This is a genomic window from Rhodococcus sp. WB9 (assembly GCF_007558985.1).
GTDB lineage: Bacteria > Actinomycetota > Actinomycetes > Mycobacteriales > Mycobacteriaceae > Rhodococcus_F > Rhodococcus_F opacus.
Map to the genome: position 1 here is coordinate 4671931 of NZ_CP041769.1, position 215570 is coordinate 4887500.

Consider the following 215570-nt stretch of genomic DNA (forward strand, 5'->3'; position numbering starts at 1 on the left):
ATGATGGGGGCATGGTTGCGGTCTTGCGCCGCAATGAGGTCGTGAGTGTGGATCTCGTACGCGGAAACAACCTCTCGTAGGATGCGGTCAAAGGTGGTGTGGGCGCGGCGGAATGCGAACCAGAACAGTCCGTGGTCGGTGCCGAGTTCGCGTTCCAGTTCTTCGGCGAGTACGTCGAATCCGGCCTGCCAGCAGCGCATGTACTCCCGTAGCGGCAACCCTTCCGCGACTCGTTCGGTGCCGCGTTCGATGTTTTCGCGCATCGTGTCGGAAACGTCGATGGACTCGTCGGTGACCGACCGCAGGCACACCTCGAGCATCGATCGGACGGTGTGGGCGCTTTCTCGGTGCAAATGTTCAGGCACCGCGGTCTGCGTGTAGAGCGGCGAGGCTGCGATGTAGCGGTCGATCGTTGCCCGTGCCATCCGCGGAATCGACCGGCGAATGCGGGCGATCCTGCCGTGCAGGTCGTCTTTGGTTGCCTCGTCCGTGGGCGCGGTACGCATCGAACGCCTCCTAGGTGTGACGGGTCACACACTGCCGTCGTGAAGAGTGTGACAGCCGCCGATGGTACGACAGCAACCCATTCGGCCACGCTGAGGACTCAGAACGGCTCCACCAGCACTGAGGTCCACACCGTCCCGGCACAGAATGAGGAACCATGCCAGACTCCGAGTACGCTCCCGATGACCTGCCCCTGTCCGGGATCACGGTCGTCGATTTCGGTCAGTACATCGCGGCGCCCGGCGCCGCGCAGACCCTGGCCGACCTCGGCGCCGACGTCCTCAAGATCGAAGGTCCCGGCGGCGACCAGGCACGCGGGATCGGCGTCTACGGCGAGGCCATCATGCGCGCCTACAACCGGCGCAAGAAGTCGATCGTCCTCGACCTCAAAGCCGAGGACGATCTCCGCCACGCCCGTGCCCTCATCGCCCGAGCCGACGTCGTGATCCACAACCTGCGACCAGGGGTGATGGAAAAGCTCGGCCTGTCGGCCGACGACATACGCGAACTGAATCCCACCGTCATCCTCGCCGCGGTCTCCGGCTTCGGCACCGATGGGCCCTCCCGCCGCCGGCCGGGCCTCGACATCGCCGCCCAGGCGGAAACCGGCATGATGTCAGTGACCGGAGAGGCGGACGGAGACCCGCAACGCGTCGGCTTCCCGCTCGTCGACCACGCCACCTCCTACGTCGTCACCCAGGCGGTGCTGGCGGCCCTGTTCCGACGAGAACGTACCGGCCTCGGGGACGACATCGACGTCTCACTGCTCGACGTGGCGATCGACCTGCAATGCGCGAACTGGGGCGAATACTCCATCACCGGCGTCGCGCCCCACCGGCGCGGCAACGGACAACCCACCGCGGCACCGGCCGCCGACATCTTCCCCACCGCTGACGGCTCGATCGTCATCTCCGCCTACACCGAGCAGCGATTCGCCCAGCTTTGCGACCTCGCCGGCCGACCCGACCTGCCGAAGGATCCCCGCTTCGTCGACAACCCGTCAAGGGTCGCCCACCGCGGCGAACTCCTCGCCGCTCTCGCACCGTTCTTCGCCGGCCTCGACACCGAAGCCGCGCTCACGGCGCTGACATCCGTCGGCATCGTCGCCGGCGCCGTACGCACCTACGACCAGGTCCCCAGTGCCCCCGATGTGATTGCCAGCGGCATCTTCACTACCGGCAGCACCGGCGACGGACACACATACTCCATCCCAGGCCTCCCCTACCGCTCCCGCAGCATCCCCCGCACCGCGGACGCCGGGCGGGTCCCCGAACTCGGAGAACACAGCCACGAGATCGTTGCCCACTACCGGCTGGGCGAGTACTCCCTGACGTGACCTGAACCGCCACCGGCGCCACCTACCCCTCACTGATCACGACCCCCAGGAGCCCTTGTGTCTCTGCAGAATCCGCAAACCCGCGCCGAGGAGGGCGGCCTCGTCGCCGACCCTGAACTCGATAGCCCTCGCGTTCGCCGGCGTGGCTGGATCATCACCCTGATGCTGATGGCCTTCATGCTGATCAACTTCGCCGACAAGGTCGTTGTCAGCCTCGCCGGCGTCGAGATCAAGACCGATCTCGGGTTGAGTAATCAGCAGTTCGGCACCGCGCAGAGCGCGTTCTTTTGGCTCTTCGCCGTCGGCGCGGTCGCCCTCGGATCCCTCGGCGGACGCATCTCCGCGCGATGGCTCCTCGCCGGCCTGGTCGGTCTATGGGTGCTCAGCTTGGCCCCGATGACCACGACGGTCGGATTCGGAGTCTTCCTCGCCTGCCGAATGCTGCTCGGATTCGCCGAAGGCCCCGCTGGGGCGTTGTCCCAACAGATCGCCCACACCTGGTTCTCCCCGAAGCGTCGTTCGCTACCGGCCTCGGTAGTCATCATGGGAGCCTCCCTCGGCCCGCTGATCGCCGCCCCGGTCCTGACCTGGATCATCCAGAGCTACAGCTGGCACGCAGCGTTTCTCGTGCTCATGGTCGCCGGAGTGATCTGGCTGGTGGCCTGGCTGTTCATCGGCGGTGAAGGACCCGCCGGCAATGCGGGGGCGGGCACCGGGAATCAGGCGATGACGCTTCCCGACACCGTGCCCGTCCGGCTCCTGTGGACTCGCCCCACAGTGATCGGTGTCGCGATCTTCTCGTTCTGCTCCTATTGGGCGACCGCGTTGAAGGTGAGTTGGTTGCCGCTGTATTTGCGCGAAGGCCTGCACTACAGCGCCAACGCCACCGGGTTGCTGATCACATTGCCCTTCGCCGCGGCCGTGATCCTGACCTTTCTCGCCGGACTGATCTCCACCCGCCTCTCGCTGGCCGGACGATCGTCCCGCACCGCCCGCGCCCTGTTCGCGGCCGGCCTACTCGCCGCCGGCGGTGTGTGCATGATCGGATTTACCGCGTTGCCCGTCGGACCCACTCAAATGGTGCTGATCGCGCTCGCGTTCTCCCTCAACACTGCAGCCTGGGGACTGGCGTTCTCCCTGCTCTCCGACGTGGTCCCCGCCAAGCAACGCGGATCCGTCATGTCGATCACCGTCGCGATCTACAGCCTCGGCGGTGTCGCGGCACCACTTCTCATCGGCTCCCTCGTCTCCGGGGCCGCCGACACCGCCGCCGGATACGGCCGAGGCTTTGTCATCGTGGGAGTCATCATGCTGGTTGGCGCACTCACCGCCGCCGTCCTGGTCAATCCCGAACGTGATGCAACCACGATCGCCGCACACCACCCGAACAAGTAAGCCGAACCAGAACGGTCGACGGCACCGCCGTCCGCGACCTGGCCTGAGTGCACCAGCCTGTCGTCAGCGATTGTGGAAGGAAGCGATGATCAAACCAATGTTGTTGGGAGACACCGTGCGCCTGAGGACGGGTGGCGAACGCGCCACGGGGCAGCCGACCGCTCCCGCCGGGCAGTTCGACGGACTCGGGAGGAGCATGTTGTGAGTTCGTCGGAGAGCGATGTCGTGGTAGTTCGGCACCATCACAGCGGACGGCTGGACATAGAACTCAATCGTCCCGAGCGGAAGAATGCCTTGACGGTCCCGATGGTCACCCAACTCACCAGAACGTTCGCTGACGCTCAGGACGACGACACAGTCACCGCGGTGTTGCTGTACGGCGCGGGCGGGTGCTTCAGTTCCGGTTTGGATCTTGCCGAGGTACGCCCGGGCGAGCCGAAAATTACCGCGGCGATCTCCGACCTGCACACGACCCTGTCCGGGTTCGAGAAACCGCTGATCGGGGCGCTGGAGCGGGCCGCTGTCAACGGTGCTGCGGCGATCGCGCTCGCCTGTGACCTCCTTGTAGTGGGAGAGACGTCGTTCCTCATGGTCGGCGAGGCGGAGATGGGGGTTGCTGCGCCGAACAATCTGCGGTGGTTGCTCGCGAAATACGACGTGAACCAGGCACTGCAGCTCACCCTGGCCTGTGAACGTCAGTACGGTCCGGACCTTTTGCGCCGCAGCTTCGCCTACGCAATGGTGCCGGACGAGCAGGTTGTGGGCCGGGCAACCGAACTCACCGACAAGATCGCGGCCTACCCCAACGGCGGGGGAATCGCCATGAAGCAAGCGATTCTGACGCGCAAAACACTGCCCGTGTAAATGCGTACGCACGGCGGCACCCGCGGTCGAAAACCACAAGACAACACAATGCACAACCGAGCGGACAGGTCGCAGGACGCCTGGTCATCCCAGGTCTGGGGATCCTGGCCGAGGTGGTGCTTACACGGGACACTCGAAGGAGACAATCGAATGGGCATGACAACAACTGCAGAACACCGCGCGCTTCGCGACGCGGTTCGGGAGTTTCTCACCGCAACCAGTGAACCGGCCGAAGTATTGGCCGACCAGGACACGGAACTCGGATACCGGCCAGGAATGTGGGCGACGATGGCCGAACAACTCGAACTGCAAGGAATGCTCGTCGACGCGAAGTACGGCGGATCAGGCGCGGGTATCGGTGACCTCGTCGTGGTCGCCGAGGAATTCGGGCGCTCGGCAGCATGCAGCCCCTTCTTCGCGAGTTCGGTGTTGACCACGCTCGCCATCGCGGATTGCGCCCAGGAGCATTGGCTCAGTGAGCTGCTGCCAGGTCTCGCCGCGGGCACTCGTCTCGGGTGTCTGGCATTTGCCGACGCCGACGGGTGGTGGCAGGCCGGCTCGGAAGCGGTGCGTGCACACCCGGACGGCGACGGCTGGCGGATCGACGGACGGGCCGATCACGTGATCTTCGGTCATTGCGCCGACACTGTCGTTGTCGTCGCCCGAACCGAAGACGGGACCGGCCTCTTTCTGGTGGAACCATCGGACACGAGCATTCGGCGGGTCCGGCGGCCGGCGTTGGACCAGACCCGTCCGCTGACGACCTTCACCTTCGACAGCGCGGCAGCGCAACGAATCAGTGACACCACCGACATTTCGGAGACACTGTCCCGAGCGCTCGACAAGGCGCTCGTCGTGCAGGCAGCGGAGAGGGTCGGCGGCGCTCGCCGGTGCCTGCACCTGACAACTGACTATGCGAAGACCCGCAACCAGTTCGGTCGTCCGATCGGTACCAACCAGGCGGTCAAACACGGGCTGGCCGATCTGATCCGGGCGCTCGAACCGGTCGCCGCTGCGGTCGCCGTCGCCGCTCACGCCGCGGATACCGATGCGCCGGAACTGCCGACACTGGTGAGCGTGCTCTGCGTCGCGGGGACCGAGAGGTACCTGCAGATCGCTGGCGAGACGATTCAACTACACGGCGCGATCGGCTTCACCTGGGAGCACGAGGCTCACCTTCATCTCAAGCGGGCGAAGACCGATCAGCTGATGTTCGGATCGTCGGCGTGGCACCGCGAGCGTCTGCTCGCCGGGGTCCTCGCCACCGGCACCGCGGTCGAGGCGCCGGCGCGGGCCGACGAACCCGCTCCGCTGGCGGACCTGCGGACCGAGGTCCGCGCCTGGCTGGCCGAGCACCGCGCCGAGGGAACGCCACTCGAATACGCACAGGAACCGTTCGGACACGAAGACACCGACGCCGAGAAGCACTGGACCGATCTGTTGCGTCAGGGGCGTTGGCTGTGCCTGTCCTGGCCGGAGGAACACGGCGGCCGAGGACTGGGACCGGTCGAAACTCTGGTAGTAGAGGAGGAGTTCGCGCGCGCGGGACTTCGACGCCCGCAACTCGGAATGGGCGAGACCCTGCTTGCGCCCGCCCTGTTGGCGCACGGAAGCGAGGACCAGAAGCGCCGGTTCCTGCCCCGCATTCTGTCGGGCGAGGACACCTGGTGCCAGGGCTTCTCCGAACCCGAGACCGGATCCGATCTCGCCTCGCTGCGGACCAGCGGAACCGTTGACGGCGACGAGTTGCGGATAAACGGTGACAAGATCTGGACCAGCCACGGCGGCCAGGCCGACATGATGTTCCTGTTGTGCCGCACCGACCGCGACGCACCGAGACACCAGGGCATCTCGTTTGTCCTTGTTCCCATGACGGACAACGGCATCGACGTCGACCCCATCCGGATGGCGTCGGGCGACAGGGGGTTTGCGCAGGAACGGATAACCGATGCGCGCGCCCCGTTGAGCAATGTGGTGGGTGGGCTCGGCACCGGTTGGGCGGTCGCGATGACCACACTCGGCGCCGAACGAGCGGGCAGGGCGGCGACGCAGTATGTCGGCTATCGCCACGAACTGGACGTGTTGGCGGAGCGGCTGGACAAGAACGGTCGGCTCGGCGACGTGATCGTCCGCCAGCGGTTGGCGGAACTGGTGGTCGAGGTCGAACTGATGCGTGCCGTTGGTTCCGTGATCGGTGCCCGTGTTGCAGAGGGAGAGGCCGTGGACAAGTTGCTGGCGATCGACAAGGTCAATTGGTCGGAGTATCACTGTGTATTCGGGTCGACGGCGCTGGAGCTTCTCGGGGCGTCGGCTCTGACCCGCCCCGACGGGGACGGATATCAACTCGACTCTCTGCAACGCGTGTTCCTCGAGAGCCGGGGACGCCGGATCGCACGCGGGTCGAATCAGATTCAGCGCAACATCATCGGCGAACGGATTCTGGGTTTGCCGAGGTAGACGCCCGAGCGGTCACTCCAGCCGGGTGATTCGCCGGCTGTGACGGGCTTCCCCCTTCGACTGGCTCGCTTTGTGCTTCGTTCAGCAGCATGTACGACGCCATCAGGCATGCGTCAACGCTTCCCCCATCGTGCGGTTGAGGGTGCTGAGCGAGCGGACGGCACTGCGAACCGGCCCCGGTGTGGTGGTCGACTGCAGCATGACGTCGGGTGCCGAGGTTTCGGTGAGTTTCTCCGGAGGCTCTACGTGCTCACCGGCGAGTGCGCGTTTGACGTCGGCGATGGTTTCCTTGGTGACGTCGGCTGCCTGGCGCAATGCCTTCGCGGTCTCCTGCGACGGTCCGCTGTCCGGTTCGCCGCGAGAGGCGCTCACCCCTGCTCGGGCAAGTGCATGAGACGACCGATTGCTGACAGTCATGATCCGCAACAACCGTTTCGCTCCCCGACGGGTCCGCGTCGTCGGCCCCATTTCCAAGGGTTTGCCCGCCGTGGCAAGGTCCTTCAGCGCGTTGTCCAGCTTCCGGATGTCGGCGACGAGGTCAGTCTCGTGCCCTGGTTGGACGACGGCTCCGATAGCGGTGTCGACGATGGCAGTCATCCGATCGAGGTAGTCGTCGATCTTCGAGGTCAGCGTCGATCTCGTTCCGGTGGAGAAGATGAAGTACGCCGCCGCTATTCCGACGATTCCGCCGGCCGCCGTTTCGTAGATGCGCAGTTCGAGTACCTCGATGCTGAATGTGCCGAGCAGTCCGTACAGCATCGCAAGCATCACGGTGACGAAGAAGGAGAGCAATGCGTAGGCCACCGTGACGAGGTAGAACGCGAAGAATACGCAGACGACGAGCAGGAGCAACTGCAACGGCTGGTTGTTTCCGACCAACGCGGACAGCAATACTCCTGCAAGAACTCCCGCGATGGTGCCGACGACGCGGTGCCCTGCGCGCGAGAGAATCTCTCCGCGGGTAGACGCTCCGGTGAAAACGAGGAAGGCCGTCAGGACCGCCCAGTACCAGCGGTCGGGCGAGATGAGCTCACCGAGGATCGTTGCAGCGCTGGTCGCGACGGCTACCTGGATCGCGGCTTTGGTGCTCGGGTTCCATCCGGTGTCCGTTTCTTCGTCCTCGTCGGGCTTCTTCCTCGGCTCCGATTCTGTTCGCAGGGCGTTGTGGGTGATGTGATGGATCGCGATGTGCGCCTGCACTGCTCGCATCGCGACGGTGGTCGCGATACCCGCCGGAGTCGATGGATCGGACTTGTCTGCGGCCGCGGCGGCGAGGCGTCGGGCAGCGCGGAGTTGGTCATCCGACGGATTGTTCTGCAGGCACGATCCCAGTGCCGTGGTCGCCTGCCCCAGCGAATTCGGCCACGACTTGTCCGGGTCGAGCGCCCACAGCGCGCTGACGAGTTGTTCGGTAGCGATTTGCGCATCGAAGATACGAACGGACAGATCATCGTTGGTGACGCTCAGGAGCTGAGCTGCATCGTTGCGGTCGAGCCAGTCGTCGATCATCAGGGCGGTGCTTCCGAGCCGATCGAGTTTCTTACGAAGTAGATCGAGATTCCGATCACCCCTGTTCGACGCCACCTCCAGCACGTCGATCGACGCGGCCCGCAGCGCCCGAACCAACCGTGTGAGTTCGAGCCCGGGCCGGTCCGGCAGGATCACGGTACGGACGAGGAGCGAGATACCGACGCCGGCGACGATGGACACGGCGAGGATGGGAATCTGCCCAGGCTGGGCCCGAAGGAAGAGTGCGAAGAAGTAGCAGATGAACGCGACCATCCCGAGAGCCGTACCTCGCGGGCCGTAGCGCCGCACCCAGACGGCCGCGAAGAGCACCGCGATGAAGCCCACATCGGCGACCATCCCGAACTGTGACAGCACCGCGGACATCGACACCGCCGCGAGTGCAGGGAACACGAGCAGCAGTGTCGTCATCACCCTGCTGTGCTGATCCCTGTCCTTGACCGCCGCCGAGGACTGCATCGCGACGACCGTCCCGAGCAGCGCGACGGTGAGTGGCTGGCCGATCAGGTTGGAACCCGGTAGCAGCACCACCATCGCGAGAATGACTGTGATCGTCGTGGCGGTTGCGGCACGTAGCCGCAGCCTGCCGGGATCGGAGACCGCGAGAAAACGGACTGTCTCCTGTACGACCCGAAAAGCCATTCACCGATTGTGCGCCTCCGGCACCCGTCAGTCTCGGACGACGTCGCCACCGATCTCTTCGAGATCAACCGCGTCTTCGAGGAGGAACAAGCACCGGCCCTCCTCGAAGACGTCGGCAGCGAGGCTCTCCGCGTCGCCGCCGCGAACCGGGGCAGCGATCTTCTTCTTGCCTTCCACGTCGTTCAGTTCCGTCGGATCGAAATCCTCCAGCGGCTACCTTCGATCCCTACGGCGTTGGCCCAGTCGCGGGCGCGAACATTCACTCGTTCGACAACACGACTACCGAGATTCGACACGTGCACATGCGTACCGACTCCCTGTACCGAACTTCGATCCCGGGCATCAGCGACGTCGGACGCCGCGATATAGACACCGTCGTCGAGTTCGGCTTGGGTAGGCACTGTTCGTACGGATGGGTCACCACCCCAGGCCGATCACTGCAATTGAAGCAGCCCGTCCCCTGCAGGAGGGCCGAGCCCCCTCCGCCGCAACCGGACTCAGCTCGCGGCGGCCTCCGGATTCGTCGCGAGCAGGTCGAGGGTGATGTCGACGATGAGGTCTTCCTGTCCGCCGACGAGGCCGCGGCGGCCGACCTCGAGGAGGATGGTGCGCACGTCGATGCCGTATCGCTGGGAGGCGGCTTCGGCGTGCCGGAGGAAGGACGAGTACACGCCGGCGTAGCCGAGGGTGAGGGTTTCCCGGTCGACGCGGACGGGCCGGTCCTGGAGCGGCCGGACGAGGTCGTCGGCGGCGTCCTGGAGGGCGAACAGGTCGCTGTTGTGCTTCCAGCCGTGCAGGTCGGCGACCGCGATGAACGGTTCGATCGGGCAGTTGCCGGCGCCGGCGCCGTGCCCGGCCAGCGAGGCGTCGACACGGGTGACACCCTCTTCGACGGCGACGACGGAATTGGCGACCGACAGCGACAGGTTCTCGTGGGCGTGGATGCCGATCTCGGTGGCCTCGTCGAGCACGTCCCGGTAGGCGCGGACCCGGTCGCGGACGCCGTCCATGGTCAACCGGCCACCGGAGTCGGTGACGTAGACGCAGTGCGCGCCGTAGGACTCCATGAGCTTGGCCTGGGCGGCGAGCTCGGGTGCGGTGGTCATGTGGCTCATCATGAGGAAGCCGGAGACGTCCATGCCGAGTTCCCGGGCTTTTCCGATGTGCTGGGCGGCGACGTCGGCTTCGGTGCAGTGGGTCGCCACCCGCACCGACCGCACGCCCAGTTGGTAGGCGTGTTCGAGTTCGGCGATGGTGCCGATGCCGGGCAGCAGCAGGGTGGTCAGCCGGGCGTGGGTGACGTTGGCGGCGGCGGCTTCGATCCATTCCCAGTCGGTGTTGGATCCGGGGCCGTAGTTCAGCGACCCGCCGGCGAGTCCGTCGCCGTGGGCGACCTCGATGCCGTCGACACCGGCGGCGTCGAGCGCGGCCACGATCTTGCCGACGTCGTCGGGGGTGATGCGGTGGCGGACGGCGTGCATGCCGTCGCGGAGAGTGACGTCTTGGATGAACAGCCTGGTGGTCATCGGGTGGCTCCCTGGGTTGCCGTCGGGGCGGCGATCGTGTCGGCGACGGACTCGGCGTAGCGCACTGCGGCCGAGGTCATGATGTCGAGGTTTCCGGCGTAGGCCGGCAGGTAGTGGGCGGCACCTTCGACTTCGAGGAACACCGTCACCTGGTGGGTGGGGGCCGCCGTGTCCCCGGAGGCGAGCAGGGTGTGCACGGGTTGGCCGTCCGGGACCGGGGTGATCTGGACCTGTTGCTTGAGTCGGTAGCCGGGCACGTAGGTCGCGACGTGCTCGACCATCGTCTGGATCGAGTCGCGGACCGCGTCGTGGGTGGCCGGGTCGGGGGCGCAGATCAGGCACAGGACGGTATCGCGCATGATCAGCGGCGGGTCGGCCGGGTTGAGGACGATGATGGCCTTGCCGCGGCGGGCACCACCGACTGTTTCGATTGCGTGGGAGGTGGTTTCGGTGAACTCGTCTATGTTCGCGCGGGTGCCCGGACCCGCGGACTTCGACGCGATGGAGGCGACGATTTCGGCGTAGGCGACCGGTGTCACGCGGGAGACGGCGGCGACGATCGGGATGGTGGCCTGACCGCCGCAGGTGACCATGTTGACGTTGGCGGCGTCCCGGTGTTCGTCGAGGTTGACCGCCGGCACCACGAACGGGCCGAGGGCGGCCGGGGTGAGATCGATCAGCCGTTTGCCGAGCGGTTCGAGCAGGGCGGCGTTGGCGGCGTGTGCCTTGGCGGAGGTGGCGTCGAAGATCACGTCGATCTCGGCGAAGTTCGGCAGCTGAAGCAGGCCTTGGACGCCGTCCGAGGTGGTGGGGACGCCGAGTCGGCGGGCGCGGGCAAGCCCGTCGGAGTCGGGGTCGATTCCGACCATCGCGCCCATCTGCAGGACGTCGGAGTGGCGGATCACCTTGATCATCAGGTCGGTGCCGATGTTGCCGGATCCGATCACCGCGACGGTGACCTTACGGGTGTTCTCGCTCATGGTGCTCACTCCTGGGTGAAGGTTGCGGTGACCGATCCGAGACCGGTGATGTCGGCGCGGACGGTGCCCGCGGTGTCGATGACGGCCATCGGCCCGAGGGCCCCGGACAAGATCACCTGGCCGGCGCGCAGTGGTTGGCCGAACTCGCGTGCCATGCGCGCGAGCCAGGCCAGCGCCCGTAGCGGGTCACCGAGACAGGCGGCCCCGGTTCCGGTCGACACCTCGGTGTCGTCGATGAACATCTGCATCTGCGCGGCGACTGGGTCGAAGGAGTCGAGGGTGCGCCGGTCGGCGCCGAGGACGAACAGCCCGCTCGACCCGTTGTCGGCGACGGTATCTCCGAAGGTGATGTCCCACCCGGAGATTCGGCTGTCGACGATCTCGAGGGCGGCCACCGCGTAGTCGACGGCGGCGCGGATCTGGGCGTCGTCGAGCGGCCCGTCCACCAGATCGTGTGCGAGGACGAACGCGATCTCCGCCTCCACCTTCGGCTGCAGCAGACGAGACAGCGGGATCGGGCCGGCCTCCTGGCAGTGCATGTCGTCGAACAGCACCCCGAAGTCCGGTTGGTCGACGCCGAGTTGCTGCTGGACCGCCGGGGAGGTCAGGCCGATCTTGCGGCCGACGACCTTCGCTCCGGCGGCGATTCGGTCGGCGACGATCCGTTCCTGGACGGCGTACGCGGCCGCGGCGTCGTCGGTGCCGATCAGGTCGCGGACCGGGGTGCACGGCGTGGAAGTTGCGGCGGCGGTGCTCAACCGCTCGGCGGCGGCGACGATAGCGTCGGCGGTGGCTCGCGTCGTGGGGGGCAGGCTGGTGCCCGGAGGTGTGCTCATCTGACTTCCCGATGTGATCGTGGGGAATGGACTGTGGTTCCACTGTCGCCGCGGGGTGATCGCCGGCCAAGCATTGCGTTCCACTGAGCCGAACGCTACCGGTATCGTGGACGGCGTCGCCGGGGGCAGCGGAGGTGAATCGGCAGTGTCCGATCAGGAGTTCGACCGCACGACGGTGCTGGGCAAGGTCATGATGGTGCTGCATGGGTTCACCATCGACGACTCGACCCTGTCGCTGGCCGAACTGGCACGCCGGACATCCATCCCGAAGGGCACGCTGCACCGGGTGCTCACCGACATGGTGGCGGTGCGAATGCTGGACCGCGCCGGTACCGGCTACCGGCTCGGGGGCTCCCTGTTCGAGCTGGGCATGCGGGCGTCGGTCGAGCGCAGCCTGCTCGAGGTGGCGATCCCGTTCATGGAGGACCTGTATGTGCGCACCCACGAGACGGTGCACCTGGGGGTCCTCGAGGGGACCGAGGTCGTGTACCTGTCGAAGATCGGCGGTCATCGGCAGGCGAGCGCACCATCGAGGATCGGTGGCCGGATGCCGGTGCACTGCACCGCAATCGGCAAGGTGCTGCTCGCCCACGCCGACAGTGCCCTCCGAGAACAGGTGCTCTCCGCTCCACTGGCCCGCTACACCCCGCGGACCATCATCCTGCCCGGCCCGTTGGGCGCTCAGCTCGACCGCATCGCCGCCGAGGGTGTTGCCTACGAATACGAGGAATCCGCTACCGGAATCGTGTGCGTGGCAGCACCGGTCCGCGAGAGCGAGAACGTGGTCGCCGCGATCAGCGTGACCGGCCCGTCCCATCGCTTTCGGCCCGACAACCACACCAGCCCGGTCCGCGCCGCCGCGGAAGAAATCGGAGCCACACTAGCGCGGCGATCTCGTCTGCTACGGAATTGAAGACCGGGGTATGCTCGACGGGCTGGTCCGCTGAGTGGACCCGCCTGTCGGAGGATCCATATGAACGCGTCGTTGCTGGGAAAAGTGCGACTGCTACTCGACAGCTTCGATGCGGATTCCGGAGCGCTGTCGTTGACCGAGCTCTCACGTCGGAGCGGGGTAGCGAAGGCGACGGTGTACCGCCTTGCCGGGGAGATGGTCCAGATCGGGTTCTTGGAGCGGGTAGGAACCGACTACCGGTTGGGACTGCGCCTCTTCGAACTGGGCCAGCTGGTCCCGACACAACGCATCATCCGGGATGCCGCGGTTCCGTTCATGCAGGATCTGCACTCTCTCACCCTCGAGACGGTGCACTTGGCGATTCGGGACGGCCTCGACGTCATGTTCGTGGAGAAGATCTCCGGGCACCGCAGTGCCCGGCTCCCGTCGCGGATCGCAGGCCGATTCCCGATCGAGGCCACGGCGACCGGCAAGGCGATCCTCGCGTACTCGCCGTCGAGCATGTTCGACGAGGTCGTCGCTCGTGGGTTCGCTCCCCTGACGACTCGGACCGTTGCCTCGGCTCTCCGTCTTCGTCGGCAACTCGATCGGGTCCGTACAGAGGGTTTCGCGTTGGAGGTCGAGGAGGTCGGACTCGGTATGACCAGTATCGCGGTACCCGTGTTCGCCGGTTCGATGGTGGTCGGTGCGGTAAGCGTGACCACCACGACGTCGCGGATGAATGTCGGCCGGGTGGCGAAGCCGTTGACGGCCGCGGGATCGAACATCAGTCGTGCCCTCCGTGGCGTCGCGCGTTCGGCCTGACACCGAACCCGAGCGAGAGAACGGCAAGGACAGCGCACCCGGTCATCGTGACGGCCACGGCGAGCGCGGTGTTCCCTAGGGCGCCGACGACCGGGGCCACCACGGCGGCCGTACCGAACTGCGCGAACCCGACGATTGCCGCCGCGGTCCCGGCCGCGTCGCCGTGCCGGGTCAATGCCAGAGCCGGCGCATTCGGCATGACGAATCCGGTGGCACACAGTAAGGCCAGCACCGGCACCGCGAAGCCGGCGAATCCCACAGTGCCATGAAGAGCCACGGCGACGAACATGACTCCAACGACGACGCTGACGGCGAGCGCGACGATACAGATCCGGACGGGAGACCAGCGGTCCAGCAGCCGCACGTTGAGTTGGGCCGCCCCGATCAGGACGACGCCGCCGGCCGCGAACGCCATTCCGTACACGGTCGGATCCAGTTCGAACTCCCTCTGCATGACGAACGAGGATCCGGCGATATACGCCCACAGGACCGCACGGCCCAGTCCACACACGAGGACGAGCGTCATGAAGCGGCCGTCGCGAACGAGCCGGGTGTAGGTCCGGAGTGCAGGGGCGAGTCCGCGTCGGCTCCGGTCCGGGGGCGGAAGCGTTTCGGGCAGTGCGACGGCACCGATCAGCATCAACAGAGCCGCGAGCACCGCCAGCACGAGGAACACACCGTGCCACGACATGGCGGTCATGAGGATTCCGCCGATGCTCGGCGCCAGGATCGGGGCCACACCCATGACCAGCATCAGATGGGAGAACATGACAGCAGCGGCGCGGCCCGAGAAGAGGTCCCGGACAACGGCGGTCGCGATGACCGCAGTCGCCGCGGCGCCCACCCCCTGGACAGTCCGGAACGCACCGAGCACCGTGATGGTCGGCGCGAAATAGCACGCCACGGACGCGACGACATGGACTGCCGTGCCCAGCAGGAGTGGGCGACGCCGACCGTAGCGGTCGGAGACCGGGCCGATCACCAGCTGTCCGAGAGCGAGACCGATCAGCGTCCCGGTCAGTGTCAGTTGCACCGTCGACTCCGAGGTCTCGAAGTCGACGGCGATGGCTGGTAGTGCCGGTAGATACATGTCCACGGTGAACGGGCCCAGTGCCGTGAGCACACCGAGGACGAGGACGAGCTGGATGCGTTTCGTCCCGACGGGTGGTGCGGAGATCAGCTCCGAGCAAGTGCTGCTCGTGGTCACGGGTGTCGCTGTTCGAGGAATCCCGTAACGAGCGAGTAGTAGTCGTGCGGACGTTCCTCCTGCAGGTGGTGGGACGCGCGGTCCATTATGTAGAGGTGGCCGTGCTTGATCATTCGGGCCAGCATCAGCGGATAGTCCGGCGTGAGGAAGGCGTCGTGCATTCCCCACGCGAACAGAACCGGCGCTTCGATCATCCCGAGTTCGGTCGTCAGATCCTGCCAGTCCCCACGCGGATTGTCCGACGCCGCGGCCAGCGCCATCTCGTCGGGATCGAGACTTTGCCGGTACCGCATCTCGAGCGTGTCGTCCGGCAGCTGGTCTCCGTCGAACCATTCGAGGCGAGTGATCAGTTGCCGCATCTTCTCGCGGGTGGGACCGTCGCCGCCGTAGTACACGTCCCGGGCGTTGCGGCCGCGCCGGCCGTCCTCCGGCAACGGGGCGAGCGGTCCGTAGAAGACCGGCATACTTCCGGTGATCACCAGAGCACGCACCCGCTCCGGGTACTTCGCCGCGAGATTCAGGGCGATCGTCCCGCCCCATGAATTGCAGACGAAGTCAGCTCGGGCGATGCCGAGCTCGTCGAGAAGGGCGACGATCTTGGCGGCGTGAAAATCCCACATCGGTCCGCTGATGGTGCACTTGTCGGACTTGCCGTATTGGAGGATGTCGACGAGCACGGCTCGACGGTCGTCGGCGAAGAGTGGTGCGACGGGGCCGAAATCTGACCACGCCGTGCAGCCGGGGCCGCCGCCGTGCAGGAAGATCGCCGGAGACCCCTCGCCCATGTCGTGGTAATGGAATTTCACGCCCGCGGCCGTGGCGTACAGACTGTTCGGTGGATGTGCCATGACCACACCTGACCCGATCTGCGGCGGTGGCGGAAGCATCTCGGTCCGCTGGACGGTCCGGGACCGTGGTGATGCCGCCACACCGGATCTAGCTTTCGCCCATGCGAACTCGTCTGGATTCAGCCTTCGAACGCGCGTGCCGGATGATCGGTACCACCACACACCGCCGCCTCGGGGAAGTGCGTGCAGCAGAGTCCGTGGCGTTCGCGCGGGCGTCGGCGGAGCACGATCGTCGATTCCTCGACCCCGGCCGGGAAGACTTCCGGGTCCACCCGATGTACCTGCCCAGCCTGCTGCGAGGACCGGATGGCGCCGACACCGCTGAGTATCGCCCCGACGGCATGTTCGCCGATGAAGTGCCCGGCACGGCCGGGCAGGACGTGCGCCTGTTGGCGGGAGGGCAGACCATCGAGTTTTGTTCGACTCCCCCGCTCGGCGTGCCCCTCGAGGTCACACGCACCGTGAACGGTGTCGACTGGAAGAGCAGTGATGGCGGTGAGTTCCTTCTGATCACCGTGTCCAAGACCTACCGCGTCACGGGATCGGTCACGCTGGCAATTGTCACGGAACGGTTCATCGTCCGATGACGCCCAGTGGCGGATGGATGGTCGGCGATGCTATCGAACAGGTTGCGCTGCAGTGCGATCCGGTCCGGATTCTACGTTTCGGTGCAACCACCCACAATGCACACCGCATTCACTACGACACCGACTACGCCCGTGCCGAGGGCCTTCCCGACCCGGTGGTGATGGCTCAGCTGCAGGGGACGCTGTTCTTCCGGGCCGCCGCCCGCCTCGCCGGCGAGGTCGGTGTGGTGACGTCCGTGACGTGGCGCAACCGAGCGCCCGCCCCCGTGGGGTGTGTCCTGACGGTCAGCGGAACCGTCACCCGGATCGAGGGTGACTCGATCGAGGTCACCCTCGTCGAACACGCCGACGACGGGGCATTGTGCGCGGAGGGCAGCGCGGTGATCACCACGACACCTCGATCGTCACGGCGGTGAACCCGGTCTGCTGAGCGAACCGGATTTGTTGAGGTGCACGGCGATCGATCGGAAGATCTCCTGCATCACTTGATCTCATCTCGAGAGGACTTCACATGACTGGTGTCGAGGCGCCGGAGAACTCGCAGGTTCTCCCGGAGAGGCCGCGCGCGGCCGGTCGGCAGGACTGGACCGCCTGGCCTCGATACAACGAGGCAGGCAGTGGTTACCGCGGATACTGGTACCCGGTGACGTGGGCGAACCATGTAACAGGTGAGCCGACGAGCCACACCATCTGCGGCGAGAAGCTCGCGCTCATTCGCGACGCAGGCAAGGTCTACGCACTGCATGACCGCTGCCCCCATCGTGGCGTCCCGCTGTCGGAGGGCGATCAACAGTTCCCGGGGACCGTCAGCTGCCCCTATCACGGGTGGACGTTCCGGCTCACCGACGGCAAACTGGCCGCCGTCATCACCGACGGGCCGGATTCGAAGATCTGCGGCAAACTGTCCGTGCAGACCTACTCGGTGGAAGAACGCCTGGGCCTGGTCTGGGTGTACATCCCGATCGGCAACGAGCCCGTGCCGTCGATCGACGAGCAGTTGCCCCGTGAGCTCGTCGAGAACGAAGGCGTCGTCGGGGGCCGGATCCAACCGCGGGGCGGCAATTGGCGCTTCGCCTGCGAGAACGGATTCGACGAAGGACATGCGAAGTACCTGCACCGCACCGCGTTGTGGCGGTTGTTCAAGCCGATGCCGACGTGGAACATCACCAGCATCGTCCCCGAAGGCCCGTGGATCTACCGGGTCCAAGACGAGGTCTACTGGGAGGCCGATTTTCCTGGCGTCGGGAAGTGGACGAACAAGCGCTGGTGGAAGAAGAAGCCCGACGAGAGCCAGATCTCGCAGATCGGCAACGTCGGCGCCGGCGTGAAGGTGAATCCGGTGATCGCAGCCCAGAACTTCCCGGGCTTCGCCTCGTTGTCGATGCCGGGTGTGCTGCGGATCGCCTATCCCAACTTCATTCACTACGAGTTCTATGTGCCGGTCGACGAGGATCACCACCAGTACGTGGGACTCATGGTCAACTTCGAGACCGGGGTGAAGAGGCTCGGCTTCTACGCCAAATACCTCGGTGCCGTGCGGTGGCTGTTCCACGGCCAGTTTTCGGGCCAGGACGAGTGGATGGTCCGCGTCACCGACGCTCCGCCGGAGAAGCTGTACCGACCCGACGTCTCGCTCACCACGTGGCGCAATCTCGCCGAAAAGGAATATGGGGAGAAGATTGCGGCTGCAGTCGCTTTCGCGCCGGCAACACCCGATCGACCGGTTCGTGAGCGCCGTGCCTCCGCGGCGCGGAAGACTGCGCAGCCGGCGACATCCACCGAGTCGGCCAATGGGGCGAGCGCACCCACTGCGGCCGACGCCGACTAGAGGAGAATTTCGATGTTCAAGACTCTGACCGGCGTGACGTTCGGTGTCCTGCTCGCCACCGGCGTGCCGAGGGCATGGCGTTTCGTCGCCGCACGCAGCAACACCCAGGTTCACCGGATCAACTTGTGACGGCCGCAACCGCAACCCCGCTCGCGGGCCTCGACGAGCAGCGCCGTACCTGGACCGAACAGGCGTGGGCGACGGTCGATCGGGAGCGATTACGGAAGCTGATCATCGGCCTGGTGGACATCGCCAGCCCGACCGGCGACGAAGCGCAACTCGCACAACACATCACAGAGACGTTCACGGCCAGCGGCATCGAAGCGCACACGATGGATCTCGACGACCGCCAAGCCAACTCGTGGGCACGGCTGCGCGGTGACGGGTCGGGGCCGGACCTCATGCTGTACGCCCCGATCGACACCGTCACCAGCGGCAACAGCGAGGAAGACGTGCCCTGGGCGGCGGAGACGCTCCGTCCCGACATGACGGCGCGAGCCGACAGCGAGGGCGACTACGTCATCGGCCTCGGCGCTTCGAATCCCAAGGGGCATGCCGCCTGCGTCATGGCGGCGATCGAAGCAGTGCACGCTGCGGGCATACCACTCACCGGCGACCTTATCGCGGGTTTCGGAGCCGGGGGAATGCCGACGAACCCTCGTCCGGGCGTGGGAAATCCGCGCCGGAACACCGGCCAGGGCGTGGGCTGTTCGTTCCTGCTCGAACAGGGAGTCTGGGCAGATTTCGCGCTCATCGCCAAGCCCGGGTGGACGGTCTCATGGGAGGAGGTGGGCCTGGCCTGGTTCGAGGTCACCGTGCACGGCACCCACACTTACGTCGGATCCCGGCACCGGCTGCCGTACCGCAACCCCGTCGCACTGGCGGGCGAGGTGGCAGTACGCCTGGAGCGATGGTTCCCGCAGTACTCGCAGGCACACCGGAGCGGGCTGGTGCTTCCCCAGGGCATGGTCGCGAACATCCAGGGCGGGTGCGAGCGGACCGCCTCTTTCACCCCGGCTCAGGTGCGGATGATGGTGGATCTGCGCCTGAGCCCACGGACCACACCGACCGCCGCCAAACGCGAACTGGTCGACGCTGTGCGGCGGATAGCCACCGAACTGGACGCCCGCATCGACGTGGAGCAGATCCTATCGATCCCGGGCGAGTCGTCCGACGAGCGGATGTGGCTCTGCCGCAGTGCCGTAGCAGCCTGGGAGGCGGCCCAGGGCCAACCGCACCGCGCGGTGCACGACGCCAGTGGCGCAACGGACGCGAACATCCTGCGCAGCCGGGGCATCCCGACCATACGGGTCGGCATGCCCAAGGTGGTGGACGCACCGTTCGAGGTGGACTTCGCCATGGGGATGAACACCGTCGACCTGACCGAGGCCGAAAGGCTTACCCGATACCTGATCCGTGTTGCCGTCGACACGGCGACCCGCACACTCGAGGAAGTAGGAACAGGCTGATGGCCGAGATCGTCTTGGGGGTGGGTGCGTCGCACAGCACCCTCATGAACACCCATTGGGAGGAAACAACACACAAAGCCGAGGCGGAACGCTTCCGGGAGGCGCTGGTCACTGCGCGGGAGCGGATCGCCGCGGCGCGGCCCGACGTGGTGATCCTGCTTGGGTCGAATCACTTCAGAGGATTCTGGCTCGATCTCGTTCCGCCCTTCACGCTCGGCGTGGGCGAGTGCATCGCGAGCGGCGAGTCGGGTACCCCGAAGGGCCCGCAGCGCGTCGACGCCCACCTGGCCGGCCACCTCGCCGCGCAGGTGGTGGAGAGCGGACGGTTCGATCTCGCATTCTCCGCCCGCCTGCAGATCGACCACGGGCAGTCGCATGCCATCCAGTACCTGCTGGCCGACCTCGACGTGCCCATCGTGCCTCTGGTCGTCAATGTCTTCGCACCACCGCTGCCCACCTTCGGCCGCTGTCAGGCGCTCGCACACGCGCTCCGCGCGGCGCTCGACTCGTATCCGGAGGACAAGCGGGTGGTCGTGATCGCGTCCGGTGGTCTGTCGCACCGGCTGCCATGGCCGGACTGGCGTGATCCGCACGGTGAGGACGACGACTTCATGGTGCAGGCCTGGCTCGACGGTCGCGAGAACTGGTCGGACTACGACGTCCGGCGGCGGGCGATCATCCGCGCAGCCGAGGCGGCCATCTCACCGGAGTTCGACGACCGGATCCTCGATCTTTTCGAGACCGGCAAGGCGGCCGAACTCGCGGAGTTCTCGACCGACGAGGTCGACACCGAGGCAGGTAACGGTGCGCAAGAACTCCGCACCTGGCTCATGATGGCCGCGATGGTGAACTACGTTCCCGCGGAACGCCTTGCCTACGAACCCATGCCGGAATGGCTCACGGGGATGGGCGTCGTCGTCCTCGATCCCACCACTCGGCCGCTCGCGCCGTGACTCGTCAACCCTTCACACTCGACAAAGGACACACACATGACAATCTGGAACGAACTCGCCGGACTCGACTTCGCGGTCAAGACGGTGGACGCCGCCGGAGTTCCCACCCGGTCGCTACAGGCCGGCGCGGGCGAGGAGGCAGTGATCTTCCTCCACGGCACCAGCGGTCACCTGGAAGCCTTCGCGCGAAACATCGCCGCACATGCTCCGTACTACGAGTGCCACGCGATCGACATGCTGGGCCACGGCTACACGGGCAAACCGGATTACCCGTACGAAATTCCGCGCTATGTAGACCATCTCGTGAACTACCTCGACGCGGTCGGGCTGGACAAGGTCCACCTCGTCGGAGAATCGCTGGGCGGCTGGGTTGCCGCGTACCTCGCAAGTGAGCAGCCCGAGCGAGTGCTGTCGCTGCAACTGCTCGCCGCCGGCGGCACCGTCGCAAACCCCGACGTGATGCAGCGCATTCGCACTTCGACCACCAAGGCCGTCCAGAGCAACGACATCGAACTCACCCGTGCCCGGCTCCACCTGCTGATGCACGACCCGGTCAACGCCACCGAGGAACTGGTGGAGGCGCGGCACCGGATCTACCACCAGCCCGATTTCGTCGCCAACATTCACAACCTGCTGTCACTGCAGGACATGGACACACGTCAGCGAAACCTGCTCCGGCCCGATCGGCTCGCACGCATCCAGGCACCGACATTGGTCGTATGGGGCCACGAGAACCCCTTCGGGGACGTGCCGGAGGCCGAGAAGATGGCCGCAGACATCGCCGGTGCGCAGCTGCAGCTGTATCCGGAATGCGGCCACTGGCCCCAGCACGAGCAGGCGGCGCTGTACAACCCGCTGAGTCTGGAGTTCCTGGCGAAGGCGTCCGAGCGCGTGAAGAGCGTCGTCTGACCGGAGCCGACAGCACGAAACCGTGAAGCCGGCCGCGTCCTCGAGCGCGGCCGGCTTCGTGCATCGAGAGGTCGGCCATGAGTCTGCATTTACTCAGCTTCTCGTTAGTTCAACCGAGGACGGCAATCGGGTGCCCGCAGTGAAATCGGTGCCGGCGCCAGTCCTCCCCCACTCTTCGGACCGGCGTCGATGTACCGAACCCACGAGACGAGGCGGTTGAGGCTGCGGGGGCTACCGACCCGGATCGTTGCCATCGGAAATGCATCCCGCATCACGATATGGCACCGAGGTCAACGATCGCCGCATCAACGTGCTGGTACAGCCGAAGAGCCGAGCTGGCGAGCTCGGCTCTTCGGGTTGGCCATTCCTCCAGCGATCAGTCGACGCGTACCCCTTCGCTGAAGGCCGCTTTCACCTGGCCCACGAGTCGGTGGTTCGAGAACAGCTGGCTCGCGGTCATTGCAAGGATGAGTGAGCCGTCCAGCACGGCTTTGTCACCTTCCGGCGCTCCCGCATACTCCGCGGCTTCGCGGGTGTGCATTCCCAGTCCCGGGACGAACTCGATGTTGGGATGAATCGACGGGATGATCTGACTGACATTGCCCATATCCGTCGAACCCGGAAAGACCTCGGTACGTGGGGGTTCTGTTCGTCGACCGACGCGCGCGAAGTTTCGTTCGACAAGATCGCCGAGTACCGCATTCGGCTGTAGCGCTGCGTACGTAGGCGATTGCTGAATAATGGACACCTGCGTTCCGGTAGCGATGGCTGCACCGCGGGCGCAGTTCTCGACCCTTGGTTGGAGGTCGTCGACCAAGGCTCGGGTATCGGCGGCACGAATGTACGCTCGCAGCACGGACTTTTCCGGGATTACATTCGGCGCTTCTCCACCTTCGAGCACGATTGCGTGAACTCGCACGTCGCTCGGGAGCTGCTGGCGCAGAAGTCCGATCGCGTTCAAGGTGAGGACGGCGGCATCGAGTGCATTGACTCCGTGATGTGGAGTGACCGCTGCGTGTGCCGCCTTTCCGGTGAACTCGAAGTCGAGCGCTACGCGGCCCAGCGTGGTCATACAGGAAAGGTTCTCACCCGACGGATGCATCATGAGCGCAGCATCGATTCCATCCAGGCACCCTGCTTTGATGAGGTACTGCTTACCTCCGCCGCCTTCTTCTCCGGGACTGCCGACGACCAGCAGCCTGCCGACTGCACGCCCGTGATTTCGCATCCACGCCTGCACCGTCAAGGCCGCGCCCAGACCGATCGTCGCAATTACGTTGTGCCCGCACGCGTGACCAATCTCCTCCAGCGCATCGTACTCGAGGAAGAACGCGATCGTGGGACCGTCCGAGGCCGAACCGTATTCAGCGAGAAAGGCGGTCGGCAAACCTCCGACCCCGAGTTGTGTTGCGAAGCCCGCTTCCTCGAGTTTCGAGACGAGGAGGGCACTTGCGGCGGTCTCCTCAAATCGGATCTCTGGATTAGCGTGAATCTCGTGACTGATGTCGAGTAAACTATCGGCGTTCTCGTCGAGAAACTTGCGATGGAAGGCCTCGTCTTCGATGTCGATAGCTTCGTCGATTTCGCTGTTCGCGATTGTGCTCACAGATTTCCTTCCGGGTGTTCCTAGTGTGCGTCAGTTGAGGTATTCCCCTGGTCCGATGGGTAGTCCGAAAACTGTCCAGACGACAAACTGGAGCATCCAAATCAGATAGAACGTTGCAGCGTACGGAATCATCAGTGCGAAGACCGTACCCACGCCGGCCGTCTTGTCGTACTTCTGGATGTATCCGAGTGCTACCGCCAGAATCGGGCTGAGGGGCACCAGCATGTTGGTCGACGAATCTGCGATGCGATAAGCGAGCTGGGCGTAGGCAGGATTGACGTCGTGCAACATCATCATAGGCACGAATACGGGAGCCATGACTGCCCACAGCGCTGAACCACTCGAGATGACGAGACTGAGCACGATCGTCACGAGGCTCAGCATGATGAGAGCGACGACACCGTCGACGTCTAGAGCCTCGAGAAGTCCGGAACCCTGCACGGCCACCCAAAGGCCGAGGTTGGTCCACTGGAAATAGGCGATCGTCTGCGCGACCGCGAAGACCAGAACCAGTATTCCAGCCAGATCTTTCGCCGATTCGATCATCAACTTAGGGACGTCACTACTGCTGGTGATCGTTCCCACTGCAATTCCGTAGGTTATGCCGACCGACACGAAGAACAGAAAAATGATCGGAACGAGGGAGTCCATGAATGGCGAAGTGATGATGGAACCACCTTCGCCGCGAAGAGCCGCGTTGGGTGGTGCCACGAGTGCAATCACAACCGCGGCATACAGAAGCGCGACGAGTCCCGCGTTACGCAACCCGCGACGCTGATCCGCGGTGATCAAGAATTCGGAATCGTCACGGTCGGATCCACTGCCATCGTAGGGACCGAGTCGAGGCTCGACCACCTTCTCGGTGATGAGGACTCCTACGATGGTCAAGATGAGAGTCGATGCGGACATGAAGTACCAGTTCGATACCGGAGTGACGACCACCGAACTGTCGACGATTCCCGCTGCGGACGTGGTGATTCCAGACAGTAGTACGTCGGTGCCGGCGACAATGAAGTTGGCGGAAAAACCTGCGCCTACCGCTCCGAACCCGGCTGCCAAGCCTGCTATCGGATGCCGCCCCACCGCCAGGAACAACATGGCCGCCAACGGGGGAATGACGATGGCTGCCGATTCAGAAGCGATGTTACTGACGATGCCGACGAAGATAACCACGAACGTCAGCATTCTGGGAGACGCCCGCACGACAATGGCTTTGAATGCGATCTCCAGCAGGCCGACTTGATTGGCCAATCCAACTCCGAGGAGCATGACGATGACCAGGCCGAGCGGCGGGAAGGACAAGAAATTGTCCAGCATGGTTGTCAGTGCGAACTCGAGTCCATCCGCGGATAGCAGGTTCTGGATGTCAACCTGTTCCTGCGACTTGGGGTCGATGACAGTCGCGCCGGCGAGCGACGCAATCAACGACAAAATGGCTATCGCAACCGCCATGTACAGGAAGAGTATAAAAGGGTGCGGGAGTCGGTTCCCCACCCTCTCCACTCGGTTCAGTACGTTCCCGGGCAAATTCTTCGTGTACTGCCTGATGATGCTCGTCATATGCAAGACTTTCATGTCAGTTTCGCTGGGCGGGCCGAAAGGCTCGATGCTGGGTTGGGGGCAGGAGGCCGTGTTCCGCGGCCGCTCGTCCTCGGGTCTCGACGTCGCCGCCATCCCGTTTGGCAACTTCGGATTCCGGGACCAGCCACAACTGTTCATCGGTTCAGATGCGGACACGAAGCCTGCGCGTAGGCACGTTCAGAACTCCATACATGGCCCTCGCCTCTCTGTGGTGTGGATCACCCTGGGCGACGAAAGTTAACACTGGGGCCGTACGGATGCGAACCTTCGTGGTCCGCAGAGCGGACTACAGGTGCCCGGCGGCCGTTGTATCGTTCGCAAGGGTGGCCAGCCAGGGTTGCGCAGGGAGAGGGCATCGACGCCGTTGGCTTCGATCAGTCCGCGCTCCACAGCGATTTCTCCGTCTCCGCGTCCGGTGGATGGTGATTCCTTCACCAGTTCCGCGTTGGTTGCGTACTCGAGCAGCGAAACCAAGGCAGTAGCAACAACGGCGGATCTCTCGACTGTCTCCTCCAGTTCCGAAGCCAAAGACGAGGGGACACTAGCTATTTCGTGAAGGCGCTCGATGGCGCGATCACCGTACACAGGGTGAACGTTGATCACTGCCCCCAATCGCGGTCCGCCGATGAGATGCCTGCGCCCGCCGAATCGGGTCGAGGAGGAATTGATCCGCGAACTACGCTTGCCGGATCTCCTTACCGGCGTCGATGACCGCACCGGCGCGTTTCTCATCAAGATGCCCGAGCTGTAGGTTCGTCTCGCGCGCCGCTCGCTCGATCATCGCCGACGCCGAGATCAGCAGAGGAAACTGCCTCGTGGTCGTTCCTGCGATCGCGAAATTCTCCACGCCACGTGCGGTATGTACTCCGCAGAAGGCGTGACTCCGCACCGGCATTTCACCGAAATGTGTCGCGCTCGATACGAAAGGCTCGGGTCATTAGTTCCGTACTCGTCAGTTCCGTACTCGTCGCGATGTTCCGTACGCGTAAATTCTACGACTCGGTCCGCACGGTGGACCCGGTTGATTCACGCCCCATCGAGGTGGCATTAGGTTTCTTCACCACAACCCCACAAATGAGGTCCAGATCACAATAGGAGGTGTACAAACATGGCCTGGCGATCGATACTCGGCAAGGTGACACTTGCCTCAGCGGCGGTGGTTCTCACGGTCTCGACCGGGGCGTGCAGCCGCCCCGCCACGCAGACCGCCGCCGATTCCGCCGGCGGTCCGCTCCGGATCGCCGTGGGCATCGACGCGTCGTACGCGCCCTTCTTCGTCGCCGACCAGGAGGGCATGTTCGCCGATGCCGGCCTCGACGTCGAGCTGATCCAGTTCGGCCGGGGCGGCGAAGCCGTCGACGCGCTCGCGACCGGCCAGGTCCAGCTGGCCGGCAGTTCGGACACCACGACGATCGCGCAGCTACGCCAGAATCCGTCCCTGCGGGCGCTGTATTCGTACGAGGTGTCCGGCGACTACCTCAAGGTGGTGTTGCGTAACGGGGTCGACTCGGCCGTTGACATCCGCAAGATGGGCATCGTCCCGGGGCTGAGCCAGATCTCGACCGACAGATACCTCCAGGCCAACGGAGTTCCTGCCGGGTCGGTCGAGATGGTCTCCGCCACCCCCACGGACATGCCGGCGCTCCTCGACCGCGGTGACATCGACGGATACGTCCTGTGGGAACCGTGGCCGGCCACCGCGCTCGCGCAGGGCAGCGGGTACGTCGCTGCCGTCACCGGTGACTTCGATTGGTTCTACCACCACTGGGCGATCACGACCGAGCCCTGGCTCGACAAGAACGAGGGCACCGCCCGTGCGGTTGCCCGGGTGCTCGTCGAGGCCACCGCGCGGGTGGAGTCCGATCCTCGAACCGCCGCCGCCGCGACCAGGAAAGCCGTCAACGTCGCCGACGATCAGACCGTCACCGCGGTCGACGAGATCGACTTCGGCGTCGAGAACCTGACCGACAAGAGCATCGAGTCCGCACAGTCGATCGTCGACTTCTACGAGAAGATCGGCGTTCTCTCCGAGCAGCCGGATCTGGCCTCGGCCATGCTGCTCGATTGGTACCAGGAGGAAAAGAAATGACCGTCCCCACACGCGGCACAACCGCGGTCCCCAGCGGCGGCACGACCGCCGTTGCATCGGGCGGCCCGGCCGCCGTGCCCACTTCGGGCAGAACCGTCACCGGCGTCCCCGTCGAGGTCCGCGATCTGGGCATCAGTTTCGGAGCTGCCGAGATCGTGTCGGGAATCGACCTCGAGGTGCGACCGGGCGAGTTCGTATGTCTGCTCGGCCCGTCGGGGTGCGGCAAGTCGACACTGTTGTCCGCGATGGCCGGCTTCATCGAGCCCCGCGCCGGCGAGATCACCTGCAATGGCGACGAGGTGAACGGCAGCAACCCGCACGCCGGCATGGTCTTCCAAAGTTCCGAGGCCCTGTTCGAGTGGATGACCGTGACCCAGAACGTCGCCTACGGACCCAGGATGCACGGAGCCAACAAGGCCGACCAGGCGCGCATCGCCGCCGAGTACCTCGCGATGGTCGGGCTCCCACACGCGGGGAAGAAGTTTCCGGCACAGCTGTCGGGCGGTATGCGGCAACGGGTTCAGATCGCACGAGTGCTGGCCAATCAACCGTCGCTGGTGTTGATGGATGAACCCTTCGGCGCACTCGACGCTCAGACCCGGCAGGTCCTGCAGGTCGAGCTCGACAGAATCTGGCGGCACACCGGGTGCACCGTCGTGTTCGTCACACATGACATCGACGAGGCCTTGACGCTCGCCGACCGTGTGGTGGTGATGTCAGCCGGACCCAAGGCGCGAATCAAGAGCATCTACGAGGTGCACGCACAGCGCCCACGGGACAGGGCGCACCCCGACGTGATCGACATGTACGAGAAGTTGCGTGACGACATCCGCGCCGAGGTCGTGGCCTCGCTCCGCAATCAGGGCATCGAGGAGGACCAGCTATGACCGCAGCGGTACAGAACACCGTCCCCACGCGCAGCGAACGAGCGCAACCGGCCCGAACGAGACGCTCGAGCGCAGGCGGGGCTGCCCTGCGCACGGCGGCGCTGTGGGTCGCTTCCGCGGTCATCGGTCTAGGGGTGTGGTCATTCCTCGCCTGGTGGTACGGACCGACGACCATCGCCTCTCCCGCTCAAGTCGTCACAGCAGCAAGGGAACTGGCGGAAAGCGGTGTCCTCTGGACATCGATCTGGGCGTCGGCCCAGCGCATTCTGGTCGGGTGGAGTCTCGGCGTCGTGATCGGCGCCCCCGTCGGCATTCTCATGGGCCGCGTCAACCTCGTTCGTCAACTGCTCGACCCGTATATCGAATTCTTCCGTTTCATCCCCCCGATCGCGTTCGTGACATTGGCGGTGGTGTGGTTCGGCATCGGTGAGACGTCCAAGACAGTGCTGATCTTCTACACGTCGGTGTTCATCGTCACCGTGAGCACAATCGCCGCGACCGTCGCGATCAGCGAGAACAAACTGCAGGCCGCCGCCAACCTGGGAGCCGGCAAACTGCAGATCATGAAGACGGTGGTGCTGCCGTCGTCGGTGCCGGGCATCGTCACCGGCGCCCGTCTCGCGATGGGCAACAGCTTCCTGACCATCGTCTCCGCCGAGATCGTGGCAGCCGACCACGGCATCGGCTCGATGATCTGGCAGGCCCGGAACTACGGGCGCATCGACTGGACGTTTGTGGGCATCATTGTGCTCGGGATCATGGGCTTTCTGTTCGACCGTGTCCTGAGGGTGTTGTCGGGCCGGTACCTGACGCGGTACGGCGTCAAGTAGTAGTCCTCGCACCGTTACCCGGTGCACAGAGCACCGGGTAACGAGGCGTCGGACGACTCCGGCGTCGATAGAACAGCACTGCAGGCGGGTCCACCGGCGTTTCTCCTTCGCCGGTGGACCCGCCTTTCCGTGTTCGTGTCCGTTCGTGTCAGCGGCAGGAATGAACACAGTCTGCTGACCGGACCGGTTTCATTTATCCGGCGCGGCAACATGATTAACGTTGCCGGCATGAACGCTTCGCTCAACGCGTCGACCGGCACGGACCTCGACGTCGACATTCTCATTATCGGTGCCGGCCCAGCCGGTCTCTACGGTGCGTACTACGCCGGCTTCCGCGGACTCCGGGTCGCCGTTCTCGACGCTCTTTCCGAGCCCGGTGGCCAGGTGAGCGCGATGTACCCGGAGAAGGCGATCCTCGACATCGCGGGCTTCCCGTCCGTGAAGGGGCGGGATCTCGTGAACGGATTGCTCGCGCAAGCCGCGCCGTTCGATCCGGCGTATCTGCTCGACGAGCAGGCCCGGACACTGAATCACGCCGAAGACGGACGAGTCGTGATCGCGACGAGCAAAGGTCGCACCGTCACCGCCGGTGCGGTCGTGATCACCGGCGGGATCGGGACATTCACGCCGCGCCCTCTCGTGAAGGGGCTCGATTTCGTCGACCGCGGTCTCAGCTACTTCGTGCCCGACCTTTCCGCGCACACCGGTAAGGACGTGGTAATCGTGGGCGGCGGCGACAGCGCCTTCGACTGGGCGGCCCATCTCGAGCCGATCGCGTCGTCGGTAACCCTGGTGCATCGTCGCGACAAGTTCCGTGCTCACGCGGCGACGGTGACGAAGGTCCGCGAGAGCACTGTGCGCATGCTGGTCAATGCGGACATTGTCGCGGTCCGCGGCAACGGATGGGTCACGGAGGTGGACGTCGCCCACAAACTCGACGAGACCACCACCACGTTGCCGGCGCAATCCGTCATCGCCGCTCTCGGGTTCACCGCCGACCTCGGACCGATGATCGAGTGGGGACTCGAGATCGATTCGCGCCACATCGTCGTCAACACCCGAATGGAGACCACCGTGCCGCGCGTGTACGCGGCCGGCGACATCACCGACTACCCGGGGAAGGTTCGTCTCATCGCCGTCGGATTCGGTGAGGCCGCGACCGCAGTCAACAACGCCGCGGCCGTCCTCGATCCAGACGCTGAGATCTTCCCGGGCCATTCCACGGAAAAGGAGAGCTGAAATGGCATTCGTCATAGGCGAAGCGTGTATCGACTACATGGATCGCTCCTGCATGGAGGAGTGCCCGGTCGACTGCATTTACGAGGGCGGGCGCAAGCTCTACATCAATCCGAACGAGTGCATCGACTGCGGCGCCTGCGAACTCGCCTGCCCGGTCGAGGCGATCACGGTGGATCGGAAGGCAAACCCCGACTTCAAGGAGGACGCGAAGCGTTTCTTCCTCGAGGTCCTGCCGACCAGAGCGGAGCCGGTGGGCAATCCGGGCGGCGCCGCGAAGATCGACGTCATCGGCGTGGACACCCCGATGGTCACGGCCTACTGATGGCGATCCGGTTCGGATACGCCGACACGAGGTTCGGGCAACTGCACTATGCGGAATCTGGCAGTGGCCTGCCGCTCCTCCTGCTGCATCAGACCCCGCGGTCCTGGGACGAGTTCCGCGAGTTGATCCCGCTCCTGGCGGACGAGTTCCGGGTTCTCGCCCTGGACATGGTGGGATTCGGAGCGAGTGCGTCACTCGCTCCGCCGCAGACGATCGAGGCGTTCGCCGACGCCGCCTGGGAATTCCTCGACGCCGTGAACGCCGGACCGGTGGCGGTCCTCGGGCATCACACCGGCGCCGCGGTCGCGATGGAGATGGCTGCCGGCCGCCCCGGGCGAGTCGAAGCCGTGGTGCTGTCCTCCTGCCCATGGACGGAGGGCAACAACGAATCGGGTTCGGGAAGCGTGGACCGCGCCGTCCGCAAGCCTGACGGCAGCCACCTGCAGACCCTGTGGAACCTGAGACGACCGTATTACCCAGCCCCGGCAACGGATTTGCTCGACCGCTTCCTGCGCGACGCCCTCGCGCACGGTGTCGATCCCGCCGAGGGACACCGTGCCTGCGCTCGTTACGACATGGCGGACCGCATCGGAGCGGTCACGGCGCCGGTGCTGCTGCTCGCTGCCGGTGCAGACCCGTTCTCGATGCCCCACCTACCGACGTTGAGGAAACAGTTCACCGGGGCGCGGGTCGTGCTCGAGGAGGTGATCGAGGACGGGACCGTTGCGTTGATCGAGCGCGAGGCACCGCGGGTGGCTACTGCGGTCCGGTCCTTTCTGAACTCACCGAACGTGCGGGCCGTGCCCGAAAATTTGGGACGGGTCCGGTGACCGGACCCTGTGGCGTGCGTCTCGCCATCGTCCAGCCCTAGCGTGGCTGTGATCGGGACGAATGCCCCGCCAACCGCCAGGAGGCAGCAGTGACTACAGAGGCGCAGCATTCGGCCGGCCTCGGCCCGGTCGTACCGATCCCCCCGGCACACCGCGTTGCGGGACAGGACATGTCGTCCGTTCTCGGCAAGGCCCGGCTCATTCTCGACGCGTTCGGGAGCGAGCACAGCGACCTCTCGCTCACCGAACTCGCACGTCGAAGTGGTGTCGCGAAGGCGTCCGTGCACCGGCTGGCCGGCGAACTCGTTGAATGGGGACTCCTCGAGCGGGCGGGCACGAAGTACCGTTTGGGCCTGCGGTTGTTCGAACTCGGACAGCTCGTCCCCCGGCAGCGCATCCTGCGTGACGCCGCCCTGCCCTTCATGGAAGACCTGCTCCTTGCAACGCAGGAGACGGTGCACTTCGCGGTTCGGGACGGCATCGACGTGCTCTACATCGAGAAGATCGTCGGTCACCGCGGATTGCAACAGCAGTCGCGGGTGGCGGGCCGGTTGCCGCTGTACTGCACCGCGACCGGGAAGATGATCCTGGCGTTCTCGCCACAGGCGGTGTTCGACGAGGTGATCGAGCAAGGATTCACCGCCCTCACCGCCCGCACCACGATGTCGGTCGCCGTCCTGCGCCAGCAACTCGACCGCATGCGCAACGAGCAACTCGCAGTCGAAGTCGAAGAGACCCGCATCGGCTACATGAGTGTTGCGGTGCCGGTGTTCAGCGGACCCCGCACCCTCGCCGGAGCCCTGTCGGTAACAGGTCCGACGGCGCGGCTCAACGTCAGCCGGGTTGCCGGCGCCCTACGAACCGCGGGCATCGGGATCTCCCGAGCACTTCACGCGATGCGCTGCGCATACTCGGCGACCGACTTCGCCGGCGCCGGGGCGTGCACACCCGCGATGTGCTCGTTCAACGGGTGCGGCCGGTAACCGGTGGTTCGAGGCGGCTGCCGGGTCACCGAGACGGGACGGCGTCGGCATCCCAGGTGCCGCGGCCGACCCCACGCGAACGGAGTACCTCCTTGCGGACCTTGCCGGTCTCGGTCAACGGCAGTTCACTGACGAAATCGATGAACCGCGGCAGAGCGTAGTACGCCAGTTGTGGTGCCGCATGGTGCCGTAGGTCCTCGGGGCTCGCCTGCATTCCTTCCCGGAGGACCACGGCAGCCATCACTTCGTCCTCGGCGAGTTCCGACGGCACCGGGAAGACCGCGACCTGCGCGACCGCCGGATGCCGGGCCAAGGCCTCCTCGACCTCGGCCGAGGAGATGTTCTCGCCGCGCCGTCGGATGACGTCGCGGACGCGATCGACGAATCGATACCAACCGTCGGGTTCCCGGACTACCCGGTCACCGGTGTAGATCCAGTCGTCCGCTACGCGGGGAGGCTCGGACAGGTATCCCGTGGCAAATCCTCCGGGAAGGTCTGTGCGGACGACGAGTTCGCCGGGAACGCCGTCCGCGACGGTGGCGCCGGCGGCGTCGACGACCTTCGCGTCGTAGCCGTCGCGCACCGTTCCGAGACAGCCGGGTCGGCGATCGCCGGGCACAGTTCCGAGGACGAGGTTCGTCTCGGTGGTGCCGTAGCCGTCGACGAGTTCGACGCCGAAACGCTCACGAAAGGGAGTCCACAGGCGGGCCGGAGTCGCCGGCGCCAGGGCGCGGGTGGCGCGGTGCTTCTTGTCGTCCGTGCCGGGTTCCCGGCCGGTGAGCATCGCGACCATCGCACCGAGCAGGTAGATCACGGTGGCGTCGCTGTCGGCCACCTGCGCCCAGTATCGCCGCACCGAGAAATGTTCGCCGAGCACGAATGTTCCTCCCGCAACCAGCGCCTGGAACAGTGTGTTGAGCGCATTCGTGTGGAACAGAGGAAGGCCGTTGTACAGAACGTCGTCGGGTCCCAAGCCCAGGGAGGCTCCCACTCCTGCCCCCCACCACAGTGATTGAGCATGCGGGCAGCGGACCCCTTTCGGGTGTCCCGTAGTCCCGGACGTGAACAATATCGCCGCCGTGTCGAGCGCGGTTACCGCGGGGTCGGCCGCTCGTCCGGGAGTTCGGCTGTCGTCCGGCCCGGGAACGGACGAAGTGCCGAGTATCCAGGATTCACCGGTGAATCGTGTCTGCCGGAGCCGGGGCAGAAAGGTGGGCTCGATCAGCAGGTGGCCCGCCCCGGACTGCTCGAGCACGCTGTCGAGGGCGTCGCCACGCAGTGCTGTGTTCAACGGCACCGTGACCGCTCCGAGCCAACTGCAGCCGAGCAGCAGGTCGATCAATTCGATGCGGTTGGCGCACATCGCGGCCACCGCGTCACCCCGGCCGATCCCATGTCGGGACAGCGCCTCGGCCGTCGTTGCGGCTCGCTGGGTGAGTTCGCGATAGGACACCTCCACGTCCCCGGCCCGGACGGCGGGATGATCGCCCCGCTCGGTGGCACGCTGGACGAGGAGTGCCGGAATCGTCATCGCGGCCGGCAGTGGCAGAGAATCGGATTCGGGCGTCACGGGTGTCACCTTCCTTCGGCGAACGAGCGATGGCGGACGGTCACGGTACGACGACCGCGCGGCCGGCGACCTTCCCTTCACGCATCATCTGCAGAGCAAACGCGATGTCGTCGAGCGGAAACTCCTGAACCGCCATGCCGATCTCGCCGTCGACGAGGCGCCGAATGAGGTCGGGTGCTAGTTCTGCCTGTCGCGCACTCTTGCGAATCATGTTGACCGGCAGCAACTGTACATCTTTGAGCAGCCAGTTCGGCAAATCGATCGTGAGTTCGGTCCCCAGCGTGTAGCCGATCAGCGCGGCCCGCCCGCCCGGTACGACGCGCTCGAGCAGGTACGGCAGCGAGTCGCCGCCGAGGGTATCGACGAGCACATCCGCCACCGGATCGGGTCCCAGGGTGTCGGCCAGTTCACGCCCACGGCCGACGACCGGTCGGACACCATTGGGCACGAGCGGGACCTGGTCGGCTCGCGGCACCACACCGATCACGTCGGCGCCCGCGAGGAGCGCGAACTGCGCAGCCATGGACCCGACCGCGCCGGCTGCTCCGGATACGAGGACCCGCTCACCCGCGGTGACGCGGGCGATGTCGTGGACCGCGACGAAACCGGTTGTGCTCGGGAGAAAGAACGTGGCTGCAATGGCCGGTTCGAGGGCGGAGTCGAACGGAGTGAAAACCTTGTCGGCGGCCACGAGGTACTCGGCCCAGCATCCGGGCTTGAAGAGGCCGACTCCGCCGCCCCGGACCAGCACCCGGGTACCGGCGTCGAAGATGTCCGATTCGATCACGGTGCCGGCCCCGTCGGTGCCTCCGACGTGGGGCAGGGCCGGCTTGATGTCGAAGTTCCCGCTGCCGACGGTGAGGTCGAGGTGCCCCAGCGCCGCCGCGTCGATCCGGACGAGGGTCTGTCCGGGTTTCCGGGTCGGCACCTCGACGTCGTCGATGATCGGGTCGTGTCCGAATGTGTGAAAGCGGGCTGCGCGCATGTTCTGTCCTTCGGGAGTGCTGTCGGGTGGAAAGGTCTGATCGAAGTGACCGGCTCAGGTGAGGGCCGAGTCGGCTCGCAGCCGCTCAATGGTCTCTGCGGAGTAGCCGGTGACCTCGCGGAGTACGGCATCGGTGTCTGCGCCCAGTACCGGCGCCGGTTGCCGGATCGTGACGGCTTTCCCGATTCGGATCGGGGCGCCCTGGTGGAGAAACGCTCCCGCACGGGGATGGACGGCGGGCACGTAGTAGGCGCGGGCACGCAGATGCGGATCGGCTTCGACGAGGTCCCGCCCGTTCTGCACGGTCCCGGCGGGGACGCCCGCCTGCTGGAGTTGCTCGGTGACGAGATCGGCGGGCCGCGGCGACGTCCATGCCGTGATCGCCGCCGCGATGTCGGACTCGTGCGCCCGTCGCGCCTCGGGCGTGCGGAAACGCTCGTCCGTCGCCCATTGAGGGCAGCCGATCACCGCGCACAATCTGGTCCAGTCCGCGTTGTCACGAACGGTGACCGCGCACCAGCGGTCGGGTCCGAGGCAGCGGAAGACGCCGTGCGGTGACATGTCGGGATGAGCATTGCCGAGCGGAACAGGAAGCTGTCCGGCGCCCGTCGCCTGCACGACACTGGTGCCCATGTGTGACGCCATCGCCTCCAGCTGGGAGAGATCGATGTGCTGACCGCGGCCGGTGCGGTCTCTGTGCTCGAGGGCGGCGAGAACCGCTGCGGCGCCGTGCAATCCTGCGACGATGTCACCATGACCGTAAATCGCTCCGACGACGTCATCGGCGCTCCACCCGGTGAGAGCGGTCAGTCCGGTAGCGGCGGAGACGATGTCCGCATAGGTGACCCAGTCGCGTCGCGGTCCGGTGTGACCGGTCCCCGACATGGAGACGTACACGATGTCCGGGCGTAAGGAGCGAAGCCGTTCGTACCCGAAGCCCATCTTCTCCATCACCGAGGAACTGAAGTTCTCGACCACCACGTCGGACTGCGCCACGAGGTCGGCGAGCACGGTCAGTCCTGCCTCGGAACGAGTGTCCACAGTGATGCTGCGCTTGTTCCTGTTGACGTCGTTGAAGTATCCGCTGGTGTTCGGGTCGTCGTGTGGTCCGCGGGACAGGTGCATGAACGGCGCGAACCGTGTGGGGTCGGGTCGGCCCGACGACTCGACCTTGATGACGTCGGCGCCGTGGTCCGCCAAGATCTGAGTGCAGTAGGGACCGGCGAGGACCCAGGTGAGGTCCAGGACCCGGACGCCCGACAGGGGCAGCAGGTCTGGCCCGGATGCGGTCACGGTCGGCTCGAGGACTTCGGGTTTCGGCTCGTCGAGGAGAATCTGGTGCGCACCGATCGACGGAACCGGCAGGGCCCGGGTCCTCCCTCCTTCCGGGAAGGGGAAGGAGAAGCCCAGATCTCGTACGGTGGTCCCGGGCTCGTCGACGTCGACGAAGAAGTCGCGGTCATGGAGTTGGGGGTTCGACAACAGTTCGTCGGGTCGGACGACGGCCGACCACGGCAGCTTGCGTTGCTGCGCTGCCCGCGCGAAGTCCTCCTTCGGCCATTTGTCGAGGAAACGCTGCAGCACGGCGAAGATGTGGTCCTGCTGCTCTTTCCGCTCGACGGGGTCAGCCCATCTCGGGTCGTCCAGATCCTCCTGGGCACCCTCTTCGACCAGCCAGGAGACCAGCGCGTCCCACATCCGGGGACTTCCGCCGAGCCCGCCGCCGACATAACCGTCAGCGGCCCGGAACAGGCCGTGCGGTACCAACGGGTGCACCCGGCCGGGTCGGTCCGGGACGCGATCCTCGTGGAGATAGGCCAGGGCGCCGGCCTCGAGGCCTGCCGCCACGCATTCCTGTGCGGAGACGTCGATCAGGGGGACCGGGCCCCGACGCCGCGCCTGGAGGCCGAGCAACACCGCGACCGCGGCGTTCACCCCTGCCAGCTGTTCGGCTTGCCCCTGAGGTAGTGCCAGCGGGGGCCCGTCGGCTTCACCAACCTGGGCGAGCATTCCACCGAGGGCCGCGAGCGTCAGGTCGGTGGCGCACCACTGGCGGCGCGGACCGTCGACGCCGAAGGGTGTGACTCGTACGTGAACGACCGGTCCCGGCGCCGGCTCGATCGGCTCGTCGCCGACGGCGCTGCCATCGAGATATACGTCCGCCCCGGCCACCAGGCGCGCCAGTTCCGCACGGCCCACGGCTGTCTCGACGTCGATCGCGACGGATTTCTTTCCGGCGTGCCAGTGCGTGAATGCGTGGCCGTCCAGTTCCCGTCGGGTCGGATCACCCTCCGGCGGTTCGACCAGGACAACCTCGTATCCCAGTCCGACCAGGATGCGGCCGGCGAATCGGCTCAGCGGGCTGGACAACTCCACCACGCGAATTGCGCTTTCCACCAGAAGGACTCCGTTTCATAGTTCCCAGCGGGCGTCCGCCCGTTCACTGGAACCGAACCTACGTCGCATTCCCGTACCAGTGAATCGATCTGTTCTGCTGACCGAACCGGACGGACGCGTCGTCGCCGAGCGTCAGGCCGGGGGTTGGTTCAGGTGGTCTGTGACCCACCCACGGAGCAGAACGCTCGAGGTATCGACTTCTCCTGTGATCTTGCCCTGGCCTCGGAAGAAGGTGACCAGTTGATTCGCTCGTGCCACGTCGTCGTCCGTGAAGTCGCGCACCCCGAAATCGATCTGGGATACTGTCCGACGGGCCTCGGCCGGATCCATCTGGATCGAGTCGGAGATCGCCTTGGCGGCCCGCTCCGGGTCGGCATCGGTGATTGCAGCGGACTCGGCGATCACGTCGAACACCCGGGCGGCGACGTCCTCGTTCGCCGACAACCAGGAATCGGACGCCAGGATCCATTGTGAATACCTGGCTCCGAAGTCACCGGTCGTCGCGACGACACGACCGCCTGTCTCCGCGGCCTGCTCGACCCACGGATCGAACGACAGGAATCCGTCGATGTCACCGCGGGCGAGCAGCGCCGGTTGTTCGGGCGGACTGGTGTTCACGAGCTTGACCGACGCCGGGTCTCGACCGAGGCTCCGCAGATACAAGTCGGTGAAGTAGAGCCCGATACCGGGGAACACACCCATCGTCTCGATGTCCTTGGGCTCCACACCCTCGCGCAGGACCACCTGGAAGTAGCGGTCGGAATCCTCGAACACACCGAGCGCGCGCAGCGACGGATTCGCGGCCATGACGGTGAGCGCCGTGGAGTCGGCGTTCCCGGACAATTCCGAAGTCCCTGCCACGACGTTCTGCGCGCCGGCTGCTCCCCCTTCTGTCTGCATCACCTGAACGTCCAGTCCGGCGTCCTCGAACATGCCCTCGGCATCGGCGAGGAAGATCGGCGCATACGACGGGTCGACACCCACGGAGATGCGGATCAGCCCGCTCCCCTGCGCTGCTTCGGTCGCGGGCCGGGTACAGGACGTCGAGGCGACGGTGAGAGCCGCCAGTGCCGCGACGGCGAGCAACGCGCGCCGTCCGATCGAGTGTGTCATGAGAATCCTTCGGGTGAGGTGGCGAGCCGGGTCAGCGGCCAGTGAAATGCGGCCGACGCTTGTCGAGGAAGGCTTGTAGCCCTTCGGCGGCGTCGGCCGTGCGAATGAGATCGAGGACACCGACAAACTCCGCGTCCAGTGCCTGATCGAGTGGGAGTGTCCGTCCTGCTTCGACGACCCGCTTGAGGAGGCCGATTGCGGCCGTCGGTCTCGCCGCCCACTCGGCGGCGAGACGGTCTATCCGCGCGTCGAATTCGTCGTCCGGTACCACCTCGTCCACCAAGCCGATCCGGCGGGCCTCGTCGGCGGACAGGCGCCGACCCTCCATCATGAGGAGCTTCGCTCGATGCGCACCGAGCAAGCGGGGCAAGCGCTGACTGCCGCCGGCCCCGGGAAACAGTCCGAGACCGATCTCCGGGAACCCGATCGACGCCGACGCCGCCATCACCCGCACGTCACAGGCCAGTGACAACTCCGCTCCACCGCCGAGTGCATGCCCGTTGAGGGCTGCCAGCACGGGTTTCGGAGCAGTCTCGAGGACCTGCTGCACCTCGATCCAGGGCCGCATCGCGTGCTGCGTCTCCTCCGACAGTTCGCGCATCACTCGGATGTCGGCGCCAGCCACGAAGAAGCGTCCCGTTCCGCGCAACACGATGCACCGCACGTCGGTGTCCGCCGCCAGCGGCTTCAGGGTGTCGAGCAATTCCGCGATCAGAGCGGGATCGAAGGCGTTGGCCGGCGGTCGCTCGATGCGCACGACCGCCACGGCGTCGGCCACAGCGGCATGCACCGATGCGGCGAGCGGAGGGAAGGAAGGCGTCATCTGTACTCCATGGGTCGACTGGAACTGAGAATTCGAGTATCAGTGCGCTCGCGCCCCGGCACACCCCCAGCGGTCCGGTAGGCGAACCCGCGACGCAAACCGGGCCGCGCACGCGAAGCATTCCGCCGAATATCATGAACCCTCCGGCTCTCGACAGCTGAGAAACGGGATGTGCGCCAGAACGCTGGCGTGCGGTAGTCAACGCCCTATCTGCCTTTCGTCGATCTCCCACATCCATGCAGGTCAGCCCGTCGGGTCCGGCTACCGGGACGGCCTTGATGCGGCGGATGCCCCACTTGCAGATACTTGGCGCTGCCATTGGCGGGGCTCCAAGCCTTCCTGTACGCCTGCGAGAACTCTCGGGGTCGACCCTGCCGCCGTGAAACTGCTCGGTACCGGCCGTCCCGAGCAACCCGCCCTACTCGCCCGTGGCCACATCGACGCCTCCATTTCGTTCGACCGGGAATCATCCGACAATTCAAGGAGATTGGGTGAGCGTTACAACGCGACTGTTCGCGAAAACAATTATCGCGCTGGCATTGACGGCGGCCCTGACAGGTTGCGGTACACATGCGGGACCCGAAGATGCAGCTTCACGTTCACAAGCAGAATCGGGCAGTCCTTCGTTGGTCGTCGCAACGAAAACTGGTGACGTGGAGGGGGTATCGACTGGACAGGTGGATCAGTTCCTCGGCGTGCCTTATGCGGCCCCACCCGTCGGCACCCTGCGCTGGGAGCCGCCCGTACCGACGCCGACGTGGGACGGCATCCGTTCAGCAGCGGAATTCGGCCCGAGGTGCTATCAACCGGTGAGCGGTGGCAGCGACGAGGTGTCTTATGGCGAAGATTGTCTGTATCTGAATGTCTATACACCGTCCGAGCGAACCCGAGGGCCCCTCCCGGTCCTGTTCTGGATTCACGGAGGTGGCTTCATGACTGGTTCGGGAAGCCAGTCAGATGGGTCACAAATCGCGGGAAAGTTCAACACAGTCGTTGTCACCATCAACTACCGCCTCGGCGCCTTCGGCTTCCTCCAGCTACCCGGGGCCGACGACGGCACCGCAGGAAACTTCGGACTCCTGGATCAGCAAGCAGCCCTGCGCTGGGTTCGAGAGAACATCGCAGGCTTTGGCGGCGACCCCGGCCAAGTCACTATTGTGGGTCAATCTGCCGGAGGACACTCGGTGTGCGCCCAACTCGCTTCGCCGACAGCGACCGGCCTGTTCCAGGGCGCGATCATCCAAAGCGGCGGATGCCCGAGCCACTCAACTGAAGAAGCGCAGGCCGACGCCGTCTCGTTCGCGGGTTCGACAGGCTGCCCCGAACCCGGCGACATGGCCCGGTGCCTACGATCGCGATCAGGCGAAGAACTTCTCGCAGCGAGCGCGAATTTCGGGGGAATCCTCACCGGCCCTCTGCCCATCGTCGGGGGCCCCGAACTTCCGATTGCACCGGACGCGGCGATCAAGTCTGGTTCGTTCAACAATGTCCCCATCATGATCGGGGAGACACGCGATGAAACTCGCAGCTGGGCAATCCCTTTCGCAGACATGACTGAGGACCGATACAAGCAGGAACTGCAGGAAGAATTCGGACCACTTGCACACGCTGTCGCCGACCAGTATCCGTACTCGTCGTTTCCGAGTCCGTACAGTGCGGCCTACGCACTCAGTACGATATGGAATGACAGCAGTGTGTTCTACGGGCTCGGAGGATGCCAATACCTGACGCTGGCGAACGACATTGCTGTCCAGCAGCCACGAGTCTTCTTCTACAGGTTCGACGACGAGCACGCGCCCACACGCGAGACCAAACTTCCCGATTTCAACGTAGGAGCAGCGCATTCCACCCAGCTGCCGTACCTGTGGGGCGGGGAATTGGCGACGCAGTTCACTCCGGAACAGCAGCAACTGTCGCAAACGATGATGGCTTATTGGGCAGGATTCGCCGCGCACGGCAGTCCCACTGCTCCCACTCGGCCCGAGTGGCCGGCGATCGGTGACGGCAAAATGATGGTCCTGGATTCAGGCACCAACACACGCACCGTCAGCACGGAGCAGTACGCAGCGGACCACCGGTGTGGATTCTGGAACGAGCAGAACTACAACTGGCTCCCCACCACGCCCACTGCCTGACGATCGTCGACAACACTCTGGTTATCGTCATGCCGAGGCCCGTAGCGCCCACACACGTACCGTGTCGTCACCAGGAAGGACGCAGGCTTCCGGCCCCCAAGGGATCATTTATGCCTTGGGGGTCTCGGGTGGTGGGTTCCATACTTGCCGTAGATGGACGGGCCTCACAGGGAGCGCTATCGGTTGCGTCTATGAAGATGGTGTGCGGACCGGATCCGCATCGGACCGGCGTGTCGTAGCCCCAAGAAGGCGGCCATCGCGTGACTCTTCGAGAGACCGACCAAAGTCATTCGATGAGGACCACGAGATGACCACTGCCCACGACATCGACCGCACCAGTTCCTGCCGGACCGCCTCACCGACGCCAGTCCAAACCTGCTGCGGAGCCTGCTGTCCACATTCATCGACGCGCTCATACGTGCAGGGCGGTACCCCCACCCGCGCCGGCACTCTCGACGTCGCCATCTCAAGCTGCGGACCGGCTCGTACTTCCCGGACAGTGAGAATGACGGGTGCGAGTTGGTTGTCCGCGTCTGACCCATTCCCTGACTGACCATTGTGTCTTCAACCAGATCCGTCGGCGAGGACCACCAACTCGCGTCTGCACGCAACCGGAGGGGCATCGTGACCTTATAGGAGCCTGTGCCGAAGGCCCCATCACTGTCTTGTCCGCCTGTCCAGCCGGTGCGTGCCGCCACGTTCAACGCGAGAAAGGACGGCACGTTCAGGATGGCGAAACAGATGCGAAAGGTCTACGGCGGTGTTGACACTTACGGACGGACGCACCACGCGGCCGCAATCGATGGCACCGGCAGGGTGTTGGGCGACCGCGAGTTTCCCGCGACCCCGGCTGGCTACCGCAAGTTGATTTCATGGTTCGGGCAGCTCGGTGATGTGGCCAAGGTCGGCATCGAGGGAACCGGGTCCTACGGCGCGGGTCTGGCCCGTGCGATGGCCGAGGCGAACATGCAGATTGTGGAGGTAGATCGGCCCGATCGCCGTGCGCGTCGCCGCAAGGGCAAGTCCGACCCGCTCGATGCGTTGGCCGCCGCCCGAGCCGCACTGTCCGGCGAGGCCGCCGGAATTCCGAAGACCCGATCCGGTCCGGTCGAAGCTATCCGTGCGCTGCGCGTGGCGCGCAGAGGCGCGATCAAGGCGCGAACTGCGGCATTCAGCCAGCTACGGGGTGATCGTCAGCGCGTCGGCGGGGCTGCGTGCTGCACTGACAGAGCTACGCGGACAGCAACTGGTCGATCGCTGTGCGGCGTTCCGCATCGACGACGACCGGATCGACGATCCGACAACCGCCACCAAAGCGGCACTGCGCGCAATCGCTCGCCGGATCATCGCGTTACAGGACGAGATCCAAGCAGCAGACCGCCGCCTTGCCCCGCTGACCACCGCGGTCGCACCCCGAACAGCGGCGGTGTTCGGTGTCGGTGCCGAGGTGGCCGGGCAGATGCTGGTCACCGCGGGAGACAATCCCGAACGGCTTCGCAGCGAGGCTGCGTTCGCGCATCTGTGTGCCGCGGCACCGATTCCGGCCAGTTCCGGACGGACCGACAGACACCGACTCAACCGCGGCGGAGACCGCGCCGCCAACACCGCGCTCTACATGGTCGTCGTAACACGGATGCGCCGCCATCAACCCACCCGCGCCTACGTGGCACGCCGAACCGCCCAGGGGCTGAGCAAAAGCGACATCATGCGTTGCTTGAAACGATTCGTCGTCCGCGAGATCTACCACGCCATCCGCGCAGATTTCGAGGCCGCGCACGCCACTTGACGAACATAGGAGCATCTGGTTGCTGCAGCGCCGCAAACGCGCCGAGAGGGCGCTGACCTCGGTCGTGGCCACCTGCCACCTGTTCCGCGTCTCCACCCGCCTGATGGAAAAACTCGGCGATTCCCTCGGCATAACCTCATTGCATCGCCAAGCTCGAGCCGAAGTAGGACGACTGACCCGTCCGCCACGAAACTGCCGCGACGGGCGGGCGACCAGTGCGGCCGCCGCGAAACCGGACGACAACTACACACCGATTCACGTCAGCGGCTCACACGGCAACTTCCCCCGCTTCACCGCGTCGACCAAAGTCGCGTGGTCGCGTTCGGTCTGATCCGCATAGGCGTGCGCGAACCGGCTCAGTGCGACGTCGAGCGTGTCCGACTTTCCGACGTAGCCGCCGATCATCGACGCACCACTGGTCCGCGCGTGGCCCTTCGCGAGCAGGCGCCCGCAGATGCCGGCGTAGTCGGTCAGCGCTGCCGCGCTGAGGTGGTCGATCGGGATCGCGCCCTTCATGTTCCGGAACTGCCGCACGTAGTACTGCCGGCCCTCCACCGTGGTCCAGCCGAGCAACGGATCGCTGACGGTCTGCAGGGCCTGCTGGTACTCGACCACGCGCCGGCCCTGGTGGTCGTGCCAGGCGGACTCGCCGTGTACGAAGCGCGCCACGACGGAACGACGCGCCTGCTTGAGCTGCAGGAACACCACGTCGTCGGCACTGCTCCCTTCGCACAGCACGACGTAGGCACGCAGTCCGACGCTGCCCACGCCGACCACTTTGTGCGCGACGTCGACGACGGTGTAGCCACTGAGCAGTCGTGCCCAGTGGCTGGGCAGCGTGGTGAGGTATTCGTCGAGCCCGGCGGCGATTTGCTCGGCCTCCGCCTCGGACACCCGGGTGATCAGCGGCGGCTCCTCCACGATGCGCCGGCCGGTTTCGTCCTGCTCGGTGAATCGAGGCAGCGCCCGGTCGCTGACGCGGCGCCGAGCCCGCTCCGCGGCGCGGGTGATCTCGTGGCGCAGCGACTCGTCCGACGCCGTCGTCTGCAGCCGGTCGAGGTCGAGTCGCTCGAACGAGCGCGCCAGCAATGGTTGTTCCGCGAGCCAGCGCACATGCTCGCGATAGGTGGCGACGCAGGACTGCACCGCACTCTCGCACTGCCCCTCGGTCGCCGAGTTCTGCCGGCCCGCCACCCAGATGCTCGCAGTCAAGCGGCGCAGGTCCCATTCCCAGCCGCCGGGATGCGCCTCGTCGAAGTCGTTCAGATCCAGCACCAGGTCACGCTCCGGCGACGCGTAGAATCCGAAGTTGCCCAGATGCGCATCCCCGCAGATCACCGGCTGGATTCCGGTCACCGGCATCCCGGCGAGGTCCTGGGCCATCACGATCGCGGTGCCGCGCAGAAAACCGTACGGCGAAGCCGCCATCCGCCCGACCCTGACCGGTATGAGCGATTCCACCCGACCCTGGTGCGACACACCGATCTGATCCACCACATCGGGGCGATCGTCCGGTGCGCGCCACTCACCGAGCGCGGACCGCGGTACCTGCTTGCGCAGGCGTTTGCCGATCGCGTACCGCTCCGCCCTCGGCGTGGCCCGGCGGCGCAACGACGCGAACGACTGCCCGTCGATGGTCGGCAACACGATGTGCGCGTCCACGGTTGCGCGCCGACGTCGAGGATCGGGCCGTCCATCACGGCGTGCGGCTTGTCCGGGTTGGCCACGTTGCGCATCAGACAACTCGATCACCGTCTCTTCGCTGTGTGCAGTAAGGATGCGTGCAGCATATCGACGGGTACCTCACACTCGCGGCGAACGGTCGCTAGCCGTCCACCCGGTCTGTCGATCCGCTCGACCATGTCGCCGCGGTGGGCGGCATCGCCGAGCAGATCAGGGAGCTACCTCGATCCCGGACCGAGGCCGCACATTGCAGTACCTGATGCGTCAACAGTCGGTCACGCGAGACAATCCGACTCCCCAGCTCCCGGCAGCGGCTGTGTTCGAAAACTATTGGACCGAGCTCAACCTACTCGACATCGGCAAGTACACAGCCGACGAGCATCTCGACAAGTCCGACGCCATCGATGCGATCCGGCGTACGACGCCACCCACCACACCGACTTTCTGATCACTCTGCGTGCGTACTTCGATTCGAACGCGAACGTGCCCACAGCGGCCGACCGAATGCATGTCCACGGCAATACCATTGGTAGCGGATCACCCGCCTCACCGAGGAGTTCCATATCGCTTTCGACGATCCGACCACTCGCCTATGGCTGTGGCTCCGACTCGTTTCGACAGACCCGATGTGAGTGGACGCATGCGGGGTGGGTCCACTCCCCCGCGGTGTACCGGCTCTGGGACGTGACCGTTGCAGCCTGCACGCCGGGTGCCGGGAACGCGAGAATTGTCAGCGCCATGGCGCCGATGACGAGGCTGGCGAGACAGCCCGCGCCGCCTACGCTCGCGCGAATTGCGTGAAGTGGTTGAAATCTTCGACCTCTGTGTTGACTCACCATGACGATCTCCGTGTGCTCTCGACCGTGCCGCGGCGCCGGCGACGTGAAGCCAGCATGGCCGCGACTCGTCGTGACCACATCGGCCGACGTACGCGTGCGCATACCTGCTTTTCGACTACCCCTCCTCATTCGACCGTGGCTCGCTGACGAAACCGGGCGGTCGGTACCGCCGCGGCGAGTGCTGCCGCCAGAACGATGCCCGAAGCGACGAGCAATGCCAGGTGATAGCCATCGGAAAGCAGTGGTGTGACGATGAGCGGGCCCGCGATCTGACCGAGGCTGTATCCGGTCGTCAGGATCGCGACCGCGCGTGGGAACTGGAGGTGAGCGCCGATCGTCAGCGACATCTGACTGATGCCGAGGAATGTTCCCCCGAACAGGAAGGCGGAGACCAGGGCGGGCCAGAAGCCGCCTGCCACCGCGGGCAACGCGATGCCGGCGGCCTGAATGACGAGTGCGATCACCAGCAGGATCGGGCGAGACCATCGTCTGCCGAGCAACACCCAGAGTGGACCGGACGGTAGCGCCGCCAGTCCGACGAGTACCCAGGCGCCACTGCCGGCGAAGCTGCCGGCGGTGTGGTCGATCGCTGCCACGAGAAACGTGCCGGCGATGATGTACCCGACGCCCTCGAGGGAATAGCTGACGAAGAGCGCACCGAACCGGCGGTGCCCCTGCTTGTGCGATCTTCTGCGCTCGGCCGTCGGCGCCGTCGGAGCTCGTTCCGGTGTGAGAGTCCACGCCGCGAGGGTGCAGATCAGGGTCAGCAGTGCCGCCGCCCACCACACGGAGCTCCACGTGCTCACCGACCGCAAGATGAGGACGACGAGCCCGGACAGGGCAATACCTGCTCCGATTCCGCCGAACGCCCAACCCGACAGGTATGCCGCGTGCCCACTCAGGTTGGAGTGCATGGCACTGACCGCGATGACGAAGACCATCGCGCTGGTGGCACCCGCAACACAACGCAGTACGGCCCAGGCGGTTTCGTTCGATGTCACCGGCATGAGCGCCAGCGTGGTGGTCAGGATCAGCATCGAGACACGCATGGCTGCCGCCGAGCGCATCAAGCCGGGTAGGACGATTCCGGCCAGCGCGCCGACGAGGTATCCCAGATAGTTTGCCGTCGCCAGAGCGGCGCCCGCCGACGGTGTCAATCCTGCCTGGGCCTCCATCAGAGGGAGAACAGGTGTGTAGACGAACCGTCCGATGCCCATGCTCGCCGCCAATGCGGCCCCGACCTGGCCGACCGTGATCCACGGCGATGTCGGCGTGCGGAATGCGGTCAGCTCGTCGGTGCTGTCTACTGCGTTCATGCGTTCTCTTTCAACAACATTCGGTCGGCGCGTAGGTTCCGCTAGCGAGCCACGGATTTCAGGGAAGCCGGGCGGCTGGACTCGTGGGTGTGGAACAGGAAACGCGACATCGCAGGGGTCATGGTGGAATCGTTACGGCGGATGAACAGGGTGTCCGCGCGCGAGTCGGCCGGCGCGAGGTGATGCACCTTCAACGCCGCCGCCAACGGCGAAGTGGTCACCACGCCCAGCGGCAGCAGGGTCACGCCCATCCCCGCGGCCGCACACCCGAGGATGCCCTCGAGAGTTCCGAACTCGAGGACGTCCGGGCTCGGCACTCCGTGCTGCTCGAAGAGCCGTTCCAGGCGGGCCCGGTAGGCGCAGCCGGCCCGGAGGACGAGAACCTTGTGCCGCCGGCAATCGGTCATTACGGAGTCCAGATCGGCCACGCGAACACCGCTCACCAGCACGAGTTGCTCGATGAAGACCTGCTCGGCTACCAGGTCCGGATGCCGTACCGGGCCGCAGACGAACGCGCCGTCGAGTCGATGCTCGATCACCTGGGTGGTCAGCGCGTCGGTGGTGTCGGTCGCCAGGGTGAAGTCGACTCGGGGGCACTCGTCGCTGAAGGCGGCCAGCACCCCGGGGAGCCGCAACCCGGCGGTGGTCTCCATGGAGCCGATCGCCAGTCGTCCACCCGGCTCGTGATCGTCGCTGACGACCTGCGTCACTTCCCGCACGAGCTGAGTGATCTGTTCGGCATAGGGCAGCAGACGTTCGCCGGAGTTCGTCAGGGTCACCCCACGGGCATGGCGGCGGAACAGTTCCACACCGAGTTCGTCTTCGAGCGCGCGGATCCGTGAGCTGATGTTCGACTGAACCGTCAGTAGTTCCTTCGATGCCCGGGAGATTCCGCCGGCGCGGGCCACGGCCAGGAAGAAGTTCAGATCGCCGATGTCCATGAGAATTACCGCGTTTCACTCCACAGGTTCCGAACGATCTCCCCTGCGGGGGCCGAACGAGCACTGCGATAGCCGGTGCCGGCCCAGAGGGCGAGGCCGTGCGGGTCGCCGGCGGCGCCTGCTGCGGCCCGCAGCCCACTGGTCAGCAGGTGTACCTGTGGATATGCCGCCACCGCGTGAGCATCGAAGTCGGTGATGAAGTCGTTGACCAGGCCACGCGCGGGTCGACCGGAGAACGCGCGGGTGACGACGGTGTCGGTGAAGCGGGCGTCGTGCAACGCGGCCCGGTGCGCGGGTTTGGTCCCTGCCTCGTCGGCGTCGAGGAGAGCGGTACCGATCTGGACGGCGGTGGCGCCGGCCGCGAGTGCCGCCGCGACGTCTGCTGCGGTCGCGATCCCACCCGCCGCGATGATGGGAAGGTCGATTGCCGAGTGGGCCGCCTCGACCAACTCCCTCGTCGAACGTGGGTCCGGCTCGGCGTCGGGGTCGAGCGTCGCTCGGTGCCCGCCCGCGTCGACTCCTTGTAGACCGACCGCGTCGACGCCCACCCCTGCGGCCGAGCACGCCTCGTCGACATCGGACACCGTGGCCACCACGGCGCTGCCGGCGTCGTGTAACCGATCGACGACGTCCCGCGGTGGAAGACCGAAGGTGAACGACACCACGGGAACGGCAAGCTCGACCGCGAGGTCGACCTTGGCGCCGAATGCGTCGTCGTCGAAGTCGACGACCTCCGGCAGCGACACCTGCCAGTGTTCGGCGAGTGGCTGCAGTCGCGCTCGGTAGGCCTCCACCGCTGCACGGTCGGCCAAGGGGCGGCCCGGGACGAAAATATTGAGTCCGAACGGTGCGCTCGTCAGCGCGCGGACCGCGTCGACCTCACGCCGAACCGCGTCGACGGTCTTGTACCCGGCCGCGAGGAAACCGAGGCCACCGGCGGACGAGACCGCGGCAACGAGCTCGGGGGTGCTCGGTCCTCCTGCCATGGGCGCCCCGATGATGGGAATTCGGAGGCCGTCCTCGAGATCGAACACCAGGATCCTTTCGGTCGATGTGTGCGTGGCGGACCGGGTTCACGTCCGCTTCACCCTTTCCGCTCCTGATACTGCACCGCCGCAGTGCGGAGCGGAAATGCCTCTTCGGCCGGATCTATGCTTGGGAGTTATGTCCATCGAACTGCGGCATCTGCGGGCGGCCGTTGCGATCGCCGAGGCAGGCTCGTTCACCGCCGCGGCGAACGCTCTCCACATCACCCAGCCGGCGCTCACCCGAACGGTGCAGCAGCTCGAGACCTCACTCGGCGTGCGATTGTTCGACCGGACCTCGCGGGCACTTGCCCTCACCGAGGACGGTGCCGGGTTCGTCGAGAAGGTGCGCGTCATCCTCGGCGATCTCGATTCCGCGGTTGCGCTGTACACCAACCGATCCCTCGTCCTCGGCTTCAGTTGGCTCCTGCCCGATCCGTGGGCGCAGCAGGTGATCGACGACGTCGAGAAGAATTCCCGCGCCACCGTCGTTCCGCGACGCTACGACGACCCCATCGCCGCACTGAACAACGCCACCGTGGACGCCGCCATCGTCCGCCGGGATGTTCCCGGCGACGAGTTCGTACAACATCCACTGTTCGAGGAGCAGCGGATTGCGGCGGTTTCGACTGCGTCGCCTCTCGCGACCCGAGAATCGATCGACTGGGCCGAGTTCGGAACGCTTCCCCTGGTCATCAATACCGTCAGCGGCACCACATCCGAAGATCTGTGGCCGAACCACGACGGCCCGGTGGTGACGTGTTCGAACTTCGACGACTGGCTCGAGTTGATCGCCGCCGATCGGGGTGTCGGCACGGTTCCCGAAGTGGCCCGCAGGCGGGTAACCCATCGGAACGTCCAGTTCATCCCGCTGGTCGGTGCGCCGCCCGCGGTCGTGAGGTTCGTGTACCGCCGCAACCGCGCGACGCCGCTGCTGCGAGTACTGCGGGACGCCGCGATCCGGCACTCTCCACCACCCGGCAGTGCCACGGTCGGTCAACGCGACTGACCGTCGTCGGTGTGCCGGCGAAGCCGCGCGACTTCCCGCTCCAGTTCTGCATTGCGGGATCGCAGTCGTTCGATTTCTTCCTGTAGACCCTTGCGGGCCAACGTGAGCGACTCCCGCATCCGCGCCTCGCCGTACTTCGGCGGGATGTTCTTCGTGCAGTTCCGGTCGAGGGCCTCGACGTGGATGACGAACGCGCGATCGCATCCGGCCTTACCTGACCCGCCGGGTGTGGTGAGGAGCCGGGCGATGAGATCCGGATCGTCGGCACGCTCGACGACCTCGGCTCGACCGTAGACTTTGACTCTGGTACGGGTGGGGTAGTCGATGAAGAAGAGAGCCACTCGGTCGTTCTCGTCGAGATTGCCGACCGTGACGAACTGCTGATTTCCCGAGTAGTCCGCCAGCGCAATCGTCGTCGGGTCCGGCACGTGCACGAATCCGGGCGGGCCGCCTCGGTGTTGGATATAGGGCCACCCCGAGGGTGTCACAGTCGCGATGAAGAACGAATCGGTGGCTCGGATCAGGGCAGTGACGCGGGTGTCCAGTTCGTCGGGCAGGCCTGGGTCGTCCTCCTGCGCCCGCATGCGCCCGTACCAGTTGATGCTCCCCGTCGCGTTCTGCCGCTCGGCCACCGGAGCAGTGAACGCGATCGCGCCGTACCGGGTCGGGTGTCTCATGACGAGTACTCGGAATCGATCTGCTTCCACGCCCTCTGGACTATCGGGCTGTCCACGCCGCGCCGCAACGTCAGCACGAACACCACTGCGGTGACCGTGGTTACCGCGATGGGGTAGACCAGCCCGGCGAGCACGTTCCCGGTCGCGGAGTTGAGCGAGAGCGCCACCAGAGGGGTGAAGCCACCGAACACGCCGGTCCCGATGTGGTACGCCAGCGACAGTCCGGTGTAGCGGATCTGTGGTGGGAACAATTCGGACAGGAATGCCGCGGTGGGCCCGTAGACCATGGTGACGAAGATGACCTGAATCGTCAGCGGCACGATCATTTGGATGTGGTGGCCCTCGACCGCGGCGTCCCGGACCCACTGGAACAGCGGGAGGTAGCCGACTGCCGAAAGTACCAAGCCGCACAGGATGATCCGAGTCCGTCCATACCTGTCGGACATCTTGCCGAAGACGACGAAGAACGGTGTCGCGATGACCAGGGCGATTCCGACCGAGACATTCGCGGTGAGGAAGTCGATCTTCAAGATCGTCTGCAGGAAGTACAGCGTGTAGAACTGGCTGGTGTACCAGGCAACTCCCAGCCCGGCCGTGACTCCGAAGAGCACGACGAGCAGCAACGCGAAGGCCGGCTTGTGCGCAACCGCATCCTTGATCGGTGAACGCGAAAGGTTTCCGCTCCGTCGCATCTCCTCGAACACCGGCGATTCGTGCATCTTCATGCGGATCTTCAGCGAGAACAACACCAGGACCGCGGACAGGAGGAACGGAATCCGCCAGCCCCACACACTGAATGCCTGCTCGCCCAGGCCGACCCGGCAGAGCACGATGACGCCGATCGACAGGAGGAGGCCACCGGTCGCGGTCGTCTGGAGAACACTGGTGAGGGCTCCACGTTTCCTCGCCGGCGAATTCTCCGCGATGTAGACGACTGCGCCCCCGTACTCTCCGCCGATCGCGAGACCCTGCAGCAGCCGCAACGTCACCAGCATTATCGGCGCCAGAATCCCGATGTGGTCATAGGTGGGCATCAGTCCGAGCATCGTGGTGGCGCCGCCCATGATGAGCAACGTCGTCATGAACGTCTTCTTACGTCCGACGCGGTCCCCCATTCTGCCGAACACCATGGCGCCGATGGGGCGTACGACGAAACCCGTGCCGAAGGCGGCAATCGTGACGAGAAGTGCTGCGGTTCCGTTTCCTTCGGGAAAGAACATCCCGGAGAATACGACTGCGAGACTGCCGTAGATGTAGAAGTCGTACCATTCGATCAACGTTCCGACACTCGACGCGGTGATGATCTTGCGAAGGCTGCTCTTCGCGACACCGCTCGCGAGAGCGGGTGGTGAAACGGACTGGCTGGTGGTCATGGGGAATCCTTCTCCGGGACGCGCGGGGTGAGGGTTGGCGAGGTCGCACCGATGGGCGTTAGGAGCCGATCGCCGCCAAGTCGTGGGACGTGCGGCCCAGGATGGCGGCGGCGGTGTCGACCATGTCATCGATGATCGACGCGACGGTGTCGACACGATCGATCTGTCCGACGACCTCACCGACGATCAGATTCGCGACGTCGTAGTCCTCGGCCTTCACTGCTGCCCGGAATTGCTCCTGCTTCTCCTGAAGCACGCCCCGGAGGCCGGACTCGTCGCCGTGCCATCGGCGGATGAAGTCGTTGTGCAGGACTCGGCCCGTGTATCGAGTCGGCCAGGGCTTCTCACGCACGATGTCGAAGGCGCTCTGTCTGATCGTGTCGTCCCCACTCGCCCGTAAGGCACGGTGCTGGGCCGCGCGGGGAATTGCCGCCTCCTCGGCCGCCCAGAACCTGGTCCCGACGAGGGCACCGTCCGCTCCGAGGGCGAGCGCGGCTGCCAGGCCTCGGCCGTCGCCGATTCCACCGGCTGCCAGCAGCATTACCTCCGGGGCCTCCCGCGCGAGAAAGTCGGCGATCTCCGGCACCAGGGTGAACGTCGATCGGGTTCCTGTTCCATGACCGCCCGCCTCTCCCCCTTGGGCAGCGATGACGTTCGCACCTACCGCCACCGCGCGGCGCGCTTGTTCGAGATTGTGCACCTGGCAGATCAGCGGGATTCCCGCGGCACGAATCGCAGGCGCATGCGGTGCCGGGTCGCTGAAAGAGAGGAAGATGGCCGCCGGCCGGTAGCCGATCGCCTTCTCGAGGAGCTGCGGCTGCTGCGCCATGGACCAAGTGATGAAGCCACAGCCGACCGCCTCGGTCGTCGCACGGTCGAACTGATCGTGCAACCAGGACTCGTCGCCGTATCCGCCGCCGATCAATCCCAGCCCACCTGCCTCGGCCACGGCAGAAGCCAATCTCCAATCGGAGACGTAATCCATCGGTGCAAGGACGATGGGGTGTTCGATTCCGAATTTCTCGGTCAGACGGTTCTGCAGGCTCATGCTGGGCTCCTCCACAAATTTCCGACGTGTCGCAGTGTGTCCCACGTGCTGCACGTCACACCGGACGGCTTTGCGACAACGCTAGAACCCGGCCGAACAGCGGTCCAACAGTTTGTACCGATACCTGCGTTCTCCAGAACAGAACGCTCGCGCGACCGTGCGGACTCGTGAAATTCTCTGTCCTGCAATGCACTAGACCACGGACCACTCGAGCAACCGAAGGGCCGAGCTCCCGCACTTCGATACGGGACAGGTCGATCTGGGTTACCGTGAGCATCGACTTGCCGAGGGAGCGATCATGGTCGAGGACGGTGCCCGGAGATGGCGCGACAGCACATGGTTCGACGTGGTCGTCATCCTCTCGACCATCGCCGCCGGAACCGTGGTGGCCGGCCTGCTGAACGACCCTGGGACCGGTGAGCCCACCACCGACCGCGAGTACTCCTACGGGACTGCCCCGGCTCTGGTTGACACCTGACCTGTGAGGGATTCGCCCTCACGGTGGAAGGATGATCGACATGCCGAAGCCGTACCCGGAGGAGTTCCGCCGCGACGTCGTCGCCGTGGCCCGCAAACGCGAAGCCCCGCTGGAGCAGATCGCGAAGGATTTCGGGATCTCCGAGACCTGTCTGAAGAACTGGCTGCGCAAGGCCGACATCGAGGACGGCACCCGACCCGGCCTCGCACGGGACGAATCCGACGAGCTCCGCGAGGCCCGCAAACGTATCCGGCTGCTCGAACAGGAGGCGGAGGTGATGCGTCGGGCGGTGGCCTACCTATCGAGGGATGTCAACCCAAAATGATGTTCCCGCTGGTCCGCGACCTTGCCGCCGACGGTATCGCCGTCGCGGTGACCTGCCGGGTGCTGGGATTCTCCCGGCAAGCGTTCTACAAGTGGAACACCGATCCCGTGTCCCGACGGGACTGGGACGATGCCCATCTGATCAACGCCGCACTTGATATCCACGCCGCAGATCCGGAATTCGGATACCGGTTCATCGCCGACGAACTACCCACCCACGGCATCGTCGCCGGCGAGAACCGCGTCCACCGACTGTGTTCGCTGCAGCGAATCTTCTCGGTGTTCGCGAAGAAGCGAGGACTTCATCGCCGATCCGGGCCACCGGTCCATGACGACCTCGTCAGGCGGCAGTTCAGCGCCCAGCAGCCCGACCGGCTGTGGCTGACCGACATCACCGAGCACTGGACCGATGAGGGCAAGCTCTACCTCTGCGCGATCAAGGACTGCTTCTCCACCCGGATCGTCGGCTATTCGATCGCGGACCGGATGACCGCGGACCTGGCGTGTTCGGCGCTGCGAAATGCTATCGCGCTCCGCAACCCGGACGGCACCGTCGTACATTCCGATCGCGGCAGCCAATTTCGTTCCGGATTGTTCGTAGAATTGTTGTCCTGCAATGGTTTACAAGCTTCCATGGGGAAGGTGGGGGCATGTGGTGACAATGCGGCGATGGAATCGTTCTTCGCGTTGCTGCAACGCAATGTCCTCGACCGTCGCCGCTGGAGCAGCCGTGAGGAACTACGGTTGGCGATCGTCGGGTGGATCGAGACGACCTACCACCGGCGGCGCCGGCAACGCGGTCTCGGTCGACTGACACCCGTCGAATATGAGACGCTCCATCAGACCGCACACGCGGCCTGAAACTGCACACCCCGTGTGTCGACCAGGGTGGGGGCAGTCCCTACGTTTTCGAGCCCGCGCCGTACCCGGCTCAGATTCCGGGGTGCAATGTGGTCGAGCCGCCCTCGGACCCAGAACGCGTCAACTTCGCCACCGTCGGGTCGGGCGAGTACGACAATCCGAAGTATCCGTGGTTCTCGATGGCGAAGGCGGCGGCGATGACGCAGGCCGCTGTCGACGCGCTACCGAACTCGACGGAGTTGGCTTTCGCCAGTCCAAGCCAGTCCCTTCAGTTCGAGCCGATCGCCGAGTACGACCCCTCCAACTTCCCGCAGGAGGGGGACGCGGACCTGTTCAGCGGGTCGACCAACGCCCGCGGCTCGCTGGTCCGAGACGGGCACGTCTGAACCTTGACCGTCGATGTCCGGGCCTGGGACCGCTCCATCCTGCCGTGCGTGGCAGGAGCGCTGGATCGACGTGGCACCCGCCCGGACGGCACGGTGCTCGATTCGCTGGACACCTGGTACGAGATCAACGGCGTCCGCACACTCGAACGAACTGTCGTCGTTACCATCCCGATGGCACCCGGATCATGGCTACCGCCGGCGACGCCGACAACACCGACCCGAAGGCGCGCACCCGGCACAGCGGACAGATCCCGTTGAAGCGCGTGGGCGATGATCTCATAGGTCAGCAACTGGTGGTGACGGGGTGGACTCGATGATCGGCCACAGTCCCCGGATCCGGCGCGCAGCGTGCCCTTCGGCACGGACAGGCTTCTGATCAGGGCAGCAGGCGGACCGGTGCCGACGCCCGGAACGACGGGTCCTTCGCACGGCACACCCGGGGTGGCCAAGTCACGCGTGAGTCAGTTCCAGGCATCGGCACCGATCCCGACAGTGATTCCCCTTGCGAAACCGCTACGACACACACTCACAAATCACGCGATGACCGCCTACTTCCGGTTACGGCACGCCGGTGACGTCCTGATCCGGCTCGTACACATAGATGATGGATACCGCCCCGGGGTGACGTCGCAACGGCCCGAGGTGATCGCCGAGCGGATAGGCGGCTTCCGACTGGTGTTCCGAAGGGGCTGCGGTGTTTCAGCCGGATGCGGGGCCGGGCTGATCGGACTTGGGGCGGCGAGTGTGCTGGAGTTCAGCGTTGATGCGTCGAGCCTCGGCGAGTTGGTCTTCCAGGATGATGATGCGGCACGCGGAATCGAGTGCGGTGCCCTGGTCGATCAGTTCGCGGGCTCGGGCGGCGAGACGGAGCTGGTATCGGGAGTAGCGGCGGTGACCGCCCTCCGAGCGCCCGGGGGTGAGCAGCTTCGCGGCGTCGAGGCTGCGCAGGAATGCCTGTGTCACGCCGAGGATCTCGGCGGCGTGACCCATGCTGTAGGCCGGGTAGTCCTCGTCGTCGAACTTCCCGGCCGGGTCACGGCCGGGCGAATCTTTCTGAATGGGGGTGACACCTTTCAACGGACAGGGCCCCCGGCGCCATGAGGCACCGGGGGCCGGAGCGGTTTCACTTCCTTGTTCACTGCACTTCTTCCGGCTGTCGGGCCTTCGTGCTGCCCGGCCGCCGCCGGACGTGCCCGGGGCCTTACACACTCACATCAACCCTTACCCGGCACATCCTGGTCTTGCGGTACTTCTCTGCGGGCAGTTCATTCTCTCCCGCACCTCGTGAACTCTTTCCTTGCGACGAGAGGAACTCTACAACAGCGACCCCTCAATGTCTACAGTCACCACTACAGAAATCCTGGAGCGGTTGACCGGGGATTTCACACCCGGCAGCCGACTTTTCTGTCCACGTCGGCGGCCGCTCGCTCGACGGACCGGCTCTCCTTGATCGATGACGTACGGCGAAGTCGGCAGTCGCAGTAGGTGTCGAGATGTCCGCTTCCTCAGATCAGGTGTGGTCGCCCCGATCCGTCGTCTGGGTGGCAGGATCACTGGTATCGAGATCGGGAATCAGATGTGAGTACCGGATCGATATTCAGGGAGTATCGGCATGGCGCAGGGCATTGCGAAGTGGTTCCACGGCGAGAAGGGCTTCGGTTTCACCGCGCCCGACGACGGAACTCCGGACGTCTTCGTGCATTACTCGGAAATCATGGGCAGCGGTCTCACGTCGCTCGATGAGAATCAGCGTGGGAGTTCGAGGTGGGCCAGGGACAGAAGGGCCCGCAGGCCACGAATGTGCGGGCTGTCTAACTAGTCTGCGGGACCGCACCCGCCGGGTGCGGTCCTCATTCGATAGCCGGATGAGTACTGCCGACCGGTCAGCGATCCACGGACTGAACCTCTGCGACTGAGGGTGTGCCGCCCGGGTCAGCTGGAAGGTTCAGGCTCACACCTGCCCACCAGTGACGACGTCACGAATGCGTCAGTCCGATGTGTGCTCGGTGGACTCTGGCATGAGAAGTTGCGCGGACAGCAGCTCCAGTGCCTGTCGTGCGTAGCCACGCCACATCGAGGTGATCAGCGGCATGACAAGTGCCCCAAGGGCCTTCGAGTGCAGGGTCCATCGCCAGGTGATCATCGTCCCGGTCCCGTGCGGGACGAACTCCCAGGTTCCGTCGATGCTGTCGACCAGTGGCCGCATTGGGCCGGTAATGTCGCTGAGCCGGTAACTGAACGAGTGAGGCGCATCGACGTCCGTCAGCAGCTCGCGCATCGTTCCGCCGTCCGTGGTGACCACTGTGCGCGACTGTCCGACCCGGCTCCAGATCCCGTCCTGCCCGCGGACCTGCTTGATGGGCGGCAGCAGGGCGTAGCGGCGGGAGAAGATCGCGGTCAGAGGGATCGGCAGCGTCACATCGAAGGCTTGCTGGCGCGCGATCGGGATCGCCCGCGACTGCTCGACTGTGATAGGTGTGGCCATCACGCGAGCCTAACGTAGGCGGCAGCGGCCAGTGATGGATCCTTGATCGGAGGCGACTACTGACCGAACGTGAATCGCAGGTTCGCGTTGATGAGTTCGTTCACTCGCTTGCGCATGCGGACGATCGTCTCCCCGTCCGGGACCGGTTCATCGACGACCAATGTCCAGTACAGGGTGGTGCTGCCGTGTCGTGGGCCTATGTCGAAGCGGATCCGTGCATCCGGTCGCCACGGGCCAGATCGATGTCCAGACGACAAGGTTTCGATTCGACAGCTTCTGCGATCATGGACGTTGTTCGTCGTTGTGCAGGATCAGCCACGGACGAACCGGGTCGCGGTCCGGGTTGGTGAGAGCTTCGTAGACGATGCGAGGCGGCGTTGATTGAGTGCGACGCCGGCTAGCAATTACGGGCACACCGAACCATATCGTTGCTTCTCAGGTTTCGATCACCGAACCGTCACCGGGCGAGGTTGGCGCATGGCGCTAGACCGAGGCAGTCGGAACCTGTCCCGAAATCGGATCGCTGAGCGGGACGTCTCCGGTCGGATCCGCGGGGCGCCCGTTCTCCAGATAGAGGGTTGAGTCATCGGCCCTAGCCTGCAACGCCTTCCGGGTACGCCTGAGCATGTGCGTCGGGAGACAGATCGGCGGCGTGGTCGACGCCCTCACCGCCGACTGCTCGACGAACGGGCCCGGCTGGACCGGCTGGCCGCCACCGTGGAGGAAAGGTTCCACTCCGATGAGTTGCAAAAGCTGGCCGAGGAGCTCGCGTCAGCGCGTCGAGACCTCACCTACGAGGAGGACGATGCCTTCTGGCTGTGGGCCGTCATCGAGACGCTACGTCACACCGGTATTCGGTCCGAGGAACTGCTCGAACTCACTCACCTTGCCTTGGTGAGCCACCGGATTCCGGACACCGGTGAAGTCGTGCCGCTATTACAGATTGTCCCGTCCAAGAGCAACCAGGAGCGACTGCTACTGGTGAGCCCGGAACTCGCCAATGTGCTTGCCACGGTAATCGCGCGTCTGCGCCACAACAACAACGGAACCATTCCGCTCGTGCCGCGGTTCGACTCGCACGAACGAATCTGGACAGCACCACTGCCATTCCTGTTCCAGCGAGCTCGCGACCATCGACGGGTAGTGATCAGCCCCGGCCTGCTCGGCATACTCCTGCGCGACGCGTCGAGCCTCGCGCAAATCCGCAACGCGGCTGGGGATCAGATTTACGCAACACCTCACGACTTCCGCCGAATGTTCGTCACCGAGTCGATCGCCAGCGGTCTGCCGATCCACATCGCGGCGAAGTTGCTCGGCCATGCCAGCATCACCACAACGCAGGCCTATCATGCCGTTTTCCAAGACGACCTGATCCACGCGTACCGCACCTACCTCGATGCCCGTCGCAGCAGCAGACCCGCCGAGGAATACCGCGAACCGACCGACGCCGAATGGACCGAATTCCAGCAGCACTTCCAGAACCGCAAGCTCGAACTCGGCGACTGTGGCCGCCCGTATGGGTCGCCGTGCAGCCATGAGCACGCATGTATTCGATGCCCAATGCTGCGCGTCGATCAACGCGCTCGCGGACGCCTGGTTGAGATAATCGCCAATCTGCGCGAACGTATCGACGAAGCCCGCGGCAACGGATGGCGAGGCGAGGTCCAGGGACTGCAGACCAGCCTCGACGCGGCCGCGACCAAGCTGGCCGGACTCGACCGAGCGGCACGCGCGGCGGCACCGGCCGGACCTATCAGCCTCGGCATGCCGGGGAGATAACCGGCGACACTTTCGCAGCGTGCCCGCCAGGCCGCCGGTCCGCAGTTGAGGCGGTGCCCGAAACAACCTCAGTGTCTCGGGCGATTCTCGATCTCCGCGGCCGCGAATTCGTGGGAAGAAGATCCAGTCCATGGTTGACGACCTCCTGCTCGAGGCCTAGCGAGGAAATCGACGGGTCACCCGACTGGGGTTCGCCGCACCCGGTCACTGCGCCGGGTTGGGTGTAGTCAGGCGCGAACATCGCCTCGAGACGGGCCTTGATCTCCTCGGTGCTCATCGTCTCCGTGCGCGCCGCGGGTCCGCGGGCCGGGATGGCCGGTGTCCTCGATGAGTTCATGTGTTCCTTGTCTTCGTATCGTATGAATCTTGTTGCACCGGAGGTGCACTCGTCACGTCATCAGTGCACTGGATGCGAGGACCCCCGCCGACAGGGCCGGAACGGCTCGTCGGGGTGGCGGGGCAGGTCCCGTGTGGTCAGAGACCCACTGCGTGTTCGAGTGCGTCGAGCTCGTGGCCGAGGTGGGCGGTCAGCGTGTGCAGATGCGGCACGGTGCGTCGGCATCCGGTGATCCCGAAGGAGATGATGTCGTCGTTGCTGGTGCAGGTGATGTTGAGTCCCTGCCCGTCGACGGGGATCGAGAGCGGGTACACCGCGTCGAGGCGCGCACCGTTCCAGTACAGGGCTCTGCGTGGCCCGGGGACGTTGGAGATGATCAGGTTGAACGGTGGACGTAGCCTCCGGTTGTGCCCGAACAGCATGCTCGCCCCGGCCGGGCCCGCCCCGAGTGCGCTCATCGCCAGGATCTGGGCCGTGCTCATCGCGGCCAAGGCTTGTTTTCCTTCGCGCATGCAGGTGCGCACTGTGTTCAGTCGGGCCGCCGGGTCGGGCAGGTGGGTGCCGAGATTGCACATCAGCACCCCGACACCGTTGCCGCCGTTGGCTCCTTGGTGTTCGTCGTGTAGCGAGACCGGGACCATCGCGATCAACGGCTGCGCGGGCAGCGCGCCGTTCCAGTGCAGGTAGCTGCGCAGCGCCCCCGCGGACATGGCGAGCACCACATCGTTGATGGTGGCATCGGCCGCCTTGGCGACCAGGCGCAGCCGTTCGAGCGGCCAGGACCGGGCCGCGAACTGGCGAGCACCCGAAATTGGTTCGTTGAACATGGTTCTGGGGGCGGTCAGTGAGAGCGGTCCGCCCTGCTCGTGCACCGCTCGGCCGAGAGTGCCGGCCAAGGCGGGGACGAGTCCGACGACTTCGCCGACCGCGCTGTCGGCGGCGCGGACCGCCGCCCTCGGCAGATCGATCACGCCTGCCGCGCCGACGATGCCGGTTGCCGGGGCCGGTGGCCGTGGGTGCGGGGGCTGCCACGGTGCGCGCATATCGCGCTCGTCGGGGTCCTCGCTGAGGGTGCGGCGCAACATGTTCATCGCGCTGACCCCGCCCGCTACGGCGTGGTGGATCTTGGTGTACATCGCGTAGCGACCGTCGCGCAGTCCCTCGATCAAGTGGGTCTCCCACAACGGGCGGCTGCGATCGAGCAGGGCGGAATGCAGGCGCGAGCACAGCGCCCACAATTGTGCCTCACCTCCGGGCTCGGGCAGGGCGTCGTGACGGACGTGATGCCCGAGATCGAGGCGGGCGTCCACTTCCCAACCCCACTGCCCCAACGACGTCCACGATCGCCGGGCCCGTTTCCCCAGCATCGGGGCCACATCCCGATCGCCGTCGGTCAGCGCAGTATCGAACAGCGCCCGCACGTCCCGGGCGTCGGCCCCCTCCGGCGGCTGGAAGATCTGCACACCACCGACGTGCATCGGGTGCTCACGCGACTCGCCGAGCAGAAACATCGAGTCCAGCGGCGACATGGGAAACAACATGACGATGGCCTTTCGAACCTCGAGCAATGGGCGGACCAAAGGAATCCGTCGGGGAAAACTGTGGGCAGCGGCGCGGGTCTCATTCACCGTTGTCGAGAGTGCTGCTCCCGATCGTCTCGATTAGCAGTCAGGCGATCTCTCGTGGCCGCGCGGTGTCACGTGAGCGGGTGCGACCGTGAACCGCAGGAGCCCGGGGCTTCGGCGCTTGCCGTGGGGACCACCGAGGCGGCGTGCGCTGCGGTTCAATCGGCTGGGTGTGCGGGACTACTGGGTGTGGGCGCCTGTCGAGGAGCCGCACAACCCCGATACCGCAGGGACGGAGCCGAGAGGCACCAGTTCGAGCAGCACATCATCCAAATGTCCTTCTGTCCACAAATCATCGGCGAGCCGGGCAAAGACCAGAGTGCTCCCCGCACACCGGTGTTGGCGAGAGGCCGAACGGATTCTTGCGATATCCATACGCAGAACCCGACCATCCTTGATCCACACGGGTCGGTACCCGCGACCGATCATGGTTCGAAGCGGTAGCCCATGCCGGGTTCGGTGATGAGGTGACGGGGCCGGGACGGGTTCGGTTCGAGCTTGTGGCGGAGCGAGGCCAGGTAGATCCGCAGGTAGTGGGTGTCGGTGGCGTGACCGGGCCCCCACACCGCGGTCAGGAGTTGTCTTCGCTCGATGAGTGTCCGAGGGCTGCGCAGCAGCGGTTCGAGGATTGCCCATTCGATCGGGGTGAGGTGGACCATCTCGCCTCTGGGATCGGTGACGGTTTTGCGGGCGAGGTCGACCCGGAGGTCGCCGACCGCGATGATGGACGGCCTGCCGCTGTCGGGGGTGCGCCGGATGACGGCGCGGACGCGGGCAAGGAATTCGTCGATGCCGAAGGGTTTGGCGATGTAGTCGTCGGCGCCGGCGTCGAGAACGGCGACCTCCTCGTGCGGTTCGGCCTGCGCCGACAGGACGATGATCGGCCTGTGGCTCCAGCCGTGCACTCCCTCGATGACGCCGAGGTCGGGAAGGTCGAGGTCGAGGACCACCAGGTCGGGTTGCCACACAGCGGCCTCGGTGAATGCCTGCGTGGGGTCGGGTGCGGTGCGCACGTCGTAGTGCTGCGCCTGGAGGGTGAGACTGAGGGCCCGGCGCAGCTGCGGCTCGACCCCCACCACCAGAATACGGCTCATGCGGGATCTTCCAGATCGACTGCGGCGGTGGTTGTCTCGGCCGCGGGCAGGGTGACGATCATCGTGACGCCGCCGCCGGGGGTGTCGTCGGGCACGATGGTGCCGCCCATGGCCTCGGCGAGGCCCAAGGCCAGGGCCAGCCCGAGTCCGATCCCGCTGCCGTTGGCGGTGTCGCCAAGCCGTTGGAACGGTTGGAAGACGAGATCACGCTTGCCTTCGGGTATTCCGGGGCCCCGGTCGACGACCCGTATTTCGACCAGGGATCCGTGCGCGCTCGCCGCGACCAGAACACCCCTGCCCGGCGGGGTGTGGCGCAGGGCGTTGGCGATCAGGTTGACCAGCACCCGCTCGAGTAGAGCCGGGTCGGCGAGCACGTCGGGGACATCGTCGGGGATCTGCAGTTCCACGATGTCGGCGCCCGGTCCGACGGCATCGAGGGCGAGCGGGACGACCTCGTCGAGCGCGGTCGACTGGGTCGCGATGCCGAGCGCGCCGGCCTGCAGGCGGTTCATGTCGAGCAGGTTGGTGACCAACCGATCAAGCCGTTGCAGCGAGGTGGCGGCGATGTCGAGCAGTCCGCCCCGATCCTGATCGGACCAGGCCACCTCGGGGCTGCGCAGGCTCTCCACCGCCGCCGCGGCCCCGGCGAGCGGGGTGCGCAGGTCGTGGCTGACGGCGCCGAGCAGGGCGGTGCGCATCCGGTCGGCCTCGGCGAGGGGACGGACCTGCTCGGCCTCGTCCTCGAGTCGTTGCTGGCGCAGCGCCACCGCGGCCTGGGCGGCGAAGGCCTCGAGAACCTGCCGGTCTGCGGCCGGGAGCGTTCGGCCGCACAGCACGAGCGTGAGGTCGTCGTGGACGGCGACGGCCATGTCGCCGTCGTCGGGGCTCGTGCACGGCTCGCCGCCGACCGTATCGGCCACCCGCCAGCGTTCCGGTTCTTGTTGCCGTCCGGGAGTCAACGGGGTGTCCGGTGGGCGCTCGAGCAGGGTGACGGTGTCGAGTGCGTAGGTTTCGCGTAGTCGTTCCAGGATCACCGGTAGTGCCTTCTCTCCGCGCAGCACGCTGCCCGACAGGTTGGCCAGCACGGCGGCGTTCGCACTGGCCTGCGCCGCTTCACGGGTGCGGCGGGCGGCGAGGTCGACCACGGTGCTGACGGCGATCGCGATGAGAACGAAGACGAGCAGGGCGAGGACGTTCTGGGCCTCGGCGATGGTGAAGGTGTACAGCGGTGGGGTGAAGTAGTAGTTCAGTAGCGCGGAGCCGAGCAACGCGGCCACCAACGCCGGCCACAGTCCTCCGGCCAATGCGACCCCGACGACCCCGATCAGGAAGATCAGGATGTCGCTCGGCAACGACAGTTGCCCCCGCAGATTCGCGAGCGCGATCGACAGCAGCGGCATTCCGGCGAGGGCGATCACGAACCCCGCTGGCCGGCGCCGCCGGGTCAACGCCGACAGGCGCGCGGCCCGGCCCTGTTTGGTGGCCTCGTGGGTGACCATGTGCACGTCGATGCTGCCCGACAGTGCGGTCACCTCCACCCCGACCCCGCGGGAGAAGATTTGCGCGAGCCGGCCTCTTCGGGACGCGCCCATCACGAGCTGGGTGGCGTTGATCCCGCGGGCGAACTCGAGCAGGGCGCCGGGGACGTTATCGCCCACCACGTGATGAAAGGTGCCGCCGAGACTCTCCACCAGTGCCCGTTGCCGGGCCAGGTGGGCGGGGCTGGCGCCGGCGAGACCGTCACTGGGAGTGATATGAACGGCGAACAGGTCGGCGCCCTTGGACCGGTCCGCGATCCGTGCCGCCCGGCGGATGAGGGTCTCCCCTTCGGGGCCGCCGGTCAGTCCGACGACGACGCGTTCGCGCGCTTCCCAGGTGCCGGTGATGTGGTGGTCGGCCCGGTAGCGGTCGAGTTGGTCGTCGACCTTGTCGGCCAGCCAGAGCATCGCCAGTTCTCGCAGGGCGGTGAGGTTTCCGACCCGGAAGTAGTTGCCGAGTGCGGCGCCGACCGTCTCCGGCGGATAGACGTTGCCGTGGGCCATCCGGCGCCGCAAGGCTTCGGGGGTCATGTCGACCAGCTCGACCTGGTCGGCGCGGCGGACGACCTCGTCGGGGACCGTCTCGCGTTGCGGTATGCCGGTGATCTGTTCGACGACGTCGTTGAGCGACTCGAGGTGCTGGATGTTGACCGTGGAGATGACATCGATGCCGGCATCGAGGAGATCCTCGATGTCCTGCCAACGCTTTTCGTGCTGTGAGCCCGGAATGTTGGTGTGAGCGAGCTCGTCGACGAGAGCCACCCGCGGTGCGCGCGCGATCACCGCGTCGGTGTCCATCTCGGTGAACGTCGTGCCGCGGTAGGTCATGGTTTTGCTGGGGACGACCTCGAGGTCGTCGAGCATCTCCACGGTGCGGGGCCGGCCATGGCAGTCGACATAGCCGACGACCAGGTCGGTGCCGCGCTCGCGCCGGCGCCGCGCCTCACCGAGCATGGCGTAGGTCTTGCCGACCCCGGGTGCGGCGCCGAGGTAGATGCGCAATGTGCCCCTCATGGCGCCTCCTTGTCCGCCACGAGTCACGGGTCCGCTCAGCCCCTGACCGGGTACTTCTGGTCGAGCGCGATGTTGAGCTCGAGGACGTTGACCCGCGGTTCACCGAGGAAGCCCAGCGTGCGCCCGTCCTGGTTGTCGGCGATCAGTGCGCGGACCTGGTCGACGGGGATTGCGCGGGCATTGGCCACGCGGGCGGCCTGTAGGTCCGCGTAGGCCGGCGAGATGTGCGGGTCCAGGCCACTGCCGCTGGCGGTGACGGCGTCCGCCGGGACGGCCGGGGCCGCCGGGGCGTCTCCGCGGATCGGGACGATCTGGCCGATCGCATAGTCCTCGCCGAATTCGGCACACTCCACCTGCACACCCTCATACGCCCCGAGGAACGGGGTGACCGGAGCGGCGGGGTCGCTCGAGCACGGTTCGTTGACGCTGACCACCCGGATCGGATTCACCACGTTGCCGAGCGAATCCCGCGGGCCGATCACCGACAACACCGCGCCGACACCGCCGGGGGTGCAGAACGGGCGGGACCCGTCGACCCCCTCGAGCTGTCCGACGGATCGGCTTCGCGAGCACACCGTGGTGAGCAGGCTCGCCTTGAAACCCGCATCGGTGGAGTCCATTCCGGCCCCGATCAGTGCGGGGTCGGCCGGGGTGTCCTGGATGCTCTCCGGGCCGAGGTTGCTCGCGCTCGTCGACGTCGGGTCGTAGCCATCGCCCGCCGCGGACGGCCGGCTCTGGAAGTACTGCGCGAGGGGATTGCCATCGGCGTCGGTGAACAGTTGACCGATCAGCGTGCTGCCGACGGCCTGCCCGTTCACCTCGACGATCGACCCCTCGGCCTTCTCGTGCAGGCTCGGGCCCGAGGCCACCGCCCAGACCGCGAGCGGGTACGCGATGCCGGTGATCACGGTCAGCACGAGCAGGGCCCGCACCGCCGCCAGGTGCTGCCGAATCCAACTGGAAATGCGCATGTCAGGACATCCCGGGGAGGAATTGGACGATCAGGTCGATGAGCTTGATCCCGACGAACGGCGCGATGATGCCGCCGAGGCCGTAGACGTAGAGGTTGCGGCTGAGCAGCTTCGAGGCGCTGCTCGGTGTGTATTTCACCCCGCGCAGTGACAGCGGGATCAGGGCGACGATGATGATCGCGTTGAAGATGACCGCGGACAGGATCGCCGATTGCGGGCTGTGCAAGCGCATGACGTTGAGCAGGTCGAGGCCGGGGAAGACCGCGACGAACATCGCGGGGATGATCGCGAAGTACTTGGCGATGTCGTTGGCGATGGAGAACGTCGTCAGGGCGCCGCGGGTGATGAGCAGCTGTTTGCCGATCTCCACGATCTCGATGAGCTTGGTCGGGTCCGAGTCGAGGTCGACCATGTTGCCGGCCTCTTTCGCCGCCGACGTCCCGGTGTTCATGGCAACACCGACGTCGGCCTGCGCGAGGGCGGGCGCGTCGTTGGTGCCGTCACCGGTCATCGCGACGAGTTTGCCGCCCTCCTGCTCCTGCTTGATCAGCGTGAGCTTGTCCTCCGGGGTTGCCTCGGCCAGGAAGTCGTCCACGCCGGCCTCGTCGGCGATCGCCTTGGCGGTGAGCGGATTGTCACCGGTGATCATCACGGTGCGGATGCCCATCCGGCGCATCTCGTCGAAACGTTCCCGCATGCCCTGCTTGACAACGTCTTTGAGATGGATCACGCCCAACACGGCGGCCCGGCCGTCGGTGACCTCGCCGACCACCAGAGGGGTGCCGCCGGACGCGGAGATGCCGTCGACGAGCTGCCCGAGCTGCGCGGGAACCTCGCCGCCTTGGCGGCGGACCCAATCCGCGACCGCGGTGGCGGCGCCCTTACGCAGTTGGTGACCGCCGTCGAGGTCGACGCCGGACATCCTTGTCTGCGCGGTGAACTCCACCCAGCTCGCGTGCACGAGTTCACCCGGCGTGCGTTCGCGCAGCCCATACGCCGCCTTGGCGTACACCACGATCGAGCGGCCCTCGGGGGTCTCGTCGGCGAGGCTGGAGAGCTGCGCGGCGTCGGCGAGCCGGTCCTCGGACACCCCGGTCACCGGGAGGAACTGTGATGCCTGCCGATTACCCAGGGTGATGGTGCCGGTCTTGTCCAGCAGCAGGGTGTTCACGTCACCGGCCGCCTCGACCGCGCGCCCGGACATCGCCAGCACGTTGCGCTGCACGAGGCGGTCCATCCCGGCGATGCCGATGGCCGAGAGCAATGCCCCGATGGTGGTCGGGATGAGGCAGACCAGCAGCGAGACCATCACGATGCCGGTGACACCGTGCGCATCCAGCGCGGAGGTGTCCGGGACGCCGGGATTGTGCGCCTTGGAGTAGATGGCGAGTGGCTGCAGCGTGGCGACGGCGAACACGAAGATGATCGTCAGCGCGGCCAGCAGGATGTTGAGGGCGATCTCGTTCGGGGTCTTCTGCCGGTTGGCGCCCTCGACGAGCGCGATCATCCGGTCGATGAAGCTCTCCCCCGGTTTCTGGGTGATCTTGACGACGATCCGGTCCGAGAGCACCTGGGTGCCGCCGGTGACCGCGGACCGGTCGCCGCCGGACTCGCGGATGACCGGTGCGGATTCGCCGGTGATCGCCGATTCGTCTACCGAGGCAATGCCTTCGACGACGTCACCGTCGCCGGGGATGGTTTGCCCGGCCTCGACGACGACGACGTCGCCTTGGCGCAGCTGTGGCGCCGGCACCTGCTCCTCGGTGACGACGGCGCCGGGTTGCCAGCCGGTGAGCCGGCGGGCGAGCATGTCGGTCTTGGCCTTGCGGAGTGTGTCGGCCTGGGCCTTGCCGCGGCCCTCGGCGACCGCCTCGGCGAGGTTGGCGAAGATCACCGTCAGCCAGAGCCAGAACACGATCGCCCAGGCGAACCAGGTGGGATCGATGATGGCCAGCACGGTGGCCCACACTGCACCGACCTCGACGATGAACATCACCGGGTTGCGCCACAGGGTGCGCGGGTCGAGTTTGCGGACCGCGTCCGGCAACGACCGCAGGAGCATCTTCGGGTCCAGGAGCCCGCCCCGCACCCGATCTCCCGTGGCCGGCTGCGACGGTCCGGCGGACGCCGCGATGGTCGTGGTGGACATCAGTGGATTCCTTCTGCCAACGGTCCGAGCGCGAGCGCGGGGAGGAAGGTGAGGGCGACCAGGATCAGGGTTACCCCGGCGACCATGCCGACGAACTGGGGCCGGTGGGTCGGTAGCGTGCCGATCGACTCCGGGGTGGTGCCCTGCCTGGCGAGCGAACCGGCCAGGGCCAGCACGAAGATCATGGGCAGGAACCGGCCGAAGACCATGGCCAGGCCGAGTGCGGTGTTGTACCAGGTGGTGTTGACGGTGATGCCGGCGAATGCGGAGCCGTTGTTGTTGGCGGCCGAGGTGAAGGCGTAGAGGACCTCGGACAGTCCGTGGGGACCGGTGTTGAGCATGCCGGCCCGCTGCCCCGGCAGCGCCATCGCGACCGCGGTGCCGACCAGGACGATCAGTGGGGTGACGAGGAAATACGATGCAGCAAGCTTGATTTCGCGGGGCGTGATCTTCTTACCCAAATACTCCGGGGTGCGGCCGACCATCAGCCCGGCGACGAACACCGTGATGACCGCGAGGATGAGCATCCCGTACAGGCCCGAGCCGGTACCACCGGGGGCGACCTCGCCGAGCTGCATGTTGAACAGCGTCATCAGCCCGCCCAGGCTGGTGTACGAATCGTGGAAGGAATTGACGGCACCGGTCGAGGTCAGCGTGGTCGAGGCCGCCCAGGTCGCCGAGTTGGCGACACCGAACCGTTGCTCGACACCCTCCGTCGACGCGCCGATCGCGGTCGGCACCGTGCCGTGATGCTGCAACTGGACGATGCTCATGATCGTCACGCTCACGATGGCGAGGGTCGCCATGACGGCGGCGATCGCGTACCCCTGCTTTTTGCTGCCCACCATCCGGCCGAACGTGCGGGGCAGTGAGAAGCTGATCGCCAGCAGCAGGAAGTTCTCCACCCAGTTCGTCCAGGTGGTGGGGTTCTCGAATGGGTGCGCAGAGTTGGCGTTGTAGAACCCGCCGCCGTTGGTGCCGAGTTCCTTGATCGCCTCCTGGCTGGCCACCGGGCCGCCGGTGATGGTCTGTGTGGTCCCGGCGAGCGTGTCGGCGATCTGGGTGTGGAGATGGAAGTTCTGGATCACCCCGCCGGCGACCAGCACGACCGCGGCCACGAACGCAATCGGCAGCAGGATGCGGAGGGTTCCGCGGACCAGATCCACCCAGAAGTTGCCGAGATTACCGGTGCGTCGGCGGACGAATCCGCGGACCAGGGCCATCGCGACGGCCATGCCCACGGCGGCCGAGACGAAGTTCTGCACGCCGAGGCCGGCCATCTGCACCAGGTGACCCATGGTCGACTCACCCGAGTACGCCTGCCAGTTGGTGTTCGTCACGAAACTGACCGCGGTGTTCCACGCCAGCGGCGCGGTCATCTCGGTGGCGGGATCGGGCAGGTGCAGCGGCAGATGCTGTTGCAGCAGTTGAAATCCGAACAGGAACAGGATACTCACCGCGGAGAACGCGAGCACGCTGCGGGCGTAGACCGGCCAGGCCTGCTCCCCGTGGGGGTCGGCGCCGATGAGGCGGTAGATCACCCGCTCCACGCGGGAGTGCTTGGTCCCGCTGTACACCCGGTACATGTAGTCGCCCAGCGGTTTGTGCACCAGGACCAGGGCGAGTACGAGGGAGCCGGTGAACAAGATTCCCGCGGTGGTGGTACTCACTAGAACCTCTCGGGGAAGAGCAGGGCCGCGATCAGGAAGACGGCGAGAAGTACGACCAGGACCAGGCCGACGGCGTTGTCGAGGTTCACAACCGTTCCACCGCCCTCTGGATCACGCCGAGCAGGGCGAAGACCGCCACGGTCAGCAGGATGAACACAAGAACGGACATCTCTCGTTCCTTCGTTTGCTGGAGGCTCTGCGGGTCCCGTCGTCGCCCTTCGGCTCCACGACGCGGGGTGCACAAGAGAGTTAACGTCACGCCGAGCCGAATTCGACGTTCGTTGACGGATCCTTGACGCCCACCGCAACGTCTTGACGTTGCTCTTACGCACCGCGCGCCGGTCGATGCGGCACTCGGACCGTTGTCGTCGGCGAGGATCCGCATCAGGGTCGGCAGGCCACCGTACGAGGTGTTCGCCGCGAGCGCCAGCAGCACGACCGTCGCGAACTGGACGACGTAATAGCCGACCCCGTCGCCGAGGGACGCCGCGGTGAGCTGGGAGAGCACGGTGGTTACGGGGACCGGGGCGAGTGAGAACTTCTCGATCAGCACGGCCAGACCGATCAGCATCGTGCCGAGGAGCACACCCAGGGCCACTTCGGCGCGCTGAGCATTCACCACCCGGGGCGTCTTGAAGCTGGGGACGGCGTTGGCGATCGCCTCCACACCCGTCAGTGCCGCGCACCCGCTCGAGAAAGCCTTGAGCAACAGCAGGATGGAGATCGTCTGGGCGTGGCCGGGGACGACACCGCCCCCGACGGTGCTCCCCGGTTCCGAGCGGAGGAGGCCGGCGACAATGACGGTGAAGATGCTCGCGACGAACACGATCGTCGGAATCATGAACGCGCGCGCCGAATCCGCGATGCCCCGCAGATTCAGGGTGGTGATCCCGACCAGGATCACCAGCGCGATCCACACGGTGTAGGGCAGCAGCGGGGGAAAGGCCGACGTCAACGCGGCCACACCGGCGGCGATCACACCGCGACGTTGAGAACGTAGTCGATGATCAGCGACGCCGCCGCGGTCAGGCTCGACCGCCGCCCCAGTCGCTTGCGCGCCACTGCGTAGGCGCCCCTCCGCCCGGGAACGCCGCGATCAACCTGACGATAGGACGCGACCAACACGGCCAGGAGGGCGGCGATGGCGAGGGTGACCGGGAGGATGAAGCCCAGTCCCGCTCCGCCGGCCACCGCCAGCACCACGACGATGGCCTCGGGCCCGTAGGACACCGAGGCCATCGCATCAAGGGACAGTCCCGCCAATCCGGTCGCAACGGAGAGTTTCGTTCGTGCGCCACCGGAGCGGGACGCCCCGAGTCCTTGGTGGCCGATCATGGCTGCATTTCTCACCCGCTCAGCGTGAGCATGATCGCGGTGAAAGAGAAGAGCTTTGACACCATCTTGATGGTCGGGGCGAGTTCCTGATGCACCCCCGCGGCCTCCTGGAGAGACTACAACCGGATCGACCGCTGTTGCCGCTCAACAGACGTCGCTTCCCGACGTCGTTGCGTGGTGCCGGGTGCGGGTCGCGCCGACCGGGTGTTGAGGTAGCGGATCATCAGGGCGGCCCCGAGGAACGAGCCGAGGAGCACGAAGGTGATCAGGAGATTACCCACAGCGAGACTTCCTTCACGTGATGGCGTCGAACAGAACCAGACCAGCGTCGACCGCCGGCGCCCGCGTGAGAAGAGGCGTGGTGCATTCTTCGCGAGATCCATACGCACCCCACCCGGCGAGAGCGCGCGCGAGGCTCATGTCACGACTCGAGGCAGGCAGGTGCCGGACTGTGCCGCGCCATACCGAGTCGGGGTTGCCGCTCGTGTGCGAGGTCGACCAGTCGATGCGCTAGCCGCGGGTCGAGCTGGAAGGTTCGGATGAGGTGAGCGGCGTCGTACCCGGATCGAGCCTCGGACCACGCCACCCAGACCCGTGGGATCTGATCGTCGGGTTGATCGCGCAGCTCCGCGGGCAGTCGTTCGCGCAGGTCGTCGTACGAGTCAGCGGTCGGTGGAGCCGGCGAGCGATGTGGCGAGCGGGGCGACCACCACGTGCTACGAGTCATGAGATCGGTTCTCCCTGTCGCGGATTGACTGCTGACCGGTCATGCTCCGCGGGGTGCGCAACGACTGCCGGGCCGGTGACGAGGGTGATGCTCGGACGGGGAAACCGGTTGCGTGCGCAGGCCTCGTCCAGGGCCTCGTCGATGGCCGCGATCAGTTCGTCGTGGTGCAGGAGCCGGGCGCCCGCACCCGGTGAGGGGTCGTGTCCTTCCTCGAGGATGAGTTCGGTGAGGATCACGCCGTGGTCGCGGCGCACCTGCTCCATCAGCCCGATCATCCGGCTGACTACGGTGTCGACGAGGTGGGCATCGGTGATGTCGGGCTCGAGGGTGCCGCACAGACCGACCAGCTGGAGGTGGGGTTGCTCGATCACCCTCGTCAATTCTTCCGTGGCCGCCCGAATGCCGTCGTCTCCCGTCGACGTCAGACGGACCAGCACGTTCTGCTTTCGCTGCATGTGTCCAAAGAGATGGTGGTCACGCCGCATGGTCATCGGAACCTCCTCGGGTCCGCTCCTCGGTGTCCGTCACCGGTCGCCGAGTTGCCTCCATATCTACCCCGATACAGCCGTGGTGGCGCTGATCTTGACGTTGTTTTGATATCGGCCCCTGCGGTGTCGACGCACACCTCAGACGTCCCCGGGCGAGCCCGGGTCGGCGCAACGACGGGACGGCATCGAAGAGCGTGCGGACCTGAAACTCGAGGGGCGGGTGTCGCCGAGTTTCGAGAGCGCGTTGATGTCCGGGCCCGCGCGAGGGGGTGTACCGGAGGGCAGAGAAAACTCGGTCCCCGGCGCAGCAGGCCGGTGTCTGTTCCAGGCGGTGGCGGGCCGGCCCGAACACCCACCAGCAGGATGTGGTCCCAGCGTTCGAGCTTCGGCCCCTGAGGGCACCACCTGGCGTCCTCGCCCGCCAGGTGGTGCCGTGCGACGTCGCCGGATACCGAGTCGATCCGCTCCGTGTCGTGGGCGGTGCCCGATCCAGGCCATCGCCTCCCGGTCTCACATGGGATCTCATGGGGTGCGGCGTTTGTCGTCAGGGTCGCGTAAGTGGTCCTGGCCGGTCAGTCAGTGTTGCGTCAAGGACACCGCTGACCGTCTCCGGGAGGTATGACACTGGCGAGACAGCCGGGCGAACGATCGGGTTCGCGCGCATCGCGTAGGAGTCCGCAGTGACACTTCTCGACATCCTTCCCTCTCTTCGTGGAACCACCACGTCTCGGTTGGATCCGACGGTGTGGCCGGTGACCACCCACTACCCCACGGGCGCATCACGGTCGGCGGCGTCGACCTGGACGAGATAGCCGATCGGTTCGATACGCCGACATATGTCCTCGACGAAGTAGGCCCACCTGGCTCGTCGCATCGCTGGACATCGCAGCTGCCACCGATAACGACTTCCAACGTGCAATTCAGCACGGTCGGTTCTCCGAAACGATCGACGCCGACATCATCGCCCGACACAGTCCCCTCGATACGAGGGCTGCCGCGATCGACTGGGACGACCCCACCGTCGTACTACGCAAGAGCTCGATCGGGACGACCACGGTCGCGGACACCCTTGGCGAGTTGGCCAAGTGGGACCAGCGAGCGTGGACATGGATTGCCGACGAACGCGTGATGTTCGGTGGACTCTATCTCCGTGCCCGACACCCCGAACTAGTCCGCCAATTCTGACCGGTGACGGATCCGCTTTCGCACAAGCCGCCGCGTGTGAACCGCCCCATGATCGGGTATGTCGCCGACGGCTTACCAAAGGCCGGAAATCTTTCCTCAGGTATCAGGCAGCTCGGAAGTCGCTATGCGGAGCAGGCGGCCGTGCCCTCGCTCTCACCGCGGCCCGTTGGCAGAATCCTGCCAACGGCGAGACCATCGAATCCGAAGATTCCGACAAGATGACGACGATCTTGTGCTGGCATGAGCACAGGAAATCGCAGAGCCAGACATTGCACGGCCCAGCCCGCGATCGAGGCCGTCTCTCGCTTCGCCCACTCCACTACCGAGCTCTCGACTCGAAGCCCAAGCTCCCTATCCGCCGGTTGAGCGTGCCCGACGCTCAACCGGATTCGATAGCCGCACATTTCGATTGTCGTCGATGGCACGCCACCGCACCCATCGCGGAGGCTTCAACCCCATAATGTTAGTGACTAATATTATGGGGTGTCCAAGTCCGAACGTACCCGGGCCCGAATCCAATCGGCCGCCGTGCAGCTATTCGTCGAACATGGCTATGACGCCACCACCGTCGACCAGATTTCCGCGGCCGCCGGTGTCTCCCATATGACGTTCTTCCGCCATTTTCCCTCGAAGGATGCGGTGCTCCTTGAGGATCCGTATGACCCGGTCATCGGCGCGGCCGTCGCCCGCCAACCCCGCGACCGCAGTCCGCTCGGGCGGGCGTGTAGTGGGCTCGCCGAGGCGTGGTCCACGGTTCCCGAGGCCGGCCTGGGGGACCTTCGCACGCGACTGCAGATCGTGACGTCCCATCCGCGGCTGCGGGCGCGGATGTGGGAAAACACTCTCGCCACCCAGGAGGCGATCGCCGAGGGGCTGCGGGCGTCCGGCGCGCAGCCGCTCGAGGCTGAGGTCGTCGCCGGCGCCTGCATGGGTGCGCTGATGGCGGCGCTGACGGATTGGGCGGCCGATGGCCGGGGAACGCTCGGCGACCGGATCGCCGTCGCCCTGAATCAGTTGGTGCCCGGCGCCGGGATGGCCGGCGGGCCGAGCGCGGTGAGGTGATGGCTGTGTCCGGCGACGACATCTTGCTCCGCTGTGCTCACGCCGGTAAACGCTATGGGACCCGCCGCGTGCTGGAGGACATCACCCTCGAGGTCCGCGAGGGTGAGGTCCACGCTCTCGTCGGTTTGAACGGCGCCGGTAAGACCACGTTGATGCGCCTGCTGCTGGGTATGGTGCGGGCCGACACGGGAGCGGTCCGGGTCGCGGGTTGCGACCCGTCCGTGATGGAGGCGCGGCACTGGGCGGGGGTGGGTCATCTCGTGGAGGTTCCGCTGGCGTACCCCGAATTGACTGTGACGCAGAACCTTTCGATTGCGGGTCGGCTGGCGGGATTGTCTCGGCCGGCGGCGGCGAGGGCGGCGACCCGGTGGGCCGAGGAGTTCGCCCTGACAGGGTGGGCGCGATCCAGAGCCCGCACGCTCTCCCTCGGCAACCGCCAGCGGGTGGGGTTCGCCGCCGCCTGGATCGCCGATCCCCGCATTCTGATCTTGGACGAGCCCACGAACGCCTTGGACCCGGCCGGGATCATGATCGTGCGCACACTGCTCCAGCGCAGCCGCGAGGCGGGCGCCGCCGCCCTCGGCTCGAGCCACCATCTCGACGAAGTGGCGCGGGTCGCGGACCGGATCACCGTCATGAACGGCGGCCGGCTGATCGGCACGCTCGACCCGACCGGCATCGACCTGGAACGGCAGTTCTTCGACCTGATCTACGCGGACAGTCAGGCCAGACCATGACTCGATCGGCCCAATTGGGGGCGGCCCTGTCGGTGGAGTGGGTGAAGTTCCGGCGGGCCCGCCCCGTCTGGGTCACCACCGTCTTCCTCGTGGTCGGTGTCGCGGCCATGGGCCTGTTGACGTTGCTCTCGCGCGAGGGCAGTAACCCGGTGATGGCGGCCAAGGCGCAGTCGATCGTCGGTGCCGGCGGCTGGGAGGGCTTGTTCGCTGCCGCGGACACCATTGTCTCGGTCGGTGGCCTGCTGGGATTCGGAGTGGTGATCGGCTGGGTCTTCGGCCGCGAATTCTCCGACGGCACGATCGTGGGGCTCAGTGCCTCACCCGTCTCACGCATCGCCATCGCCGCGGCGAAGCTGTCGATCCTGCTCGGCTGGGCGGTGGCCACCACACTCGCCCTGGCCGCGTCCCTGCTCGCAGTGGGAACACTGTTCGATGTCGGCGCGCTCGATGTCGACGTGCTTCGTCTTGTCGGCAAGTTCCTGGGCATCGCCGTGCTGACCGCCCTGCTCGCCGTCCCCTGCGCCTGGGCTGCGACCCTCGGCCGGGGATTTCTGCCGGCGATCGGCACCATCATCGGCCTCGTCGTGCTCGCGCAGATGGCGGTCATGTCCGGCGCCGGGGGGTGGTTCCCGTTCTCCGCACCCGGCCTGTGGGCGATCAGCGGGGGCTCCGGCACCGGCCTGGTCACCGGAATGCAACTGCTCCTGGTCCTGCCCGTCCCGGTCGTCTTCATCGCCCTCACCCTGATCGCCTGGCAGCGACTGACTCTGACCCCGTAGCCGCAACAGCCGGGACACGACCCCCGGTGACCACGGCACTCGGATGCACTGCCATTGCGACCTCAGGTACACCTCGCCCCGAAGCACCGTCCGGACCCGGTCGTCCTGCACGCGCAGGCTGGTGGGTCGGCGGCAGCCACAGCGTCCATCCTCGAGACCGATGGCAGCGGGCGGGCGTACGGGTACGCAGGTGACGGCAACACCCGGACGGCGGTTCCCGCCTACCCGCGGTCGGTCTTCGACTTCGGCGCAGCGAGCTACGAGCTATTCGCGGCATCGCCGGAGGCACGCAGATGCCCGGTCCCGGCGTCGTTCACTCCGGCGGCAGCGTCCTACCGCGGCGCGGGGTGGTTGTTGAGGTAGCGAAGCACCAGGGCTGCCCCGACGAAGACGCCGAGGAGCAGGACCGTGACGAGTAGATCACCATCCATGACGAGACTTCCCTTCCCGTACCGGCGGCACCCGCGTCGACAACTGTCACTCCTCGAGATACCCCTGCACGTCTAGGGTTCCCCGATCATGCTCGCCGGTAACAGGTCGCATCTGCCCGGGCGGGCCTGCGTTGGCCGCACCCGGGGCTGCGCAGCCGCGGGAGCGGGCATCCCACCGCACCCGGGTTGGTCGGGGCACTTCGGTCGGCCCGCACTCCGCGCCGAAGAGCAGCGCGGCGCGGTGACTTCGGTGAAGGTCGCCTGCAGAATGCGGTCGACGCCGACCTCGAATCCGGCGGCTGGGGCGCCCCGACCGAGCCTGCACCACATGTTGCGCATCGGTGTGTTGTACCCCGTCAGTCCGTTGCCCGCCGGATGTAGAGCAGCTTGTCGCCGGCCTCGATGACGTCGACCTCGGTGGTGCCGGCGCGCAGTAGCCTGTCGTCGCGCACCACCGCGAGCACGAGGTCGGACAGGTGCCGCGGCGAACCACCGATCTCCTCCCGTTCGACCGTGCGTTCGGCGATCGCCAGTCCTGATTCCGGGGTGAGGAGGTCCTCGATCATCTCCACCACTGTGGGGGTGGAGATTGCGATACCGAGTAACCGGCCCGCGGTTTCCGAGGAAATGACCACGGAGTCGGCGCCGGATTGCCGCATCAAGTGGGTGTTCTCCGATTCCCGGATCGCGGCGACGATCTTCGCCTTCGGTGCCAGCTCACGGGCGGTGAGTGTCACCAGTACCGCGGTGTCGTCCCGGTTGGTTGCGACGATGATCGACGAGGCGTGCTGCGCACCCGCGAGGCGCAGCACATCGGATTTCGTCGCCGAACCCTGCACCGTGACCAGTCCCTGTCCGACGGCGGTCTCGAGTACCACGGGATCGGTGTCGACTACCACGATGTCGGTCGGGGCGACACCGTCTCCGAGCATTGCGTCGACCGCGGTGCGTCCCTTGGTGCCGTAACCGGCGACCACGGTGTGATTGCGTGCGCGGCGCCGCCAGCGTTGGATCTTGAACGACTGCCGGGAGGTCTCGGTCAGCGCGGACAGGGTGGTACCGACCAGGACGATGAGGAAGAAGATCCGCAGCGGTGTGATGACCAGGATGTTGACCAGCCGCGCCTGCGCGGTGATGGGGGTGATGTCGCCGTACCCGGTCGTCGACAGCGACACCGTCGCGTAATAGATGCAATCGAGCAGCGACAGCCCGTCTTCCTGGGAATCGGAGTATCCGTCGCGATCGAGGTACACCACGAGTACCACCAAAGCCAGCGCCGTCAGTGCGTACCCGATCCGCCGGGTGATGGCCCGCCCGGGGCTGTCCTGCATCTGCGGCACCCGCACGATTCCGACCAGTGCGAAGTCGGGGCGCTCGGTGAGCACATCCGATCGATTCAACCGTGCCCGCAGCGCACCGCGCATCGTCTCGATCACCTCCTTCTCGTTGCCGATCTCGGGCCGCAGCCTACGCGTCGACGGCGCAGCCGGGGTGGGATCATCCTCCGGAATCGGGTATCCGAGGCGGAACGCAGCCAGCCATATCAGGTCAGCACACCGGACGTAGGCAATCGGCTGCGGGCTCCCTACCCACTACCTTCCCTACCCACAACCGTCCCAATTCGTCCCTCTGCCGGCGGCCAAGCCTGCTCGTACCGATGTCAGGCGAGACTCTGTATCTTCGCGCCGAGGACAATTGCGGGCGACGTGACGCCCGGTGCACCTGACCTAGGTCGATGCCCGCGTACCTGGTCGGTCAGGTCAGTTCGCTGAATCGTTCGGTGTCACGGACCTGGCCGGAGACGATGATCGTGTCCCCCGCGGCGATGACGGTATCGGCGGTGGCGTAGGTGAAACCCTCGCCCGGTCGTTTGATCGCGACGACGGTGACCCCGTGCGTGGAGCGGACGGCGGTCTCGCCCAGCCGTTTCCCTACCACGGAGGCGGGTGGGGTGGTTTTGACCATGGCGAAGCCGTCGTCGAATTCGATGTAGTCCATCATCCGGCCGCGCACCAGGTGCGCCACCCGCTTGCCCATGTCGTGCTCGGGTCGCACGACGTGCGTGACCCCGATCTGGCGGAGGATCTTCGCGTGGGCGTTGCTGATGGCTTTGGCCCACACGTTCGGTACCGACATGTTGATCAGCGCCGACGCGGTGAGCAGGCTGGCCTCGAGGTCGGAGCCGATCCCGACGACGGCCCGGTCGTAGTCGTGCACCGACAGCTGGCGCAGTGATTCCTCGTCGGTGGTGTCGGCGACGGCGGCGTGGGTGAGGCGGTGCGAGACCTTCTGCACCACCGCCTCGTTCGAGTCGATGCCGAGCACTTCGGTGCCCTGCTCCATCAGTTCGAGGGCGAGGGACTTGCCGAATCGGCCCAGCCCCAGCACGACGACGACATCGGAGGATGGTTTCCTAGCCAATGAAGGGCCTTTCTTCGGGGAGTTCGTAGCGGCGGTCACGGTTCCTGGCGGCGAGGGCGCTGACCAGGGTGATGGACCCGATGCGGCCCAGATACATCAGCAGGACCAGGATCAGCTGGCCCCAGGCGGGTAGTTGCGCGGTGATGCCGGTGGACAGGCCCACCGTCGCGAACGCGGAGGTGACCTCGAACAACAGCACGTTCAGGTCGAAGTCGGTGCCCGCGAGCAGCACGATCGTGGGGACCATCACCAGCGCGACGCCGATGAGCGCGACCGACAGGGCTTGGCGCTGCACCCGCGGGGCGATCCGGCGGTCGGAGATGACCACCGCGCGGTCACCGCGCACCTCGGCGACGATCGCGAACAGCAGTAGCGCGAAGGTGGTGACCTTGATGCCGCCGGCGGTGCCGCCGCTGCCGCCGCCGATGAACATCAGCACGTCCGTCACCAGCAGGGTCGCCGGATCCATCTGGGCGTAGTCGACGCTGTTGAAGCCGGCGGTGCGGGGCATGATGCCCTGGAACGCGGCCACCAGCAGCTTCGATCCGAGATCGTGGTCGCGCAGGGTGTAGCCCCACTCGAGTGCCAGCACCAGCACCGGACCGGCCACCAGCAGCACCGCGGTGACCGCCACGGTCAGCCGGGTGTGCAGGCTCCATCGTCCGGAGGTGGTGCCGCGGACCCGCCGGCCGACCTCGAAGAGCACCGGGAACCCGATGCCGCCGAGGATCACCGCGGCCAGCAACGGGATACAGATCCACGGGTCGTCGGCGAATCCGATGATGTTGTCGCTGTAGAGCGCGAAGCCGGCGTTGTTGAACGCTGAGATCGCATGGAACACTCCCAGCCACAGTGCCCGGCCGGGCGGTTCGTCGTAACCGGCCGCGAACCTTACCGTCAGGCACAGCGCGGTGACGGCCTCGATGAGGATGCTGACCCGGACGACGCCGACGACGACGCTGCGCACGTCCCCGAGCCCGGAGGCCCGGACCTCGGCGGCGGCGTTGAGCCGGGCCCGCAGCCCGATCCGGTTCGCGAGCATCAACCCGACCAGCGAGGCCATCGTCATGATCCCGAACCCGCCGACTTGAATCAGACCCAGGATGACCCCCTGGCCGAACCCCGACCAGTGGGCGGGGGTGTCGACCACGATCAGCCCGGTCAGGCACATCGCCGACGTCGCCGTGAACAGCGCGTCGATGACACCGGTGTCCGCGCCCGGCTGGGTCGCCACCGGCAGGAGCAGCAGCCCGGTGCCGACGGCGATCGCGGCTGCGAAACCCAGGGCCACTACCCGGACGGGGGTCAGCGTCATCCGTCCCGCGGCACGCCGCAGCGCGGAGCCAGGCGCACCGGTGCGTGAAGTCACGATCAGGAGGGTAGACCCGGACGTCGCCGACGCCGTGCGCGGCTGCACGGTACGTCTCGCAGTGCGACTCCTCCGGAGCGGTACGGGTCACCATTTCATCAGCGGCCGACTCTCACGATCGACCGACGTTCAAATTACGAGGTCCTGACCGGAGGGTCGGTCCGGCTCTGGTGCCGCGCTGATCACGCGTTTAGGATACTGAGTATGCGTTCAAAGGAGCGTGCTCGGGTGCCGCGTGCCGCGGCCCGTGACGGTGATCTGACGGCGGCGGCGCGGATCCGCGACGCGGCCATACTCCGGTTCAGCCGCGACGGGTTCGGGGTCAGCCTCCGCACGGTGGCCGAGGATGCCCAGATCAGCGGCGGGTTGATCCTGTATCACTTCGGAACCAAGGAGGGGCTGCGCCGCGCGTGCGACGAGTGGGTGCTCCGGGAGATCCGGGAGTCCAAGCGTGCGGTGCTGGGCACCGGTGAGACCGGGCCGTGGCTGGCGCAGCTCGGGCAGACCGACCACTTCGCGCCGCTGGCGATGTATGTGGCCCGCACCTTGCAGGCCGGCGGGGAGGCCGCCGCGGCGTTTTTCGATCACCTGGTCGACGACGCGGCCGGCTACCTCGAGGAGGGGGTACGCAGCGGTGTGATCACCCCGTCCCGGGACCCGTACGCCCGGGCGAGGTTTCTCACCGGTATGAGCGTGGGAACGGTGCTGCTGGAGATGTCGCTGCGCCCGCAAATGTTGCGCGACGGCGACTTCACCGGCTTCTTCGAGGCCATCGCGGAGGCCACGACCGGGCCCGGCCTCGAGCTCTACACCCAGGGATTGCTCACCGATCGGCAGATGCTCGACGACTACCTGATGTATGTGACGGATCCGCCTGCCAGGACAGACGACGGCGATATCGCCGCCCAACCCTGACAACAGCAGATCCTCCCCACATTAGGAACCTCCATGAACACTGTCATCGAGGTCGAGAACCTCACGAAAAACTTCGGAACCGTCACCGCCCTCGACGAACTCGACCTGACCGTCGGTGCCGGAGAGGTCGCCGGCTTCCTCGGACCCAACGGCGCCGGCAAGTCCACCACCATCCGGGTGCTGCTCGGGCTGCTGCGCGCCGACGCCGGAAGAGCGAGCGTCCTCGGACTGGACCCGTGGCGCGACACCGTCGAACTCCATCAGCGGCTGGCCTACGTGCCCGGGGACGTCAATCTGTGGCCGACGATGACCGGCGGCGAGGTGATCGACCTGCTGTGCCGGCTGCGCGGCAACGTCGACCCCGCCCGCCGCACTGAGCTCATCGACCGCTTCGAACTCGACCCCCGCAAGAAATGCCGCACCTACTCCAAGGGCAACCGGCAGAAGGTAGCCCTGATCGCCGGGTTGGCCTCCGATGTGGAACTGCTCATCCTCGACGAGCCGACGTCGGGGCTGGACCCGCTGATGGAGCAGGTGTTCCAGCGGTGCATCGACGAGGTGAAACAGCAAGGCCGATCCGTCCTGCTGTCCAGTCACATCCTCGCCGAGGTCGAAAAGCTCTGCGACACCGTCACCATCATCCGGGACGGGCGTGCGGTGGAAACCGGGACGCTCGAGCAGCTGCGGCACCTGACCCGCTCGACAATCACCGCCGCCACCGACCGGGACGCCTCCTCGCTCGCCCGGCTTCCCGGCGTGCACGAGCTGCGACTCGAGCGGGACCGCACCGTCTTCGAGGTGGACAACGCCCACCTCGACGTGGTGATCCGGGCTCTCGCCGAGTACGGGGTCCGCAGCCTCGAGAGCGCACCGCCCTCACTCGAGGAACTGTTCCTGCGCCACTACGGCGACACCCGCGAGACCGATCCGGTGGGGGGTGCGCGATGAGGGCACTGCGCGCCACCCCGGCCCTGCTGCGGCTGAACCTGCGGCGCGACCGGATCAAGCTGCCCGCCTGGGTGCTCGGCATTGCGCTGATGACGATGTACTTCGGCAACGCCCTGAAGCTGGCGTACCCCACCGACGAGGACATCGCCAACGTCGCGTCCTTCGCCAACAATCCCGCCGCGATCATGATGTCCGGTCCCGGCTACGGCATGGACAACCCGACCCTGGAGGCGTTCCTCGCCAATCAGTACGCCCTGTACCTGATAGTCGCCGCGGCATTGATGAACATCCTGCTGATCGTGCGGCACACCCGCCTCGAGGAGGAGGGCGGGCGCACCGAACTGATCCTCGCCGGGGTGGTCGGCCGATTTGCGCCGCTGACCGCGGCGATGCTCACCGCACTCGTGGCGAACACCGCCCTGGTCGTGTCCGGAACTTTGGCCCTGGCCGGCACCGGGTTCGACGCCGCCGGCTCCCTGCTGCTCCTGACCGGGTTCGCCGCCCTCGGCCTGGTGTTCGCCGCGATCACGGCCCTGATGTGTCAGGTGACCGAACACGCGCGGGCCGCCACCGGGCTGGCCGCTGCGGTCCTCGGGGCCGCCTTCCTGGTCCGCGGGATCGGTGACCTCACGGCCGAGCACGGCAGTGCCCTGTCCTGGCTCTCGCCGATCGCGTGGTCGCAGCAAACCCGGGTGTTCGTCGACCCCCGCTGGTGGCCACTGACGCTGTCGATCGGGTTCGCCGGTGCCGCGTTGGTCGGCGCCTACGTCCTCGTCGGCCGTCGCGACGTCGGCGCTGGCCTGGTTGCGCCGCGGCTCGGGGCTGCGGAAGCGTCTGCGGCACTGTCGCATCCGTTCACCCTGGCGGTGCGGCTGCAGCGCGGCGCCATTATCGGCTGGGCGGTGGGACTGAGTGTGGCCGGGCTCTTCTACGGTGCGTTCACCGAATCGATCGCCGACGCGTTCGGGGACCTGCCCGACGACATCCTGGTGATCATGGGCGGCGCCGAGGACAACCTCGTCGACGGCTACCTCGGTGTGATGGGCTTCACGATGGCCTTCCTCGTCTCCTGCTTCGCGATCTTGTCCGTCCGCCGCCTGCGCAACGAGGAACAGGCCGGGCGCGCCGACCCGGTGCTGGCCACGAAAACCAGCCGGGCAGGGTGGATGGGATCGGGTGTGGCCGCCGCCGCGGCCAGCTCGATCGTGCTGCTCGGCCTCTCCGGCGCCGCCACCGGTCTCGGCGCGGCGTTGGTGACCGGGGAGCCCGGGTACGTCGTGACACTCAAACTCGCGTACCTCGCGCACACCCCGGCGGTTCTGGTCGTGGCCGCGGTCGCCGCGCTGCTGTTCGGTCTGGTCCCCCGGGCGTTCAACCTGGTCTGGGTCCTGCCGGTGTTCGGGTACCTGGTCGGCACCTTCGGCCCCATCCTGCAACTACCGCACTGGATCGGCGATCTCTCACCGCTGGGCCACATCCCGCAGATGCCGTTGGAAGCTTTCACCGCCACGCCGGTGATTGCTCTTCTGCTGGTCGCGGCGGCAGCGGTCGCCGGGGGACTCGCGGCCTTCCGCCGCCGTGACATCACCGCCACCTGAGTGGGAATCACCCGACATCTGCGTCTGGCAGGGCTATGCCCGGCGAGAACACAGCCCGGCCGAGACACACCAAGGGTGACCGAGAGTGTCGGGGTTCCGGCGTTACGGTGAGCGGTCTCGTCCACCGTTGTCGGTGAACACGTCGGGGATGCCGTCTTCATCCTCGTCAACGGATTCCTCCTCGGCGATCAGCCGGTAGGCGCGGTTGCGGATCCGCAGCAGGATCGAGGAGATAAAGGCGGCGACCAGGGAACCACACAGGACGCCGATCTTGACGTGGTCATCGCGCAGGGACGCCGCGCCGAAGGCCAGTTCCCCGATCAGCAGCGAGACGGTGAATCCGATGCCCGCAAGCATCGCAACGCCGAGGATGTCGATCCACCGCAACCCGGAATCCAGGCTCGCCCGGGTGAAGCGGGACAGCAGAAACGTGGTTCCGAAGATGCCGACGGTCTTGCCGAGGACGAGTCCGGCGACGATCCCGAGCGCGATGGGATCGGACAGGGCGTCGGTCAGCCCATCCAGGCCGCCGACGGTGACCCCGGCGGCGAAGAACGCGAACACCGGCACCGCGAACCCGGCGGAGATCGGCCGGATCCGGCGCTCGAAGTGCTCGGCCAGCCCGGGTCCGGCGTCCGGGCCACCGGCCGCCTGGCTGCGGATCACGGGAACCGCGAAGCCGAGGAGAACGCCGGCGACGGTGGCGTGCACCCCGGAGGCGTGCACCAGCGCCCAGGTGAGCGCGGCGAGGGGCAGCAGCAGCCACCAGGACCGGATCCGGCGCTGCACCGCGAAGGTGAAGGCGGCGAACGGAATCAAGGCCGCCAGGAGCGGGATGGGGGACAATGTGTCGGTGTAGAAGACGGCGATGATGGTGATGGCGAGCAGATCGTCCACCACGGCGAGGGTCAGCAGGAAGGTGCGCAGCGTCGAGGGCAGGTGGGTGCTGATCACCGCCAGCACCGCCAGGGCGAACGCGATGTCGGTGGCCGTGGGAATCGCCCACCCCCGCAGGGCATCTCCGCCGGTGCGCAGATTCACCACGGCGAACAGCACGGCGGGTACGGCCATGCCGCCGACGGCCGCGACGATCGGTAGTGCGGCTCGGCGGGGGTCGCGCAGGTCGCCGGCGACGAATTCGCGTTTGAGTTCGAGGCCGACGACGAAGAAGAAGATCGCCAGCAGCCCGTCCGCCGCCCACGTCCCGAGCGGCAGATCCAGGTGCCAGGCGGCGGGCCCGATCGTGACATCCCGCAGGGCGTCGTAGCCGCCGGACCAGGGCGAGTTCGCCCACACCATGGCGACGACGGTCGCGGCGAGCAGCAGGGCGCCGCCGACGGTCTCCTTCCGGAGAATCTGCGCGATGCGGGAGGTTTCGGCCCATGACCCTCGGGGGAACAGGGGTGTCCGGGTGGGGTGCGGGGTGCTCACTCGGTGTCCTTCTGGAGGGGTGGGAGCGAGGAGTGACCGAGCACCACCACCGGTTCCGCACACAGTTGGGGCAGTAGCTCGTCGAGCCAGCTCCCATACGCCTCGGGCAGGTGGTGATGCGGTCGCCGGGACGAGCTCAGTCCCGGCTCACCCGGAAGATCGGGGATCAGGATCCGGTGCTTTGTCCGTAGCGTGCACACGGTCGCCAGACTCATCGCGGCGTTGAGCCCGGCACCGGGCAGCATCACCACCGGAGGTCGCCCGGCGCTTATCCCGGCCGTCAGAACGGTGGTCGCTCCCAGGGATGTGTCGATCCGTTCGAGGGAATGGGGCACAGGCCACCCCTGCAGTCTGTCCCGGCAGGTGCGGCGCACGGGAACACTGTCCCCGCGTTCGCGGTAGATCCCATGGGTGGCGACCGGGATACGTTTCATGGCCGCCCCCTGGCCGTCGTTCCAGGCAACCGGGTTGCGTGTCGGCGGGTGGCGGTCCTACAGGATGGCTGGATGCGCATGGTGCGGTCCTCGTCCGGGTCGGGATGTAGCGAACCAATTTGCCGACCAGACTTCCCGGCGCACCACCATCAGCCTATCGTGGCCGGACTGGAGAATCCGCGCACCGGGCTACCCACCACCAAGTACGGTCACAATCTGTCAGTCGGCTTCGGGCCCCGGCGCAGATACCTCGCGTCCCCGGCGGTTGATCCGCGACCAACTCCGCCACTCGGGCACTTCTGAACCGGCGTCGCACCGGTTCCAGGTCGTTAGGTGGGGGCCCACGACTCGACTAACCGCGTCAGTGCCCCGGGAAATTCGCGCAGGGTCAGGTGGCCGCAGCGCGGCAGTACCTGCACATCCGCCGCGAGCAGCGCACGGACCGGGCCGCGTAGACGGCCCGGCGGAAAGAGCGTGTCCTGCGCGCCGGTGGCGACGATGATCGGGACACCCCGCGCCCACCGGCGGAGGTCTCGGGCGGGCAGGGGCCGCGGCAGGGTGCCGAGAAAACGGTACTGCGTTGCCATGCTGAACCAGTCGATCACATCGTCATCGGGCATGAACCGAGGCGCACTCAGATATGTCAGGATGCGTTCGCTGTTGGTCCGCGGGGTATGCCGCGCTGATGCGGCACGAAGTTTCGTCAGCTCGAACGACCGCTTCACTGGGACGATGCCGGCGGGGTTGAGCAGGACGAGGCCGGTGATCCGCTCGCCCGGAGTGCAGGCGAGCGCGATCCCGGCACCCAGCGAATGCCCGGCGAGGATCACCGGTTTGTCGGTGAGTTGCGGGAGCATTTCGTCGAGCCATCCGCCGTAGGCGTGAAGCCGGCGCCGGCGCGGTCGTCTGGAGGTGCTCAGGCCGGGTTCACCGGGTTGGTCCGGCACGAACACTCGGTGCGTTCTCGCCACTGCGCCGACGGCGGCGAGGACGGTCGCGGCGCTGAGCCCGGCCCCGGGCAGTACCACCACCGGAGGCCGTCCCGTGGCCTTGCCGGTGGAGACGACCATGGTCGACCCGAGGGTCGTCTCGAAGTGGTCGAGGCTGTGCGGAACATCCCACGCCTGCAGGAGGGTTCGGCAGCGGCGTCGCGCCGCAATCCTGACGCCAGGACCGCGGGAGCGGGCCGGGATGAGGTGCGCGGAATCCTTCACCGGCGCGCCCACCGCGACGACGAACGAGACGGCCGGGATGGGGGCGCCGTCATCTGGTGTCCGCGCCGGTGATGCCCCGACGGATCTCTCCCGGGCTGTGCTCGGGACGGGTGAGGTCACGGTGCCCGGTCGAGTGCAGTTGCCAGGGCACACTGGTCACCATCACCCCCGGCTCGAACAGCAGCCGCCCCTTCAGACGCAGCGAACTCTGGTTGTGCAGCAGGTTTTCCCACCACCGCCCGACGACGTACTCGGGAATGTAGACACTGACCACGTCCCGGGGGCTGGTGCGGCGGATGCGTTTGACGTAGTCGACGACGGGCCGGGTGATTTCGCGGTAGGGGGACTCGATCACCGTGAGCGGGATGCTCGCGTTGTGGTCGTCCCACTCCTTGTGCAGCAGACGGGTATCGGAGTCGTCCACGTTCACGGTCAGGGCGACGATCGTGTCCGGCCGGGTCGCGCGGGCGAACATGATCGCCCGATTGGTGGCCTTGTGCCAACCGGAGACCAGCACGATGGCGTGGACCCGGCTCGGCAGGGTGTCCTCGTCCTCGTCGGCCTCGAGTTCGGCCCGCACGGCCGCGTAGTGACGATGAATTCCGTGCATGAGCAGGCACAGGACCGGGATGGCGATGACGACCAGGTAGGCGCCGTGGGTGAACTTGGTGACCATGACGACCACGAGGACGATGCCGGTGAACGAGGCACCGAACGCGTTGATGGCACGCGCGCGGTGGATCCGGCCACGTTCCGACGGGGTGAGCGTGTCGGCGAGTGCGCGGTTCCAATGCCGCACCATCCCGGCCTGGCACAACGTGAACGAGGTGAACACCCCCACGATGTAGAGCTGAATCAGGCGGGTCGCCGATCCGTCGAACGCGTAGATCAGGGTGCCGGCGACCACCGCCAGCAAGATGATGCCGTTCGAGTACGCCAGCCGGTCGCCGCGAGTGTGCAGCTGGCGGGGCAGGTACCGGTGTTGCGCGAGGATCGAACTCAGCAGCGGGAACCCGTTGTAGGCGGTGTTCGCGGCCAGGATCAGGATCAGCGCGGTGGTCGCCTGCATGTAGAAGAACATGATGCTGTCGTTACCGAAGACCGCGGCGGCGATCTGGGCGATGACGGTGCGCTGAGGATCCGTAGCGCAGTCGCCGGTGAAGCCGATCAGATCGCAGGTGTTCTCGGTAACACGAGTGTGCGCGATCAGTGCGAGCGCGGTGACTCCGGTGAACATGGTGATCGAGATGGCCCCCATCGCGGCCATCGTCCGGGCGGCGTTGAGGGCCTTGGGCTTACGAAACGCGGGCACACCATTGGAAATGGCTTCGACACCGGTCAGCGCGGTACACCCGGAGGAGAACGCGCGAAGCACCAGAAACGCCACCGCCAGAGTGTTGAGGCCGACCTGTTCGGCGTGGATCTGGTAGTTCGCGCTTTCCGCCTGCGGCGGATCACCGAGCAGCGCCTGTACGAGCCCGATCGCGATCATCACCATCACCCCGGCGACGAACGCGTAGGTCGGGGCGGCGAACGCGCGGCCCGATTCGCGGATGCCGCGCAGGTTCATCGCCGTGAGCAGCACGATGAAGCCGATACAGAGGGCAACCCGGTGCGCATTGAGATCGGGGAGCGCGGAGATGATGTTGTCCACCCCCGCCGCGACGGACACGGCGACGGTCATGACGTAGTCGACCAGCAACGCGGCCGCGACGACCAGCCCGGGGAGGGCGCCCAGGTTCTCGGAGACCACCTCGTAGGATCCGCCGCCGCTGGGATAGGCGCGCACCACCTGCCGGTAGGACAGCACGACCACTGCGAGCAGTACCACGACCGCGCCGGCGATCCACGGCGCCATGTACAGGTAGGTCAACCCGCCGAGGGTCAGGATCAACAGGATTTCCTGCGTCGCATACGCCACCGAGGACAGTGGATCGCTGGCGAAGACGGGCAGCGCAATCCGTTTCGGGAGCAGGGTGTGCCCGAGCCGGTCACTGCGCTGCGGGCGCCCCAGAACGACCCGCTTGAGCAACGATGTTGTTGATGCCACAACGATTTAGCCTAGATTGGGGCAGGCACCGGTGGCGGTGTCACCGCGTAGGGATCGTGTAAAGAATCGGCCCCGTGGCGTACGGAAGCCGTCAAGGCAGCTCCCCGGTCACGTCGGCGCGGTCGTATCGTCCGCGGTATGCGTGATCCGGACGTCTACGCAGGTTCCGCCGAATGCAGTGGGCGGTACTCCCGATCAGATCTGCGCGCGATAGTTGACCACCGGTTCACGGTGGAGGTGCTCGATGTCCTCTCCCAGGGATCACAGACGGGTGCCTCCCTCGGCGCGAACCTCGAGTTGAGGCGACGCACCCTCATGGCGCCCCTGCGGATCCTGGCCGCACACGGGCTGGTGGCCAGCGATCACACCGGCAGTTGGGATACCCGCGTAAGGCACGCCACCACGTATCGTCTGACCGACCGCGGCCGGCGAACTGCGGACCTGCTGTCCTCGTTCTGGGTGTGGGCATCGTTGTACGAGCCCGATAATTCCGACGGGAACTGACTTCGATGCCAGCGGCGCCCGGATCCGGCACAGTGGTCACTACGTGAGGCCCGCGAACGACTTCCGCCTCGGTAGTTCGGCCCGCCCCGATGAGAGCATCGCCTCCCACACGAGCATGCCGAACTCGGCGTGGGTGAAGACGTCACCCACTGGTGGATGATGACCAGGTGAGCAGCGACAACCGCGACGGTGAGCGCACGGCCGGAGAGACCGGGCGCGGAGAACTCCGCATCTATCTCGGCGCGGCCCCGGGCGTCGGCAAGACGTACGCGATGCTCGGTGAGGCGCACCGCCGCCGCGAACGAGGCTGCGACGTCGTGGTGGCCGTGGTGCAGACCTACGGCCGCGAGCACACCACAGCCCAGCTCGGCGACCTCGAGGTGATCGCCCCCAAGATCATCGACTACCGCGGGACGCGGGGCGCCGAACTCGACGTGGACGCGGTGCTGGCCCGGCGCCCCGCCCTGGTGCTGGTGGACGAACTCGCCCACACCAACACACCGGGCAGCGTCAACGACAAGCGCTGGCAGGACGTCGAGCAACTCCTCGCCGCCGGAATCGATGTCCTCACCACGCTCAACATCCAGCACCTCGAGAGCCTGAGCGACGTGGTCCAACACATCACGGGCGTGACCCAGCCGGAGACCGTCCCCGACGAGATCGTGCGCACGGCGGCGCAGGTCGAGCTGGTGGACATAACCCCGGAAGCGTTGCGGCGCAGACTATCCCACGGAAACATCTACACCCCCGACAAGGTCGACGCGGCGCTGGGTAACTACTTCCGGCAGGGCAACCTCACCGCACTGCGGGAACTCGCTCTGCTGTGGGTGGCCGACCAGGTAGATGCCGCCCTCACGAAATACCGGGCGGCGAAACGGATCACCGACACGTGGGAAGCCCGGGAACGGGTAGTGGTCGCGGTGACCGGTGGACCCGAATCGGAAACGTTGGTGCGGCGGGCGAGCCGCATCGCGTCGCGGTCGAGTGCCGAGCTGATCGTCGTGCACGTGGTGCGCGGTGACGGCCGGGCCGGGGTGTCCGCACCGGAAATGGGGAAGGTGCGGGCCCTCGCCGCGAGCCTCGGGGCGAGCCTGCACAGCGTGGTCGGGGACGACGTACCGGCGACGCTGCTCGACTTCGCCCGGGCCGCCAACGCCACCCAGTTGGTGCTCGGGACGTCGCGGCGATCACGGTGGGCGCGGATCGTCGACGAGGGAATTGGTGTGCGCGTCGTGCAACAATGCGGATTCATCGACGTGCACCTGGTGACGCACGAGGAGGCTAGCCGCCCGCGGCGGGTCCCACCGGTCGCGTCGCGGTCGCGGACGGTGACGGCGTGGCTCGCGGCCGTGCTCGTCCCCGGTGCCGCGGCCGCCGTGATGAGTCTGGTGGACCGCTGGTTCGGGATCGGCGGCGAAGGCGCACTGTTCTTCATCGTCGTCCTCGTCGTGTCCTTGCTCGGCGGCGTCGCCCCCGCGGCCCTGTCCGCCCTCGCCTCGGGCCTGCTCCTCAACTACTTCTTCACCCCGCCGGTGCACAGTTTCACGATCGCCGAGCCGGACAACTTCATCATCACGGTGGTGCTGCTGGTGGTGGCCGTTGCCGTTGCGGTGCTGGTCGATTCGGCCGCTCAGCGCACGCGGGAGGCCCGCAGGGCATCGCAGGAAGCGGAACTGCTGGCACTGTTCGCCGGGTCGGTGCTCCGCGGCGCAGGCCTGGCAGCACTACTCGGGAAGGTCCGCGAGACCTACGGTCAGGATTCGGTGAGCATGCTCTCGCAAGAAGATGGCCTGATCAGCTCGGTGGGGCCGAATCCAGCAACGGGAACCGACGACGCGGACACCGTGTGCGCAGTGACCGAGGGCGAGTACGCACTCGCCCTGCGCGGCCCCGAGGTGCACGCGCGGGATCGGAGAGTACTGCTCGCGGTGGCGAACCAGGCCGTGGGACTGATTCGACAGAGCACCCTCGCCCAGGAAGCCGGCAAAGCGCGTACCCTCGCGGAGGCGGACCGGTTGAGACGATCCCTGCTGTCCGCGGTCAGTCACGACCTGCGCACCCCACTGGCCGCCGTCAAGGCGGCGGCGTCCAGCCTGCGCAGCGACGACGTCGACTTCTCCCCGGAAGACACCGCCGAACTGCTGGCCACGATCGAGGAATCGGCCGATGCGCTGACCGCGCTGGTGGGCAACCTGCTCGATTCCTCCCGGCTCGCGGCCGGGGTGGTGACGCCCACCCTGCGGCCGGTGTACCTCGACGAGGTCGTCCACGAGGCGCTGATGGGACTGGGCATCGACGGACGGACCGGAACCCGAGTCCGCGAATGCGTACAGGTGGACGTCGGCTCGGTCGCCGCCATGGCCGACCCGGGCCTCCTCGAGCGGGTGATCGCGAACCTCGTCGACAACGCCCTCCGCTACGGCGGAGACTCCGTGGTCCGTGTGGGCGCCGGGGCGACGGGCGAGCGCACCCTGATCACCGTGGCCGACACCGGACCGGGAATACCGCGAGGACAAGCGGAACGGATGTTCGCGCCGTTCCAACGATCGGGCGACCGGGACACGACAACCGGGGTAGGGCTCGGCCTGTCGGTCGTGCGGGGGTTCGTCGACGCGATGGGCGGCAGCATCTCCGCCACCGACACCCCCGGCGGGGGACTCACCATGATCGTCGAGCTGGCCGGGGCGGACACCCGGTCGGGATGACCCGCGTACTCGTCGTCGACGACGAACCACAGATCCTGCGTGCCCTGCGGATCAATCTCAGAGGCGGATACGAAGTGGTCACCACCGATTCGGGTGCGGCCGCCGCATTGTGCCTCGCTGCGTAGCAGCCCGGACGTGGACGTGCCCGATTTGTCTGCTCGGTCGGGAACGTGCCGCCAGTTGTGGTGTTGTGGACCGGCGGCATCAGCTTCGGCGGGGTTATAGCGTTCATCTTCGCGGACCTGCTGATCCTGCCGATCCTCAACATCTACCGCAAATACTACGGGTGGAAAATGACCGTGCGGATCCAGAAGCAGCCGAAGTTCCCCGTCCAGGTAGGACGTTCGAGGTACGTCGTCGCATCGGATCTACCTCCCGTGGGGACCCATCCGGTTCGCTCGGACACGACTGGGGCGTGCCGCGGGGTTCACCGATGCCGTCGCCCGGCCGTCGTCATTCGTTACAGCAAGCAGAAGAGCGGGAGCAGAAGGGCCATTTGTCTGCTGCTTCGGGTAGGACTCGATGCTCTGGGCCCGGAAGGACTTGCCGTTGCAAGTCGAAGTCGCCGTCCTTGGCGCACGGCGCGGTAACGCCTCACGCCACATGTGCGTCGCGCAGGTTCGCGGCCTCCTCCAGGAGGTCGGGGTCGGCGGTCCGTTCGCGGACCACGCCGATTTCGGCGAGGATCGCTGCCCGGACCTGTTCGAGCGTGACGGCCGGGTTCAGGTCCGTCAGGGACGCCGCGGTGCCGGGGTCGAACTCCAACTCGAGGGCTGCATTGACATCGGTGAGAACCGCCCGCACGGGGTCGGAATCGGAGACCACCAGTTCGAAGCCGAAGAGCCACGCCCCGGCGACTATTCGCTGCGCGGTCCCTGCCAGCTTGACGCGGCCTGCGCCGTTCACCGTCCAATCACCGGGGCAATACTCACCGGGCACCGGTCCGATGCGAGCGTCGAGACCCAGCTTCCTCAGCACGCCGACGAGCCGCGGGGTGATGCGCTGGAAGCGGGGGCGCGCCCCGACCATGCCCTCGGTGTCCCGGGAGAACATCTCCACGACGAGGGCCTGCTCGTGGTAGGCCGCCGCCCGACCGCCGGCTCCTCGGACGACGGGGGTGAATCCGTGTCGCCGCGCCGCCGCGGCGGCGGCCGGAAACTGCGGTCGAACAGCGTCCAGACGTCCGAACGACAGCGTCCGCGCGGGACTGTAGATGCGGATCAGTGCAGGGGCATTCGGCTCTCGCGCGGTGCGACGCAGAAGTGCCGTGGCGAGCGCCGCGTCCAAGACGGGATCGTCCGGAAAGTGCGTGGTCAGCGACTGCTCGATCGTCATACTCTTCCCGTCGGTCCGCCCCGAATATCTCACGGCCACGACGTCATCGCCGCAACCTGCACGCCACTACAGTGTCGCCGAGGGGGACGACAAGAGCACCCGGAGGCAGTCGACGCGGGATCGCATTCGCGGATATCCCCGCGGCGGCTCTCACCGGAGCCCTACCCTGGACACGCCGAATTGCACTCCCTGAATGCCTGCACACAGTGTGCCGGACCAGCGCGCCGAGAGGTCGTCACGATGCTCCTCAGATCGAGTGTGGTCGTCTTGTCTTGTGCCGTCGCCGCGGTACTGTCCGCGTCCCCCGCCCAGGCCACGCCGTCGTCGGGAGTGACCGCGCAGGTGCTGTTCGAGACCACGGTTCCGGCGGTCGCGGGCAGTTCGGCGGGCACGGATCTCACGCTGCGGCGCATCGAGATCGCCCCCGGCGGCACGACGGGGTGGCACTTCCACGACGGTCCGGTGTACGCGTTCGTCGAATCCGGTGTGCTGTCCCGCACTCTGCAGGACTGCACGAAAGCGGTAACGACAGCCGGTCAGGCGATCACCGAGGACCACGGAAGCGATCACGTGCACGAGGGCTCGAATCTGGGCACCGAACCGCTGGTGTTGCTCGCGTTCTACACGGAACCGGAGGGCAAGCCGCTGTCCGAGGACGCGCCGGCGCCGGCCTGCTGACGGGTCACCGCACCCGCGTCCTCATCGTGCGACCGAGGCGATCCACTCGACTGCTCCCGCGACGTCGTCCACCGTTGCCGTTGCCGACGGCAACGGTGGACGGCGAATCATCAGCACCGGCACGCCCAGTGTGCGGGCGGCGTCGAGTTTCGCGTCGGTCTGACGGCCGCCACTGTTCTTGGTGACCAGGACGTCGATACGGTGCTCACGCATCAGCGTGATCTCGTCGGCCACCGCGAACGGCCCGCGGGCGAGGAGCAGTGTCGACTGCGGCGGCGTCGCCACGTCGGGCGGATCGATCGCGCGGATCAGAAACCACAGTGCGTTCAGGCCCGCGAACGCGTCGACACCCTGCCTGCCGATGGTGAGAAAGACTCTCGTTCCCAGATCTGGCAGCAGTGCGGCCGCGTCGACGAGGTCGGCGGCGCGGTGCCAGCGATCGCCGGGACGTGGAGACCATTCCGGGCGCCGCAGCACGACGTGCGGTATCCCGCGACGGTGCGCGGCGTCGGCGGCGTTGCTCGTAATCTGCGCCGCGAACGGATGCGTCGCGTCCACGATCGCGTCGACGGGATGCGCGCGCAGCCACTCGTCGAGTCCGTCCGCTCCCCCGAATCCGCCGATCCGCACGTCGCCGACGGGCAGGCGCGGATCGCGGACCCGGCCGGCGAGGGAGGACACGGTGTCGACCCCCGGAACGTCCGTGAGTGCGGCGGCGAGCGCTCGGGCCTCCCCGGTGCCGCCGAGGATCAGGATCCGTGCCACGCTCAGTGGGTGGTGCGCTCGCGAGTGGCGGAATACAGGTAACTGTCCGGAAATCCTTCGGCAGCAAGCACTTTCCCGACGATTACCACGGCGGTCTTCGTGACGCCCGCGGCCTTCACCTGATCGGCGATCGTGGCCAGGGTGCCGCGGAGCACGATCTCGTCGGGACGCGACGCGAACGCGACTACGGCGGCGGGACAGTCGCGGCCGTAGTTCTCGGTGAGTTCCAGGGCGATCTGATCGATCCGGTGCGCACCCAGGTGCACCACCATCGTGGCACCGCTGCGGCCGAGGGAACGCAGGTCCTCACCCTCCGGCATCGCGGTGGACAGGGTGGACACGCGGGTCAGCACGATCGACTGCGAGACACCGGGAACGGTCAACTCCCGCCCCAGCGACGCCGCCGCGGCGGTGAACGCGGGAACCCCGGGCACCACGGTGTACGCGACGCCGGCGGCCTCGAGCCGGCGCACCTGTTCGGCGACGGCACTGAAGATCGACGGGTCACCCGAATGCAGCCGGGCGACGTCCTGACCGGCCGCGTCCGCCTCGATCAGCAGGGCGACGATCTCGTCGAGACTCAGCCGCGCCGTATCGATCACCCGTGCACCCTCGGGGCATTCCGCCAGGAGTTCCTGCGGGACGAGGCTGCCCGCGTACAGGCAGACGGGGCTGGCCGCGATGATCCGCTGCGCGCGGACCGTGACCAGGTCGGCCGCGCCGGGACCTGCCCCGATGAAGTACACCGTCATGTCGCATCACCTTCCGACTGCTTCGTCACCGACCACTGCGCCACCGGCAGTTGCGGCCGCCACGCGGTGAACCCGCCGAGCGGCTCACCGCGATACACCTGAAACTTGCGGAGCTCCCCTCCGCAATTCGAGAACCATTGCAGCAAAAGTGCTTCCGATTCCGCCGTCACCGCGTTGGCCACCATCCGGCCGCCGACTCGGAGCCGGGACCAGCACTCCTCGAGCAGACCGTCCTGCGTGACGCCACCGCCGACGAAGATCGCGTTCGGGGTGGACAGTTCCCGCGGTACGTCCTCGAACGCTGCGGGTGCGTCACCGAACACCAGGAGGGACGGCACCCCGAGCGCCGAAGCGTTCGACTCGATCTGGTCGGCACGTGCCGCGCTGCGCTCGAAAGTCACTGCCCGGCAGAGGGGGTGGGTACGCATCCATTCGATCGCGACCGTGCCGGACCCGCCTCCCACGTCCCACAGCAGCTCCCCCGCCGCGGGGGCGAGAGCGCAGAGCGTCAGTGCGCGGATCTCGTGTTTGGTCATCTGCCCGTCGCCCGTGAACGCGACGTCGGGCAGTCCGGGCATCCGGGTCAGCCGGAGGGTGCTGGAGTCGGCCCGGCAGTCGATCGCGATCACGTTCAGCCGGGCCCCCGGATCACGTGACCAGGCCGACGCCGTTCCGTCGAGCCTCGACTCGTCGGGTCCGCCCAGTTCGCCGAGCACGGTGAGCCGCGACAGCCCGAAGCCGTGTTTCGTCAGGAGTTCGGCCGCGGCGGCGGGTGTGTGTTCGTCGCGACTCAGCACGAGCAGTCGCGTGTGATCGCCGAGTGCAGGCAGGAGCGTGTCCACCGGCCGGTTCACCAGACTGACCACGGGCGTCTCGTGCGCCGCCCAGCCCAGCCGGGCGCAGGCCAGGGTGGCGGACGAGGGGTGCGAGATCACCCGCACCCGCTCCGCACCGAGCAGGTCGACGAGGGTGACGCCGATACCGTGGAACATCGGGTCTCCGCTGGCCAGGACACACACCCGCCGACCGCGGTGCTGTTCGAACAAGCCCGGCAGCGCGGGGACGAGCGGCGACGGCCAAGCCACCCGCAGCGCCGGCGACTCGGGAACCAGGGCGAGTTGCCGCCCCGAACCCATCACAACGTCGGCGCCCTCGATCGCGCGTCGCGCGGACGGCGCCAGACCGTCCCACCCGTCGGCACCGATACCGACGACGACGATCGGGTCGGTCATCGCGGCATCCGGCGCCAGACCGCCTGCGGCAGCAACCTCATGACGAAGAACACCGGGCGCAACCGTCCCGGCACCCACACTCGGCTCGCACCGCGGTGCAGACCCCGCACGACCGCGTCCGCGACCTGCGCCGGTGTGCTCGACATCGGCGCCGGCGACATCCCCTCGGTCATCCGGCCGATCACGAAACCGGACCGCACGAGCAGGAGGGAGACGCCGCTGCCGTGGAGGGCGTCGCCGAGACCGGAGGCGAACCCGTCCAGGCCCGCCTTCGCCGACCCGTACACGTAGTTGGCGCGGCGCACGCGCACGCCTGCGACGGACGAGAACACGACGATCCGTCCCGACCGCTGTTCCCGGAGCAGGGTCGCGAGATGCGTGAGCAGACCGACCTGCGCGACGTAGTCGGTGTGGACCACGGCAACGGCGTGCCGTGCGTCCCGCTCAGCGCGCGCCTGATCGCCGAGAATGCCGAACGCCAGCACCGCGACCGACAGCGGTCCGTGCGTGTCCACCACGGACCGCAGCAGCTTCTCGTGGCTCTCGAGGTCGTCGGCGTCGAATTCCACGCAGTCCACCACGGACGCGCCCGCGTCCAGCAGCGCCTGCCGTTCGGCGGCGAGTTCGGTGCTGCGGCGGGCGGCGAGGACGATCGTGCGACCGGGTGCGAGCCGGGTGGCGATCTCGAGGCCGATCTCGCTGCGACCACCGAGGAGAAGTACCACCCCGTCGTCGCCGGGCTTGCCGCTGTTCTTCTTCGATCCCAGGCTCACCCGTCCAGTGTCCTGGATTACCGTCGGGGCATGGACCGCACCCCCTCCACCCCGATCCGCCTGACCGACGCGGCGCTCACCTTCCTCGGCGAATACCACCTCGGGACGCTCGCCACCCTCCGCAAGAACGGCACCCCGCACGTCGTCGCCGTCGGCTTCACCTGGGATCAGGAGCACGGGCTGGCGCGGGTCATCACCAACGGCTCCTCGCAGAAGGCACTCAACGCCGAACGCGGAGGGTACGGCGCGGTGAGCCAGGTGGACGGACCGCGCTGGATGACACTCGAGGGCCCCGCCCGGGTGCTGACCGACCCCGATTCCGTCGCCGACGCCGTGGCCCGCTACGCCGCGCGGTACCGCCAGCCCCGGGTGAACCCGACCCGCGTGGTCGTGGAGATCGCCGTCAGCCGCGTACTCGGCTCGGCTGCGCTGCGTCACCACTGAACCGCAACTTCCACGGGACCAGCGCGGACTCGATCTGCACGGCGAGGCTCATCTTGGACACCCCGTCGGTGCGCTCCTCGAACCGGATCGGGACCTCCGCGATGGTCATGCCGCGCTGCACCGTGCGGTAGTTCATCTCCACCTGGAACGCGTACCCGTTGCTCTGCACACCGTCGACGTCGATGGCCCGCAGGGTGTCCGCGTGCCACGCCTTGAACCCGGCGGTGGCGTCCTTGACGCGCAACCGCAGGATCGCGTTGACGTAGAAGTTCGCCCACGCCGACAGCGCCTTGCGATGCCAGGGCCAGTCGCTGGCGACCGCGCCACCGGCCACGTAGCGGGAGCCGAGCACGACGGCCGCGTCCGTTGTCGCCAGCGTCTCCACCATCCGCGGAATGGCCTCGGTGGGGTGCGACAGGTCGGCGTCCATCTGGATCACGATGTCCGCGCCCTCGTCCAGCGCCCGGGTCATCCCGGCGACGTAGGCCCGTCCGAGGCCGTCCTTCACGGTCCGGTGCAGGACTCCGACCGGGATCGGACCGCTCTGCGCGAGCGTGTCGGCGACCTCACCGGTGCCGTCCGGCGAGTTGTCGTCGACGACCAGCACATGCAGGTTCGGAATTTCCGACGCCGCGAGAAGCTCGACGATCTTGGGCAGGTTGTCGCGTTCGTTGTAGGTCGGTACGACGACGGTTACCTTCGGGGCGACGCTTTCCATGACACCTTCGCGTGATCTGTGATCCCGACTCTCCGCGGACGTGCAGCGGCGAGTGCGGTCGTGAACAAATGGAAGATGTTACTACCCGCGCCGCACCGCCCCCGCACGCTCCCGGTGCTCAGCCGGGGAGCACCGTCAGTCCGTGGGGCCGGGTGTTGACCGGCTCACAGCCGTCGGCGGTCACGATCACGATGTCCTCGATCCGCGCACCCCACTCCCCGCGGAAGTAGATGCCGGGCTCCACGCTGAACGCCATCCCCTCGGCCAGCTCGATCGCATTACCCGACACGATGTACGGCTCCTCGTGCACCGACAACCCGATTCCGTGCCCGGTCCGGTGCACGAACACCTCGGCCAGCCCCTGCGCGGCCAGCAGGTCGCGGGCGGCCGAGTCGACCGCCTCCGCGGTGACGCCGGGACGCACCAGGTCGACGGCCGCCGCCTGTGCCTCCTCCAGTACCGCGAACTTCGCTGCCACACCCGGATCGGGCTCACCCATGCTGTACGTGCGGGTGGAGTCGGAGTTGTAGCCGGGTTCGACGGGCCCGCCGATGTCGATGACCACGACGTCACCCGATTCGACGACCCGCTCGGACACCTCGTGGTGCGGGTCGGCTCCGTGCGGTCCCGAGCCGACGATGACGAACGCCACCTCGGTGTGTCCTTCCGCCAGGATCGCGGCGGTGATGTCCGCCGCCACCTCGGCCTCGGTGCGGCCGACCTTCAGGAACTCCCCCATCCGTGCGTGGACCCGGTCGATGGCCTGACCGGCCCGGCGCAACGCGTCGATCTCTGCTTGGTCCTTGACCATCCGCAACTCCCGCAGCACCCCGGTGGCCAGGACCGGCAGCGCACCGAGCGCCTCCGACAGCGGAATCAGGTGCAGCGCAGGCATCGCATCGGTGACGGCGGTCCGGGCAGGCGACGGCAGCAGTCCCGACACCAACGCGTACGGGTCGACCCCGTCGACCCAGTCACGGATCGTCAACCCGAGCTCGGACGCCGCCGACTCGGTGAGCGATGCCAGTTCGAGCCGCGGCACGACCACGGACGCGGTGTCGCCGTTCGCGGGAATCACCAGGCAGGTGAGCCGTTCGAACGACTCCGCGCGCGAACCCAGCAGATACCGCAGGTCGGGTCCCGGGGTGATGAGGAGGCCGTCGAGTCCGGCGTCGCGGGCCAGTGCGCCTGCGCGAGCGATCCGGTCGGCATAGATGGTGGTCGGGAAACGTGAAGTCGATGCGCCGAGGGAACTCATGGCTTCAGGCTAAACCGGTTTGGCAGGATGAGGGTCATGACAGGGCCTCTGCTTCTCCTCGACGGTGCCAGCCTGTGGTTTCGCGCGTACTACGCGCTACCCGACTCGATCACCTCACCCGACGGTCGATCCGTCAACGCGGTGCGCGGGTTCGCCGACATGGTGGCCGCACTGATCACCAAGCACCAACCGACCCGGCTCGCAGTGTGCCTCGACCTCGACTGGCGGCCCGCGTTCCGCGTCGAGGCCGTGCCCACCTACAAGGCGCACCGGGTCGCCGAGGACACCGGCGGGGCGGAGGAAGAGGTTCCCGACACCCTGTCGCCGCAGGTCCCGATGATCCTGGATGTCCTGGCCGCCACCGGAATCGCGACCGCCGGCGCCGACGGGCTCGAGGCCGACGACGTTCTCGGCACCCTGGCCGCCACCGAGACTCGCGACACCACCATCGTCGTCACCGGCGACCGCGACCTCCTGCAGGTCGTTACGGACGACCCCGTGCCGGTGCGGGTGCTGTACGTGGTGCGCGGCCTCGCCAAGGCCGAACTGCTCGGGCCGGAAGAGGTCGCAGCCAAATACGGGGTGCCCGCCGACCGGGCCGGTGAGGCCTACGCCGAACTCGCCCTGCTGCGCGGCGACTCGTCCGACGGGCTGCCGGGTGTGAAGGGAATCGGCGAGAAGACCGCGTCGAGCCTGATCATGCAATACGGATCGCTCGCCGCCCTGCGGGCCGCCGCAGTCGATCCCGAATCCGACATGGCGAAGGGTGCGCGCGCGAAATTCGCCGCCGCAGCCGATTATCTCGACGCGGCACTGCCGGTGGTGCGGGTGGTGCGGAACGCGGATGTCGAACTGTCCCGTGAAGACACGCTGCCCGCCGAACCAGTCGATGCGGACCGGCTCGGCAGGCTGGCGGAGGAACTCGGAATCGAGAATTCCGTCGGCCGCCTCACTGCGGCGATGAAAAAGGTGGCCGCCGCACGGGTTCCGTGACGGACAGGTGGGCCGAGGACGTGTCTAACTGGGGCGGCTCACCTCGTACGTGCCCTTGTCGTCGGTGAAGGTGAGAGTGACCTGCTTCTTCTCACCGTCGACGGTGAGACTGCACGTGAAGCTGTTGCCCTTCTTCACTTCCTGATCCGCGGGGCACGTGACACCGGACACGTTCTCGGCGCCGTAAGAATCGGTGACGATGCGCTCGACACCGTCCTCGGCCGCCTTCTGATCGAGCGTGTCCGTGCCGAAGACCGTGAACGCGAGCACCAGGGCGATACCCACGATCACCAGCAGAGCCACCACACCACCGATGATCAACGGCAGCTTCGACTTCCCCGACGACGACGGCTGCCCCCACTGCTGCTGGCCGGGGGTCGGGCCCCACTGCTGCTGACCCGGTTGCTGCCCCCACTGCGGCTGCCCGGGCTGCTGACCCCACTGTCCTGGACCCGGCTGTCCGAGCTGACCGGGTTGCGGCTGCTGACCCCACTGCGGTTGTCCGGGCTGCTGCGGGTGCTGGCCCCACTGCGGCTGCCCGGGCTGCTGAGGCTGACCCGGTCCCGGCTGTCCCCACGGCTGGGCGGGCGGCTGCTGACCGTACTGCGGCGCCCCGTACTGGCCGCCGGTCTGGTCAGGGTTGCCCTGGCCCGGTTGCTGTCCCTGGGCCCATTGCCCGTTCGGGTCGTTCGGTCCGTAAGGGCCGCTCATCGTCGCCTCCCGCTCACGTGTCAAGTTTTGTACCTACCGTAACGCCCCACCATCGGATTCGGGCCCTCGGACGGCGTGCGAATCCAACCACATGGCGTCGTGTCACGCAGCATCCACGGCGACGACACCGCGGCGGATCGCCGCGACCGCACGACCTGCGGCTTTGCCGACGTCCGGATCGGGGGACGTCGACCGGACCTGTTCGAGCAGGTCGATCACCTGCCTGCACCACCGAACGAAGTCGCCGGCAGACAGTGCACGCCCCTGATCTCCTGCCGCGATCAGCGCCTCGACGAGCGAATTGTCGCTCGCCCAGTGGAAGATCGCGGCAGCGAAGCCGAGGTCCGGCTCACGGGTGGGCGGCAGTTTGTGCCGGATCTCGTCCGCCCGCAGCTCCCGCCACACCCGCACCGTCTCGTCGAGGGCGTGCCGCAATGCTCCCGGACCGCCGCCTTCGACGGTGTCCCCTTCACGGCGCGATTCGAAGATCACGGCGGACACGACGGCGGCGAGCTCCGCGGGCCCGAGCCCCTTCCACACACCCTGCCGGAGGCACTCGGCCACCAAGAGGTCGCTCTCGCAATAGATTCGACTCAACCGCGTGCCGTGCTCGGTGGCGTCGGGGTGTTCGCCCGGCGAGATGTAGTCGCGCTCGGCGAGCAGCGACAGGATGCGATCGAACGTGCGCGCCAACGAGTTCGTCGTGGCAGCCACCTTCTGCCGCATCGTCTCGGTCTCGCGGGCCAGCCGGTTGTAGCGTTCACCGATCCGGCTCAGCTGCTCGCGGTCGGGCCAACTGTGGCACGGGTGCTGCCGGATGGCGCGCCGCAGCCGCGCGATCTCGGCGTCGTCGACGCCGGCACCCGACTTCTTACGCTTCCGGCGACCCGGCGCAACGATTCCGGTGCTGCGCAATGCCGATGCCAGATCGCGTCGCACCCGGGCGGTGTGGTGATCGAAGCGCCGCGGCAACCGCATCGACCCCAAAGACCGTGCAGGCTCGGGGAAGTCGCCGGCCGACACCCGGCCCGCCCATTTCGCCTCGGTGAGGATCAACGGCTTCGGATCCGTCGGGTCCCGGTCCGGTTCCAGCACCACGGCCAGACCGGAGTGCCGTCCCACCGGGATCGCGATCACGTCGCCACGCCGCAATGCGACGAGCGAGGCGACGGCGGCGTCCCGGCGTTCGGTTCGGCCTGCCCGTTCGAGTGACCGTTCCCGGCTGCTCAGTTCCTCCCGCAGGCGCGCGTACTCGAAGTACTCGCCGTCCTCGCCGCCCAGCCGTTCGCGGAGCGTGGTGAGCGCGGCCTCGTTGCGTTCGATGCCGCGCGTCAGGCCGACCACGGACCGGTCGGCCTGGAACTGGGCGAACGACCGCTCGAGCAGGGCCCGTGATTCCGCCGCGCCCATGCGATCGACCAGGTTGATGGTCATGTTGTAGCCGGGACGGAACGAGCTGCGGAGCGGAAAGGTGCGCGTGGAGGCCAGCCCGGCGACGTCCACGGGTTCCACCCCGGGCTGCCACAGGACCACCGCGTGACCCTCGATGTCGATGCCGCGACGTCCCGCCCGGCCGGTGAGCTGCGTGTACTCCCCCGGGGTGAGTTCGGCGTGGGCCTCGCCGTTGTACTTGACGAGGCGTTCGAGGACGACCGTGCGGGCGGGCATGTTGATGCCCAGCGCCAGCGTCTCGGTGGCGAACACGGCCCGGACCAGCCCCTTGACGAACAACTCCTCGACCGTCTGCCGGAACGCGGGCAGCATCCCCGCGTGGTGCGCGGCGAGCCCCCGCTCGAGCGCCTTGCGCCATTCCCAGTACCCGAGGACCTCCAGATCGGCCTTCGGCAGTTCGGCGGTGTGGGCGTCGATGATGGTCCGGATCTCGGCGACCTGCTCCGGCGTCGTCAGATCGAGGCGGGACCGCAGGCACTGCGCCAGCGCGGCGTCGCACCCGGCGCGGCTGAAGATGAACGTGATCGCCGGGAGGAGTCCCTCGTCGTCGAGGCGGGAGATCACTTCCGGTCGGGGCAGCGGCCGGAAGTCGCTGGAGAACCCGCCGCCGCGGCGTCCCCTACCCCGGGTCTCCCACGAGTCGGCCCGCTCGAGCGCCTGTCTCTGTTTGACGTGCCGGACCAGATCCTGGTCGACCACCAGATCCTTGAGCGCGTCCCCGCTGCGCGCCCTCGTGTCGAAGAGGTCGAACAGCCGCTTCCCGACCATGATGTGCTGCCACAGCGGGATCGGGCGGTTCTCGTCGACCACCACGGTGGTGTCGCCGCGCACCGTTTCCATCCACGCGCCGAACTCCTCGGCGTTGCTGACGGTCGCCGACAGGCTCACGAGGCGGACGTCCTCGGAAAGGTGCAGGATCACCTCTTCCCACACGGCCCCACGGAACCGGTCCGCCAGGAAGTGCACCTCGTCCATGACGACGTGGGACAACCCGCGCAGCGCCGGGGAGTCGGCGTACAGCATGTTCCGCAGCACCTCGGTGGTCATGACGACCACCGGGGCGTCCGAGTTGATGCTCGAATCACCGGTCAGCAGCCCGACCGTGTCCTTGCCGTACCGCCGCACCAGCTCCGCGTACTTCTGATTGCTCAGCGCCTTGATGGGTGTCGTGTAGAAGCACTTGCGACCGGCGGCGAGCGCCAAGTGCACGGCGAATTCGCCGACCACGGTCTTTCCCGCGCCGGTCGGGGCGCAGACGAGGACGCCGTGACCGCCCTCGAGAGCGCGGCAGGCGTTGATCTGGAAGGGGTCGAGCACGAAGCCGAGCTGCGCCGAGAACACATCGAGTTCGGTGCCGCCGGTCGTGTCACCTGTTGTCACTGCCACCCCGTCAGGTTGTCACAGGGTGTCGGAGAAGTCCTGACCCGGTGTGTTGCTGCCGGTCGTGCTCGCCGCGTCGTTCTTGCTCGCGGCGCCGGACCTCCCGGACTTGCGTGACCGCCGGAACCGACCCGCCGGCTCGGGGACCGGTGTGGCGGCGACGTCGAACGCCTCGTTCAGGTCCGACGGCGCGGCGATCGTCGACGCCTCGTCGTCGTCGAGGGCACCCCACTCCTGCTCCGTCCGACGAGCCTTGCGGCGGTCGTTGATGCGGGCGATCTGCACGGCGACCTCGAACAGCAGGGTCAACGCGAACGCGAGCGCGAGCATCGAGAACGGGTCCTGCCCGGGGGTGGCGATCGCGGCGAACACGAACAGAGCGAAGATCAGGCCGCGGCGCCACGCCTTGAGCTTCGCGTAGGGCAGGATGCCGACGAAGTTCAGCGCGACGATGAGCAGCGGGATCTCGAAACTGACACCGAAGATGATCAGCAGGTTGATGATGAACCCGAAGTATTCCGCGCCGCCGAGTGCGGTGATCTGGACGTTGTCGCCGATCGTCAGCAGGAAGTGCAAGGCCTTCGCGACGACCACATAGGCGAGGACGGCGCCGGCGAGGAACAGCGCGGCGCCGGACACCACGAAGCCGATCGCGTAGCGGCGCTCCTTCGAGTAGAGGCCGGGCGTGATGAACGCCCACAGCTGGTACAGCCAGATGGGACAGGCGAGGACGATGCCTGCCGTCAGCGCGACCTTGAAGCGGAGCATGAACTGCTCGAACGGTCCGGTCGCGAGGAGCCGGCACGACCCGTCGTTGCTCAGGTCGGCGCGACTCGACGCCGGCAGCGAACAGTACGGCCCGCGCAGGAGCTCACCGAGACTCTCGATCCCGAGAATCTGGTGGGAGTACCAGAAGAAGCCCACCGCGGTGGTGACCACGATGGCCAGCACCGACAGGAGCAACCGCGTGCGCAGCTCGTAGAGGTGATCGACCAACGACATGGTGCCGTCGGGATTGGTCCTCCGCTTGCTGTGGCGCGGATCGAACGGAATTCGCACTGTTGTTCGCCCTAGTCTTGGTCAGCAGGCAACCGGGGTGAAGAGTCACCCCGGTTGTCAGGCGGCTCGGGCTATGCCGACTTGGGCTCGGTGTGCTGCGGCTGCACCGGCGCCGGAGGGGTGACCGGTGCGGTGGTGGTGTCCGCCACGGGCAGCTCGGCGGGCGCGCTCTGCTGCGCGGTGGGCGCCGGCGTGCTGTTGTCGTTCTGCATCTCCTTGACCTCGCTCTTGAAAATGCGGAGCGAACGGCCGAGTCCACGAGCCGCGTCGGGCAGCTTCTTGGAACCGAACAGGATGATGACGACCAGCGCGACGATGGCCCAGTGCCAGGGGCTCATGGCTCCCATGATGAAACCTCCAAAAGATCAGGTGACCACGATGCTACCGGACATACACGGCACCGGTCCGGTCGAAACCGGCTAGTTGCGCTGCCGTTTACCTGTCGGTTTCCTGGGTCCCGGCTGTGAGCGCAGATCGGCGAGCAGGGCGTCCCCGGACCAGTGCCGGTTCCTACCCGCCTCGGCCTCGCGGATCAATTCGACCAGCCTCGCGTTCACCGGCGCGGCCGTGCCCGACGCCGCGGCCAGGCGCACGATCTCCCCGCTGATCCAGTCCACTTCGGTGCGCCGGCCCGCTTCGAGGTCGTCCCACATCGAGGATCGTGCGTGCGGGTCGATGGCCAGCATCCGGCTGCCCGCCACCCGGAACACCCCGTCCGGGACGGTCAGCAACCGGGGAATCCACTGCGGCGGCAGCGGTGTGAGCTTGGCGACAGCGATGCCGCGGGCGGTCAGGAGAGTCAGCGCCTCCCGCTGTGCCAGGGCGACCGCGCGCCGGAACGACCGCTGCGACAACTCCTCGCGGAGCGGCAGGCCGGACAGGGCGTTCACCGCGTTGTTCAGGTTGAGCAGCAGCTTCGCCCACTGCACCGAGCGGAAGTCCGCACGTGCGTGCAGCGGCAGCCCGGCGTCGTCGAAGACCGGCGCGAATGCGCGCACCGCCGGATGCTGCTCGATCTCGAGATCACCCTCGGAGCCCTGGTGGAAATGCCCGTCGCCGCGGTGCACCACGTTGAACGGCACCATCGCCGCGAGAACGACCTGCTCCGGCAGTGCCGCGCGCAGGGTGTCCGCATTGCCCAACCCGTTCTGCGCACTGACCACCACCGTGCCGGAACCGATCGCCGACGCCAGCGCGGCACCTGCCTCCGGTGTCCCCGCCGACTTCACCGAGACCACGACGAGATCGGCCGTGGCCGCCGACTCGGGACCGGTCGCGAAGGCGATGTCGGCGGCACCGACCCGGATGTCCGCTCCGTGCAGGTCCGTCAGCCGCAACCCGTGTTCACGGATCTCCGCCCCGACACGCTCCCGGCCGATCAGGGTCACCTCGGCGCCGGCCGCCGCGAGCCGGCCCCCGACATAGCAACCGATGCTGCCCGCGCCGAAGACGCTGATCCGCAGCGGACGCCCGTCGCCGCTCATGCCTCGACGGCGTCGTAGGCGGACAGCGCCTCCACGGCCCGGCGGCGCACCTCGTCGACCAGTTCCGCAGGTTCGAGCACGGTTATTCCGGAACCGAACCCGAGCACGAGCCGGGCCATCCACTCGAGCGCCCCGTAACTCATGCTCGCCTCGACCGAGCCGTCGGGAGCGACCGTCCGGACATCCATCGGGTAGTAGTCGAGCACCCAGACGCAGTCGGCACCGATGTGCAACCGGGCCTGGGGAAGGGACGCGTCGCCGCTGAACAATTCCAGGTTGGAATCCCGCACGAGTGCCTGCGCCGGCGGTGTGGACGGCTCGTCCAACTCGGTGGCGGCGTCGATCCGGTCGAGCCGGAACAGCCGGACCCCCTCGGCCTGCCGGCACCACGCCTGCAGGTAACTCTGATTGTCGACCAGCACGACCCGCACCGGATCCACGGTGCGCTCGGTGACCCGGTCCCGGGACGCCGAGTAGTACGTCAGGTGAAGGGCACGCCGATGATGAAGCGCGGACCGCACCGTGGCGGCTATGGGATCTTCCGCCACGTCCTCCACCGCCTCCCGCTCCGACGTCGGCGTCACCGCCGCGCGGGCCGCCGCGGTGCCCGCGGCGTCCTCGATCTTCGCGATCGCGCTGTGCGCCGCGGACGGATCGACCATGCCCGGCATCTCCACCAGCGAACGCAGGGCAATCAGCAGGGCTGTCGCCTCGGTGGACGTCAACCGCAGCGGGCGGTCGATGCCCGCCGAGAAGGTCACCTCGATGCTCTCCTCGGAGAACGAGAGGTCGATGAGGTCGCCGGGACCGTAGCCGGGTAGGCCGCACACCCACAACTGGTTGAGGTCGGACATCAGCTGTGTGGTGGTGACGCCCAGTTCGGCGGCGGCCTCGGCCGCACTCATCCCGGGGTTCGCGATGAAGTACGGCACCAGGTTGAGGAGCCGGGACAGTCTCGACGAGAGCCTGTTGCTCACGACGTCCCCCCTCCCCGTGCGGCGTCCTTCAGCTTGGTCAGCACATCGTGACGTAGTTCGGGCGGATCGAGGACCAGGGCGTCCGCCCCGTGGCCCGCGACCAGCCGCGCGATCCAGTCCCGGGAGCGGACCGGAATCCCGAGCACGGTGCCGCTGCGCTCGTTCACCCGCTTCTCCTCCGCCGTTGTCGCCAGTCGACGCAGTTCGTGGGCACGGCCCTCCGCCACCCACACGGTGGCGGTCCCCGTGACCTCACCCGAACCGGTGACCCGGTCGACGATCTCCCTGAGGTCGACGCCCGCCGGTTTGTGGACGACCCCGGACGGTCCGAACTCCGTCACGTCGTCGCCGATCCGCGACAGCCGGAACGTCCGGACGGCCCCCCGGTCGACGTCGTGACCGACGAGGTACCACCGGCCGTGCGCGGTGACGACTCCCCAGGGCTCGACGGTGCGCTGGGTGTACGGCTCGTTCAGGGCGCCGCGGTGCGGGAAATGCACAGCGCGGCCGGCATCGACCGCCGCCAGCAACTTGCCGAGCGCCGGTTCGGACCCTCGGGTGCGGGCGGGCACCGCGGTGATCGGGGTGGCCGCCGAATCCGGATCCACCTGCACACCCGCCGCACGCAGCTTGAGCAGTGCCCCCTGAGCCGCGGACGTCAACTCCGGGGACTCCCACAGCTGGACCGCTACCGCGACCGCCGCGGATTCCTCCTGACTGAGGTCGATGTCGGGGAGCTCGTACGCGTTGCGGTTGATGCGGTAGCCCTCGACCGTCGAGAAGCGCGACGCCTGCCCGGTCTCGAGCGGAACACCGAGATCCCGGAGCTCGTTCTTGTCGCGTTCGAACATGCGGCTGAACGCCTCGTCGCTCGCGGAGTCGGCGTACCCGGCAACGCTCTCGCGAATCTTCTCGGCGGTGAGGAACTGTCTGGTGGACAACAGACAGATCACCAGGTTCATCAACCGCTCGATCTTGGAAGTCGGCACGCCCGGAAGCCTAGTGGGTGAGCCCGTTACGGACTCTCACAGCGCCGCTACATCGAGGCAATCAGCCGCTCCACCCGCTCGTCGACCGACCGGAAGGGGTCCTTGCACAGCACGGTCCGCTGGGCCTGGTCGTTGAGCTTGAGGTGCACCCAGTCGACCGTGAAGTCGCGTCCGGCCTCCTGCGCCGCCGTGATGAACTCGCCGCGCAGCTTCGCCCGAGTTGTCTGCGGTGGAGTGTCCACCGCCGCCTCGATCGTCTCGTCCTCGGTGATCCGCTTCACCAGACCCTTGCGCTGCAGCACGTCGAACACGCCACGACCGCGTTTGATGTCGTGGTACGCCAGATCCAGCTGCGCGATCTTCGGGTCGGCCAACTCGAAGCCGTGCCGGTCCTGATAGCGCTGGAACAGCTTGCGCTTGATGACCCAGTCGATCTCCGTGTCGACCTTCGCGAAGTCCTGTGTCTCGACGGCGTCGAGCATGCGACCCCACAGGTCGACGACCTGAGTGACCTGCGGATCGGGATCCCGGTTCTGCAGGTGTTCCACGGCGCGCGCGTGGTACTCCCGCTGAATGTCGAGGGCGCTGGCCTGCCGGCCGCCGGCGAGCCGCACCGGGCGGCGTCCGGTGACGTCGTGGCTGACCTCGCGGATGGCGCGGATCGGGTTGTCGAGCGCGAAGTCGCGGAACGACACCCCGGCCTCGATCATCTCGAGCACGAGCGCCGCCGTGCCCACCTTCAGCATCGTGGTGGACTCGGACATGTTCGAGTCGCCGACGATCACGTGCAGGCGGCGGTACTTCTCCGCGTCGGCGTGCGGCTCGTCACGGGTGTTGATGATGGGCCGCGACCGCGTGGTCGCCGAGGACACGCCCTCCCAGATGTGCTCGGCGCGCTGCGACAGGCAGAACGTGGCCGCCTTCGGCGTCTGCAGGACCTTTCCCGCGCCACAGATCAGCTGCCGCGTCACCAGGAACGGGAGCAGCACGTCCGAGATCCGGGAAAATTCGCCGGCTCGGGCCACCAGGAAGTTCTCGTGACAGCCGTACGAATTGCCCGCCGAGTCCGTGTTGTTCTTGAACAGGTAGATGTCGCCGCCGATGCCTTCCTCGGCGAGCCGCTGTTCGGCGTCGATCAACAGCTCCTCGAGAACACGCTCCCCCGCCCGGTCGTGGTTGACCAACTGGATGAGGTTGTCGCACTCGGCTGTCGCGTATTCGGGGTGCGAGCCGACGTCCAGATACAGGCGGGCACCGTTCCGGAGAAACACGTTGGAGCTCCGGCCCCACGACACCACCCGCCGGAACAGGTAGCGCGCAACCTCGTCCGGGCTCAGTCGCCTGTGACCATGGAAGGTGCAGGTCACACCGAACTCTGTCTCAATTCCCATGATTCGTCGCTGCACACCTCGACAGTACAACGCCGATCACCCGGCGGAGCGGAAAAACCCTCTGGCGACCCCCGCGCATACCCTGAGATGGTGAACCGACACCTACGCCGAATCCACCGGGCCGACGAGATCGTCTTCGACCGCAGCGCCGATCTGAGCCCCTCCGAGCTCGACCGGGCCATGCGCTTCCTCAGCCGCGCGGCCGACAAGGGGCTCATGTGGTGGTTCGTGGCGGCGGTCCTGGGACTGGTCGGCGGGCGCGCCCGCCGCGGTGGTGTGCGCGGACTGCTGTCCCTCATGATGGCGAGCGGTCTGGCCAACGGCATCCTCAAACCGCTGTTCCCCCGGCGGCGCCCGCCCGCCCGCGTATGGACGAACGTTCTGCGCGGGGTGGCGATCCCCCGGTCCTCGTCGTTCCCGTCGGGACATGCCGCGTCGGCGGCGGCGTTCACCACGGGTGTCGCCCTGGAATCGCCCGCGACCGCTGCCGTCGTGGCCCCCCTTGCCGCCGCGGTCGCCTACTCCCGTGTGCACAACGGCGTGCACTGGCCGACCGACGTTGCCGCCGGACTGCTACTCGGCGGGGCCGTCGCGTCGGGCACCCGCCGCTGGTGGGCGGTGCGCACGGAGGAACCGGCGGAGCTGGGCCCCGCCGTCGACGCACCGGCACTTCGGGGCGGTGAGGATCTGCTCGTGGTGGTCAACCCGGAGTCCGGGCCCGACAGTGTCGATCCGAGTGAAGAGATCACGACCGCTCTCCCCAAGGCCGACGTGCGCGCACTCGACACCGCCCGCGATTTCGCCGAACAACTCGACGCCTGGGTGACCGACAGGAAGCCGCGCGCCCTCGGAGTGTGCGGTGGAGACGGGACCGTGGTCGCCGTCGCGTCCGCTGCAGCTCGTCACGCGTTGCCGCTGGCGGTGTTCCCGGGCGGCACGCTCAATCACTTCGCACGGGATGCCGGCGTCGCCGACATCTCGGACACGGTGAACGCCGTCGAGACCGGGCATGCGGTTCTCGTCGACCAGGCCGTCGTCCACACCGATGTCGAGGAGCCGGCGCCGTTCCTCAACACCGCCAGTCTCGGCGGCTATCCCGACGCGGTGCGACTGCGGGAGAAGTGGCAGCCGCGGTACGGAAAGTGGCCTGCGGCATGTGTGGCGATGATCCGGATTCTCTCCGCCGCAACACCGCTCGCCGTCACCATCGACGGCAGGCCCGTGAAAGTCTGGATGCTGTTCGTGGGGAACGGTCGGTATTCCCCCGGCGATCAGGTTCCGATGTCGCGTCCCGCCATCACCGGCGGACTACTCGACGTCCGGTACGTGCGTGCCGACCGGCGAGCGTCCCGGCCGCGGCTGCTGTTCGCTGCCGCCACCGGGACGCTCGGAAGCAGCCGGGTGTACGTGCGATCCCTCGTGCCCCGGCTCACCGTCCGCGTAGACGGCTCGCCGGTTGCACTGGCCACCGACGGTGAAGTGGTCGCCGACGCCCTGAGGTTCGACTTCCGGACGGTGCCCGAAGCGATCGCGGTGTACCGGCCTCAGTCCTGAGCGTCGGTCGGCTTCGCCTCGGTGTCCGGCTTCGACTCCGGAGCGGGCTCCGAGGCGGCCGCGGGCGCTGCGGGGATCAGCTGTTCGAGCGCGGATCCGGTGATTCGCCGGAACGCGCGGCGCGGCCGGGACTGGTCGAGCACGGCCACCTCGAGGCTGGCCATGTCGACGTTCCGCTTCTCGCCTTCCCCGGCACCGCCCTGCCGCAGGGCGTTGACCGCGATGCCGACCGCCGCCTCGAGATCGAGGTCGGCACGGTACGACTCGCGCATGGCGGTCGCGATCGGCTCGGTCGTGCCACCCATCACGACGAAATGCTGTTCGTCGACGATGGATCCGTCGTAGGTGATGCGGTACAGCTGGGGCGCCTTCGGGCTGCCCACGCGTCCGACCTCCGCGACGCAGATCTCCACCTCGTACGGCTTGGGCTGCTCGGTGAAAATCGTGCCCAGGGTCTGCGCGTACGCGTTGGCCAGCGACCGGCCCGTCACGTCTCGGCGGTCGTAGGAGTAGCCGCGCATGTCGGCGTGGACGATCCCGGCGCGCCGCAGGTTCTCGAACTCGTTGTACTTGCCGACCGCTGCGAAGCCGAGTCGGTCGTACAGTTCGCTGACCTTGTGCAGCGCGGTGGAGGGATTCTCCGCGACGAACAGCACGCCGTCGCGGAACGTGAGCACCACGACGCTGCGTCCGCGGGCAATTCCCTTGCGCGCCAGTTCCGAGCGGTCCCGCATGATCTGCTCGGCGGACGCGTAATACGGCATGGTCATCGCCCAGACCCCCCTTCTTCGGTGCGCTCGGCGACGATGCGCCGAGCCAACTCGGACGTCGCCTCCTCGGACACGTGCACGGCACCGGCCTGGGTGATCGTGACCGCGGTCGGGTAGATGCCGCGGGTCAGGTCGGGCCCGCCGGTGGCCGAGTCGTCGTCGGCTGCGTCGTACAGCGATTCGATGGCCGCCCGCAGGGCGGTCTCCTCGTCGCTGTCCGGCGAGTAGATCTTCTTCAGTGCCGACTTCGCGAACAACGATCCCGAACCGACCGCGTGGTATCCGGCGCGTTCCTCGTACCGGCCGCCGACGACGTCGTACGAAACGATGCGGCCCGCCCGGGCCTCGTCGTCCGCGTCGAGGTCGTAGCCGACGAGCAGCGGGACCACTGCGAGACCCTGCATCGCCGCCCCGAGGTTGCCCCGGACCATCGACGCCAGGCGGTTGGCCTTGCCGTCGAAGGTCAGCTGAACGCCCTCGATCTTCTCGTAGTGTTCGAGTTCGACGGCGAACAGGCGGACCAGTTCGATGGCGATCCCCGCGGTGCCGGCGATACCGGCCGCCGAATATTCGTCGGTGACGTACACCTTCTCGACGTCTCGGCTGGCGATCAGGTTGCCCTGGGTCGCGCGCCGGTCGCCGGCGAGCAGGACGCCGCCCTTGTAGGTGAGCGCCACGATCGTCGTTCCGTGCGGCGCGAGATCACCGCTGTCCATCCCGTCACCACCCCGTGTCGAGTGCGAACGATGGCCGATCCGATTCTCCGGCAGCAATTCTGGTGCGTGACCACGCAGATACTCGGTGAACGAGCTCAGATTCGAACCGAAACTGAGCTTCGTGTCACCGTCGCCTGTCCGCAATGCCGGTCGATCCGCCGTCACTGGCCGCCCTTCTGGACATAGGCCCGGACGAAGTCTTCGGCGTTCTCCTCGAGCACGTCGTCGATCTCGTCGAGCAGGTCGTCGGTGTCCTCGGCCAGCTTTTCGCGACGTTCCTGACCCGTGGCACCGTCACCGCCGGGGGTGTCGTCCTCGTCGCCGCCACCAGTACGTTTGGTCTGCTCTTGTGCCATCGCAGCCGACCTCCTTGTGTGAAGGGAGCTCTTCTTCCGAGCGTCCTGTCCTGCCAAGCAGTCTGACTACATCATCCGCTCGGACCTTCACCCTACCGAGCGGCGCCGCCGCACGTGTGCCGACGCGACGGCGAGTTCCGGGGCAGATCCGTCCGCGACCGGTCGACGGGTCAGTTCGTGAGCTCGTCGACGAGTTCTTTCGCGGTCTCCACCGACTCCAGCAACTCCCCCACGTGCGCCTTGCTGCCCCGCAACGGCTCGAGGGTGGGGATACGGACCAGGGAGTCGCCACCGAGATCGAAGATCACCGAATCCCAGCTCGCGGCCGCGATGTCGGCGCCGAACTTGCGCAGGCACTCACCCCGGAAGTAGGCGCGGGTATCGGTGGGCGGGGTGTCGACGGCGTCGAGAACGGCCTGCTCCGAGACGAGGCGTTCCATCGACCCGCGGGCGACGAGCCGGTTGTAGAGCCCCTTGTCCAGGCGCACGTCCGAGTACTGCAGGTCGACGAGATGCAGTCGCGGCGCGGACCAGTTGAGGCCCTCCCGGTTCCGGAAACCCTCGAGCAGACGCAGCTTGGCCGGCCAGTCCAGCAGGTGAGCGCACTCCATCGGATCCCGCTCGAGGAGGTCGAGCACCATCGCCCACTTCTCCATCAGATCGGCGACGCGGGGGTCGTCATTGCCCTCGGCGGACATGAACTTGTCGACTCGGTCCAGGTAGATCCGCTGCAAGGCAAGCCCGGTCAGTTCCCGGCCGTCGGCCAGCGCGACCGTGGCGCGCAGCGTCGGGTCGTGGCTGATGTGGTGCACGGCGGTCACCGGGCGGGCCAGCTGCAGGTCGGTGAGGTCGACGCCGGCCTCGATGAGATCGAGGACCAGGGCCGTCGTCCCGACCTTCAGGTACGTGGACATCTCGGCGAGGTTCGCGTCGCCGATGATGACGTGCAGACGCCGGTACTTGTCCGCGTCCGCGTGGGGTTCGTCGCGGGTGTTGATGATGCCGCGCTTGAGTGTCGTCTCGAGCCCGACCTCCACCTCGATGTAGTCGGCCCGCTGCGACAGCTGGAAACCGGCCTCGTCACCGGACTGGCCGATGCCCACCCGGCCCGACCCGCAGATCACCTGACGGGACGCGAAGAACGGCGTCAGCCCGTTGATCACCGCGGAGAACGGCGTGGCCCGGGACATCAGGTAGTTCTCGTGGGTGCCGTACGACGCCCCCTTGCCGTCCACGTTGTTCTTGTACAGCTGCAGTCGCGGGGCGCCGGGGACGCTCGACGCGTGCCGGGCCGCCGCCTCCATCACCCGTTCGCCGGCCTTGTCCCAGATGACGGCGTCCAGGGGGTCGGTGACCTCCGGGGCCGAGTACTCGGGGTGCGCGTGATCGACGTAGAGCCGGGCGCCGTTGGTGAGGATCATGTTGGCCGCGCCGACCTCGTCGGCGTCAATCACCGGCGCCGGGCCGCTCAGCCGGCCCAGGTCGAACCCGCGGGCATCCCGGAGCGGGGATTCCACCTCGTAGTCCCATCGGGTGCGCTTGGCGCGCGGCACTCCCGCTGCCGCCGCATAGGCCAGCACCGCCTGGGTGGACGTCAAGATCGGATTGGCCGAAGGCTCGCTGGGTGAGGAGATTCCGTACTCGACTTCGACACCGATGATCCGCTGCATGCTGCCGAGCCTATGCGATCACCGACGCCACCCGGTGGCACACTCCTGCTACGCGAGCCGTCCGCTCCCGGCGGCTAGTCCGGCGAGCACTCCAGGTACTCGTCCGCCGAGATCGCCCGGAGCACCGTGCGGACCCCGGCGGGGGCCCAGGAGTGGGTGCTGTCGGTGACGATCCTCGGGCCCGTCAGGTGCACCGTCCGGCGGCGCGTCACGATGGTGCATCCGCCCGCCGCCACCACATTTCGCACCCAGTCGCTCTGCGCACCGTACGTCAGGGCGAACCGGTAGCGGCCGTCCACGACGAACACGTTGACGGGTGTGCGATACGTCTTGCCCGACGTGCGGCCCCGGTGCTCGACGATGGCGAAACCGGGCAGGATCGTCGCGACGTGCCGACTCACCTGATTGGTGACGACCCGGTTGAACCGGGCGATCGAACGCGGCAACGCCATGACCTCTCACCCCTTCGGCACGGGAACAAGCACCCGACCTCGACAGTACCGACGTTCGCCGGGGGGCTGGCAGGATCGACACATGGATTCCGCACCGAACACCTCACCCGGCACGGACGAAGTGGTGGCGGTGTTCGACAGTGCGGGACGACCGGTGGGGTCCGCCGCGCGTTCCCGCGTCTACGCCGAGGGGTTGTGGCACGCGAGCGCCGGCGTCCTCGTCCGATCCGGGGACGGGAAGCGCCTCTACGTGCACCGACGCTCGGACACGAAGACGGTGTTCGCCGGACATCACGACTGTCTGGCGGGTGGGGTGGTCGATCCCGGGGAAACACCGGAGGAGGCCGCAGCCCGGGAGCTGGCGGAGGAACTGGGTGTCACCGGAGTGGGCCTCGCCCCCATCGCGGCGGTGGCGTGGGACGGGCACTGGCAGGGAATGCGGCTGCGGTGCCACCTGTACGCCTACGAGACCCACTGGGACGGACCCATCGTCCACCAGGCCAGCGAGATCGCGTCGGGCTGGTGGTGGACGCCCCACGAACTGGTGACGCATCTGCGCGACCCGCAGTGGCCGTTCGTGCCGGACACCCGGGCGCTCCTGGAGGACTACCTCGTCACACGGGACCGCTGACGTACAGCCGCCTGCGCGGCGGGAACCGTGTTCGAGTTCCCGCCGCGCAGGTGGTGCCGAACGGCTTACAGGTACTGGCCGGTGTTGGATTCGGTGTCGATGGCGCGGCTCGCGCTCGCGTTCTTACCGGTGACCAGCGTGCGGATGTAGACGATCCGCTCACCCTTCTTGCCCGAGATCCGGGCCCAGTCGTCGGGGTTGGTGGTGTTCGGCAGGTCCTCGTTCTCCGAGAACTCGTCGACGATGGAGTCGAACAGGTGCTGGACCCGCAGGCCCGGGGCACCGGTGTCGAGCACCGACTTGATCGCGTACTTCTTGGCGCGGTCGACGATGTTCTGGATCATCGCGCCCGAGTTGAAGTCCTTGAAGTACAGGACCTCCTTGTCGCCGTTGGCGTACGTGACCTCGAGGAAGCGGTTCTCCTCGCTCTCGGCGTACATGCGGTCGACGACCCGTTCGATCATCACCCGGATGCAGGCCGTGCGGTCGCCGCCGAACTCCGCGATGTCGTCGCTGTGCACCGGCAGCGTCTCGACGAGGTACTTCGAGAAGATGTCCTGCGCCGACTCCGCGTCGGGGCGTTCGATCTTGATCTTCACGTCGAGGCGGCCGGGACGCAGGATCGCGGGGTCGATCATGTCCTCGCGGTTCGACGCGCCGATCACGATGACGTTCTCGAGTCCCTCGACGCCGTCGATCTCACTGAGCAGCTGAGGCACGACGGTGGTCTCGACGTCGGAGGAGACACCCGACCCACGGGTACGGAAGATCGAATCCATCTCGTCGAAGAACACGATCACCGGGGTGCCCTCGGACGCCTTCTCCCGGGCCCGCTGGAAGATCAGCCGGATGTGCCGCTCGGTCTCGCCGACGAACTTGTTCAGCAGCTCGGGGCCTTTGATGTTGAGGAAGTAGGACTTGGCTTCCTTGCTGTCCTGGCCTCGGGCCTCCGCGATCTTCTTCGCGAGCGAGTTGGCGACCGCCTTGGCGATGAGCGTCTTACCGCACCCGGGCGGACCGTAGAGGAGCACACCCTTCGGTGGCCGCAGCTCGTATTCGTGGAACAGGTCCTTGTGGAGGAACGGCAACTCGACGGCGTCACGGATCTGCTCGATCTGCCGTCCGAGGCCGCCGATGTCGTCGTAGTGCACGTCGGGAACCTCTTCGAGGACCAGATCCTCGACCTCGGCCTTGGGGATCCGCTCGAACGCGTACCCGGCCTTGGTGTCGACGAGGAGGGAGTCGCCCGGCCGAAGTTTGCGGGTAGGCGATTCCGCGTCGTACGCGATCGACTCCCTCTCGCTCTCCTCGAAGACGGTCGCGAGGGGTTCGGCCAGCCACACGATCCGTTCCTCGTCGGCGTGGCCGACCACGAGGGCGCGCTGACCGTCGTCGAGGACCTCGCGCAACGTGCTGATCTCACCCACACGCTCGAAGTTGCCCGCTTCCACGATCGTGAGCGCCTCGTTGAGGCGCACGGTCTGGCCGAGCTTGAGGGTCTCGGCGTCGACGTTCGGGGAGCAGGTCAACCGCATCTTGCGTCCGGAGGTGAACACGTCCACGGTCTGATCGTCGTGCACTCCGAGCAGCACGCCGTACCCGCTCGGCGGCTGGCCGAGGCGATCGACTTCTTCTCGAAGGGCGATGAGCTGCTGACGGGCCTCCTTGAGGGTGTCCATCAGCTTGGTGTTCCGGATGGACAGCGAGTCCACTCGCGATTCCATCTCACGAAGCTGTTCCGGCGACTCCGCGAGCTGCCTGCGCAGTGCCGACGCCTCTGCGCGCAACGCCTCGAGCTCTCGTGCGGCCGCAACCGAATCGGGGTTCTCTGTCGAGCTCATGTGCGTCTCCTCCCAATGAGATCTATCAACGCTACCGGCACTGCCCGAATTCTGCGCCGTGACACGGATTCTGCCGATTGCGAATCGGCATACGTGACGCCCTGGGCCACCGAACCTCTCATGTTAGCCTTACCTACCTGTCGAGCAGTTTCTCTCTGTTCTGTGTAACGAAAGGGTTCGTCGTGATAATCCGCAAGCCCCTGAACGGAACATCTTTCATCGGTAGGTCCGTGGTTGCCGTGGGCGCGGTGGTCCTCGCGCTCGGGATGTCGGCCTGCTCGTCCGACGACGCTTCCGACACCGCGGCGACGAAGTCCGCGGCCACGTCGTCCGCGGCGAGCGAGGCGGTTGCCGCCCCCACGTCGGACGAACTGCTCGGTACGCTCCAGGTCCTCGTGGACCCCGCCCGACCGGTCGACGAGAAGACCGTCGTGGTCGTCGACGGCGACGAACGCCGCCCGAATCTCGAGGCCATGACGGCGGCCATGGCCAGCTACCCGGTGTCCTTCACGGTCACGGATGTGCAGGTAGAGGGCGATACCGCGACGGCGAACGTCGCGATCGTCAGCCCGCACGGCACGGCCGCTCCGACCGCGTGGACGTGGGAGAACGTCGACGGCACCTGGAAGGTGTCGGATGAGAGCACGTGCACCCTGCTGGGCATGGCACGCGCCGGCTGCTAGTTTTCCCTCCTTCGGCGGCGTCCTGTCCGGGCGCCGCCGAAGGCGTGTCTCAGCCCTTGCCCGACCGGCGCTGCGGCTTGGGGGTGACGGTTCCCTCGGCCAGACGCCGGGCACTCACCAGGAACGCGGTGTGGCCCTGCATCCGGTGTTCCGGGCGCACGGCGAGCCCGACGACGTGCCACCCGCGGACGATCGATTCCCAGGACCGCGGCTCGGTCCAGCACTCCTGCTCGCGCATCGCCTCGACCACCTTCGAGAGCTGCGTCACAGTGGCGACGTAGACGATGAGCACACCGCCGGGAACCAGCGCCTTGGACACCGCGGGCAGCGCGTCCCAGGGGGCGAGCATGTCGAGGACCACCCGGTCGACCTGACCGCCCGCCGCCTCGGCGTCGAACTCGGCGACGTCGGCGATGGTCAGGTCCCAGTTCTCGGGGCGTTCCCCGAAGAACGTCTCGACGTTCCGGACCGCGTGTTCGGCGTGGTCGTCGCGCACCTCGTACGAGATGACCCGGCCTTCCGGTCCGACCGCCCGCAGCAGTGAGCACGTCAGCGCGCCCGAGCCGGCGCCGGCCTCGAGCACGCGGGCGCCGGGGAAGACGTCGCCCTCGTGAACGATCTGCGCGGCGTCCTTCGGGTATATGACCTGCGCCCCGCGGGGCATCGACAGGATGTAGTCGACGAGCAGCGGTCGCAGCGCGAGGTACGGGGTGCCGTTGGTCGACTTGACCACGCTGCCCTCGTCGGTGCCGATCAGGTCGTCGTGCAGGATGCCGCCGCGGTGGGTGTGGAACTCCTTGCCGGCCTCCAGGTTGACCGTGTAGTGCCGGCCCTTGGCGTCCGTCAACTGGACGCGATCGCCCACCCGAAACGGTCCGCTCGGTCGCGTTTCGCGTCCCACCATCGTCACCGACTCCTCAGCCTGTTCGTCCGGCGCCGTCCGACGCCCACACCGCGCCCCGACTCGACTGTCGGACCGGGGGCCTACCCTGCCAGGTGTGAGCATCTCAGAGTCGCCAGCCCCCGTCACACAGGGTTCCCCGTCACAACCCGGCGACACTTCGGCCACCCACAGGCGCCCCGCCCTGTCACCGTCCCGTGCCGGCGACTTCAAGCAGTGCCCGCTCCTCTACCGTTTCCGCGCGGTCGACCGGCTCCCCGAGGCGCCGTCGCGCGCGCAGGTGAAGGGCACGGTCGTGCACGCCGCACTGGAGACCCTGTTCGGGCTGCCCGCGGCCGAACGCGTTCCGCAGAAGGCGGTCGATCTGGTCCTCCCGTCGTGGGAGCGCATTCTCGCCGAGGCCCCCGACCTGATCGACCTGGTCCCCGAGGACCAACGCGACACGTTCCTCGACGAGGCGCGGTCCCTCGTCACCGCGTATTACGAGCTCGAGGACCCCACCCGGTTCGAGGCCGAATCGTGCGAACAGCGCGTCGAGACCGAACTCGCCGACGGGGTGCTGCTCCGCGGATTCGTCGACCGCATCGACGTCGCCCCAACCGGGGAGGTGCGGGTGGTCGACTACAAGACCGGCCGCGCACCACGCGAGATGTCCGAGTCCAAGGCACTGTTCCAGATGAAGTTCTACGCGCTGGTCCTGCTGCGCACCCGCGGCATCGTCCCCGCGCAGTTGCGGCTGCTGTACCTCGCGTCCGGCACGGTCCTCACCTACGCACCCGACGAGGACGAACTGCTGCGGTTCGAGCGCACGCTGTCGGCGATCTGGAAGGCCATCCTGGCGGCCGGGGTCACCGGCGATTTCCGACCCAAGCCGAGCCGGCTCTGCGACTGGTGTGATCATAAGTCCCTGTGCCCCTCGTTCGGCGGAACGCCGCCTCCCTACCCGGGATGGCCGGAGGGGCCCGCAGAAGACGCACCGGGTTTCGAGGAGATTGTCGAATGAGTTCCGAGTCCTATTACGTACCACTTGGTTCGGAAGCACTGAGTGCGCCGGAAGTAGGCTCGGATCAGAAGATCACCGTCGAGCGGTTCGACAGCACGGATCTGACGATCAGTGTGTGGGCCGAGACGATGCAGCACGGCGCTCCCCCGTCCGCGCTGCTCGTGCGGGCACTCGAGCGCTGCGCCCCACGCGACGACGTGCGTCTCACGCGGGTCGTGGTCGAGATCCTCGGTCCCATCCCGATCGCCGAACTCGAGGTCCGGTCCTGGGTGCAGCGACCGGGACGCCGGGTGGAGCTGGTGGTCGCCGAATTGTGGACCGTCGGCGACCGGCCCCGTGCCGTCGCGCGGGGCTCGGCGTGGCGGATGGAGACCGTCGACACCAGCGACGCCGTCCACGTCGTCGACCCGCCACTCGAACCGCGGTCTACCGGCCGGGACGGCAAGTTCGGCGAGGTCTGGAATTCGGGCTACCTGACGACCCTCGACTGGCGGTGGATCGCCGAGATGGGATGCGAGGGCCCGGGCAAGCTGTGGGCGAAGCCGCGGCCCGCACTGGTTCTCGGCGAGACCATGACGCCGCTCGAGCGGCTGTTCTCCATCGCGGACATCGCGAACGGCGTGGGATCGAAACTCGACCCGGCGGACTGGACGTTCCTCAACACCGACCTCACCGTGCACATCTTCCGGGTCCCCGAGGGCGACTGGGTGGGGGTCAGCTCCGAAACCTCCATCGGACCCGACGGAGTGGGCATGTGCGCGGGCGTGCTCTACGACGAGACCGGCGCCGTCGGCCGGATCGCCCAGACCGTACAGGTCCGCGCCCGCCCCTGAGCGGAGCGGGCGCGGATCGTGTTGCGGCAGAACGAGATCAGAGTGCGCGGCAGGACCGGATGTTGGACGCGAGAATGGCCTTGGCGCCGAGGTCCGCGAGTTCGTCCATGACTCCGTTGTGGCCCTTGATCGGCACCATCGCCCGGACCGCGACCCAGTTCTCGTCGGCGAGCGGCGACAGTGTCGGCGACTCCAGGCCCGGGGTGATCTTCAACGCGTCGTCGAGGATCGTCTTGGGGCAGTCGTAGTCGAGCATCAGGTTCTGCTGCGCGAAGACGATACCGCGCACCCGCTCGACCAGCTGGTTCCGCGCAGAATCGTCGTCGGGCGAACCGGCGCGCTCGATGAGCACGCCTTCGGAATCGCACAGGGTGTCGCCGAACGCGGCCAGGTTGTGCTGGCGCAGCGTGCGGCCGGAGCCGACGACGTCGGCGATGGCGTCGGCAACGCCGAGCTGGATCGAGATCTCCACGGCGCCGTCGAGGCGGATGACCGAGGCGTCGATGCCGCGTGCGGACAGGTCGTCGCGCACCAGGTTGGGGTAGGACGTGGCGATCCGGAGTCCGGCGAGGTCCTCGACCGACCAGTCCTTGCCCGCGGGGGCGGCGTACCGGAACGTGGAGCGGCCGAAGCCGAGCGACAGCCGTTCGGAGACGGGGGCCCCCGAGTCGCGGGCGAGGTCGCGGCCGGTGATGCCGAGATCGAGTTCACCGGATCCGACGTAGATCGCGATGTCCTTGGGGCGCAGGAAGAAGAACTCGACCTGGTTGGACGGGTCGAGGACGGTCAGGTCGCGGGAGTCGGTGCGACGGCGGTAGCCGGCCTCGCTGAGGATTTCGGCGGCGGACTCGGACAGCGAGCCCTTGTTGGGGACTGCGACGCGCAGCATGGCTGAGGGTTCCTTTCGGGAGCGGGTGGAGGAGTCTCGATCACCGATCACAGATGTCGGTAGACGTCCTCGAGCTTCAGGCCCTTACCCACCATCAGCACCTGCGTCCAGTACAGCAGCTGAGAGATCTCCTCGGCGAGTGCCTCGTCGCTCTCGTGCTCGGCGGCGATCCACACCTCACCCGCCTCTTCGAGGATCTTCTTTCCCTGCGAATGGACGCCGGCGTCCAAGGCGGCAACGGTGCCGGACCCCTCGGGGCGGGTAGCGGCACGCTCGGTCAGCTCGGCGAACAGGGATTCGAAGGTCTTCACGAGGACCCATTGTTTCACGCCGCCGCGGACCTCTCCGAACCGGTCACCACCCGAGTGTGCGGCGACTCTCGAACCGGCGGACCTCGCCCGAACGGGGGTCGGTGAAGTCGATGGCCCGCGCCAGCAACCGCAGCGGCGTCGAGAAGTCGCCGGGCTCGGACCGGCGGAAGTCCGGGTAGTAGTTGTCGCCCTCGATCGGCAGCCCCAGCGACGACATGTGCAACCGCAGTTGGTGCGTCCGGCCGGTCTTCGGCAGCAGCCGGTACCGTGCGCGGCCGTCTCGGGTCTCGATCAGCTCGACGACGGTCTCGCTGTTCGGTTCTCCCGGTTCCTCCGTGGCCGTCATGATCCCGTGTTCCTTGACGATGCGGCTGCGGATGGTCCGCGGAAACGCAAGCGTCGGATCGTGTCCGGCGACGGCCTCGTATTCCTTGGTGACCTGCTGGGAGACGAACAGCTCCTGATACGGTCTGCGGTCTTCCGGCCTGATCAGGAACACCAGGACGCCGGCCGTCATCCGGTCGAGCCGGTGCGCCGGTGTGAGGTCGGGCAGTTCGAGCGCCCTCCGCAGCCGCACGACCGCCGTCTCGGTGATGTGCGCGCCCCGCGGAATGGTCGCGAGGAAATGGGGTTTGTCGATGACCACGAGGTGGTCGTCGCGGTGCAGGACGTCGATCTCGAACGGAACCGGGATCTCGGGTGCGGGGTCGCGGTAGAAGTACACGAAACGGGTTGGGGCATAACGGGTTCCGCGGTCGACTACCCTGCCGTGCTCGTCGACGACTTCCCCGCCGTCGATCAGCGACAGCCAGTGCGCGCGCTCGTCCGGGTACGTCTCGACCAGGAATTCGGCGACCGTCTTCGCGCCGACGCCTGCCGGCATCCGGATACGGTCGGGACCGAGGCCGTTGCGGACCGGCAGGGGCGCCCCCGCCACCTCAGCCCGCCCGATTCTCGGTGCAGCCGGCGCAGACGAGCACCAGTTCGCGGCCCCGGTCGTCCGGCAGATTCTCGTACCGGGACGTCGGACCCCCGCACTTGCTGCAGCGCCCCAGAGTCTTGGCCTGATCGCTGAACTCGATGTTCATCCGCTTGTCGAAGACGTACAGCGACCCCTCCCACAGGCCCGTGTCACCGAACGCCTCGCCGTAGCGGACGATGCCGCCGTCCAGCTGGTAGACCTCGCCGAACCCGCGCGAGCGCATCAGCGAAGACAGGACCTCGCACCGCACTCCCCCGGTGCAGTAGGTGACGACGGCCTTGTCCTTCAGATGGTCGTACTTGCCGCTGTCGAGTTCGTGCACGAACTCGCGCGTGGTGGACACGTCGGGCACGACGGCGTCCCGGAATCGGCCGATCTCCGCCTCGAAACCGTTGCGTCCGTCGAAGAAGACGACGTCGTCACCGCGACCCTCGACCAGGCGGTGCACCTCGTCGGGTGCCAGGTGGGTACCGCCGCCGACGACACCGTCCGCATCCACCTTCAGCTCGCCCGGCGCACCGAACGTCACGATCTCCGATCGCACCTTGACGCTCAGCCGCGGGAAGTCGTCACCGAGCCCGTTCGACCACTTGATGTCGGCGTCCTTGAACGGGGCGTAGCTGCGCGTCCCCTTCACGTACCGCTTGACGTCGTGGATGTCACCACCGACCGTCGCGTTGATGCCGTGCTCGGAGACGAGAATCCGACCGGTCAGGTTGTTCGCCTCGGCGAGTGTGTACTGCCACAGCCGTATCGCCTCCGGGTCGGCGAGCGGAGTGAACACGTAGAACAGCACGATTTTCGGAACAGCCACGGCAAACCAGACTACCTAGAGACGGACGGCACTCCGCTGCGCCCACACCTCGGCCAGGTCGGAACCAGTGAGACCCTCGAGACTGTCCCGGAACACCCGCCCCGGGCCGTCGGCCACCACGATCTCGCACGGAACGATCAGGACGACGCACCCCGCGGCCTGCGCGGACGCCGCACCGGTGGGCGAGTCCTCGATGGCCAGGCACTGCGACGGATCCAGTCCCAGCAGTTCCGCGCCCCGCAGGTACGGGTCGGGATGCGGTTTGCCCGCCGGCACCTCGTCGCCGCACACCGAGTGGTCGAAGTGATGCCTGCCGAGTGTCTCGAGTGCCCGCTCGGTGAGCCGACGCTCGGTGTTGGTCACCAGCGCGGACCTCAGACCGTGCGCCCGGACGGTCCGCAGTGCGTCGTGGGCGCCCGGCCGCCACGGGATCCCGTCGCCGAACAATTCCTCGACGCGGGTGAACATCCACTCCTTGGCCTCGGAGAGCGCCGCCGGATCCCGGTCGAGCCCGAGGGCGTCGAAGATGACGCCGAGAGCGTTGGCACTCGACGCACCGATCGTCTTCAGCCGCGTTTCCTCGGTCATCGGCCCGCCGAGGTGCAGCGACAACTCGCGGACCGCGACGTCCCACATCTTCTCGGAATCGAGCAGCGTTCCGTCCATGTCCCACAGAACACCTGCGAGACCGTCGAATGCATCAGACATTGAAGTACTTCGCTTCGGGGTGGTGCAGCACGAACGCATCCGTGGACTGCTCGGGATGCAACTGCAATTCCTCGGACAACTTCACACCGATCCGTTCGGGTTCGAGCAGAGCGACCATCTTCGCTCGGTCCTCCAGGTTGGGGCAGGCACCGTACCCGAAGGAGTAGCGGGCACCGCGGTAGGCGAGGTCGAAGAACCCGGACACCTCGGACGGGTCCTGCTCGGCCACGTTGTGACCGCCAGGCAGCACGAGTTCCTCGCGGACCCGTTGATGCCAGTACTCGGCCAGCGATTCCGTCAGCTGCACGCCGATGCCGTGCACCTCCAGGTAGTCGCGGTACGCGTTGGCGGCGAACAGCTCGTTCGCGAAGTCCGCGATCGGCTGCCCCATGGTCACGAGCTGCATCGGGAACACGTCTACCTGGCCGGTCTCCTTCGCCTCGGTGCGGGACCGGACGAAGTCGGCGACGCACAGGAAGCGGTCGCGGTGCTGGCGCGGGAACGTGAACCGGAAGCGTTCCTCGGCGTCGGGTGTCGGGTCGGTGAGCACGACCACGTCGTCGCCCTCGGACACGGCGGGGAAGTAGCCGTACACGACGGCCGCGTGCGCGAGGATTCCCTCGGTGCTCAGCCGGTCGAGCCAGTACCGCAGGCGGGGTCGGCCCTCGGTTTCCACCAGTTCCTCGTAGGTGGGACCGTCGCCGGAACGCTGCCCGCGCAGACCCCACTGCCCGAGGAACAGGGCACGCTCGTCCAACAGCCCGGAGTAGTCCGACAACGAGACGCCCTTGACGATCCGGTTGCCCCAGAACGGCGGGCTCGGGACCACGATGTCGGTGGCCACGTCGGATCGCTCCGGCACCTCGATCGGGGTCTCGGCCGCCTTGCGCTTCTCGGCGATCCGCTTGGACCGCTCGTGCCGCGCCTTCCGTTCGGCCGCCTTCTCGCGGGCCGCGACCGCTTCCGGGCTGTCCGGGTCGGGTCCGCCCCCACGCTTGACGGCCATGATCTCGTCCATCCTGTGCAGGCCCTCGAACGCGTCGCGTGCGTAGCTGACGTCGCCCTCGTACACCTCGGCCAGGTCGTTCTCCACGTACGAACGGGTCAGCGCGGCACCGCCGAGGAGGACGGGGAACTTCTCCGCGACGCCCTTGGCGTTGAGTTCCTGCAGGTTGTCCTTCATCACCACGGTCGACTTCACGAGCAGCCCGGACATGCCGATGACGTCGGCCTTCTGCTCGATCGCCGCGTCGAGGATCGTCGCGATCGGCTGCTTGATGCCCAGGTTCACCACGTCGTAGCCGTTGTTGCTCAGGATGATGTCGACGAGGTTCTTGCCGATGTCGTGGACGTCGCCCTTCACGGTGGCGATGACGATCCGGCCCTTGCCGTCCTCGTCGGTGGCCTCCATGTGCGGTTCGAGGTATGCCACGGCCGCCTTCATCACCTCGGCGGACTGGAGCACGAACGGCAGCTGCATCTGCCCGGACCCGAAGAGTTCGCCGACGGTCTTCATGCCGGACAGCAGCGTCTCGTTGATGATCGCGAGCGGCGGCTTCTCCTCCATCGCCGCGGTGAGGTCGTCGTCGAGGCCGTTGCGTTCACCATCGACGATGCGGCGTTCCAGCCGCTCGAACAGCGGCAGCGCCGCCAGTTCCTGGGCACGGGATTCGCGCGCCGACGCCGCGGAGACGCCCTCGAACAGTTCCATCAGCTTCTGCAGCGGGTCGTAGCCCTCGCGGCGACGGTCGTAGACCAGGTCGAGGGCCGTTTCCCGCTGTTCGTCGGGGATCCGCGCCATCGGCAGGATCTTCGACGCGTGCACGATGGCCGTGTCCAGGCCGGCCTCGGTGCACTCGTGCAGGAACACCGAGTTCAGGACCTGCCGGGCCGCCGGGTTGAGACCGAACGAGATGTTGGACACGCCGAGGGTGAAGTGCACCCGCGGATGCCGCTTCTTGAGCTCGCGGATCGCCTCGATCGTTTCGATGCCGTCGCGGCGGACCTCTTCCTGACCGGTGGAGATGGGGAAGGTCAGCGCGTCGATGATGATGTCGGACTCGTCGAGGCCCCAGTTCACGGTGAGGTCTTCGAGCAGACGCTCGGCGATGCGGACCTTGTGCTCCGCGGTGCGCGCCTGGCCTTCCTCGTCGATGGTCAGCGCGACGACGGCGGCGCCGTGCTCCGTGACGAGCCGCATGATCTTCTGGAACCGCGAGTCCGGTCCGTCGCCGTCCTCGTAGTTGACGGAGTTCACGGCGCACCGGCCGCCGAGGTGCTCGAGGCCGGCCTGCAGGACCGCGGGCTCGGTGGAGTCGAGCATGATCGGCAGTGTCGACGACGTCGCGAACCGGCTTGCGAGGGCGGCCATGTCAACGGCACCGTCGCGTCCGACGTAGTCGACGTTGAGGTCGAGCATGTGGGCGCCGTCGCGGGTCTGGTCCTTCGCGATGTCGAGGCACTTCTGGTAGTCCTCGGCGATCATCGCCTCGCGAAACGCCTTGGAGCCGTTGGTGTTCGTGCGTTCACCGATCATCAGGATGCTGGCGTCCTGCTGGAACGGCACCGCCGTGTACAGCGAGGACGTCCCCGACTCGTGCACCGGGTTCCGCTCGGCCTTCTCGACCAGGCGGACCGCTTCGGCCACCTGCCGGATGTGCTCCGGGGTGGTCCCGCAGCAGCCGCCGACCAGACCGAGACCGAACTCGGCGACGAAAGCGCTGAGCGCCTCGGCGAGCTCCTCCGCGGTGAGCGGGTACTCGGCGCCGTTCGGGCCGAGCTGCGGCAGTCCGGCGTTGGGCATCACCGACACCGGGAGAGAGCTGTACTTGGACAGATGGCGGAGATGTTCGCTCATCTCGGCGGGACCGGTCGCGCAGTTGAGGCCGATCATGTCGATACCGAGCGGCTCGAGCGCGGTCAGCGCGGCACCGATCTCACTGCCGAGGAGCATCGTGCCGGTGGTCTCGACCGTGACGTGGGTGATGATCGGCAGCCGCGACCCCAGCGTCTCCATCGCCCGCTGACTGCCGAGGATGGCGGCCTTCACCTGCAGCAGGTCCTGGCAGGTCTCGACGAGGATCGCGTCCGCTCCCCCGTCGATCATGCCCATCGCAGCCTCCGCGTAGGCGTCGCGGAGGACCGCGAACGGCGCGTGGCCCAGCGTCGGCAGCTTGGTTCCGGGTCCCATCGAGCCGAGGACGAAGCGGCCCATGCCGTCGCGTCCGGGCCCCATCTCGTCGGCCACGTCACGCGCCAGCCGGGTGCCCTTCTCGGCGAGTTCCCGGATACGGTCCGAAATGTCGTAATCGGCGAGGTTGGGTAGGTTGCACCCGAACGTGTTGGTCTCGACGGCGTCCGCCCCGGCCTCGAAGTACGCGCGGTGGATGTCTTTCAGCACGTCAGGGCGGGTGTCGTTGAGGATTTCGTTGCAGCCTTCGAGCCCGAGGAAGTCGTCGAGCGTGAGGTCCGCGGCCTGCAACATGGTGCCCATGGCTCCGTCGCCGATGACAACGCGCTGGTTCAACGCATCGAGCAGGGCAGAGTGAAATGGCGCAGACATGCCGTCCAGACTAGTGGGCGCGCGAACCAATGCTGGCCGTAGGCTGGGTGGGTGAGTTCCAGTGAGTTCCCCGTCACGCCTGCGGGCCGCGCCGACGACACCCCCGACACCGCGGATGCCGGTGCGGCGGACAGTGGCGTGCCCGTACTTCGTGACCCTGTCCTCGTCGCCGCCTTCGAGGGCTGGAACGACGCCGGCGACGCCGCGAGCGGAGCCGTCGAGCACCTCGAGTTGACCTGGGACGCCCAGCCGCTCGCCGAGCTGGACTCCGAGGAATACTACGACTACCAGGTCAATCGACCCACGGTGCGGCAGGTCGACGGTGTCACCCGGGAGATCGTGTGGCCCGCCACCCGCCTGTCGGTGTGCTCGCCTCCCGGCAGCGACCGCGACGTGGTTCTGCTGCGCGGGATCGAACCGAACATGCGCTGGCGCAGCTTCTGCGAGGACCTCCTCGAGCTGATCGATCAGCTGCAGATCAACACCGTGGTGATCCTCGGGGCACTGCTCGCGGACACCCCGCACACGCGGCCGGTCCCGGTGACGGGCAGCGCGTACAGCAGCGAGGCCGCCGAGCGGTTCAAGCTCGAACAGACCCGCTACGAGGGGCCGACCGGGATCACCGGGGTGCTGCAGGACGCGTGCGTCCGGGCCGGTGTGCCTGCCGTGTCGTTCTGGGCGGCCGTGCCCCACTACGTGTCCCAGCCGCCGAATCCGAAGGCCACGGTTGCGCTGCTCCAACGCGTCGAGGATGTCCTGGACATCGAGGTTCCCCTCGGGGAACTCCCGGCCCAGGCCGACGACTGGCAGGAAGCGGTCACCGAGATGACCGCGGACGACGAGGAGATCGGCGAGTACGTCCGCTCACTCGAGGAGCGCGGCGACGCCGAGACCGACATCTCCGACGCCATCTCGAAGATCGACGGTGACGCGCTCGCGGCCGAGTTCGAGCGGTATCTCCGCAGGCGTGGGCCCGGCAGCTTCGGGCTGTGACGAAGAACTCATCCGAGTCGCTTCGTTCCTCGCTCCAGCGCACGGCGCTCTACGCCGGCGGTTTCCTCGGTCCGTTCGGCGGCGGGGTCGTCGCCTCGATCCTTCCCGAGATCGGTGACGACCTCGGCGTGAGTGCGTCCGCCGCGGCCGGCTCGCTGACGGCGTACCTGCTGCCGTTCGCGTTGCTGATGCTGGTGTCGGGCACGCTGGGCGCCCGGTGGGGGCAGACGCGGACCGTGCGGATCGCGTACGGCGTCTACCTGCTGTCGTCGCTGGCGTGTTTCGTGGCGCCGACGCTGCCGCTCTTCCTCGGCGCCCGCGTGCTCCAGGGGTGTTCGAACTCGTTCACGACGCCGCTGCTGCTGGCGGCGCTCGCCGCCTCGACTCCGAAGAAACATCTCGGCCGGGCGCTGGGAATCTTCGGCGCCTTCCAAGCCGCGGGACAGTCGAGCGCGCCGCTCGTCGGCGGGCTCGCGGCGGAGGTCGACTGGCGTCTCGCATTCCTCGTCATCGCCCTCGTCGCCGCGGTGCTGGGTCTGGTCGGTGTTCCCGACAGTGCTCCCGCCGACCCGGGGGCACCGCGCCCGCGACTGCGCGACGCCCTCACCCCGTCGGTGCTGAGAATCGGGGTGGTCGCACTCCTCGGGTGGGGTGCGCTCGGTGGGCTGAGCTTCCTGGTCGCGTTCCGCGCCGAGGACGCCTTCGGGCTGAGCCCGACCCAGCGTGGGCTGCTGCTCACGGGGTTCGGCGTCGCCGGAATCCTCACCGCACGCTTCGTCGGCGGTGTCATCGACAAGATCGGGGCCCGGGCGGCCGTCCTGATCGGCGCGTTCGGCGGCGCGATTCTCGTCGCGGCCACCGGGACCGTGTCCCTCCTCGCGGTCGCGGCCGTGGCGTGGTTCGCGGCCGGAATCGCCGGTCAGTTCATCCTGGTGGGGGTCAACGCCGCCGTGCTGGGTTCGCCGGGCCCGAACCGGGGCGGCGCGGTATCCGTCGTGCAGGCGCTGCGATTCATGGGCAACGCGCTCGCCCCGATCACCCTCACCCCGGTGTATTCGGTGTCGCCCGCGGCCGGTTTCCTGCTGCCCGCCCTGCTCCTCGCCGTGCTGGCCCCGCTGCTCATGCCCCGCGACCGCGCACCTGCCTGACATGACTTCCGGGAGGGCTGTGAGGTGTTCCTGATTCCCACGTAACGTGCGCGCAGCCGTTACGACACTCCCGGGGCGGAGCCTCGACGCATGGCCCACACACCGAGTTCGAGCAAGCTGCTGGTCGTCGGCAATGGTATGGCCGGCGCACGCACCGTCGAGGAGATCCTGAACCGTGGCGGCGGCGAGCGTTTCGAGATCACCATGATCGGCGACGAGCCCTACGGCAACTACAACCGGATCATGCTCTCGCACGTGCTGTCCGGGGAGGCGGCCGTCGACGACGAGGACCTGATCCTCAACCCCATGGGCTGGTACACCGCCAACGGCGTCAAACTCCATGCCGGCGACCGCGCGGTCGCACTCGACCGGTTCGCGAAGACCGTCACGTGTGAGAGCGGCCGCGTCGTCGACTACGACGTCCTCATCATCGCCACGGGAAGCAACACGTTCTTCCCCAACATGGACGGGTTGCGCGAGCACGACGGGCGCCTGGCCCGCGGGGTGTTCGGCTTCCGGAACATCGCCGACACCAACGGCATGCTGCAGATGGCGCAGGCCCGCGACGACGTGTCCGCGGTGGTGATCGGCGGCGGTCTGCTCGGCCTGGAAGCCGCGTACGGGCTGCGCACTCAGGGTCTCACCGTCAACGTCGTGCACTCCCCCGGGCACCTGATGAACCAGCAGCTCGACGAACGCGGCGGCAGTGTCCTGCGCGCCGAGATCGAGAAACTCGGTGTCGGCGTCCATACCTCGATGCGGACCACCGCCGTGCTGCGCGACGACGCGGGCCTCGTGACCGGGGTGTCGTTCGTCGACGGCTCCACCCTGGACGCCGACATGGTCGTCGTCACCGCCGGAATCCGGCCCAATACCGAACTCGCGCGGGCCGCCGGGCTCGTGGTCGAACGCGGCGTCGTGGTGGACGACCAGATGCGCTGCGAGGACGAGGGTTCCGTGTACGCCGTCGGCGAGTGCGCACAGCACCGTGGGGAGACCTACGGCCTCGTCGCCCCGGTGTGGGAGCAGTCGGTCATCCTCGCCGAAGTCCTCACCGGCTCCAATCCCGAAGCGGCGTACATCGGTTCGCGCACCACCACCAAACTGAAGGTCGCCGGCGTCGACGTGGCCGCGATGGGCGTCAAGGGACCGGAGACGGCGGACGACGAGTTCGTCCAGTACTACGAACCGCGCAGCGGCACGTACAAGAGCCTCGTAGTCCGAGACGGCAAGCTGATCGGCGCCACCCTGATGGGCGACATCAGCAAGGCCGGTTTCCTCACGCAGGCGTTCGACGGCAAGGTGCCGCTGCCCGAGGAGCGGATCAGCATGCTCTTCGACGTCGGAGCCCCGGGCGCCGCGACGAGTGTCGCCGATCTCCCCGACCACCTGCAGGTGTGCAACTGCAACGGTGTGAGCAAGGGCGATCTGGTGGCGTGCGTCCATTCCGGCGCCAAGACACTCACCGACGTCTGCGCCCAGACCCGGGCCGGCAAGGGCTGCGGCTCGTGCAAGGGTCTCGTCGCCGACATCGTGGCCTGCGCCGCGGGCGGCGAACTCGAGGCCGACCCCTCCGCAGACTGGTATGTGCCCTGCATCCCGATGACGAAGCCCGAACTCATCGCGACCATCCGGGAACGCGATCTCCGCGCCGTGTCCCAGGTGTTCGCCGAGCTCGCGACGGACGCGAAGGAGGACGCGTCCGCGAAGATGCCCCTGGCCTCGCTGCTCCGCACCATCTGGGGACCCGACTGGGTGGACGAGCGCGGCGCGCTGTTCATCAACGACCGCGTGCACGCCAACATCCAGCGCGACGGCACGTTCTCGGTGGTCCCGCAGATGAAGGGCGGCGTCACCACGCCGGAGCAACTCCGCAAGATCGCCGACGTTGCCGACAAGTACGGCGTGCCGCTCGTGAAGGTCACCGGCGGGCAGCGCATCGACCTGCTCGGCATCAAGAAGGAGGATCTACCCAAGGTGTGGGGTGACCTCGACATGCCGTCCGGGTTCGCCTACGGCAAGAGCATGCGCACGGTGAAGACGTGCGTCGGAACCGATTTCTGCCGCTACGGTCTCGGCGATTCGACCAGCCTCGGCATCGCGCTCGAGGAGCGGTTCCAGGGCCTGGAGACGCCCGCGAAACTGAAACTCGCGGTAGCCGGGTGTCCACGCAACTGCTCGGAGGCCCTGTGCAAGGACTTCGGTGTGGTCGCGGTCGGCGACGGCCGGTGGGAAATCTACGTCGGCGGCGCCGCCGGAGCGCACATCCGCAAGGGCGACCTGCTGGCCACGGTCGAATCACCGGACGCTGTAGTGGAACTCGGGGGACGGTTCATCCAGTACTACCGCGAGAACGCGAAATGGCTCGAGCGCACGTACGACTTCGTGCCGCGGGTGGGACTCGACCATCTTCAGGCGCTACTGGTCCGAGACGAGGAGGACATCGTGACGGGATTGGACGAGCGGATCCAGACGGCGGTGGACGGCTACCGGGATCCCTGGAAGGAGCGCAGCGCGCCGAAATCGCCCGCACAGTTCGCTCCGTCGCTCCCGCTGCTGCCGCTTCCCCAGGTGCCGGTCCGATGACCGCCCTGGTCGAGGGGCCTTCCGAGGTCGCGGTGGGGCCGGTCAGCGACCTGACGCCGGGCGAGGGCCGGACGTACGTCGTGCAGAACCGTCAGGTGGCCGTATTCCTGTTGTCGGACGGCACCGTTCGGGCGATGGATGCGGTGTGCCCGCACAAGGGTGGTCCCCTCGCCGACGGACAGATCGACGCCACCGGCGTGATGTGCCCGCTCCACCAGTACGCGTTCGCCTTCGACACGGGCGCCTGCGCATCCGAGGGTGTGGGCGCGGCCCGCACCTACGCCGCCTCGGTTCGCGAGGGGTCGGTCGTCGTGCACGTGTGACTGGCCATTCACGAGTGCTCTGCCCTGATACGGCGTGCCTTTCGGGAAAGTCTCGGCACCGCTGTCATCATGAGCTCAATGCTGCAGCTGAAGGGGCGCGTCGCATGGACAGATCGCTGGTCGAGTGAATACCGTCGCGAGTCCGGAACGGCGACGCCGATCCGGTAACCGCCCTCCGGCCGGTGTCCGGCCGGCCGAGACGAGGTTCCGCCCGGACATCGAGGGTCTACGCGCCGTCGCCGTGCTGGCCGTGGTCCTCTTTCACGCGGGCGTGCCCGGAATCGACGGAGGGTTCGTCGGTGTAGACATCTTCTTCGTCGTCTCGGGGTTTCTCATCACCGGCCTGCTGTGGCGGAACGTCGCGAGCAGCGGCCGTGTGCGGTTGGCCGAGTTCTACGGTGCCCGGGCCCGCCGGTTGCTGCCCGCCGGGTGCATCGTGCTGGTGGCCACCGCGATCGGCTCGGCTCTGCTCCTGCCCCCTCTGCAGGCCCGCGCGGTCCTCGGTGACGGGATCGCCAGTGCGCTCTACGTCGGTAACTACCGGTTCGCGCTGCACGGCACCGACTATCTGGCCGCCGACGCGCCCCCGTCACCGTTCCAGCACTACTGGTCGCTCGGCGTGGAAGAGCAGTTCTACCTGCTGTGGCCGGCGCTGATCATCGGGGTCGCCTGGCTCGTCCGGCGCAGGACACGGCGCCTCGACGCGGACGAAACACCGTCGACGACCCCGTATCTGATCGTGCTCGCCGTGGTCGCCGCAGTGTCGTTCGCGGTCTCACTCGACTGGACCCGGACCCTGCCGCCGTGGGCGTTCTTCTCGTTGCCCGCCCGCGGCTGGGAACTGGCCGCAGGCGGGTTGGTCGCCCTGTCGGTTCGGCACTGGCAGCGGCTGCCGTCGGTGGTCGCCGCCGCAGCCGGATGGACGGGTTTCGCACTGATCGTGGTCGCCTGTTTCCGGCTCGGCGAGACGACGCCCTACCCCGGAACCGCCGCGCTGGTTCCGGTCGTCGGCACGGTGCTGGTGATCGGGGCGGGGTGTGCCACACCCCGGCTGGGGGTCGGTCGGAGCCTGTCGCTGCCGCCGATGCGGGCGGTCGGTCGGGTGTCCTATTCCTGGTACCTGTGGCACTGGCCGGTACTGCTGCTCGCGCCGATCGTGCTCGGCCGCTCGCTCGACCTGACCGATCGTCTGGCGATGGTCATGGTGTCCGCGGGTCTGGCCGGACTGACACTGGTCCTGGTCGAGAATCCCGTCCGCTTCGCTGCTCCGCTGCGTCGTTCGGCCTCGCGCAGCCTCGTACTCGGCGGCGCCGTCACCGCCATCGCAGTGTGTGCGGCACTGGTGCTGCTGATCGCGCGGCCGGTTCCGGTCGGACACGGAGCCGCGGCCACAGCCCTCACCGTCTCTGCGCCGGCCGAATCGGCGCCTACCGCAGTCGATCCGCGCGACGCGGCGGTGCACGACATGACCGCGCAGGTGCAGGCAGCGGTCGCGGAATCGGCAGGGCTGCAAGCGGTCCCGTCGAATCTTTCTCCACCGCTCGCCGACGCGCCGGCAGACAAGCCGGAGGTGTTCGTCAACGGCTGTGTGCGGTCGTGGCTCGAAGTGGGTCAGGGCGAGTGCGCGTCGGGGGACGTGGCGTCTCCGACGACGGTGGCGCTGGTCGGCGATTCGCATGCCGCGATGTGGGCCCCGGCATTCGAATCGGCAGCCCAGCAGAATCATTGGCGGCTCGAGACGATGGGCAAGGTCACCTGCCCGCTTCTCGACCTCCCACTCACCAGCCCCTACCTCGGGCGGGAATACACCGAGTGCGAGCAGTGGCGCGGCGAGATCGTCGATCGGCTGCGGACCGAACGGCCCCGATTGGTCGTGCTGAGCATGTCCCGGCGGTACGGCGCCGATTTCGGTTTCACCGTCTACGGTCAGGCCTGGCTCGACAGCCTGACCCGCCTGGTCACGGAACTGCGGGCCACGGGTGCGGCCGTCCTCGTCCTCGGACCGATCCCGGATCCGCAGTCGACCGTGCCGACGTGCCTATCCGCCCACCTGGACGACGCGACCGCCTGCTCGCCGCCACGGCCGGTCGCGGTGAACGACGCCGGCGTCGTGGCCGAGGCGGTGGCCACCGCGGTAGGCGGCGGACGGTACGCCAACCTCACCGCCCTGTTCTGCACCACCGAGCGCTGCCCCGTCATCGTCGGCAACGACCTCGTGTACCGCGACGACAATCACCTGACCCTCGAACACGCTCAGGCACTCTCGCCCGTCGTCGCCGCGCTGGCCGACCGCGCACTCGCACCGGGCTGAGCGGTAGCGAAGGTTCCTGCCGCCAATTCCGGTTCGGGTGTCACATTCGGTTCGTGACCGGTGTCTCATGCCGAGAGCACGACAACCGGAGGAGGAATCATGGCCGGCAATACCCGGATCCCGAAGGCCGAGCTGACCGGCATCTACGGCGCGATCGTCAAGCGGATGTCCCGCAAGATGCTCGGCGAGGTGGCCGAGCCGGTCGAGGTCGCGTGGCACAACCGGAAGGTGCTGAACTTCAGCTTCAGCGTCGGTCGCCAAGCGCAGAAGTGGGATCGGTGTGACGCGAACCTGAAGTCGTTTGCCCACATGGCGGTGGCCGGCCTGGTCGGCTGCAGCTTCTGCCTGGACTTCGGCTACTTCCAAGCCCACAACGAGGGGCTCGATCTGACCAAGGCACGCGAAGTACCCCGCTGGCGCCAGTCGGACGTGTTCACGCCGCTGGAGCGGGACGTGCTCGAGTACGCCGAAGCGATGACCCTGACCCCGCCGACGGTCACCGACGAAATGTCGGCCAGGCTGCTCGACGCGCTCGGCCCTGCCGCGCTGGTGGAACTGACCGCGTTCATCGCGCTGGCGAACTTCGCGACCCGCACCAACACCGCGTTCGGCATCGAATCACAGGGCTTCGCGACGGCGTGTGGCCTGAAGCCCCTCGCCGCACCCTCGACGACGTGAGCGACGTCGAAATGTCAGCCGACGTCGTACGACAGAACGAAGTCGTAGCCGCTGTCGCCGGGGCCCGCGATGGACAGGTCCGCGCTGCCGCGTAGGTCGATCAGACCGCCGGTGCCCATACCCGGCACCACCTCGATCCGTGCCGACACCGAACCCTGGTCCTGGCTGCCGATGTGCTGGAACACGCACGTTCCGTCGTGCCCGCCGATCGAGCCCTCGAAGCGTTCGAGGCCGAGCACCGGCGCGGCATCGGCCTTGTATGCGATCAGGTAGACCACCGTGCTCGTTCCGTCGATGTCCCCGGAGTACGAGTACGCGACGGTCGCTCGGTTGGCACCGCGAGTGGGGTAATAGGTGTCGCCGGCGGTCGTACCTTCGCCGTCGATGTCGACGATCACCGATTCCGACCACGACGCAATGGTGAACTTGCTTCGAGCAGTGTGTGAGTGGCTCATGTCAGGAGACTCTAGGTACGCGACGACGTGGCGTTCTTGAACATTCGCGACACTAGGATGGGCGAGTGCCGAATGTGCCAGGACACCCCGAGGCGATCGTCCGCCCGACCGCCGACGCACCCGATTTCGAGGTCGAACGAGTCGCTCCCCGACCGGATTTGGCCGAGTTCGTGGACTACCACTGGTTGGTGAGGTGGTCGGTGTCGAAGCCCCATCGGCAGCAGGTCGTTCCCCAGCCGCGCGTTCACATCGCCGCCGAGGACGGACAGTTGCTGGTGCACGGGATCTCCCGGTCGCCGTTCTACCGAACGTTGGCGGGACACGGCCACGTGCTGGGAGCCGCGTTCCACGCCGGCGGGTTCCGGCCGCTGTTGAAGGGCAGTCTCGGTGCGATCTCTGGAACCGTCCAGCCCGGACGGGATCTGCTCGCCGGTGACGACCGCCCGGTCGCGGAACGGATCCTCGCCGGCACGGACAGCGCGGACATGATCGACGCCTTCGAGCGGTACCTTCTGCGCTCCGATCCCGTTCCGGATCCCACAGGACGGGAGGTCACGGTCCTGGTGGGCGACGCCCAGCGCCGCCGCGACATCGTCCGGGCAGACCAGCTCGCCGCACATGCCGGCTGCAGCCTGCGCACCCTGCAACGGCTGTTCACCGAGTACGTGGGCATCGGCCCGAAGTGGGTGATCCAGCGATTCCGCATCCTCGACGCGGCCGGCGCCGCCCACTCGGGCGAGAGGATCGACTGGTCCGCCCTCGCCTACGAACTGGGGTTCAGCGACCAGGCGCACCTGACCCGTGTCTTCACTCACGTGGTCGGGACACCACCGGCCACCTATCAGCGCACGCACGGCCTGCAGTAGCCCGGCCGGGCGCGACTCAGTTCGCGAAGCCGAGCCCCCGCTCCGCGAGTTCCTCCTCGAGGATTCGGATCGCCTTCGGTCCGACGCCGTGGATCTTCGACAGCTCCAAGGCGGTGACCGTCGTCAGTTGGTCGAAACGCGTATAGCCGTGAGACGCGAGCTCACGACGGGAGACCTTCCCCATGCTCGCCGGAAACTCCGTATGGCCTGCGGTGTCGGAAGTCGACATGCCTGTCCTCTCTACTCGTTGTGATCGGCGTGCAGGTGGGCACGCTCCCCGTCGTGGTCGAAGATCGTGAGGATCTCGACGGGACCGTCGTGGGCGCCGATGGAGTGCGGCACCATGGTCGAGAACTCCGCTGCGGCACCCGCTTCGATCAGTATGGTTCGCTCACCGAGCTGCAGGCGGGCTGTCCCCGACAGCACCGTGAACCACTCGTGGCCCGGGTGCACGCTCACATGCTCCGGGCCCGCGGGCCGATCGGAGGTGATGCGCATCTTCGCCACTGTCGCGCCGTGGAGCGCGCGTTCGCGGGACAGGAGCCAGATCGTCAGGCCTCGCGTGTGTTCGGGCTGCGGCCGGATCACCACATCCTCGTCCTCGACGGACTCGACGAGCTGATCGAGCGTGGTGCCGAGGGCCCGCGCGATGGGAACCAGTTGGTCGAGGGCGATCCTGCGGTGGCCGGTTTCGATGCGGCTGAGGGTGGACGGGCTGAGAAAGCAGCGTGCAGCGAGCACGTCCAGTGACCAGCCACGGGCCAGCCGAAGGCCTCGGATGCGTTGACGGATCACGCTGTCCAACCCGACTTCTTGCGTCATAAGCAAGATTGTATGCGTATCGCGCAGGATGTGGCTAGCCTGGAGTAATGACACAGCATTCTCATCACCACTCCCCTCACCACGGCGGGAACACCCGGGACCACGAGGCGGCGCTGGCGGATCTACTGGACCTGGACGCCGAGGTTTTCGGCTCCTACCTCGACCCGGTGGCCGAATGGGTCGGACAGCGCACCGGGGAGACCACGCACCGGGTCGTCGACGTGGGGGCGGGAACGGGCGTCGGCAGCCTGACCCTTGCTCGACAATTCCCCGCGGCCGAGGTGATCGCGATCGACAGGTCGGAGGTGATGCTCGAGCGCCTCCGCACGGCCGCGAACGGGCGGGGACTGGCCGGCCGATTGAGCGTCGTGCACGCCGATCTGGATGTCGCCTGGCCGGCAGTCGACGCGGCGGACGTCGTGTGGGCGGCGTCCTCGTTGCATGAGGTCGCCGATCCCGGCCGCGTGCTCCGCGCCATGTACGGCGCACTGAACACCGACGGCGTGCTGGTGGTCGTCGAGATGGACGCGCTGCCGCGCCTGCTGCCGGACGACCTCGGCCTGGGCCGCCCGGGCCTGGAGTCACGCTGCCACGAAGCCTTGGCGCGGTTGGACTGGAACTCACACCCGAACTGGCGGGCCCACGTGGAGCGGGCCGGTTTCGTGGACGTCGAGGAGCGCAGTTTCACCAGCGAGGCGACCCCGGCCCCGCGAAGCACCGGACGCTACGCACAGAATTTCCTGCGCCGCATCCGCTCCGCGCTCGACGGGCAACTTGCCGCCGACGACCGCGCCACCCTCGATCGCCTTCTCTCGGAAGACAACCCCGACAGCGTCCTGCATCGCGGGGACCTGACGGTCCGGGGCAGCCGGACCGTTTGGATTGCCCGCCGCCCCTGAACCCCCGGAGGGAGAGCGAAACTCCCCCACGCCGCCCCGGCCTCGGGGAACCGTACACGTGGAGGTGGCGAGTTGTGGTGGCATCCGACTACTCGGTGGCGCTGGGAGCGGACCACGATTGTTCGCTCTATTTTCCGGTTCCGTCTCGGACCGATTCAGTAGACTGGCGATGTGCCGAATCAGGAAAACGCCGAATTCGCAGGTAGCGAGCCGAAGGTGCCGTTTCCCAAGCCGGAACGCGACATCGATCTCTACCGCCGGGCGATCGCCACCCTCCAGGCCGCCCTCCCCCACGGCTGGACCTTGACGTCCGGAAAGTCCCGCTCCCTCGCCGACGCGCCGGAACGGCTGCTGGTCGGCGCGCCCAACGGCGAGGTGGCGTCCTTCTCCGTCATCCCCGCCCGAGGGGTGCTCGCGGGCGACGCCGCCCGGTTCGCCGACGGACTGTCCGGATCGGATCGCGGATTCGTCTGTGCCCGTTACCTTTCCGAGCCGGTTCGTCGCCAGCTCGACGCCAGGGGTCTCTCCTACGCCGATGCGACGGGCAACACCTCCCTTGCCGCGGACCGGCCCGCGATCTGGGTACGCGACCGGGGCGCGGACGCCGACCCATGGCGCGGCCCGGGCCGTCCGGCCGCACAGCTGACCGGCGATCCAGCCGCCCGAGTCGTGCGTGCCCTCGCCGATCATTCGGGTCAGCTGACGGTCCCCCAACTCGTCCGGCTGTCCGGCGCGTCCACCGGCGCGACCTATCGGGTGGTCGAAACCCTCGAAGAGCGCGATCTGCTCGAACGACTCCCCCGCGGTCCCATCACCAGCGTCCGGTGGCAGCCGATGCTGCGCGCCTGGAGCAGCGACTCCAGTTTCAAGGACTGCCCCACCGTCGGCTACTTCGCACCCGAGGGGGTGCAGTCGTTCGTCGCGAAACTCGCGAAGGTCTCCGGCCACCTCTACGCGGTAACCGGGTCACTGGCCGCCGCGGCATTCGTCGAATACGCGCCGGCGCATCAGATCCAGATCTACGCCGACCACGGCGAGGCGCTGGCCGGCGCACTCGAGCTACGCCCCGTCGATCAGGGCGCCAACGTCCTCGTCGCCACCCCCCGATCGGCTGCGGTCTTCGAGCGCACCCTCTTCCGCGACAATGTCCGTCTGGTCGCCCCCGCGCAGGCCTTCGCAGATCTTCTCGCCGGCACCGGTCGCCATCCGCAGGAGGCGGAGCACCTTCTCGACTGGATGACCGAGAACGTGACCGAGTGGAGAACGGCCCTCGGCGCACCGACGATTACCTGACGGATCGCACGCCACAAGCGAAAACGACCCGAGTGTGCGCAACACGACCACGCCACGCCGCGCGTGATGGCGCGCACAAGCGCGCTCGGGTAGCAGGATGTACATCTCGTGGCCTCACCGAGCGAATCGGAACGGGCCTGACGGAAGTCGCAATCCGTTCGTGAAACGAATAGAGGTACTTGCATGTCCATGGGAGTCGGGCTCAGGATCGGCAGTGTCGTGTCCACCGCCGTGGTGGCGTCGAACGATCCAGGATCCCCGGATCCGGTCGTCATCGTCCGGGACACCGTCCTGCACATGTGCCCGGACGGCACCGCAATTCTCGGCGGATCGGCGCCGCACACGATCGGCGAAACCCACACCGTGTCGGGGTTCCTTCCCCGCGTCGGCGACCCGGCCGGTGTTGCGGTAGGCGACGGATCGCGGTACCGCGCCGAAGACCTGGTCGCCGGCGCGATGCGATGCCTGCTCCGGGAGTGCGAACCTCTCCCTGACCACGGCGGCCGGACCGGCGGCGCCCCCGACATCATGGCCACCTACCCCACCCGCTGGGACTCGGCCGCCGTCGCGGCGCTGCGCGACGCGCTGGACTACGCCGACATGTCCTACCTGTCCCTCGTCTCGGACGCCGAAGCGGCCGCAGCCTGGTTCGAATCCGAGATCGCGGAGCGTCCCGGGCAATTGGTCGGCATCTATCACGTCGACGACACCGGCGCGACTGTCGCGCTGATCCGCTCGGGTGTCGAGGCAGGCAAGGCGTTCCGCTTCTCCTCGGGGGGCTCCCCCACGGCCCAGATCGCCACCGCGCTCGGTGCGTTCGGCTGGCTGCCCAGCAACCTCGATGCCGTGGTCGTGACGGGCGACGGGCTGATCGCGCGGGACTCCGCGACCATTCACGGGTTCGCGACCACGGTCGGTGAGAAGTTCGGTGTGCGGTGTGTCGTCGGCCCCGGCCCCGAGCAGACCGCAGCGCTCGGTGCCGCCATCCGCGCCGCCGGGTTCAACCCGACCACCCACAAGGTCACCCCGATCGGCCTGCCGCCGTCGTACGACGTCACCGAGGTGATCGACGCCGTCGTCGGCGAGCCGGTGCCCTCGACCTCGACCTCGACAACCCCGAGCCGGCCGGCGACGCGCACGAACAACCCGGCGTCGGCCGCAGCGGTCGGCGCGTCCCCCGCCCGGGTGTCGGGCGGAACGGCCGTGGCGACACCGCCGGAACCTCGCGCCGTCGCGCAGGCTGGGGACGAATCCACCGCCGACTCGACGTCCCGGGCGTCCTGGCTCGTCGCCGCGGTGGTCGGGTTGGCTCTCGTGCTGGTGGCGATCGTCTTCGTGCTGTTCGTCCTCTGAATGCCTGCCTCCCTTCATCGGTGCAGCGGTGGGGTGAGGCGGGGCCGATCGTGACGATGAAACATTGGTGACAGAGGGTGGTTCGTGCTGAGCCGGGTACCGATAATTCGTGAATCAACGGTGTTCCGTCAGGGGCCGATTGCAAGCGAGAGGTTGATGACGCAGGTCGGCACGGCGTTCGCTCGACGGCTGCGCGACCGCATAACCTGTCACGGTGAGTGAATCAGGCAGCGGTCCAGGTCGGTCCCCCTCGGGGCCGCGTGCAGCGCGCCCGGCGGTTGCTCCCCCACTCCGGGACGACCGGTTGAAACTGTTCGCCTTCACCACGGCGGAGAAACGCGCGGAGTACCTGTGGGTGCTGCGGGCCTTCGACCACGCCCGCGCCAACTACGTCGTCCTGCTCCACGCCGCCGACGTCGCCCGGATTCTGGACGGCCTCGCCGGCGACGATCCGGCCGGACAACTCGGGGCCGGAGACGTCACTCCCCTGCTCGAACAACTTCACGTCTGGGAAGTGCTCGAACGCAGCTACGATGGAACACGCGCCGCGACGCTGGCCGAATACCGGAACCGGCACTTCGTCTATCAGTTCAGCCAGGCCGGCTACCAGGTGTTCCGAGCCGTCGAGGACGCTCTGGCAGCCCGGCTCGACGACGCGTCGCTGTCCCGGCTGGCGCTGCCCGACCTCCTCGCCGACATGAACGACCTGGCCGCCGCCAATCGCGCGGCCGACAACGACCTGGTGTACCGGAAACTCAACCGCCTCGATGCGACATTGTCGGACATGGCCGGGCGCGCCGCCCAGTTCTACCTGACCCTGGGCGACCTCGTCCGCACCACGGAGATCACGCCGGAGACGTTCATGTCCCACAAGGACGCTCTCCTCGCGCACATGCGCGAGTTCAGCTCCGACCTCTCGCGCTATGCACCGAAACTCGCGGCGGCGATCGCGCTCGTGGAAGACACCGGCGTCGAGACGATGGTGGCCCGAGCCGCCGCCAGCGACGAGCGGGTGTTCCTCGGCATCGACGAGCGCGAAGCCGATTGGCGCGCGCGGTGGGCGGGCCTGACGCATTGGTTCGTCGGGAGCGAGGCCGGTCTCAGCGAGTCGGAACGCCTGCGCGAGGGCACGATGAGCGCCATCGCCGCCGTCCTGTCGCTGCTGCGCCGCGTCACCGAAACCCGCAGGGGTGGTGTCAGCAGGGAGAGCCAATTGCGTCACCTCGCAGGCTGGTTCGCCGCCACTCCGACCGAGGACGCCGCGCATGCGCTGTTCCGAGCCGTGTTCGACCTCGGGCGTCCGCGCCATCTGTCGATGGTGCATCCGGACGCCGACATCATTCCCGACACACGGTCGTGGTGGGAGGCCCAGCCCGTGGAGATCTCCCGCACGCTGGCCGAGACCGGACGTCCCCCGTCGCCCGGTCTGCCCGCGCGGGTGCAGCGCAACGAGGGCAGCGTGCGCCGCCTGCGGGAGGAACAGCTGACCGCGCAACGACTTCGCGCCGCCGCCGCCCAGTCGCTGGCCCGGGGCGGAGTCTACGAGCGGGAACTCGACGAGGCCGAAACCGGCGTGCTGCTGAGTCTGCTCAACGCCGCGCTGACGGCACGGGTACCGGTCAGCGGCCGCGTGAAAAGCAGCACAGGATCGGAGAACGGCGTGAAGCTGACCCTCAGCCCACACAGCGAATCGACGGTGGTGCGCACCGCCCGAGGACGTCTGCACCTCGACGGACTTCAGGTGAGCGTTCGGTGAAGGCGCGGGAGATCTCGCCGCTCGCCCTCGATTCGTATCAGCGCGCCGCCCGTGTCATCCTGTCGAATCACCTGGTGACACAGACCTATCCGGATCGCATCGCTCTTCCCCTGCTCCGCCGGTGGGCGACCGAACTACGCGAAGATCTGATGACGCTCTTCGGGTACCGACTCGAAGTCACCGAGACGACCGCCCGGCTGTTCACGGTGAGCGACCGACTCGACGCCGGGACGCCGGCCAAGACGTCCACCGACCGCACGTTCGACCGGTACCGCTACGCCTACCTCGCGTTGGCGCTGGCCGCGCTCGGCCGCGCCGGAAACCAGATCACCCTGTCCGAACTCGCCGATCACGTGGCCGCCGACGCCGCACAGGTCGACGGTGTGGATCTGTCCACGGAACGCGCGTCCGACCGGGACGCGTTCGTCGACGCCGTCGGCTGGCTCGCCGCCCGCGGCGCGATCGCCCTCGCCGACGGTGACGCGGGAGGCTGGGCCGCCAATCCCGATGCGGGAGAGGCGCTGTACGACATCGACAGGTCCGTCGTCATCGCCCTGTTCCGGCCGCCGCGCGCACTGCAGCACCTCCGGTCCATCCGAGGACTGCTTGCCGGTGCGGACTCGGTGACCGAGGACGACACCTCGGAGTTCGGGACGGCCAGGCCGGTGGACGTGAAGGAGACGGCGCGGCGGGTGCGGCGTGCCCTCGTCGAACGGCCCGTGGTCTACGCCGCCGACCTGGACGATGACGAACTGGTGCAACTCGCGCTCCCCCGCACCGCAGCCGATGTCGAGTTGCTCACCGGACTGGTCGCGGAACGGCGTGAGGAGGGCGTCGCGATGATCGACTCCTCCGGGCGTCTCTCCGACGTCCGGTTCCCCGGGACGGGAACGGTCGCGCAGGTCGCACTCCTGCTCGCCGGGGAGATCGCCGATCGCGTACTGGACCCCGATGCCCCGGAGACCGCCCGGATGCCGCTGCCGCGGGGCCGGTTCGACGACCTGATCGAACAGGTCGACAGCGCCATTCCGCAGTCCGGGATCTTCGACAGCCTCGCCGGCCACGACGGATTCGAACCCGCCGACCCCGCCCCCGCGGACCGGCTGTTCCCGGTCGTCGAGGACGAATGGATCGCCGGCACCGTCCGCACACTGACCGAACGGTTCGGGCGCACGTTCGCCGCCGGGTGGCAGGCGGACCCCGACGGTCTGGGACGCGCGGCGCTGGCGCTGCTCGAGCGGCTACGCCTCACCGCGGCGGTCCCGGGTGGTGTGCTCGCACTCCCGGCACTCGCCCGCTACCGGGGTGTGGTGGTCACGATCCGCGACCGCACACCCGAGATCGACCTGTTCCAGAGCTCAGCGAACGACAGCGAGGAAGTCACAGCATGACGAGTGCGCGTTTCCGGCCCACCCGCGCCGGGATCATCAACCTCTGGGACTACCGCGATCAGGAGTTCTCCTTCGCCGACGGTCGCCTCGTTCTCCGCGGTCCCAACGGATCCGGCAAGACGAAGGCCCTCGAAGTGCTGTTCCCGTTCGTCTTCGACGGCAGGATCGAACCCCGGCGGCTCAATCCGTTCGCCGGCGAGGAACGCACCATGAAGTCGAACCTCCTGTACCGCGGGCAGGAGAGCGCGTACTCGTACGTCTGGATGGAATTCTGCCGCGGCGCGAAGGACGACCCCGAGGCCGTCACCGTGGGCATCGGCATGCGCGCCACCCGCACCAACGACAAGGTCACACGCTGGTACTTCGTGGCCGACGGTCGCGTCGGCGTCGACTTCTCCCTACTCGGCAGCGACGACCGTCCGCTCACGAAGAAGCAACTGGGCGAACAGATCGGCACCGACTCCATCACCGACCGGCCGCTCGACTACCGCGCCGCCATCGACGCCCGGATGTTCGGGCTCGGCGTCCAACGCTACGACCAGCTGATCAACCTCATCCTCACGCTCCGGCGGCCCCAGCTCGCGAAGAACCTCGACCCCAAGGGACTGTCGCAGGCACTCACCGACGGTCTGCGACCGCTCGACGAGCAACTGGTCCTCGAGGCCGCCCGCTCGTTCAGCGACATGGAGGAGGTCGGCCGCGCGCTCGAGGGGCTGGCCGCGGCCGACCAGGCAGCGCAGAGCTTCGTCGGCGTGTACGCGAAATACCTTCGCCAGCAGGCGCGTACGGACGTCGATCACCTCGCGACCCGTCTCGAGGCCGTCCAGTCCGGCATCGCCGCCCTCCACGACGCGGCGGCCGACCGGGCCCGCAGCCAGGAGAGCCGAGCGGCCGCCGAGGAACGCTTCACCGACGCCGAACGCGCACTCGACCAGGCCAATGCCACCCTCGACGCACTGAAGCGATCGACGGCGTACGAGGGACGGACGCAGCTCGACGACCTCGCGCAGGCTGTCGCGACACTCGAGAAATCGACCGAACTGCAGGCCGAGAAGGCACGCAAGGCGAAGGCGACCCTCGAACAGCGAGCCGAGGAGCACGACAAGGCCGGTGACGCCGTTGCCCGCGCCGCCGAGGCGCTCACCCATGCCGAGGACGAGCTTCACCTCGCCGCCGAGGACGCGGGAATCACCTGGACCGCACTCCCCGAGAACGCGCGCACCGACCAGCTGACCGCTGCGCTGCGCGGGCACGCCGAGGAACGGGACGGCGACATCCGCGCGGTCCGGGCCGCGCTCGCCACCGTCGAGAGGGCCGCCACCGAGCGGACCCGCGCCGACGAGGCGGCACGCCGTGGCCAGGAGCATCTCGACACCGCGAAGGTGGCCGTACTCGAGGCCGAGACCGCGGTCGAGTCGGCCCGCAGCCGGTGCGCAACCGAACTCCGGTCCTGGTGGACGGAACAGTCGTCCCTCTACGCCGAGATCGACGCGCCCGCTTCACTGTTCGATGCCCTGGACGCCGCCCTCGGCCGGATCGGCGACGACGACGCCGCCACCCTGTCGGAGACGCTGACGGAACAGACCACGGACGCCGTCGACTCGCTCCGGCTGCGTCGTCAGCAGTACGACCGCGACGTCGCCGCCGCCGAGGAAGCGATCGCCGAACACGAATCGGCCCGCGCGGCCATCGAATCCGAGCACGACGACGCCCCACCGCTCTCGGCCGCCCGGCAGGACGCCCGTTCCCGGCTGACCGGCGCACCGCTGTGGCGCCTTGTCCGCTTCACCGTCGGTGTCGACGCCGCAGCGGCGGCGGGAATCGAGGCCGCGCTGGAGGCCGCGAATCTCCTCGACGGCTGGGTGACCGTCGACGACGCGCTTCCCGACGTCGAATCCGAACAGTTCCTCGTGGCCCTTCCGGCCGCGGATCGGCCCACCGGCAAGACCCTCGCGGACGTTCTCGAGGTTGAGCAGGACACGGGTGTTCCCGACGATCGCGTGCGCGGGCTCCTCGAGTCCATCGCCCTCGAATCCCTCGACCTGTGTGAAGGACCTGTAGGTGTCGCCGAAGACGGTGCGTACCGGCAGGGAATCCAGCGGGGACGCCACACGAAATCGGACGCGGAGTACATCGGCACCACCGCACGGGCCCGCAGGCGCGCCGGCCGTATCACCGAACTCGACAGCACCCTCGACAACACCCGGGCGACCCTCGACGAAACCCGGGCGTCGGCGGATGCGGCCGCTGCGCTGCTGACGCGGGCGACCGCCGCCGCGCAGGCACTGCCCCGCACCGGGTCGATCCTCACGGCGCTGAAGAAGGTCACCGAATCCGCAGGCGCGCTTCGCAGCCGCTCGGACACGGCGACAGCGGTCGGTCACGAACTCGACCAGGCCATCGCCGACCTGTCCGCGAAGGACAAGCAGCTCCGGGCCACCGCGTCCACACATCGGACTCCCCACGTCGCCCGCGAGATCGACTCGCTCGCCGCGGCCGTCCGGCATTTCGAGAAGCAGGGCGAGATGGTGCAGCGGTGCAGGCGCGAACACGCCAAGGAGGTGGAGCATACTCGCGAGTCCGAGGACCGACTGCACGAGGCGCGCGGCAACGCAGAGGAGTTCGCGGAAGAGGCTGCTATCGCCGAAGAGGTTCTCGCGCAACAGCTCCAACGTCTCGAGACGCTTCGCGACACGCTGGGAGCGGGGGCCGAGCAGCTCGACCGGCAGCTCGAGGAGGCACACGCGCGGATCGAGGCGTGCAAGAAGGAGCAGCGCGACGCCCGCAAGGCGGACAAGGACGCGGGTGAGGCGATCGGTAAAGCCGAGGGCGCGTACAACACGGCTGTCCAGACGCTCCGGCTGGCGCTCACGGAAACGCACGCCGACGCCGCCCGCCTCGCCCCGTATGCCCGGCGCGACCTGCTCGAACTCCTCGGCGTCGACGGCGGCCACACCTGGCCGGCGAGCTCGGCGGCGTGGATGAGTGCCGAACAGCTGGTGTACCGCATCCAGAACGCCGACGAGGACACTCCGATCCTGCCGCCCGAAGTGGATGCGCTGTTCCACGCGCTGGACGGCGCCACCGAATCGGTGCGGGTCAGCGACTCGGCGCGCAAGTCGACACGCACCGCGCTCACCACCGCGCTGCAGGACTTCGACGCACAGTTGGCGGCCGCCGGCCAGGACTACCGATTGCAGTGGGACGCCCCGGACGGCGTGACCGTGGTGCAGGTGCAGGACGACGAGGGATACTCGTCGATCGGCGAGTTCGCCGCCCGCATCGCGTCCGCTCGTTCCGATCAGGAATTGCTGCTCACCGAATCCGAGCGTCGCATCCTGGAGGACGCGCTGCTCACGGGTCTCGCACAGCAGATCCACGAACGGACCGTCGACGCCCGCGAACTCATCGCCCGGATGGGCACCGAGATGCGGGAGCGGCGGATGTCGTCCGGCAACACCATCGGCGTCCACTGGGTGCTCGCCGACAACCTCGACGACAGCGCGAAGGCGATCTCCAAACTGCTCGAGCGCGACACCTCGGCGCTGGGGCCGGACGAGCTCGCCACGATGCGCGCCCACTTCGCCCACCAGATCAGAACCGCCCGCGCCGCCCACCCGGAGCGTTCGTACCCGGAGATCCTGGCATCAGCCCTCGACTACCGGCGGTGGCGGGTGTTCTCGTTCACCCTGATCAGCGGCAACGGCAACGAGGACCGGCTGACGGTCGCCCGGCACAGCGCACTCTCCGGCGGCGAGCAGTCCGTCTCGCTGCACCTGCCGTTGTTCGCCGCGGCACACGTCATGCTCGATTCGGCCGACCCCCATGCACCGCGACTGCTGGCGCTGGACGAGGCGTTCGCCGGCGTCGACGACAACGGCCGGGCCGAACTGCTCGGCCTCAGCGTGCAATTCGACCTCGACCTGTTCATGACCGGGTTCGACCTGTGGATCACCTACGGCGGGGTGCCGGGGTGTGCGCACTACGATCTGGCGCACTCGACGGCCGAGCAGAGTGTCAGCGCCACGCTGCTCGTGTGGTCGGATGGCGAACTGCTCGCCGAACACGACGGCACCGACCTGGCGCAGGCGCTCGGTTCGCCCCTCCGCCGGCGCGTTCCGACGCCCGCGGAGGGTGCCTTCGAGTTCGCCTGACCCGTGAGTACTTCTTAACCGCGGGCGGTTGAGAAGTACTCACGGGCGCCGGAGGCGCACACCGAGGAGAGCGTCCACGGCGGCAGCGAATTCGCCCGGCGCGTTCGTGTCCGAGCCACCGTTGTCGAGGGCGCGACGGGCCCAGCCGTCGAGGGCGTCGAGCGCCTTCGGGGTGTCGAGATCGTCCGCGAGATGCTGGCGCAGCCGGGCGATCGTGTCGGTAGCCGACTGCGCGGACTCGAGTGCCGCGGCGTCCTTCCAGAGCTTCAGCCGGGTGTGGGCGTCGGCGAGAACCTGCTCGGTCCACGGACGGTCCTGCCGGTAGTGCCCGGACAGCAGTCCGAGGCGGATGGCGGCCGGGTCGACCCCCTCGCCGCGCAGCTTCGACACGAACACGAGGTTGCCGCGGCTCTTCGACATCTTCTCGCCGTCGAGACCGATCATGCCGGTGTGCACGTAGTGGCGGGCGAAGCGACGGTCGCCCGTGGCCGACTCGGCGTGCGCCGCGGAGTACTCGTGGTGCGGGAAGATCAGGTCGCTGCCGCCGCCCTGCACGTCGAAACCCGAGCCGATGCGGTTGAGGGCGATGGCCGAACACTCGATGTGCCAGCCGGGACGCCCGGGACCGAACGGCGACGGCCAGGACGGCTCGCCCGGGCGCACCGCACGCCACACCAGCGCGTCGAGGGGATCTTCCTTGCCGGGGCGGTCGGGGTCGCCGCCGCGCTCGGCGAAGAACTTGTCCATCGTCTCGCGGTCGTATCCGGACTCGTACCCGAACTGCTCCGTCGCTTTGGCGCGGAAGTACACGTCGGGGAACTCCGGGTCGTCGACGACGTAGGCGGCGCCGGACGCGACGAGCTTCTCGACCATCTCGATCACTTCGCCGATCGACTCCACCGCGCCGATGTAGTCGCGCGGGGGCAGCACCCGGAGGGCTTCCATGTCTTCGCGGAACAGCGCCGTCTCGCGCATGCCGAGGACGACCCAGTCCTCGCCGTCGCGGTTGGCGCGCTCGAACAGCGGGTCGTCGACGTCGGTGACGTTCTGGACGTAGTGCACGTCGTGCCCGGCGTCACGCCAGATCCGGTTCACCAGATCGAACGTCAGGTATGTGGCCGCGTGACCGAGGTGGGTGGCGTCGTAGGGGGTGATACCGCACACGTACATCGTGGCCGTGCGCCCGGGAGTGACGGGACGAACCTGCCGGTCAGCGGTGTCGAACAACCGCAGCGGAGGCCCCTGGCCTGGAACGGACGGGACAGCGGTTTCGGACCAAGACTGCATGACAGCGAGCCTAGTGGACCCGCGTTTCCGCCTCTAAGGGAGCCGCCGCCCGCAGGCCGCTGATCGGGTTCGTCAGAACGCGGGCCACGGGATGGGCCGGTGACCGTTCGGCCGGGGCATCACCGGCGCCGCGAGGAGGTCCACGGCACGTTCGTACAGGGCGGCGACCTCGTTGGACGTGATGTGCTCACCCAGGCGCGCACCGAAGTCGCCCTCGAGCGCGGAGATCAATTCGGCGATGTCGACGACGAGGGCGCCCGGCACCTCCGTCCCGGCCCACCCCCACAACACGGTCCGCAGTTTGTTCTGCGTGTGCAGGCAGATGCCGTGGTCGACGCCGTAGACGGAACCGTCGAGCCCCTCGAGTGCGTGGCCGCCCTTGCGGTCGGCGTTGTTGATCAGCACGTCGAGGACCGCCATCCGCTGCAGCCGCGGGTCGTCGGCGTGGATGAGCGCGACCGGTTCGCCGTCCATGTCGGTGGCGCGCAGGATCTCGAACCAGCCCTCGGGGACGGCGTCGGGGGCGCAGATGTCGACGAGGTCGAGACCGCCGGGGTCGTCGGCGTGCCGGTCGGGGGTGTCGACCCACCGCTGCACCATCCCCGGGCCGAACGGACCGTCCCGCAGGAGAGTGCGGGGAATCACACCCCATCCGAGCTGCTCGGACACGAGGTACGACGCGTATTCACGTCCGGCGAGCGTGCCGTCCGGGAAGTCCCACAACGGACGCTCCCCGCGGACCGGCTTGTACACGCAGCGGACCGTGGTCTCGCCCTCGACCGCGTCGCACACCAGGGTGGCGTTACTGGCGTGGGTGATCTGGCCGATGAGGGTCAGCTCGCCGGACTCCAGAGGATCGGACTCCTCGGCAGGCAACTGTCAGTCCTCCTCGTCCATCTCCGGGGTGAGACCGAAGCTCTGGCCACGGCGGTATCCGTTGGTCCGGATGCAGATGTGCCCCTCCGGGGCCAGCGGCTCACCGCACAGCGGGCACGGCGCGCGCCCGGCGGCGATGACCCGCTCGGACCGCAACGAGAAGTCCCGCGCCTGCAACGGGGTGAGGAACACGCGCACGGCGTCCGGTCCGTCCTCGGAGTCGTCGAGAACGACGGACTCGTCGAACTCCGTTTCGCTGACGGCGAGCAGTTCCACCACGACGGCTCCGGCGTCCGCATCCCAGCCCAGGCCCATCGTGCCGACCCGGAACTCGGCGTCGATCGGGGTGACGAGGGGGCTCGCGTCGTCGAGTTCGGCCCCCTGCGGGGGAACCTCCGTCCCGAACCGGCGGTGCACTTCCTCGAGGAGGAGTCCCATCCGGTCGGCCAGTACCTGGACCTGCTGTTTCTCCAGCAGGACGCTGATCACTCGCGCCTCGTGTACTGCCTGGAGATAGAACGACCTGTCGCCGGGTTCACCCACCGTCCCGGCAATGAATCGGTCAGGAGTGCGGAATACGTGAATTGCGCGTGACATTGCACCTCCTTCGGCTGGAGCCGGGCCCTACTGCGGCGCTGCCCACTCGTTGTTCCGTCTCGGACTGTTCCTCGCAGCATGTTGCGTTCATTATCCGTCAATCGTGACCGGCGGGGTCCGCCTAATACTCACCGGTGGGGTCCGCCTAATACTCACCGGTGGGGTCCGCCTAATACTCACCGGTGGGGTCCGCCTAATACTCACCGGTGGGGTCCGCCTAATACTCACAGCCGGACCTCCCCGCCGGGCACCGATCCGGATACTTCGGCGCGGGCGCCGTCTCCGGACACCGGTGGCGTGTTCACTCCGGACAGATCGGCCCCGGTGTCGTTCATCTTCAGCACGTACGGACGGGTGGAGGTGTACCGGACGACGCTGATCGAGGCCGGCTCGGCGACAATCCGCTGGAATCCGTCGAGGTGCGCGCCGAGGGCGTCCGCGAGGACCGACTTGATGACGTCGCCGTGCGAGCACGCCACCCACACGACGTCGCGGCCGTGCAGTTCCGCGAGCCGCGCGTCGTGCTCGCGGACCGCGGCGACGGCCCGGGCCTGGACCTGCGCCAGACCTTCTCCTCCCGGGAACACCGCGGCGGACGCGTGCTGCTGCACGATCTTCCACAGCGGTTCCTCGAGCAGGACCTTCAGCTCGCGACCCGTCCACTCGCCGTAGTCGACCTCGACCAGCCGATGTTCCACCACGGGGGTCAGGCCCCGGGCCCGGGCGAGCGGTTCCACGGTCTGCTCGCACCGCACGAGGGGCGAATGCACGATCTCCTCGATCGCCACGTCGGCGAGCCGGGACACGACGGCCTGAGCCTGCTCGCGGCCGCGGTCGTCGAGTTCGACTCCCGGTGACCGGCCGGCAAGCGTGTGTGCAGTGTTCGAGGTCGACCGCCCGTGGCGCAGCAGCACAACTGTCATTGGACCAGCCTAGTGTCGTGCACTCCCCGGCCGCCCGATCTCAGGTGGCCGACACGACGCCGGTCGCGAGAAGCGACAGGACGATCACGCCGAGGATGATGCGGTAGCCGACGAACCAGTACATCGAGTGGTCGACGACGAAACGGAGCAGCCACGCGATCGACGCGTAGCCGATGGCGAACGCGATCGCGGTCGCGACGAGGAGCTGCGGGCCGCTCGCGTTGAGGCCTTCACCGGCCGGTTCGAACGCGTCCGGCAGGCTGAACAGCCCGGACGCGACGACCGCGGGGATCGCGAGGAGGAAGGAGTAGCGCGCCGCGGCTTCACGGGTGAGTCCGAGGAAGAGGCCGGCGCTGATCGTGCCGCCCGAGCGCGAGACGCCCGGGATCAGGGCGAGCGCCTGGGCCGAACCCATGATGATGCCGTCCTTGGCACGCAGGTCCTCGACGGGACGCACCTTCCGCCCGTAGTACTCGGCCGCCGCGATGACCAACGCGAACACGATCAGCATGGTGGCGATCAGCCACAGGTTGCGGGCACCGGTGCGGATCTGGTCCTTGAAAAGGAAGCCGAGCACACCCACCGGGATCGTGCCGATGATCACATACCAGCCCATCCGGTAATCGAGATCACTGCGATGCTCGGGATGGAACAGTCCCCGGAACCATCCGGCGATGATCCGTCCGATGTCGCGGGCGAAGTAGATGAGCACCGCGGCTTCCGTGCCGAGCTGGGTGACTGCGGTGAAAGACGCGCCGGCGTCGTCACCGAAGAAGATCTCCGACACGATCCGCAGATGGCCGGACGAGGAGATCGGCAGGAACTCGGTCAATCCCTGGACCGCACCGAGGACAATCGCCTGGAGCCAGGACATCGCCTCGCCCATCACTCACCGGTCCCAAGTTCGAATGTGCCGCTCTGACGCCAATTTCCCATGTCGCGTTCGTAATTCACCGGCGCCACGGTACCGGGGAGGGCGACCTCCGGCAGAATCCGGCGTGGCAGGACCCCTGCCACGCGATACCCCACTACTCTGCACCTGTGGTGGCCGGTTCCGGGGGGCACCAGCATCTTCGGGGCGACACCGGAATTGCAGCTACGGTACGAGACGCAGGCGGTTATGGAACAGAGATCGGTCGGAGCAAGCGGGTTACGAGTGTCACGGCTCGGCCTGGGCACGCTCACGTGGGGTCGGGACACGGACGGCGACGAGGCGGCCGCGCAGATCGCGGCATTCGTCGATGCGGGCGGAACGCTCGTCGACACCTCGCCCGCGTACGGCGACGGTGTGGCGCAGCGGATCCTGGCGGAACTGCTCGACGACGTGGTGCCGCGCACGGAACTCGTCCTGAGCTCGAGTTCCGGGATCAACCCGTCGGGTCCCTCGCGGATCGACTGCTCGCGACGGGGTCTCGTCGCCCAGCTCGACGCCACCCTGCGCGAGCTCGGCACCGACTACCTGGACATGTGGCAGGTCGCCACGTGGGATCCGTTCACGCCGGTCGACGAGGTCGCCGCCACTCTCGATTTCGCGGTGGCGAGCGGCCGGGTCCGGTACGTCGGGGCGCGGGGTTACCTCGGGTGGCAACTGGCCACTGCGGCAGGCGCGTCCCGCGGAACCACGCTCGTCGCCACCCAGGTGGAGTACTCGCTGCTCGCCCGGGGCGTCGAGGAAGAACTCGTTCCGGCCGCGGCGCATCACGGCATCGGGGTGTTCGCGGCCGTTCCGCTCGCCCGCGGGGTCCTGACCGGCAAATACCGCAACGGCATCCCCGTCGATTCACGCGGTGCCGACGACGCGCACGCGCAGGACGTCCAGAGTTACCTCACCGACTCCTCCGTCCGGGTGGTCGACGCGGTCGTGACCGCGGCCGACGGGCTCGGCACCTCCCCGCTGGCCGTCGCGCTCGCGTGGGCGCGCGACCGTCCGGGTGTCGCGAGCGCGGTCGTCGGGGCCAGGGACATCGCACAGCTGACCGGTGTGCTCGTCGCCGAGGAACTGGAGTTGCCCGCCGCGATCGCGGCGGCGCTCGACGACGTCAGCGCCTAGCGTGTGCAGGAGCCGGCCGACGTGCACCTGCAGTTCACGTGCAGGGCAGACTAACCTGGTGCCCACCGGCCGATGCCCGTAGATCTGCAGGAGAGTCCATGACCACGCTGAACGAGGCCGACGCGGCCGACCGCCGAACCGTCGGCTTCGCCGAGCGCATCAAGGCCGGGACGGACGCCGCTCACCGGGAGACCGAGCAGTCCCGGTTCGTCGGGGCCCTCCTCGCCGGTGAACTCACCTCGGACGGCTACGCCGAACTGCTCGCACAGACGTACCTCGTCTACCGTGAACTCGAGGACGCCGGGCGCACCCACACCGGCAACCCCGTCGCGTCGCCGTTTCTCCACGACGAACTGCTGCGGGTCCCGTCGTTGGAAGCGGATCTCGAGTTCCTGCGCGGGCCGTCGTGGCGCGAGACCGTGTCCGCGCTGCCCGCCACCACCCGCTACGTGGAGCGGCTCCGCGAGGTGGCGTACGGGTGGCCCGCCGGTTTCGTTGCGCACCACTACATCCGGTACATGGGAGACCTGTCCGGTGGGCAGATCATCCGGCGCATGCTCGAACGCGCCTACGGGTACACCACCGACGGCCTGCAGTTCTACATCTTCGACGAGATCCCGAAACCGAAGGTGTTCAAGGACACCTACCGCGCGAAACTCGACGCCGCGCCCCTGACCCCGGAAGATCAGGAACGGGTGATCGACGAGGTCAACCTCGCCTACCGTCTCAACGGCGACCTGTTCGCCGCCCTCGAAGCGGACATCGACCGGTACCGCGCACGATGAGATCGGTGTCCCGCGCCCGCACGGACAGGTCGCTGTTCGCCGTTCTCGTCCTGCTTCTCGTGTCCGCGGTGGCGGTGTCGGCGTGCACGTCCGGCGCCGGTGACAGTGCCGGCGGCACCGGCGGTGCGCGCACGGCGGTCCTCGACGACCTCGATCCCGAACCTCTCGCGTCCCCCGCCACGCCGGTGCTGCCCGTCACGGTCCGCAGTTTCGACGGGGTGGACGTGACGATCACGGACGCGAGCCGGATCGTGACCGCGGACCGCTACGGAACGCTCACCGAGACGGTCTTCGCGCTCGGACTCGGTGACAACGTGGTGGGCCGGGACATCGCATCCGAGTTCCCCGCCGCACAGGACGTGCCGGTGGTGACCCCCGGCGGGCAGTCCCTCAACGCCGAGGCCATCCTCGACCTGGCGCCGACGGTGTTCCTCACCGACACCAGCATCGGACCGCAGGCCGTGCAGGATCAGCTGCGGGCGGCCGGAGTTCCGGTCGTCTATTTCGATCCGACGCGGACGCTCGAGGGTGTGCCCGGCCAGATCACGGCGGTGGCGGATGCGCTCGGTGTGCCCGAGCAGGGCCGCGAACTCGCGGCCCGCACCGAGAGTGAGATCGCGGCCGCCCGGAGTCGCGCCCCGCAGGGCGACGAGCCGCTGAAGATCGCGTTCCTTTATCTGCGCGGCACCGCGATCACCATGATCGGCGGCCCGGGCTCGGGTGCCGACTCGCTGATCGACGCGCTCGGCGCCGTCGACGCCGGCACCGCCTCGGGCATCACGCAGCAGTTCGCGCCGATCACCAGCGAGGCCCTGATCGCCGCCGCCCCCGACGTCCTCCTGATGATGACGGGCGGGCTCGAATCGATCGGCGGCATCGAGGGACTCGAGAAGATTCCCGGGGTGGCGCAGACTCCGGCGGGAAAGAATCAGCGCGTCGTCGACATGCAGGACGGGGTGCTGCTCAGCTTCGGCCCCAACACGGGCCGTGTTCTCGGCGCGTTGGCCGACGCCGTCTACCCGACCGCCAATCCATGACCGTCGAAGACCTCCGCGCTCCGGGTAAGCCTTCCTCACGCACTCGAACCGGTGCCGTCCTCGGCGGCCTGCTGATCGCCCTCGTTGTCGCCGCCGTGTTCTCGGCCTGCATCGGACAGGTGCCGACCGGACCAGGAGAGGTTCTCGGCAGCATCCTCCACCGCGTCGGACTGGATCTCGGACCGATGCCCGCGCACCCCAGCGGTGAGGTGACGCTGTGGGAGGTCCGGTTCCCGCGGGTGGTCCTCGCCATCCTGGTCGGGGCGGCGCTCGGATGCGCGGGTGCGCTGCTGCAGGGTGTGTTCGCCAACCCGCTCGCCGAACCGGGTGTCATCGGGGTGTCGGCCGGCGCCGCGGTCGGCGCCAGCGCCGCCATCGTGGTCGGCGGCGCGTTCGCGGCCGGGTGGACGGTGGCCGCGGCCGCCTTCGTCGCCGGACTGATCACCACCGTCGCCGTCTACGTCCTCGCCCGGCACGAGGGCCGCACCGAGGTGGTCACCCTCGTCCTCACCGGTGTGGCGGTCAACGCGTTCGCCGGCGGCCTCATCGCCTTCTTCACGTTCGTCGCGTCCCCCGCGGCGCGCGATCAGATCGTCTTCTGGCAACTGGGCAGCCTCAATGGGGCCACCTGGAACGCGGTCGCAGTGGTGGCGCCGATGACGGTCGTCGGGATCGCCGCCACGATGATGATCGCCGGGAAACTCGACCTGCTGTCCCTCGGCGAGAGCGCGGCCCGGCACCTCGGCCTCGACGTCGAGCGGCTGCGTCAGATCGCCGTGCTGATCGTCGCCCTGCTCGTCTCCTCCAGCGTCGCCTTCACCGGCATCATCCTGTTCGTCGGACTGGTGGTCCCGCACCTGATGCGAATCGCCGTCGGGCCGGGCCACCGGGCCCTGATTCCGGCGAGCGCGCTGTGCGGCTCGCTCGTGCTGCTCCTCGCCGACCTGGGCGCCCGGTCGCTCGTGGCGAACGCGGACCTCCCGCTCGGCATGCTCACGGCCCTCGTTGGCGGGCCGTTCTTCTTCTGGTTGCTGCGCCGCACCCGGGCCAGCCAGGGCGGGTGGGCATGAGTCCGGCATTCCACCCGCTCCGCACCCGCATCGGCGAGGCGATCGAGCAGAGCCTGTTCCGGCGGACCGACCCGGTGCCGCCGCCGCGCTCCTCGGGGGCCGTGACGCTGCGGGCGGACGGCATCGCCGTCACCCGCGGGGGCAGGCCCGTGCTCGCGGAGGTGTCCGTGGACGTGCGGATCGGGGAGGTCCTCGTTCTCGTCGGCCCCAACGGGGCGGGCAAGTCGACGCTCCTCGCGGCGCTGTCGGGCGATCAGGACGTGCATTCGGGAACCGTGCACCTCGACGACCGGAACCTCGGCGACTGGACGGCGCTCGAGATGGCTCAGCGCCGGGCGGTCCTCCCCCAGCAGAACACGGTCGGATTCTCGTTCACCGCACGTCAGGTGATCACGATGGGCCGCTCACCGTGGGCGCGCACGCCCCGCTCCGACGACGACGCCACCGCCGTCGCCGAGGCCATGCGGATCTGCGACGTCGTGGCGTTCGCCGACCGGCCGTTCACGGCGCTCTCGGGGGGCGAGCGTGCCCGGGTGGCACTGGCGCGGGTGCTCGCGCAGCGCACCGAGACGATCCTGCTCGACGAGCCCACTGCCGCCCTCGACCTCGGCCACCAGGAGACTGTGATGCGGCTCGCCCGCTCCCGTGCGGAGCAGGGCACCGCGGTGGTGGTCGTCCTCCACGACCTCGCGCTCGCCGCCGCGTACGCGGACCGGATCGTGGTCCTCGAGCAGGGACGCGTCGCCGCCGACGGACCTCCCGGCGACGTCCTGTCCGAGGAATTGCTGACCCGGGTGTACGGGCACCCCGTCGAGGTCATCGAGCATCCGGTGACCGGTGCGACCCTCGTCCTCCCCCGCCGCGATCAGCGCTAGACCGCGGGGTTCACAGCCCGTCGATGACCGCGCCGAGGCGGCTGAGCACCGCACGCACGGTGATTCCGTCCTCCGGCCCTGCCACGTGGGAATCGGGATCGGACACGGCATCTCGCACGACGGCGACGATGCTGCGCTCATCGGTCAGGTCGATCTCCCGGACCGAACGTCGCGCCGACGCCACGATGTCGTCGGGAGCCGGGACCTCGGTTTCGACGTCGGCGCGGTAGACCTCGACGTGCATCGTGCTCTTGCGCACCCGGAATGCGTAGGAGTTACCTTCTGCGGTCCGGCCGAAGCCGTGTGCGTGCGGTCCTACCGAGATGTCTTCGACGGTGAACGTCGGTGTTTCGGGTATTTCCACGGTCTTCTCCTCGATGACCTGGGCCGGCGATCGGAAGACCGCCGGGCGCGGGGTCGATGTTTCTCACGGTATCGCCTCGGCACCCGCTCGGCACCGACCGCATTCGTGGGCGTTTCGCGGATCAGGGATGCTTGTGGGCAGTTGTACAAGTGTAGGTCGATGAGAGAACCCCGAGGAGCAGCACATGGGTAGACCGGGAGCGCGCGTCGTCGCCTCGTGTATCGGAGTGGCATTTCTACTGGTCACGGGCTGTTCGTCGAACTCCGACGAGGATCAGGCGATCACGATCGCGCCCGCGAGTGCCGCACAGTCCCCGGCCCAGAACACCACGCCTGCCGGTGTCGTCCACCCTGTCGGACTGCCCATCGAGTCCACCACATTCGACCGCGAGACCCGCACGACCGTCGTCCTGAGCGGCGAAGGCAACCAGGTCCTGCTGTTCCCGGCGGGGGATTTCACGGCGCCTCCGCGGGTGATTCCGTTGGACGACACCGTCGCCCAGGTCTCCCTCGCCCCCGGCGGTGTGGCGTTACTCGCCATGAACACGCAGGTAGGACGCCTGGACCTGCGAACCGGCGAGCTGGTGTTCGTCCCGGCCGACGGCGACGTCCGGTCGGTCGCCCAACTGCCCGACGGGCGGCTGGCGATGGGCCTGGGCAATGGCGAGATTCACATCGTGAACACCGACACGAACGAGTCACAGGTGATCGGCGGTCTCACGTCGGTCGACGGGCTTGCCGTCGTCGGCGACTCACTCACCGCTCTCGACCGTGGTCAGACGTCCGTCACCGCCGTCGACGTCCCCGCTTCCGCGCTCGGTGTCGCGCTGCGCGCCGGGGAAGGTGCGACGCAGCTCACGACCGATCACTACGGACGGATCCTCGTCACCGACACAACCGGCGACGAACTGCTCGCCTACACCACCGACACACTGATGCTCCGCCAGCGGTTCCCCGCCGGGCTCGCGCCGTACGCCGTCGCCTACGACGACACCGCCGACCGGGCGTGGGTCACGCTGACCGAGACCAACGAAGTGGTCGGATTCGACCTGTCGAGCGGTGTGGGCGTGGAAACGGCACGGTATCCCACCGTCCGGCAGCCGAACTCTGTCACTGTGGATACCGTGAACGGTGACCTCCTGATCGGTTCCGCGACGGGAGACGGCCTGCAGCAGATCCCGACGAGGAGTTCGTAGATGGCATCGCATTCACGTCGACTCCCCTCCGGGTGGGAGATCGAATCCGAGGACTTCGAGTACGTGCCGCTCCGGCTGCCACCCGACGTCACCCGTATCAGTGCTTCGATGAGGTTGGCCATCCAGGCGGAGTTCGGTGGCTGGGAGCTGTCCCGGGTCCGCCTGTACTCCGACGGCAGCCGCCGTGTGCTGCTCAAACGAAGGAAGACCGCTCACCATGTCCCCGACCCCGCAATCTAGGGAGACCTCCTTGTACCACCTGCTCCTACGGGTGATGTTCCGCGTTCCTCCGGAGCGGATTCATCACCTGGCCTTCGCTGCGATGCGCCTGGTCACGCGGTTCTCGCCGTTGCGTCAGCTCGTCGGCAAGGTTCTCGTCGTGGACGATCCGGTACTGCGGAACACCGTTTTCGGACTCGACTTCCCGGCGCCGCTCGGTCTGGCCGCCGGGTTCGACAAGGATGCGACCGGCGTCGACGCGTGGGGTCCCCTCGGCTTCGGGTTCGCCGAGGTGGGCACCGTCACCGCCCAGGCCCAGCCCGGCAACCCGGCTCCCCGGCTGTTCCGGCTGCCCGCGGACCGTGCCCTGATCAACCGGATGGGTTTCAACAACCACGGCGCAGGCAATGCCGCCAATCATCTTCGTCAGCGCCGGGCCGGTGTCCCGATCGGCGCGAACATCGGCAAGACCAAGATCGTCGACGCCGCGGACGCCCCGGCCGATTACACGGCGAGCGCGCAACTACTGGGCCCGCTGGCCGATTTCATGGTGGTCAACGTCAGCTCACCCAACACACCGGGACTGCGGGACCTGCAGGCCGTCGAATCTCTCCGGCCTCTCCTGCGTGCCGTTCTCGACTGCGTGACCGTCCCGGTTCTGGTGAAGATCGCCCCCGACCTGTCCGACGACGACGTCGATGCGGTCGCGGATCTCGCGCTCGAACTCGGCCTGGCCGGCATCGTCGCGACCAACACGACCATCCGCCGGGGCGGGCTGAACACCCCGGACGACGAGGTGTCCGCGATCGGCGCGGGCGGGTTGTCGGGACCGCCGGTCGCCGAACGATCGCTCGAGGTCCTCCGCCGCCTGCACGCGCGGGTGGATGATCGCCTGGTGCTGATCTCCGTCGGCGGCATCGAGACGGTCGACCAGGCATGGGAACGGATCCTGGCCGGGGCGTCCCTCGTGCAGGGTTACACCGGCTTCATCTACGGCGGGCCGTTCTGGGCTCGCCGCATCCACAAGGGGCTGGCCCGGAAGGTGCGCGAGGCCGGCTACTCCTCCGTCGCCGATGCGGTCGGCGCCGGCGCCGTGCGCTGACACGGACCGTACACAGACCGGTGGCCGGCGAATCCCGAGGATTCGCCGGCCACCCGTGTCTTCCTTCAGCTACCGAGCTACTGCTCGTACGTCCCCTGGATCTTCGCGCGAGCGATCGCATGCGAGAACAGGTTGAAACCCAGGAACGCCGGCGTCGAGTCGGCGGTGACCCCGTCGAGAGTCTCCACGTCGAGCGCGTGGACCACGAAGATGTAGCGGTGCGGTCCGTGCCCTTCCGGCGGGGCCGCGCCGAGGAAACGACGCAATCCGGCGTCGTTCTTCAGCGTGATCGCACCGCTCGGCAGCCCGGTTCCGTCGTCGTCGCCTGCGCCGCTCACCAGCGTGGTCGTGTCGGCCGGGATGTTGGCGACCGCCCAGTGCCAGAATCCGGACGCCGTCGGCGCGTCGGGGTCGTACACCGTCACCGCGAAGCCCTTGGTCTCTGCGGGGAACCCCGACCACGACAGTTGCGGTGAGTTGTCGTGGCCGCCGGCGCCGAAGATTCCGCTGACCTGTTCCTTGTTCAGCGGCTGCCCGTCGGTGACGTCGGTGGAGGTCAACTCGAAACTCGGCAGGTCGGGAAGTGCCTCGTACGGGTCGTGTGACATGCGGTTCCTCTCTTGTCGCGTATCGGTTCTCGGATCAGCTGTGGAGCAGAAAATGTTCCAGCACGCGTGTACCGAACAGTAGTGCGTCGACCGGTACCCGTTCGTCGACACCGTGGAACAGCGCGCTGAAATCCAGGTCGGCGGGCAGCTGCAGCGGAGCGAACCCGAAGCACCGGATGCCGAGCTTCGCGAACGCCTTGGCGTCGGTGCCACCCGACAGCATGTAGGGCACGGTCCGGGCACCGGGATCGTGCGCGAGGATCGCGTCGTTCATGGCGTCCACGAGATGTCCGTCGAACGTCGTCTCGTAGGAGTCGAGTTTCGTGATCCATTCGCGCTGGACGTCCGGCCCGATGAGCTCGTCGACCGTCGCCTCGAACTCGGCCTGCCTGCCGGGCAGGATCCGGCAGTCGACGACGGCCTCCGCGGTCTGCGGGATGACGTTGGCCTTGTAGCCGGCCGAGAGCATGGTCGGGTTCGCGGTGTCGCGGAGGGTGGCGCCGACGATGTTGGCGATGGTGCCGAGTTTCGCGAGGGTGCCGTCGAGGTCGGGCGACTTCGGGTCGAAGTCGAGTCCGGTCTCCTCACCCGCCGCCTCGAGGAATTCGGCCACCGAATCGGAGATGACCAGCGGGAACGTGTGCGCACCCAGCCGGGCGACTGCCTGCGCCAGGATGGTGACGGCGTTGTCGGTGTGCAGGAACGAGCCGTGCCCGGCGCGGCCCTTGGCCGTCAGCCGCATCCATCCGAGACCCTTCTCGGCGGTCTCGACGAGATAGAGCCTGCGGTCGGTGCCGTCCGGTCGCGGAACGGTGAGGGAGAAACCGCCGACCTCACCGACCGCTTCCGTGACACCCTCGAACAGATCGGGCCGATTCTCGACGAGCCACTGGCAGCCGTACTTGCCACCGGCCTCCTCGTCGGCGACGAAGGCGAACACGAGGTCGCGAGGAGGAACGATTCCCTCGGCCTTGAACTGGCGGGCGACCGCCAGAATCATCCCGACCATGTCCTTCATGTCGACGGCGCCGCGCCCCCACACGTAACCGTCCTCGACGGCTCCGGAGAACGGGTGGACGCGCCAGTCGGCGGGCTCGGCGGGAACGACGTCGAGGTGGCCGTGCAGCATGAGGGCGCCGCGGTCGGGGTTCGAGCCCTTCAGCCGGGCGAACACGTTGCCGCGGCCCGGTGCACCCGACTCCACGTACTCGGGCTCGTAGCCCACTTCCTGCAGCTGGGCCGCCACCCACTCCGCACACTCGCGTTCGCCCTTCGTCGTGGCGAGCTCTCCGGTGTTGGACGTGTCGAAGCGGATCAGTGAACTGACGAGATCCACGACTTCGGCTTCGGCGCGACCCTGGCCTGGGGTTTCCTGTGTAGTTGGCACTCCACGTTCCTACCACCGCAGCAGCGGAAACGGTCAGGTGAGAGGGGCGATTTGGGCCGTGGCGGTTCATCGGTTAATCTTTTGCAGCACCCAGGAAATGGGGGCAGGCAAGTCCGAGTGGCGGAATGGCAGACGCGCTAGCTTGAGGTGCTAGTGTCCTATTAACGGACGTGGGGGTTCAAGTCCCCCCTCGGACACTCTGAGTTGAGACAGACGAAAAGGCCCCGGTTCATCGAACCGGGGCCTTCTTCGTGAGAGGGCGAAGTTCGATGGGTGAAACAACGACGACGATCGATCCGGCGGATCTCGAGATCTGCCTGAAGGTTCTCGATCAGGTGGCGGAACTCGACGACGCGGATCCCGACTCCGTCACGGTCCAGCGCGCAGTCGGTCACCTCTTCAAGAAGTTGAAGAAGCGCAGGCGGATCGCGGCCCGCGACGCCGTCTCCGAGGCCGACCGTCAGGTCGTTGCCGCCACCGCGACGGGTTCCCCCGATCGGATCGACGACGAGACAGCGGGCATCCCGCTCACGTCGAACGCCGACGGCGCATCCGCGGGCACCCTCATCCGGCCCCGCCCGTGCTACATCTGCAAGCAGCGTTACACCCGGGTCGACGCCTTCTATCACCAGCTGTGCCCCGACTGCGCGGCCAGGAGCCGCGCCAAGCGGGACGCGCGCGCGGACCTCACCGGCCGCCGGGCACTGCTGACCGGCGGTCGCGCCAAGATCGGCATGTACATCGCCCTGCGGTTGCTCCGCGACGGAGCCCACACGACGATCACGACACGTTTCCCCAACGACGCCATCCGCCGGTTCAAGGCGATGGAGGACAGCAGCGAGTGGATCCACCGGCTGCGCGTCGTCGGTATCGATCTGCGCGACCCGGCGCAGGTCGTCGCGCTGGCCGACTCCGTTGCCGCGCAGGGCCCGCTGGACATCCTGATCAACAACGCCGCGCAGACGGTGCGACGCTCCCCCGGCGCCTACAGCGCGCTGGCGGACGCGGAGTCCGGGGCCCTTCCCTCGGGCGACCTGCCCGACGTCCTGACGTTCGGCAAGACGAGCGACGCCCACCCGGCGGCACTCGCCGGTTCACTGTCCGACGTGTCCGCGATGGCGGGCGCCGCACTGTCCCCCGACGCGGTGAGTTCGCTCGCACTGGTCGCGAAGTCGGCATCCCCAGATCGCATCGACCAGGGTCTCGCGATCGACGCCGGCGGACTCCTGCCCGACCTCGCGCACACGAACAGCTGGGTCCAGACGGTCGAGGAAGTCGACCCGATCGAGCTGCTCGAGGTGCAGTTGTGCAACTCGGTCGCCCCGTTCATCCTCGTGTCCCGGCTGCGGCCCGCGATGGCGGCGGCAGGCGCCCGCCGCAAGTACGTGGTGAACGTCTCCGCGATGGAGGGCCAGTTCAGCCGCGCCTACAAGGGTCCGGGGCATCCGCACACCAACATGGCGAAGGCCGCGCTGAACATGCTCACCCGCACCAGCGCCAAGGAGATGCTCGAGGACGGCATCCTCATGACCGCGGTCGACACCGGGTGGATCACCGACGAGCGGCCGCATTACACCAAGATGCGCCTGGCCGACGAGGGCTTCCATGCCCCTCTCGACCTGGTCGACGGTGCCGCCCGTGTCTACGACCCGATCGTCCAGGGCGAGCAGGGCGTCGATCTGCACGGCTGCTTCCTGAAGGACTACGAGCCCTCACCCTGGTGATCGAGCACCGCTCGGATCTCCGTACGAGAGCATCGACACAGCCGGAGCACACTCCGGCACGGGGATAATAGGGGTCGTACCGATACCTGCAAATGGAGGCGCTTCATGGCGATAGCCGTTGTCCACCGAGACAGCCCGGAAGGCCGGGCGGCCATCGTCCACGCCGCCCGTGAGGCTGTGCAACGACGGGAACAGCTGCTCGTCCTCCACGTCCTCGACGACGACCCCGGCCAGGACGCCGAGTCCGACCGGTCCGCCCTGCGCGCCGAGATCCAGGCCACGCTCGAGAGTGGCGGGGTCGGCGAGTCGTCGTGGGAGCTGCGCACCAACGAGCACGACGGTGATCAGGTGAGCGCTCTGCGCGCGCTGGTCGACAGCAGCGGCGCGGATCTGCTCGTCGTGGGTACCCGGCGCATGTCCCCGATCGGCAAGTTCCTCCTGGAGCGATGGCTGCAACGCCTCCTTCTCGAGGTCGACATTCCGATCCTGGTGGTCAAGGAAGACGTGCGCGGCACCGCCTGAGCCCGTTACCCGGCGTACCCGGCCGGGCGACGCCTACGATGGCGTATGGGGGAAATTCGGATGTCAGGGGTGCATCGATGGGGAGCGTCTTCTACGAGGTCGTCGCCGACGCCACTGCCGTCGCACACCTGATCTTCATCCTCTACGTCGTGTGCGGTGGGTTTCTCGCCTGGCACTGGCCGCGCACCATCGCCCTCCACCTCGCCGCGGTGGCCTGGGGATTCACCGGCCTCCTCGTCGGCATCGACTGCCCGCTGACCCACCTGGAGAGCTGGGCCCGGGTCCGCGCCGGGCAGGACCCGCTCCCCTCGTCCGGGTTCATCTCCCACTACCTCACCGGGGTCGTCTACCCGGAATCCGCCGCGGGAGCGATCCAAACTCTCGTCGCGCTCGGTGTCGTCACCTCGTGGGTCGGCTACGTCGTCCTGCGGCTCCGCACCCGGGTACCCCTCGCCCCCACCCACCCCGGTACCGGAGTCTGAGCTCCCGCTTCCCTACCGCCGAGTAGGGTCGTGCCATGACAGACAGCGCACGTGAATTGGATCTCGTCGTCTACGGGGCCACCGGCTTCGTCGGCAAACTTCTCGCCGACTATCTCGTACAGCACGCTCCGGACGGCGTGCGGATCGCGCTCGCGGGGCGGACAGCCGCCAAACTCGAAGCGGTGCGGTCCTCGCTCGGTCCGCGCGCGGCGCAGTGGCCCGTCATCGTCGCGAACTCCGACGACGCCGCGTCGCTCGCAGCCCTCGCGGGACGCACCCGGGTGGTCGCGACGACGGTCGGGCCGTACGCCAAGTACGGACATGCCCTCGCCGCGGCATGCGCCGAGGCGGGCACCGACTACGTCGACCTCACCGGAGAGGTGCTGTTCGCCCGCGAGAGCATCGACGCCAACCACGATCGGGCCCGCGAGACCGGCGCCCGGATCGTCCACTCCTGCGGGTTCGACTCCATTCCGTCCGACCTCGGGGTGCACGTCCTGTACGAGAAGGTCCGGGAGGACGGCGCCGGCGAACTCACCGACACCACCCTGGTGGTCACGTCCGTGCGCGGCGGCGTCAGCGGCGGCACGATCGATTCGCTGCGCACACAGGTGGACGTGTCGAAGAAGAATCCGGCGTCGCGGCATCTCGCGGCGTCGCCGTACTCGCTGAGCCCCGACCGCTCGAAGGAACCGGACCTCGGCAAGCAGTCCGACATGAGCGTGGTCAACGGCGAGGACATCGCACCCGGCCTGAAGGGGTGGAAGGCCCCGTTCTTCATGGGTCCCTACAACACCCGGGTCGTGCGGCGCAGCAACGCGCTCCGCGACTGGGCCTACGGTCGCGAGTTCAAGTACCGCGAGGTCATGAACGTCGGAAGCTCCCCGATCACACCGGTGATCGCGGGTGCGGTGGCGGCCGGCCTCGGCGGGTTGATCGTCGGAATGGCCCTCCCGCCCACCCGGTACGTCCTCGACCGCGTTCTGCCCTCACCGGGCGACGGCCCCAGCGAAGAGGCGCAGCGCAAGGGCCACTTCACCATCGACGTGTACACGACCACCACCACGGGCGCGCGCTACACGTCGCGAGTGAAGGCGAAGGGCGATCCCGGATACAGCGCCACCGCGGTGATGCTCGGCGAATCCGCGCTGAGCCTCGTCCTCGGCGGCGACGCACTGCCGGATTCGGCCGGCGTCCTCACCCCCGCGACGGCACTCGGCGACGTCCTGGTCACACGGCTGCGCGACGCGGGCTTCGAGATCTCTGCGCGAAAACTGTGAGCGGTTGGGCGCGTGTGAAGATGACACGCGCCCACCCCTCCAGCTAGTGTCGAACCTTGTGCGCGGACGGCCGCGCATGCGACGAGAGATGTGGGAGTCCGAGTGAACGGCACGAGCGCGCAGGCAGGCCCCGCGGCCTCGCTCGCCCTCATGCCCTTCTGGCCCTCCCGCCGAGGCCATGCCTTCGACCAGGGATGTTGCTGACCAGCCTGCTCGCTGGTCTTTGCTGCCCTGACGGTTCGCTCTCTCGGTCGGAGTCTCGATGTTCAAGCTCTTGATTTTCACGCTGGTCGGCGTGGGTGCCCAGCTGGTCGACGGCGCTCTCGGCATGGCCTTCGGCGTGACTGCGACCACCCTGCTCGTGTTCAGCGGCGTCGGACCGGCACACGCCAGCGCAGCAGTGCATTTCGCCGAGGTCGGTACGACGCTCGCCTCCGGCGCATCGCACTGGCGGTTCCGCAACATCGACTGGGCCCTCGTCCTGCGCCTGGGTGTCCCCGGCGCCATCGGCGCGTTCCTCGGTGCGACGGTGCTGTCCCAGTTGTCGACGGCCGCCGCCGTCCCCGTGACGTCGACGATCCTGCTGGCGATCGGTGTGTACGTCCTGCTCCGCTTCTCGATCCGCCCTCCCGCCGTCAACGACGCTCGGACGTCACCGCACACGGCGAAGTTCCTGTCACCGCTCGGCCTGTTCGGTGGATTCATCGACGCGAGCGGCGGCGGCGGCTGGGGGCCGATCACCACCAGCACGTTGCTCTCGCGCGGCAAGACCGCACCGCGCACCGTCATCGGTTCGGTCAGCGCGTCGGAGTTCCTGGTGTCCGCCGCGGCCAGCATCGGGTTCATCTTCGGTCTCGGCAGCGACTTCTTCGACAACATCCCCATCATCGCGGGGCTGGCTCTCGGCGGCATCATCGCCGCACCGCTCGCCGCCTGGCTGGTCAGCCGGGTGCCCGCAACCCTTCTGGGAACCGGTGTCGGCGGCATCATCATCATCACCAACGCGCAGAAGCTGTTCAAGACATTCGACGTCACCGGCGTCGCCGCCACCCTCGGGTACCTCGCTCTCGTTGCGGTGTGGGCCGGACTGCTGGTCGTCGCCTGGCGTCGTTCGCGTCTCAGCGCGGCAGAGGCCGCAGGCGATCTGCACCGGATCGACGCCGAGAACGACACGCCCGTCGAGTCGGAAGCCCCGTCCCTCGAGCCGTCGACCGGCGAGAAGGCCTGACCTCGCCTCCCGCCCCCACTTCGGGGCGAACCTCCGCAGAACATCCGACCACGCCGCATCCTTACCAGCGGGTAACATTGGGTGCGGTTCATGGCACCCGTCCGGTGCTCCAAGTGCGGAACAGTGAGGCATTTCATGACTGAGCGTGTTGAGGTCGGCGGTCTGCAGGTCGCGAAGGTGCTCTACGACTTCGTGAACGAGGAGGCGCTGCCCGGGACCGGGGTGTCGGTGGACGGGTTCTGGTCGGGTGCGGCGAAGGTGATCGACGATCTGGCGCCGAAGAACAAGGCGCTGCTGTCCACCCGCGACGACCTGCAGGCCCGGATCGATGCCTGGCACCGCGACCGGGCCGGTGCCGTGATCGACCCGGCCGAGTACAAGGCGTTCCTGACCGAGATCGGGTATCTGGTGCCCGAACCGGCCCCGTTCGAGGTGTCGACGGCGAACGTGGACACCGAGATCACCGCCACCGCCGGCCCGCAGCTGGTGGTCCCGGTCCTCAACGCCCGCTTCGCGCTGAACGCCTCCAACGCGAGGTGGGGGTCGTTGTACGACGCCCTGTACGGCACCAACGCCATCCCCGACGACGGCGGCGCGGAGGCGGGTGCCTCCTACAACAAGGTCCGCGGCGACCGGGTCATCGCCTGGGCCCGCACCTTCCTCGACACCGCCGCCCCCCTCGCGACCGGGTCGCACGCCGACGCCGCCGCCTACACCGTCGACGGCACCGCCCTGACCGTGCAGCTCGCCGACGGCACGATCACCGGCCTCGCCGAGCCGGGCAAGTTCGTCGGCTACCTCGGCGCCCCGGCCGCCCCGACCAGTGTGCTGCTGCGCAACCACGGGTTGCACGCGGAAATCCAGATCGACCCCACCTCCCCGATCGGGTCCACCGACGCGGCGGGGTCAAGGATGTGGTGCTCGAATCCGCGGTCACCACCATCATGGACTTCGAGGACTCCGTCGCCGCCGTCGACGCCGACGACAAGGTGATCGGCTACCGCAACTGGCTCGGCCTCAACCGCGGGGACCTGACCGAGGAGATGACCAAGGGCGGCACGGCGTTCACCCGCCGGCTGAACCCGGACCGGGTCTACACCGCCCCGGACGGGTCCGAGCTCACCCTGCACGGGCGGTCGCTGCTGTTCGTCCGCAACGTCGGGCATTTGATGACCACCCCGGCGATCCTGCACGGCGACGGCACCGAAATCCCCGAGGGCATCCTCGACGCCCTGATCACCTCCCTGTGCGCGGTCCACGGGCTGTCCCGGTCCGAGCAGACCGGGCCGTTGGACAACTCCCGCACCGGGTCGATCTACATCGTCAAACCCAAACAGCACGGCCCCGACGAGGTCGCGTTCACCACCGAACTGTTCGGCCGCGTCGAGCAGGTCCTCGGCCTGCCCGGCAACACCCTCAAGGTCGGCATCATGGACGAGGAACGCCGCACCACCGTCAACCTCGCCGCCTGCATCAAGGAAGCCAGTGAGCGGGTGGTGTTCATCAACACCGGGTTCCTCGACCGCACCGGCGACGAGATCCACACCTCGATGGAGGCCGGGCCGATGATCCGCAAGGCCGAGATGAAGAAGCAGACCTGGATCACCGCCTACGAGGACTGGAACGTCGACGTCGGGCTCGCCTGCGGGTTGCAGGGGCGGGCGCAGATCGGCAAGGGCATGTGGGCGATGACCGAGCTGATGGCCGAGATGCTCGAGCAGAAGATCGGCCACCCCAAGGCCGGCGCGAACACCGCGTGGGTGCCGTCCCCGACCGGGGCCACCCTGCACGCCACCCACTACCACCAGGTCGACGTCGTCGCCGTCCAGAACCGGCTCGAGGGCACCCGGCGGGCCACCCTCGACGAGATCCTCACCATCCCCCTCGCCCCGAACACCGACTGGTCCGACGCGGAGAAGCAGGAAGAACTCGACAACAACTGCCAGTCCATCCTCGGGTACGTGGTCCGCTGGATCGACGCCGGCGTCGGCTGCTCCAAGGTCCCCGACATCCACGACGTCGCCCTGATGGAGGACCGCGCCACCCTCCGCATCTCGTCGCAGTTGCTGGCGAACTGGATCCGGCACGGTGTGGTCACCGCCGACCAGGTCGTGCAATCGCTGCAGCGGATGGCCCCGGTGGTGGACCGGCAGAACCAGGGCGATCCCACCTACCGGCCGCTGGCCCCGGACTTCGACACCAACATCGCCTTCCAGGCCGCGAAGGAACTCATCCTCGACGGCACCACCCAGCCCTCCGGCTACACCGAACCGATCCTGCACCGCCGCCGCCGCGAATACAAAGCAGCCAACGCCTGACCCGGTCGCCCCCCACGTGAGTGGCGAAGCGTCCCGCGGGACGCTTCGCCACTCACGTGTCAGGCCGGGGTGATCCTGCGCATCACTACACTGCGAGGGTCAACGTCGAACTCGTCGGACAGGGGCTGGAAAGCACGTGGGGCAGCATCGCGGCGAATCGCGCGCCAGGGGTATCAGCAGGGGGCCGTTGATCGTGCTCGGTCTCGTCGTCGTCCTCGTGCTGGGCGTGGTGGGCTGGTTCCAGTTGCGTGACCGGATCAACGACCAGGGAGTGGCTGCCGCGGGCGCCTGCGTCGAAGGCGAATCCGTGCTCGCGGTCGCGGCGGATCCCGATATCGCACCCCAGCTGCAGACTCTTGCCGACCATTTCACGGAGACGGCGCCGGTGATACGCGATCAGTGCGTGTCCGTGACGGTCACTGCCGTCGCGTCCGACGCAGTGCGCGACGCCTTGTCCGCGGGGCCGGACGGCGCGTGGGACGCAGCGGCCCTCGGACCTCGGCCCGCTCTGTGGATTCCGTCGAGCTCGCATTCCGTCAAGCAGGTGTCGGCAACCGGTGTCATCAGCGGCGAAGCGCGTCCCGTGGCGACCAGCCCGGTGGTGCTCGCGGTCCGGACGGCGTTCGCGAATGCGCCGGGCACGCCGGCGATCGACTGGAAGGACTTGCCGTCATTGCAGACCGGCCGCGATTCCCTCGCGGCTCTCGGTCTGCCGGGCTGGGGCAGCCTGGGCATGGCGCTCCCCGTCGGCCCCGGCGCCGAGAGTACGGAGATGGCAGTCGAGGCGGTCGCGGCCGCGGTCACGGGAAGCAGCACGGGTCCGGTGACGGAGGAGCAGGCGCGTTCCGCTCCGGTCACGTCGGCACTCACCGGTCTGGCGCTCGGCTACGAGGCGTCGTCGGGGACGAAGCCCGCGACGACGCGGGAGGCACTCACCGCGCTGGCCGAGCAGGGCGATCCTGCGACCTCCGACATCCACGCGGTCGCGGCCACCGAACAGCAGGTCTACCAGGCCCTGCGCGACGCACCCGGAGCCGACATCACCACATCGATACCGAGAGGCCCGACACCCGTGGCAGATCATCCGGCGGCCGTCCTGGCGGGCCCGGCCGTCGACGAGACGCAGAGCCGCGCCGCCGCGCAGTTCGCGGAGTTCGTCCGTCGACCCGAACAGGCGCAGGTCCTGGCCGACGCCGGGTTCCGGGTCGAGGGACTTGCCCGCCCCGACGACACCACGCTGGCCTTTCCCGGTTTCGAATCCACCCTGGTTCCCGCGGATGCGGCGGCTGCGGCCGAGCTGATGCACGTGATCCGGAATCCGATCACGCCCCGCACCTCCACCGTCCTGCTCGATGTTTCCAGCTCGATGGGTGAGCGCGAGGGAACGGCGACGCGCCTGGCGAACACGACGGCAGCGCTCGCAGCCCACGTCGACCGTGCTCCGGACTCATCGAACCTCGGACTGTGGGAGTACAGCACGACACTCGACGGGTCGCGCCCGTACACGACCGTGGTCGCGACCGGTCCGCTCTCGGCGGGCGGTTTCACCGAGGGCACCCGCAGGCAGGCCCTCGACGCCCGGCTCGCCAGGGCGACACCCGCCACCGGAACCTCCACGTACACGGCGCTCGAAGCTGCCTACAAGAGTGCGGTCGACGGATACACGCCGGGCCTCACCAACTCGGTGCTGCTCGTCACCGACGGCGCCAACGACGACTCCGTCGCGCGCGCGGATCTGCTGTCGGCCATCGCCGCGGCCTCGAACACGTCGAAGCCGGTGCGCATCGACGTGGTGACGATCGGCGAGAATTCCGACCTCAACACGTTGCAGGCGTTGGCCGATCGCACCGGCGGGTCGCTGGAGAAGGTCGCATCCACGGAGGGAGCGGCCTTGCCGACCGCGATCAGCAGGCTGCTGTCGTGACGAGGCTCCTGGTCTTCGCGGTCTTCCTCGCACTCGTCAGCTGGTGGCTCCACAGGCGACTCGTCCGGGCCACCGGGCTCGGCCGTCCCTGGTCGGTGGTCGTCGACGTGACCCTCGTGGTTCTGTGGGTTCTCGCGGTCATCGGCGTCGGCAGCGGCGAAGCCTTCGACCCGGGATGGGCGCGTCCCCCGGGGTGGATGGGCTGGGTGTGGCTCGGCGCGATGTTCTATCTGGTGCTCGGGCTTCTGCTGGTCGCACTGGTGTCACTGCTGACGCGGCTGTTCGGCCGCCTGCGCGGTACCGGAAACGGCGAACAGGTCGATCTGTCACGGCGGCGCGGCCTGCGCATCGCCACCGCCGTCGTCGTGGTGGGTGCCGTCGGCGCCGCCGGCTACGGGGTGTCGGAGGCCGCGCGGCCGCGGATCGTGCGGGTTCGGGTGCCGCTGAAACGTCTCCCCGCCGAGTTCGACGGTGTACGTGTGGCGCTCGTGTCCGACCTCCACGTCGGCCCGGCGCGAGGAGTGGATTTCACTCGGCGTGTGGTCGATTTGGTGAACGCGGAGCAGCCGGATCTTGTCGCGATCGCGGGCGATCTGGTCGACGGTACCGTCGCGAAGGTATCGCCCGATCTGCAACCGCTCGGCGACGTCGAGGCCCCGCTCGGGGTGTTCGGTGTCAGCGGCAATCACGAGTTCTACGCCGACGACGGTGGCCGATGGCTGGACGTGTGGGACCGACTGGGTATCCGGACGCTGCGCAACGAACGCGCGACGATCACCCGAGGCGACGCCACTCTCGACATCGCGGGCATCCACGACTACTCCTCGCCCGCCCCGTACGAACCCGATCTATCCGCCGCGCTCGCCGGACGCGATCCGTCGACGTTCGTCGTGCTGCTCGCGCACGAACCGCGGCAGGCACTGGAAGCGTCCGACCTCGGCGTCGACCTGCAACTGTCGGGGCACACCCACGGCGGGCAGATGTGGCCGTTGGGTTATCTGGTGCCGCTGCAGCAGCCGTCGGTGACGGGACTGGACCGCATCGGGAACACCGTCCTGTACACCACTCGCGGTGTGGGCACGTGGGGTCCGCCCGTGCGCGTGGCCGCCCCACCGGAGATCACGATCCTCGAGCTGGTGCGCGAGGACTGAGCGAGCGATGCCCGCCCCGCGTGAGTGGGCCGGGCATCGTCGGTGTCAGGCGCCTTCGAACGCGGAGATCGGCGGGCAGGAGCACACGAGGTTTCGGTCGCCGTGCGCGCCGTCGATGCGCCGGACCGCCGGCCACACCTTCGGCCGTGCCTTGCCGCGGGGGAACACCGCCGTCTCACGGGTGTAGGGGTGGTTCCACTCCGCTGCGAGGCAACCGGCCGTGTGCGGGGCACCGCGCAACGGGTTGTCATCCACCGGCCACTCCCCCGTACCCACGCGGTCGATCTCGGCGCGGATCGCGATCATCGCCTCGCAGAAGGCGTCGATCTCTTCGAGGTTCTCGCTCTCGGTGGGCTCCACCATCAGGGTGCCCGCCACCGGGAAGCTCATCGTCGGTGCGTGGAAACCGTAGTCGGCGAGGCGCTTTGCGACGTCGTCCACGGTCACACCGGTGTCCTTGGTGATCGGCCGGAGGTCGAGGATGCACTCGTGGGCCACCATTCCCCCCTCGCCGGTGTAGAGGACGGGGAAGTACTCGTCCAGGCGGCGCGCGATGTAGTTGGCCGAGGCGATGGCGGTCAGGCTTGCGCGACGCAGCCCGACGGCGCCCATCATCCGGATGTACGCCCACGTGATCGGGAGGATCGACGCACTGCCGTACGGGGCCGCCGAGATCGGTCCGGCGGTGCCGAGTTCGGGTGCGAGCGGATGGCCGGGCAGGAACGGCGTGAGGTGGGACCGCACACCGATCGGACCGACACCGGGGCCACCGCCACCGTGCGGGATGCAGAACGTCTTGTGCAGGTTGAGGTGGCTCACGTCGCCGCCGAACCGGCCGGGACGGGCCAGGCCGACCAGGGCGTTGAGGTTGGCGCCATCGACGTACACCTGGCCGCCGGCGTCGTGGACGGCAGCGCAGATGTCGGCGATCTCGTGCTCGTACACACCGTGCGTGGACGGGTAGGTGATCATGATCGCGGCGAGACGCTCGGCATGGTCGGCGATCTTCGCCCGCAGGTCGTCCAGGTCCACGTCACCGTTCGGGCGGCACGCGACGACCTCGACGCGCATCCCGGCCATGACCGCGGATGCGGCGTTGGTGCCGTGGGCGCTCGACGGGATGAGGCACGTGTCGCGGTGGTCGTCGCCGCGGCTGAGGTGGTAGTTGCGGATCGCGAGCAACCCCGCGTACTCGCCCTGGCTACCGGCATTCGGCTGCAGGCTGACCGCGTCGTAGCCGGTGACGGCGACGAGCCAGTTCTCGAGGTCCTTGATGATGCGGAGAATTCCCGGTGTGTCCCCGGTCGGCGCGAACGGGTGCAGTCCGGCGAACGCTGGCCAGGTGATCGCCTCCATCTCGGCGGTGGCATTGAGCTTCATCGTGCAGGAACCGAGCGGGATCATGCTGCGGTCGAGTGCGATGTCCTTGTCGGACAACGCCCGCAGGTAGCGCAGCATCGCCGTCTCGGTGCGGTACCGGGTGAACGCCTCGTGCTGCAGGTAGTCGGATCCACGGAGCTGCGAGTCGGGGACGGACGTGCCCGCGTCCTCGGTCACGGCGCCTTCGCCACCGAACGCCGCGAGCACGTGGGCGACGTCGTCGTCGGTGGTAGCTTCGTCGCACGCGATGGCGACGTGATCGGCGTCGACGAGCCGTAGGTTGATCCCCGCGTCCTTCGCCTTCGTCACCACGTCCGCCGCCCGGCCGTCGACTCGCACGAGAATGGTGTCGAAGAAGTGCTCGTGGACGACGACCGCCCCGGTCTTGCGGAGCGCGGCCGCCAGGGAGTGCGCCGTGTTCGCGACGCGCAGGGCGATCGCCTTCAGTCCCTCGGCGCCGTGGTAGCTGGCGTACATGGCCGCCAGAATCGCCAGCAGCACCTGTGCGGTGCAGATGTTCGACGTCGCCTTCTCGCGGCGAATGTGCTGCTCCCGGGTCTGCAGCGCCAGCCGGTACGCCTTGTCACCGTCGGCGTCGACGGAGACGCCCACCAGACGCCCGGGGAGTTGACGTGCGTGCTTGGTGTGCACGGCGAGGTAGCCGGCGTGCGGGCCACCGAAGCCCATGGGGACACCGAACCGCTGGGTGGTGCCGAAGCAGGCGTCGGCCCCGATCTCGCCGGGCGGGGTGAGGAGGGTGAGCGCCAGCAGATCTGCCCCGACGGCGACCAGTGCGCCGCGCTCGTGGGCGGCGGCGATCACATCGGTGTAGTCGACGATGCGGCCGGACCCGCCGGGCATCTGCGCGAGGACGCCGAAGAAGTCACCGTCCGGCAGGCCGGCGGACAGGTCGGCCACCACGATCTCGATGCCGAGCGGCTCGGCCCGGGTCTCGACGACGGCCAGCGTCTGCGGGAACAGGTCGGCGTCGACGACGAACCGCGGGGAGTTGCTCTTGCTCGCGCGGCGCAGCAGTGTCATCGCCTCGGCGGCGGCGGTGGCCTCGTCGAGCATCGACGAGTTGGCGACCTCCATGCCGGTCAGGTCGGCGACCATCGTCTGGAAGTTGAGGAGGGCTTCGAGGCGGCCCTGGCTGATCTCGGGCTGGTACGGCGTGTAGGCCGTGTACCAGGCCGGGTTCTCGATGATGTTCCGGATCAGGACCGGCGGGGTGAGGGTGTCGTAGTAGCCGAGACCGATCATGGACGTCGCCACGGTGTTCTGTGCGGCGAGTGCGGACAGTTCGGCGAGCGCTTCGTGCTCGGACACCGGGGCGGGCAGCGCGTCGAGCCCGTCCGCGATGCCGCCCGTGACCCCGTCCAGGATGACGGCGGGGACGGCCTTCGACGCGAGGTCGTCGAGCGAATCAGCTCCGATTAACTCGAGAATGTGCGCGAGTTCCGCAGCGTTCGGGCCGACATGACGATCGGCGAATGTACGGCTTCCAGCGTCGATCACGACAACTCCCAAGCAGTTCGGAGGATCAGGACACGCTCCGCGTAGCGGAACGTCCCTCCCCCTCTGTCGCCTGCTCGAGTCGAGCGCCTGAGAGATTCGGGTACCGTCGTTCACCTGTGAAGACGGCCCTTTCCCCGTGGGCGGGTGGGTGCTCCCACCGCTTTCCAGAGACGTCGGAGCCCGCACGGTCCTGTCTGCCTGAGAGATTGACGGGGAGGTGTTGCTCCTTCGGCGCCCGAACTCCCGCACACACGATGTTTCTGTGCTTGCAGTGCCCGGAACTCTCCCGCACGGCGTCGACGCACAGCCAGTCTATGTCACGGCTGCAGAGGACGGCGCAGGCAGCGCCGCGCTCCGGTGGATGCGGGCTAGCCCGTCTTGCGGCTCGCGCGGTTCTTGCGCCGCGACGCCAGTTCGTCCTCGGGGCTCTGCTCGCTCGCGCCGCCGTCGGCGCGCTCTGCCGGGAAATCGGCGATGGTGCCGGTCAGTTCGCGCATGGCGCCGCTCACCGCGATACCGAAGACGCCCTGCCCGCCCTGGAGCAGATCGACGACCTCTTCGGGCGAGGTGCACTCGTAGACCGTGGTCCCGTCCGAGAAAAGTGTGATCTTGGCCAAGTCCCGCACTCCGCGCTTACGGAGGTGGTCGACGGCCACGCGGATGTTCTGCAAGGATATTCCGGTGTCGAGCAGACGCTTGACGATCTTGAGGACGAGGATGTCTTTGAACGAGTACAGCCGTTGGCTGCCCGAACCTGCTGCGCCGCGAATGGACGGCACGACGAGGGATGTGCGAGCCCAGTAATCGAGCTGGCGGTAGGTGATTCCCGCGATCTGGCAGGCGATGGGGACGCGGTATCCGACGAGGTCGTCGGGCACGGAATCGTCCGGGAAGAGGCCCGGTTGGATCTCCTCGGAGCTGAATTCGGACTCGGCAACGTTGTCGCCGGGCGCAAGATTCAGCGCATTCTCCTGCGGCCGATCTCCCACTGACTACTCCCTCTCGCATGTTGCACTGAACCCGACGATCAGTGCGCCTGTGACGCGCGTCGCCAGTGTCCGCGGCACAGCCGCAGCACATCGAGCGGCGCAAGCGCCACCAGTGACATCGAGCAAGTCCGTACCCTGAACCTACTCAGCGTACGCCCGATACAATCTGCAGGGCAGATAATCACTGCACCGAACGCTATGACTCCGAAGAGACGGGGTCAACGCAACGCGCCGGAAGAACCTCAACCGTTACTGCGCGCCCGAGGCTCTTCCGCAGATGCAATCTAGCCGTCAGTGGCCTTGAAATCGTCCGGCGACACGGACTCGAGGAATTCTTTGAACTTCTCGACCTCGTCCTCACGCTCGTCGGGCATGACCAGACCGGCCTCCGTGAGTACCGCCTCCTCGGCGAAGATCGGTACCCCGATCCGCAGTGCGATGGCGATGGAGTCGGACGGGCGGGCCGAGACGCGGGTGTTCTGGTCGAACACGAGGTCGGCGTAGAACGTGCCCTCGCGCAGGTCCACGATGCGAACTTCCTTCAGCGTGCGGCCGAAGGCTTCGATCAGGTTCTTGATCAGGTCGTGGGTCAGCGGACGCGCCGGCTCGACGCCCTGCTGTTCGAGTGCGATCGCGGTGGCCTCGGTCTGGCCGATCCAGATGGGCAGGTACCGCTCGCCGTCGGTTTCACGCAACAGCAGAACAGGTTGGTTTTGGGGCTGCTCGACACGAACTCCGATCACGTGCATTTCGCTCATCGCGTCTGCCTCCACCCTGCAATGGTCCGTCCGCGGCACACAATGCCGTACCAGGATTCTATTCGATTCGTGTCTGCTCTTCGACCGTACAGCCGTTCGAGCGCAGCGTCGTTGGGAAGTTGGGACGGTCGGCGAGCTCAGCTCACCGATCGAGCGCACCCCGGACTGCCGACTTCACCAGGCAGGTGTGCAACGTCAGGGACAGGGCGGCCAGTTCGCGCACCATCTCCTCGGCGCGATCACGTGCGCCGGCGTCGCGGCCCTTGGCGACGGGGCCGGCGATCTGCGCGACCAAGCCGGCCTCGCGGTCGGCCGCCAGTTTGAACGCCCTCAGGTGCCGCACCTCGAGTCCGAATTCGGACATCGCCCTCGCGGTGCGCGCGAGGGTCACCGCGTCCTCGTCGAAGAACCCCGCCGGCCCGGGAACGACCAGCCCTCCGCGGGTCAGTTCGCCGAGGTACTTCTCGTCGATTCCCGCCCGGGAGATCAGGTCGTCGCGACTGATCCGCACCTCGCGGTCGGCGCGGAACTCCTCCGGGGACACCTCGCCCGGGGCCACGGTGAGCGCGCGCGGCCGGCGCGGCGACGAATCGCCTGCGCCGACCGTGGCCACACCTCTGTCGATGGCCTCGAGCTGCTCCTTGATGACCTTCAGCGGCAGATACTGATCGCGCTGCGCAGTGAGGACGTAGCGCAGTCGTTCACAGTCGGCGATCGAGAAACGCCGATACCCCGAGGGTGTGCGCTGGGGGCTGATGAGACCCTCGGCTTCGAGGAATCGGATCTTCGAGATCGTCACATCAGGAAAATCGGGGCGCAGTCGATCCAGCACGGAGCCGATCGACATCCCCGATTGCGCCTGCTGCTGCCGCACCGCGGTCATTGGCTACCCGCACCAGCTGACGTCTCACCGATCTGCGAGCCACCGGCCGTGGTCCGGGGTCCGGTCAGGAAGACCAGTCGGAACTTGCCGATCTGGACCTCGTCACCGTTCGCCAGGACAGCCGAGTCGACCGGCTCGCGGTTGACGTAGGTGCCGTTGAGGCTGCCGACGTCGACCACCTGGAACTCGTCGTCCTCCTGGCGGAACTCCGCATGACGACGGCTGACGGTCACGTCGTCGAGGAAGATGTCGCTGTCGGGGTGCCGTCCTGCGGACGTCGTCGGCTGGTCGAGCAGGAAGCGCGACCCAGCGTTCGGTCCACGCTTGACGACGAGCAGAGCAGAGCCTGCGGGCAGTCCCTCCACACCCGACACCGGGGCTTCCGGAGCCTGGGTTGCCGAGGAGCTGTCGAGCTCATTGAGAAAGTCCGCGCGGAAGACCGACGTGGTTTCCGCCGGCGTCTCCCCATAGACCGCGTCGTTGCCGTTCTCGCTCACCGTTTCTCCTCCTAGTTCGATCATCCAGCAAGATTCGCTGGACTACGCAATGCCACTCGGTACTACATAATTCGGTTCCCGTGCACATTAACTTCTGTGCAAACTCCCACGATCACATTCAAACTACGGACCTGCGCCCCGACACGGCACATGCGTTCAACATCGACCGTACCCTGCGCACGCCGGTGCGTGTAGTGAGACAGGCCGCCAGCACATTACGAACCGGTATTCCGACAGCGGATTTCTCCGGCAACCCCGTTTTCCGGGCTGTCGGCATCTTCCGAAACTATCCGATTACCGCCTCGCGTGTTGTCGGGAAATTATCCTGCCGTGATGTCTGCATAGCCGGCGGCGTCCAGCATTTCGGCCAGTGCCGCCTCGAGGGTCGCCTCGTCGTCGACGCCGAGGTCCACCAGCCACCCCTGCCCGTAGGGCGCGGAGTTCACGAGTTCCGGGTTGCCGTCCAGATCGGCATTGGCGGCAACGACTTTCGCCGTCAGCGGGGCGAAGATGTCGGAGACGCTCTTGGTGGATTCCACCTCGCCGAACGATTCGCCCGCCGTCACTGCCTCGTCGACCGCCGGAAGCTGGACGAACACGACGTCGCCGAGCTGGGACTGCGCGAAATCGGTGATGCCGACGCGTACCGTCGTGGGCCCCGTCCGCTCGACCCACTCGTGTTCGGCGGTGTACCGACGATCGGCGGGGATTTCGAGCTCACTCACAGTGGCTTCCTTTCGATGGCAATCCGCGGGCGGATGCGAAGATCAATTTCCGGGCTGAGCGTATTGGCGAGGTTTCGCCTCTCGCAAGGCGGAGATCGTGACCTGCTGCGATTGTTCGATCGTCAGCTGCCCGCCGCTGCGCGCGACCGTGTCGACCACCCCGCCGGGAATGTTCAGGGCCGCCGCCAGAGTGGGCGGATCGCCGATGGCGACCACCCCGTAGGGGGCGTTCACCTTCCGGCCGTCCACCGACACACCGCCGGCCGAACCGGACACCCAGGAGTCGACGCCGATCCGGATGGGCGGGCCGTCCGCCCCCTGGATCTGGACGGCTTCGGCACCGGCGGCACGCAATTCCTGCACGAGGTCGAGCAGAACCTCGGAGCCGACCCCCTGGTTGGGGTCGGTGACGCGCATCGTCACCCCCGGGCCGGTGGCCGGTGCGCTGCCGACCTGGATCGACAGCGCCGTCAGCCGGGCCTGCGCCTCGTCGAGCGCCGCCCCGGAGCTGCCGCTCTGTTGCAACGTTGCCAACGTCTGTTCCAGCGATGCGATCTCCTGCCGCAGGGCCGCCTCCCGTTGGTTCAGCGTGTCCAGGACGACCAGCAGATCCGCGGGGCTCGCCGAGTCGAGGGTGTCGCCGGACCCGGTGTTCTTCACCTGCGTCACGATCGCGATTCCCAGCCCGCCGAGCAGGAGCGCGGCGAGCAGGGCGAAGACGACGTGCGATCGCTGCGACGTCGCCGGTTCGTTCCCGTGGAGTTCGTGTCTGCCCTCGTGTCCGCTCACGTCGCGATCACGCCCCGAACAGACGTCGCCGGAGCGCGGCCGCGTTGCCGAAGATGCGGATGCCCAGCACGACGACGATCGCGGTGGACAGCTGGGTTCCGACACCGAGTTGGTCACCGAGCCACACGATCAGGGCCGCCACCAGGACGTTGAACACGAACGAGACGACGAACACCTTCGAGTCGAAGATCTCGTCGAGGTACGCGCGTAATCCGCCGAACACCGCGTCCAGCGCGGCGACGACGGCGATGGGCAGATAGGGCTGCACGGCGTCGGGCACCTGCGGGCTGAACACCACGCCCAGCGCGATGCCTACGATCAGGGCGAGCACCCCGTAGATCGCAGATCCGCCCTTCAGTGCTGCCTTCATTCGTGTGACGCCTCCATTCGACTCCGCCGTTGTCATCGTGTTCCCACTTCCCGGGCTGCCCGCACTTCCCGCGCCGGGGCGGCGGGCAGGTGGAGATCGTCGGCCTCCGCCACCGCGAAGCCGATGCCGTACAACTGCGCCACGCTGGACATCCTGAGATAGGCGTCGCTCACCACGAATCCGGTCTGCATCGGCCCCTGCGGGCCGATTGCCGAGACCACGTACGGCGAGAACACCGGCTGATTGTCCACGAGCATCGCGCCACCCGCCTGGCGGATCGTCACCGACGGGCCGATCCGCACGTCGCCGACCGCGATGGCCTCGGCTCCGCTCGCCCACAGCGAATTGACCACCGACTGGAGGTCACGGTCGAGCACCACGGCCTTCCCCCCGACACTGCGCTGGGACGAGTCGGACAGGTTGGGCTTGGCCGCGGGGTCCGTCAACGTCACGGTCAGGCCGGGACCGTGCACGGCCTCGACTCCGGCATCTCCCTCGAGTCCGCGAAGCTCATCGAGCAGTGCCGCACCTCGGGCGTCGCCGGCCAGCGCGGTGGCGCGCGCGTCGTCGGTCTGCGTCGACAGCGTGTCCCGGGTGGCGGCGAGGGCGCCTGCCCGATCCTCGGCGTCCTGCACTTTGCTCAGGAGTTCGGACCGCACCTGCTCGGTGCCGGGGATGCGTTCGGTGGCCTGCCGGTAGGCGACCGACAGCACCAGCCCCACGAGCAGCGCGCCGATCGCGATCCACACCTGCTGACCGACCCGCGTCTGTCGTGAATGTCCCTGCTCACGATCCTCGGCCGCACCCTCGTACCCGGGGTCCAGATGATCGTTCATCAGAGACCGCAGCAGGGACGGCACCGGATTCCTGCGAATGCCGGAATCTGTCCGTTTCATCAATGGACCTCGCGTTCCTCGCCGCCCGGTCCTCGCACGGGAACGGTGCGCGCGACGGTCAGCGCGTTCACGGTGTAGAGCAGCCCGGTCCACACGTACAGCACCGTGCCCCAGATCAGGAGCGCAGCGCCGAGCGGCTGCGCCACGGTCGCGATGCTCCAGTCACCGTGCGCCGCGAGGGTCATCGGCAGCGCGAACATCAGCAGGAACGTGGCACCTTTGCCGAGGTACATCACGTCGGGGGGTGGCAGACCGCGCCGTCGGTAGATCAACAGCGTGAGCGCGAGAACGGCGTCGCGGCCGATCAGGATGGCCGCCACCCACCACGGGATGAATCCACGCAGGACGAATGTCACCAGCGTCGTGACGACGTAGAGGCGATCGACGAAGGGGTCGAGCAGCGCGCCCAGCTTCGACGACTGGTCGAGGATCCTCGCCAGCTTGCCGTCGAGCCAGTCGGTGAAGCCGCTGATCATCAGGATCGCGAGCGCCCACCCGTCGGAGTGGGTGACGAGCAGCAGGTACACGAACAGCGGCACGCCGAGGAGTCGAACCACGCTCAGGAGGTTCGGGACGGTCACGATCCGGTCCGACCGCGCAGTGTCCCGGTCCACCGAATTCACCAAAATCTCCCCAGCGTCGAGTGCGGACCTGTCTTCGGGCGCTCGTCGCACCGCTCTCGCCACTCTTCCACAACCGGGTTGGTGTTCAGTCGATCGTCCCGTCCGTCCGACCGTGTCACTCGCCCGGCGCGAGCCCCGGTGGGGGTGGGGCCGGGACGCGTGCGACGGCGTCCGAGGTCAGACTTCCCAGGTACAGCCACCCGTCGTGCTCCCGCACACCTGTGATGGGGGAATAGCTGCCCTTGCCTCCGCGCAGGCTGTGCACGATCTCGCCGCGGTGATCGAGGGCGATCACCCAGCCGGCGTGCTCCGGATTCGGTTGCACCGACTCCGGCAGGTTCGCCGCGACGATGCGCAGCGTGGGGTACGGCGCGAGCAGGTCGAGCAACCGCATCCGCGGACTGTAGAGCGCCACCCAGAACAGGCCGTCAGACGTCTGGGACGTCATGTTGTCCGGTATGCCGGGCAGATTCGCGGCCCACACCGACGTCCTGCCCTGCGACGGGCCGGTCAGGTCGACGCGGGAGATCTGGTACGAGCCGGTCTCGGCGACGAGGACGAACGATTCGTCCGAGGCCAGTCCCACGCCGTTGGCGAACTGCAGTCCCTCGGCCAGGAGGTCGGTCTCCCCCGTCCGCGGGTCCAGACGCAGCAGGCGGCCGGTCCCGCGGTGCTCGAGAAGGTCGTAGCGGTGGTCGGCGATCGTGAAGTGCGCCGAGGAGTCGGTGAAGTACACGATGCCGTCCCGGCCGACCGCCGAGTTGTTGCACGCCACGAGCGGGCGCCCGACCGCGGCGTCGGCGAGCACGTCGATGCGTCCCTTCTCGTCGACTCGCAGCACACCGCGCTCGGCGTCGCAGATCAGGAATCGGCCGTCGTCGAGTATCTCGACCCCGAGGGGCCGACCGTGGGTGTTCGCGAGTTGGGTGGCGTGTCCGCGGCTGTCGAACCGCCAGATCCGGCCGTCGTTGCCTCCGGTGACCACCCGGCCGTCGTGATCGACTGCAACGTCCTCCGGGCCTTCCCCGGTGGGGAGCGTCCAGCGATGCGCGTCGTCGAGCATCCCGTTGGGCGCGAGCACTCCCGTCTGAGGTGGTGGCGGCGGGGCGTGCCAGACGACGGGGTCGACACCGGTGCGGTCGAGCTTGCGGGCGAGAGACTCGAAGAAGGTCACGAACCGTGAGATTAGTCGCCTCCCCCTCGACGTGATCTCGCTAACGCCAGGCGAAGACCGGCTGGTCGAAACCGTCGATCCGGGTGTGCCTGCCGTGCAGCGCGACCTCCCGGAACTGGTACACGACCGCGCCTGTCGGGGCGTGCACGAGGTGACGCCGGAACGGCCATTGGATCACCGGTTTCGACGATTCGGGGATCTCGACGAAGCGCGGCTCCGCGTCGATCTCGGGAACGCCCACCGAGAACACTTCCGCCACTTCCTCGCGATTGGGGACGAGCGACGTGATCGGCTGGTCCGACCACACGACGAACGGTGTGATGACGTACCCGGAGCGGGTGACGTAGTCGTCGAGCCTACCGAGCACCGCGGACGGCTCCACGTCGAGGCCGAGTTCCTCGTGCAGCTCGCGCCGGGCGGCGTCCGCGCCGGTCTCCCCCGGATCCACTCCGCCGCCGGGCAACGCGAACTGCCCAGGGTGCGCGCGCATCTTGCTCGGGCGCATGGTCAGCGGAACGGCCTGACCGTCGGCGCCGTCGTTCATCACGGCGATCACGACCGCCGCGGACCGCCGATTCGTCGGGTCCACGATCCGTGGTTCGAAGCGTGCCAGCGCGTCGGCGAGCCGTCCCCTGCTCAGTGCGTGCCCATTCACCATCACCCGACAGTATCGCCAGTCGCGGCGAAACCCACGCTCCGATCCCCCGCGTTTCGAACCCCGCGCCCGCCGTCAGTCGAGCAGCTGCTGCCTGATCTCGTTCTTGAGGACCTTCCCCAGTGTGGAACGAGGCAGATCGGGCCAGACCAGAATGTCCTTCGGGGTCTTCACGCTGCCGATGCGCGCTTTCACGAACGCCGTGAGTGCGTCGGCCTCGATCGGTGTTCCGGCTCGGGACTGGACGACGGCGACGACACGTTCGCCCCATTTCTCGTCGGGGAGCCCGATCACCCCGCAGTCCTGGATTCCGGGGTACGCCATGAGCGCCTGTTCCACTTCGACGGAATAGACGTTGAATCCGCCGGTGATGATCATGTCCTTGGCGCGGTCGACGATGTACAGGAAGTTGTCCTCGTCGAGGTACCCGATGTCGCCCGTGTGATGCCAACCGTGGGCCGACGCCTCCTGCGTCGCAACGGGATTCTTGTAATACCCCGTCATGACGAGCGAACTGCGCACCACCACTTCGCCGCGCTCACCTGAAGGTAGCAGCGTCCCCTGCCCGTCCATGATCGCGACGGTGACCAGCGGGGAGGGCCTGCCCGCGGAGCTCAGCCGGGCGGTCGCGACCGAACCGTCCGCACAGAAATGGTCTTTCGGCGCCATCGTCGCGATCATCATCGGCGCCTCGCTCTGCCCGAACAGCTGGGCCATCACCGGCCCGATGCGGGTCAGCGCTTCTTCGAGCCGGGTCGGCGAGATCGGCGCCGCGCCGTACCAGAAGCATTGCAGCGAACTCAGGTCCGTCGTCTCCAGGTCTGCGTGGTCCAGCAGCATGTAGATCAGGGTCGGCGGAAGGAAGGTGTGGGTGACCCGGTCCCGGTCGATGTGCGCGAGGAACTGCCCCAGGTCGGGCGCGGGCATGATGACCACCTGCCCGCCGAGGGTGAGGATCGGGAAACACAGGACACCGGCCGCGTGCGTCAACGGCGCGAGGGCGAGGTAGACCGGTCTGCCGTCGAACGGGTAGCTCATCAGGGTCAGCGCAGACATCGTCTCGATGTTCCGGCCGGTGAGCATCACCCCCTTCGGCTTCCCCGTCGTCCCGCCGGTGCCGACGATCAGCGCGAGGTCGTCGACGGGGGCGATGTCGAGCCGTTCGGTGCCCAGCCAGTCGCCGAACGGGTGGGCGTACTCCTCGTCGCCGTCGAGACACACGAGGGTCGTCAGCAGCGGCAACTGCTGCCGGATCCGATCGACCAGGGGCGCGAACGCCTTCTGGAAGATCAGGCAGCGACAGTCGAAAAGGTCGAGCAGGTCCCGATTCTCCGCCGCCTCGTTCCGCAGGTTGATCGGGCACCACACCGCACCCGCCCGGCTGATCCCGAACACGCAGGAGAACGCGGCCGGGTCGTTGCCGGACAGGACGGCCACCTTGTCGCCCGCGCCGATCCCCGACCGTGCCAGCGCGGCCGCGACGCGCCGGCTCAGGTCCTGGACATCGGCGTACGTCAGTGTCCGGTCGCCCATCGTCAGGCACGGCGACGACGGACCGAGCGAGGCACCCTTGTCGAGGTAGTCGGTCAAGCGCATGGTGCGGTCCTCCTCGAAGTCGCGGCCGGGACGGTCAGCTCTGCACGGTGAGAACCGGCTCCATCACGAGACCGAAGCTGCGCAGGACTCCCAGGAGTTCGCGATGCCCGAACGCCTGGCACGCCGACGCGAGACCGGTTCGCTTCGGGGGTTGCTGCAACAGGGAGTACGCGGCGTACGCCTGCAGGAGCCCCGTCTGCTTGTAATTGCAGTTTCCGTGGATGACGCAGTGCGCCCGACCCAGCGGGCCCGACGCGTACACGGAGTCGAGCGACGTGTTGACGCGCGGGTTCTCCCTCGGCGGCATTCCCGCCTGCACGGAACCGGCGATCTCCGCGAGCGCCGCGTCCTGCTCGTCCGCGGGAAGGGTCTTGATCTGCTCCTCGACCATCTTCTGCGTCGCGACGACACCCTCCATCACGGAACGGTCGAACACGCCGCCGGCCGCCTTCACGTTCGCGACCCGCGGATCGTCCTTGAACCACACGGGATGACAGGTGCCGCCCCACGGCAGCGCGAGGGCCATCTGGTGCTGTCCTGGCACCACGACCTCGAATGTGGTACCAGGGTCCCACTTCTGGTATCGGTTCTGTTCCAGGTAGTACCAGTCGGCCTTGAGGATCGTGAAGATCGTCTGCGTGGACGCGTAGGTGGGAAAACCCTTCCACAACACCAGGATGTCGAGAGTGTCCAACCCCGGCGTCTCCAGCGCGATGTTCGCGGCGATCTCACCCGTGGTGTACATCTGCGCGACGCCCGGAGACAACAGCAGCCCCTTCTCCGCGAACTTGTCGCCGAACTTCGCCTGCACGTCCAGAACCCAGTCCTGCTCACCGGTCGTGTCGGTGTAGTGACAACCCGCGGCAAGAGCCGCCTCGACGACGACGGCACCGTGCTTGATGAACGGGCCGACCATGTTGCTGACAACCCGTGCACCGCTGAACAGTTCGGTCAGCGCCGGGACGGTGTGCTCCACCTCGACAACCTCGTGGTCGACGGTGTCCAGCCCGGGAATGCGGTCGAGCACTTCCCGGATCCGCTTCTTGTCCCGTCCCGCAGCGATGAACGGAATGTTGAACTCGCGCAAGTATTCACACACGAGCCGCCCGGTGTAACCGGAGACTCCGTAGACGATGACGGGCTTCTTGTCGGTCATGACGCGCCTTTCAGAATGGGAGAAAAGTCCGGGGAGATCGGTTACATGCCCATGCCACCGTCAACCGGCAGGCCGATCCCGGTGACGAAGCGAGCGGCGTCGGAGGCCAGGAAGACGACGGTGTCGGCGATGTCCGCGACCTCGCCGAGCCTCCCGAGCGGAGTCAGGTCGATCACGTCGGCGACCGCGGCGTCGGCGCTGGGCCACAGCCCGAGCCTCTCCATGTCGGCAGCCAGCCCGAGTCCCATCTCCGTGGCGACCAGCCCGGGGTACACGCAGTTCACGCGGACGCCGTACCCCAGCTTGCCGGCCTCCTGGGCCGCGACCCTGGTCAGCCGGTCGACGGCCGACTTGGTGGCGGAGTACCCGGCGATGCCCGGGAACGGGATCGTCGCGGCCACCGAGGAGACGTTGACGATCGCCCCGCCCGCTCCCGCCGCGCCTCCGGGACGCATGGCGCGCAGACCGTGTTTCAGGCCGAGTGCGACACCGAGAATGTTGACGTCGCACATCCGGCGAATGTCGGCGGGGTCGATGTCGACCACGAGGGACGAGATCTCGATGCCCGCGTTGTTGACGAGGAGGTCGAATCCGCCGAGTTGCTCCACGGTCGCAGCGACGGCACGCTCCCAGTTGCCGTCGTCGGTGACGTCGAGTTTCACGAATCCGGTGGCGGCACCCGACTTCCCGACGGAGTCGGCAGTCGCGCGACCTTCCTCCTCGAGGACGTCGCCGATCACGACCGCCGCACCGGCGTCGGCGAGGGCGGCAGCCATACCGGCGCCCAGCCCCTTCGCACCACCGGTGACCAGCGCTTTCCGTCCTGCAAGATCACTCACGCTCATTCCGACCTGCCTTCGTACGAGACGATTCGCGGAAACCACGTCACGAGATCGAGTCCGCAATGTGGTGTGGATCACAGAGTATTCGAGTTTGGACGACTGTCAAGAATTCTCTTGACGACTGTCAAGTTTTTGTTACACAGTCGTCAAGGAACGCGGGCTAGACTGATGCACACCGTGCTGGACCATGTGAGCCGAACAGGAAGAATGCCGTGACACCCGTCGCCGAGAAGAACGCCGATCGGGTCTCGCGCCGCCAGGTCGACAAATTCGCCGAGCGCCGGGATCAGCTCGCCGAGGCCGCGTTGCAGACGCTCTCGGAACTCGGCTACGCCCGCACCAGCCTCCGGGAGATCGCCCAGAACTCCGAGTTCTCCCACGGCGTCCTGCACTACTACTTCAGCGACAAGGTCGATCTGATCACGCACTGCGTGCGGCACTACAAGGCCCGGTGCGTCACGCGATACGACGGCGTGGTCGCCACAGCGCACACTCCCGAGGAGTTGAAGGCAGGATTCGGCCGGGTGCTGGTGGATTCGCTCCGCGACGAGGCCACCATGCATCGCCTCTGGTACGACCTGCGCTCGCAGTCGCTGTTCGAGGAGTCGTTCCGCGCAGACGTCGCGGCGATCGACAAGAGTCTCGAAAACATGATCTGGCGCATCGTGTCCCGGTACGCGGAATTGGCGGGGCGCACGATCACCATCGCCCCGGCCACCATGTACGCGGTCTTCGACGGACTGTTCCAGCAGAGCCTCGCACGGCATCTGTCGGGCGACGACACCGCGGCGGACAGCCTCGCGGACAACGTCGATCAGGTACTGGCGCTCGTCATTCCGGCACGGTAGGGCAGGTCATCTTTCCGCGGCGGCCTTGATCCGCTGTGCGAAAGCGGGTGCGTCCTTCCGGGCCGCTCGAAGGGCGAGAGGTGCGATCAGCTTTCCGATTCCGTGACCCTCCAGCACGTTGAAGATCGTCACCTTGGTGCCTGCGCCCGAGGGTTCGAGGTCGTAACCACCCTCTTTCGCGGTGACGGAATTCTTCGAACGCTCCGCCCAGCGAATCTTCCGTGGCACCTCGAATTCGGTGATCTCGAACTCCCGCTTCGTGGTCATCCCGGCGTCCTTGACGGTGCTGACGAAGATAGTGCCGACGCCCGGCGGACCGTCCGTCTTCTTCACGATCTCCTGCACCCGGGGACTGAAGTCCCGGTCGTTGACCCCGGCGGCGAGGTACTCGAACACTTCCTCGATGGGGCGATTGATCACAACAGTGCCTTCGAACCGTCCAGCCATGCCAGCCTCCCGTTTCCGTGACCTGCCGGGTTCCGACAGTACGCGCGACGCAGTCGCGGCGCGGTCACATCGCCGCCGGGCCGTCGGTCATAGAGGTGACGGCGCGCAACGCGGCGCCCCCCGCAAGGACCAGGAAGGCTTCGACATGGACATCTCGGTCAGCGACACCTCCCAGGCCGGGCGATCGACCCCGGCACGCCCGTTTCTCTCCACCGCCCGCGGCACACTCACGCTGACGCTGTTGTGCGCCGTGGCATTTCTCGACTTCGTCGACGCATCCATCGTCAACATCGCCCTGCCCGACATGCGCAGCGACCTGGACATCTCGGTTCAGGAACTGCAATGGGTACCGAGCGCATACCTCCTCACCTACGGCGGATTCATGCTGCTCGGCGGCCGCCTGGCCGACCTGCTCGGTCGCCGTCGCGTGCTCGTCACCGGCACCGTCGTGATCGGGCTGTCGTCGCTGATCGGCGGGTTCGCCGGAAGCGCGGAAGTCCTGATCGGGGCGCGACTCGCGCAGGGTGTCGGTGCGGCACTGATGCTTCCGGCCGCGCTGTCGATTCTGACGACGACGTTCGAGGAGGGCCCCGAGCGGCATACCGCGCTCGGCGTCTGGGCCGGGGTGGGTGGTCTCGCTTCCGCCGTCGGTGTCTTTCTCGGCGGCGTTCTCACCGAGGGGCCGGGCTGGCGATGGGTGCTGTTCGTCAACCCTGTCGCGTGCGCGCTCGTGCTTCCGGCGGTCTTCGCGCTCATTCCCGGCGACCGGCGCCGCGCCCGGTTCGCGAACTTCGACGTCGCGGGCAGTGTGCTCGGCACCGGCGGGATGCTGTTGCTCGTTTACGCCCTGGTGAAGGCACCCGACCAGGGCTGGGGCAGCGCCCGCACGATCGCCGGGTTCGCCGGTGCATTCGTGCTGATCGTGGCGTTCGTGATCAACGAGCAGCGCAGCCCGCACCCCCTGCTGCCGCTGTCGATCTTCCGTGTCAAGGGTCTGGCAGCCGCGAATGCCACGGGGCTGATCGCCTTTGCGGGTCTCATCGCGATGTTCTTCTTCCTGACTCTCTATATGCAGAACGTTCTCGGCTACTCCCCCATCCAGACCGGTGCGGCCTACCTCCCGCTCTGCCTGGGTGTCGGTGTCGCCGCCGGGATTTCGTCCCAGGTGCTCACCCGGACCGGAACCCGTCCCGTCGTCGTCGCGGGAGCGCTGGTGGCCTCGATGGGCCTCTACCTGCTGTCCCGGATCCCCGTCGACGGCTCCTATCTCAGCGATCTACTGCCCGGACTGATGATCGTGTCGTTCGGTCTCGGCGCCGTCTTCGTCGGCGTCACGACCGCAGCCAACGCCGGTGTGCCTGCCGGCGAGGCAGGGCTCGCGGCAGCATTGCTGAACGCCTCACAGCAAGTCGGCAGCGCACTCGGTCTCGCGATCTTCGCCGCGATCGCCACGTCACATTCACAGCATCTGCTCGCAGCCAATTCGCCTGTGCCCGAGGCACTCACCCTCGGCTTCCAGCGGGCGCTGCTGACCGGCAGCATCTTCCTCGTCGCCGCGGCCCTGATCGGCCTGCGCACCGGCAACGCTCACGGAGACGCCGAGCAACGCACGAACTGACCCCGGTGGGCTCGTCAATCGAGGTTCTCGACGACGAGCCCGGCGAGGCGCTCGCGGTCGGCGAGGATGTCGATCTCGACGATCTTCCCGCGCCGGATCGTGACGCCGATGACCGACAGCAGCTGCCCGTCGGAGATCGCGACCACTCCGGCGGCACCGTTGACGAGTGCCGGATGCGCGAATCGAGCCAGCCGGGCGAACCCGAGGACCCGGCCCGCGACCGTCTCCGAGCCGCGCACCATCGTGGACGCTCCCGCCGGCAACGCTCCGGTATCGGCGCGGAGCACGACATCCGGATCGAGCACGGCCACGAGCGCGTCGAAGTCGCCGCTCCTCGCGGCCGCCAGGAACGCGTCGACGACCACACGCTGGCGGACCGGATCGGTGTCGGGAACGGGGGCTCCCTGCAGACGCCGGCGTGCGCGGCTGGCCAGTTGCCGGGCGGCCGCCGGGGTTCGCTCCACGATCGGGGCGATGTCCTCGAAGGGCACCGCGAACATGTCGTGCAGCACGAATGCCAGTCGCTCCGCAGGAGTGAGCGTGCCGAGGACCACGAGCAGCGCGAGACCGACCGAATCGGCGAGCACCGCCTCGTGTTCGGGGTCACTGCCGTCCGCCCGGGTCACGATCGGGTCGGGCACTGCCGCATCCAGGGGATCTTCCCGCCGTGACCTGCGGGACTGCAGCATGTTCAGGCACACCCGTGCCACTACCGTCGTCAGCCAGCCGCCCAGGTTCTCGACGGTGCCGGCGTCGGTGCGGCTCAGTCGCAGCCAGGATTCCTGCACGGCGTCCTCGGCCTCGCCGATCGAGCCGAGCATCCGGTAGGCCACCGCCCGCAGGTGTGTGCGATGGGCCTCGAACTGCTGCGCCAGCATGTCGTTCTCGTTCATCGGTCACGTCCTTCCGTCGCGGTCTGTCAACTGTGTGACCGGCGAAACGCGGCCGATGTGACGGCGGATGCGTCATCCGTCGTCCTGTGATGCGCGTACTGCATCCAGTTTCCCTGGTTCCGCTGTCCGATATCGCCGTGGTTAACTGAAATGACGCTCACAGTCTCTGAAGGGCTGGACGGCATGTGGAAAGCACAGCAGGTCGGACGTCTGTTTCTCGTCTCGGTGCTCGCGGCTCTGGCCGTGTGCGGAGTGAGCGCCACCGCGTCGGCGCATTCCCCGACAGTGAGGGGGAAGGTCGTCGCGCCGACTTTCTCCCCCGCGAGCGGGCAGGTCGTCGGCATCGCGCATCCTGTCGTCGTCCGGTTCGCGTCACCGGTGCCCGATCGCGCGCTCGCCGAGCGTGGTGTCCAGATCACCCCCTCGAAACCCGTGCCCGGGCAGTTCTCCTGGATCGACGACCGCACCGTGCAGTGGACCCCGGACCACTTCTGGCCGGCCGACACCCGGGTGACCGTCGAGGCGGCGGGCGCGAGGTCGCAGTTCCAGGTCGGTGACGCACTCGTCGCCGTCGCGAACACGACGACGCACCAGTTCACGGTCAGCATCAACGATCAAGTCGTGCAGACCATGCCTGCGTCGATGGGCAAACCCGGATACGAGACACCGCTCGGGACGTTCCCCGTCATCGAGCAGTTCCGCGACATGATCATGGATTCGTCGACGTACGGCGTCCCGATCGATGACGAGGAGGGCTACCGCCTCTACGTCGAGTACGCCACCCGCATCACGTGGGGCGGGATCTTCGTGCATGCCGCACCATGGTCGGTGAACTCGCAGGGCGTCGAGAACGTCAGCCACGGCTGCATCAACCTCAGCACCGAGAACGCACGGTGGTTCTACGACAACGCCAAGATCGGCGATCCGGTCATCGTCACGGATTGAGTCCCGCACGGTGTCGGAGACACCCGAATTCGCGGGGCCGGAGACAAGAAAAGGCGGTTTCCCGTTTCCGGGAAACCGCCTTCGCTGATCATCTGGTCGGGCTGACAGGATTTGAACCTGCGACCACTTGACCCCCAGTCAAGTGCGCTACCAAGCTGCGCCACAGCCCGTCCACACCCTCGTTCAGGTGCTCGATGAGATTACATCAGGGGCAGTCCGTAACGCTAATCGCCTGGTCGGAGCGCATTCTGTCGGATCAACGACTTCGCCGCTCACGCTTTTCCCGCACCCGCACCGAGATGCGGACGGGGCTGCCGTCGAAATTGAACTCCTCGCGCAGACGCCGCTCCAGGAACCGGCGGTAGCCCGCTTCCAGGAACCCCGTCGTGAACAGCACGAACGTCGGCGGACGTGTTCCGGCCTGCGTGGCGAACATCACGCGAGGCAGCCGGCCACCGCGCATCGGCGGCGGCGTCGCGGCGACGACTTCCTTGAGCCAGGTATTGAGCCGGCCCGTGGGAATGCGCTTGTCCCAGGACTCCAGTGCGGTGTCCAGGGCGGGGACGAGCTTCTGCACCGCGCGCCCCGTCTGCGCCGAGATGTTGACGCGCTGCGCCCACGGCACCCGCACCAGGTCCCGATCGACTTCCCGGTCGAGCTGGAGGCGCCGGTCCTCGTCGACGAGATCCCACTTGTTGAACGCGATGACGAGGGCCCGGCCGGCGTCCGCCACCATGCTCAGCACGCGCAGGTCCTGCTCCGAGATCGGCTCGGATGCGTCGATCAGCAGAATCGCGACCTCGGCGGCCTCGATGGCGCTCTTCGTCCGCAGCGATGCGTAGAACTCGGCGCCGCTGGCGTGGCTGACCCGCTTGCGGAGACCGGCGGTGTCGACGAATCGCCACGGCCTGCCGCCGAGCTCCACGATCGAGTCGACCGGATCGACGGTGGTGCCCGCGACGTTGTGGACCACCGAACGCTCGTCGCCCGACAGCTTGTTCAGCAGGCTCGACTTCCCGACGTTCGGCTTCCCGACCAGAGCCACGCGTCGCGGCCCGCCGCCAGGAATGCCTTCACGCGGGGTCTCCGGGAGTGCGGCGAGCACCTCGTCGAGGAGATCGCCGGTACCGCGGCCGTGCGTGGCGCTCACCGAGTGCGGCTGTCCGAGACCGAGCGACCACAGTGCGGCCACCTCGGATTCGGTGCGGCCGTCGTCCACCTTGTTGGCCACCAGCAGAACCGGGGTCTTGGACCGGCGCAGCACCTTGGCCACGGCCTCGTCCGTCGCGGTGGCGCCGACGACGGCGTCGACGACGAGGAGGATCGCGTCCGCGGTCTGCATCGCCAGTTCCGCCTGCCGGGCCACCGATTGCTGCAGGCCCTTGGCGTCGGGTTCCCAGCCGCCGGTGTCCTGCACCATGAAGCGGCGGCCACTCCAGTTCGCCTCGTACGAGACGCGGTCCCGGGTGACACCGGGAATGTCCTCGACCACGGCCTCGCGTCGGCCGATGATCCGGTTGACGAGCGTCGACTTGCCGACGTTCGGGCGCCCGACCACTGCGAGGGTGGGAACCGGGACGTGGGACTCTCCGTCGCCGCCGTCTTCGAGGTCCAGGACCTCCCAGTCGGATTCTTCGCTCCAGGTGCCGTCGCCTGCGAACTCGGTGGTGAATTGTTCGGTCACTGCCCTGCTCCAGTTCTTTCGCTTACCACCAGCAGCAACCTGCCGATCACGTCGTCGATTCCGAGTTCGCTGGTGTCGACCAGCACGGAATCGTCGGCCGGCCGCAGCGGCGACACGGCGCGCGTGGAGTCGAGGTGGTCACGACGCTGCACGTCGGCCAGCACGGCCGCGTAGTCGTCGCCTCGTCCGTCCGCGAGATTCTGCGCATTCCTGCGCTGGGCCCGGGCTTCCGCCGAGGCGGTCAGGTAGATCTTCACGTCGGCGTCCGGGATCACGACGGTGCCGATGTCCCGGCCCTCGACGACGATCCGTTCGGCCTCACCCGCGAGACGGCGCTGCGCCGCGACGAGCAGTTCACGCACGGCGGGAACGGCGGAGACCGCCGAGACGGCCTTGGTCACCGCGTCGCCGCGGATCTCCTCCCCCACGTCCTCCCCATCGAGCAGGACCTGCTCGCCCGATGGGTCGGTGCCGATCGACCACGGCAGACCGGCGGTCGCGTCGGCGATCGCTGCGGGATCGGAGAGGTCCACGCCCTTGCGCAGCGCATGCAGCGTCGCGATCCGGTACATGGCGCCGGTGTCGAGGTACCGGGCATCGAGCCGCTGCGCGAGCATCCGCGAGACGCTCGACTTCCCGGTTCCGGACGGGCCGTCCATCGCGACGACCAGCGACGACGTACTCACAGGCCCACCGCCCCGTAGAGACCGCCGACCTCGCCTCGACCGAGTACGCGGAGCGTGCCGGGACGCTGGTCGCCGAGAGCGACGGCGCCGATGTCCGTCCGGACGAGCCGGATGACGGGGTGTCCCACGGCCTCGAACAGGCGGCGCACGATGTGCTTGCGGCCTTCGTGCAGGGTGACGCGGACGAGGGACTTGCCCTCGTTGATGTCGAGGAGCGTGAACGTGTCGACCTTCGCCGGTCCGTCGTCGAGCTCGACACCCTCCTTGAGCTTCTTGCCGACACCGCGTTCGAGGGCACCCGACACGGTCGCCAGGTATGTCTTCGACACCTCGAAGGACGGGTGCATCAGCCGGTGCGCCAGGTCACCGTCGTTGGTGAGCAGCAGCAGTCCCTCGGTGTCGGCGTCCAGTCGACCGACGTGGAACAACCGCTGACCTGCGGCGACCCGCTCGGAGACGATGTCGCCGACGCACGGGCGACCCAGATCGTCCGACATCGTCGACTGCCAGCCGCGGGGCTTGTTCAGCGCGAGGTGGACCAGGTCCTTCTGCACCACGACGCGGACCCCGTCCACGCGCACCACCGCGTTCTCGGGGTCGATGCGCAGGCCCTGCTCGATGACGATGCGGCCGTCGACCTCGACGCGACCCTGCGAGATCAGTTCCTCGGCCGCACGGCGCGACGCGACGCCGGCCTGGGCGAGAACCTTCTGCAGTCGCATGCCGTCGCCCTGCGGCGGGCCGACGGGCCGATCGGCGGCGTCGGCGTACTGGTGCCGGGCCGGCTTGGCGTTGCTGATCTTGGGCGCGTGGGCCTGGGCGCGCTGCGGCTTGGCCGACTTGGGCTTGCCGCGCTTGTTCTTCGCAGCCGCGGAGTCGGGCCTGCCCGACTTGCCCTTGACGGCGTCCGACCTGGTCGGACGCCGATCGGTCTCGGAGCGGCTCGGTCGCCCTCCGGCCTCCGACCTGTCCGAGCGACCCCCGGTCTCCGACCTGGTGGGGCGCTGCTTCTTGTTGTTGCGATCCGGTGTGCCATCTCGGCGAGCGGGTTTCTTCACTTTTGTACTATCCCTGTCAGTCTTCGGTGTCCAGCCCGGTGTCCAACTCTTCTGTGGAAGCCGTAGCTTTATTCATTCTCGCAAATCGTGGGTCAGATTCCAGACTGTCACTGATGTCATCTATCAGATCCACGTCCGGCAACAGCGGGGCCAAGGCGGGAAGATCGGCGAGAGACGCCAAGCCGAGCCGTTCCAGGAAGAGCTCCGTCGTCGAATACTGCGTGGCGTTGGTATCGGGATCGACGCCGGCTTCGGCGATCAATCCGCGAGCGAGAAGTGTGCGCACCACACCATCCACGTTGACGCCGCGCACCGCACTGATCCGTGCGCGGGTCAACGGTTGACGGTATGCCACCACGGCCAGAGTTTCCAAAGCCGCCCTCGTCAGTCTGGACCGGGCACCGTCGAGCAGGAGACGTTCCACGTAGGGTGCGTACGCGGTGCGCGTGTAGAGACGCCAACCGTCACCGGCATATCGGAGGTCCATCCCGCTTCCACGGGCGGTGAGCTCGGCGGACATGCGGTTCAGCACGTCGGTGACGCGATTCACAGAAGCGCCGGTCGCGGAGGCGAGCTGTTCGGCTCCGGCGGGAGAGTCGACGATCAGCAGCAGCGACTCGAGTACAGCTTCGAGTTCGGTGTCCGACAGCTCGGGTTCTGCGTCGACGGCGCCCTCGTCGTCCGACTCGTCGAACGGGGCCGAACTCATCCGTAATCCTCCTCGGTCACCGGGGCGTGTGCGCCCTCCCCGGTCCAGCTCACCAGCAATTCCCCGAGCGGCTCCGCCTGTTCGAACAACACCGACTGCTCGCGATACAGCTCGAGCAGCGCGAGGAATCTTGCCACGATCAGGGTGGTCACTTCGCACTCCGAGACCAGGTCGCCGAAGGTCGCCCACTCCCCGGCCCCGCGTTCGCGGAGCAGTTCCAGCATCCGCGCCGCCTGTTCCGGCACCGACACCGCGTGCATGTCGTGCAGATGGTCCAGTCCCACGGTGGGCTTCGGGCGGGGTGTGAACACGGTCGCGGCGATCTCCGCGAACCGCTGCGGGTCGACACCGAGCAGCACTTCCGGCAGCAACTGGGTGAACTGGTCCTCCAGTGCCGCCGACCGCGGGTACCGGCGCAGCGCGGCCGCCTCGAGCTCGCCGAACAGTTGCGCCACCTGCTTGTACGCGCGGTACTGCAGCAGCCGGGCGAACAGCAGGTCGCGCGCCTCGAGGAGCGCGAGGTCCTCGGCGTCCTCCACCTGCCCCGCGGGGAGCAGACGGGCCGCCTTCAGATCAAGCAGCGTCGCCGCGACCACCAGGAATTCGGTGGTCTGATCGAGACCCATCTCCGCGCCCAGCGTGCGGGTGTAGGCGATGAAATCGTCTGTCACCTGGTGCAACGCGACTTCCGTGACGTCCAGCTGTCGCTGGTTGATCAGGGTGAGGAGCAGGTCGAACGGTCCCTCGAAATTCCGCAGCGTCACCCGGAAGCCGGGCTTGACCGCGGGCGCCTGATTCTCGGCGTGCGATACCTGGGTCTGCGAGCCCTCGGTCTGCGGTGGAGCCGAAATGTCTTGCGTATTCACCACTTACCGGCCGGACCGGTGTATGACCTCGCGTGCCAGAGCACGGTACGCCTCGGCGCCGGTCGATTTCGGCGCCCAGGTTGTGATCGGCTCCCCGGCGACCGAGGTCTCCGGGAAGCGCACGGTGCGGTTGATCACGGTGTCGTAGACGAGATCCCCGAACACCTCCACCACACGGGCCATCACCTCACGCGCGTGCAGGGTCCGCGAGTCGAACATCGTGACGACGATGCCGGCGAGTTCGAGCCGCGGGTTGAGCCGGTCGTGAACCTTCTCGACCGTGTCGTTGAGCAGCGCCAGGCCGCGCAGGCTGAAGTACTCGCATTCCATCGGGATGATCACCGAGTCCGCGCAGGCAAGCGCGTTCACCGTGAGCAGACCGAGGGAAGGCTGGCAGTCGATCAGGACGTAGTCGTACCGGTCGAGCACCGGATGCAGCACACGTCCGAGCGTCTGTTCCCGCCCGACCTCGGTGACGAGCTGGATCTCCGCCGCCGACAGGTCGATGTTGCTCGGCAGGAGGTCGAGGCCCTCGACACGTGTCCGCATCAGGACGTCGTCGATCGCGACACGGGGCTCGACGAGCAGATTGTGGACGGTCAGTTCGAGGTCGTGATGGGCGACGCCGAGGCCCGCGGACAGCGCCCCCTGGGGATCGAGGTCGACGAGCAGGACACGGCGGCCGAACTCGGCCAGCGACGCTCCCAGGTTGATCGTCGACGTCGTCTTGCCGACGCCACCCTTCTGGTTGCACATCGCGATGATCTTGGCCGGGCCGTGCGAGGGCAACGGTGCCGGTTCCGGCACCTCGCGCGTCGGCCGCCCCGTGGGGCCGAGCTCTTCCTCCACGACCACGGCAGCGTCCTCGAACAAGGCTGCGGATTCGGTTTGCCGCACGAACATGTCGCCCTCCTGTTGCGAGTGCTCTGACTCCGCCGCTGGCGGCTGCGGTGTCACCACGGTCCGATGATCCCCTGTTCTCTCGATGATCGCTGCCGATCCCACATCGTTATACGAACGCTACCGCCTCGTACCGTGAATTTTCCCCTCGACACGCTTTCCGTCACCTCGCCCGAGGGTGCGCTCCGGCCCACACCTCGCGCAGCGCACCCACTGTCACCAGCGTATATATCTGGGTTGTCGTCACCGAGGCATGTCCCAGCAGCTCCTGGACGACACGGACGTCGGCGCCGCCGTCGAGCAGGTGGGTCGCGAACGAGTGACGGAGTGTGTGCGGTGACACCGCCGACGAGATGCCCGCCGCGTCCGCCGCGGTCTGCAGCACCTTCCACGCACTCTGACGGGACAGCCGTCCGCCGCGGACATTGAGGAACAGCGCGGGTGTTCCGCGTGACGCCAGTGCCGGCCGGCCCCGGATCAGGTAGGCGTCGAGGGATTCGACTGCGGGCCGGCCCACCGGCACCACCCGCTGCTTGCCGCCCTTGCCCCGCAGCAGCACCGACCGGGTCTCGGTGTCGACGTCGTCGACGTCCAGGCCGACGGCTTCGGAGATGCGGGCGCCCGTCGAGTACAGCAACTCGAGCAGCGCGCGGTCGCGGACCGCCCGCGGTCCGTCTGCGGGTCCGCTGCCTCCGACCGCCTCCAGCAGCGCCAGCACCTCGTTGACCGGCAGGGATTTGGGGAGCCGTTTCGCCGGCGACGGCGGCCGCACGTCCCGGGCGACGTCGACGGCGGTCATCCCCTCGGCCGCGGCGAAGCGGTGGAATCCGCGCACCGCGATCAGGGCGCGGGCCGCCGAGCTCGCGGCCAGCGGCGGCAGTTCGCGAGCCGGATCGCCTGTTCGCAGAGCGATCACGAAGTCACTGACATCCTGCTCGCGGATGCGCCCGATGTCGGTGACCTCCCGGTCCGCGAGGAACTGCGTGTACCGCTCGAGGTCGCGGCGATACGAACCGAGGGTGTTGCGCGCAGCTCCGCGCTCGACGGCCAGGTGGTCGAGGTACGAATCCACCTGCCGCGCAATCACCATGTCACGCCCGCGCGGCCTCGTCCCCGGCGGCGCGCGAGCGTTTTCTCTCGCTGAACCTGTCGGGGCGATCGACCCACGGCGCGGTCACGTCGCGGAGTTCGCCGCGGCCGCCCGGCCGGGACCGGGCGGCCGCGAGGGCCATCACACCGGCTACGGCCGTGGCGTTCACGATTGTCCCGTTCAGCACCATCGACACGACCTCGTCGAGTGGAATCCGCTCGATCTCGAGGTCGGCTTCCTCGTCCTCCGGGTCGGGCCGGTCCACGTCGTACAGGTCCTCGGCGAGGAACACGCGCACCGACTCGTCCGTGAATCCGGGCGAGAGAACGACGTCCACGAGAACGGACCAGCGACGGGCTCCGAGTCCGGTCTCCTCCGCCAGCTCGCGCCCGGCGGCGTCGACGGGGTCCTCCTCCGGCTCGTCCAGCAGGCCCGCCGGGATCTCCCACAACCGGCACCCCACCGGGTGCCGGTACTGGTGGATCAGGACGACCCGGTCCTCGTCGTCGAGCACCACGACGGCGACGGCGCCGTGGTGCTCGACGACCTCACGTTCGGCGGTCCGGCCGTCCGGCATCGCGACGTGATCCACCCGCAGGGCGAGGATCGCGCCGCTGTAGACGGCGCGCGAGTCGAGAGTCTCGAATTCGTGCCGGCCGGTGTCGGTCATGGTCGGTCTCGCCCTATCCCGCGCTGTCGACGGACGCGACCTCGTCGCGGTCGGCGGAGTCGGCGAGCTCGTCATCGGTGGCGACGGCGGCGGCCCGCTCCTCGCCGTGCACGTCGACGGGAAGCCGCTCTTCGAGCTTGTGCTTCAACGCCGCGGCGACGAACGCCGCGAACAGCGGGTGCGGGCGCGTCGGACGGCTCTTCAGCTCGGGGTGCGCCTGAGTCGCGACGAAGAACGGGTGCTGGTCGGCCGGGTACTCGACGAACTCGACGAGGTGACCGTCCGGCGAGGTCCCGCTGAACCGGAGTCCGCTCTTCGCGATCCGGTCGCGGTACGCGTTGTTGACCTCGTAGCGGTGACGGTGGCGCTCCGACACCTCTTCGCTGCCGTACGCCCGGGCGACGACGGACCCCTTCGCCAGGACGGCGGGGTACGCGCCGAGGCGCATCGTGCCACCGAGGTCCGCCTCGCCGGCGATGACGTCTTCCTGGTCGGCCATCGTGGAGATCACGGGGTGCGTGGTCTCGGGCTCGAACTCGGCGGAGTTGGCGTCGTCGAGACCCACGCTGCGCGCGGCCTCGATCACGACGCACTGCAGGCCGAGGCACAGTCCGAGCAGCGGGATCTTCCGGTGGCGCGCGTACCTGATCGCGCCGAGCTTGCCCTCGATACCGCGGATTCCGAAGCCACCGGGAATCAGCACGCCGTCGACGTCGCCCAGGGCGGCCTGCGCGCCCGCCTCCGTCTCACACGCGTCGGACGGCACCCAGGAGATTTCCACCTTCGAGCGGTTCGCGAACCCACCGGCACGCAGCGCCTCGGTGACGGACAGGTAGGCGTCCGGCAGGTCGACGTATTTTCCGACGAGGGCGATCCGCACGGTCTCGCGCGGCTGGTGGACGCGCTCGAGCAGGTTGCCCCACACGGTCCAGTCCACGTCGCGGAACGGCAGACCCAGCTGACGCACCACGTACGCGTCGAGGCCCTCGCTGTGCAGCACCTTCGGGATGTCGTAGATCGAGGGCGCGTCGGGGGTCGAGATGCAGCCGTCGACGTCGACGTCGCACATGAGCGCGATCTTGTTCTTCAGCGCCGGGGGAACCTCGCGGTCGCAGCGCAGGATCAGCGCGTCGGGCTGGATACCGATGTTCCGCAGGGCCGCGACCGAGTGCTGGGTGGGCTTCGTCTTGAGCTCGCCCGACGGCGCCAGGTACGGCACCAGGGAGACGTGGAGGAAGAAGACGTTGTCGCGACCGACGTCGTGGCGCACCTGACGGGCGGCCTCGAGGAACGGCTGCGACTCGATGTCACCGACGGTGCCACCGATCTCCGTGATGACGACGTCGGGCCGGTGTCCCTGGAGGTCCGGTCCGCTCATGGCGAGGATCCGGCTCTTGATCTCGTCCGTGATGTGCGGGATGACCTGGACGGTGTCGCCGAGGTATTCGCCGCGCCGCTCCTTGGCGATGACCGTCGAATACACCTGGCCGGTGGTCACATTCGCCTGACCGGACAGGTCACGGTCGAGGAAGCGCTCGTAGTGACCGACGTCGAGGTCGGTCTCGGCGCCGTCCTCGGTGACGAACACCTCACCGTGCTGGAAGGGGTTCATCGTGCCCGGATCGACGTTGAGATACGGATCCAGTTTCTGCATGGTCACGCGCATTCCCCGCGCGGTGAGCAATTGCCCGAGGCTCGAGGCTGTGAGGCCCTTGCCGAGTGAGGAGGCGACGCCGCCGCTCACGAAGATGTGCTTGGTAGCGGTACGCGAATGAGTGCGTGACTGTGGCAAAGGGGCTCCCGTGACGACTGTGCAGGGCTTGGTCTGTTCGAGCAATGCTGGGGCCTGCCGACCCACGGGACTTCACGGTAACACCTTGACGTACGTCCCGGAAACAACGCGCCGCGATTGCCCGCCCCGATGTGACGCGCGCTACGCCGGGATGGCCCCCACGGTGACTCCGGTGATACCGGGCCCGGTGCCGTACCGGCCGGCGCCGCCGTTCAGTTGCTCCTGCAGCGCGAGCGGGACGGTGATCTTGCCCGCTTCCCGGTCGATGTTGTCGATCGTGGTCAGCACCGCGGAGAGGGAGGCATCGGCCCGCGCCACGGCGACCGCACCGTTGCCCTGCGCCGAGGCCGGACGCCCGGCGAGAACCGCCCCGGCACCGCGCGAATCCAACGCGCCTGCGAACCGGGCCACCACGGCACCGCGGTTGCCGCTGACGCCGTCCTCCACGTCGCGATCGCCGGTCAGCACCACCGCGACCTGTGCCGGTTGGACCGCACCGTCGTCGTAGCTGACGAATCCCGCCCCGCGGAGGGTCTCGAGGGCGAGCGCCATCTCCTGCGCGGAACTCTGCGGCTGGCCCGTCTCCTCGCCGAGCATGAGGACCGAGCCCAGCAGGTCACCGGCCAGGCTGCCCTGGTCGACGGCCCCGGTCTTCAGCGTGATACCCGCGGGGATCACGTTGTTGACGACTGTCCGCAGCCGGTCACCGCCCGTGGCATCCACGAACGAATCGGTCAACGACACCCGGCCGGTCACCGATCCACCGGCCTGCGCGATCATGCGGTTGACCCCGTCGAGGTCGGCGGGGTCGGCATCCGGGGTCGTCACGACCATCACGGTGCGTTGCGCGAGAGAGTCGGCCACCACCCGGCCGCCGACCGCGGAATCGAAGCCGTCCGCCGAGTTCAACTGCTCGGTCAGCTGGTTGTTGCGTTCGTTCGCCTTCTCCACGTCGGTCTGCAGGTCGGCCTTGTCGTCGCGCAACCCCGACACGAGGCCGCTCGACAACAGGCCGGAACCCATCACCACGCCGATTGCCAGAGCCAGGAAGATCGCCGCTATGGAAATGGCATGTTGACGCAGAGAAATCACTTGAAGAACCCCTGGACCCACAACGCGAAGCTGTTCCATGTCGCGACGGCCCAGTCCAGTGCCTCACCACCGATGTTCGACACCACCAGGGCGACGATCACCGCGACCAGTGCGGCCAGTACGAGCAGCGCGATCGCGCCGCCCGACACCCGGCTCCGGTACAGGGTCGCCACGGCCTTCGCGTCCACCAGTTTCGGCCCAACCTTCAGGCGGGTCATGAATGCCGACGGGTTGCTGTCGCGGCGGCCGCGGTCGAAGAATTCGTCGAGGGAGACGGTGCTCCCGACCGTGACGATCAGCGACGCACCGTGATGATCGGCCAGCAGCAGCGCCAGGTCGGACGGGGATCCGGAGGCGGGGAACGTCATCGCTCCGATGCCGAGGTCCTGGATCCGTGACAGACCGGGTGCGTGACCGTCCTGGTCGGCGGGAAGAACCACCTCGGCGCCCGACTTGAGCGTCGCGCTCGTGATGTCCTCGGGGTCGCCGACGATGAGATCCGGGCGGTAGCCCGCCGACTTCAGGACGTCGGCGCCTGCCCCGACGCCGATGAGGATCGGCGAGTACTCCTTGATGAACGGCTTGAGGTTCTTCAGGTCGGAGGCGTGGTCCGGGCCGTCGGACACGATCACGACGTGCCGTTCCTTCATGTCGACGTCGACGTCGGGGACTCCGACGCCGTCGATCAGCAGCGGACTCTCGGTGCGGATGAACTCGATGGTGTTGCCGGAGAACGCCTCGAGGTGGTCGACCAGACCGGTCTTCGCCTCGATCATCCGGTCGGAGATCTCCGCCTCGGTCTGTTCGTCGCCCTTGGCGATGCGCCGTTCCCCGGAGTAGACACCTCCCCCGTTCACCCGGACCTTGCTGCCGTCCTTGATGCTCTTGAAGATCTCGGCGCCGGCCGAATCCACCAGGAGGATGCCGTTGGCGACGATCACCTCCGGACCGAGGTTGGGATAACGCCCCGAGATCGAGGGCGATGCGTTGATCACTGCGAGAACGCCGGCCTTCACCAGGGCGTCCGCGGTCCCGCGATCGAGGTCGAGCTCGTCGAGAACGACGATGTCACCGGGTCCGACGCGTCGCAGCAACTTGGCCGTGTTGCGATCCACCCTGGCGATGCCGCTGACCCCAGGCAAAGTTTCGGTGTTACGTGACAGCAGTGCCGGCATCTTCATGAGTTCGATGATGGACCGGAAGCAGGACCGACCTGTGGAGGCGCGCCGAACCGTTTACCACATCAGTCACACCATTACCACGGGTGCGGCTGACGGTCCGCCGGGCTGGTTCAGACGGAACGCTCGGCGTTGGCGGTGGCCAACAGTTCCTCCGCGTGCGCCCGACCGGTCTCGGTGTCGTCGAGTCCGGCGAGCATGCGCGCCAGTTCCACCACCCGTTCGTCGTCGGTGAGTGCGTGCACACCGCTGCTGACGACCCCGTCCGTGTCGTCGACCTTGTCGACCACCAGGTGGGTGTCCGCGAATGCCGCGACCTGCGGCAGGTGCGTCACGACGATGACCTGGTGTGTCCGGGCGAGCCGGGCCAGCCGCCGGCCGATCTCGACCGCGGCCCGACCGCCGACGCCGGCGTCGACCTCGTCGAACACCATCGTCGCGCCCGAATCGGACCCGGCGAGCACGACCTCGAGGGCCAGCATCACGCGCGAGAGTTCACCGCCGGACGCGCTCTTGCTGATGGGCAGCGACTGAGCGCCGCTGTGCGCCGACAGCCGAAATTCCACTTCGTCGACGCCGGACGATCCCGCGTGCAGTTCCGTCCCGTCGATGGTGAGCGGTGCCGTGTCCTGAGGTCCGGCGATCCGGGGGCGGACCGACACCTCGAGAGCGGCCCGGCCCATCGCCAGACCTGCGAGTTCGGAACTGACTGCCTTGGCGAGTTTGGCCGCCGCCTTGACGCGCGCCGCGGTCAGCTTCGACGCGGCCTCCGCGGTGGACGCCGCCGACTCCTCGACCTGCTTCGTCAGCGCCGCCAGAGCATCGGAGGACACGTCGATCTTCTCGAGCCTCGCACGGGCGTTATCTGCCCATTCCAGTACGCCGTCGACATCGGCGGCGTATTTGCGGGTGAGGTTCTTCAGTTCCGCCTGCCGCGACAGCAAGGAGTCCAGTGCCCCCGGATCCGCCGGAAGCCCGGCGAGATACGTGGTCAGGTCGGCGGAGACATCGGTGACCACCGCGATCGCGTCGGCGAGACGCGGTCCGAGCCCGTCGAGTTCGGGGTCGGTCGCCGATTCGATCCGGGCCCGCGCCTCGGACAACAGATCCAGCGCGGGTGCGCCCACACCGTCGCCGTCCATGTCGTCGCCGCCGGCGAGCGCGGCGTGCGCTTCCTCGGCCGCCGAGCGCAGCGAGTCGAGTTCGCTGAGCCTGCGGACCTCCGTCACGATCGACTCGTCCTCACCCGGAGTGGGCGCGATGCCATCGATCTCGTTGAGGGCGAACGTCAGTTGGTCGGCCTCCTGCGCGAGTTCCCGGGTACGGCCGGTGCGTTCGATCAGTTCGGACCGTGCGGTCACCCATTCGTCGCGGTGCTTGCGGTACCGCGCCAGCAGCGGGCCGACTGTCTTGTCCGCGAACCTGTCCAGGGCGGCGCACTGCTGGTCGGGCCGGAGGAGCCGCAGCTGATCGTTCTGACCGTGAACGGTGAGCAGTGGATCGGTGAACTCGGACAGCACGCCCGCCGGAACGCTGCGCCCACCGAGGTGGGCGCGGGACCGTCCGTCGCTGCCGACGGTCCGCACCGCGATGATGGTGCCGTCCTCGTCCCGCTCCGCGCCGGTCGATTCGAGCAGCCGGGAAACGGCACGTTCGACGTGCTCCGAGCCCTCGTCCGTCATGAAACGGCCCTCGACCACGGCACGGGGCGCGCCGAGACGCACCCGGCCGGCGTCCGCTCGCGCACCGCTGAGCAGGTGCAGGCTCGTCACCACCATCGTCTTGCCCGCACCGGTCTCACCGGTGAGCACCGTCAAACCTTCGTGGAATTGCGCCGACGCCTCGGAGATCACACCGAGGTTGTCGATCCTGATCTCTGCCAGCACGTCTAGGGCTTCCTTCCTCGCCACCCGGTGACGGGCAGCTCGAACTTTCGCACCATCCGGTCCGCGAACGGCGCCGAATCCAGTCGTATCCAACGAACGGGTTCCTTGCCACGCACCACTTCGACGCGGGCGCCCGCGGGCAGCTCGAGGGTCCGGCGACCGTCACAGAACACCAGGCCGTCGTGGCTGCCTGCCACCGTCTCGACCGCGATCAGCGAATTCGGACTCGTCACGAGGGGGCGCGCGAACAGCGCGTGCGCATTGCTCGGGACCACCAGCAGGGCCTCCAGTTCCGGCCACACCACGGGCCCGCCGGCCGAGAACGCGTATGCCGTCGACCCGGTCGGGGTGGAGATGAGGACGCCGTCGCAGCCGAAGGCAGACACGGGGCGGCCGTCCACCTCGAGCACCACCTCGAGGACACCGAGCCGGGACCGGTTCTCGATGCTCGCCTCGTTGAGCGCCCAGCCGCGTTCGATGATCTCGTCGTCCACGCGGACCAGCACGTCCAGCGTCATACGGTGTTCGATGCGGTATTCACGACGCACGACCTGGGCGAGCGCCTCGTCGAGGTGCTCGGCCTCCGTTTCCGCGAGGAACCCGATGCGGCCCAGATTGATGCCCAGTACCGGAATGGACGCGGCCTGGGCGAGTTCCGCTGCCCGGAGGAACGTTCCGTCTCCGCCGAGGACGAGCACCATCTCGCAACCGACGGCGGCGTCCGGGCCGGCCTGCACGATGGTGACTTCCAGCCCGGGAACCAGGAATTCGTCGGCCGCCATGCCGTCCATCGGTTCGATGCGGGTGCTGTCGACCTCGTCGACGAGGACGCGCAGTCCGATCCCGGCCCGCTCGAAGATCTTGCCAACGCGCCGCGCCGTCTCCGTGATCTCGGCGCGGCCCGGGTGCGCGACGAGCAGGATCTCCCGCTCGCGTTGCTGGGCGCCGCTGCTTCCCCCGCTCACTGTGGTCCCTCCTGCACCGCGGTGCGGATCAACTCTTCAACCGACTCGACCGGTACATCATCCGTCCCGGGTGTGACATCCGCGCGGAGCCACAGGAAGTATTCGACGTTCCCCGATGGTCCCGGCAGCGGACTGGCCACTGCACCGACGGTACGCAGTCCCAGCGACTCTGCGGTCTTCGCGACGTCCAGTACCGCGCCGACGCGCAGCTCCGGGTCACGCACCACACCACCGGAGCCCACGTGGTCCTTGCCGACCTCGAACTGCGGCTTCACCATCGGAATCAGATCTGCGCCGTCGGCCACGCAGGCGACGAACGCCGGGAGGACGAGCTTCAGGGAGATGAACGAGAGGTCCGCGACCACCAGATCGACCGGGCCGCCGATCTGCTCGGCGTCGATGGATCGCACGTTGGTCCGGTCGACGACGTGGACGCGGTCGTCGGACTGCAGCCGCCACACCAGCTGGCCGTAACCGACGTCCACCGCCACGACTTCTCGCGCGCCGCGGTGAAGCAGCACGTCGGTGAAGCCGCCGGTGGACGCGCCGGCGTCGAGGCAGCGCTTGGCCTCGACCTCGAGTCCGCGGGGGCCGAACGCCTCGAGCGCACCGAGGAGTTTGTGCGCCCCGCGCGATGCCCAGGTCACTTCGTTGTCGACCTCGACCACCCGCAGCGGAGTTCCCGCTTCGATTGCGGTGGCCGGTTTGGTCGCTGCCGCTCCCGAGATCAGTACTCGGCCGGAGGCGATGAGTTCTTGCGCGTGTTCGCGGGACCGGGCCAGTCCCCGCCGAACGAGTTCGGCATCCACCCGTGCTCGACGGGCCACGTCAGATCTTGTCCACGGTGGCAAGCGCCTCCACCAGCACGTCGTGCGCCTTCTCGAGAAGATAGGCTTTGCGCGGGATGACCCCGACGCCGTGCTCGTCGTCAGGATCAGGTTCGACGGCTCCGAGCCGCGACAACAATCCGTCGACCTCCGTGTGAATCTTCTCGGGGTCGACACTCTGAGGAGGCCCAGGTAGATGGGCTCCCGGGCGCGGTATTGGCGTGCTCATCGGGCACAACGCTAGTCCATCGCGTTCCGATACGCATACAGCGAATCGCGTGACGGACAACGCGGGTCTGCCGGGTTTCAGGCACCCCAGCCGGAGACGACCGCACGCACCGTGGGCGTCGTCGACGTGATCCGCGAGAAGTCGGGGAACTTCCAGGCGCCGGCGGTCACAGCCCGCAGGAGCGCAGCCGAATCCACCGGCGCAGCGGATTCGCTTGTCGGTTCGATCACCAGGTCGCTGCCGTCGAACTCGACGGACCACCGGTTGTCCTCGCCGATGAGGGATTCCTCGGCGGGCCGGTTGAGCGCGTCCAGTTCGGACGCCAGGTAGGTGGGCCGTTGCTCCGGGGCGGCGCGCAGCACGTCGACCGCGGTGCTCACTCCGGTGAGCACCAGCAGCGAATCGAGGCCGACGTTGTTGGCGCCTTCGATGTCGGTGTCCAGCCTGTCGCCCACGACGAGCGGACGCACACACTTGCTGCGGCGCATCGCGTCTTCCATCAGCGGCGCGGCCGGTTTACCCGCCACCAGTGGTTCGCGGGACGTCGCCGTGCGGAGCGCTGCGACCATCGATCCGTTGCCGAGGACGAGTCCGCGTTCGGTGGGGAGGGTCGTGTCCAGGTTCGCCGCCACCCAGACCGCGCCGGCCCGGATCGCGAGGGTCGCCTCGGCGAGTATCGCCCAGTCCGTCGTCGGCGAATGTCCTTGGACGACAGCCGCGGGCGCGTCCTCGAACGACCGCACCGGACGCAGTCCGACGTGTCGGATTTCGTCGGCAAGCGCTTCGGTGCCCACGATGAGCACCGGCGAACCGGGGGCGACGTTCTCCGCGAGCAGCCTGGCCGCGGTCTGTGAACTCGTCACCACCGTCGACTCGTCAGCGTCGAAACCGAGTTCCGTGAGGTGTTCCGCGACCTCACCCGGCCTGCGACTGGCGTTGTTGGTCACGTAATAGCAGGACTGCTCCCCGGCCGCCAAAGCCTCTCGCGCACCGGGGATTTCCTGCGGCCCCTGGTACAGGGTGCCGTCGAGGTCGAGCAGCAGTGCGTCGTAACCGTCGCGCAGAGCCGTCACTGATCGTCTCCGGTCAGCTCGGCCACACGCTCCTCCGCGTCGGTGTCACCCTCGAGATCCGCCGCGGCGGAATTGAGGAACCACTTGAGTCCGTCCTCGATGCGACCGGCCGCCACCAAGGCATCCGCGTACGCGTAGAACAGGCGAGCGGCACCGGGACCGGTCCGCGAGGCGTCGAGATCGGGGGTCTGCAGTGTGACCACGGCTTGGTCGAACTGACCGAGGTCCATGCGCGCTCCGGCGACCACGATGCGCAGTTCGGCTGCCTCGTCACCGGACAGCGCAGCAGCTTCGTCGCTCCGCCCGAGTTCGATTGCCCGCTCCGGGCGGCCCAGTCCGCGTTCGCAGTCCGCCATCACCGCGAGCAGTCCGGGACCACCGGCCATGCGACGAGCGGCGCGCAGTTCCGACAGCGCCTCCGCCCATTCGCCGGCGTGATACGCGGTGATACCCGCGGCCTCACGGACGATGGCGATTCGGCCCGCACGCTGGCGTGCGGCGCGGGCGTGCGCGAGCGCAAGTCGCGGATCGTCGTCGACGAGCTTGCCGGCCATCACCAGGTGACGCGCCACCGTGTTCGCATTCGTCTTGTCCAGGCTCAGCAGGTCGCGGCGCACAGCGGGATCGAGGTCGCCGGCCTCGACGTTCTCGGGCAGATCCGGTTCGTCCGGACGGGCCTGCTGCCGCTGCGGACGGTCACCGTCACGTCCGCGAGGCGCGAAGCCGCCCTCGCCACCACGACGGGGTCCGCCACCGCGACGATCGCCACCGGCACCGCCACGGTTGTCGCGCGAATCGCGACGGGGACCACCGGCCGAGCCACCACGACCCGAACCGCCGGCGCCGCCACGATTGCTGCTGGAGGCGCCGCCACGATTGCTGCTGGAGGCGCCGCCTCCGCGGAAGGACCGACGTCCGTCGTCACTCTCCGACACAGTCATTCCTTTCACACAAACCACGAAAGGGGACCCAGAATATTGGGTCCCCTTTCGGTAACGGATGTTCGGCGGTGTCCTACTCTCCCACACCCTGTCGGGTGCAGTACCATCGGCGCTGGAGGGCTTAGCTTCCGGGTTCGGAATGGGACCGGGCGTTTCCCCTCCGCTATGGCCGCCGTAACTCTATGAAACTGTCACACACTCAATTTCTTTTGTTCCCTCAACTCGGTCACCCTGCTGGGTGACCGGTGGGGTTGAAATGAGTATCTGTGTGTTGTTTCAGATACTGCACAGTGGACGCGTAGCTTCTTTGTGGTAAGTCCTCGGCCTATTAGTACCAGTCACCTGCACCAGTTACCTGGCTTCCAGTTCTGGCCTATCAACCCGGTGGTCTGCCGGGGGCCTTACCCCCTCGAGGGGGTGAGAAACCTCATCTTGGAACAGGCTTCCCGCTTAGATGCTTTCAGCGGTTATCCCTTCCGAACGTAGCTAACCAGCGGTGCTCCTGGTGGAACAACTGGCACACCAGAGGTTCGTCCGTCCCGGTCCTCTCGTACTAGGGACAGCCTTCCTCAAGTTTCTAACGCGCGCGGCGGATAGAGACCGAACTGTCTCACGACGTTCTAAACCCAGCTCGCGTGCCGCTTTAATGGGCGAACAGCCCAACCCTTGGGACCTACTCCAGCCCCAGGATGCGACGAGCCGACATCGAGGTGCCAAACCATCCCGTCGATATGGACTCTTGGGGAAGATCAGCCTGTTATCCCCGGGGTACCTTTTATCCGTTGAGCGACACCGCTTCCACTTGCCGGTGCCGGATCACTAGTCCCGACTTTCGTCCCTGCTCGACCTGTCAGTCTCACAGTCAAGCTCCCTTGTGCACTTGCACTCGACACCTGATTGCCAACCAGGCTGAGGGAACCTTTGGGCGCCTCCGTTACATTTTGGGAGGCAACCGCCCCAGTTAAACTACCCACCAGGCACTGTCCCTGAACCAGATCATGGTCCGAGGTTAGAGGTCCAATACGATCAGAGTGGTATTTCAACAACGACTCCACACTCACTGGCGTGAGCGCTTCACAGTCTCCCACCTATCCTACACAAACCGAACCGAACACCAATACCAAGCTGTAGTGAAGGTCCCGGGGTCTTTTCGTCCTGCCGCGCGTAACGAGCATCTTTACTCGTAATGCAATTTCGCCGAGTCTATGGTTGAGACAGCTGAGAAGTCGTTACGCCATTCGTGCAGGTCGGAACTTACCCGACAAGGAATTTCGCTACCTTAGGATGGTTATAGTTACCACCGCCGTTTACTGGGGCTTAAATTCTCAGCTTCGCCATTGCTGGCTAACCGGTCCTCTTAACCTTCCAGCACCGGGCAGGCGTCAGTCCGTATACATCGTCTTACGACTTCGCACGGACCTGTGTTTTTAGTAAACAGTCGCTTCTCACTGGTCTCTGCGGCCCCACCCAGCTCACACTGCAAGAGTGATCACCGGACGAGGCCCCCCTTCTCCCGAAGTTACGGGGGCATTTTGCCGAGTTCCTTAACCATAGTTATCTCGATCGCCTTAGTATTCTCTACCTGACCACCTGTGTCGGTTTGGGGTACGGGCCGTGTGAAAGCTCGCTAGAGGCTTTTCTCGGCAGCATAGGATCACTGAATTCGCCTCATTCGGCTATGCGTCACCTCTCAGGCTGTGTGAATGGCGGATTTGCCTACCATTCGCCCTACAGGCTTACACCAGTATTACCACTGACTGGCTCAGCTACCTTCCTGCGTCACCCCATCGCTTGGCTACTACCAGATCAGGTCCCATGCATCCACATCCAGGGCCCCCGAAGGGGCGTAAGGACGCTTCAGGATGGTTAGTATCACTGATTCACCAGGGGCGCGTTCACACGGGTACGGGAATATCAACCCGTTGTCCATCGGCTACGCCTGTCGGCCTCGTCTTAGGTCCCGACTCACCCTGGGCGGATTAACCTGGCCCAGGAACCCTTGGTCATTCGGCGGACGAGTTTCTCACTCGTCTTTCGCTACTCATGCCTGCATTCTCACTCGTGTGGCCTCCACGGCTGGGTCACCCCGCCGCTTCCATGGCCACACGACGCTCCCCTACCCATCCACACCACTGCCCAAGACTCCGCAGAATCAAGGGGGTGCATTGTGTGAATGCCGCAGCTTCGGTGGTGTACTTGAGCCCCGCTACATTGTCGGCGCAGGATCACTTGACCAGTGAGCTATTACGCACTCTTTCAAGGGTGGCTGCTTCTAAGCCAACCTCCTGGTTGTCTTCGCGACCCCACATCCTTTTCCACTTAGTACACGCTTAGGGACCTTAGCTGGCGATCTGGGCTGTTTCCCTCTCGACTACGAACCTTATCGCCCGCAGTCTCACTGCCGCGCTCTCACTCACCGGCATTCGGAGTTTGGCTGATTTCGGTAAGCTTGTGGGCCCCCTAGACCATCCAGTAGCTCTACCTCCGGTGAGAAACACGCGACGCTGCACCTAAATGCATTTCGGGGAGAACCAGCTATCACGGAGTTTGATTGGCCTTTCACCCCTACCCACAGCTCATCCCCTCAGTTTTCAACCTAAGTGGGTTCGGTCCTCCACGACGTCTTACCGTCGCTTCAACCTGGCCATGGGTAGATCACTCCGCTTCGGGTCTAGAACATGCCACTACGGACGCCCTATTCGGACTCGCTTTCGCTACGGCTACCCCACACGGGTTAACCTCGCGACATGCCACTAACTCGCAGGCTCATTCTTCAAAAGGCACGCCATCACCCCCAGCAGCAAGCTGCTCGAAGGCTTTGACGGATTGTAAGCGCACGGTTTCAGGTACTATTTCACTCCCCTCCCGGGGTACTTTTCACCTTTCCCTCACGGTACTAGTCCGCTATCGGTCACCAGGGAGTATTCAGGCTTATCGGGTGGTCCCGACAGATTCACACCAGATTTCACGGGCCCGGTGCTACTTGGGTTTCCATCACGACAGTCATCATGTTTTCGTGTACGGGATTCTCACCCTCTACGACAGGCCGTTCCAGACCACTTCCACTAACACAATGATTTCTTACTGTCGGCCAACACGGCAGCATTGACAAGATGAACCCCACAACCCCACGAATGCAACACCTGCCGGCTATCACACATCCATGGTTTAGCCTCTTCCGCTTTCGCTCGCCACTACTCACGGAATCACTATTGTTTTCTCTTCCTGTGGGTACTGAGATGTTTCACTTCCCCACGTTCCCTCCACACACCCTATATATTCAGGTGCGGGTAACACGACATCACTCGTGCTGGGTTTCCCCATTCGGACATCCTCGGATCTCAGCTCGGTTGACAGCTCCCCGAGGCTTATCGCAGCCTCCTACGTCCTTCATCGGCTCCTGGTGCCAAGGCATCCACCGTACGCTCTTCATTACTTACAACAAAGATGCTCGCGTCCACTGTGCAGTTCTCAAACAACACACCCCGCTCGAACTCCCATCAGCAC

The 215570-nt window shown here is 67.4% G+C and carries 189 protein-coding genes, 2 tRNA genes, 2 rRNA genes, 9 pseudogenes and 1 riboswitch (1 of these 203 running past the window's edge); of the genes and pseudogenes, 83 read left to right on the top strand and 119 right to left on the bottom strand.

Annotated elements, in window-relative coordinates; genetic code table 11:
* Positions 1-506: the start of a CdaR family transcriptional regulator gene (locus FND50_RS21670; RefSeq protein WP_144287060.1), read on the bottom strand. Its footprint begins 730 nt before the window's first position; the window shows 506 of its 1236 coding nt (coding positions 1-506); the start codon lies at positions 504-506; the stop codon falls past the left edge of the window.
* A gap of 155 nt (positions 507-661) precedes the next feature.
* Here FND50_RS21670 and FND50_RS21675 point away from each other — a divergent pair, with 155 nt between their 5' ends.
* The 4 genes from FND50_RS21675 to FND50_RS21690 all read left to right on the top strand — a co-directional run bounded on the left by FND50_RS21675 (position 662) and on the right by FND50_RS21690 (position 6556).
* A complete protein-coding gene (locus FND50_RS21675; RefSeq protein ID WP_144287061.1) occupies positions 662-1840 on the top strand; it encodes a CaiB/BaiF CoA-transferase family protein in 1179 nt (392 codons plus the stop codon).
* A gap of 57 nt (positions 1841-1897) precedes the next feature.
* Entirely contained in the window at positions 1898-3235 is a 1338-nt protein-coding gene (locus tag FND50_RS21680; RefSeq protein WP_144287062.1) for an MFS transporter, read from the top strand.
* A gap of 201 nt (positions 3236-3436) precedes the next feature.
* The gene (locus tag FND50_RS21685; RefSeq protein WP_144287063.1) at positions 3437-4099 is read left to right on the top strand and encodes an enoyl-CoA hydratase/isomerase family protein; all 663 of its coding nucleotides are present in this window, start codon (positions 3437-3439) and stop codon (positions 4097-4099) included.
* Between the two features lie 150 nt (positions 4100-4249).
* Positions 4250-6556 carry an acyl-CoA dehydrogenase gene (locus tag FND50_RS21690; RefSeq protein ID WP_144287064.1) on the top strand — a complete coding sequence of 769 codons (2307 nt, stop codon included), beginning with the start codon at positions 4250-4252 and terminating at the stop codon, positions 6554-6556.
* A 102-nt stretch (positions 6557-6658) separates the two neighbouring features.
* Here FND50_RS21690 and FND50_RS21695 read toward each other — a convergent pair whose 3' ends face one another.
* The 5 genes from FND50_RS21695 to FND50_RS21710 form a co-directional block, all read right to left on the bottom strand.
* Entirely contained in the window at positions 6659-8725 is a 2067-nt protein-coding gene (locus FND50_RS21695) for an FUSC family protein (protein ID WP_144287065.1), read from the bottom strand.
* Between the two features lie 27 nt (positions 8726-8752).
* A complete protein-coding gene (locus FND50_RS36240) occupies positions 8753-8902 on the bottom strand; it encodes a hypothetical protein (protein WP_186301122.1) in 150 nt (49 codons plus the stop codon).
* Positions 8903-9222: 320 nt separating this feature from the next.
* Positions 9223-10251, bottom strand: coding sequence for a 4-hydroxy-2-oxovalerate aldolase (gene dmpG, locus FND50_RS21700; RefSeq protein ID WP_144287066.1), 1029 nt, complete (start codon positions 10249-10251; stop codon positions 9223-9225).
* Positions 10248-11231: an acetaldehyde dehydrogenase (acetylating) gene (locus tag FND50_RS21705; RefSeq protein WP_144287067.1), complete on the bottom strand. Its 984-nt coding sequence runs from the start codon at positions 11229-11231 to the stop codon at positions 10248-10250. The genes dmpG and FND50_RS21705 overlap by 4 nt, the downstream gene beginning before the upstream one ends.
* A 5-nt stretch (positions 11232-11236) precedes the next feature.
* Complete coding sequence (locus FND50_RS21710) at positions 11237-12067, bottom strand: 2-keto-4-pentenoate hydratase (protein ID WP_144287068.1); 831 nt, start codon at positions 12065-12067, stop codon at positions 11237-11239.
* 145 nt (positions 12068-12212) lie between these two features.
* Between FND50_RS21710 and FND50_RS21715 the strand changes: the two genes are divergently transcribed.
* Positions 12213-12980 carry an IclR family transcriptional regulator gene (locus tag FND50_RS21715; RefSeq protein ID WP_144287069.1) on the top strand — a complete coding sequence of 256 codons (768 nt, stop codon included), beginning with the start codon at positions 12213-12215 and terminating at the stop codon, positions 12978-12980.
* 60 nt (positions 12981-13040) lie between these two features.
* Positions 13041-13784: an IclR family transcriptional regulator gene (locus FND50_RS21720; RefSeq protein WP_005260582.1), complete on the top strand. Its 744-nt coding sequence runs from the start codon at positions 13041-13043 to the stop codon at positions 13782-13784.
* Here the strand turns inward: FND50_RS21720 and FND50_RS21725 are convergent.
* Positions 13747-14991 carry a multidrug effflux MFS transporter gene (locus FND50_RS21725; RefSeq protein WP_144287070.1) on the bottom strand — a complete coding sequence of 415 codons (1245 nt, stop codon included), beginning with the start codon at positions 14989-14991 and terminating at the stop codon, positions 13747-13749. The genes FND50_RS21720 and FND50_RS21725 overlap by 38 nt on opposite strands.
* A complete protein-coding gene (locus tag FND50_RS21730; RefSeq protein WP_186301123.1) occupies positions 14988-15839 on the bottom strand; it encodes an alpha/beta fold hydrolase in 852 nt (283 codons plus the stop codon). Before FND50_RS21730 ends, FND50_RS21725 begins: the two co-directional genes overlap by 4 nt.
* Before the next feature lie 101 nt (positions 15840-15940).
* Between FND50_RS21730 and FND50_RS21735 the strand changes: the two genes are divergently transcribed.
* The 6 genes from FND50_RS21735 to FND50_RS21760 all read left to right on the top strand — a co-directional run bounded on the left by FND50_RS21735 (position 15941) and on the right by FND50_RS21760 (position 21585).
* On the top strand, positions 15941-16426 hold the full coding sequence (locus tag FND50_RS21735; RefSeq protein ID WP_260850612.1) for a hypothetical protein: 486 nt from the start codon (positions 15941-15943) through the stop codon (positions 16424-16426).
* Positions 16423-16842, top strand: coding sequence for a hotdog domain-containing protein (locus tag FND50_RS21740; RefSeq protein WP_260850613.1), 420 nt, complete (start codon positions 16423-16425; stop codon positions 16840-16842). The genes FND50_RS21735 and FND50_RS21740 overlap by 4 nt, the downstream gene beginning before the upstream one ends.
* A gap of 95 nt (positions 16843-16937) precedes the next feature.
* Entirely contained in the window at positions 16938-18254 is a 1317-nt protein-coding gene (locus tag FND50_RS21745; protein ID WP_144287071.1) for a Rieske 2Fe-2S domain-containing protein, read from the top strand.
* A gap of 125 nt (positions 18255-18379) precedes the next feature.
* Complete coding sequence (locus tag FND50_RS21750; protein WP_144287072.1) at positions 18380-19723, top strand: M20 family metallopeptidase; 1344 nt, start codon at positions 18380-18382, stop codon at positions 19721-19723.
* Entirely contained in the window at positions 19723-20676 is a 954-nt protein-coding gene (locus FND50_RS21755) for a catechol 1,2-dioxygenase (RefSeq protein WP_144287073.1), read from the top strand. The genes FND50_RS21750 and FND50_RS21755 overlap by 1 nt, the downstream gene beginning before the upstream one ends.
* A gap of 36 nt (positions 20677-20712) precedes the next feature.
* The gene (locus FND50_RS21760) at positions 20713-21585 is read left to right on the top strand and encodes an alpha/beta fold hydrolase (protein ID WP_005260591.1); all 873 of its coding nucleotides are present in this window, start codon (positions 20713-20715) and stop codon (positions 21583-21585) included.
* Positions 21586-21961: 376 nt separating this feature from the next.
* On the opposite strand, the gene FND50_RS21765 is transcribed toward FND50_RS21760, so the two are convergent.
* The 3 genes from FND50_RS21765 to FND50_RS36245 all read right to left on the bottom strand — a co-directional run bounded on the left by FND50_RS21765 (position 21962) and on the right by FND50_RS36245 (position 25619).
* Positions 21962-23191, bottom strand: a complete 1230-nt coding sequence (locus tag FND50_RS21765) for a M20 family metallopeptidase (protein WP_144287074.1) — start codon at positions 23189-23191, stop codon at positions 21962-21964.
* A gap of 30 nt (positions 23192-23221) precedes the next feature.
* Positions 23222-24910: an AbgT family transporter gene (locus FND50_RS21770; RefSeq protein WP_397494210.1), complete on the bottom strand. Its 1689-nt coding sequence runs from the start codon at positions 24908-24910 to the stop codon at positions 23222-23224.
* Between the two features lie 538 nt (positions 24911-25448).
* Entirely contained in the window at positions 25449-25619 is a 171-nt protein-coding gene (locus FND50_RS36245) for a hypothetical protein (protein WP_186301124.1), read from the bottom strand.
* 288 nt (positions 25620-25907) lie between these two features.
* On the opposite strand from FND50_RS36245, the gene FND50_RS21775 reads away from it, so the two are divergent.
* From FND50_RS21775 to FND50_RS21805, 7 genes are all read left to right on the top strand, one after another.
* A complete protein-coding gene (locus FND50_RS21775) occupies positions 25908-26861 on the top strand; it encodes an ABC transporter substrate-binding protein (protein ID WP_260850614.1) in 954 nt (317 codons plus the stop codon).
* Positions 26858-27748, top strand: a complete 891-nt coding sequence (locus tag FND50_RS21780; protein WP_005562204.1) for an ABC transporter ATP-binding protein — start codon at positions 26858-26860, stop codon at positions 27746-27748. Before FND50_RS21775 ends, FND50_RS21780 begins: the two co-directional genes overlap by 4 nt.
* Entirely contained in the window at positions 27745-28578 is an 834-nt protein-coding gene (locus FND50_RS21785; protein WP_144287077.1) for an ABC transporter permease, read from the top strand. Before FND50_RS21780 ends, FND50_RS21785 begins: the two co-directional genes overlap by 4 nt.
* A gap of 228 nt (positions 28579-28806) precedes the next feature.
* Positions 28807-29817 (top strand): NAD(P)/FAD-dependent oxidoreductase, encoded by a 1011-nt coding sequence (locus FND50_RS21790; RefSeq protein WP_144287078.1) that lies wholly within the window; start codon positions 28807-28809, stop codon positions 29815-29817.
* Position 29818: 1 nt separating this feature from the next.
* Positions 29819-30139: a ferredoxin family protein gene (locus FND50_RS21795; protein WP_144287079.1), complete on the top strand. Its 321-nt coding sequence runs from the start codon at positions 29819-29821 to the stop codon at positions 30137-30139.
* Entirely contained in the window at positions 30139-30969 is an 831-nt protein-coding gene (locus FND50_RS21800; RefSeq protein WP_144287080.1) for an alpha/beta fold hydrolase, read from the top strand. Before FND50_RS21795 ends, FND50_RS21800 begins: the two co-directional genes overlap by 1 nt.
* Positions 30970-31058: 89 nt before the next feature.
* Positions 31059-31952 carry an IclR family transcriptional regulator gene (locus FND50_RS21805; RefSeq protein ID WP_144287081.1) on the top strand — a complete coding sequence of 298 codons (894 nt, stop codon included), beginning with the start codon at positions 31059-31061 and terminating at the stop codon, positions 31950-31952.
* 25 nt (positions 31953-31977) lie between these two features.
* Here the strand turns inward: FND50_RS21805 and FND50_RS21810 are convergent, their stop codons facing one another.
* The 5 genes from FND50_RS21810 to FND50_RS21830 form a co-directional block, all read right to left on the bottom strand.
* Entirely contained in the window at positions 31978-33522 is a 1545-nt protein-coding gene (locus FND50_RS21810) for an AMP-binding protein (RefSeq protein WP_144287082.1), read from the bottom strand.
* Between the two features lie 40 nt (positions 33523-33562).
* Entirely contained in the window at positions 33563-34507 is a 945-nt protein-coding gene (locus FND50_RS21815; RefSeq protein WP_144287083.1) for a zinc-binding dehydrogenase, read from the bottom strand.
* Positions 34508-34561: 54 nt separating this feature from the next.
* A complete protein-coding gene (locus FND50_RS21820; RefSeq protein WP_260850615.1) occupies positions 34562-36904 on the bottom strand; it encodes a CoA transferase in 2343 nt (780 codons plus the stop codon).
* A gap of 132 nt (positions 36905-37036) precedes the next feature.
* On the bottom strand, positions 37037-38017 hold the full coding sequence (locus FND50_RS21825) for an ABC transporter substrate-binding protein (RefSeq protein WP_144287085.1): 981 nt from the start codon (positions 38015-38017) through the stop codon (positions 37037-37039).
* Between the two features lie 31 nt (positions 38018-38048).
* A complete protein-coding gene (locus tag FND50_RS21830) occupies positions 38049-38840 on the bottom strand; it encodes an enoyl-CoA hydratase/isomerase family protein (RefSeq protein WP_144287086.1) in 792 nt (263 codons plus the stop codon).
* 491 nt (positions 38841-39331) lie between these two features.
* Here FND50_RS21830 and FND50_RS21840 point away from each other — a divergent pair, with 491 nt between their 5' ends.
* The 4 genes and pseudogenes from FND50_RS21840 to FND50_RS21850 form a co-directional block, all read left to right on the top strand.
* Entirely contained in the window at positions 39332-40975 is a 1644-nt protein-coding gene (locus FND50_RS21840) for a carboxylesterase/lipase family protein (RefSeq protein ID WP_186301125.1), read from the top strand.
* A 741-nt stretch (positions 40976-41716) separates the two neighbouring features.
* Positions 41717-42100 (top strand): annotated as a pseudogene (locus FND50_RS37625) (transposase); the annotation flags it as partial.
* A gap of 61 nt (positions 42101-42161) precedes the next feature.
* The gene (locus FND50_RS37630) at positions 42162-42761 is read left to right on the top strand and encodes a transposase (protein ID WP_313905277.1); all 600 of its coding nucleotides are present in this window, start codon (positions 42162-42164) and stop codon (positions 42759-42761) included.
* Positions 42762-42777: 16 nt separating this feature from the next.
* Positions 42778-42909: pseudogene (locus tag FND50_RS21850) on the top strand (transposase); the annotation flags it as partial.
* Positions 42910-43016: 107 nt separating this feature from the next.
* Here FND50_RS21850 and FND50_RS21855 read toward each other — a convergent pair.
* Positions 43017-44423, bottom strand: a complete 1407-nt coding sequence (locus FND50_RS21855; protein ID WP_144287088.1) for a DUF2252 domain-containing protein — start codon at positions 44421-44423, stop codon at positions 43017-43019.
* Between the two features lie 337 nt (positions 44424-44760).
* Between FND50_RS21855 and FND50_RS37055 the strand changes: the two genes are divergently transcribed.
* A complete protein-coding gene (locus FND50_RS37055) occupies positions 44761-44892 on the top strand; it encodes a hypothetical protein (protein WP_260850616.1) in 132 nt (43 codons plus the stop codon).
* A gap of 516 nt (positions 44893-45408) precedes the next feature.
* Here FND50_RS37055 and FND50_RS21870 read toward each other — a convergent pair.
* The 3 genes from FND50_RS21870 to FND50_RS21880 are packed head-to-tail and all read right to left on the bottom strand — an operon-like array spanning position 45409 to position 48574.
* Positions 45409-46599: a YbfB/YjiJ family MFS transporter gene (locus FND50_RS21870; RefSeq protein WP_144287090.1), complete on the bottom strand. Its 1191-nt coding sequence runs from the start codon at positions 46597-46599 to the stop codon at positions 45409-45411.
* A 41-nt stretch (positions 46600-46640) separates the two neighbouring features.
* Positions 46641-47540: a LysR substrate-binding domain-containing protein gene (locus FND50_RS21875; RefSeq protein WP_144287091.1), complete on the bottom strand. Its 900-nt coding sequence runs from the start codon at positions 47538-47540 to the stop codon at positions 46641-46643.
* Between the two features lie 5 nt (positions 47541-47545).
* On the bottom strand, positions 47546-48574 hold the full coding sequence (locus FND50_RS21880; RefSeq protein WP_144287092.1) for a nitronate monooxygenase: 1029 nt from the start codon (positions 48572-48574) through the stop codon (positions 47546-47548).
* Positions 48575-48704: 130 nt separating this feature from the next.
* Between FND50_RS21880 and FND50_RS21885 the strand changes: the two genes are divergently transcribed.
* A complete protein-coding gene (locus FND50_RS21885) occupies positions 48705-49574 on the top strand; it encodes a LysR family transcriptional regulator (protein ID WP_144287093.1) in 870 nt (289 codons plus the stop codon).
* On the opposite strand, the gene FND50_RS21890 is transcribed toward FND50_RS21885, so the two are convergent.
* Genes FND50_RS21890 through FND50_RS21900 form a run of 3 tightly spaced genes read right to left on the bottom strand, consistent with a single transcriptional unit; the run spans position 49562 to position 52672 of the window.
* Entirely contained in the window at positions 49562-50251 is a 690-nt protein-coding gene (locus tag FND50_RS21890; protein WP_144287094.1) for a pyridoxamine 5'-phosphate oxidase family protein, read from the bottom strand. The genes FND50_RS21885 and FND50_RS21890 overlap by 13 nt on opposite strands.
* A complete protein-coding gene (locus FND50_RS21895; RefSeq protein WP_144287095.1) occupies positions 50248-51624 on the bottom strand; it encodes an MFS transporter in 1377 nt (458 codons plus the stop codon). Before FND50_RS21895 ends, FND50_RS21890 begins: the two co-directional genes overlap by 4 nt.
* A gap of 58 nt (positions 51625-51682) precedes the next feature.
* Positions 51683-52672: a nitronate monooxygenase family protein gene (locus FND50_RS21900; protein WP_144287096.1), complete on the bottom strand. Its 990-nt coding sequence runs from the start codon at positions 52670-52672 to the stop codon at positions 51683-51685.
* Between the two features lie 298 nt (positions 52673-52970).
* On the opposite strand from FND50_RS21900, the gene FND50_RS21905 reads away from it, so the two are divergent.
* The 4 genes from FND50_RS21905 to FND50_RS37065 all read left to right on the top strand — a co-directional run bounded on the left by FND50_RS21905 (position 52971) and on the right by FND50_RS37065 (position 55038).
* Positions 52971-53150 carry a hypothetical protein gene (locus FND50_RS21905; RefSeq protein ID WP_144287097.1) on the top strand — a complete coding sequence of 60 codons (180 nt, stop codon included), beginning with the start codon at positions 52971-52973 and terminating at the stop codon, positions 53148-53150.
* Between the two features lie 40 nt (positions 53151-53190).
* Positions 53191-54335, top strand: a protein-coding gene (locus FND50_RS21910; protein WP_144289124.1) for an IS3 family transposase whose coding sequence is annotated in 2 segments (ribosomal slippage) — positions 53191-53470 and positions 53470-54335 — 1146 coding nt in all. Because the reading frame shifts where the segments join, the coding sequence is not laid out codon by codon here.
* An 89-nt stretch (positions 54336-54424) separates the two neighbouring features.
* Positions 54425-54721, top strand: coding sequence for a hypothetical protein (locus tag FND50_RS37060; protein ID WP_260850617.1), 297 nt, complete (start codon positions 54425-54427; stop codon positions 54719-54721).
* 185 nt (positions 54722-54906) lie between these two features.
* Complete coding sequence (locus tag FND50_RS37065) at positions 54907-55038, top strand: hypothetical protein (RefSeq protein WP_260850618.1); 132 nt, start codon at positions 54907-54909, stop codon at positions 55036-55038.
* A gap of 382 nt (positions 55039-55420) precedes the next feature.
* Here the strand turns inward: FND50_RS37065 and FND50_RS21920 are convergent, their stop codons facing one another.
* Positions 55421-55798, bottom strand: a complete 378-nt coding sequence (locus tag FND50_RS21920; protein ID WP_144287098.1) for a MerR family transcriptional regulator — start codon at positions 55796-55798, stop codon at positions 55421-55423.
* Between the two features lie 535 nt (positions 55799-56333).
* On the opposite strand from FND50_RS21920, the pseudogene FND50_RS21925 reads away from it, so the two are divergent.
* Positions 56334-56536, top strand: a pseudogene (locus FND50_RS21925) (cold-shock protein).
* Positions 56537-56708: 172 nt separating this feature from the next.
* On the opposite strand, the gene FND50_RS21930 reads toward FND50_RS21925, so the two are convergent.
* A complete protein-coding gene (locus tag FND50_RS21930; RefSeq protein WP_144287100.1) occupies positions 56709-57206 on the bottom strand; it encodes an SRPBCC family protein in 498 nt (165 codons plus the stop codon).
* A 627-nt stretch (positions 57207-57833) separates the two neighbouring features.
* On the opposite strand from FND50_RS21930, the gene FND50_RS21935 reads away from it, so the two are divergent.
* On the top strand, positions 57834-58985 hold the full coding sequence (locus tag FND50_RS21935; protein WP_260850621.1) for a site-specific integrase: 1152 nt from the start codon (positions 57834-57836) through the stop codon (positions 58983-58985).
* A gap of 474 nt (positions 58986-59459) precedes the next feature.
* Here the strand turns inward: FND50_RS21935 and FND50_RS21945 are convergent, their stop codons facing one another.
* The 11 genes and pseudogenes from FND50_RS21945 to FND50_RS21990 all read right to left on the bottom strand — a co-directional run bounded on the left by FND50_RS21945 (position 59460) and on the right by FND50_RS21990 (position 71936).
* Positions 59460-60863, bottom strand: a complete 1404-nt coding sequence (locus FND50_RS21945; RefSeq protein ID WP_144287103.1) for a wax ester/triacylglycerol synthase family O-acyltransferase — start codon at positions 60861-60863, stop codon at positions 59460-59462.
* Between the two features lie 509 nt (positions 60864-61372).
* Positions 61373-62041 (bottom strand): winged helix-turn-helix domain-containing protein, encoded by a 669-nt coding sequence (locus FND50_RS21950; RefSeq protein WP_144287104.1) that lies wholly within the window; start codon positions 62039-62041, stop codon positions 61373-61375.
* The gene (locus FND50_RS21955) at positions 62038-64593 is read right to left on the bottom strand and encodes a DUF4118 domain-containing protein (RefSeq protein ID WP_144287105.1); all 2556 of its coding nucleotides are present in this window, start codon (positions 64591-64593) and stop codon (positions 62038-62040) included. The genes FND50_RS21950 and FND50_RS21955 overlap by 4 nt, the downstream gene beginning before the upstream one ends.
* Positions 64594-64628: 35 nt before the next feature.
* Positions 64629-65564: a potassium-transporting ATPase subunit C gene (locus tag FND50_RS21960; RefSeq protein ID WP_144287106.1), complete on the bottom strand. Its 936-nt coding sequence runs from the start codon at positions 65562-65564 to the stop codon at positions 64629-64631.
* Between the two features lies 1 nt (position 65565).
* Entirely contained in the window at positions 65566-67713 is a 2148-nt protein-coding gene (gene kdpB, locus FND50_RS21965; protein ID WP_144287107.1) for a potassium-transporting ATPase subunit KdpB, read from the bottom strand.
* A complete protein-coding gene (gene kdpA, locus FND50_RS21970; RefSeq protein WP_144287108.1) occupies positions 67713-69383 on the bottom strand; it encodes a potassium-transporting ATPase subunit KdpA in 1671 nt (556 codons plus the stop codon). Before kdpA ends, kdpB begins: the two co-directional genes overlap by 1 nt.
* Positions 69383-69472: a K(+)-transporting ATPase subunit F gene (gene kdpF, locus FND50_RS21975; protein ID WP_081315424.1), complete on the bottom strand. Its 90-nt coding sequence runs from the start codon at positions 69470-69472 to the stop codon at positions 69383-69385. Before kdpF ends, kdpA begins: the two co-directional genes overlap by 1 nt.
* 272 nt (positions 69473-69744) lie before the next feature.
* Positions 69745-70718: pseudogene (locus FND50_RS37855) on the bottom strand (APC family permease); the annotation flags it as partial.
* 116 nt (positions 70719-70834) lie between these two features.
* Positions 70835-70999: a hypothetical protein gene (locus tag FND50_RS36250; protein ID WP_186301126.1), complete on the bottom strand. Its 165-nt coding sequence runs from the start codon at positions 70997-70999 to the stop codon at positions 70835-70837.
* Between the two features lie 140 nt (positions 71000-71139).
* A complete protein-coding gene (locus tag FND50_RS21985; protein WP_144287109.1) occupies positions 71140-71445 on the bottom strand; it encodes a hypothetical protein in 306 nt (101 codons plus the stop codon).
* Positions 71442-71936, bottom strand: coding sequence for a decarboxylase (locus FND50_RS21990; RefSeq protein ID WP_260850625.1), 495 nt, complete (start codon positions 71934-71936; stop codon positions 71442-71444). Before FND50_RS21990 ends, FND50_RS21985 begins: the two co-directional genes overlap by 4 nt.
* Before the next feature lie 677 nt (positions 71937-72613).
* Between FND50_RS21990 and FND50_RS37080 the strand changes: the two are divergent.
* From FND50_RS37080 to FND50_RS22015, 4 genes and pseudogenes are all read left to right on the top strand, one after another.
* Positions 72614-72783 (top strand): annotated as a pseudogene (locus tag FND50_RS37080) (diaminopimelate decarboxylase); the annotation flags it as partial.
* Positions 72784-73601: 818 nt separating this feature from the next.
* On the top strand, positions 73602-74180 hold the full coding sequence (locus FND50_RS22005) for a TetR/AcrR family transcriptional regulator (protein ID WP_144287110.1): 579 nt from the start codon (positions 73602-73604) through the stop codon (positions 74178-74180).
* Complete coding sequence (locus FND50_RS22010; RefSeq protein WP_144287111.1) at positions 74180-74917, top strand: ABC transporter ATP-binding protein; 738 nt, start codon at positions 74180-74182, stop codon at positions 74915-74917. The genes FND50_RS22005 and FND50_RS22010 overlap by 1 nt, the downstream gene beginning before the upstream one ends.
* Positions 74914-75696 carry an ABC transporter permease gene (locus FND50_RS22015; RefSeq protein ID WP_144287112.1) on the top strand — a complete coding sequence of 261 codons (783 nt, stop codon included), beginning with the start codon at positions 74914-74916 and terminating at the stop codon, positions 75694-75696. Before FND50_RS22010 ends, FND50_RS22015 begins: the two co-directional genes overlap by 4 nt.
* Positions 75697-76483: 787 nt before the next feature.
* Here the strand turns inward: FND50_RS22015 and FND50_RS22020 are convergent.
* The 3 genes from FND50_RS22020 to FND50_RS22030 all read right to left on the bottom strand — a co-directional run bounded on the left by FND50_RS22020 (position 76484) and on the right by FND50_RS22030 (position 79863).
* Positions 76484-77551 (bottom strand): TrkA family potassium uptake protein, encoded by a 1068-nt coding sequence (locus FND50_RS22020; RefSeq protein ID WP_144289135.1) that lies wholly within the window; start codon positions 77549-77551, stop codon positions 76484-76486.
* Positions 77552-77882: 331 nt separating this feature from the next.
* Entirely contained in the window at positions 77883-78548 is a 666-nt protein-coding gene (locus FND50_RS22025; RefSeq protein ID WP_260850626.1) for a TrkA family potassium uptake protein, read from the bottom strand.
* A complete protein-coding gene (locus FND50_RS22030) occupies positions 78541-79863 on the bottom strand; it encodes a TrkH family potassium uptake protein (protein ID WP_144289137.1) in 1323 nt (440 codons plus the stop codon). Before FND50_RS22030 ends, FND50_RS22025 begins: the two co-directional genes overlap by 8 nt.
* A gap of 282 nt (positions 79864-80145) precedes the next feature.
* On the opposite strand from FND50_RS22030, the gene FND50_RS22035 reads away from it, so the two are divergent.
* Genes FND50_RS22035 through FND50_RS37085 form a run of 3 tightly spaced genes read left to right on the top strand, consistent with a single transcriptional unit; the run spans position 80146 to position 83378 of the window.
* Positions 80146-80832: a TetR/AcrR family transcriptional regulator gene (locus FND50_RS22035; RefSeq protein WP_260850627.1), complete on the top strand. Its 687-nt coding sequence runs from the start codon at positions 80146-80148 to the stop codon at positions 80830-80832.
* A 33-nt stretch (positions 80833-80865) separates the two neighbouring features.
* The gene (locus FND50_RS22040) at positions 80866-81780 is read left to right on the top strand and encodes an ABC transporter ATP-binding protein (RefSeq protein ID WP_144287114.1); all 915 of its coding nucleotides are present in this window, start codon (positions 80866-80868) and stop codon (positions 81778-81780) included.
* Complete coding sequence (locus FND50_RS37085; protein ID WP_144287115.1) at positions 81777-83378, top strand: ABC transporter permease; 1602 nt, start codon at positions 81777-81779, stop codon at positions 83376-83378. Before FND50_RS22040 ends, FND50_RS37085 begins: the two co-directional genes overlap by 4 nt.
* Positions 83379-83480: 102 nt before the next feature.
* Here FND50_RS37085 and nhaA read toward each other — a convergent pair whose 3' ends face one another.
* From nhaA to FND50_RS22065, 4 genes are all read right to left on the bottom strand, one after another.
* Entirely contained in the window at positions 83481-84809 is a 1329-nt protein-coding gene (nhaA, locus tag FND50_RS22050) for a Na+/H+ antiporter NhaA (protein ID WP_144287116.1), read from the bottom strand.
* Complete coding sequence (locus FND50_RS22055) at positions 84806-85243, bottom strand: alpha/beta fold hydrolase (protein WP_260850628.1); 438 nt, start codon at positions 85241-85243, stop codon at positions 84806-84808. Before FND50_RS22055 ends, nhaA begins: the two co-directional genes overlap by 4 nt.
* A gap of 329 nt (positions 85244-85572) precedes the next feature.
* Positions 85573-86577: an alpha/beta fold hydrolase gene (locus tag FND50_RS22060; RefSeq protein WP_260850629.1), complete on the bottom strand. Its 1005-nt coding sequence runs from the start codon at positions 86575-86577 to the stop codon at positions 85573-85575.
* On the bottom strand, positions 86507-88507 hold the full coding sequence (locus FND50_RS22065; protein ID WP_144287117.1) for an APC family permease: 2001 nt from the start codon (positions 88505-88507) through the stop codon (positions 86507-86509). The genes FND50_RS22060 and FND50_RS22065 overlap by 71 nt, the downstream gene beginning before the upstream one ends.
* A gap of 138 nt (positions 88508-88645) precedes the next feature.
* Here FND50_RS22065 and FND50_RS22070 point away from each other — a divergent pair, with 138 nt between their 5' ends.
* The 4 genes and pseudogenes from FND50_RS22070 to FND50_RS22080 all read left to right on the top strand — a co-directional run.
* Complete coding sequence (locus FND50_RS22070) at positions 88646-89011, top strand: winged helix-turn-helix transcriptional regulator (protein WP_144287118.1); 366 nt, start codon at positions 88646-88648, stop codon at positions 89009-89011.
* A gap of 167 nt (positions 89012-89178) precedes the next feature.
* Complete coding sequence (locus tag FND50_RS22075) at positions 89179-91716, top strand: sensor histidine kinase KdpD (RefSeq protein WP_144287119.1); 2538 nt, start codon at positions 89179-89181, stop codon at positions 91714-91716.
* Positions 91713-91820, top strand: a pseudogene (locus FND50_RS36260) (DNA-binding response regulator); the annotation flags it as partial. The gene FND50_RS22075 and the pseudogene FND50_RS36260, both read left to right, overlap by 4 nt.
* Before the next feature lie 45 nt (positions 91821-91865).
* Positions 91866-92012: pseudogene (locus tag FND50_RS22080) on the top strand (permease); the annotation flags it as partial.
* 298 nt (positions 92013-92310) lie between these two features.
* Here the strand turns inward: FND50_RS22080 and FND50_RS22085 are convergent.
* Entirely contained in the window at positions 92311-93051 is a 741-nt protein-coding gene (locus tag FND50_RS22085; protein WP_144287120.1) for a lipoyl protein ligase domain-containing protein, read from the bottom strand.
* A 240-nt stretch (positions 93052-93291) separates the two neighbouring features.
* Between FND50_RS22085 and FND50_RS22090 the strand changes: the two genes are divergently transcribed.
* Positions 93292-93729, top strand: a complete 438-nt coding sequence (locus tag FND50_RS22090) for a cupin domain-containing protein (protein WP_005564295.1) — start codon at positions 93292-93294, stop codon at positions 93727-93729.
* Between the two features lie 21 nt (positions 93730-93750).
* Here FND50_RS22090 and FND50_RS22095 read toward each other — a convergent pair whose 3' ends face one another.
* The 4 genes from FND50_RS22095 to FND50_RS22110 are packed head-to-tail and all read right to left on the bottom strand — an operon-like array spanning position 93751 to position 97251.
* Positions 93751-94494: a cobalt-precorrin-6A reductase gene (locus FND50_RS22095; protein WP_144287121.1), complete on the bottom strand. Its 744-nt coding sequence runs from the start codon at positions 94492-94494 to the stop codon at positions 93751-93753.
* 2 nt (positions 94495-94496) lie between these two features.
* Positions 94497-95246 (bottom strand): precorrin-4 C(11)-methyltransferase, encoded by a 750-nt coding sequence (gene cobM / locus FND50_RS22100; RefSeq protein WP_005242952.1) that lies wholly within the window; start codon positions 95244-95246, stop codon positions 94497-94499.
* Positions 95243-96478: a precorrin-6y C5,15-methyltransferase (decarboxylating) subunit CbiE gene (gene cbiE / locus FND50_RS22105; protein WP_144287122.1), complete on the bottom strand. Its 1236-nt coding sequence runs from the start codon at positions 96476-96478 to the stop codon at positions 95243-95245. The genes cobM and cbiE overlap by 4 nt, the downstream gene beginning before the upstream one ends.
* On the bottom strand, positions 96475-97251 hold the full coding sequence (locus FND50_RS22110) for an SDR family NAD(P)-dependent oxidoreductase (protein WP_144287123.1): 777 nt from the start codon (positions 97249-97251) through the stop codon (positions 96475-96477). Before FND50_RS22110 ends, cbiE begins: the two co-directional genes overlap by 4 nt.
* 30 nt (positions 97252-97281) lie before the next feature.
* Here FND50_RS22110 and FND50_RS22115 point away from each other — a divergent pair, with 30 nt between their 5' ends.
* Positions 97282-97695, top strand: coding sequence for a TIGR03618 family F420-dependent PPOX class oxidoreductase (locus tag FND50_RS22115; RefSeq protein ID WP_144287124.1), 414 nt, complete (start codon positions 97282-97284; stop codon positions 97693-97695).
* Here FND50_RS22115 and FND50_RS22120 read toward each other — a convergent pair.
* Together FND50_RS22120 and FND50_RS22125 are read right to left on the bottom strand one after the other, a co-directional pair.
* A complete protein-coding gene (locus FND50_RS22120; protein ID WP_007299070.1) occupies positions 97655-98413 on the bottom strand; it encodes a polyprenol monophosphomannose synthase in 759 nt (252 codons plus the stop codon). The two genes, FND50_RS22115 and FND50_RS22120, sit on opposite strands and share 41 nt — an antisense overlap.
* 118 nt (positions 98414-98531) lie before the next feature.
* On the bottom strand, positions 98532-99671 hold the full coding sequence (locus tag FND50_RS22125) for a Xaa-Pro peptidase family protein (RefSeq protein ID WP_144287125.1): 1140 nt from the start codon (positions 99669-99671) through the stop codon (positions 98532-98534).
* Positions 99672-99707: 36 nt separating this feature from the next.
* Between FND50_RS22125 and FND50_RS22130 the strand changes: the two genes are divergently transcribed.
* Complete coding sequence (locus FND50_RS22130; protein ID WP_144287126.1) at positions 99708-100664, top strand: 5'-3' exonuclease; 957 nt, start codon at positions 99708-99710, stop codon at positions 100662-100664.
* A gap of 24 nt (positions 100665-100688) precedes the next feature.
* Here the strand turns inward: FND50_RS22130 and FND50_RS22135 are convergent, their stop codons facing one another.
* From FND50_RS22135 to pafA, 8 genes are all read right to left on the bottom strand, one after another.
* Positions 100689-101375, bottom strand: coding sequence for a DUF4333 domain-containing protein (locus FND50_RS22135; RefSeq protein ID WP_144287127.1), 687 nt, complete (start codon positions 101373-101375; stop codon positions 100689-100691).
* Positions 101376-101477: 102 nt separating this feature from the next.
* A complete protein-coding gene (locus FND50_RS22140; RefSeq protein ID WP_039952131.1) occupies positions 101478-104207 on the bottom strand; it encodes an RNA helicase in 2730 nt (909 codons plus the stop codon).
* 18 nt (positions 104208-104225) lie between these two features.
* On the bottom strand, positions 104226-105266 hold the full coding sequence (tatC, locus tag FND50_RS22145; protein ID WP_007299066.1) for a twin-arginine translocase subunit TatC: 1041 nt from the start codon (positions 105264-105266) through the stop codon (positions 104226-104228).
* Between the two features lie 71 nt (positions 105267-105337).
* The gene (tatA, locus tag FND50_RS22150) at positions 105338-105613 is read right to left on the bottom strand and encodes a Sec-independent protein translocase subunit TatA (protein ID WP_005563470.1); all 276 of its coding nucleotides are present in this window, start codon (positions 105611-105613) and stop codon (positions 105338-105340) included.
* 72 nt (positions 105614-105685) lie between these two features.
* Positions 105686-106750 carry a 2-dehydropantoate 2-reductase gene (locus tag FND50_RS22155; RefSeq protein WP_144287128.1) on the bottom strand — a complete coding sequence of 355 codons (1065 nt, stop codon included), beginning with the start codon at positions 106748-106750 and terminating at the stop codon, positions 105686-105688.
* Entirely contained in the window at positions 106747-107727 is a 981-nt protein-coding gene (locus tag FND50_RS22160) for a YafY family protein (protein ID WP_007299063.1), read from the bottom strand. The genes FND50_RS22155 and FND50_RS22160 overlap by 4 nt, the downstream gene beginning before the upstream one ends.
* The gene (locus tag FND50_RS22165; RefSeq protein WP_144287129.1) at positions 107724-108716 is read right to left on the bottom strand and encodes a YafY family protein; all 993 of its coding nucleotides are present in this window, start codon (positions 108714-108716) and stop codon (positions 107724-107726) included. The genes FND50_RS22160 and FND50_RS22165 overlap by 4 nt, the downstream gene beginning before the upstream one ends.
* A 47-nt stretch (positions 108717-108763) precedes the next feature.
* Positions 108764-110122 carry a Pup--protein ligase gene (gene pafA, locus FND50_RS22170; protein ID WP_012687833.1) on the bottom strand — a complete coding sequence of 453 codons (1359 nt, stop codon included), beginning with the start codon at positions 110120-110122 and terminating at the stop codon, positions 108764-108766.
* A gap of 72 nt (positions 110123-110194) precedes the next feature.
* On the opposite strand from pafA, the gene FND50_RS22175 reads away from it, so the two are divergent.
* Complete coding sequence (locus FND50_RS22175; RefSeq protein WP_144287130.1) at positions 110195-111661, top strand: phosphatase PAP2 family protein; 1467 nt, start codon at positions 110195-110197, stop codon at positions 111659-111661.
* Here FND50_RS22175 and prcA read toward each other — a convergent pair.
* The 5 genes from prcA to FND50_RS22200 all read right to left on the bottom strand — a co-directional run bounded on the left by prcA (position 111652) and on the right by FND50_RS22200 (position 115625).
* Complete coding sequence (prcA, locus tag FND50_RS22180; RefSeq protein ID WP_144287131.1) at positions 111652-112431, bottom strand: proteasome subunit alpha; 780 nt, start codon at positions 112429-112431, stop codon at positions 111652-111654. The two genes, FND50_RS22175 and prcA, sit on opposite strands and share 10 nt — an antisense overlap.
* Positions 112428-113312 carry a proteasome subunit beta gene (gene prcB, locus FND50_RS22185; protein ID WP_144287132.1) on the bottom strand — a complete coding sequence of 295 codons (885 nt, stop codon included), beginning with the start codon at positions 113310-113312 and terminating at the stop codon, positions 112428-112430. Before prcB ends, prcA begins: the two co-directional genes overlap by 4 nt.
* Positions 113309-113503, bottom strand: coding sequence for a ubiquitin-like protein Pup (locus tag FND50_RS22190; protein WP_144287133.1), 195 nt, complete (start codon positions 113501-113503; stop codon positions 113309-113311). The genes prcB and FND50_RS22190 overlap by 4 nt, the downstream gene beginning before the upstream one ends.
* Before the next feature lie 170 nt (positions 113504-113673).
* Positions 113674-115173 carry a depupylase/deamidase Dop gene (gene dop, locus FND50_RS22195; RefSeq protein ID WP_005242993.1) on the bottom strand — a complete coding sequence of 500 codons (1500 nt, stop codon included), beginning with the start codon at positions 115171-115173 and terminating at the stop codon, positions 113674-113676.
* A gap of 74 nt (positions 115174-115247) precedes the next feature.
* Positions 115248-115625, bottom strand: coding sequence for a nitroreductase family deazaflavin-dependent oxidoreductase (locus FND50_RS22200; protein ID WP_005243002.1), 378 nt, complete (start codon positions 115623-115625; stop codon positions 115248-115250).
* Positions 115626-115707: 82 nt separating this feature from the next.
* On the opposite strand from FND50_RS22200, the gene FND50_RS22205 reads away from it, so the two are divergent.
* Positions 115708-116256 carry an NUDIX domain-containing protein gene (locus FND50_RS22205; protein WP_144287134.1) on the top strand — a complete coding sequence of 183 codons (549 nt, stop codon included), beginning with the start codon at positions 115708-115710 and terminating at the stop codon, positions 116254-116256.
* Between the two features lie 65 nt (positions 116257-116321).
* Here FND50_RS22205 and arc read toward each other — a convergent pair whose 3' ends face one another.
* Positions 116322-118097 carry a proteasome ATPase gene (gene arc / locus FND50_RS22210; RefSeq protein ID WP_005256296.1) on the bottom strand — a complete coding sequence of 592 codons (1776 nt, stop codon included), beginning with the start codon at positions 118095-118097 and terminating at the stop codon, positions 116322-116324.
* Positions 118098-118279: 182 nt separating this feature from the next.
* On the opposite strand from arc, the gene FND50_RS22215 reads away from it, so the two are divergent.
* Positions 118280-118780, top strand: a complete 501-nt coding sequence (locus FND50_RS22215; protein ID WP_144287135.1) for a hypothetical protein — start codon at positions 118280-118282, stop codon at positions 118778-118780.
* Positions 118781-118829: 49 nt separating this feature from the next.
* Here FND50_RS22215 and FND50_RS22220 read toward each other — a convergent pair whose 3' ends face one another.
* On the bottom strand, positions 118830-119684 hold the full coding sequence (locus tag FND50_RS22220; RefSeq protein WP_025432818.1) for a tRNA (adenine-N1)-methyltransferase: 855 nt from the start codon (positions 119682-119684) through the stop codon (positions 118830-118832).
* 94 nt (positions 119685-119778) lie between these two features.
* Between FND50_RS22220 and FND50_RS22225 the strand changes: the two genes are divergently transcribed.
* The gene (locus FND50_RS22225; RefSeq protein WP_144287136.1) at positions 119779-120684 is read left to right on the top strand and encodes a RecB family exonuclease; all 906 of its coding nucleotides are present in this window, start codon (positions 119779-119781) and stop codon (positions 120682-120684) included.
* Positions 120681-121517, top strand: a complete 837-nt coding sequence (locus FND50_RS22230; RefSeq protein ID WP_054246576.1) for a thioesterase family protein — start codon at positions 120681-120683, stop codon at positions 121515-121517. The genes FND50_RS22225 and FND50_RS22230 overlap by 4 nt, the downstream gene beginning before the upstream one ends.
* A gap of 37 nt (positions 121518-121554) precedes the next feature.
* Here the strand turns inward: FND50_RS22230 and hisG are convergent, their stop codons facing one another.
* The 6 genes from hisG to metH are packed head-to-tail and all read right to left on the bottom strand — an operon-like array spanning position 121555 to position 128783.
* Complete coding sequence (gene hisG, locus FND50_RS22235; protein WP_144287137.1) at positions 121555-122406, bottom strand: ATP phosphoribosyltransferase; 852 nt, start codon at positions 122404-122406, stop codon at positions 121555-121557.
* A gap of 47 nt (positions 122407-122453) precedes the next feature.
* Positions 122454-122735: a phosphoribosyl-ATP diphosphatase gene (locus FND50_RS22240; RefSeq protein WP_009473527.1), complete on the bottom strand. Its 282-nt coding sequence runs from the start codon at positions 122733-122735 to the stop codon at positions 122454-122456.
* Positions 122736-122760: 25 nt separating this feature from the next.
* Positions 122761-123654 carry a pseudouridine synthase gene (locus FND50_RS22245; protein WP_144287138.1) on the bottom strand — a complete coding sequence of 298 codons (894 nt, stop codon included), beginning with the start codon at positions 123652-123654 and terminating at the stop codon, positions 122761-122763.
* 1 nt (position 123655) lies between these two features.
* Complete coding sequence (locus FND50_RS22250) at positions 123656-124513, bottom strand: rhodanese-related sulfurtransferase (RefSeq protein ID WP_144287139.1); 858 nt, start codon at positions 124511-124513, stop codon at positions 123656-123658.
* Between the two features lie 15 nt (positions 124514-124528).
* Positions 124529-125221, bottom strand: coding sequence for an HAD family phosphatase (locus tag FND50_RS22255; RefSeq protein ID WP_144287140.1), 693 nt, complete (start codon positions 125219-125221; stop codon positions 124529-124531).
* Complete coding sequence (gene metH / locus FND50_RS22260; RefSeq protein ID WP_144287141.1) at positions 125214-128783, bottom strand: methionine synthase; 3570 nt, start codon at positions 128781-128783, stop codon at positions 125214-125216. The genes FND50_RS22255 and metH overlap by 8 nt, the downstream gene beginning before the upstream one ends.
* A gap of 51 nt (positions 128784-128834) precedes the next feature.
* On the opposite strand from metH, the gene FND50_RS22265 reads away from it, so the two are divergent.
* From FND50_RS22265 to FND50_RS22290, 6 genes are all read left to right on the top strand, one after another.
* Complete coding sequence (locus FND50_RS22265; RefSeq protein WP_005256316.1) at positions 128835-129776, top strand: PAC2 family protein; 942 nt, start codon at positions 128835-128837, stop codon at positions 129774-129776.
* Positions 129773-130924, top strand: a complete 1152-nt coding sequence (locus FND50_RS22270) for an MFS transporter (RefSeq protein WP_144287142.1) — start codon at positions 129773-129775, stop codon at positions 130922-130924. Before FND50_RS22265 ends, FND50_RS22270 begins: the two co-directional genes overlap by 4 nt.
* 90 nt (positions 130925-131014) lie before the next feature.
* Positions 131015-133510, top strand: coding sequence for a nitrite reductase large subunit NirB (gene nirB, locus FND50_RS22275; protein WP_144287143.1), 2496 nt, complete (start codon positions 131015-131017; stop codon positions 133508-133510).
* Positions 133507-133833, top strand: coding sequence for a Rieske 2Fe-2S domain-containing protein (locus FND50_RS22280; protein WP_144287144.1), 327 nt, complete (start codon positions 133507-133509; stop codon positions 133831-133833). The genes nirB and FND50_RS22280 overlap by 4 nt, the downstream gene beginning before the upstream one ends.
* 124 nt (positions 133834-133957) lie before the next feature.
* Positions 133958-136144 carry an acyltransferase family protein gene (locus FND50_RS22285; protein WP_144287145.1) on the top strand — a complete coding sequence of 729 codons (2187 nt, stop codon included), beginning with the start codon at positions 133958-133960 and terminating at the stop codon, positions 136142-136144.
* Between the two features lie 99 nt (positions 136145-136243).
* Complete coding sequence (locus FND50_RS22290) at positions 136244-136822, top strand: carboxymuconolactone decarboxylase family protein (protein WP_054246581.1); 579 nt, start codon at positions 136244-136246, stop codon at positions 136820-136822.
* Between the two features lie 14 nt (positions 136823-136836).
* On the opposite strand, the gene FND50_RS22295 is transcribed toward FND50_RS22290, so the two are convergent.
* Positions 136837-137277, bottom strand: a complete 441-nt coding sequence (locus tag FND50_RS22295; RefSeq protein ID WP_144287146.1) for a DUF3224 domain-containing protein — start codon at positions 137275-137277, stop codon at positions 136837-136839.
* A gap of 65 nt (positions 137278-137342) precedes the next feature.
* Between FND50_RS22295 and FND50_RS22300 the strand changes: the two genes are divergently transcribed.
* Positions 137343-138143 (top strand): AraC family transcriptional regulator, encoded by an 801-nt coding sequence (locus FND50_RS22300; RefSeq protein ID WP_144287147.1) that lies wholly within the window; start codon positions 137343-137345, stop codon positions 138141-138143.
* A gap of 16 nt (positions 138144-138159) precedes the next feature.
* On the opposite strand, the gene FND50_RS22305 is transcribed toward FND50_RS22300, so the two are convergent.
* A complete protein-coding gene (locus tag FND50_RS22305; protein WP_144287148.1) occupies positions 138160-138372 on the bottom strand; it encodes a hypothetical protein in 213 nt (70 codons plus the stop codon).
* A gap of 11 nt (positions 138373-138383) precedes the next feature.
* The gene (locus FND50_RS22310) at positions 138384-138965 is read right to left on the bottom strand and encodes a helix-turn-helix domain-containing protein (protein ID WP_007299039.1); all 582 of its coding nucleotides are present in this window, start codon (positions 138963-138965) and stop codon (positions 138384-138386) included.
* Between the two features lie 47 nt (positions 138966-139012).
* On the opposite strand from FND50_RS22310, the gene FND50_RS22315 reads away from it, so the two are divergent.
* The 6 genes from FND50_RS22315 (at position 139013) to FND50_RS22340 (ending at position 149811) form a co-directional block, all read left to right on the top strand.
* Complete coding sequence (locus FND50_RS22315) at positions 139013-139864, top strand: trans-aconitate 2-methyltransferase (RefSeq protein WP_144287149.1); 852 nt, start codon at positions 139013-139015, stop codon at positions 139862-139864.
* Positions 139865-140035: 171 nt separating this feature from the next.
* The gene (locus FND50_RS22320; protein ID WP_005562906.1) at positions 140036-141157 is read left to right on the top strand and encodes a helix-turn-helix domain-containing protein; all 1122 of its coding nucleotides are present in this window, start codon (positions 140036-140038) and stop codon (positions 141155-141157) included.
* Positions 141158-141340: 183 nt separating this feature from the next.
* Positions 141341-142510 carry a hypothetical protein gene (locus tag FND50_RS22325; protein ID WP_144287150.1) on the top strand — a complete coding sequence of 390 codons (1170 nt, stop codon included), beginning with the start codon at positions 141341-141343 and terminating at the stop codon, positions 142508-142510.
* A 304-nt stretch (positions 142511-142814) separates the two neighbouring features.
* Positions 142815-144266, top strand: coding sequence for a TIGR02677 family protein (locus tag FND50_RS22330; RefSeq protein ID WP_144287151.1), 1452 nt, complete (start codon positions 142815-142817; stop codon positions 144264-144266).
* A complete protein-coding gene (locus tag FND50_RS22335) occupies positions 144263-145657 on the top strand; it encodes a TIGR02678 family protein (RefSeq protein ID WP_144287152.1) in 1395 nt (464 codons plus the stop codon). Before FND50_RS22330 ends, FND50_RS22335 begins: the two co-directional genes overlap by 4 nt.
* The gene (locus tag FND50_RS22340; protein ID WP_144287153.1) at positions 145654-149811 is read left to right on the top strand and encodes a TIGR02680 family protein; all 4158 of its coding nucleotides are present in this window, start codon (positions 145654-145656) and stop codon (positions 149809-149811) included. Before FND50_RS22335 ends, FND50_RS22340 begins: the two co-directional genes overlap by 4 nt.
* 39 nt (positions 149812-149850) lie before the next feature.
* On the opposite strand, the gene mshC is transcribed toward FND50_RS22340, so the two are convergent.
* The 5 genes from mshC to FND50_RS22365 form a co-directional block, all read right to left on the bottom strand.
* A complete protein-coding gene (gene mshC / locus FND50_RS22345; RefSeq protein WP_144287154.1) occupies positions 149851-151098 on the bottom strand; it encodes a cysteine--1-D-myo-inosityl 2-amino-2-deoxy-alpha-D-glucopyranoside ligase in 1248 nt (415 codons plus the stop codon).
* A 72-nt stretch (positions 151099-151170) separates the two neighbouring features.
* Positions 151171-151974 carry an SCO1664 family protein gene (locus FND50_RS22350; RefSeq protein ID WP_005564197.1) on the bottom strand — a complete coding sequence of 268 codons (804 nt, stop codon included), beginning with the start codon at positions 151972-151974 and terminating at the stop codon, positions 151171-151173.
* A gap of 3 nt (positions 151975-151977) precedes the next feature.
* On the bottom strand, positions 151978-152571 hold the full coding sequence (locus FND50_RS22355; RefSeq protein WP_005256347.1) for a DUF3090 domain-containing protein: 594 nt from the start codon (positions 152569-152571) through the stop codon (positions 151978-151980).
* 224 nt (positions 152572-152795) lie between these two features.
* Positions 152796-153494 carry a histidine phosphatase family protein gene (locus tag FND50_RS22360; RefSeq protein ID WP_005564195.1) on the bottom strand — a complete coding sequence of 233 codons (699 nt, stop codon included), beginning with the start codon at positions 153492-153494 and terminating at the stop codon, positions 152796-152798.
* A gap of 40 nt (positions 153495-153534) precedes the next feature.
* Positions 153535-154380 carry an undecaprenyl-diphosphate phosphatase gene (locus FND50_RS22365; RefSeq protein ID WP_043788485.1) on the bottom strand — a complete coding sequence of 282 codons (846 nt, stop codon included), beginning with the start codon at positions 154378-154380 and terminating at the stop codon, positions 153535-153537.
* Positions 154381-154614: 234 nt separating this feature from the next.
* Here FND50_RS22365 and FND50_RS22375 point away from each other — a divergent pair, with 234 nt between their 5' ends.
* The 5 genes from FND50_RS22375 (at position 154615) to FND50_RS22395 (ending at position 159311) form a co-directional block, all read left to right on the top strand.
* On the top strand, positions 154615-155544 hold the full coding sequence (locus FND50_RS22375; protein ID WP_039952119.1) for an aldo/keto reductase: 930 nt from the start codon (positions 154615-154617) through the stop codon (positions 155542-155544).
* A gap of 98 nt (positions 155545-155642) precedes the next feature.
* Entirely contained in the window at positions 155643-156329 is a 687-nt protein-coding gene (locus tag FND50_RS22380; protein ID WP_144287156.1) for a heme oxygenase (biliverdin-producing), read from the top strand.
* Positions 156326-157366, top strand: a complete 1041-nt coding sequence (locus FND50_RS22385; protein ID WP_144287157.1) for a hemin ABC transporter substrate-binding protein — start codon at positions 156326-156328, stop codon at positions 157364-157366. The genes FND50_RS22380 and FND50_RS22385 overlap by 4 nt, the downstream gene beginning before the upstream one ends.
* Entirely contained in the window at positions 157363-158436 is a 1074-nt protein-coding gene (locus tag FND50_RS22390; protein WP_144287158.1) for an iron ABC transporter permease, read from the top strand. Before FND50_RS22385 ends, FND50_RS22390 begins: the two co-directional genes overlap by 4 nt.
* Positions 158433-159311, top strand: coding sequence for a heme ABC transporter ATP-binding protein (locus FND50_RS22395; RefSeq protein ID WP_144287159.1), 879 nt, complete (start codon positions 158433-158435; stop codon positions 159309-159311). The genes FND50_RS22390 and FND50_RS22395 overlap by 4 nt, the downstream gene beginning before the upstream one ends.
* A 10-nt stretch (positions 159312-159321) precedes the next feature.
* Here FND50_RS22395 and FND50_RS22400 read toward each other — a convergent pair whose 3' ends face one another.
* Positions 159322-159675 carry a hypothetical protein gene (locus FND50_RS22400; RefSeq protein ID WP_005243085.1) on the bottom strand — a complete coding sequence of 118 codons (354 nt, stop codon included), beginning with the start codon at positions 159673-159675 and terminating at the stop codon, positions 159322-159324.
* Positions 159676-159859: 184 nt separating this feature from the next.
* Here FND50_RS22400 and FND50_RS22405 point away from each other — a divergent pair, with 184 nt between their 5' ends.
* From FND50_RS22405 to FND50_RS22415, 3 genes are read left to right on the top strand one after another with little or no spacing between them, the layout of a single operon-like run.
* Positions 159860-160870 (top strand): YncE family protein, encoded by a 1011-nt coding sequence (locus FND50_RS22405; protein ID WP_144287160.1) that lies wholly within the window; start codon positions 159860-159862, stop codon positions 160868-160870.
* Positions 160871-161110: a DUF5703 family protein gene (locus FND50_RS22410; RefSeq protein WP_005243088.1), complete on the top strand. Its 240-nt coding sequence runs from the start codon at positions 160871-160873 to the stop codon at positions 161108-161110.
* 10 nt (positions 161111-161120) lie between these two features.
* A complete protein-coding gene (locus FND50_RS22415; RefSeq protein WP_144287161.1) occupies positions 161121-162191 on the top strand; it encodes a quinone-dependent dihydroorotate dehydrogenase in 1071 nt (356 codons plus the stop codon).
* Positions 162192-162268: 77 nt separating this feature from the next.
* On the opposite strand, the gene FND50_RS22420 is transcribed toward FND50_RS22415, so the two are convergent.
* Together FND50_RS22420 and FND50_RS22425 are read right to left on the bottom strand one after the other, a co-directional pair.
* Positions 162269-162799 carry a YbhB/YbcL family Raf kinase inhibitor-like protein gene (locus FND50_RS22420; RefSeq protein ID WP_144287162.1) on the bottom strand — a complete coding sequence of 177 codons (531 nt, stop codon included), beginning with the start codon at positions 162797-162799 and terminating at the stop codon, positions 162269-162271.
* Positions 162800-162833: 34 nt separating this feature from the next.
* Complete coding sequence (locus FND50_RS22425; protein WP_144287163.1) at positions 162834-164186, bottom strand: M20/M25/M40 family metallo-hydrolase; 1353 nt, start codon at positions 164184-164186, stop codon at positions 162834-162836.
* Positions 164187-164297: 111 nt separating this feature from the next.
* Here FND50_RS22425 and FND50_RS22430 point away from each other — a divergent pair.
* From FND50_RS22430 to FND50_RS22470, 9 genes and pseudogenes are all read left to right on the top strand, one after another.
* Positions 164298-164383 (top strand) — tRNA-Leu (locus FND50_RS22430).
* 72 nt (positions 164384-164455) lie between these two features.
* Positions 164456-165910: an SDR family oxidoreductase gene (locus tag FND50_RS22435; RefSeq protein WP_144287164.1), complete on the top strand. Its 1455-nt coding sequence runs from the start codon at positions 164456-164458 to the stop codon at positions 165908-165910.
* Positions 165911-166015: 105 nt separating this feature from the next.
* Complete coding sequence (locus tag FND50_RS22440) at positions 166016-166432, top strand: universal stress protein (protein ID WP_005243098.1); 417 nt, start codon at positions 166016-166018, stop codon at positions 166430-166432.
* Positions 166433-166509: 77 nt separating this feature from the next.
* A complete protein-coding gene (locus FND50_RS22445; protein ID WP_144287165.1) occupies positions 166510-166914 on the top strand; it encodes a DUF2784 domain-containing protein in 405 nt (134 codons plus the stop codon).
* A 35-nt stretch (positions 166915-166949) separates the two neighbouring features.
* Positions 166950-168194, top strand: coding sequence for a trans-acting enoyl reductase family protein (locus FND50_RS22450; protein WP_144287166.1), 1245 nt, complete (start codon positions 166950-166952; stop codon positions 168192-168194).
* Between the two features lie 262 nt (positions 168195-168456).
* Positions 168457-169422 carry a sulfite exporter TauE/SafE family protein gene (locus tag FND50_RS22455; RefSeq protein ID WP_005243104.1) on the top strand — a complete coding sequence of 322 codons (966 nt, stop codon included), beginning with the start codon at positions 168457-168459 and terminating at the stop codon, positions 169420-169422.
* A gap of 135 nt (positions 169423-169557) precedes the next feature.
* A pseudogene (locus FND50_RS22460) lies at positions 169558-171740 on the top strand (malate synthase G).
* A gap of 136 nt (positions 171741-171876) precedes the next feature.
* Positions 171877-173664, top strand: coding sequence for a substrate-binding domain-containing protein (locus FND50_RS22465; protein WP_144287167.1), 1788 nt, complete (start codon positions 171877-171879; stop codon positions 173662-173664).
* On the top strand, positions 173661-174815 hold the full coding sequence (locus FND50_RS22470; RefSeq protein ID WP_144287168.1) for a metallophosphoesterase: 1155 nt from the start codon (positions 173661-173663) through the stop codon (positions 174813-174815). The genes FND50_RS22465 and FND50_RS22470 overlap by 4 nt, the downstream gene beginning before the upstream one ends.
* 45 nt (positions 174816-174860) lie before the next feature.
* On the opposite strand, the gene gcvP is transcribed toward FND50_RS22470, so the two are convergent.
* The 15 genes from gcvP to FND50_RS22545 form a co-directional block, all read right to left on the bottom strand.
* On the bottom strand, positions 174861-177713 hold the full coding sequence (gcvP, locus tag FND50_RS22475; protein WP_144287169.1) for an aminomethyl-transferring glycine dehydrogenase: 2853 nt from the start codon (positions 177711-177713) through the stop codon (positions 174861-174863).
* Between the two features lie 175 nt (positions 177714-177888).
* A riboswitch (glycine riboswitch) is annotated at positions 177889-178012 on the bottom strand.
* 69 nt (positions 178013-178081) lie between these two features.
* A complete protein-coding gene (locus FND50_RS22480) occupies positions 178082-178702 on the bottom strand; it encodes a MerR family transcriptional regulator (RefSeq protein WP_005243116.1) in 621 nt (206 codons plus the stop codon).
* Positions 178703-178986: 284 nt separating this feature from the next.
* Positions 178987-179460: a bifunctional nuclease family protein gene (locus FND50_RS22485; RefSeq protein WP_005264201.1), complete on the bottom strand. Its 474-nt coding sequence runs from the start codon at positions 179458-179460 to the stop codon at positions 178987-178989.
* A 142-nt stretch (positions 179461-179602) separates the two neighbouring features.
* A complete protein-coding gene (locus tag FND50_RS22490) occupies positions 179603-180343 on the bottom strand; it encodes a MerR family transcriptional regulator (protein ID WP_144287170.1) in 741 nt (246 codons plus the stop codon).
* A complete protein-coding gene (garA, locus tag FND50_RS22495; RefSeq protein ID WP_005243122.1) occupies positions 180340-180840 on the bottom strand; it encodes a glycogen accumulation regulator GarA in 501 nt (166 codons plus the stop codon). Before garA ends, FND50_RS22490 begins: the two co-directional genes overlap by 4 nt.
* A gap of 320 nt (positions 180841-181160) precedes the next feature.
* The gene (gcvH, locus tag FND50_RS22500) at positions 181161-181565 is read right to left on the bottom strand and encodes a glycine cleavage system protein GcvH (RefSeq protein WP_144287171.1); all 405 of its coding nucleotides are present in this window, start codon (positions 181563-181565) and stop codon (positions 181161-181163) included.
* Between the two features lie 42 nt (positions 181566-181607).
* Positions 181608-182354, bottom strand: a complete 747-nt coding sequence (locus FND50_RS22505) for a DUF881 domain-containing protein (protein WP_144287172.1) — start codon at positions 182352-182354, stop codon at positions 181608-181610.
* Positions 182355-182361: 7 nt separating this feature from the next.
* Entirely contained in the window at positions 182362-182724 is a 363-nt protein-coding gene (locus FND50_RS22510) for a small basic family protein (protein WP_144287173.1), read from the bottom strand.
* A 32-nt stretch (positions 182725-182756) separates the two neighbouring features.
* A complete protein-coding gene (locus tag FND50_RS22515) occupies positions 182757-183620 on the bottom strand; it encodes a DUF881 domain-containing protein (RefSeq protein ID WP_005264196.1) in 864 nt (287 codons plus the stop codon).
* The gene (locus FND50_RS22520; RefSeq protein WP_005264195.1) at positions 183620-184243 is read right to left on the bottom strand and encodes a CDP-alcohol phosphatidyltransferase family protein; all 624 of its coding nucleotides are present in this window, start codon (positions 184241-184243) and stop codon (positions 183620-183622) included. The genes FND50_RS22515 and FND50_RS22520 overlap by 1 nt, the downstream gene beginning before the upstream one ends.
* Before the next feature lie 115 nt (positions 184244-184358).
* Positions 184359-185417, bottom strand: a complete 1059-nt coding sequence (locus FND50_RS22525) for an SMP-30/gluconolactonase/LRE family protein (RefSeq protein ID WP_144287174.1) — start codon at positions 185415-185417, stop codon at positions 184359-184361.
* A 40-nt stretch (positions 185418-185457) separates the two neighbouring features.
* On the bottom strand, positions 185458-186075 hold the full coding sequence (locus tag FND50_RS22530) for a CoA pyrophosphatase (RefSeq protein WP_144287175.1): 618 nt from the start codon (positions 186073-186075) through the stop codon (positions 185458-185460).
* A gap of 72 nt (positions 186076-186147) precedes the next feature.
* A complete protein-coding gene (locus FND50_RS22535) occupies positions 186148-187668 on the bottom strand; it encodes a long-chain fatty acid--CoA ligase (protein WP_144287176.1) in 1521 nt (506 codons plus the stop codon).
* 34 nt (positions 187669-187702) lie between these two features.
* Positions 187703-188824, bottom strand: a complete 1122-nt coding sequence (locus FND50_RS22540) for a DUF5938 domain-containing protein (protein WP_144287177.1) — start codon at positions 188822-188824, stop codon at positions 187703-187705.
* Between the two features lie 41 nt (positions 188825-188865).
* A complete protein-coding gene (locus tag FND50_RS22545; RefSeq protein WP_144287178.1) occupies positions 188866-189669 on the bottom strand; it encodes an SDR family NAD(P)-dependent oxidoreductase in 804 nt (267 codons plus the stop codon).
* A gap of 209 nt (positions 189670-189878) precedes the next feature.
* Between FND50_RS22545 and FND50_RS22550 the strand changes: the two genes are divergently transcribed.
* The gene (locus tag FND50_RS22550; protein WP_005264189.1) at positions 189879-190514 is read left to right on the top strand and encodes a TetR/AcrR family transcriptional regulator; all 636 of its coding nucleotides are present in this window, start codon (positions 189879-189881) and stop codon (positions 190512-190514) included.
* 6 nt (positions 190515-190520) lie between these two features.
* On the opposite strand, the gene FND50_RS22555 is transcribed toward FND50_RS22550, so the two are convergent.
* Entirely contained in the window at positions 190521-190961 is a 441-nt protein-coding gene (locus tag FND50_RS22555) for an SRPBCC family protein (RefSeq protein ID WP_144287179.1), read from the bottom strand.
* 145 nt (positions 190962-191106) lie between these two features.
* Between FND50_RS22555 and FND50_RS22560 the strand changes: the two are divergent.
* Positions 191107-192327: pseudogene (locus tag FND50_RS22560) on the top strand (MFS transporter); the annotation flags it as partial.
* A 266-nt stretch (positions 192328-192593) separates the two neighbouring features.
* On the opposite strand, the gene FND50_RS22565 reads toward FND50_RS22560, so the two are convergent.
* Complete coding sequence (locus tag FND50_RS22565) at positions 192594-193472, bottom strand: sigma-70 family RNA polymerase sigma factor (protein WP_144287180.1); 879 nt, start codon at positions 193470-193472, stop codon at positions 192594-192596.
* Between the two features lie 183 nt (positions 193473-193655).
* Between FND50_RS22565 and FND50_RS22570 the strand changes: the two genes are divergently transcribed.
* The gene (locus FND50_RS22570) at positions 193656-194417 is read left to right on the top strand and encodes a L,D-transpeptidase family protein (protein WP_144289140.1); all 762 of its coding nucleotides are present in this window, start codon (positions 193656-193658) and stop codon (positions 194415-194417) included.
* A gap of 93 nt (positions 194418-194510) precedes the next feature.
* Here FND50_RS22570 and FND50_RS22575 read toward each other — a convergent pair.
* The 20 genes from FND50_RS22575 to FND50_RS22670 form a co-directional block, all read right to left on the bottom strand.
* Positions 194511-194587: transfer RNA gene (locus FND50_RS22575), tRNA-Pro, on the bottom strand.
* Positions 194588-194673: 86 nt separating this feature from the next.
* On the bottom strand, positions 194674-196101 hold the full coding sequence (der, locus tag FND50_RS22580) for a ribosome biogenesis GTPase Der (protein ID WP_037229374.1): 1428 nt from the start codon (positions 196099-196101) through the stop codon (positions 194674-194676).
* The gene (gene cmk / locus FND50_RS22585) at positions 196098-196787 is read right to left on the bottom strand and encodes a (d)CMP kinase (protein WP_144287181.1); all 690 of its coding nucleotides are present in this window, start codon (positions 196785-196787) and stop codon (positions 196098-196100) included. The genes der and cmk overlap by 4 nt, the downstream gene beginning before the upstream one ends.
* The gene (locus FND50_RS22590) at positions 196784-197845 is read right to left on the bottom strand and encodes a pseudouridine synthase (protein WP_007295576.1); all 1062 of its coding nucleotides are present in this window, start codon (positions 197843-197845) and stop codon (positions 196784-196786) included. The genes cmk and FND50_RS22590 overlap by 4 nt, the downstream gene beginning before the upstream one ends.
* Positions 197846-197861: 16 nt before the next feature.
* Positions 197862-198554 carry an SMC-Scp complex subunit ScpB gene (gene scpB / locus FND50_RS22595; protein ID WP_144287182.1) on the bottom strand — a complete coding sequence of 231 codons (693 nt, stop codon included), beginning with the start codon at positions 198552-198554 and terminating at the stop codon, positions 197862-197864.
* Complete coding sequence (locus FND50_RS22600) at positions 198551-199423, bottom strand: ScpA family protein (RefSeq protein ID WP_144287183.1); 873 nt, start codon at positions 199421-199423, stop codon at positions 198551-198553. The genes scpB and FND50_RS22600 overlap by 4 nt, the downstream gene beginning before the upstream one ends.
* Entirely contained in the window at positions 199424-200323 is a 900-nt protein-coding gene (locus FND50_RS22605; RefSeq protein ID WP_397492338.1) for a ParA family protein, read from the bottom strand. It lies immediately after the preceding gene.
* A 160-nt stretch (positions 200324-200483) separates the two neighbouring features.
* The gene (xerD, locus tag FND50_RS22610) at positions 200484-201410 is read right to left on the bottom strand and encodes a site-specific tyrosine recombinase XerD (protein WP_007295572.1); all 927 of its coding nucleotides are present in this window, start codon (positions 201408-201410) and stop codon (positions 200484-200486) included.
* A gap of 1 nt (position 201411) precedes the next feature.
* Complete coding sequence (locus FND50_RS22615; RefSeq protein ID WP_144287185.1) at positions 201412-202080, bottom strand: NUDIX hydrolase; 669 nt, start codon at positions 202078-202080, stop codon at positions 201412-201414.
* A 13-nt stretch (positions 202081-202093) separates the two neighbouring features.
* Positions 202094-203872: a CTP synthase gene (locus FND50_RS22620; RefSeq protein ID WP_144287186.1), complete on the bottom strand. Its 1779-nt coding sequence runs from the start codon at positions 203870-203872 to the stop codon at positions 202094-202096.
* A gap of 141 nt (positions 203873-204013) precedes the next feature.
* Positions 204014-204964, bottom strand: coding sequence for a copper transporter (locus tag FND50_RS22625; protein ID WP_144287187.1), 951 nt, complete (start codon positions 204962-204964; stop codon positions 204014-204016).
* Entirely contained in the window at positions 204961-206145 is a 1185-nt protein-coding gene (gene steA / locus FND50_RS22630) for a putative cytokinetic ring protein SteA (RefSeq protein ID WP_005243185.1), read from the bottom strand. The genes FND50_RS22625 and steA overlap by 4 nt, the downstream gene beginning before the upstream one ends.
* A gap of 110 nt (positions 206146-206255) precedes the next feature.
* Entirely contained in the window at positions 206256-208028 is a 1773-nt protein-coding gene (gene recN / locus FND50_RS22635) for a DNA repair protein RecN (protein ID WP_144287188.1), read from the bottom strand.
* A 2-nt stretch (positions 208029-208030) separates the two neighbouring features.
* Positions 208031-208993, bottom strand: a complete 963-nt coding sequence (locus FND50_RS22640) for an NAD kinase (protein ID WP_005560437.1) — start codon at positions 208991-208993, stop codon at positions 208031-208033.
* A complete protein-coding gene (locus FND50_RS22645; RefSeq protein ID WP_144287189.1) occupies positions 208990-209820 on the bottom strand; it encodes a TlyA family RNA methyltransferase in 831 nt (276 codons plus the stop codon). The genes FND50_RS22640 and FND50_RS22645 overlap by 4 nt, the downstream gene beginning before the upstream one ends.
* A 1-nt stretch (position 209821) precedes the next feature.
* Positions 209822-210049: a hypothetical protein gene (locus FND50_RS22650; protein ID WP_144287190.1), complete on the bottom strand. Its 228-nt coding sequence runs from the start codon at positions 210047-210049 to the stop codon at positions 209822-209824.
* A gap of 77 nt (positions 210050-210126) precedes the next feature.
* Positions 210127-211122 carry an HAD-IIA family hydrolase gene (locus FND50_RS22655; protein WP_144287191.1) on the bottom strand — a complete coding sequence of 332 codons (996 nt, stop codon included), beginning with the start codon at positions 211120-211122 and terminating at the stop codon, positions 210127-210129.
* A complete protein-coding gene (locus FND50_RS22660; protein ID WP_144287192.1) occupies positions 211119-212063 on the bottom strand; it encodes a M48 family metallopeptidase in 945 nt (314 codons plus the stop codon). The genes FND50_RS22655 and FND50_RS22660 overlap by 4 nt, the downstream gene beginning before the upstream one ends.
* A 60-nt stretch (positions 212064-212123) precedes the next feature.
* A 5S ribosomal RNA gene (rrf, locus tag FND50_RS22665) occupies positions 212124-212240 on the bottom strand.
* 131 nt (positions 212241-212371) lie between these two features.
* A 23S ribosomal RNA gene (locus tag FND50_RS22670) occupies positions 212372-215505 on the bottom strand.
* Positions 215506-215570: the final 65 nt, after the last annotated feature.

Coding starts and splice junctions, on each gene's coding strand:
- FND50_RS22010 (WP_144287111.1), top strand. CDS start 74,180: ATGGCTGTGTCCGGCGACGACATCTTGCTCCGCTGTGCTCACGCCGGT.
- FND50_RS22310 (WP_007299039.1), bottom strand. CDS start 138,965: ATGACGCAAGAAGTCGGGTTGGACAGCGTGATCCGTCAACGCATCCGA.
- FND50_RS22070 (WP_144287118.1), top strand. CDS start 88,646: ATGCGTGATCCGGACGTCTACGCAGGTTCCGCCGAATGCAGTGGGCGG.
- FND50_RS21885 (WP_144287093.1), top strand. CDS start 48,705: ATGTCCATCGAACTGCGGCATCTGCGGGCGGCCGTTGCGATCGCCGAG.
- FND50_RS21955 (WP_144287105.1), bottom strand. CDS start 64,593: ATGAGGGGCACATTGCGCATCTACCTCGGCGCCGCACCCGGGGTCGGC.
- FND50_RS22650 (WP_144287190.1), bottom strand. CDS start 210,049: ATGAGCACGCCAATACCGCGCCCGGGAGCCCATCTACCTGGGCCTCCT.
- FND50_RS22485 (WP_005264201.1), bottom strand. CDS start 179,460: ATGAGCGAAATGCACGTGATCGGAGTTCGTGTCGAGCAGCCCCAAAAC.
- FND50_RS22305 (WP_144287148.1), bottom strand. CDS start 138,372: ATGTCGACTTCCGACACCGCAGGCCATACGGAGTTTCCGGCGAGCATG.
- FND50_RS21795 (WP_144287079.1), top strand. CDS start 29,819: ATGGCATTCGTCATAGGCGAAGCGTGTATCGACTACATGGATCGCTCC.
- FND50_RS22390 (WP_144287158.1), top strand. CDS start 157,363: ATGACCGTCGAAGACCTCCGCGCTCCGGGTAAGCCTTCCTCACGCACT.
- FND50_RS21950 (WP_144287104.1), bottom strand. CDS start 62,041: ATGAGCCGTATTCTGGTGGTGGGGGTCGAGCCGCAGCTGCGCCGGGCC.
- FND50_RS21890 (WP_144287094.1), bottom strand. CDS start 50,251: ATGAGACACCCGACCCGGTACGGCGCGATCGCGTTCACTGCTCCGGTG.
- FND50_RS22120 (WP_007299070.1), bottom strand. CDS start 98,413: ATGGAAAGCGTCGCCCCGAAGGTAACCGTCGTCGTACCGACCTACAAC.
- FND50_RS21760 (WP_005260591.1), top strand. CDS start 20,713: ATGACAATCTGGAACGAACTCGCCGGACTCGACTTCGCGGTCAAGACG.
- FND50_RS37085 (WP_144287115.1), top strand. CDS start 81,777: ATGAGGGCACTGCGCGCCACCCCGGCCCTGCTGCGGCTGAACCTGCGG.
- tatA (WP_005563470.1), bottom strand. CDS start 105,613: ATGGGAGCCATGAGCCCCTGGCACTGGGCCATCGTCGCGCTGGTCGTC.
- FND50_RS21690 (WP_144287064.1), top strand. CDS start 4,250: ATGGGCATGACAACAACTGCAGAACACCGCGCGCTTCGCGACGCGGTT.
- FND50_RS22660 (WP_144287192.1), bottom strand. CDS start 212,063: ATGACTGTGTCGGAGAGTGACGACGGACGTCGGTCCTTCCGCGGAGGC.
- FND50_RS22395 (WP_144287159.1), top strand. CDS start 158,433: ATGAGTCCGGCATTCCACCCGCTCCGCACCCGCATCGGCGAGGCGATC.
- FND50_RS21745 (WP_144287071.1), top strand. CDS start 16,938: ATGACTGGTGTCGAGGCGCCGGAGAACTCGCAGGTTCTCCCGGAGAGG.
- FND50_RS22040 (WP_144287114.1), top strand. CDS start 80,866: ATGAACACTGTCATCGAGGTCGAGAACCTCACGAAAAACTTCGGAACC.
- FND50_RS22055 (WP_260850628.1), bottom strand. CDS start 85,243: ATGAAACGTATCCCGGTCGCCACCCATGGGATCTACCGCGAACGCGGG.
- FND50_RS22545 (WP_144287178.1), bottom strand. CDS start 189,669: ATGAGCGTGAGTGATCTTGCAGGACGGAAAGCGCTGGTCACCGGTGGT.
- FND50_RS22255 (WP_144287140.1), bottom strand. CDS start 125,221: ATGTCTGATGCATTCGACGGTCTCGCAGGTGTTCTGTGGGACATGGAC.
- cbiE (WP_144287122.1), bottom strand. CDS start 96,478: ATGACCGACCCGATCGTCGTCGTCGGTATCGGTGCCGACGGGTGGGAC.
- FND50_RS21870 (WP_144287090.1), bottom strand. CDS start 46,599: ATGAACGCAGTAGACAGCACCGACGAGCTGACCGCATTCCGCACGCCG.
- FND50_RS22220 (WP_025432818.1), bottom strand. CDS start 119,684: ATGGTGGGACGCGAAACGCGACCGAGCGGACCGTTTCGGGTGGGCGAT.
- FND50_RS22410 (WP_005243088.1), top strand. CDS start 160,871: ATGGCATCGCATTCACGTCGACTCCCCTCCGGGTGGGAGATCGAATCC.
- FND50_RS22440 (WP_005243098.1), top strand. CDS start 166,016: ATGGCGATAGCCGTTGTCCACCGAGACAGCCCGGAAGGCCGGGCGGCC.
- dmpG (WP_144287066.1), bottom strand. CDS start 10,251: ATGACCACCAGGCTGTTCATCCAAGACGTCACTCTCCGCGACGGCATG.
- FND50_RS21755 (WP_144287073.1), top strand. CDS start 19,723: ATGGCCGAGATCGTCTTGGGGGTGGGTGCGTCGCACAGCACCCTCATG.
- FND50_RS21730 (WP_186301123.1), bottom strand. CDS start 15,839: ATGGCACATCCACCGAACAGTCTGTACGCCACGGCCGCGGGCGTGAAA.
- FND50_RS22375 (WP_039952119.1), top strand. CDS start 154,615: ATGGAACAGAGATCGGTCGGAGCAAGCGGGTTACGAGTGTCACGGCTC.
- FND50_RS22535 (WP_144287176.1), bottom strand. CDS start 187,668: ATGCGCTTGACCGACTACCTCGACAAGGGTGCCTCGCTCGGTCCGTCG.
- steA (WP_005243185.1), bottom strand. CDS start 206,145: ATGAAGATGCCGGCACTGCTGTCACGTAACACCGAAACTTTGCCTGGG.
- FND50_RS22530 (WP_144287175.1), bottom strand. CDS start 186,075: ATGGTGAATGGGCACGCACTGAGCAGGGGACGGCTCGCCGACGCGCTG.
- FND50_RS22445 (WP_144287165.1), top strand. CDS start 166,510: ATGGGGAGCGTCTTCTACGAGGTCGTCGCCGACGCCACTGCCGTCGCA.
- FND50_RS22205 (WP_144287134.1), top strand. CDS start 115,708: ATGGATTCCGCACCGAACACCTCACCCGGCACGGACGAAGTGGTGGCG.
- FND50_RS22490 (WP_144287170.1), bottom strand. CDS start 180,343: ATGACCGCGGTGCGGCAGCAGCAGGCGCAATCGGGGATGTCGATCGGC.
- FND50_RS21740 (WP_260850613.1), top strand. CDS start 16,423: ATGACGCCCAGTGGCGGATGGATGGTCGGCGATGCTATCGAACAGGTT.
- FND50_RS37065 (WP_260850618.1), top strand. CDS start 54,907: ATGGCTACCGCCGGCGACGCCGACAACACCGACCCGAAGGCGCGCACC.
- FND50_RS22380 (WP_144287156.1), top strand. CDS start 155,643: ATGACCACGCTGAACGAGGCCGACGCGGCCGACCGCCGAACCGTCGGC.
- FND50_RS21895 (WP_144287095.1), bottom strand. CDS start 51,624: ATGACCACCAGCCAGTCCGTTTCACCACCCGCTCTCGCGAGCGGTGTC.
- FND50_RS21710 (WP_144287068.1), bottom strand. CDS start 12,067: ATGAGCACACCTCCGGGCACCAGCCTGCCCCCCACGACGCGAGCCACC.
- nirB (WP_144287143.1), top strand. CDS start 131,015: ATGGCCCACACACCGAGTTCGAGCAAGCTGCTGGTCGTCGGCAATGGT.
- FND50_RS22090 (WP_005564295.1), top strand. CDS start 93,292: ATGCTCCTCAGATCGAGTGTGGTCGTCTTGTCTTGTGCCGTCGCCGCG.
- FND50_RS22155 (WP_144287128.1), bottom strand. CDS start 106,750: ATGAGCGGCGACGGGCGTCCGCTGCGGATCAGCGTCTTCGGCGCGGGC.
- FND50_RS22015 (WP_144287112.1), top strand. CDS start 74,914: ATGACTCGATCGGCCCAATTGGGGGCGGCCCTGTCGGTGGAGTGGGTG.
- prcA (WP_144287131.1), bottom strand. CDS start 112,431: ATGACCATGCCGTATTACGCGTCCGCCGAGCAGATCATGCGGGACCGC.
- FND50_RS21960 (WP_144287106.1), bottom strand. CDS start 65,564: ATGCGCATTTCCAGTTGGATTCGGCAGCACCTGGCGGCGGTGCGGGCC.
- scpB (WP_144287182.1), bottom strand. CDS start 198,554: ATGAGTTCGGCCCCGTTCGACGAGTCGGACGACGAGGGCGCCGTCGAC.
- FND50_RS22385 (WP_144287157.1), top strand. CDS start 156,326: ATGAGATCGGTGTCCCGCGCCCGCACGGACAGGTCGCTGTTCGCCGTT.
- FND50_RS21695 (WP_144287065.1), bottom strand. CDS start 8,725: ATGGCTTTTCGGGTCGTACAGGAGACAGTCCGTTTTCTCGCGGTCTCC.
- FND50_RS21930 (WP_144287100.1), bottom strand. CDS start 57,206: ATGGCCACACCTATCACAGTCGAGCAGTCGCGGGCGATCCCGATCGCG.
- FND50_RS22510 (WP_144287173.1), bottom strand. CDS start 182,724: ATGAAGGCAGCACTGAAGGGCGGATCTGCGATCTACGGGGTGCTCGCC.
- FND50_RS22030 (WP_144289137.1), bottom strand. CDS start 79,863: ATGACGCTGACCCCCGTCCGGGTAGTGGCCCTGGGTTTCGCAGCCGCG.
- FND50_RS21720 (WP_005260582.1), top strand. CDS start 13,041: ATGAACGCGTCGTTGCTGGGAAAAGTGCGACTGCTACTCGACAGCTTC.
- FND50_RS22450 (WP_144287166.1), top strand. CDS start 166,950: ATGACAGACAGCGCACGTGAATTGGATCTCGTCGTCTACGGGGCCACC.
- FND50_RS21780 (WP_005562204.1), top strand. CDS start 26,858: ATGACCGTCCCCACACGCGGCACAACCGCGGTCCCCAGCGGCGGCACG.
- FND50_RS22615 (WP_144287185.1), bottom strand. CDS start 202,080: ATGACCGACACCGGCCGGCACGAATTCGAGACTCTCGACTCGCGCGCC.
- FND50_RS21785 (WP_144287077.1), top strand. CDS start 27,745: ATGACCGCAGCGGTACAGAACACCGTCCCCACGCGCAGCGAACGAGCG.
- FND50_RS22190 (WP_144287133.1), bottom strand. CDS start 113,503: ATGGCACAAGAGCAGACCAAACGTACTGGTGGCGGCGACGAGGACGAC.
- kdpB (WP_144287107.1), bottom strand. CDS start 67,713: ATGTCCACCACGACCATCGCGGCGTCCGCCGGACCGTCGCAGCCGGCC.
- FND50_RS22290 (WP_054246581.1), top strand. CDS start 136,244: ATGGCCGGCAATACCCGGATCCCGAAGGCCGAGCTGACCGGCATCTAC.
- mshC (WP_144287154.1), bottom strand. CDS start 151,098: ATGCAGTCTTGGTCCGAAACCGCTGTCCCGTCCGTTCCAGGCCAGGGG.
- FND50_RS22340 (WP_144287153.1), top strand. CDS start 145,654: ATGACGAGTGCGCGTTTCCGGCCCACCCGCGCCGGGATCATCAACCTC.
- FND50_RS22315 (WP_144287149.1), top strand. CDS start 139,013: ATGACACAGCATTCTCATCACCACTCCCCTCACCACGGCGGGAACACC.
- FND50_RS22200 (WP_005243002.1), bottom strand. CDS start 115,625: ATGGCGTTGCCGCGTTCGATCGCCCGGTTCAACCGGGTCGTCACCAAT.
- FND50_RS22085 (WP_144287120.1), bottom strand. CDS start 93,051: ATGACGATCGAGCAGTCGCTGACCACGCACTTTCCGGACGATCCCGTC.
- FND50_RS21905 (WP_144287097.1), top strand. CDS start 52,971: ATGGTCGAGGACGGTGCCCGGAGATGGCGCGACAGCACATGGTTCGAC.
- FND50_RS21705 (WP_144287067.1), bottom strand. CDS start 11,231: ATGAGCGAGAACACCCGTAAGGTCACCGTCGCGGTGATCGGATCCGGC.
- FND50_RS22135 (WP_144287127.1), bottom strand. CDS start 101,375: ATGAGCGGCCCTTACGGACCGAACGACCCGAACGGGCAATGGGCCCAG.
- FND50_RS22455 (WP_005243104.1), top strand. CDS start 168,457: ATGTTCAAGCTCTTGATTTTCACGCTGGTCGGCGTGGGTGCCCAGCTG.
- FND50_RS22130 (WP_144287126.1), top strand. CDS start 99,708: ATGACAGGGCCTCTGCTTCTCCTCGACGGTGCCAGCCTGTGGTTTCGC.
- FND50_RS22405 (WP_144287160.1), top strand. CDS start 159,860: ATGGGTAGACCGGGAGCGCGCGTCGTCGCCTCGTGTATCGGAGTGGCA.
- FND50_RS22605 (WP_397492338.1), bottom strand. CDS start 200,323: ATGTTCGTGCGGCAAACCGAATCCGCAGCCTTGTTCGAGGACGCTGCC.
- FND50_RS21815 (WP_144287083.1), bottom strand. CDS start 34,507: ATGCGCGCAGCCCGCTTTCACACATTCGGACACGACCCGATCATCGAC.
- FND50_RS22295 (WP_144287146.1), bottom strand. CDS start 137,277: ATGAGCCACTCACACACTGCTCGAAGCAAGTTCACCATTGCGTCGTGG.
- FND50_RS21875 (WP_144287091.1), bottom strand. CDS start 47,540: ATGGACATCGGCGATCTGAACTTCTTCCTGGCCGTGGCCCGCGCCGGC.
- FND50_RS22570 (WP_144289140.1), top strand. CDS start 193,656: ATGTGGAAAGCACAGCAGGTCGGACGTCTGTTTCTCGTCTCGGTGCTC.
- FND50_RS21985 (WP_144287109.1), bottom strand. CDS start 71,445: ATGACTCGTAGCACGTGGTGGTCGCCCCGCTCGCCACATCGCTCGCCG.
- FND50_RS21770 (WP_397494210.1), bottom strand. CDS start 24,910: ATGAACAGTTGTGGCTGGTCCCGGAATCCGAAGTTGCCAAACGGGATG.
- FND50_RS21990 (WP_260850625.1), bottom strand. CDS start 71,936: ATGACCATGCGGCGTGACCACCATCTCTTTGGACACATGCAGCGAAAG.
- FND50_RS21790 (WP_144287078.1), top strand. CDS start 28,807: ATGAACGCTTCGCTCAACGCGTCGACCGGCACGGACCTCGACGTCGAC.
- FND50_RS21735 (WP_260850612.1), top strand. CDS start 15,941: ATGCGAACTCGTCTGGATTCAGCCTTCGAACGCGCGTGCCGGATGATC.
- FND50_RS22515 (WP_005264196.1), bottom strand. CDS start 183,620: ATGAAACGGACAGATTCCGGCATTCGCAGGAATCCGGTGCCGTCCCTG.
- FND50_RS22565 (WP_144287180.1), bottom strand. CDS start 193,472: ATGAACGAGAACGACATGCTGGCGCAGCAGTTCGAGGCCCATCGCACA.
- metH (WP_144287141.1), bottom strand. CDS start 128,783: ATGTCTGCGCCATTTCACTCTGCCCTGCTCGATGCGTTGAACCAGCGC.
- FND50_RS22325 (WP_144287150.1), top strand. CDS start 141,341: ATGTCCATGGGAGTCGGGCTCAGGATCGGCAGTGTCGTGTCCACCGCC.
- FND50_RS22555 (WP_144287179.1), bottom strand. CDS start 190,961: ATGGCTGGACGGTTCGAAGGCACTGTTGTGATCAATCGCCCCATCGAG.
- FND50_RS22435 (WP_144287164.1), top strand. CDS start 164,456: ATGGGTGAAACAACGACGACGATCGATCCGGCGGATCTCGAGATCTGC.
- dop (WP_005242993.1), bottom strand. CDS start 115,173: ATGCAGCGGATCATCGGTGTCGAAGTCGAGTACGGAATCTCCTCACCC.
- FND50_RS22020 (WP_144289135.1), bottom strand. CDS start 77,551: ATGCGCGGTGCGCTGCGGGCACGGTTGAATCGATCGGATGTGCTCACC.
- FND50_RS22540 (WP_144287177.1), bottom strand. CDS start 188,824: ATGACCGACAAGAAGCCCGTCATCGTCTACGGAGTCTCCGGTTACACC.
- FND50_RS22365 (WP_043788485.1), bottom strand. CDS start 154,380: ATGGGCGAGGCGATGTCCTGGCTCCAGGCGATTGTCCTCGGTGCGGTC.
- cobM (WP_005242952.1), bottom strand. CDS start 95,246: ATGACGGTGTACTTCATCGGGGCAGGTCCCGGCGCGGCCGACCTGGTC.
- FND50_RS21945 (WP_144287103.1), bottom strand. CDS start 60,863: ATGTTGTTTCCCATGTCGCCGCTGGACTCGATGTTTCTGCTCGGCGAG.
- FND50_RS22280 (WP_144287144.1), top strand. CDS start 133,507: ATGACCGCCCTGGTCGAGGGGCCTTCCGAGGTCGCGGTGGGGCCGGTC.
- xerD (WP_007295572.1), bottom strand. CDS start 201,410: ATGGTGATTGCGCGGCAGGTGGATTCGTACCTCGACCACCTGGCCGTC.
- FND50_RS21830 (WP_144287086.1), bottom strand. CDS start 38,840: ATGACGCCTTCCTTCCCTCCGCTCGCCGCATCGGTGCATGCCGCTGTG.
- FND50_RS21675 (WP_144287061.1), top strand. CDS start 662: ATGCCAGACTCCGAGTACGCTCCCGATGACCTGCCCCTGTCCGGGATC.
- FND50_RS22115 (WP_144287124.1), top strand. CDS start 97,282: ATGGACCGCACCCCCTCCACCCCGATCCGCCTGACCGACGCGGCGCTC.
- FND50_RS22360 (WP_005564195.1), bottom strand. CDS start 153,494: ATGACAGTTGTGCTGCTGCGCCACGGGCGGTCGACCTCGAACACTGCA.
- arc (WP_005256296.1), bottom strand. CDS start 118,097: ATGAGCTCGACAGAGAACCCCGATTCGGTTGCGGCCGCACGAGAGCTC.
- FND50_RS22420 (WP_144287162.1), bottom strand. CDS start 162,799: ATGTCACACGACCCGTACGAGGCACTTCCCGACCTGCCGAGTTTCGAG.
- FND50_RS21800 (WP_144287080.1), top strand. CDS start 30,139: ATGGCGATCCGGTTCGGATACGCCGACACGAGGTTCGGGCAACTGCAC.
- FND50_RS22230 (WP_054246576.1), top strand. CDS start 120,681: ATGAGTTCCGAGTCCTATTACGTACCACTTGGTTCGGAAGCACTGAGT.
- hisG (WP_144287137.1), bottom strand. CDS start 122,406: ATGCTGCGCGTCGCAGTCCCCAACAAGGGCTCGCTGTCCGAGTCCGCC.
- FND50_RS21900 (WP_144287096.1), bottom strand. CDS start 52,672: ATGAGCCTGCAGAACCGTCTGACCGAGAAATTCGGAATCGAACACCCC.
- FND50_RS22175 (WP_144287130.1), top strand. CDS start 110,195: ATGGTGAACCGACACCTACGCCGAATCCACCGGGCCGACGAGATCGTC.
- FND50_RS22125 (WP_144287125.1), bottom strand. CDS start 99,671: ATGAGTTCCCTCGGCGCATCGACTTCACGTTTCCCGACCACCATCTAT.
- FND50_RS21825 (WP_144287085.1), bottom strand. CDS start 38,017: ATGACACACTCGATCGGACGGCGCGCGTTGCTCGCCGTCGCGGCACTG.
- FND50_RS22355 (WP_005256347.1), bottom strand. CDS start 152,571: ATGTCACGCGCAATTCACGTATTCCGCACTCCTGACCGATTCATTGCC.